The 178,075-nt window shown below is 54.9% G+C and carries 158 protein-coding genes and 1 pseudogene; 99 read left to right on the top strand and 60 right to left on the bottom strand.

From position 1 onward, the window contains the following. Positions 1–241: 241 nt before the first annotated feature. The 9 genes and pseudogenes from fhuE to EYY67_RS11675 all read left to right on the top strand — a co-directional run bounded on the left by fhuE (position 242) and on the right by EYY67_RS11675 (position 10,698). Positions 242–2,464, top strand: coding sequence for a ferric-rhodotorulic acid/ferric-coprogen receptor FhuE (fhuE, locus tag EYY67_RS11635; protein ID WP_131693533.1), 2,223 nt, complete (start codon positions 242–244; stop codon positions 2,462–2,464). A 333-nt stretch (positions 2,465–2,797) separates the two neighbouring features. Then, positions 2,798–3,835, top strand: coding sequence for a dipeptidase (locus EYY67_RS11640; RefSeq protein ID WP_131693534.1), 1,038 nt, complete (start codon positions 2,798–2,800; stop codon positions 3,833–3,835). A 169-nt stretch (positions 3,836–4,004) separates the two neighbouring features. Then, positions 4,005–4,076 carry a pyrroloquinoline quinone precursor peptide PqqA gene (gene pqqA, locus EYY67_RS11645; protein ID WP_013578120.1) on the top strand — a complete coding sequence of 24 codons (72 nt, stop codon included), beginning with the start codon at positions 4,005–4,007 and terminating at the stop codon, positions 4,074–4,076. Between the two features lie 57 nt (positions 4,077–4,133). Beyond that, positions 4,134–5,042, top strand: a pseudogene (gene pqqB / locus EYY67_RS11650) (pyrroloquinoline quinone biosynthesis protein PqqB); the annotation flags it as partial. 15 nt (positions 5,043–5,057) lie between these two features. Further along, positions 5,058–5,825, top strand: a complete 768-nt coding sequence (gene pqqC, locus EYY67_RS11655; RefSeq protein ID WP_095925529.1) for a pyrroloquinoline-quinone synthase PqqC — start codon at positions 5,058–5,060, stop codon at positions 5,823–5,825. Between the two features lie 26 nt (positions 5,826–5,851). Beyond that, on the top strand, positions 5,852–6,109 hold the full coding sequence (gene pqqD, locus EYY67_RS11660; protein WP_229921234.1) for a pyrroloquinoline quinone biosynthesis peptide chaperone PqqD: 258 nt from the start codon (positions 5,852–5,854) through the stop codon (positions 6,107–6,109). Then, complete coding sequence (pqqE, locus tag EYY67_RS11665) at positions 6,096–7,229, top strand: pyrroloquinoline quinone biosynthesis protein PqqE (RefSeq protein WP_408637244.1); 1,134 nt, start codon at positions 6,096–6,098, stop codon at positions 7,227–7,229. The genes pqqD and pqqE overlap by 14 nt, the downstream gene beginning before the upstream one ends. A 7-nt stretch (positions 7,230–7,236) precedes the next feature. After that, the gene (gene pqqF, locus EYY67_RS11670; RefSeq protein WP_131693535.1) at positions 7,237–9,468 is read left to right on the top strand and encodes a pyrroloquinoline quinone biosynthesis protein PqqF; all 2,232 of its coding nucleotides are present in this window, start codon (positions 7,237–7,239) and stop codon (positions 9,466–9,468) included. An 84-nt stretch (positions 9,469–9,552) separates the two neighbouring features. After that, positions 9,553–10,698 carry a GGDEF domain-containing protein gene (locus tag EYY67_RS11675; RefSeq protein WP_131693536.1) on the top strand — a complete coding sequence of 382 codons (1,146 nt, stop codon included), beginning with the start codon at positions 9,553–9,555 and terminating at the stop codon, positions 10,696–10,698. A 37-nt stretch (positions 10,699–10,735) separates the two neighbouring features. Here EYY67_RS11675 and lldD read toward each other — a convergent pair whose 3' ends face one another. Further along, positions 10,736–11,899, bottom strand: coding sequence for an FMN-dependent L-lactate dehydrogenase LldD (gene lldD, locus EYY67_RS11680; RefSeq protein ID WP_131693537.1), 1,164 nt, complete (start codon positions 11,897–11,899; stop codon positions 10,736–10,738). Positions 11,900–12,337: 438 nt separating this feature from the next. After that, positions 12,338–12,865 carry a DUF2778 domain-containing protein gene (locus EYY67_RS11690; RefSeq protein WP_131637451.1) on the bottom strand — a complete coding sequence of 176 codons (528 nt, stop codon included), beginning with the start codon at positions 12,863–12,865 and terminating at the stop codon, positions 12,338–12,340. A gap of 189 nt (positions 12,866–13,054) precedes the next feature. Between EYY67_RS11690 and EYY67_RS11695 the strand changes: the two genes are divergently transcribed. The 3 genes from EYY67_RS11695 to EYY67_RS11705 all read left to right on the top strand — a co-directional run bounded on the left by EYY67_RS11695 (position 13,055) and on the right by EYY67_RS11705 (position 23,119). Next, entirely contained in the window at positions 13,055–13,540 is a 486-nt protein-coding gene (locus EYY67_RS11695; RefSeq protein WP_131693630.1) for an Hcp family type VI secretion system effector, read from the top strand. Positions 13,541–13,760: 220 nt separating this feature from the next. After that, positions 13,761–22,301, top strand: a complete 8,541-nt coding sequence (locus tag EYY67_RS11700) for a glycoside hydrolase family 94 protein (protein ID WP_415838632.1) — start codon at positions 13,761–13,763, stop codon at positions 22,299–22,301. Between the two features lie 113 nt (positions 22,302–22,414). Beyond that, positions 22,415–23,119 carry an SDR family oxidoreductase gene (locus EYY67_RS11705; protein WP_131693539.1) on the top strand — a complete coding sequence of 235 codons (705 nt, stop codon included), beginning with the start codon at positions 22,415–22,417 and terminating at the stop codon, positions 23,117–23,119. 1 nt (position 23,120) lies between these two features. Here EYY67_RS11705 and EYY67_RS11710 read toward each other — a convergent pair whose 3' ends face one another. Beyond that, complete coding sequence (locus EYY67_RS11710) at positions 23,121–24,443, bottom strand: HEAT repeat domain-containing protein (protein WP_131693540.1); 1,323 nt, start codon at positions 24,441–24,443, stop codon at positions 23,121–23,123. Between the two features lie 235 nt (positions 24,444–24,678). Here EYY67_RS11710 and hutW point away from each other — a divergent pair, with 235 nt between their 5' ends. From hutW to EYY67_RS11730, 4 genes are all read left to right on the top strand, one after another. Further along, on the top strand, positions 24,679–26,004 hold the full coding sequence (hutW, locus tag EYY67_RS11715) for a heme anaerobic degradation radical SAM methyltransferase ChuW/HutW (RefSeq protein WP_131693541.1): 1,326 nt from the start codon (positions 24,679–24,681) through the stop codon (positions 26,002–26,004). Then, the gene (gene hutX, locus EYY67_RS11720; protein WP_131693542.1) at positions 25,991–26,503 is read left to right on the top strand and encodes a heme utilization cystosolic carrier protein HutX; all 513 of its coding nucleotides are present in this window, start codon (positions 25,991–25,993) and stop codon (positions 26,501–26,503) included. The genes hutW and hutX overlap by 14 nt, the downstream gene beginning before the upstream one ends. Continuing rightward, positions 26,500–27,123: an SDR family oxidoreductase gene (locus EYY67_RS11725; protein WP_095925516.1), complete on the top strand. Its 624-nt coding sequence runs from the start codon at positions 26,500–26,502 to the stop codon at positions 27,121–27,123. Before hutX ends, EYY67_RS11725 begins: the two co-directional genes overlap by 4 nt. Before the next feature lie 166 nt (positions 27,124–27,289). Further along, complete coding sequence (locus EYY67_RS11730) at positions 27,290–27,511, top strand: YdgH/BhsA/McbA-like domain containing protein (protein WP_119824654.1); 222 nt, start codon at positions 27,290–27,292, stop codon at positions 27,509–27,511. A gap of 75 nt (positions 27,512–27,586) precedes the next feature. On the opposite strand, the gene EYY67_RS11735 is transcribed toward EYY67_RS11730, so the two are convergent. From EYY67_RS11735 to EYY67_RS11765, 7 genes are all read right to left on the bottom strand, one after another. After that, the gene (locus EYY67_RS11735) at positions 27,587–27,907 is read right to left on the bottom strand and encodes a DMT family transporter (protein ID WP_119824660.1); all 321 of its coding nucleotides are present in this window, start codon (positions 27,905–27,907) and stop codon (positions 27,587–27,589) included. A 106-nt stretch (positions 27,908–28,013) separates the two neighbouring features. Next, complete coding sequence (locus EYY67_RS11740; protein ID WP_095925513.1) at positions 28,014–28,877, bottom strand: LysR family transcriptional regulator; 864 nt, start codon at positions 28,875–28,877, stop codon at positions 28,014–28,016. An 84-nt stretch (positions 28,878–28,961) separates the two neighbouring features. Beyond that, positions 28,962–29,675 (bottom strand): DUF554 domain-containing protein, encoded by a 714-nt coding sequence (locus tag EYY67_RS11745; RefSeq protein ID WP_131693543.1) that lies wholly within the window; start codon positions 29,673–29,675, stop codon positions 28,962–28,964. Positions 29,676–29,715: 40 nt separating this feature from the next. Then, complete coding sequence (locus tag EYY67_RS11750; RefSeq protein ID WP_131693544.1) at positions 29,716–30,285, bottom strand: UbiX family flavin prenyltransferase; 570 nt, start codon at positions 30,283–30,285, stop codon at positions 29,716–29,718. 53 nt (positions 30,286–30,338) lie between these two features. Beyond that, positions 30,339–31,838 carry a UbiD family decarboxylase gene (locus EYY67_RS11755; protein WP_119824664.1) on the bottom strand — a complete coding sequence of 500 codons (1,500 nt, stop codon included), beginning with the start codon at positions 31,836–31,838 and terminating at the stop codon, positions 30,339–30,341. Between the two features lie 246 nt (positions 31,839–32,084). Next, positions 32,085–33,551 (bottom strand): sensor histidine kinase, encoded by a 1,467-nt coding sequence (locus EYY67_RS11760; protein WP_131693545.1) that lies wholly within the window; start codon positions 33,549–33,551, stop codon positions 32,085–32,087. A gap of 3 nt (positions 33,552–33,554) precedes the next feature. After that, entirely contained in the window at positions 33,555–34,277 is a 723-nt protein-coding gene (locus EYY67_RS11765; RefSeq protein ID WP_131693546.1) for a response regulator transcription factor, read from the bottom strand. A gap of 153 nt (positions 34,278–34,430) precedes the next feature. Between EYY67_RS11765 and EYY67_RS11770 the strand changes: the two genes are divergently transcribed. The 5 genes from EYY67_RS11770 (at position 34,431) to map (ending at position 37,365) form a co-directional block, all read left to right on the top strand. Continuing rightward, on the top strand, positions 34,431–35,057 hold the full coding sequence (locus tag EYY67_RS11770; RefSeq protein WP_095925507.1) for a cytochrome b/b6 domain-containing protein: 627 nt from the start codon (positions 34,431–34,433) through the stop codon (positions 35,055–35,057). Between the two features lie 10 nt (positions 35,058–35,067). Continuing rightward, positions 35,068–35,871 carry a molybdopterin-dependent oxidoreductase gene (locus EYY67_RS11775; protein WP_095925506.1) on the top strand — a complete coding sequence of 268 codons (804 nt, stop codon included), beginning with the start codon at positions 35,068–35,070 and terminating at the stop codon, positions 35,869–35,871. A gap of 51 nt (positions 35,872–35,922) precedes the next feature. Beyond that, the gene (locus tag EYY67_RS11780) at positions 35,923–36,189 is read left to right on the top strand and encodes a pentapeptide MXKDX repeat protein (protein ID WP_095925505.1); all 267 of its coding nucleotides are present in this window, start codon (positions 35,923–35,925) and stop codon (positions 36,187–36,189) included. A gap of 128 nt (positions 36,190–36,317) precedes the next feature. Beyond that, entirely contained in the window at positions 36,318–36,572 is a 255-nt protein-coding gene (locus EYY67_RS11785; RefSeq protein WP_095925504.1) for a ParD-like family protein, read from the top strand. A gap of 37 nt (positions 36,573–36,609) precedes the next feature. Continuing rightward, positions 36,610–37,365, top strand: coding sequence for a type I methionyl aminopeptidase (gene map, locus EYY67_RS11790; RefSeq protein WP_408637253.1), 756 nt, complete (start codon positions 36,610–36,612; stop codon positions 37,363–37,365). 67 nt (positions 37,366–37,432) lie between these two features. Here map and EYY67_RS11795 read toward each other — a convergent pair whose 3' ends face one another. The 3 genes from EYY67_RS11795 to EYY67_RS11805 all read right to left on the bottom strand — a co-directional run bounded on the left by EYY67_RS11795 (position 37,433) and on the right by EYY67_RS11805 (position 40,852). Continuing rightward, positions 37,433–37,978: a PadR family transcriptional regulator gene (locus EYY67_RS11795; protein WP_232770600.1), complete on the bottom strand. Its 546-nt coding sequence runs from the start codon at positions 37,976–37,978 to the stop codon at positions 37,433–37,435. 141 nt (positions 37,979–38,119) lie between these two features. Continuing rightward, positions 38,120–39,847 (bottom strand): tannase/feruloyl esterase family alpha/beta hydrolase, encoded by a 1,728-nt coding sequence (locus EYY67_RS11800; RefSeq protein ID WP_131693548.1) that lies wholly within the window; start codon positions 39,845–39,847, stop codon positions 38,120–38,122. A 192-nt stretch (positions 39,848–40,039) separates the two neighbouring features. Further along, complete coding sequence (locus EYY67_RS11805) at positions 40,040–40,852, bottom strand: siderophore-interacting protein (protein WP_131693549.1); 813 nt, start codon at positions 40,850–40,852, stop codon at positions 40,040–40,042. Positions 40,853–41,223: 371 nt separating this feature from the next. On the opposite strand from EYY67_RS11805, the gene EYY67_RS11810 reads away from it, so the two are divergent. The 7 genes from EYY67_RS11810 (at position 41,224) to EYY67_RS11840 (ending at position 51,821) form a co-directional block, all read left to right on the top strand. After that, complete coding sequence (locus EYY67_RS11810) at positions 41,224–43,641, top strand: TonB-dependent receptor domain-containing protein (RefSeq protein ID WP_131693550.1); 2,418 nt, start codon at positions 41,224–41,226, stop codon at positions 43,639–43,641. A 143-nt stretch (positions 43,642–43,784) separates the two neighbouring features. Next, positions 43,785–44,822 (top strand): TRAP transporter substrate-binding protein DctP, encoded by a 1,038-nt coding sequence (gene dctP, locus EYY67_RS11815; protein WP_095925500.1) that lies wholly within the window; start codon positions 43,785–43,787, stop codon positions 44,820–44,822. A gap of 288 nt (positions 44,823–45,110) precedes the next feature. Beyond that, on the top strand, positions 45,111–45,602 hold the full coding sequence (locus EYY67_RS11820) for a PadR family transcriptional regulator (RefSeq protein WP_095925499.1): 492 nt from the start codon (positions 45,111–45,113) through the stop codon (positions 45,600–45,602). Positions 45,603–45,713: 111 nt separating this feature from the next. Then, positions 45,714–46,853 (top strand): efflux RND transporter periplasmic adaptor subunit, encoded by a 1,140-nt coding sequence (locus tag EYY67_RS11825; protein WP_131693551.1) that lies wholly within the window; start codon positions 45,714–45,716, stop codon positions 46,851–46,853. Beyond that, a complete protein-coding gene (locus EYY67_RS11830; RefSeq protein WP_095925497.1) occupies positions 46,853–49,963 on the top strand; it encodes an efflux RND transporter permease subunit in 3,111 nt (1,036 codons plus the stop codon). Before EYY67_RS11825 ends, EYY67_RS11830 begins: the two co-directional genes overlap by 1 nt. A gap of 5 nt (positions 49,964–49,968) precedes the next feature. Then, the gene (locus EYY67_RS11835) at positions 49,969–51,339 is read left to right on the top strand and encodes an efflux transporter outer membrane subunit (protein ID WP_131693633.1); all 1,371 of its coding nucleotides are present in this window, start codon (positions 49,969–49,971) and stop codon (positions 51,337–51,339) included. 95 nt (positions 51,340–51,434) lie between these two features. Further along, the gene (locus EYY67_RS11840) at positions 51,435–51,821 is read left to right on the top strand and encodes a methionine-R-sulfoxide reductase (RefSeq protein WP_095925495.1); all 387 of its coding nucleotides are present in this window, start codon (positions 51,435–51,437) and stop codon (positions 51,819–51,821) included. A gap of 217 nt (positions 51,822–52,038) precedes the next feature. Here the strand turns inward: EYY67_RS11840 and bamA are convergent, their stop codons facing one another. Both bamA and EYY67_RS11850 read right to left on the bottom strand, forming a co-directional pair. Further along, positions 52,039–54,462, bottom strand: a complete 2,424-nt coding sequence (bamA, locus tag EYY67_RS11845) for an outer membrane protein assembly factor BamA (protein ID WP_131693552.1) — start codon at positions 54,460–54,462, stop codon at positions 52,039–52,041. A gap of 216 nt (positions 54,463–54,678) precedes the next feature. Continuing rightward, a complete protein-coding gene (locus EYY67_RS11850) occupies positions 54,679–55,617 on the bottom strand; it encodes an aminoimidazole riboside kinase (protein WP_131693553.1) in 939 nt (312 codons plus the stop codon). A gap of 251 nt (positions 55,618–55,868) precedes the next feature. Here EYY67_RS11850 and EYY67_RS11855 point away from each other — a divergent pair, with 251 nt between their 5' ends. The 8 genes from EYY67_RS11855 (at position 55,869) to EYY67_RS24850 (ending at position 65,733) form a co-directional block, all read left to right on the top strand. Continuing rightward, positions 55,869–57,449: a carbohydrate porin gene (locus tag EYY67_RS11855; RefSeq protein WP_131693554.1), complete on the top strand. Its 1,581-nt coding sequence runs from the start codon at positions 55,869–55,871 to the stop codon at positions 57,447–57,449. A gap of 72 nt (positions 57,450–57,521) precedes the next feature. Next, on the top strand, positions 57,522–58,895 hold the full coding sequence (locus tag EYY67_RS11860) for a sucrose-specific PTS transporter subunit IIBC (protein ID WP_095925491.1): 1,374 nt from the start codon (positions 57,522–57,524) through the stop codon (positions 58,893–58,895). Beyond that, positions 58,892–60,301 carry a sucrose-6-phosphate hydrolase gene (locus tag EYY67_RS11865; protein ID WP_095925490.1) on the top strand — a complete coding sequence of 470 codons (1,410 nt, stop codon included), beginning with the start codon at positions 58,892–58,894 and terminating at the stop codon, positions 60,299–60,301. Before EYY67_RS11860 ends, EYY67_RS11865 begins: the two co-directional genes overlap by 4 nt. Further along, positions 60,302–61,357: a LacI family DNA-binding transcriptional regulator gene (locus tag EYY67_RS11870; protein ID WP_095925489.1), complete on the top strand. Its 1,056-nt coding sequence runs from the start codon at positions 60,302–60,304 to the stop codon at positions 61,355–61,357. Positions 61,358–61,647: 290 nt separating this feature from the next. Further along, positions 61,648–62,877 carry a sensor histidine kinase gene (locus tag EYY67_RS11875; RefSeq protein ID WP_131693555.1) on the top strand — a complete coding sequence of 410 codons (1,230 nt, stop codon included), beginning with the start codon at positions 61,648–61,650 and terminating at the stop codon, positions 62,875–62,877. A 17-nt stretch (positions 62,878–62,894) separates the two neighbouring features. Further along, positions 62,895–63,932, top strand: a complete 1,038-nt coding sequence (locus EYY67_RS11880) for a response regulator (protein WP_131693556.1) — start codon at positions 62,895–62,897, stop codon at positions 63,930–63,932. A 134-nt stretch (positions 63,933–64,066) separates the two neighbouring features. Beyond that, complete coding sequence (metK, locus tag EYY67_RS11885) at positions 64,067–65,212, top strand: methionine adenosyltransferase (RefSeq protein WP_131693557.1); 1,146 nt, start codon at positions 64,067–64,069, stop codon at positions 65,210–65,212. A 47-nt stretch (positions 65,213–65,259) separates the two neighbouring features. Then, positions 65,260–65,733 (top strand): BMC domain-containing protein, encoded by a 474-nt coding sequence (locus EYY67_RS24850; protein WP_131693558.1) that lies wholly within the window; start codon positions 65,260–65,262, stop codon positions 65,731–65,733. Between the two features lie 66 nt (positions 65,734–65,799). On the opposite strand, the gene pduF is transcribed toward EYY67_RS24850, so the two are convergent. The 12 genes from pduF to pduL form a co-directional block, all read right to left on the bottom strand. Beyond that, positions 65,800–66,609 carry a propanediol diffusion facilitator PduF gene (gene pduF, locus EYY67_RS11895; protein WP_131693559.1) on the bottom strand — a complete coding sequence of 270 codons (810 nt, stop codon included), beginning with the start codon at positions 66,607–66,609 and terminating at the stop codon, positions 65,800–65,802. 55 nt (positions 66,610–66,664) lie between these two features. After that, positions 66,665–67,582: a glycyl-radical enzyme activating protein gene (locus EYY67_RS11900; protein WP_131693560.1), complete on the bottom strand. Its 918-nt coding sequence runs from the start codon at positions 67,580–67,582 to the stop codon at positions 66,665–66,667. Positions 67,583–67,659: 77 nt separating this feature from the next. Continuing rightward, positions 67,660–70,206 (bottom strand): glycyl radical diol dehydratase GrpM, encoded by a 2,547-nt coding sequence (gene grpM / locus EYY67_RS11905; protein ID WP_131693561.1) that lies wholly within the window; start codon positions 70,204–70,206, stop codon positions 67,660–67,662. Positions 70,207–70,267: 61 nt separating this feature from the next. After that, on the bottom strand, positions 70,268–70,573 hold the full coding sequence (locus EYY67_RS11910) for a BMC domain-containing protein (protein ID WP_112289093.1): 306 nt from the start codon (positions 70,571–70,573) through the stop codon (positions 70,268–70,270). 9 nt (positions 70,574–70,582) lie between these two features. After that, complete coding sequence (locus tag EYY67_RS11915) at positions 70,583–72,118, bottom strand: aldehyde dehydrogenase family protein (protein ID WP_131693562.1); 1,536 nt, start codon at positions 72,116–72,118, stop codon at positions 70,583–70,585. 42 nt (positions 72,119–72,160) lie between these two features. Continuing rightward, entirely contained in the window at positions 72,161–72,946 is a 786-nt protein-coding gene (pduB, locus tag EYY67_RS11920) for a propanediol utilization microcompartment protein PduB (protein WP_131693563.1), read from the bottom strand. 35 nt (positions 72,947–72,981) lie between these two features. Then, positions 72,982–73,263, bottom strand: a complete 282-nt coding sequence (gene grpH / locus EYY67_RS11925; protein ID WP_095925478.1) for a propanediol utilization system shell hexameric protein GrpH — start codon at positions 73,261–73,263, stop codon at positions 72,982–72,984. A 142-nt stretch (positions 73,264–73,405) separates the two neighbouring features. After that, complete coding sequence (gene tdcD, locus EYY67_RS11930; RefSeq protein ID WP_131693564.1) at positions 73,406–74,620, bottom strand: propionate kinase; 1,215 nt, start codon at positions 74,618–74,620, stop codon at positions 73,406–73,408. A gap of 11 nt (positions 74,621–74,631) precedes the next feature. Continuing rightward, complete coding sequence (locus EYY67_RS11935; protein ID WP_131693565.1) at positions 74,632–75,123, bottom strand: GlcG/HbpS family heme-binding protein; 492 nt, start codon at positions 75,121–75,123, stop codon at positions 74,632–74,634. Positions 75,124–75,132: 9 nt separating this feature from the next. Continuing rightward, on the bottom strand, positions 75,133–75,399 hold the full coding sequence (locus EYY67_RS11940) for a EutN/CcmL family microcompartment protein (RefSeq protein WP_095925475.1): 267 nt from the start codon (positions 75,397–75,399) through the stop codon (positions 75,133–75,135). 13 nt (positions 75,400–75,412) lie between these two features. Next, on the bottom strand, positions 75,413–76,108 hold the full coding sequence (locus EYY67_RS11945; protein ID WP_131693566.1) for a flavoprotein: 696 nt from the start codon (positions 76,106–76,108) through the stop codon (positions 75,413–75,415). After that, entirely contained in the window at positions 76,105–77,826 is a 1,722-nt protein-coding gene (gene pduL, locus EYY67_RS24855; protein WP_278248209.1) for a phosphate propanoyltransferase, read from the bottom strand. Before pduL ends, EYY67_RS11945 begins: the two co-directional genes overlap by 4 nt. A gap of 271 nt (positions 77,827–78,097) precedes the next feature. On the opposite strand from pduL, the gene EYY67_RS11955 reads away from it, so the two are divergent. Genes EYY67_RS11955 through EYY67_RS11980 form a run of 6 tightly spaced genes read left to right on the top strand, consistent with a single transcriptional unit; the run spans position 78,098 to position 85,232 of the window. Then, a complete protein-coding gene (locus EYY67_RS11955; RefSeq protein ID WP_131693567.1) occupies positions 78,098–78,916 on the top strand; it encodes an ATP-binding cassette domain-containing protein in 819 nt (272 codons plus the stop codon). Continuing rightward, complete coding sequence (locus EYY67_RS11960; RefSeq protein WP_095925842.1) at positions 78,916–79,731, top strand: ABC transporter ATP-binding protein; 816 nt, start codon at positions 78,916–78,918, stop codon at positions 79,729–79,731. The genes EYY67_RS11955 and EYY67_RS11960 overlap by 1 nt, the downstream gene beginning before the upstream one ends. A gap of 4 nt (positions 79,732–79,735) precedes the next feature. Continuing rightward, positions 79,736–80,974, top strand: a complete 1,239-nt coding sequence (locus tag EYY67_RS11965; protein ID WP_131693568.1) for an MDR family MFS transporter — start codon at positions 79,736–79,738, stop codon at positions 80,972–80,974. 13 nt (positions 80,975–80,987) lie between these two features. Beyond that, positions 80,988–82,496 carry an ABC transporter substrate-binding protein gene (locus EYY67_RS11970; protein ID WP_131693569.1) on the top strand — a complete coding sequence of 503 codons (1,509 nt, stop codon included), beginning with the start codon at positions 80,988–80,990 and terminating at the stop codon, positions 82,494–82,496. Further along, the gene (locus EYY67_RS11975; RefSeq protein ID WP_131693570.1) at positions 82,496–84,310 is read left to right on the top strand and encodes an ABC transporter permease subunit; all 1,815 of its coding nucleotides are present in this window, start codon (positions 82,496–82,498) and stop codon (positions 84,308–84,310) included. Before EYY67_RS11970 ends, EYY67_RS11975 begins: the two co-directional genes overlap by 1 nt. Beyond that, positions 84,297–85,232, top strand: a complete 936-nt coding sequence (locus tag EYY67_RS11980) for a DMT family transporter (RefSeq protein ID WP_131693571.1) — start codon at positions 84,297–84,299, stop codon at positions 85,230–85,232. The genes EYY67_RS11975 and EYY67_RS11980 overlap by 14 nt, the downstream gene beginning before the upstream one ends. A 32-nt stretch (positions 85,233–85,264) precedes the next feature. Here the strand turns inward: EYY67_RS11980 and EYY67_RS11985 are convergent, their stop codons facing one another. The 8 genes from EYY67_RS11985 to EYY67_RS12020 all read right to left on the bottom strand — a co-directional run bounded on the left by EYY67_RS11985 (position 85,265) and on the right by EYY67_RS12020 (position 92,649). Next, positions 85,265–85,801: a GNAT family N-acetyltransferase gene (locus EYY67_RS11985; RefSeq protein WP_131693572.1), complete on the bottom strand. Its 537-nt coding sequence runs from the start codon at positions 85,799–85,801 to the stop codon at positions 85,265–85,267. Beyond that, positions 85,782–86,090: a type II toxin-antitoxin system TacA family antitoxin gene (locus EYY67_RS11990; RefSeq protein ID WP_131693634.1), complete on the bottom strand. Its 309-nt coding sequence runs from the start codon at positions 86,088–86,090 to the stop codon at positions 85,782–85,784. The genes EYY67_RS11985 and EYY67_RS11990 overlap by 20 nt, the downstream gene beginning before the upstream one ends. A 116-nt stretch (positions 86,091–86,206) precedes the next feature. Continuing rightward, positions 86,207–86,977, bottom strand: a complete 771-nt coding sequence (locus EYY67_RS11995) for an ABC transporter ATP-binding protein (RefSeq protein WP_131693635.1) — start codon at positions 86,975–86,977, stop codon at positions 86,207–86,209. A gap of 24 nt (positions 86,978–87,001) precedes the next feature. Then, positions 87,002–87,868, bottom strand: a complete 867-nt coding sequence (locus EYY67_RS12000; RefSeq protein WP_095925840.1) for an ABC transporter ATP-binding protein — start codon at positions 87,866–87,868, stop codon at positions 87,002–87,004. Then, complete coding sequence (locus EYY67_RS12005; RefSeq protein ID WP_131693573.1) at positions 87,840–88,745, bottom strand: ABC transporter permease; 906 nt, start codon at positions 88,743–88,745, stop codon at positions 87,840–87,842. The genes EYY67_RS12000 and EYY67_RS12005 overlap by 29 nt, the downstream gene beginning before the upstream one ends. After that, positions 88,742–89,758, bottom strand: a complete 1,017-nt coding sequence (locus tag EYY67_RS12010; RefSeq protein ID WP_095925839.1) for an ABC transporter permease — start codon at positions 89,756–89,758, stop codon at positions 88,742–88,744. The genes EYY67_RS12005 and EYY67_RS12010 overlap by 4 nt, the downstream gene beginning before the upstream one ends. A gap of 41 nt (positions 89,759–89,799) precedes the next feature. Next, complete coding sequence (locus EYY67_RS12015) at positions 89,800–91,443, bottom strand: ABC transporter substrate-binding protein (protein ID WP_131693574.1); 1,644 nt, start codon at positions 91,441–91,443, stop codon at positions 89,800–89,802. Positions 91,444–91,494: 51 nt separating this feature from the next. Next, positions 91,495–92,649, bottom strand: coding sequence for a mandelate racemase family protein (locus EYY67_RS12020; RefSeq protein WP_095925837.1), 1,155 nt, complete (start codon positions 92,647–92,649; stop codon positions 91,495–91,497). A gap of 388 nt (positions 92,650–93,037) precedes the next feature. On the opposite strand from EYY67_RS12020, the gene exoX reads away from it, so the two are divergent. Next, positions 93,038–93,700, top strand: a complete 663-nt coding sequence (exoX, locus tag EYY67_RS12025) for an exodeoxyribonuclease X (RefSeq protein WP_095925467.1) — start codon at positions 93,038–93,040, stop codon at positions 93,698–93,700. A gap of 4 nt (positions 93,701–93,704) precedes the next feature. Here exoX and EYY67_RS12030 read toward each other — a convergent pair whose 3' ends face one another. Next, a complete protein-coding gene (locus tag EYY67_RS12030; RefSeq protein WP_131693575.1) occupies positions 93,705–94,610 on the bottom strand; it encodes a LysR family transcriptional regulator in 906 nt (301 codons plus the stop codon). A gap of 134 nt (positions 94,611–94,744) precedes the next feature. On the opposite strand from EYY67_RS12030, the gene EYY67_RS12035 reads away from it, so the two are divergent. Both EYY67_RS12035 and EYY67_RS12040 read left to right on the top strand, forming a co-directional pair. After that, positions 94,745–96,163 carry a DHA2 family efflux MFS transporter permease subunit gene (locus tag EYY67_RS12035; protein WP_131693576.1) on the top strand — a complete coding sequence of 473 codons (1,419 nt, stop codon included), beginning with the start codon at positions 94,745–94,747 and terminating at the stop codon, positions 96,161–96,163. Between the two features lie 31 nt (positions 96,164–96,194). Then, complete coding sequence (locus EYY67_RS12040; RefSeq protein ID WP_014341765.1) at positions 96,195–96,434, top strand: DUF1272 domain-containing protein; 240 nt, start codon at positions 96,195–96,197, stop codon at positions 96,432–96,434. Between the two features lie 14 nt (positions 96,435–96,448). On the opposite strand, the gene EYY67_RS12045 is transcribed toward EYY67_RS12040, so the two are convergent. Then, positions 96,449–96,823, bottom strand: coding sequence for a nuclear transport factor 2 family protein (locus EYY67_RS12045; protein ID WP_119824804.1), 375 nt, complete (start codon positions 96,821–96,823; stop codon positions 96,449–96,451). A 138-nt stretch (positions 96,824–96,961) separates the two neighbouring features. On the opposite strand from EYY67_RS12045, the gene EYY67_RS12050 reads away from it, so the two are divergent. After that, complete coding sequence (locus EYY67_RS12050; RefSeq protein WP_131693577.1) at positions 96,962–97,606, top strand: hypothetical protein; 645 nt, start codon at positions 96,962–96,964, stop codon at positions 97,604–97,606. A 75-nt stretch (positions 97,607–97,681) separates the two neighbouring features. Here EYY67_RS12050 and EYY67_RS12055 read toward each other — a convergent pair whose 3' ends face one another. The 6 genes from EYY67_RS12055 to rhaS (EYY67_RS12080) form a co-directional block, all read right to left on the bottom strand. Next, a complete protein-coding gene (locus EYY67_RS12055; RefSeq protein WP_131693578.1) occupies positions 97,682–100,081 on the bottom strand; it encodes a glucose/quinate/shikimate family membrane-bound PQQ-dependent dehydrogenase in 2,400 nt (799 codons plus the stop codon). A gap of 182 nt (positions 100,082–100,263) precedes the next feature. Further along, positions 100,264–102,417, bottom strand: coding sequence for a TonB-dependent receptor PqqU (gene pqqU / locus EYY67_RS12060; protein ID WP_131693579.1), 2,154 nt, complete (start codon positions 102,415–102,417; stop codon positions 100,264–100,266). Between the two features lie 845 nt (positions 102,418–103,262). After that, the gene (locus EYY67_RS12065; protein WP_095925450.1) at positions 103,263–104,339 is read right to left on the bottom strand and encodes a coiled-coil domain-containing protein; all 1,077 of its coding nucleotides are present in this window, start codon (positions 104,337–104,339) and stop codon (positions 103,263–103,265) included. Between the two features lie 141 nt (positions 104,340–104,480). Continuing rightward, complete coding sequence (locus EYY67_RS12070; protein WP_131693580.1) at positions 104,481–105,062, bottom strand: LUD domain-containing protein; 582 nt, start codon at positions 105,060–105,062, stop codon at positions 104,481–104,483. Positions 105,063–105,117: 55 nt separating this feature from the next. Beyond that, positions 105,118–106,557, bottom strand: a complete 1,440-nt coding sequence (aldA, locus tag EYY67_RS12075; protein WP_095925448.1) for an aldehyde dehydrogenase — start codon at positions 106,555–106,557, stop codon at positions 105,118–105,120. 195 nt (positions 106,558–106,752) lie between these two features. Continuing rightward, positions 106,753–107,571 (bottom strand): HTH-type transcriptional activator RhaS, encoded by an 819-nt coding sequence (gene rhaS / locus EYY67_RS12080; protein WP_131693581.1) that lies wholly within the window; start codon positions 107,569–107,571, stop codon positions 106,753–106,755. Positions 107,572–107,972: 401 nt separating this feature from the next. Between rhaS (EYY67_RS12080) and rhaS (EYY67_RS12085) the strand changes: the two genes are divergently transcribed. The 5 genes from rhaS (EYY67_RS12085) (at position 107,973) to panE (ending at position 113,689) form a co-directional block, all read left to right on the top strand. Then, the gene (gene rhaS / locus EYY67_RS12085; RefSeq protein WP_095925446.1) at positions 107,973–108,965 is read left to right on the top strand and encodes a rhamnose ABC transporter substrate-binding protein; all 993 of its coding nucleotides are present in this window, start codon (positions 107,973–107,975) and stop codon (positions 108,963–108,965) included. Between the two features lie 68 nt (positions 108,966–109,033). After that, positions 109,034–110,548, top strand: coding sequence for a sugar ABC transporter ATP-binding protein (locus EYY67_RS12090; RefSeq protein WP_095925445.1), 1,515 nt, complete (start codon positions 109,034–109,036; stop codon positions 110,546–110,548). Next, the gene (locus EYY67_RS12095; RefSeq protein WP_131693582.1) at positions 110,545–111,558 is read left to right on the top strand and encodes an ABC transporter permease; all 1,014 of its coding nucleotides are present in this window, start codon (positions 110,545–110,547) and stop codon (positions 111,556–111,558) included. Before EYY67_RS12090 ends, EYY67_RS12095 begins: the two co-directional genes overlap by 4 nt. After that, positions 111,555–112,577, top strand: coding sequence for an ABC transporter permease (locus EYY67_RS12100; protein WP_131693583.1), 1,023 nt, complete (start codon positions 111,555–111,557; stop codon positions 112,575–112,577). The genes EYY67_RS12095 and EYY67_RS12100 overlap by 4 nt, the downstream gene beginning before the upstream one ends. Before the next feature lie 188 nt (positions 112,578–112,765). Beyond that, positions 112,766–113,689: a 2-dehydropantoate 2-reductase gene (gene panE, locus EYY67_RS12105; RefSeq protein WP_119824817.1), complete on the top strand. Its 924-nt coding sequence runs from the start codon at positions 112,766–112,768 to the stop codon at positions 113,687–113,689. 516 nt (positions 113,690–114,205) lie between these two features. Here the strand turns inward: panE and EYY67_RS12110 are convergent. Then, complete coding sequence (locus tag EYY67_RS12110) at positions 114,206–114,613, bottom strand: H-NS family histone-like protein (protein ID WP_119824818.1); 408 nt, start codon at positions 114,611–114,613, stop codon at positions 114,206–114,208. Positions 114,614–115,159: 546 nt separating this feature from the next. Beyond that, on the bottom strand, positions 115,160–116,044 hold the full coding sequence (gene ptrR, locus EYY67_RS12115; protein ID WP_131693584.1) for a putrescine utilization regulator PtrR: 885 nt from the start codon (positions 116,042–116,044) through the stop codon (positions 115,160–115,162). Between the two features lie 100 nt (positions 116,045–116,144). Between ptrR and EYY67_RS12120 the strand changes: the two genes are divergently transcribed. The 14 genes from EYY67_RS12120 to EYY67_RS12200 all read left to right on the top strand — a co-directional run bounded on the left by EYY67_RS12120 (position 116,145) and on the right by EYY67_RS12200 (position 132,347). Then, positions 116,145–117,536 (top strand): aldehyde dehydrogenase family protein, encoded by a 1,392-nt coding sequence (locus tag EYY67_RS12120; RefSeq protein WP_131693585.1) that lies wholly within the window; start codon positions 116,145–116,147, stop codon positions 117,534–117,536. A gap of 340 nt (positions 117,537–117,876) precedes the next feature. Beyond that, positions 117,877–119,466, top strand: coding sequence for an arylsulfatase (locus tag EYY67_RS12125; protein WP_131693586.1), 1,590 nt, complete (start codon positions 117,877–117,879; stop codon positions 119,464–119,466). 51 nt (positions 119,467–119,517) lie between these two features. Next, complete coding sequence (locus EYY67_RS12130) at positions 119,518–120,813, top strand: anaerobic sulfatase maturase (protein WP_119824825.1); 1,296 nt, start codon at positions 119,518–119,520, stop codon at positions 120,811–120,813. Beyond that, a complete protein-coding gene (locus EYY67_RS12135) occupies positions 120,810–121,808 on the top strand; it encodes an AAA family ATPase (protein ID WP_131693587.1) in 999 nt (332 codons plus the stop codon). The genes EYY67_RS12130 and EYY67_RS12135 overlap by 4 nt, the downstream gene beginning before the upstream one ends. After that, positions 121,808–122,713: a DUF58 domain-containing protein gene (locus EYY67_RS12140; RefSeq protein ID WP_131693588.1), complete on the top strand. Its 906-nt coding sequence runs from the start codon at positions 121,808–121,810 to the stop codon at positions 122,711–122,713. Before EYY67_RS12135 ends, EYY67_RS12140 begins: the two co-directional genes overlap by 1 nt. Beyond that, the gene (locus EYY67_RS12145) at positions 122,714–123,154 is read left to right on the top strand and encodes a DUF4381 family protein (protein ID WP_131693589.1); all 441 of its coding nucleotides are present in this window, start codon (positions 122,714–122,716) and stop codon (positions 123,152–123,154) included. It begins immediately after the preceding gene. Then, on the top strand, positions 123,147–124,124 hold the full coding sequence (locus tag EYY67_RS12150; RefSeq protein ID WP_131693590.1) for a VWA domain-containing protein: 978 nt from the start codon (positions 123,147–123,149) through the stop codon (positions 124,122–124,124). The genes EYY67_RS12145 and EYY67_RS12150 overlap by 8 nt, the downstream gene beginning before the upstream one ends. After that, positions 124,121–125,647, top strand: coding sequence for a vWA domain-containing protein (locus EYY67_RS12155; protein WP_131693591.1), 1,527 nt, complete (start codon positions 124,121–124,123; stop codon positions 125,645–125,647). Before EYY67_RS12150 ends, EYY67_RS12155 begins: the two co-directional genes overlap by 4 nt. Next, a complete protein-coding gene (locus tag EYY67_RS12160) occupies positions 125,644–126,681 on the top strand; it encodes a BatD family protein (RefSeq protein ID WP_131693592.1) in 1,038 nt (345 codons plus the stop codon). The genes EYY67_RS12155 and EYY67_RS12160 overlap by 4 nt, the downstream gene beginning before the upstream one ends. Before the next feature lie 99 nt (positions 126,682–126,780). After that, positions 126,781–130,494, top strand: coding sequence for an autotransporter domain-containing protein (locus EYY67_RS24505; RefSeq protein ID WP_165497962.1), 3,714 nt, complete (start codon positions 126,781–126,783; stop codon positions 130,492–130,494). Positions 130,495–130,775: 281 nt separating this feature from the next. Next, positions 130,776–130,823 carry an ash family protein gene (locus tag EYY67_RS24730; RefSeq protein ID WP_095925836.1) on the top strand — a complete coding sequence of 16 codons (48 nt, stop codon included), beginning with the start codon at positions 130,776–130,778 and terminating at the stop codon, positions 130,821–130,823. 165 nt (positions 130,824–130,988) lie between these two features. Beyond that, entirely contained in the window at positions 130,989–131,249 is a 261-nt protein-coding gene (locus EYY67_RS12190) for a helix-turn-helix domain-containing protein (RefSeq protein WP_131693593.1), read from the top strand. A gap of 273 nt (positions 131,250–131,522) precedes the next feature. Then, positions 131,523–131,828, top strand: a complete 306-nt coding sequence (locus tag EYY67_RS12195; RefSeq protein ID WP_095925436.1) for a YdgH/BhsA/McbA family protein — start codon at positions 131,523–131,525, stop codon at positions 131,826–131,828. 216 nt (positions 131,829–132,044) lie between these two features. Next, positions 132,045–132,347 carry a TM2 domain-containing protein gene (locus EYY67_RS12200; protein WP_095925435.1) on the top strand — a complete coding sequence of 101 codons (303 nt, stop codon included), beginning with the start codon at positions 132,045–132,047 and terminating at the stop codon, positions 132,345–132,347. Positions 132,348–132,428: 81 nt separating this feature from the next. Here the strand turns inward: EYY67_RS12200 and fabV are convergent, their stop codons facing one another. Beyond that, positions 132,429–133,625 carry an enoyl-ACP reductase FabV gene (fabV, locus tag EYY67_RS12205; RefSeq protein WP_095925434.1) on the bottom strand — a complete coding sequence of 399 codons (1,197 nt, stop codon included), beginning with the start codon at positions 133,623–133,625 and terminating at the stop codon, positions 132,429–132,431. A 354-nt stretch (positions 133,626–133,979) separates the two neighbouring features. On the opposite strand from fabV, the gene EYY67_RS12210 reads away from it, so the two are divergent. The 5 genes from EYY67_RS12210 (at position 133,980) to EYY67_RS12230 (ending at position 138,056) form a co-directional block, all read left to right on the top strand. Then, entirely contained in the window at positions 133,980–135,437 is a 1,458-nt protein-coding gene (locus EYY67_RS12210) for a sugar porter family MFS transporter (protein WP_131693594.1), read from the top strand. A 174-nt stretch (positions 135,438–135,611) separates the two neighbouring features. Next, positions 135,612–136,286: a GntR family transcriptional regulator gene (locus tag EYY67_RS12215; protein ID WP_131693595.1), complete on the top strand. Its 675-nt coding sequence runs from the start codon at positions 135,612–135,614 to the stop codon at positions 136,284–136,286. A 158-nt stretch (positions 136,287–136,444) separates the two neighbouring features. Continuing rightward, positions 136,445–136,738, top strand: coding sequence for a helix-turn-helix domain-containing protein (locus EYY67_RS12220; protein ID WP_095925431.1), 294 nt, complete (start codon positions 136,445–136,447; stop codon positions 136,736–136,738). Continuing rightward, positions 136,723–137,034, top strand: coding sequence for a HipA N-terminal domain-containing protein (locus EYY67_RS12225; protein ID WP_095925430.1), 312 nt, complete (start codon positions 136,723–136,725; stop codon positions 137,032–137,034). The genes EYY67_RS12220 and EYY67_RS12225 overlap by 16 nt, the downstream gene beginning before the upstream one ends. Then, positions 137,031–138,056 carry a type II toxin-antitoxin system HipA family toxin gene (locus tag EYY67_RS12230; protein WP_131693596.1) on the top strand — a complete coding sequence of 342 codons (1,026 nt, stop codon included), beginning with the start codon at positions 137,031–137,033 and terminating at the stop codon, positions 138,054–138,056. Before EYY67_RS12225 ends, EYY67_RS12230 begins: the two co-directional genes overlap by 4 nt. Positions 138,057–138,073: 17 nt before the next feature. Here the strand turns inward: EYY67_RS12230 and EYY67_RS12235 are convergent, their stop codons facing one another. From EYY67_RS12235 to EYY67_RS12265, 7 genes are all read right to left on the bottom strand, one after another. Further along, positions 138,074–139,330 carry an aspartate aminotransferase family protein gene (locus EYY67_RS12235; RefSeq protein WP_131693597.1) on the bottom strand — a complete coding sequence of 419 codons (1,257 nt, stop codon included), beginning with the start codon at positions 139,328–139,330 and terminating at the stop codon, positions 138,074–138,076. 11 nt (positions 139,331–139,341) lie between these two features. Then, entirely contained in the window at positions 139,342–140,406 is a 1,065-nt protein-coding gene (locus EYY67_RS12240) for a phosphotransferase (protein ID WP_131693598.1), read from the bottom strand. Further along, positions 140,399–141,142: an SDR family NAD(P)-dependent oxidoreductase gene (locus EYY67_RS12245; RefSeq protein WP_131693599.1), complete on the bottom strand. Its 744-nt coding sequence runs from the start codon at positions 141,140–141,142 to the stop codon at positions 140,399–140,401. Before EYY67_RS12245 ends, EYY67_RS12240 begins: the two co-directional genes overlap by 8 nt. An 87-nt stretch (positions 141,143–141,229) precedes the next feature. Then, positions 141,230–142,069, bottom strand: coding sequence for an ABC transporter permease (locus EYY67_RS12250; protein ID WP_415838633.1), 840 nt, complete (start codon positions 142,067–142,069; stop codon positions 141,230–141,232). Positions 142,070–142,080: 11 nt separating this feature from the next. Then, positions 142,081–143,346 (bottom strand): ABC transporter permease, encoded by a 1,266-nt coding sequence (locus tag EYY67_RS12255; protein ID WP_095925834.1) that lies wholly within the window; start codon positions 143,344–143,346, stop codon positions 142,081–142,083. A gap of 169 nt (positions 143,347–143,515) precedes the next feature. Next, complete coding sequence (locus tag EYY67_RS12260; protein ID WP_131693600.1) at positions 143,516–144,544, bottom strand: ABC transporter substrate-binding protein; 1,029 nt, start codon at positions 144,542–144,544, stop codon at positions 143,516–143,518. Between the two features lie 247 nt (positions 144,545–144,791). Continuing rightward, the gene (locus tag EYY67_RS12265) at positions 144,792–146,060 is read right to left on the bottom strand and encodes a 4-aminobutyrate--2-oxoglutarate transaminase (RefSeq protein WP_131693601.1); all 1,269 of its coding nucleotides are present in this window, start codon (positions 146,058–146,060) and stop codon (positions 144,792–144,794) included. A gap of 146 nt (positions 146,061–146,206) precedes the next feature. On the opposite strand from EYY67_RS12265, the gene pdxR reads away from it, so the two are divergent. The 5 genes from pdxR to EYY67_RS12290 all read left to right on the top strand — a co-directional run bounded on the left by pdxR (position 146,207) and on the right by EYY67_RS12290 (position 153,613). Then, on the top strand, positions 146,207–147,748 hold the full coding sequence (pdxR, locus tag EYY67_RS12270) for a MocR-like pyridoxine biosynthesis transcription factor PdxR (RefSeq protein WP_131693602.1): 1,542 nt from the start codon (positions 146,207–146,209) through the stop codon (positions 147,746–147,748). 265 nt (positions 147,749–148,013) lie between these two features. Continuing rightward, on the top strand, positions 148,014–149,099 hold the full coding sequence (locus EYY67_RS12275; RefSeq protein ID WP_095925422.1) for an ABC transporter ATP-binding protein: 1,086 nt from the start codon (positions 148,014–148,016) through the stop codon (positions 149,097–149,099). Between the two features lie 1,320 nt (positions 149,100–150,419). Further along, on the top strand, positions 150,420–151,046 hold the full coding sequence (gene parA, locus EYY67_RS12280; RefSeq protein WP_014341720.1) for a ParA family partition ATPase: 627 nt from the start codon (positions 150,420–150,422) through the stop codon (positions 151,044–151,046). After that, positions 151,043–151,252, top strand: coding sequence for a plasmid partition protein ParG (locus tag EYY67_RS12285; protein ID WP_047607115.1), 210 nt, complete (start codon positions 151,043–151,045; stop codon positions 151,250–151,252). Before parA ends, EYY67_RS12285 begins: the two co-directional genes overlap by 4 nt. 1,374 nt (positions 151,253–152,626) lie before the next feature. Beyond that, complete coding sequence (locus EYY67_RS12290; protein WP_119825736.1) at positions 152,627–153,613, top strand: replication initiation protein; 987 nt, start codon at positions 152,627–152,629, stop codon at positions 153,611–153,613. Between the two features lie 377 nt (positions 153,614–153,990). Here the strand turns inward: EYY67_RS12290 and EYY67_RS12295 are convergent, their stop codons facing one another. Together EYY67_RS12295 and EYY67_RS12300 are read right to left on the bottom strand one after the other, a co-directional pair. Then, positions 153,991–154,983, bottom strand: a complete 993-nt coding sequence (locus EYY67_RS12295; RefSeq protein WP_131693603.1) for a phage integrase — start codon at positions 154,981–154,983, stop codon at positions 153,991–153,993. Continuing rightward, on the bottom strand, positions 154,983–155,558 hold the full coding sequence (locus EYY67_RS12300; protein WP_131693604.1) for a phage repressor protein CI: 576 nt from the start codon (positions 155,556–155,558) through the stop codon (positions 154,983–154,985). Before EYY67_RS12300 ends, EYY67_RS12295 begins: the two co-directional genes overlap by 1 nt. 133 nt (positions 155,559–155,691) lie before the next feature. Between EYY67_RS12300 and EYY67_RS12305 the strand changes: the two genes are divergently transcribed. The 7 genes from EYY67_RS12305 to EYY67_RS12335 all read left to right on the top strand — a co-directional run bounded on the left by EYY67_RS12305 (position 155,692) and on the right by EYY67_RS12335 (position 159,865). Continuing rightward, positions 155,692–155,952: a hypothetical protein gene (locus EYY67_RS12305; RefSeq protein WP_131693605.1), complete on the top strand. Its 261-nt coding sequence runs from the start codon at positions 155,692–155,694 to the stop codon at positions 155,950–155,952. Positions 155,953–155,982: 30 nt separating this feature from the next. Continuing rightward, the gene (locus tag EYY67_RS12310) at positions 155,983–156,489 is read left to right on the top strand and encodes a phage regulatory CII family protein (RefSeq protein ID WP_131693606.1); all 507 of its coding nucleotides are present in this window, start codon (positions 155,983–155,985) and stop codon (positions 156,487–156,489) included. A 2-nt stretch (positions 156,490–156,491) separates the two neighbouring features. Beyond that, positions 156,492–156,662 (top strand): phage filamentation protein Fil family protein, encoded by a 171-nt coding sequence (locus EYY67_RS12315; RefSeq protein WP_122096233.1) that lies wholly within the window; start codon positions 156,492–156,494, stop codon positions 156,660–156,662. Between the two features lie 7 nt (positions 156,663–156,669). After that, positions 156,670–156,972 carry a hypothetical protein gene (locus EYY67_RS12320; protein WP_120134823.1) on the top strand — a complete coding sequence of 101 codons (303 nt, stop codon included), beginning with the start codon at positions 156,670–156,672 and terminating at the stop codon, positions 156,970–156,972. Positions 156,973–157,039: 67 nt separating this feature from the next. After that, positions 157,040–157,318 carry a DUF2732 family protein gene (locus tag EYY67_RS12325; RefSeq protein WP_410175526.1) on the top strand — a complete coding sequence of 93 codons (279 nt, stop codon included), beginning with the start codon at positions 157,040–157,042 and terminating at the stop codon, positions 157,316–157,318. Beyond that, entirely contained in the window at positions 157,318–157,542 is a 225-nt protein-coding gene (locus EYY67_RS12330; RefSeq protein WP_131693607.1) for a TraR/DksA family transcriptional regulator, read from the top strand. Before EYY67_RS12325 ends, EYY67_RS12330 begins: the two co-directional genes overlap by 1 nt. Before the next feature lie 79 nt (positions 157,543–157,621). Beyond that, positions 157,622–159,865 (top strand): replication endonuclease, encoded by a 2,244-nt coding sequence (locus EYY67_RS12335; protein ID WP_131693608.1) that lies wholly within the window; start codon positions 157,622–157,624, stop codon positions 159,863–159,865. 801 nt (positions 159,866–160,666) lie between these two features. Here EYY67_RS12335 and EYY67_RS12345 read toward each other — a convergent pair. The 4 genes from EYY67_RS12345 to EYY67_RS12360 all read right to left on the bottom strand — a co-directional run bounded on the left by EYY67_RS12345 (position 160,667) and on the right by EYY67_RS12360 (position 165,489). Then, the gene (locus EYY67_RS12345) at positions 160,667–161,233 is read right to left on the bottom strand and encodes a hypothetical protein (protein ID WP_131693610.1); all 567 of its coding nucleotides are present in this window, start codon (positions 161,231–161,233) and stop codon (positions 160,667–160,669) included. Then, a complete protein-coding gene (locus tag EYY67_RS12350; protein WP_131693611.1) occupies positions 161,217–162,305 on the bottom strand; it encodes a hypothetical protein in 1,089 nt (362 codons plus the stop codon). The genes EYY67_RS12345 and EYY67_RS12350 overlap by 17 nt, the downstream gene beginning before the upstream one ends. A 226-nt stretch (positions 162,306–162,531) precedes the next feature. Continuing rightward, positions 162,532–163,563: a phage portal protein gene (locus EYY67_RS12355; RefSeq protein WP_131693612.1), complete on the bottom strand. Its 1,032-nt coding sequence runs from the start codon at positions 163,561–163,563 to the stop codon at positions 162,532–162,534. Positions 163,564–163,722: 159 nt separating this feature from the next. Then, on the bottom strand, positions 163,723–165,489 hold the full coding sequence (locus tag EYY67_RS12360; RefSeq protein WP_131693613.1) for a terminase ATPase subunit family protein: 1,767 nt from the start codon (positions 165,487–165,489) through the stop codon (positions 163,723–163,725). Positions 165,490–165,633: 144 nt separating this feature from the next. On the opposite strand from EYY67_RS12360, the gene EYY67_RS12365 reads away from it, so the two are divergent. The 13 genes from EYY67_RS12365 to EYY67_RS24895 all read left to right on the top strand — a co-directional run bounded on the left by EYY67_RS12365 (position 165,634) and on the right by EYY67_RS24895 (position 173,442). Further along, a complete protein-coding gene (locus EYY67_RS12365; protein ID WP_131693614.1) occupies positions 165,634–166,485 on the top strand; it encodes a GPO family capsid scaffolding protein in 852 nt (283 codons plus the stop codon). Positions 166,486–166,531: 46 nt separating this feature from the next. Next, positions 166,532–167,596 carry a phage major capsid protein, P2 family gene (locus EYY67_RS12370; RefSeq protein ID WP_131693615.1) on the top strand — a complete coding sequence of 355 codons (1,065 nt, stop codon included), beginning with the start codon at positions 166,532–166,534 and terminating at the stop codon, positions 167,594–167,596. Between the two features lie 11 nt (positions 167,597–167,607). Continuing rightward, entirely contained in the window at positions 167,608–168,264 is a 657-nt protein-coding gene (gene gpM, locus EYY67_RS12375; protein WP_131693616.1) for a phage terminase small subunit, read from the top strand. Positions 168,265–168,359: 95 nt separating this feature from the next. Beyond that, entirely contained in the window at positions 168,360–168,833 is a 474-nt protein-coding gene (locus EYY67_RS12380; RefSeq protein WP_131693617.1) for a head completion/stabilization protein, read from the top strand. Continuing rightward, positions 168,833–169,036 carry a tail protein X gene (locus tag EYY67_RS12385; RefSeq protein ID WP_131693618.1) on the top strand — a complete coding sequence of 68 codons (204 nt, stop codon included), beginning with the start codon at positions 168,833–168,835 and terminating at the stop codon, positions 169,034–169,036. Before EYY67_RS12380 ends, EYY67_RS12385 begins: the two co-directional genes overlap by 1 nt. 5 nt (positions 169,037–169,041) lie before the next feature. Next, a complete protein-coding gene (locus EYY67_RS12390) occupies positions 169,042–169,251 on the top strand; it encodes a phage holin (protein WP_131693619.1) in 210 nt (69 codons plus the stop codon). Next, positions 169,232–169,741 (top strand): lysozyme, encoded by a 510-nt coding sequence (locus EYY67_RS12395; protein WP_131693620.1) that lies wholly within the window; start codon positions 169,232–169,234, stop codon positions 169,739–169,741. The genes EYY67_RS12390 and EYY67_RS12395 overlap by 20 nt, the downstream gene beginning before the upstream one ends. Next, entirely contained in the window at positions 169,741–170,166 is a 426-nt protein-coding gene (gene lysB, locus EYY67_RS12400) for an Rz-like lysis system protein LysB (protein ID WP_131693621.1), read from the top strand. The genes EYY67_RS12395 and lysB overlap by 1 nt, the downstream gene beginning before the upstream one ends. Continuing rightward, positions 170,051–170,299, top strand: coding sequence for an Rz1-like lysis system protein LysC (gene lysC, locus EYY67_RS24735; protein ID WP_242675599.1), 249 nt, complete (start codon positions 170,051–170,053; stop codon positions 170,297–170,299). Before lysB ends, lysC begins: the two co-directional genes overlap by 116 nt. Then, entirely contained in the window at positions 170,262–170,729 is a 468-nt protein-coding gene (locus EYY67_RS12410; protein ID WP_131693622.1) for a phage tail protein, read from the top strand. The genes lysC and EYY67_RS12410 overlap by 38 nt, the downstream gene beginning before the upstream one ends. Further along, the gene (locus tag EYY67_RS12415; protein WP_131693623.1) at positions 170,722–171,180 is read left to right on the top strand and encodes a phage virion morphogenesis protein; all 459 of its coding nucleotides are present in this window, start codon (positions 170,722–170,724) and stop codon (positions 171,178–171,180) included. The genes EYY67_RS12410 and EYY67_RS12415 overlap by 8 nt, the downstream gene beginning before the upstream one ends. Positions 171,181–171,797: 617 nt before the next feature. Then, entirely contained in the window at positions 171,798–173,015 is a 1,218-nt protein-coding gene (locus EYY67_RS12420) for a hypothetical protein (RefSeq protein ID WP_131693624.1), read from the top strand. A 202-nt stretch (positions 173,016–173,217) separates the two neighbouring features. Next, the gene (locus EYY67_RS24895) at positions 173,218–173,442 is read left to right on the top strand and encodes a hypothetical protein (protein ID WP_131693625.1); all 225 of its coding nucleotides are present in this window, start codon (positions 173,218–173,220) and stop codon (positions 173,440–173,442) included. A 1,000-nt stretch (positions 173,443–174,442) separates the two neighbouring features. Here EYY67_RS24895 and EYY67_RS12430 read toward each other — a convergent pair. Further along, positions 174,443–175,276 carry a tetratricopeptide repeat protein gene (locus EYY67_RS12430; protein WP_131693626.1) on the bottom strand — a complete coding sequence of 278 codons (834 nt, stop codon included), beginning with the start codon at positions 175,274–175,276 and terminating at the stop codon, positions 174,443–174,445. Positions 175,277–175,802: 526 nt separating this feature from the next. Here EYY67_RS12430 and EYY67_RS12435 point away from each other — a divergent pair. The 4 genes from EYY67_RS12435 to EYY67_RS12450 all read left to right on the top strand — a co-directional run. Continuing rightward, a complete protein-coding gene (locus tag EYY67_RS12435) occupies positions 175,803–176,444 on the top strand; it encodes a phage baseplate assembly protein V (protein ID WP_131693627.1) in 642 nt (213 codons plus the stop codon). Beyond that, a complete protein-coding gene (locus EYY67_RS12440; RefSeq protein ID WP_131693628.1) occupies positions 176,441–176,791 on the top strand; it encodes a GPW/gp25 family protein in 351 nt (116 codons plus the stop codon). The genes EYY67_RS12435 and EYY67_RS12440 overlap by 4 nt, the downstream gene beginning before the upstream one ends. Before the next feature lie 3 nt (positions 176,792–176,794). Next, positions 176,795–177,703, top strand: coding sequence for a baseplate assembly protein (locus tag EYY67_RS12445; RefSeq protein WP_131693629.1), 909 nt, complete (start codon positions 176,795–176,797; stop codon positions 177,701–177,703). Then, the coding region (locus EYY67_RS12450; protein ID WP_131693640.1) for a phage tail protein I at positions 177,696–178,075 on the top strand (380 nt) is incomplete at its 3' end. The genes EYY67_RS12445 and EYY67_RS12450, both read left to right, overlap by 8 nt.

The raw sequence follows: 178,075 nt of genomic DNA on the forward strand, positions 1-178,075 counted from the left end.
CCCCTTCGCAGGGGAGGGAGCTATGCGACAACCCCCCACTCCTCCCCCGTCTGTAATACTTATTTACACCAGTAAACCCAATGCGTATTATTCTCATTCGCTTTATTAACCTGATATGTATTTCCTTTTTCCAGCCTTCGTTCCGGGGGATCCTGGCGGGGATATTCATGCTGATAAAGCCGTATTAATACAAAAAGGCAGTGGCTTAAAAAATAATAAAATAACCGTGTGGAGAGTATTTATGTCAACCGTTTCAGGGAATAGCGCCGTCATTGTCAGGAAAGACACACATCATCATTCAGGAAAGAAACTTTCACTTTCAGTTATCGCACTGCTCATTTCGTCATCTTTGCATTCTGCGTATGCGGCAGAAACCACTGCACAGAAAGCGGCGGACGATACGCTCGTCGTCACTGGCGAGAACAGTTCTGCAGGCGCAGCGGATACCGCCGCGACCGATTACAGCGTGCCGGTGACCACCGCCGGAACCAAAATGGCGCTGACTGCCCGCGACATTCCGCAGTCCGTCAGTATTATCAGCAAGCAACGTATGCAGGATCAGCAGTTACAGTCGCTCGGTGACGTGCTGAGAAACACCACCGGTATTCAGGAAAGCGTCTCGGATCTTGACCGCCGCACTTATTACGCCCGTGGTTTCCTGATCGACAATTATATGGTTGATGGCATCCCGACCTCCTTCGACCCGCGCTGGGATCTGGGCGATGCACAGTCAGACACCGCCATTTACGACCGTATCGAAGTGGTACGCGGTGCCACCGGTCTGATGACCGGCCCGGGCAACCCGTCAGCCTCGGTCAATCAGGTACGCAAACACGCCGACAGCAAAGAGTTTACCGGCAATGTTTCCGCGACTTACGGCAGCTGGAATAAACAGCGTTATGTGGCCGATTTGTCGACGCCGCTCAACGCCTCCGGCAGCGTGCGTGGTCGTCTGGTCACCGGTTATCAGGATAAAAACAGTTACGTTGAGCGTTACGGCGCGACCAAAAAATTCGTTTACGCCACCGTCGATGCTGATCTGACCGAGTCGACCCTGCTGTCCGCAGGCTACGAATTCCAGCAAACCAACACCGACAGCCCGACCTGGGGCGGTATGCCGCGCTGGTATCTGGACGGCAGCAAAACCGATTACCGTCGCGGATTTAACTCGGCACCGGACTGGGCATACAGCGATAAAGAAACCACCAAACTGTTCACCACCCTGAAGCAGTCCTTCGATAACGGCTGGCAGGCAACGCTGAACGGCACGCATACCGAATCCCATATCGACAGTAAAATGATGTACATCGACGGGACATTCGATAAAACCACCGGCGTGGGTGAATCCATGTATGCCGGTTATCCGGTCGTGGGCGGAACGGGCTATAACACCGGTAAACGTAAAGTGGATGGCGTGGACGCTTTCGCCAGCGGCCCGTACAACCTGTTTGGCCGTCAGCATGAACTGATGACCGGCGTCAGCTACAGCAAACAGCAAAATACCTATTACAGCTCTTTCGCCAACATCACCACCGAAGAGCTGGGTAACTTCAACGATTTCAACGGTCAGTTCCCTGAAACCGACTGGGGTCCGCGTTCTCTGGCGGAAGATAACACCATCCGTCAGAAATCTGCGTACATCGCCACCCGTTTGTCACTGGCTGATCCGCTGCATCTGATCGTCGGGGCGCGTTACACCAACTGGAATTCACACACGCTGACGGATCAGATCGAGAAGAACAACATCACGCCGTACGCCGGTCTGGTGTTTGATATCAACGATACCTGGTCCACTTACGCCAGCTACACCTCGGTGTTCCAGCCGCAGACTTACCGCGATATCAATGGCGGCTATCTGTCACCGGTTATCGGCAAAAACTACGAAGCGGGCGTGAAATCCGACTGGTTCAACAGCCGTCTGACCGCCTCCGTGTCCATCTTCCGCGCGGAACTGGATAACGTCGCGCAAAGCACTGGCCGCGTTATTCCGGGCACGACCGATACCGCTTACGAAGGTAAGAACGGCACCGTCAGTCGTGGTGTCGAATTCGAAGTCAACGGCGCACTGACCGATAACTGGCAGATGACGTTCGGCGGCACCCGTTACATTGCAGAAGATGAAAACGGTGATGCGGTCAACCCGCAACTGCCGCGCACTCAGCTGAAATTGTTCTCCAGCTACCGTTTGCCGATGTTGCAGGATCTGACCGTCGGCGGTGGCGTGAACTGGCAGACACACGTCTGGGATACCGTCCCTGGCCCAAGCGGCAACGGCACCCGTTACGCCGAGCAAGGCAGCTACGCGCTGGTCAACCTGTTCAGCCGCTATCAGGTTACGAAACAGCTGGCCGTGCAGGGCAACATCAACAACCTGTTCGACAAAGAATATGACACCAGTGTGAACCAGTACGTGGTTTACGGTGAACCGAGAAATGTGTCGGTGACGGCGAGTTATAGTTTCTGATTTGCTGAGGCCGCAGCAATAATTCAAATGCAGAATGTTTTTCTGTTTGCTCCTCTCCTGCGAAGGGGGCAATGTTTTTCAGTTTGCTCCTCCCCCTGCGAAGGGGGAGGTTGGGAGGGGATATTAAGTTCAAAATCCAAAAGTTAAAGTGTGCTTTGACAAAGAGTTAGCCGTTAAAACCCCCTCCCAACCTCCCCCTTCGCAGGGGAGGGAGCCGATCGAGTTTTTCTCCTCCGCATGAAAAGAAGTCAGTCAAATCACTTAACACCAACCAAACAAACCATTACATATTCCGCATACATTTTCGTGCTTTTATAAAGTACCATTAACATCATGAACACCATCCCTCATCTCCCTGTCTTTGACGGTCACAACGACCTGTTACTCCGCCTTTGGCTGCATGATGCAGCAGATCCTGCTGCCCTGTTTCTTGATGGCTCGCTGGAAGGACATCTCGACCTCAGGCGCTGTCGTCTCGGCGGCTTCGCTGGCGGGTTATTTGCTGTTTTCGTACCACCTGCTTCATATATGCCGCAACTGAAGCCCAACTCCCCTGTTGCGCCTCATGATGCTTTTGCCATTACTCAGGCACAGATTTCACTGCTGGAACGCCTCGAAATGCAATCCGCAGGACGGGCAAAAATCTGCCGTTCTGTGAGTGAAATTGAACACTGTATCGCCCGGGGCGTGCTGGCAATGGTGATGCATATCGAGGGAGCGGAGGCGCTTGGCGATGACGTCTCGCGGCTGGATCTGTGGTATGAAAAAGGGCTGCGCAGCATCGGGCCGCTGTGGAATTTACCCAATCAGTTTGGGACCGGCGTAAAGGGTGACTTTCCGGGATCGCCGGACACCGGTGACGGTCTGACGCCCGCCGGGCTTGACCTGCTGCGCGAATGCAACCGGAAGAAAATTCTGTTCGATGTCTCGCACATGAATGAAAAAGCCTTCTGGCAGACAGCGAAATTCAGCGATGCCCCGCTGGTTGCCACCCATTCCAATGTGCATGCGTTATGTCCGCAGCCGCGTAACCTGACCGACAAACAACTGGCCGCCATCGCCGAAAGTGACGGCTTTGTTGGCGTTAATTTCGGCACCGCGTTTTTGCGGGCTGATGGCAAACGCCATGGCGATACCCCGGTCACCGAAATTGTTAAACATCTTGATAACCTTCTTGCTAAACTGGGCGAAGAAAATGTCGGTTTTGGTTCGGATTTCGACGGTATCAATGTGCCGGACGCGCTGGGTGATGTCACCGGACTGCCGGTGCTGTTGCAGGCCATGTCCGATGCCGGTTACGGCGATGCACTGATCGAAAAAATCGCCTGCCGCAACTGGCTGAAAGTATTAAAGCAAACGTGGGGTGAATAGTTTTTCATCCGGCGTTTGCCCTAATCCCTGTGGCTTACAGGGCAATAGCGGTTTGGATCCATCGCAACATTTTTGTAGCCAAACCCGCGATATTTGACAATAAGCCGATCACCTGCCGCAATAAAAGGGGCAGTGAACTTACTACTGTTATCACCAAGAGGACGTAATTATGTGGACTAAACCTTCTTTCGAAGACCTGCGTTTAGGCTTAGAAGTGACCCTGTACATTTCTAACCGCTAAGCCCTTATGCCCACGGTTTACTGTGGGCATCTTCCTTCCCTTTCCCCTGGTTCTCACATGCAGATTATCGTACTTGGTTCCGCGGCAGGCGGCGGCTTCCCGCAATGGAACTGCAATTGCAGCAACTGTCAGGGTGTGCGCAATGGCACCATGAAAACGTCCGCCCGCACACAATCGTCGATTGCCGTCAGCGACAATGGCACCGACTGGGTGCTGTGCAACGCGTCACCGGACATTTGCCACCAGATTGCCGCCACGCCGGAACTGATTAAACACGACGTTTTACGCGGCACCGCTATCGGATCCATTATCCTGACCGACAGCCAGATTGATCACTGCACCGGCCTGCTGAATTTGCGCGAAGGCTGCCCGCATCAGGTGTGGTGTACGCCGGAAGTCCACGAAGACTTAACCACCGGTTTCCCGATTTTTACCATGCTTTCTCACTGGAATGGCGGCCTGCAACACCACGTTATCGAGCCGGAGAACAGCTTCTCCGTGGCCGTCTGCCCGAATCTGACGTTCACGGCTATTCCGCTGCTGAGCAACGCGCCGCCGTATTCGAAATATCGCGGCAAGCCACTGCCGGGCCACAATATCGCGCTGTTTATCGAAGACACCCAGACCGGCACCTCGCTGCTGTATGCGCCGGGACTGGGCGAACCGGACGATGAACTGTTGCGCTGGCTGAACAAAGCCGACTGCCTGCTGATTGACGGCACGCTGTGGCAGGATAACGAGCTGGCGACCACCGGCGTCGGCCGTAATACCGGCAAAGACATGGGCCATCTGGCGCTTGCCGAAGAACAGGGGCTGATTGCCCTGCTCTCTTCCCTTCCGGCAGAACGCAAAATTCTCATCCATATTAATAATACCAACCCGATCCTCAATGAATCCTCTGCCGAGCGGCAGGCGCTGACGCAACAAAATATCGAAGTCAGCCGGGACGGGATGCGCATCGAACTTCAGGGCAAAACGACCATGAGCATATCGACAACTCCGACGTCACCGATGACGCCGCAAGAATTTGAACAGGCGCTGCGTGCCAAAGGCGCGTTTTATCACATCCATCATCCGTACCACATTGCGATGCATAACGGTCAGGCGACCCGCGAGCAAATTCAGGGCTGGGTGGCGAACCGGTTCTATTATCAGACCAGCATTCCGTTGAAAGACGCGGCGATCATGGCCAACTGCCCGGATCCGCAAACCCGCCGCAAATGGGTGCAGCGTATTCTCGATCACGACGGTCATGGTGACAGCGAAGGCGGTATCGAAGCCTGGCTGCGTCTGGGCGAAGCGGTGGGTCTGGATCGCGACGTACTGCTTTCAGAAGAAAGGGTGCTGCCGGGCGTGCGTTTCGCCGTCGATGCGTACGTTAACTTTGCCCGCCGCGCCGTCTGGCAGGAAGCCGCGTGCAGCTCGCTGACCGAACTTTTCGCCCCGCAAATCCATCAGGCGCGTCTCGACAGCTGGCCGCAGCATTACACCTGGATCGAGGAAGAGGGTTACGGCTATTTCCGCAGCCGTCTGAGCCAGGCCAACCGCGACGTCGAACACGGTTTACAGCTGGCGCTGGAATACTGCGATACCGTCGAAAAACAACAGCGCATGCTGGAAATCCTGCAATTCAAACTCGATATTCTGTGGAGCATGCTCGATTCCATGACCATGGCCTACGAACTGAACCGCCCGCCGTACCACAGCGTGACGCAACAGGCGGTCTGGCATAAAGGAAGACTCCTGTGATCACCATTACCGAACACTACACGCCGATGTTTCGTCGCGGCTACCGCATGCAGTTTGAGAAAACGCAGGACTGCCATGTGATTTTGTACCCGGAAGGCATGGCGAAACTGAACGACAGCGCGACCTTCATTTTGCAACTGGTGGACGGCGAGCGGACGATTGCCAATATCATTGATGAGCTGAATACGCGCTTTCCGGAAGCCGGTGGTGTGAATGATGACGTCAAAGATTTCTTCGCTCAGGCCCATGCACAAAAGTGGATTACCTTCCGTGAACCTGCTTAAACCTGCGGTCAAACCGCCGCTGTGGCTGCTGGCCGAACTGACTTACCGCTGCCCGCTGCAATGTCCGTATTGCTCGAACCCGCTCGATTTCGCTAAACAGGAAAAAGAGCTGACCACCGCGCAGTGGATCAAAGTGTTTGAGGAAGCGCGGGAAATGGGCGCGGTGCAAATCGGCTTCTCCGGCGGTGAACCGCTGGTGCGTAAAGACTTGCCGGAGCTGATCCGCGCCGCCCGTGATCTGGGCTTTTACACCAATCTGATCACGTCCGGTATCGGGCTGACGGAAAAGAAAATCGATGCCTTTGCGCAGGCGGGTCTGGACCATATTCAGATCAGTTTTCAGGCCAGCGATGAAACGCTGAACGCCGCGCTGGCGGGCAATGCTAAAGCCTTCCGGCAAAAACTGGAGATGGCAAAAGCGGTGAAAGCCCACGGTTATCCGATGGTGCTGAACTTCGTGCTGCACCGCCATAACATCGATCAGATCGACAAGATTATCGACCTGAGTATCGAGCTGGAAGCCGATGACGTCGAGCTGGCGACCTGTCAGTTTTACGGCTGGGCGCAGCTCAACCGCGAGGGTTTGTTGCCGACCCGTGAACAGATCGCCCGTGCCGAAGACGTCGTACATCAGTACCGCGAAAAAATGGCCGGTACCGGTAATCTCGCCAATCTGTTGTTCGTGACGCCGGATTATTACGAAGAGCGTCCGAAAGGTTGCATGGGCGGCTGGGGCGCGATTTTCCTCAGTGTGACGCCGGAAGGTATGGCGCTGCCGTGCCACAGTGCGCGCCAGTTGCCGGTGGAATTCCCGTCGGTGCTGGAGAATACGTTACAGGAAATCTGGTACGACTCCTTCGGCTTTAACAAATACCGTGGCTTCGACTGGATGCCGGAACCCTGCCGTTCGTGCTCCGAAAAAGAGAAAGACTTCGGCGGCTGCCGCTGTCAGGCGTTTATGCTCACCGGCAATGCCGACAACGCCGATCCGGTGTGTTCCAAATCGGAGCATCACGGCAAAATTCTCGCCGCGCGCGAACAGGCCAACTGCACCAACATCCAGATCAACCAGTTGCAGTTCCGCAACCGCGCGAACTCTCAGCTGATTTTCAAAGGCTGATGCGCTGATGCTGCCTGCCATGCAGTCGCTGACGCTGGAAAACGGCTTGCGGGTCAACCTTCTCCACGATCCGCAGGCCACCCGTGCGGCCGCGTTGCTGCATCTGAATGCCGGAAGTCATCACGAACCTGCCGCGTTTCCGGGGCTGGCGCACCTGTTTGAACACGTGGTCTTTGCCGGAAGTCAGCAGTTTCAGGGCGATGACCGGCTGATGATGTGGGCGCAGGCGTCAGGGGCAAAACTCAATGCCACCACGCACGCCACCTCGACGGCCTGGTTTTTCGACATGACACCGGCACAGTTCGGAGCCGGTCTGGCGCGTCTGACCGATATGCTGGCACAGCCGCTGCTGACAGAGGATGCGGTCAGGCAGGAAGTGGCCGTGATCGACGCCGAATACCGCATGCTGAGCGGGCATGCGGATTCGCTGTGCGAGGCGGCGCAGAGTCTGGCCTTCGCGACCCCTGTGCAGTTACAGGATTTTCACGTCGGCCACCGCGCCTCTTTCGGTGATGATATCCCCGCGCTGCAACAGGCGCTGGTGCATTATCACCAGCAATTTTTCACCACTGACCATCTGATGTTATGGTTGCAGGGTCCGCAATCGTTCACCGACCTGACCGCGCTGGCTGAGCGTTACGGCAATGCCTTTGCTGCCGGGACGGGGGTTCACCCCGCGCCAGTGCAGCCGCTGGCGTTGCGTGAGGCGCGACATCTCCGGCTACGTCTCGACGGTTCACCACGGCTGCGTTTTTCGTTTCCGGTCACACCTTGCCCGGCTCTGACATTACTGCGTCAGCTGCTTGAAGATGAAGCACCGGACAGTTTGCTGGATCAGCTGCGAACGCAGGCGCTGGCTGACAACGTGCGGGTTTCGCTGCCGTACGCCTCTGCCCGTGACGCTATTCTCAGCATCGAATTTCTTGTGTGCGATACCACGTCTGCGTTGCGCGCCCGGCTGGAAACACTGTTCCACCACTGGCTGCAACAAATCCGTGATTTAAGCGCCGGACATTTACAGCATTACATCGCCCTGGCACGGCGGGAATTCAGCCGCCTGACACCGCTGGATCAGTTGCGCGCACAGACACTGGATTTCCCGCCCGCCGCACAAGATGGCTGGCAGACATTGCTCAGCGAGCTGCGACCGCAAAACATGACACGGCTGTGGATTGCTCCTGATGTTCAGGGAGAAAACACCGTGGTAAAAGGTTTCACCCTGCCGGTAAGCCTGAAAGCATGGCAGTCAGATTGTGACAACGTCACGGATCCGCCCTTTGCGTTTACCCTTCCGGCGGCCCCTGCCTCCCCTGAAACCCATGAAAGTGTTCTGACCACCGGCGCGCCGCTGACGGCGCAACAGGCCAGCCTCGCCCGCGCCAGCCTGCGCGCCCTCTGTGCGCAGTCCGCCCATGAAGGGCATTTACTGCTGTTCAGCTATGTGCAGGGCAACGGCTTATTGCAGCTCAGCGGACCGCAGGCCTGGGCAACGCGCACGCTGGTCAGGGCGCTTGAACTGCTGCGCGCCCCGCCACCCGCCGCGCTGGCACAGGGCAAACGGCTGTATGAACAGGAACAACGTCAGCTGGCATCGGACATCGCCATCCGCACGCTGCTGGCAAAACTGCCGGAAGTGGTCAGCGGCCCGTCAGGCGCAGTGCATGAATTCACCACCGCCGGTGACGATGCTGCGGTGCTGGTGTTTTGCCCGCTGGCGGAAAACACCGCTGAATGTCTGGCCGCCACGCAACTGCTCGCGGCTTTTCTGGAACCGACGTTCTTCCGGCAATATCGTGTCGAAAAGAATATCGGGTACGTAGTGAGTTGCCGTTTCCATCAGACCGCACGCCAGTCCGGGCTCCTGTTCGCGTTGCAGTCGCCCGCGTATGACACGGAAGCTTTACTGGGGTTTATCGGCGATTTTATCGCTGACATTCCGGCGCTGGTTGCTGAGATTTCTGCCGAAGCACTGACAGAAAAACGCGGTGCGCTGCGGGAATCGCTCAGCGTGAAGCCTGCCGACAGACTGGAAGCCGCGCGGCAACAATGGCTGGAGGAGTTTGCGTACGCGCCAGAATGGAATGAAGAGTCTGTTGCGGCGATAACAACAGAACAACTGCTGGCCTGTGTACGGCAAACGGACAACGTCCTGTCCGGCGAAGGAGAGGATTGTTTCGTCCTTAAAACCCCCTCCCCGCCTCCCCCTTCGCAGGGGGAGGAGCAAACCCAATACCCCTGAGACGGGCGGCATCCATTTCGCGGGGGAGGAGTAAGTACATGACTTCGGCTACACTATCCCCCATGCCCGATGTTAAGGATAAACATGCAAAATATTCCTCCCCTTCCGCAGGACAGCTCATTCGATACCCTGCTTGACCATTATAAAAAAGCCTCGCTGCGCACCAGCGGTCTCTGGCTGCTGATCGCCAATCTTTGTTTTGTGCTGTTTTTGTTTGGCCGCCACCAGTTCAGGGTCTTGCTGGATCCGCACGCTGACGTGGCGATCACCGGTCCGATGCTGGATAAGCTGGCGCTGGTTTTCCTGGTGTTTTTTATCATTCTTCTGCCGGTACTGCGCTTCATCCAATCACGCACACCGGCGATGGCGCTGGCATTTCTGGTCGGTCTGTACTGGGCGGTGGTGTTCCATTTCATGCTGATCAGTGACGCGCAACAACAGCTGGTCTTTCCGCTGTTTTGCATGCTGATTTTCACCGCGCTGATCGCGCTGTATCCGACGATGCCCATCCTCTACAGCTTTACGTCTCCGCTGTGGTTCTCATTGTTTTTCCATCTGATCCTGCTGAAGCCGGACATTCCCATTCTGGAGATCGCCGCGATGGTGGTCGCCAGTGTCCTGTTTGAGACCGCCCGTATCATGCTGAGCCGCTGGTTTGTGCTCTCCGTGCGGCGGGAATGCGATAACCAGTTGCTGGTCAGTAAGCTGGATAATCTGGCGCACTACGACCCGCTCACCGGCGTGGCGAACCGTCGTCAGCTCGATAATCAGCTGGAACAACTTATTGCACAGACAGAACGCTCTGGCGGCACGTTTTCCCTGATCATGATCGACGTGGATTTCTTCAAAAAATACAACGACCATTACGGCCATCAGGCCGGTGATACCTGTCTGATCGCCATTGCGGATTGCTTCAAACAGGTGGTCAGGCAACCGGCCGATCTGGTTGCCCGTTATGGCGGCGAGGAATTTGTCATCCTGCTGCACAGCGCGGCTGCAAAGGATGCCGAAGTGGTCGCGGAACGCATCCGGCAAAGCGTCGGGCAGGCTGCCATTCCGCATGCCTTGTCACAGGTAGCTAAAACGGTGACGGTCAGTCAGGGCATCATGCAATGGGCACCGGGAATGACCGCGCTGGAATTACTCAAACGCGCGGACGGCGCGCTGTATGACGCCAAACATGCGGGACGCAACGGGTATTGCGTGGGTAGTCCGGAACAAACGGTGTAAAAACCGGGCGCGGGTTCAGATCCGCGCCCGGCGCGTTTTATAACGTTGCGCGATGCACCTGATCTCGCCCGTACGCCAGCGAGTCCGCGCTGATATCAGCAATGGATTTCGCACCGGTCAGCGTCATCGCCACGCGCATCTCTTTTTCGATCAGGTTCAGCAGATTAGTCACCCCCGCCTCGCCCGCAGCGGCCAGCGCGTACACAAAGGCGCGACCAAGCAACACGCTGTCAGCGCCGAGGGCAATCATGCGCACCACGTCCAGCCCGGTACGGATGCCGGAATCCGCGAGAATAGTGATGTCGCCTTTCACCGCGTCAGCTATCGCGGGCAATGCATGGGCGGTGGATAACACGCCATCAAGCTGGCGGCCTCCGTGGTTGGAGACCACGATGCCGTCCGCACCAAATTTCACCGCGTCTTTCGCATCTTCCGGATCCAGAATGCCTTTGATAATCATCGGCCCTTTCCAGAACTCGCGGATCCACTCTAAATCCTTCCATGAAATCGACGGGTCGAAGTTCGCCGCCAGCCAGCCGATATAATCTTCCAGCGTGGTCGGTTTGCCGCGATAGGCCGAGACATTGCCCAGATCATGCGGTTTACCGTTCAGGCCGACATCCCACGCCCATTGCGGATGCGTCACTGCCTGCAACATGCGGCGGGCGGCGGCGTTCGGGCCGCTCATGCCGGAATGCGCATCGCGGTAGCGTGCGCCGGGCGTCGGCATATCCACAGTAAACACCAGCGTTTTGACGCCTGCGGCCTGTGCGCGCTCCAGCGCATTGCGCATGAAACCGCGGTCTTTCAGCACGTAAAGCTGGAACCACATCGGACGGTCGATAGCCGGTGCGACCTCTTCAATCGGGCAGACGGAGACGGTGGAGAGCGTGAACGGAATGCCTTTTTTCGCCGCCGCACGCGCTGCCTGCACTTCGCCACGGCGGGCGTACATACCCGTCAGCCCGACCGGTGCCAGTACCACCGGCATCGCCAGTTTTTCGCCGAAAAGTTGCGTTTCAAGGCTGAGATCCGACATGTTTTTCAGGATGCGCTGGCGCAGGGCAATATCCGCCAGATCGGCCGTGTTACGTCTGAGCGTATGCTCGTTGTAGGCACCGCCATCAATATAGTGAAACAGGAAGGGCGGCAGTTTACGTTTTGCCGCAGCGCGGTAGTCCGTTGATGCAGAAATGATCATTGTTTTCTCTCGTTTTCTTGCGCTCTTTTTCGTGGCGCTGTAGGGGTGTCAAAAGTGTAGTTGATAAACCCCGCGCGGGAGAAAACAATGCCGATAGACCCCGATATTTTTTACGAGACAGGGCATGGGGCGGGAGAAATGGGGACATCACGAAAATGCGCGGCGGATTAAATCCCGCCGCATGGATCGTATTCACGGATTTATCATTTATCGGGTTTGTTCAGATGCCGGAGTAAAAGCCTGACGATCAGCTTATAGAAAATAACTGTGATAACAGGACAAATAATAAATAGCGTCAATCCGATAAAGCCTTCTACGTCCGGTTCTCCAAATAACGCGGCTGCCTCATTCCAGAAGGTATATTGTTCTTTAGTCACAGGGTATGAAGGCCGCAGAATAAGAAAAGCCAGAACGTAAACGCCCACTGCAATTAATATTCTAAATCCCGTTGTCACACGACGCCTGCCCATTCAGGATCACCTCTATCATTCCATAACTCATTAAACCATTGGGTAATTCTGTCTGTCGGGTAGACATCAGGGCCTGACGAATAGCCATAAAATCACTGCGATGCTGAAGGGTGATACATCCATAGGATATCCCCAGCGGGCCGGGAGGATGCAAGCGAAAATTGCCTCGTTCCACCCCTTCTATCCATGTTTTGTCATCTATGGACCCATCGTCCCGATAAAGAGCAAACCACTCCGCCTTAATCACCGGGGTAGGCGTAAACCACGAATAGGAATCACGGATATCAGCCCTGACAACACCTTTCACCCCACCCGTTACTCGTTTCACAATATGATAGCGACCATAGGGAATTGGCCCCAGATTTGGAATTCCAATACAACTTGCCCTGTTGCGATACGCATCTTTGCCGGAGTAAGCCATGTAAGTACCGACCCCATACATCATCAATGGGCAGTAATCCGCATCATTAATGACAAACTTTCCTTGTAACGCCATGAAACCGCCTTTCTGAAATTGGACTTAAGGCGTGACACTACAGGAATCACAACACAAAAAACAGGCGATAAGATGGCTTTAATTGATAATAAAAATCTGAAAAGTCAGTTATTTACGACATCCGCTAATTGCATCATCAGGGATACGGGCATAAGGTTAATTCTCACTTCACTAAAAGGAATTAAAGCAATGCCAATACCCGCTTATATGTGGCTCTATGACGATGGCGGTTCCGCTATCAAAGGTTCAGTGGATGTTGCAGGCCGTGAAGGAAGTATTGAGATCATCGGTTTCAGCCACGGTCTGAATCTTCCCGTCGATAGCCGTAGTGGCAACATTACTGGAACCCGCACTCATTCGCCGATGATGTTTGAAAAGGAATTCGATTCGTCCAGCCCTTATTTGTACAAGGCCGTCGCAAAAGGACAAACATTAAAGTCAGCTGAGATCCGCTGGTACCGCATTAATGATGCCGGGCGCGAAGAAGTTTATTTTATTATGACGATTGAGGGCGTGAAAATTACTGGCGTGAACCCCGGAATGCCGAACGTTAAAATGTCCGGCAATTCGCAGATTAATCATATGGAAGCCGTATCAATGACGTACAACAAAATCACCTGGCACTGTGTTGACGGCAATATCAGGTACACCGATGAATGGAACGATCGTTCATAAATAAAGGGGGTTAACCCCCCATGTCTTTTACCCGGCAGTCAGAAAGCAAAACGGAAAAGAAAACCGACGCACATGGCATAAACAGACTAAGCTGAGGCGAGACGCCAGTCCGGGCGTCAGACCGTTGTGCCTCCCTGCCCTTTACCCACTTTTCTCTTTTTGTGAACTCTTATCGCAGCTCAGGCAACTGCCTTCTCGGGTCCGCACAGGGTATGTTGACGTGAAAAATGCTGTGATTAGCTGGTACAAAAGTAAAAGAGCACCCCCCGTTCTCACGCTTTCGCGGCGTCATCGCCCCGGCGCGAACGAACACACTGCGCCAATCCGCGCTGAATTATTTTCGGCCGACCAGATGGAACGCTTCGGCGGAAAACTCGCGCTCTCCCACAAACTTTCCCGCAAGAAACTGCCTTATTACCTGCTGAAACGTCTCGACGATAACGAAAAAGTCTTAACCCAAAGTTGCCTGATCCTCAGCAGCGGCGACAAAGCCAGCATCACGCCAGCCGGTGAATGGCTGCTGGATAACTTTTATCTGATTGAAGAACAGATCCGCGTGGTGCGTCAGCTGTTGCCGAAGAACTTCGGCAAGGGGCTGCCTTCACTGGGCGCACCGCATTTTTGTCCGCGTATTTACGACATCGCCACGGAAGTGGTCAGTCACAGTGACGGCCTGTGGGACATCGAAACCCTCACCCGCTTTCTCTCAACTTATCAGAGCGTGCGCCCGCTGACGCTCGGCGAACTGTGGGCTTTCCCCGGTATGCTGCGTCTGGCGCTGATCGAGAACCTGCGGCGCGTCAGCATTGAAGTGGCGGATGCCCAGCAGGAGCGCAATCTGGCCGACTTCTGGGTCAATAAATTGCACGACAGCGCGGAGAACGATCCGTCCGGTCAGATCATTGTGATTGCCGATATGGCACGCACCAATCCGCCGCGCACCAGCGCGTTTGTCGCCGAACTGGTGCGCCGGTTGCAGGGACACGGATCCATGCTGGCGCTGCCGCTGACCTGGGTGGAACAGCGCCTGAGCGAAGTCGGGCTGACGCAGCGGGAAGTGATCGACAAATTTAATCAGCAACTGGCGGCCAGCCAGCTTTCGGTCAGCAACAGCATTATGGGATTACGCCAGCTGACGGAAATGGACTGGGCAGATTTCGCGGAAAACCTCAGCGTGGTGGAGAAAATCCTGCGTGAGGATCCGGCAGGCATTTACCCCCGGATGCACTTTGATACCCGCGATAATTACCGCCATCAGATTGAACGTCTCTCGCGAAATTCACGCCATGATGAAGCCTTTGTCGCCTCGCGCGCCGTGGCGCTGGCCCGGCTTTCCGGCGACAATGCATTGCAACAACACGTCGGGTATTACCTGATTGGTGAAGGCCGCAAAGCACTGGAAGACGATCTCAGCGTGCGGTTCCCTCTGCTGACCCGCCTGCGCGCCCGGCTGAGCCAGACACCGCTGCTGTCGTGGCTCGGCAGTCTGTTGCTGCTGACCACCGCAGTGACCGCCGATGCGTTATACCGTTCCGCCCATCCGTCGCTGCACTGGCTGTGGTGGGCGTTGCTGCTGCCGGTGGTGCTGGTGGCCAGTCAGTTCGCGCTGAATCTGCTGAGTGAAATCACCACCCGCAGCCGTACCCCGCAACCGCTGCCGCGCCTGGATTTTGCCGGTGGTATCCCGGAAGAGGCCAGCACGCTGGTGGTGATCCCCTGTCTGCTCGGCAGCCGCAAAAATATCGGGACGCTGATCAACAGCCTCGAAGTGTGTTACCTCGGTAACGTGCTGCCGAACCTGAAATTCGCGCTGCTCAGTGATTTTCATGACAGCGCACAACAGCATAATGCGGATAACGACGCGCTGCTGGCTTTCGCCTCGCAACAAATTCAGCGGCTGAACCGGCGCTATCCGTCGCCACAGGGCGCGCTGTTTACCCTGCTTCATCGCGACAGTGAACTGAATACGCCGCAGGGCGTGTGGATGGGATACGAACGCAAACGCGGCAAGCTGAATGCGCTGAACCGCTGGCTGCGCGACGAAGGCGAACCTTTCTCACTGATCGAAGGCAGTACGCAGGCGCAACTGCGTGACGTGAAATACATCATCACCCTCGACAGCGACACCGTTCTGCCGCGCGATACCGCGCATCAGCTGGTGGCGGCGATGGCGCACCCGCTGAATCAGCCGGTGTACGACGCACAGCGCCGGCGGGTGGTGTCCGGTTACGCCATCCTCCAGCCGCGACTGGCGGAAGAGATCCCCGAAAACGGTCAGGGACGTTATGCCGCGTTATGCAGCAGCGTGCCGGGCAACGATCCGTACTCGTCAATGTCTTCCGATATCTATCAGGATCTGTTCGGAGAAGGCTCGTTCGTCGGTAAAGGCATTTACGACGTCGATATGTTTATCCGCGCGACGGAAAATACCTGCCCGGAAAACCGGGTGCTCAGCCACGACCTGCTGGAAGGCTGCTATGCACGTTCCGGCATGCTCAGCGATGTGGTGCTGTACGAACAATATCCGGATCATTATCTGGCCGATGTGGCGCGTAAAACCCGCTGGATCCGCGGCGACTGGCAGTTGCTGAACTGGCTGGGTTTTCGTGTCACTCAGGAAGACGGCACCCGCTGCCGCAACCCGCTGACCCCGCTGTCGCGCTGGAAACTGTTCGATAATCTGCGTCGCAGTCTGGTCGCGCCTGCCCTGCTGATCATCATTTTTTGCGCACTGGCCGTGGTGCCCAACACCGCCTACTGGCTCGGGTTTACCGGCGTCATATTGCTGTTTCCGGCGGGGGTGGCGCTGGTACTGGATCTGCTCAACAAGGGGCCGCGACGGTCGCTGTTTGCGCACCTGAAAAGCGTGGCGAAAGCCACCGTCAGCCGGCTCTCCCGCGTTTTGCTTTACATCATGACGCTGCCGCATGAAGCCGCCTATTCCGTGCACGCCATTGTGCTGACGCTGTGGCGTCTGAAGGTCAGCCACCGCATGTTGCATGAATGGGCAAGCGTGAATATCAGCGCGAAAAAAAGCGCGTTGTCACCGGAATATTTCTATCGCCGCATGTGGGCGAATCCGCTGGCCGGAGTGGCTGTTATTTTACTGTCCGCGACGGCACATCCGCCGTTGTCGGGTTTTGCCCTGCTGACCGGCGTGCTGTGGTTTGTCGCGCCGCGTATTCTGTGCTGGCTGAGTCAGCCTGCCCGCCGGGAAGTGCCGGATCTGGATGCACAGCAACAGCGTTCCCTGCGCCAGACCGCGCGCGAAACCTGGTCATTCTTTGAGGTTTTCGTTAATGAAACCGAAAACTGGCTGCCGCCGGATAATTATCAGGAAATTCCGCAGCCGGTGATCGCGCACCGCACCTCGCCGACCAATATCGGCCTGTCGTTGCTGGCGAATATCACCGCGTGGGATTTCGGTTACATTACCCAGGGCGACGTGCTGGAACGTACCAGTCTGACGCTCGATTCGCTGGATAAACTCGAGCATTATCGCGGTCACCTTTACAACTGGTATGACACACGCACGCTGGCACCGCTGAATCCGCGTTACATTTCCAGCGTCGACAGCGGCAATCTGGCCGGGCATCTGCTGACACTCAGCACCGGCCTGCGGCTGTGGCGCACGCAACCGGCGATGGATATTGATGCCTGGCTGAAAGGGCTGGAAGACACCCTGAAGATGGCGCAGACAGCGGATGACGCGTCGCGGGTGTCTGAACTTGAAGAGCTCCTGCACCGTGCGATGACCGGGAAAGGCGCGCAGGCGATTGAGCATTTACAGGCGGCCCGTGCGCTGATCCCGCTATCCGCTGGAAAATGGCTGCAAAGGCTGGCAGGCCAGCTCGATGCAGGCTTAAAAGAGTGGTCAGATTTTTACGGCGGTCTGTCGCCGGAAGCGCAACAACAGCCGCTGCCTTCGCTGCAATGGCTGGCGCAGCAAAACGGTCTGGAGGCACCGCAGCTTTCCCGCGCTATCGGGCTGGCGCGTCAGCGTCTGGACATTATCGGTGAACTGGAACAGCGCCTGAACGACCACGCTCAAATGGACTTCACTTTCCTTTACGATAAAAACACCCATCTGCTGACCGTCGGTTATAACTGCGACGCGCATAAACTGGACAGCGGAAAGTACGATTTGCTGCCTTCAGAAATTCGTCTGACCAACTATGTCACCATCGCCACCAACCAGTTGCCGCAAAAAAGCTGGTTCGCGCTGGGCCGGTTATTTACCGTGATCGACAAACAGCCATCGCTGATGTCGTGGAGCGGTTCGATGTTTGAATACCTGATGCCGCAACTGGTGATGCCCGCCTATCCCGATACCCTGCTGACGCAGATGTGTCAGACCGCCGTTGACCGGCAAATCACCTGGGGCCGTGAAAACAACGTGCCGTGGGGGATTTCCGAATCGGCGTATGCGGCCTTTGACCTCAGCCAGAATTATCAGTATCACGCGTTTGGCGTGCCCGGCCTCGGCCTGAAACGGGGTCTGGGTGAAGATATGGTGGTCGCGCCTTACGCCACCCTGATGGCGCTGATGATCCGCCCGCAGGAAGCCTGTCTGAATCTGACAGAACTGGAAAACTGCGGCGCACGCGGCGAATACGGTTTCTACGATGCGCTGGATTACACCCCGTCACGGCTGATCCGCGGGCAGATTTATATCGTGGTGCGTTCCTACATGGCGCACCATCAGGGCATGGGATTCCTGGCGCTGGCCAACGTGCTGCTGGGTGCGCCGATGACCGCGCGCTTTGCGGCAAACGCGGCGTTCCAGTCTGCCCGTCTGCTGTTGCAGGAACGGGTGCCGGATGCCGTCGAGCTTTACAGCCCGCGTCGCCACTTCGAATCCCACGACAACACCTTGCAGAAAGTGAATACCGAACTGCGCGAATTCAGCAGCGCCGACAGCCCGACGCCGGAAGTGCAGTTGCTGTCGAACACAAACTATCACCTGATGGTGACGCAGGCCGGGGGCAGCGTCAGCCGCTGGAAAGATATGACCCTGACCCGCTGGCGGGAAGATGCGACGCGCGACCATCGCGGGATTTTCTGTTACGTCAGCGACCCGGAATCCGGCGCGGTGTACAGCAATACCTGGCAGCCGTCCGGCAAACAAAAAGGCACGTATCACGCCGTGCTGACAGATTTCGGTGCGGAATTTAAACGCACGCAGGGATCGCTGACCCTGGAAACGCACATTGTGGTGTCACCGGAAGATGACGTGGAAATCCGACGCATGACCGTCACGCATCAGGGCCGCCATCCGCGCACGCTGGATATCACCACCTACGCGGAAGTGGTGCTGGCTCCGGCCGCCAATGACACCGCGCATCCGGCATTCAGCAATCTGTTTGTGCAGACGGAACTGGTGCCCGCGCAGGAAGGCATTCTCTGTCACCGCCGCCCGCGCGAACCGGATGAACAGTGCCCGTGGCTGTTTCATATGATGGCAATCCACGGTGCCGTTGAACGGGAAACCTCGTTTGAAACCGACCGTGCAGCCTTTATCGGCCGTGGTAATACCGCCGCCAATCCGCAGGCATTGCAGCATCACGCCGTACTGGGCAACAGCGCCGGTGCGGTGTTAGATCCGGTCATGGCGATCCGCCAGCGCATCCGCCTGAAACCCGGTGTGCCGGTGATAATCGACATGGTGTATGGCATCAGCGAGACACGTTTGCAGAGTCTTGCGCTGCTGGAAAAATACCGCGATCACCATATTGCTGATCGGGTATTCGAAATCGCCTGGTCACACAGTCAGGTGGTGTTGCGCCAGCTTAACGCCAGCGAGGACGATGCCGGTCTGTTTAACCGTCTGGCCGGTGCGCTGATTTTTGCCAGTCAGGAAATGCGCGGCGATGCGCAGACGGTTGCCGCTAACCGCCGCGGGCAGTCCGGCCTGTGGGGACAATCCCTCTCCGGCGACCTGCCCATTGTGTTGCTGACCATGACCAGCAGCGAGAATATCGGGCTGGTGAAACAGCTGATCCGCGCCCACAACTACTGGCGGCTGAAAGGGCTGAAAGTGGATCTGGTGGTGCTGTCCAATGACCCCGGCGGCTATCAGCAGGCGTTACAAAATCAGATCCTCGGGCTGGTGGCGTCCGGCGCGGGATCCAGCCAGACCGATATTCCGGGCGGTATTTTCGTGCGTAACGGCGAACAACTGACGCAGGAAGACCGCACCCTGCTGATGAGCGTCGCGCGCGTGGTGATCGACGACCGTCGCGGCGCGCTGGAAGATCAGCTGAATCAGCGGATGCAGCAGCCGCACGTCTCCCTGCCCGCCCTGCTGCCGGTGCGGTCGGTGGACAACAGCCCGCCGGTGCCTGCCCTGCCGCGTGATCTGACGTATTTCAACGGCCTCGGCGGTTTTTCGCCGGACGGACGGGAATACCAGATCCTGCTTAACGATGGCCAGACGACGCCTGCACCGTGGTCCAACGTGCTGGCGAATGCCGGTTTTGGCTCGGTGATTTCAGAAAGCGGTCAGGCGTATACCTGGTATGAAAATGCCCACGAATACCGCCTGACACCGTGGGAAAATGATCCGGTCAGCGACAGTTCCGGTGAAGCATTTTATCTGCGTGACGAGGAGACCGGCAGCGTCTGGTCACCGGCGCCGTTGCCGGTTCGCGACAGCGGCGGATACGTCACACGCCACGGTTTCGGCTACAGCGTGTTTGAACACACCGGACACGGCATCAGCAGTGAAATGACGGTGTTAGTCGCCGAACATGCGCCGGTCAAACTGGTGATGCTGACGCTGACCAATCTCTCAGGCCGCCCGCGCAGGCTCTCCGTCACCGGATACGCCGAATGGGTGCTGGCCGATCTGCGCGCCAAATCCGCGATGCACATTGTCACCTCTGCCGCGCAGGTAGCAAAAGGCTGCGGCGTGCTGGCGACCAATCATTACACCAGTAATGGCTCGCCGCGCACCGCCTTCTTTGCCGTCACCGGCGCACACTGCTCAGTGACCGGCGACCGCCGCGAGTTCCTTGGCCGCAACGGATCCGCAGCTTCTCCGGCCGCCATGAAAAATCAGCGGCTTTCCGATAAAACCGGGGCGACGCTGGATCCTTGCGGTGCGGTGCAGTCGGCGACCACCCTGATCGACGGCGACCAGCGCACCTTTATTTTTGCACTGGGACTGGGGCAAAACGCAGGCGATGCCGAAGCGATCATTCATCAGTATTTTGAGGAAGGCGCGGCGCAGGCCGAGCTGGATCGCGTTCATCATCACTGGCATCAGGTGCTGGATAAAATTCAGATCACCACGCCGGATAAATCGGTGGACTTGCTGACTAACGGCTGGCTGATTTATCAGACGCTCGCCAGCCGGATCCTCGCACGCAGCGGCTATTATCAGTCCGGCGGCGCGTTTGGTTTCCGCGACCAGTTGCAGGATACGCTGGCGCTGACGCATGCCGCCCCGCAGCGTATGCGCGAACAAATCCTGTTGTGTGCCTCACGACAATTCATTGAAGGCGACGTCCAGCACTGGTGGCATCCGCCGACCGGCAACGGCGTGCGCACCCGCTGTTCGGATGATTATCTGTGGCTGCCGCTGGCGATCAGCCATTACATTTCTGTCACCGGCGATCACGCCATCGCAGAAGAACGCGTGCCGTATCTCGAGGGACGTTTACTGACACCGGGCGAGGAATCGGTCTACGAACAACCGACCATCAGCACCACGCAGGAAAGCCTGTGGCAGCATGGGATCCGCGCGCTGAAACATGGCCTGAGGATGGGCGAACACGGCCTGCCACTGATGGGTGCGGGGGACTGGAATGACGGCATGAACCTGGTCGGGCTGGGCGGACGCGGGGAAAGCGTCTGGCTGGGCTTCTTCCTCTTTGACGTGCTCCAACGTTATGGGGCGCTGGCAGACATCCGGCAGGACGATGCCACCGCCGCATTATGTCGCGAACAGGCCGCGCTGCTCAGACAAAATCTTCACGATCACGCCTGGGATGGCGAATGGTATCTGCGCGGGTATTTCGACAACGGTGACACGCTCGGTTCGCACCTGAATGCGGAATGCCAGATAGACGCCATCGCCCAGAGCTGGTCGGTACTTTCCGGTGCAGGCACGCCGGAACGCACAGCCAGCGCGATGCAGGCGGCCGGTCAGCGGCTGGTGGATAACGACGCGGGGTTAATCAAATTACTGACGCCACCGTTTGACGGCAACGGCCCGAACCCCGGCTACATTCGCGGTTACCTGCCCGGCGTGCGCGAAAACGGCGGGCAATACACCCACGGCGCAATCTGGGCGGTGATGGCTTTTGCGAAACTCGGCAATACCGGTCGCGCCTGGGAACTGATGTCGATGATCAACCCGGTGAATCACAGCCTGACGCCTGCGGATGTCAGCCGCTACAAAGCCGAACCTTACGTGATTTCTGCCGATATTTACTCGGTAGAGCCGCACAGCGGCCGCGGCGGCTGGAGCTGGTACACCGGATCCGCAGGCTGGACATATCGCCTGATCACCGAATCCCTGCTCGGTATCACGCGGCACGGTGACGCCATTTCCATCCACAGCCAGTTACCGGACAGCTGGCCGGAAATCACCGTCACCTGTCAGCAAGGCAGCAGCCGCTACCTGATCACGGTCCGGAAAAGCGCGGGCGAATACCGCCTGACCCTCGACGGCACCGTGCTGCCCGATGACAAGATCCCGCTGACCGACGATGGCGCGGAACATCGGGTGGAGGTGGAACTGGGGGGGAATGCGTAAAGCCGGAGAGGCGGGTGCTGGCTTTCCCAGCCAGCACAAAAGCTAATCCAATAAACGCAGTCGTCCTGCCATCGCTCAGCTGTTAGCGTGATAAAAAACATAAGGAAAACATCATGAGTTTACGTCCTGTTGCGGTGGTAACCGGCGGCACCAGTGGTATCGGGCTGGCGATTGTTCAGGATCTGGCGCGCGACCATCAGGTCTATGCCCTTGGCCGTAATAAAGACAGCCTGACCGCGCTGCGCCAGCGTGAAAATATCGAGGCGGTGGAACTCGATTTGCTGGATTTTGCGGCGGCAGAGCGTTTTATCCGCGAGATACCGGCAATTGATGTGCTGGTGCATTCGGCGGCAGTTTCCAGACCCTTGCGGCTTGAGCAGGCGACGCCGGAAGACTGGCAGCAGCAGTTTTCCATTAATGTATTTGCACCGGCGCAGTTAACCCGTCTGGCGCTGCCTGCGCTGCGAAAGCAGGAAGGCCAGATTATCTTTATCGGTTCGGGATCAGGCACCAAAGCCGAGGGCGGCAATACGGTGTATTGTGCGTCGAAATTTGCTCTGAACGCCCTCGCCCATGCGCTGCGGCAGGAGGAAAGCGAATACGGCGTCCGGGTCTCCACGGTTGCACCGGGACCTACGGATACACCGATGAACCGCAAAACCCGTGAAAGTCAGGGCAACTTTGAGGCGATCGATTCGCGGGAATACAGCACGCCGGGATCTGTCGCGGCGGCCGTGCGTCTGGTGATCAGCGCCAGCGACGATACCCAGATTACCGATATCGCCGTCAGGCCACGACGTGATAAAGCGAAGCGCTGAGTCAGCATAAATAGAATTGCAGTTGTGTATACGGGCTATCCGTCAGCAGCGCCGCGAGTTGTTCACGTTGTGCTGCGGAAGGTGGTATCGCCGAACGGTTAACGCGTTGCTGCCATCCGGCGATTTCCCGTTGCGTCAGCGCCTGATTATCATCATTCGCATTCCGCAGCAGGAAAATCAGCCCGTCCCATTTATTCAGCCGGTGAACCAGCGAATACGCCAGCAGCGTGTGTTCCGCCGTCAGTGCCGTGGAGTAGCAGGTTTGAAGAGCGGACAATGTGATCAACAACTTGTGCCGTAACAGGAGTCGCCGGGCCGTTCTGGCCACGGCCAGTTCAGGATGGCTCAGCAGGCGGATGAGTCCTTCCCCCGCGTCGTCGCCTTTATGTTTAACAACAATGTTCAGTGCAGCGAAATACAACCCGAACGGCGACGCCGCCGGTACGTTGTCTGCCAGCGTCATTACCTGCGGATAGCGCAATTCATCCAGCCCGAGCAGTGCTGCCTTGCGGATTGCCGGACGGGCGGCCTCGTCGCGGAAGGTCTCAAGGTAAAACGCCAGCGGATCGCCATACACCTTCTGATACAAACGGCAGGCACGCTGACGCACCAGCCCGTTATTATCGGTCAGCAACGTTTCTGAAAGCGGTTTCTCAATGCGGAACTGATGGTCTTGCGCATACTGCAATACCTGCTGTTTTACCGGCGCAAAACGATCCTGAAGCAGCTGATGAAAAACGTCATAAGAGATCGTCTCTGGCGAGTTCAGTGCAAACTGTGCAGCGGTATATCTGACCAGCGGATCGCGCTGACGCATCGCGCACTGGAAAACCTGTGGCCACGGGAACAAATGATTTTTCAACAAAATGCGCAGGCAAAGCCGGGCGACATGCCGGTCATCCTCGCCGCATCCCGCCAGTAAGGTATGTTTGTTTTCGTCACGCGAGAGATATGCCACCACGTCGGCGACAAATTCACGGTGATCGGCTCGGGTGCATTGCAGCAGCCAGAAGATCGCCGGCAGATGCGCGACAAAATCACCGGCATGGTCAGGACGCATCCAGCGCCGCAGGCTGCTTCGCGCTGACCGCGCCACCTGCCCGACCCAGTCATTCACCCGTTCCACCAGTTCCGGTAATGCCGAGACATCACGTCTCAGGCCGAGGCACAGCACGGCGCGCTGGCGGATATGGCCGTTGTAGTGGCGGCTCAGCGTTTTAAGTTGATCTGTTTCACTCAGATCAGGCGCAGGAAAGCAGTCATACGCCGCACCGTTATTGAGCCTTTGTTTTATCTGCCGGAAGAGAAAATATTCTGCTGCCATGACTGCCCTGTCTTTATGAAATAAAAGATACGCTAACCCTTCTATCACAATCATCCCGTCCGGCAAACCGGAGAGCCGAACGGGATCCGGCGGGCTCTCCGGTTTTTTCTCACAAAATCCTGACATTTTTTAACTTGATACAGATCATCGAAAGCGCGGGTTGGGTTTGATCGAATGATAATCATTATCGTTTAATGTGCGGTAATGATTGATTCTTCAGGAGAAGAAGAACCCTATGAGCTTAGACCTCACGCGCTTTTATGCCGCCGCAGACGGGCTGCCGTTTCCCGATCGCTGGGCGGTGATGCCCTGGCGGCCTCAGCAACCAGTCGCCGCGCAGGATGTGCCTGCACAATGGGGGGCGCTGTGTCTGCGCACACTTCCCGCCAATAAGCGTCTGGTCTATCTGCATATCCCTTTTTGTGCAACACACTGCAAATTCTGTGGTTTCTACCAGAACAAGCTGGAAGCGGAAGCCACGGAACAATACTGCGACTATCTGATCCGCGAAATTGAACAGGAAGCCAGTTCGCCGCTGCATCAGTCTGCGCCGATCCACGCGGTCTATTTTGGTGGCGGCACGCCGACGGCGCTCAGCGCGAAGCAGCTGCACCGGATTATCGTCACCTTGCGGCGCAGTTTACCGCTGGCCCCGGACTGTGAAATCACCGTCGAAGGACGCATTCTCAATTTTGATGATGAGCGCATCGACGCCTGCCTCGACGCGGGTGCGAACCGTTTTTCCATAGGCATTCAGACGTTCGACACGCGCATCCGTCAGCGGATGGGGCGTCGTGCCAGCCGCGACGAGGCGATACATTTTTTGCGCAAACTGGGTGAACGCGACCGCGCTGCGGTGGTGTGTGATCTGATGTTCGGATTGCCGGAGCAGACCCGCGCATCCTGGCAGGAGGATTTGCAGATTGTCCGCGACCTGCCGCTCGATGGCGTTGATCTTTATGCGCTGAACCTGTTGCCCTCCACGCCGCTGGGCAAGGCGGTTGAAAATCACCGCGTGACCCTGCCGGATGTCAGTATGCGCCGTGACTTTTATCTCGACGGCGAGGCGTTTCTGGCGCGCGACGGCTGGCATCAGATCAGCAACAGTCACTGGGCGCGCAATACCCGCGAGCGTAACCTCTACAACCTGCTGATCAAAAAAGGCGCGGACTGTCTGGCCTTTGGCAGCGGCGCGGGCGGCAATCTGGGCGGGCAATCCTATATGACGGCGCGCAGTCTGGAAGCGTATTACCAGCAACTGGACGCCGGACTGAAACCGATCATGATGATGACGGCCGCGACGGCCAGCGAACACCGCTGGCGCCTGGATTTACAGGGCGGTATCGAAGCCGGGCGCTATGATCTGAGCCGCATTATCGAAGACCCCTTCCCGCTCGAACCGCTGTTACAACAATGGCAACAGTGCGGCCTGATGCACAGCGATGGCCCGCGTTTTAACCTCACGCCTGCCGGACGATTCTGGGCCAGCAATATGTTGCAGGCGCTGCAAACTCTGATCCCTCAACTGACCTTACGGAATACTGCTCATGCCAACGGATAATCCGCAAAACCTGATCACTTTTTTAGCCACGCAGCCCGACGGCACCGTCGAAGATATTGCCCGCAAATATGGCGTCACGCCGCTGACCGTCATTGAGCATTTACCGGCAAGCCACCTGTTTGACGGCAGCCGGTTTGATGACGTCTGGGACAATATCACCGGCTGGGGCGAGGTCACCACACTGGTGAACAATGAGGATCTGATCCTCGAGTTCCGTGGCGAATTACCCACCGGCACGCACCGTCACGGCTATTTTAACCTGCGCGGCAAACAGGGAATGAGCGGCCATATCCGCGCCACACACTGCCGGCATATTGCCCTGATTGAACGGCCATTTATGGGGATGAGCACAGCAAGTGTCTGGTTTTTAAATGCTTCCGGTTATGCGATGCTCAAGGTTTTCGTCGGGCGCGACAGCCATCGCCAGCTTCTTACCGGTCAGCTGGCGGCGTTTCGTGCCCTTCCCGCCTTGCTGGCTGAGAGAGAGAAACAACCTTGAATACTTTGCTGATTTTTGGCGCAGGCAGCGGTGTCGGTGCAGAACTGATCACCCTGACGGCGCAGGAACGCCCGGTCGTGGCGCTGATCCGCAATCCTGAACAGGCACAAAGCGTGCGCGCGCTGGGCGTCACCGTGATTGAAGGCGATGCGCTTAACCCTGCCGACGTGTTGCAGGCCTGCGAGATGGCGGGCGATAAAGCGCAGATCGTCTCCACGCTGGGCGGAAAGCTTTCTGATTACACCGCCAACCGGCTGATCACCGATACTGCGGAACACACCGGCATCCGCCAGATGCTGCTGGTGACGTCCATCGGCTGCGGTGACAGCTGGCCGACCCTCTCCGCACGGGCGAAACAGGCGTTCGGTCAGGCGGTGCGTGAAAAATCACTGGCGGAAAGCTGGCTGCAAACCAGCTCGCTGGACTGGTGCATCCTGCGCCCCGGCGGCCTGATGAACGGTGAGGCCACCGGACAGGCGCACCTGATCCAAACCGAAGCCCATGGCCGCGTGCGCCGCAGCGATGTCGCCCTGCATATCCGTCAGTTACTGGCAAACGGCCAGGGCTGGGGCGAGATTTTCGCGTTATGCGATTCGACGCTGGAAGGTGAACGGTTCTGATCTCATGCCCCGGAAACGGGGCTTTTTAATTCCCGGCGTTTAATTCAATTTTTTAGAACAACATAAGCAAATCACTCCGCTATCCCTTCCGGTCGCACGGCGTTATTCTTCTTCTCATCGAAGGCACACGGCCTTCCCCAAACAAACATTGAGAAGGAATGACATCATGAAATCTATCAAAACTTTCGTTATCGCTGCTGCACTCGCCACGGTTTCTTTCGGTAGCTTCGCTGCTGAAATCGGCACCGTTTCGGCCTCTGACAATACCTTAGAGGGTCTGGAATCCACTTTCGCCGCCAAAGCCGCTGCTGCCGGTGCCAGTTCTTATAAAATCATCGAAGCCGGTGGTCAGAACCGCATTCACGGCACCGCTGTGTTGTACAAATGATTTGCTGAAGTTTGTGATTCAAAACAAAAGCCGCTCCTTTTACAGAGCGGCTTTGTCGTGTTCAGCGTCCGGCTTTTACCCTTTCGTTGCCACTTTCAGCAAAATTACGCCGGAGAAAATCAGCAGCACGGCGATGACACGCAGCGGGTTGAGGCTTTCGCCAAACATCACTACGCCGAGAATAAAAGCACCGATGGCGCCGATGCCGACCCAGACGGTGTAAGAGGTGCCGAGCGGCAGGGTTTTCATGGAAATCGCCAGTAAAACTACGCTGAGCAGCATAAAAACGGCGGTGATGATGCTGGGGATCAGGCGGGTGAATCCGTGGGATTCTTTCATGGCGGTAGACCAGACAACTTCAAAAATGCCAGCTAAAAACAGGTAAACCCAGGCCATGGTGTTTCCTTAATATCTTCAGGGTCGTCCCTGTATAAGATGGCTGAGTCTCTGGTCGTCCAGTCAGCATGAAGAGTGAAGGAGTATAGTTCACTCTTTCATGCCTTTACAGTGTCTGGTCTGCGGGTAGAAACGAATCCTTTTCGGTATGCAGCGTAATGATCGCCGGACGGAACAGTTTGCCTTTCTGTTCGATTTCAAAGGTGCGAAAATGCCGGCTTTCGCCGACTTCAGATGCCGGCATCAGCGCCGCGCCGACCAGCCCGTCGCGGAACATCTCGATCACCAGCCGCGGTTCGGACACTTTCATGATCACATTCACGTCTTTCACTTCTTCATACAGCCGGTTGAGCAGCATTTCATAGGTCCCCTCGCCGCCCATGCGGTGCAGCATCACCAGCGGAAAACCGGAGAGATCAGCGAAAGTCAGTGTGCGATCCGGCAGGGTGTCGGCCAGTTCACTGGTCACCACCGCCACCAGTTTGATGGGTTCGAATTCCCGCACATAGAACGAGCGCACGTCGGCGGGCGTCTGGATCATCGCCATATCCAGCGTTTTGTTCATCACCAGTTCTTCCAGATAAGTGGATTCGGACACTAACAGGTTCGGATCCCAGTCCGGGTTTTTGCGGTACAGCTCGAGAAAAACGGTGTTGAAATAGCGCAGATACAGGTAGGAAACGCCGATACGCACCGTGCGTTTTTTTTGCGACGCGATATCAATCGCCTGTTTAGTGACGCTGTTCACCTGATTGAGAATTTCACTGGTTTTGCGATACAGAAAACGTCCGGCCTCGGTGAGCACCATTTGTTTGCTGGTGCGGATAAACAGCGGCGAACCGATTTCTTCTTCAAGCTCGTGCAGGCGTTTGCCGAGCGGGGGTTGCGCGATATTCAGCACCTTCGCCGCCTTGCTGATGGAACCCTGCTCGGCGATGGTACAGAAGTAGCGCATTCTTTTGAGATCCATCTTTCCCTTCCTGTCAGTCTGGCTGCGTCATGCCCAGTATACAAAAAGCCACTTCGCACAGAAGTGGCTTTTTGCGGACATCCGTCAGTGGATGAACAGGCTCCAGTAATGCGAGATGGGCATGACCAGAATTAACGCCGGTAATAAATTGCCAACCGCGATGGATTTTATACCGCTGATACGGAAACCGGCGGCCAGCATAATAAAGCCGCCTGCGGCAGTGAAATCCCCCATCATTTGCGGATTGGTCAGTGGCAGAATAACGACCGCGGCCGAAGCGATCAGAAACTGCACAATCCACTGTGGAATAAAGATCAGGGCGACGGCATAACCGAGCACGGTGGCGAAAATCGCGGCGGTGAACAGATCCATAATGGCTTTGACGAACAGAATGTTCGGGTCGTGCGTCATGCCTTCGGTCATCGCCCCGATAATCCCGGTGCCGCTGGCGCAGAACAGCACAATGATGGCCACGAACTTCTCGGTGAAGACGTTCTGATCCATGCCGGTATCCGGCGCAAATTTTGCGGCGATACCGCGCGCCATATTTCCCAGACGGGCAATGTAACGTTCGAGATAAAACAATTCGCCGATGGCGGCACCGAGGATCACCGACAAAATCACCACCGGCATGCTGTGCATTTTAACCAGCAGCACGACGCCCAGCGCCATGGAACACAAACCAAAAGTCTGGGGCAGCGAGGTTCGTAACCGCTCTGGCATTTTTACGCCAAGAAAGCCCCCTAACAGGCCGCCAAGTATAATGGCGCCGCTGTTAACGATAGGTCCAATTAACATTTCTACTCCGCTATTTTGAGATATTGTTTTAAATATTCCGCTATAAATCTTCGCCCCAGCGTTTAATATTGGCGACATCCAGGTCAAATAAATCCAGCGCGCGTGCCACGCTATGGTGAATAATGTCATCCACGCTGCCGGGTTTATGGTAAAGGGCCGGAACCGGCGGGAAAATAATCCCGCCCATTTCCGTCACCGACTGCATATTTTTCAGATGCGAAAGATTCAGCGGTGTTTCCCTGACCATTAATACTAACCTGCGCCGCTCTTTTAAAACCACATCTGCGGCGCGGGTCAGTAAGTTGTTGGTCAGTCCGTGAGCAACAGAACCCAACGTATTCATCGAACACGGCGCAATAATCATCCCGATGGTTTTAAAAGAACCACTGGAAACCGATGCCCCGAGGTTATTAATGGAATGCACTTCATCGGCCAGCCGGATCACTTCCTGCCGTTCGATATCGGTTTCGAGACTGCGCGTCACTTCGGCACCTTTACTGATAATCAGGTGCACGTCGATATCGATATCGCGCAATATTTCCAGCGCCTTCATTCCATACTGAAACCCGGAAGCACCGCTTATGCCGACAATTATCCGCCTTCTCTTCATTTCACCTCTCCGCCTTTGAAACGTCGCACCGCAGATGCGCTGGCTTATTGCTGTTAGTATTTAAAGTCAGGTAAGAATTTCTTCACATCGACTTCTTTAAATTTGGAACGTTCGAAATGTGCTTTCAGATGGAACGGCACCGTGCAGTCGAAGATGGTTTTACATGACATGCCTTCCTGCAAAATGCTCGGGCTGTAGGCCGGATTTTGCGAAGGATCGAGCGGATGACAGCGGACGCCCGGAATGGTGACGGTATCCACGTCGCCCTGATAGCGGGTTTGCATCGCCCACAGGATGTCGTCGGTATCGAAAATATCCACGTCTTCATCTACCAGAATCACATGTTTCAGCTCGGAGAATGCCGCAAATGCCAGCAGCGCCGCTTGTCTCTGACGGCCTTCATCCACCGGGGAGGATTTTTTAAACTGCAACACCGCCAGTAACTTACCGCCGCCGGAGGTGTGCGCATGCACATTCAGCACGCGGCCCGGCATGGCGCGGTCAATCATATCCAGAATACTGGCTTCGGTCGGAATACCCGCCATGCTGACGTGCTCGCCGCTCGGGCCAAGCGTGGTTTGCAGGATCGGATTTCTGCGGTGCGTGACGGCTTTCACTTTGATCACCGGCAGTTCGGCTTTGGCTTCACCGGTGTAGCCCGGGAATTCCGGCATCGCTTTGCCGGTATTGGTGTTCTGATCTTCGCGCACACGGACGTTTGGCAGCAACTCGCCTTCAATGACGATTTCGGCGTGGGCAATGGCTTTTTCATCGATAGACACACAGTGGGTAAGCTCGACAGCTTTACCGCGCAATGCACCGGCGATGCTCAGTTCGTTGAAGCCCAGCGGCGTGGTTGGCGGTTCGAAGCAGGCTGCAATTTCAATCGCCGGATCGACACCGATGCTGATTGAAATCGGCAGCGGTTTGCCCGCACGTTCCGCTTTTTCACGGAAGGCATCGATATGACGGCCCGGCGTCAGCCACATTGACAGTTCGTCGCGGCTTTGTATGCACAGGCGGTGAATGGTGATGTCGGATTCTTTGGTTTCAGGATCAGAGGCATAGCACATGCCCATGGTGAAATACGGACCGGCATCTTCTTCGGTGTTGGTCGGTGCAGGCAGCAAGGTGCGCAGGTCAAAATTCGGGTCATCGGCTAGGTAGGTGACTTCCTGACAGGGCGCCGTACCGCGATCGACCACCACCGGCGCGATGGCATTTTTCACCGAATCCCTCAGCAGAAAACCGAGTTTTTCCGGCGCACAGTTCAGCAGGTAGCCCGCACGTTCACGGGTCGACATCAGACCGGTGACCACGCGCACGCCCGGAAAACCTTTAATGGTATTAAACATCATCGCCGGGCCTTTGCGGGTCGGACGTTCACAGGTGCCCCCGGCACCGACGTAACGGTATACGCCGGAAAGCTCCGCATGCGGATCGACTTCCACATCGGTACTGACCATTTCGCCTGGCAGGCTTTCTAAAAATTCAATCGCAGACCGGAGGTCATGCACGTTATTATTTTGAGGGTGGGTTTCTTTCTTAGACATATTTTTTATCCAGGTAAATTAATATTCCACATAATGAGAAAATTATTTCATCGCCGGATTAAATATATATTTACTGCCGTCATTCAAAAAGTACCGTTTAAATACAGGCGCTAAACCTTTTTGGTTTATATCAAAAATATAATTATTATTTAACACTTATTAATACAGAATAATAACTTTCCGACGTCATTTTACGCTATTTACGTTACGGCCATCACACCGTAACGCAAATTAATAAATTGGAATTTAGACCGGCACTGAAAATTGAAAACAGGCACCCTGTTTTGACTGTTCAATCAGGCGGATATCACTGCCATGAAGTTGCAGAATACGGCGCACAATCATCAGCCCCAGCCCGCCTGCGCGGTGTTTATTGGTGCTGAGGATCGACGGACGCACGAACAGGTTGTCCTTCAGTTCCGGCGCAATTCCCGGCCCGCTGTCTTTCAGTTGCACCATCACCTGCCCTTCGTGCGGCCACAATTTGATTTCTATCGTGCCGCCTTCCGGCGTAAAACGAATGGCATTATCCAGCAGATTGGTGAGCACCCTTTCAATCATGCCTAAGTCCGCGTTCACCAGCGGAATGCCCGGCGTGATATCGGCAAGTAATTTCTGCCCGCGCGTTTCGGTCGCCAGTTCAAATTTCTGGAACACATCCTGCACCAGTTCGCTCAGTGAAAACGGTTCTTTCTGCGGTTTCACCACGCCATATTCCAGCCGTGCCAGCTCAAATAATTCCTGCGCCAGACGGCCGACTTTTTTACTCTGCGTCAGGGCGATATTCAGATAACGCTGCCGGTCTTCATTGCTCAGATGATCTGATTTCACCGACAGGGTTTCCAGATACCCGTGCAACGAGGTCAGCGGCGTGCGCAGGTCATGGGAAATATTGGCGATAAATTCGCGGCGTTGCTGATCCTGCACCATCAGGCTTTGCCATTGCTGGTCGATGCGTTTTGCCAGCGCGACAAACGCCTGTTGCAGTTGTGTCACTTCATCGCGCGCAGCACCGGCTGGCGTATCGGTTTTCGCCAGCGCCTGAATGGCGTCCATTCCGCCGGAATCGAGTTGTGCAATCTGCGCCGTCAGTTTACGCACCGGCCGCGTTACCCAGCGGAACGCCAGCGCACCGGCCAGCAGGCCGAACAGCGCCACCAGCCCCATCGAGCGCCACGCCAGAGAGATCGCCGACTGATATTGCGCGTCGCTGGTCAGCGCGGTGTATTCATCACCCAGCAGCACGATATACACATAGCCTTTGGTCACGCCATCCACCCGCAACGGCGCGGCGCTGAACACCTGACGGGTTTGCGGATCGCGCGGATTGTCGCCATATACCGGCATTTTCGCGCCATTTAACAGCGCATTCACTGGCGCTAAATCAATTTTTTGCCGTTGCAAACGCCCCGGAGGGGCAGCGTTGCCGACGATATTGCCGTCTTTATCCAGCAGATACACCTCGACACTCGGGTTCACCGCCATCAGCTGATTAAACAGCGAATGCACCACTTGCGGATCCCAGTCGCCCTGACTGAGCAGCGGATTGTTCGCCGCGATCTGCGTCGCCAGATTGGCCGACAGACGCTGGATCACCGACTGGCTGTACTGATTGCTCGAGCGCACCTGCATATAGCCGGAAAGCGCACAGCAGGCGATCAGCAGCACCATAAACACCAGAGTCAGTCTTTGCGCCAGCGTGAGATTTTTCATGATTTACCCTTGCGTCTCTTCAGCGGAAGACACGAATTTATAGCCTTTTCCCCACACGGTCAGAATGCGTTCCGGCTCAGCCGGATTGGCTTCAATCTTGATGCGCAGCCGGTTGATATGGGTGTTCACCGTATGTTCATACCCTTCGTGTTCATAGCCCCAGACCTGATTTAACAGGCTGAGGCGCGAGAACACTTTGCCGGGATTTTTGGCAAAGAAGTACAGCAGGTCAAACTCACGCGGCGTCAGCTCGACCGGCTGATGACTGAGCGTGACGTCACGGGCGATGGGGTCGATCACCAGCCCGGCAAAACTCAGCGTGCCGGCATCCATTTTCAGGTTACGGCTCATCGCTTCCTGCCGCCGGAACAGCGCCTTGACCCGCGCCACCAGCTCCAGCATAGAGAACGGTTTCGCCAGATAATCGTCCGCACCCAGTTCCAGCCCGAGCACGCGGTGCACTTCGCTGGAACGCGCGCTGATAATAATGATCGGCGTATAGCGCGTCATGTTGCGTGCGCGGCGGCAGATTTCCAGCCCATCGACGCCCGGCAGCATCAGGTCGAGGATCAGCGCGTCCCAGCCTCCTTTTTCCAGATGCGCCACGCCCAGATTGCCGTCGGCGGCGTGGGTAATTTCATAGCCTTCATCGCGCAGATGCAGGCTGAGCAGTTCAGCGATATCCCCGTCATCTTCAACGATCAGGATCTTCTTCGGCTTATCCATGTGTTATCCCAAAACGTGGCGTTTCCCAATGATTTGAGTCTACACAAGCCACCGCCCCGGAGTTATCACATTTTATTTAACTTTGCGTGAGGTCTCGGGGAACAAATCCGCTCAATACTCGCTGCATCACAGGGCGGACAGCCGGACTTCATCATGACAATACATACGGACTTACCCCATCAGGCAAAACAAAAACCCGCCATCGTGCATCCGTTATGGCTGCGTCTGACCCACTGGCTGAACGCGCTGGCGGTGCTGATTATGGTGACCAGCGGCTGGCAGATTTATAACGCGTCGCCGCTGTTTGATTTTGATTTCCCCACCACGATGACGCTGGGTGGCTGGCTGGGCGGCGCGATCCAGTGGCATTTCGCTGGCATGTGGCTGTTCGGTTTTAACGGCCTGTTTTATCTGCTGATGAACATTTTTACCGGCCGGATGAAGCAAAAATTCTGGCCGCTGACGCCGCGCGGCATCTTCAATGATTTGCGGGCGGCATTGCGCGGCAAGCTGAAACACGACGATTTGCGTCACTACAACATGGTGCAGCGCGCTGCCTACGTGTTCGTGATGTTCGACGGCATCGTGCTGGTGCTTTCCGGGCTGGTGGTGTGGAAATCGGTGCAGTTTCCGCTGCTGCGCGAACTGATGGGCGGCTTCGATACCGCGCGTTACGTGCATTTTCTGGCGATGGCGTCACTGGTGGCATTTGTGGTGCTGCATATCGTGATGGTGGCGCTGGTGCCGAAAACCCTGATTGCCATGATCCGCGGACGTTAAGGAAGATCCGATGAAGAACCTCATCAAAAAAAGTATCAGCCAGATTTTCAGCACCGCCGACAGCGAGGCGATTGTGCAGGAAGCTAAAAAACAGATTATCCGCGAACTGGATGCGCCTTCCCGCCGCCTGTTTTTACAACGCGGCCTGACGCTTGGCGGCGTGGCGATGCTGACCGGTTGTGACATCAGCGATAACGCCAGCGTGGAAAATGCGCTGGGTAAAATCTCCGGCTTTAACGACCGCGTACAAGGCTGGCTGTTTGGCTCGACGCGCCTTGCGCCGGTGTATGCCGAATCGATGATCACCCGCCCTTTCCCGTTCAATGCTTTCTATGCCGAAGACGATGCGCCGGACGTTGACGGCAACGCCTACCGCCTGAAAATCGCCGGTCTGGCGCTGGATAAACGCGAATGGTCATTACCGGCGTTGTACAACATGGCGCAGGTCAGTCAGGTGACGCGGCACATTTGTGTCGAGGGCTGGAGCGCAATCGGTAAATGGGGCGGCGTGCCGTTCGGGGATTTTCTGCGCCTGATTGGCGCAGATCTCACGGCGGAATACGTCAGCTTTAAATGCGCTGACGAATATTACACCAGCATTGATATGGCGACGGCGCTGCATCCGCAGACCCTGCTGGCGCTGACCTACGACGGCCAGATTTTGCCGCGTAAGTACGGCTTTCCGATGAAACTCAGAATGCCGACCAAACTGGGTTACAAGAACCCGAAACACATCGAAGTGATTGAAATTACCAATAAGTTTACCGGTGGCTACTGGGAAGATCAGGGCTACAACTGGTTCGGCGGAAGCTGAACAACCTCCACAAAAACCTTTGTATCTCAAAACTCAGAAGAAGGAATTACCATGAAAAAGTTAACCGTAATGATGATGTCTGCCTGCCTGATGATGGGTGCCGTGAGCACCACCTATGCCGCTGACGCGATGGCGAAAAAAGACACCATGGGCCACATGTCGAAAGACTGCACGAAGAAAGACAGCATGAGCAAAAATACCATGGCAAAAGACAGCATGGGCAAAGACTGCATGTCGAAAGATCATATGAAGAAAGACAGTATGTCGAAAGATTCCATGTCCAAAGACGGCATGAAAAAAGGCGCGATGAGCCAGTAACCGCATTCATTCCCGCCATGTAGCAAAAACGCCTCCGCCTGTTCAGCGGGGGCGTTTTTATTGGAAAATCCGCGGCAACTTGCGTAGTATATAAAACATATACGATTCATATACTGCGAGGTGACCCGATGGGTATCATCAAGATTTCAGAACTGATGCACGAGAATCTGCGCATCGCCAGCATGGCCTACACCCGGTCCATTAACGCCCAGGCAGAACACTGGATGAAAATCGGCATGCTGATGGAAACGCATCCCGACATGACACACAGTGAAATTTCGCAACTGCTGGTGCGTTGCAGCGTGGAATCGGACGAGAACAGTGACAGCATCCGCACGCTGTTAAACGTGGGCGGCACACACAGGAAGGCAAGCAATGAATAATGGTTTAGACGAACGGTATTTTGTGAATAACAACCGCATGGTCAAAACGCCGGAAGGCATCGACAAAGCCCGTATCGCCGGGAAACTGGCCGCCCGTGTGTTGCATATGATCACGCCACACGTCGTGCCCGGTGTCACCACCAACGAACTGGACCGTCTCTGCCACGATTTTATCGTCAACGAGTTACAGGCGATCCCGGCCAACATCGGGTATCACGGTTATCAAAAAACCACCTGCACCTCCGTCAACCATGTGATCTGCCACGGCATTCCTTCCGACAAGGCGCTGAAGAAAGGCGACATCGTCAACATCGACGTGGCGCTGATCAAAGACGGCTGGTATGGCGACACCAGCCGCATGTATTACGCCGGAGAGCCTGGCATTATGGCGCGCCGTCTGGTGGATACCACCTTTGAAGCGATGATGGCCGGGATTGACGTGGTGCGTCCGGGCGCCACCTTAGGCGATGTGGGTTACGCCATTGCCGCCGTCGCGAAACGCGAAGGGTTTTCCATTGTGGAAGAGTACTGCGGACACGGCATCGGCATGGGCTACCATGAGGATCCGCAGGTGCTGCATTACGGCGAGAAAGGCCGCGGTCTGGTGTTACAGGAAGGCATGTTATTCACCATCGAACCGATGCTCAACGCCGGTAAGAAGCAAAACAAAGTCCTGCCCGACGGCTGGACGGTGGTGACTAAAGATCATTCGTTGTCCGCACAATGGGAACATATGATTGCGGTGACGAAAACGGGCTATGAAATATTGACCCCATGGCCTGAAGAGAACTGATTTTCCTGTTATATTTCCTGAATGTAAAAGCCTCCGTCCGGAGGCTTTTAACTTTCTGTGATACGGCTCAGCTGCGCTCGATTTCTTTGGTCGCGCGATCTAACGCATCGGTGATTTTATACAGCGTTTCCTGTTCGATCGGCCCTTTGGCGAGGCGCAAATTGAGCGCCATGCGCATATTGTTAATCGCGCGCTGCATTTCCGGAATACTGCGGTTATTCGACAGAATCGCCAGCGAATGCAGTTTCTCTGTTACTGAACCGAGCAAATCACCCTGCTCTGCCAGCGACTGCGTGCCTTCCGGCGTAATTGAATATTGTTTCTTACCGGCCTCTTCCTGCTTCGCCGTTACCAGACCCTGTTCTTCCAGGAAGGTCAGGTTCGGATAAATAATGCTGGCGCTCGGGGTGTATTCCCCTTTGGCTAATTCTTCAATGGCTTTGATCAGCTCATACCCGTGGGCGGCACGTTGCTGTAAGAAATGCAGCATCAGCACACGGATATCACCCGTTTCGAACATGCGCTCACGGCGATGTTTTTTCGCCGTAATACAGTGCGCTTTTTTGCCGGATGTGGCAGGAGGACGGTCATTACCCAAAGGATTATTTTTCATCAGAACCATAGTCAGGATTGCGTAAAAAGTGCGTACAGATATCCCTTAAAGATAACGGGTTAAGCCTTCTTTCACAATGCTGTAAAACATCAGGCAAGCCGCAGCCTGCCTGATTTTATGCCTTTACCGCACCATGGACGGTTAATTCATAAACGTATACGGCTGATAGAAATCCTCGCCCAGCCAGTGATAGGCCGCAGGCTGCGTCGCCAGCGGTTTACGAAGATAACTGGCCGCTGTATTCACATCGCCCTTTCCGCTGTACACCGCGTAATCCGGATACGGGAAGACCGGACGGGAAGCCGCCCCGGCCGGGATTTTCTCCAGACGGATATCGGTCGCTGGCTGTTTGCCGCGCTCTGGCATCGGCTGGCCGAACTGGATCTTCTGCTCTTTCGCTGCCTGATACGTGGTAATGCTGTCCGGCGCGATGCCTTTCTCCACCCAGTTCATCATCGGCGTGAGGAAATCCACCAGACTCGGGCCTTCACCGCCGGAGCAGTGATGCACGCCCGGCAAGAGATACAGACGCTCAAACTGATCGCGGCTCGTCGCGCCCATCACATGGCCTACCGCCTGATGATACGCCACGGAATTGAGCGGGGAGATATGCGGATCTGCCCAACCATGCCAGATAATCAGCTTGCCGCCCGCCGCCTTGAATGCCGAGAGATCCGGATTGGTGGCATCGTAAAGGGGGTGCATTTTACGCAGTTCGTCAAATCCGGCTTCGGTGAATTTCACGTCTTTCAGCGTAAAATGTTCAGCCGGATTTTTTTCATAACTCAGAAATTTCAGCGATGGCAGCGCGATAAACGAGCTGAAAATCGGATCGCTGGCTTTTTCCGGCACAAACACGCCTTCCCACGCCAGTTCTGAACCCGGTTGCGGTCCGCCAACGGTCAGTTTCGCACCGGTCTTCAGATCAACCGGTCCGGCGTACAATTTGGTTAATGTCGAGATTTCAGCGGCTGACAGGCAGTTTTCCTGCGCAGCATCCGTTTTGCAGGCCATCGCGGCAATATCCACATGACAGCTTTGCGGATCGGCAATCAGGCCGTCGGTCTGGCCGTCCAGGGCGTCACATTGTTTCAATACCGCGTTATGGATCAGCGGCAAACGGGAAGCCACAATCACCGCGTTGCCATCCGGCCCGGTATTCGCCAGCGCCTGCCACGCGTGATAGACGGCGTTTTGCGACTGGAAGTTCATCGCCGCCGCACCGGCAATCACACCGTTGAAATCATGCGGAAAACGTTGCGCTTCCATCAGGGCTTCGCGACCGCCATCAGAACAGCCGTTGAAATAGGAATACGCCGGCGCACGCCCGTAGTATTCCGCGATCAGTTTCTTCGACACCTGAGCCGTCAGATGCTGGCTGCGGTAGGCGAAATCTTTGCGCTTTTGCGGATCTTTACCGAAATCCACTTCCTGCATGGAATGCCCCATGTCGGTGGCGGCCATCACGAAACCGTTGGTTTGCAATGGCGTACAACCGGCTGCCGCGCCGATTTGCAGCGAGATATTGCCGCACAAGCCCCCGCAACCGATTTGCATATAACGTTGCTGCCAGGAAGACACCGGCAAAATCACTTTAAAGCCGATGGCCGGATGCAGATTGCCGTCCACCTCGCAGGCCGGTGCGCCGTTGACGGTGATTTCTTTCGCTGAGGTGATGCGGCTGCCCTCGCCGCCGATGTCAGTCAGCGACACCTTGCTGAGATCGGCGCAGGCTTTTACCGGTTTAACAATATCCAGCGACGGAGCCGCTGTATTTTCAGCCGCTGAACTTAAAGAAGAATATCCCGCGAATAAAAGAGGAAACAGGCACAGCGCGCGCCAGTGTCGTTTGAGGCTTATTAATTTCATAACCATTCCTTTGAATAAAAATTCAGAATTTGTCATAAGAATTATAATGATGGCAGAAATAATAAATAATGGCGTTTACCGCACCCGGTGTAATGATTCCGGCGGCAGTTGCAACAAAGCATGAATGAGAAAAACCGCAGACAACAAAGGGGAAATAACCCTTTCATTCTCTGCGGTAAAAAAACAGGGACGTTATTTGTTATGCCAGTAAGCCACGCAGCGAACAAAATTCGCGTCCAGCCCGCGATTTTCCACGAAATAATCATTCAGCCCTTTGGCGAATTTCCCTTCGCCGGTTGCCCAGATGTAGTAATCGCTTTCCGGCAGGAACAGGCTTTTCAGTTTCTTCACCACGGCGTCATCTTCCTGATAACCGTGGTGCACGTCACTGACAATCCACTCAATGTTGAACTCTTTTTCGTCATCTAAATAGCTGATACAAGAGGCGTCTTTCACTTTCACCAGCACGGTAATCTTAGCGTCGGATCCGGCCTGTTTCAGCTCGCGCAGACGGCGTTTCACCGCCGGAAGACCGGTTTCGTCGCACACATACAACTGCCAGGCGTAAGTGGTCGGGATGATCAGGGAACCACGCGGCCCGCCGATAATCAGTTTATCGCCCGGCTTCGCGCCAGCCGCCCATTCACTGGCAACGCCGCCGTCGTGCAGATAGAAATCCAGCGTGAGTTCATGGGATTGCGCATCAAAATGCAGCGGCGTGTATTCGCGGTTCAGCGGACGCGGCCCTTCGCCCCAGACAATGCCTTCTTCTGTCGCGGCCGGTGGCGTGATCACATCACCGGCATTGGCCGGGAAAAACAATTTGATATGGTCGTCGAAGCCGCGCGAGGTAAAGCCCTTCAGCTCGTCGCCGGTTAACACGATGCGTTTAAAACAACCGGCAACGGTTTCGCTGCTTTTTACCGTGATATGACGAAAAACCAGTTCATTTTTAACCCGGACAGGCAGGTTTGCGGCAGGGGTTTCGGGGCGATGTTGTTCCATCAGACTCTCTCTTATGAAATAGGATTTTCTGAAAGATATATCTTAGTCATGTTTTACGCAACCCCGGAAAGCGTAAGGAAAACACGCGGAATTTCCCTCAACGGCCTGCCGTTGTAGCCCATTTCTCAGAACGTAGTGCAAAGATTTCGTTAAGGAACGCAATTTTCTTTATCATTTTGTTGATAACAATTATCAGTATCATTATCATTCGCACAAAGCTCAAATGGGTAATGCATTACAATAAACCCATAATTTATAAGGAATAGGGCTTTTTCATGGAAGATTTTAAACAGATGACCAGCGCGTCTGATTTGTCGAAAGGCAGTACATGCGAGCAGAACTTAAAAAAATCAGTGCAGGACACATAACAAATGTTCAAATCCTTTACACAGCAGGGTTTGGTGAAAAACGTCATTTTCATGGGGACGATCCTCACCACCACCTTCAACGTTAATGCAGCGGACGCAGTTAAAAACAACACCGATCTCACCGCCAGCAACACGCCATCTTCTGAGGCCATCAAGAAAAAACCGGTGCGTACTGCACAGGATCTGGCGCAGAACAATGAAGAAGTCATGACCGTCACGGAAACGATGCCGGATAAAAAACCGGGCTCGAAAACCACCATCACGGCCGCCGATATGCAAAAACGTGGCGGGAATGATTTCGGCACCATCATGCGTTATGAGCCGCTGATCACCGCGACCGGCTCCAGCGGCGGCTCCGGCAATGGCAAAAGCGGTTTCGACCGCAACGGTTACACCGGCTACAACATTCGTGGTCTGGAAAGCAACCGCGTCGGCATCGACGTCGACGGCATTCCGCAACCCAATGCCACCGGCCGCAGCTATGCCAGCCGTGCAGGTCTGGGGACATCCGGCATTGGCCGTGATTACATCGACCCGTACATTTACGGTCAGGTCGATATCGAATCCGGCGCCACCTCAGCCGATCGCGCCAATTCCTCCATCGGCGGTGCCGTTTCCTTCCTGCCAAAATCCGCCGACGATTACCTGCGTCCGGGCAAGGAAACCTATTTCGGTTACCAGTCAGATTATGATTCTTCCGACCGTTCCTGGCACAACGGCATCACTGCCGCTGCCGGTGACGAAACCCTGCGTGGCCTGATTGCCATCAGCCGCCGCGACGGACAGGAAACCGAAAATAACAGCGGTACGCACGACGCCTACCCGGCAAACTGGCACTCTGACGCCATCATGACCTCTGTGATCTGGCAGCCAAATGACGAACATAAAGTCACCGGCACGCTGGATTACTACGAAAAAGTGAACCACACCCATTACGACACCTGGAACAGCGCGGGCAGTAGCATTATCGGCACCGCACAGCAGCAAAGTAACACCCGCCGCTGGGGCGCGAGCCTGAAAGACGAATGGACGCCGTTCAACGATTACGCGGATGCCGTGGTGTCCAAAGTGTATTACCAGTACACCCAGGCGCACGACAACACCTACATGCCGAATTCCAGCGGCGAGATGATGAACGTCTACTCCAACTATGACGTCAACACCTTCGGCGGGGAAACCAGCTGGCTGAAAACGCTGGGTCGTCATGAACTGAGCGCCGGTCTCAACGCCCGTATGTCGAATACGGAACGTCCGTTCCGCGAAAGCCCGGATCAGAGTGTTTACACCACCATCATGCAGCCGGAAGCGAACAGCCGTTCTTATACTCTCGGCGGCTTCCTGCAGGACACCATGAAGTTTGACCTCGATGGCCATAACTTCTCCATCGTTCCGGCGGTGCGTGTGGCCTATCAGAACACCAAAGCCAAAGACCTGTCCGATTTGTCGAACAGCACGGTATCTGAAGATCAGGTTTCCACTTTGTACGGGAAAGCCAACACGGATACGCAGGTTCTGCCGTCTCTGGCATTTACCTATGACATCACGCCTAAGCTGATGACTTACCTGCAATACCGTCGTGGCGCCCAGTTCCCGGATGCCAGCCAGCTTTATGGCTCATGGAACCTTGGCTCTTCTTACGCCGGTTCCCAGCAATATGCGCTGATCGGTAATACCAACCTGAAGACCGAAACCAGCAATAACTTCGAGTGGGGCATGAAGGGTGAAGCGACGGAAGGCGTGACCTTCAAGACGTCGGTGTTCTACAACACCTACAAAAACTTCATTGCTAACACCCGTTACACCCGTGCGGGCAGCCCGGGCATGTTCACCAACGTGCCTTCCAATATTTATACGATTTATCAGGCAGAAAACCGCGATGAAGCCTTTATCTACGGGGGCGATCTGAGTACCAAAATCAACTACGGTACCTGGTTCAGCAGCGTCGACGGCCTGAGCACCAGCTTCGCACTGGGCTATGCCAAAGGTGAGTCTAAATCCAGCTACGAAGGCGACAAATACGTTGACCTCGACAGCGTACCGCCAATGAAATTTGTGGCCGGCGTGGCATGGGATGATCCATCAGGAATTTACGGAACCGCACTGACAGCCACCTTCGTGAAAGGCAAAAAAGCCGAAGCGACCAGCCGCCAGAGCTACACCAACAGCGGTACCGCACTGACCAGCTCCACCACCGAATACATGAACGTGCCGGGTTATGGCATGGTGGATGCGACGGCGTACTGGAAAGTCGCTAAGAACGTCAAACTCAGCGGTGGCGTCTATAACATCACCGACCGCAAATACTGGGATTATCTGAGCAGCCGCACACTGACCGACACCACCAACCAGGATGCTTATAACAAAGCTCTGGCCGTTATGCCGGGTCGCAGCTTCCAGCTGGGCGTGAACGTCGATTTCTAATCTTCGTTAACCCCCCGCAACACAACAGGCGTCATGTGCAAACATGGCGCTTTTTTTTGTACCTTCCTGTCCGTCCGCACGGTTCCCCTTTCGCCCTGTCGTTAGAATGAGCACCGGTATTTCCCCTTTTAACGAGAGATTACATGGAATTAATCAGAAAGCCCCTGACCCTCGCACTGGCGCTGCTGTTGTTACCGGCAGGCGTCTGCGCCACCACAACCCTGCGCTACACCGATCACGAACCTCTGGGGGCCATGCGCACCCGCTTTATAAAGGACGTATTTTTCCCCGCGATTGAAAAAGAATCCCACGGTCGCCTGAAAATTGAAGACCACTGGAACGGTGAACTCTCCACCGGCTACGACGCACTTCGCACGATACGTGAGGGCAACACCGCCGATATCGGCATTGTGGTGCCGGAATATGCGGCCAAAGATCTGCCGCTGCATCAGGTTTTCAAAAGTTTTCCGGTCGGCCCGTCCGGTGACAAACAGATAGAATTCTTCCGCCGCGTTTATGCGGAAATCCCGGCCTTCTCCGCTGAGCTGAAACAAAACGGTGTGGTAAATCTCTTTCCCGCTACCGGTTATCCGGTGGCCTTTTTCAGCACGCATCCGCTAAAAAACCTTCAGGATATTAAAGGCACCACCTGGCGTTCAGCCAGTTTCTGGCATCAGGATTTCCTGCGTAATGCGGGCGCGACGCCGGTGACCATGCCGTGGGGCGGGCAAACGGTCAATGCGTTTAAGACCGGACAACTCGACGGCATCATGGTTAATGTCGACAGCGGTTACGACCTCAAAGTCCACAAAATGGCCCCCGACGTCTTAGTCTCGAAAGAGCTATGGCTCGGTCATGTTTACCTGCTGGTGATGAATCAGAAGGTCTGGAACGGACTGGCGCAGGAAGATAAAGACGCCATCACCCGCGCCGCTGACATCGCCCGTAAAACGGCCGGTTCGGTGATGGATAAGCATTTTGAACCCCAGCTGGCCGCCCTGCGAAAAGACGGCGCAAAGGTCCGCATCCTGCAACACAGCGAGATCATGCACTGGCAGAAAGTGACGCGCTATCAGGAAAGTCAGGCCCGTTGGGTGAAGGAGCAGCAAGCCGCTGGCGTTGAGGATGCCGCCCCCGCCCTGCAACAAGTCAGTAAAATCATGGCAGACGTGATGAAATAAACGTGACACCGTCACAATACTATGACTTTTTCGCAATGCTTACACGGCAAAAAGAGCAGGAGGGCATCTTTTTGCCGTTCATCGGTAAATCAGGGAGTTAGCCGCCTTCCCGAGTGTTAAGAAGTGTCAGCAGGCCGTTTCCCCTTACCCACGCAGTGGCTATTTAGTCGATGTAAAACAACCGGTTAACACTATCCTTACGTAATTTTCCCGCCCTGACACCGGCTTGCCCCGAAAACCCACAAGATATATCTTGAGGCCATCGGGAATAACGGAAGGAGAGAAAACATGAGCGGAACTGCACCTGCCGCACGGCGTAAAAGCAAACTGTTCACCCGTCAGGAACTGACGCTGTTCGTTTTGCATCTGATCCAGATAAACCCGGCGCACGGCTATGAAATCATCAAAACGATTGAAGGCTATTCGATGGGGGCTTATATCCCCAGCCCCGGCGTGATTTACCCGATCCTGTCGCAGATTGTCGAACGCGGTTTTGCCACGGCGGCGGAAATCGAAGGCGGAAAAAAACAATTTTCCATGACCTCTGCCGGTTCTGACTTTCTGGCAGCCAGAAGAAACGAAATCCGCGATATAGAAGAAAAAATGAAAACCCGCGTGATTGAGAATAACCCGCCCCCTGCGCCTGAAATGATTTATGCCATCGAGAATTTAAAAATTACCGTACGGACCAAAGACTATAACGGTGATATTACGCCGGAAAAATATGATCTGATCATTCACTATATCAACGAGGTCACGAAGAAAATTCATGACTTATAAATAAGCTGATTCTTTAAATAAACCTGACGACAACCTGACTGTTTTATTTCGATAAAACAGCCGGGACGCCTTTTGCCTTTTATTCTCTTGTTATTATTTACGGACACCAAAATGCCTTTATTAAGACCTTCCTGCTTAATTATGCTTTTCGCACTGAGCGGTTGTGATAATTCACCAACCGCTCCACCTGCCGCCGCACCCACTGAAGTGGGCGTCGTCACCTTAAAAGCACAGCCTTTCAATCTGGTGAGCGAATTAACCGGACGCACCACCGCCACGCTGACGGCGGATGTCCGCCCGCAGGTCGGCGGCATTATTCAGAAACGCTTATTCACGGAAGGCGATACGGTGAAAGCCGGTCAGGCGTTGTATCAGATTGATCCGTCGTCGTACAAAGCCACTTACGATCAGGCGGCGGCCGCGCTGAAAAGTGCCAATGCGCTGGTGCTCTCTGATTGCCAGAAAGCGCGCCGGTATGCGGTGCTGGTGAAAGAGCAAGGCGTGTCACAACAGGATGCGGAAGACGCGCAGTCGGCCTGTGCCGAAGACCGCGCCAGCGTCGATGAAAAAGTCGCCGCGCTGGAAGCGGCAAAAATCAATCTCGACTGGACGCGGGTCACCTCGCCGATTGCCGGGCGTATCGGGATCTCTTCGGTCACGCCGGGCGCACTGGTGTCCGCCGCGCAGGACACCGCGCTGGCAACGGTACGCAATCTCGATTCGATGTATGTCGATCTCACCCGCTCCAGCGCGGATTTGCTCAGCCTGCGTAAACGCGCGGTGGCCGCAAACAGCGAGGCGCTGGGTGTCACGCTCACATTAGAAGACGGCTCGGTGTACCCGGAAAAAGGCCGTCTCGAACTGACCGAAGTGGCGGTGGATGAAGCCACCGGTTCCGTCACCCTGCGCGCCGTGTTCCCCAATCCGAGACACGTGTTGCTGCCGGGCATGTTTATCCGCGCCGACGTGGATGAAGGCGTGATTGAAAACGCCCTACTCGCGCCGCAGCAGGGCATCACGCGGGATGCCAAAGGTGATGCCACCGCGCTGGTGGTCACCGCCGCCGGTAAAGTCGAACAACGTGAGGTGGAAACCGGTGAAGCCACCGGCACAAACTGGCTGATCGTCAAAGGCTTGCAGGCCGGTGACCGCGTGCTGGTGGAAGGCAACGACAAGGTCGCCGTGGGCGATACGGTGAAAGCGGTTGAAGTGAAGAATACCGCCACCAAAAGCACAGAAGGAGCTGCCTGATGTTCTCCCGCTTCTTTGTGCGTCGCCCGGTGTTTGCCTGGGTGATTGCCATTCTGATCATGATGGCCGGGATTATGGCGATCCGCACCCTGCCGGTGGCGCAGTATCCGGACGTCGCGCCGCCGTCAGTCAAAATCAAAGCCACCTACTCCGGTGCGAATGCCGAAACCCTGGAAAACAGCGTCACGCAGGTCATCGAACAACAGCTGACCGGGCTGGATAATCTGCTTTATTTCAGCTCCAGCAGCAGTTCCGACGGCTCGGTGGATATCACCGTCACCTTCAAACAGGGCACGAATGCCGATACCGCACAGGTGCAGGTGCAGAACAAAGTTCAGCAGGCGGAATCGCGTCTGCCGACAGAAGTGCAGGAAGCCGGGGTAACGGTCACTAAATCGCAGTCCAGCTTCCTGCTGATCATGGCGGTGTACGACAAAACCGACAAGGCCAGCAGTTCGGATATCGCCGACTGGCTGGTGAGTAATATGCAGGATCCGCTGGCGCGCGTCAGCGGCGTCGGCAGTTTGCAGGTGTTTGGCGCGGAATACGCCATGCGCATCTGGATGGATCCGACCAAACTGGCGGCCTATGACCTGATGCCGTCAGATGTGGAAACCGCCATCGAAGCGCAGAACGTGCAGATCTCCGCCGGTAAAATTGGCGGCCTGCCCTCTTCAGATTCCCAGCAACTGACCGCCACCGTGCGTGCGCAATCACGTCTGCAAACGCCGGAGCAGTTCCGCAATATCATCGTCAAAGGTAACAGCGGCGGCGCGGTGGTGCGCATCAGTGATATCGCCCGCGTCGAAATGGGCAGCGAAGATTACACCGCCGCCTCTCAGCTGAACGGCCATCCGGCAGCGGGCATGGCGGTGATGTTATCGCCGGGTGCCAATGCGCTCGACACCGCCACGCTGGTGAAAAACACCATCAGCGAATACCAGCGCAGCATGCCGAAAGGCTACGATGTCGCCTACCCGAAAGACAGCACCGAATTCATCAAAGTCTCAGTCGAAGACGTGATCAAAACGCTGATCGAAGCCATCGTGCTGGTGATCGTGGTGATGTACCTGTTTATGCAGAATCTGCGCGCCACGCTGATCCCGGCGCTGGCGGTGCCGGTGGTGCTGCTCGGCACATTCGGCGTGCTGGCGCTGTTCGGCTATTCGATAAACACCCTGACGCTGTTTGCCATGGTGCTGGCGATCGGGCTGCTGGTGGATGATGCCATCGTGGTGGTGGAAAATGTCGAGCGCATCATGCGTGATGAAGGGCTTTCCGCCCGCGACGCCACCGAAAAATCGATGGGGGAAATCTCCGGTGCGCTGGTGGCGATTGCGCTGGTGCTCTCCGCCGTGTTCCTGCCAATGGCGTTCTTCGGCGGTTCCACCGGCGTGATCTACCGCCAGTTCTCGGTCACCATTATTTCCGCCATGATGCTCTCGGTGGTGGTGGCGCTGACCCTGACTCCGGCACTGTGCGGCGCGTTCCTGCGTCATAAACCGCAGGCGACGACCGGTTTCTTCGGCGGCTTCAACCGTCTGTATTCACGCACCGAACAACGTTATGAAAACGGTGTCACCCATGTGCAGCGCCGTCCGGTGGTGATGGTGCTGATTTACGGTGCGATGGCGGCGCTGATGGGCGTGCTGATGTGGCAACTGCCGACCAGCTTCCTGCCGTCAGAAGATCAGGGCGAAGTGATGGTGCAATACACCCTGCCCGCCGGAGCCACCGCTAACCGCACGCAGGCCGTCAACTCACGCGTAACGCAGTGGTTCCTCGACAACGAAAAAGCCAATACCAACGTCATTTTCACCATCACCGGCTTTAACTTCAGCGGCAGCGGGCAAAATGCCGGGATGGCGTTTGTGTCGCTGAAAAACTGGGATGACAGACCGGGAAGCGCCAACACCGCGCAGGCCGTCGCCGGTCGCGCAATGCAGGATCTGTCGGTGATCCGCGATGCCAACGTGATTGCCATGACGCCGCCTTCCGTCGACGGTCTCGGGCAAAGCAACGGCTTCACCTTTGAACTGATGTCCACTGGCGGCACCAGCCGTGCCGACCTGTTGAAACTGCGCACCGAACTGCTGGCCATGGCGGCAAACAGTCCGGAACTGCAATCGGTTCGCGCCAACGATCTGCCGCAGATGCCACAGCTTCAGGTTGATATCGACAACAACAAAGCCGTGGCGCTCGGGCTGACGCTCAGCGACGTCACCGCCACCCTGAGCAGCGCGTGGGGCGGCACCTACGTCAATGATTTCGTCGATCGCGGCCGCGTCAAGGAAGTGTATATCCAGGGCGACAGCCAGTTCCGATCCAAACCGGCGGATCTGAATAAATGGTTTGTGCGCACCAGCGACGGCACCAGCATGACGCCGTTCTCCGCCTTCGCCACCACGCACTGGACCTACGGCCCGGAAAGCCTCGCACGCTATAACGGTTCGACCTCCTACGAAATTCAGGGCGAAAACACCGACGGTTACAGTTCCGGTGCGGCCATGGCAAAAATGGAAGCGCTGGCGGATAAATTACCCGCCGGTTCAACCTGGGCGTGGAGCGGATTGTCCCTGCAGGAAAAGCTCGCCAGCGGGCAGGCACTCAGCCTGTATGCCATCTCGATTCTGGTGGTCTTCCTGTGTCTCGCCGCGCTGTACGAAAGCTGGTCCGTGCCGTTCTCGGTGATCCTGGTGATCCCGCTCGGCCTGCTTGGCGCCTCCCTTGCCGCCGAACTGCGCGGGCTGAATAACGACGTCTATTTCCAGGTGGCGCTGCTGACCACCATCGGCCTGTCGTCGAAGAACGCCATTCTGATTGTCGAGTTCGCCGAAGCGGCATTGAAACAAGGCAGCACCCTTACTGCCGCCGCGCTTTCCGCCGCCCGCACCCGTTTGCGCCCGATCCTGATGACCTCGCTGGCCTTTATCGCCGGGGTGCTGCCGCTGGCGGTCGCGACCGGTGCAGGGGCGAACAGCCGCATCGCCATCGGTACCGGCATTATTGGTGGCACCGTGACGGCCACCTTACTGGCTATTTTCTTTGTTCCGCTGTTCTTCGTGCTGGTGAAAAAAGTCTTCACCGGTCATAAAGACGCGCAGGAGTAAGCATGATTTTTCGTCTGAGTATTATTTCGCTGTCACTGTTACTGGCGGGCTGTATTTCGCTGGATCCTGATTATCAGCGCCCTTCCGCGCCGGTGCCTGCCGTCTGGCCTGCGCAGGGCACGCAGCCTGCGGCCACCACGGTGCTCAGCGACTGGCAGCACATCATGACCGATGCGCGTCTCAACGCCGTGGTCGCGAAGGCGCTGACCAGCAACCGCGACATGCAGGAAGCTATCGCTGATATCGAATCCGCCAAAGCCCTGTATGGCGAACAACGCGCCAGTCTGTTCCCGACACTGGACGCCGATCTGACGCAAACCCGCAGCCGGACGCAGGATGCGGGGGTCAGCAGTACGGCCACCGCTGACGGCGCGGTGAGCAGTTTTGAAATCGATCTGTTTGGCCGGAACCGCAGCCTGAGCACGGCGACCAAAGAAACCTGGCTTGCCAGCGAATCGACCGCACAGAACACCCGCCTGACACTGATTTCAGAAACCAGCACCGCGTGGATCACGCTGGCGGCGGACAACAGCAATCTGAAACTGGCGCAGGACACCCTGAAAAGTGCGGCGGATTCGCTGCGCATCACGCAACTGCGCCAGAAGGAAGGCGTCGCCTCGGGGCCGGATGTCAGTTCTTCGATGGCGATTTATCAGCAGGCGCGCGCCAGTGTTGCCAGCTATCAGACACTGGTCGCACAGGACATCAACGCCCTGAATCTGCTGGTGGGTGACACTGTGCCGCAAAACCTGCTGCCGGGTACGCTGGAGGAACTCGCTCCGCAGGCCATCGCGCTGGTGCCCGCCGGGGTGTCTTCCTCCGTATTGTTGCGCCGTCCTGACGTGCAGGAAGCGGAGCACAACCTGAAAGGTGCAAATGCAGATATCGGCGCGGCGCGGGCGAATTTCTTCCCGACGCTGTCGCTGACTGCCAGCGCAGGCGTCGGCAGCACCTCGCTGTCGAACCTGTTCAGTCACGGCACCAACGTCTGGTCATTCGCCCCCAGCCTGACGCTGCCCCTGTTTACCGGTGGCAGTAATACCGCGCAGTTGCGCTACGCCGAAGCCCAGAGAAAGGGGCTGATTGCCGCCTATGAAAAAGCCATTCAGAGCGCCTTTAAGGATGTCGCCAACGCCCTCGCCCGCCGCGCCACACTCAGCGAGCAGATGGATGCGCAGCAGCAGTATGTCGCGTCTGCACAGCGCAGTTACGATCTGGCGCGCCGCAGTTATGAAACCGGCGCGGGAGATTATCTCACGGTGCTGACTGACCAGCGTTCGCTGTGGTCGGCGCAGACCGATCTGATCGCCCTGCAACAGACGGATTTTGAGAACCGCATTACCCTGTGGCAGTCATTGGGGGGTGGCGTGAAATAGCACCGGAGGGCCTGAGGGCACTTGCAGCTTTATGTGTCGCGCCAATATAGCGCTACACTATAAGGCTGCAATGTCACCTGCCAGGAGCGAATATAATGAACAGAGAACTGAATGATTTTGAACGTTTTGTCATTGAAAACAAAGGGACAGAACGCCCGAATACCGGCGAGTATAACGACCATTTTTCACCGGGCCGTTATGTCTGCAAACGTTGTTCCGCCCCGCTGTATTCTTCAGAACATAAATTTGAATCCCATTGCGGCTGGCCCGCTTTCGACGATGAAATTCCGGGCGCGGTAGAACGTGTGCCGGATGCCGATGGTCGCAGAACAGAAATTGTCTGTGCTAACTGCAAGGCACATCTGGGACATGTGTTTGAGGGGGAATATTTAACCGAGAAGAATTTGCGTCACTGTGTGAATTCCGTCTCCATGATATTTGAAAGTGCCGATGAACAAGGGAATTATCATCCGGTGGAATAAACACGACATTTTATTTGTGATGAAAAACAAATAAAAAAAAGGGCCGTACAGGGACAGCCCTTAAAAGGAAGAATTCCAACAGTATATTATAATGGCATGATGTTTACCCGTTACGGGTTGCTCTTAAACATCATGCCGGTATTATAATGAGATCAGATTTTGTTTCTATTCTCATTACGTCTGTATAAAGTAATAACTTCGTAAGTCCCGTATAGTATTACCACGTTTTACCAATATTAAACTGGAACTGTTCCGCGCTGTCGCCTTCATATTTCACCAGCGGCTGGGCATAAGAAAATACCAGCGGGCCGAGTGGTGATTGCCATTGCAATGCAATACCGCTGGAAACACGGATATGCATCGGATCACTGTAATCCGGAATACCCGCCGCCTCGGTGGCCGCCGTGTTTTGCCATTTGGTGTCCCAGACAGTGCCGGAATCAACAAACAATGACGTCCGCACCGAACTGGCGTATTTCTCGCTGATAAACGGTGTCGGCACATACAATTCCGCACTGGCGATCGCCATCGCATTGCCGCCCACCGCATCGGTGGATTTGCTCACCGGACAGGTGGAATACGAACTGTCTGCGCTGCTGCATTTGTAATACGCCGCTTTCGGCCCGATGGTGTTGGACGAGAAGCCGCGCACCGAGCTGGAACCGCCCGCATAGAAGTTATCGTAGAACGGCACCTCGTTGCTGCCGATGCCTGCCGCATAACCGGCTTTGGCACGGCCCATCAGCACCCAGTCTGATGTGTCACTCAGCGGAATGTAGTGGTTAGCATCGAAGGTGATTTTGTAATAACTGTCGTCCGAGCCAGGCGTGGTCACTTTGGCGGCCAGGCTGGCGCGGGTACCGGAAGACGGGAAGAAGCCACGGTTCAGGTCGTTATACGCCCAGCCGACGCTGGCGAAGAAATCGTTGGTGCGCAGTTCGGCATCGCTGTTGGTGGAGGTGGTGACCAGCCCCGGCTTGACGCCGCTGGCGTTAAGATAGCGCCAGACCGCCACCTGTGGCTCCATGTCAGTGAGCGTGCTGTGGACGTAATCCAGCCCCAGATTCAGCGTATTGTTTTCGCTGACCGGCAGCCCCAGATTCATGCCTGCGCCGTAACTTTGCAGGTTGTACGCCGCCAGATCGTCGTCTTCCGCGTCGTAGTGGTTGTAGAACACTTTGCCGCCAAGACTGACGCCATCGACCGTGTAATACGGGTTGGTCACCGAGACTTCGACATAGGTCTGGTACGAGTTACGCGTACCGCTGAAACTGACCGTGTTACCGCTGCCGAGCCAGTTATCCTGCGTCACGCCCAGCTGATAACTGATTCCGCTGTCGGTGCCGTACCCCACGCCCACGTTGAAAGTGCCGGTGTTACGCTCTTTCACTTTGTACACCACATCAACCTGATCGGAAGATCCCGGCACCGGCTGCGTATCCACATCCACCGTGTCGAAATAGCCGGTGCGGTTGAGGCGGTCTTTGCCTTTCTGCACCAGATCGTTGCCCAGCCACGCGCCTTCCATCTGACGCATTTCGCGGCGCAGCACTTCATCTTTAGACGTGTCATTGCCTTCAAAACGGATGCGGCGCACCGAATACCGGTTGCCGGTGTCCACACTGATCCTCAGTTTCACGGTTTTATCCGCGTCATTGATGTCGCTTTGTGTGGTGACGTGCGGATAGGCATAACCGTAGCGCCCCAGCAGATTTTTAATATCGCCTTCAACGTTGGTGATCTTCGCGCCGTTGTACAACTCCCCGGCAGGAATGGCGGCCAGCGCTTCGATTTCTGACGTATGACCGGCCATGCTGCCGCTGACCACCACGCCGGAAATTTTATATTGCTCACCCTCCGTCATATTGACGGTAATATAAATGCCTTTCTTATCCGGCGTTAAACTGACCTGCGTGGAATCAATATTAAAACGGGCATAACCGCGATCGAGATAAAAACTGCGCAGCGTTTCTAAATCGCCGGACAGTTTTTGTTTTTCATATTTCTTATCGCCAATCACATTCCACCACGGCACTTCATCGCGCAGCTGAAAATGGGCGATTAAATCGTCAGTGGTGAAGGCTCTATTCCCCACGATATTAATTTGCTGAATTTTGGCCGACATGCCTTCGGTAAAGACCAGTTTTACATCCACACGGTTACGCGGCAGCGGCGTGACCACGGCTTTTACGCTGGCACTGTACTTGCCCACGCTGTAGTAGAAATCCTCCAGCCCCTTCTCAATCGACGAAATGGTGGTGCGGTCCAGCGCGTCGCCGACGCGGATCCCTGAGGCTTCCAGGTTTTGCTGCAACATCTCGTCTTTGATGGCTTTGTTGCCGGAGAAGGTAATGCTCGCGATGGTTGGCCGCTCTTTCACCTGAACAATCAGGGTATTACCGTCCTGCAGCACCTTCACATCATCAAAGTTGCCGGTCGCGAACAGCGCGCGGATGGTCTGGCTGATATCGTCCTCAGAGACCGAATCGCCCACCCGGACGGGAATGCTCAGTAACGCCGCGCCCACCGTGACCCGCTGTAGCCCTTCCACGTGGATATCCCTGACGACAAAGCTGTCAGCAGCGAAAACCGAGGTGCTGCTGAACAGCAGTGACGCCAGGAGTAATTTTTTCATTGTCATGTGATCCGTGCTCGCCGTTTTACTACTAACAAAAAGTGTCTGTTAACGGAAAGATTCTGCTATCAGAAGAAATAACCTCGCTAACAGACTGCCGGCAATATAGGAGGTTCAGCGGCACAGATTTGATTTTCGTAAAACAGGACGTTCTGTTACGCATTACTTACGTTATTTTCGGCGGATGAACAGTTGCAGTACGGGCAACGTCGTCGGACCCGGTTACCCGTGAGAGGAAAACGCCTTTAAGGTCGCGCTGTCAGGTAATGCGGTCATTGCGCCTCTGGCGGTAGTGGCAAGCGCCCCGCAGGCCAGCGCCTGATGAATGATGGGGTGACAAATGTTGTCCGACGCCAGCGGCCAGTGCTGCGCCAGTCCGGTCAGCAACCCGGCGACAAAGGCATCTCCTGCCCCGGTAGTATCCACCGCCCGCACTTCGGGTGCCGGATAATGCTTCAGGCTGGCATTTTTCTTCCGGTAAACCGACACGCCATGTTTACCCTGTGTGACCAGCAACATTTCGGGATTATAGCGATCGCACAGGCGCAGCATTCCTTCCGACAGCAGCGATTCACCGGTCAGAAATTCCAGTTCATCCTCCGAGATTTTAATGACATCCGCCAGCGACAAGGCGCGGGCAAGGTTTTCGCGCAATTGCGCTTCATCAGGCCACACGTCATGGCGGATATTGGGATCAAAACAGACATAACCGCCTGCCGCTTTTATTTTTGCCATTGCCAGAAAGGCGGAAGACCGTGACGGTTCTGCGGAGAGCGCAATCGAACACAAGTGTAAAAACTGTCCTGCGCTAAACGCCGGAATGTCGGTGGCCTGGAGGAATAAATCCGCGCCCGGACGCACCATAAATGTGAAGGAACGCTCGCCGTCAGCGTCGTTTTCCACCACCACCGTGGAAGTGCGGTGATGCGGGTCAGACATCATGCAATCAGTATTGACTCCTTCATCGCGGAGCGTTTTCATCAGGAACCTGCCGAACGGATCATCCCCCACGCGGCCGATAAAGGCGCTGTCGCCACCGAGACGGCAAACACCGACGGCAACGTTGGCGGGTGCCCCTCCCGGGCATTTTAATAAGCGGCCATCTTCTTCGGCGATCAAATCCACCACGGCATCGCCCAACACCCAAATCCGGTTATTCATCTTCATTCCCTTTTATAAATCCTGATAAATCGTCTGTGGATAAAATAGAAGAACCGGTTTAGCTAATCAAGCGCAAATGAATTTTCGGAATCAAAGATCGAATTGCCAACAGGATCACAATTTCACGACAAGACTGGTGAACTTCGTTGCCTAAACACAGGCGGAGTGCTTATTGTGCTCAGGAAAACCAGTTTAGCAATTTAGCAAAATGGTTTTCCCATAATAATTAAACTTCCTCTGAAGGGATAAAAATGATGATGAAACCTCGCTATCTTGCTGTTGCTATTGGACTTATTCTTTCTTCTGCGGCTCAGGGGGCCGATCTTTCTTCCAGTGCAATTGAAGCCCGCTTTGCGGCGATGGAAAAACGACTACAACTCGCCGAAAGCCGCGCCGCTAAGGCCGAAGCCCGTGCTACGCAGGCAGAACACCAGGTTAAACAACTCGAGACACGCACCGCCAGCAACGAACAGCAAACCCGTCAGGTGGCGAAGACGGCTGAAATCAACCAGCAGCAAACTGCCGATGTGGCTAAACGCACCGAAACGTTAGCCGGCAATGCCAAAAGCAACAGCAGTGATAACAGCGGGTTTAAATTCAGCGGTTATGCCCGTTCCGGCGTGATCATGAATGATTCTGGCACCTCAACGGAAAGTGGCCCGTACGTCACCCCGGCCGGACAAACAGGCGGTGCAGTCGGGCGTCTGGGTAACGAAAATAACACCTACGTCGAACTGAATCTGGAGCACAACCAGACGATGGCCAGCGGCGCGACCTCCCGCTACAAAGTGATGCTGGCTGACGGGCAGCGCAGCTACAACGACTGGACCGGCGCGACCAGCGATTTAAACATCCGTCAGGCGTTCGTTGAACTGGGATCACTGCCGACATTCACCGGAGTCTGGAAAGATTCCACACTGTGGGCGGGTAAACGTTTTGACCGCGATAACTTCGATATTCACTGGCTGGATTCGGACATTATCTTCCTGGCGGGTACCGGCGGCGGGATCTACGACGTCAAATGGGGCGATAACCTGAAAAGTAACTTCTCGCTTTACGGAAGAAACTTTGACGATCTTCAGGATGACAATAACGACGATACCCGCATCGAAAACTACATCGTCACCGCCAACAACTATGCCGGGCCATTCCAGTGGATGCTGAGCGGCCTGCGCGCCAAAAATAATCAGGATCGTGAAAATACGGGTAAAAATGGCATCAGCACCGCGGCGGACACTGGCTTCCACACGATGCTGGCGTATCACGGCGACAGTTTCTACGGTCTGCGCGAGGGGACATCGAAAACAGCCTTGCTTTACGGGCACGGGCTGGGAGCAGAAGTGAAAGCACTTGGCTCTGACGGACGGCTGACGGACGATGCCAGTACGCTGCGTGTGGCAACGTATGGCATCACGCCGATCAGCAAAAACTGGAGTATTGCCCCGGCGGTTCTGGCGCAGCAGAGCAAAGACCGTTATGTCTCTGGCGATGATTACAAATGGCTGACCTTTAACACCCGTCTTATCCAGCAAATTACCGAAAACTTCGAGCTGGCGTATGAAGGCAGCTATCAGTATATGGATCTCAATCCACAGGGTTACAGCGATTACAACAAAGTGAAAGGCGGTTTCTACAAACTGACCTTCGCACCGACCTTCAAGGTCGGCGATATCAGCGACATGCTGAGCCGTCCGGAAATCCGCTTCTTCGCCACTTACATGGACTGGAGCAAAGAGCTCGACAGTTATTCTTCCGCAGATTCATTTGGTACTGACGGATTCACGGCAGGCGGCCAGTGGAACTTCGGCATCCAGATGGAAACTTGGTTCTAAACAGCAGGGTCTGATTTAAAAAAGCGCCCGGCCAGACCGGGCGTAAATGATAATGAAAAACTAAGGGATTCTATGAATATCAATGCAATCGCGACTGAATTGCTTCCGCTGTTGGGCGGAAAGGACAATATTGCCAGCGCGGCACACTGTGCCACCCGTTTGCGGCTGGTGCTGGCGGACGACAGTCTGATCAACAAAAGTGCTATCGAACAGGTTGAAGGCGTTAAGGGCTGTTTCAGTAATGCCGGACAGATTCAGATCATTTTTGGTACGGGGCTGGTGAACAAGGTCTACGCCGAATTCATTAAAGTGGCCGGTATCAGCGAATCCAGTAAATCTGAAGCCGCGGATATTGCGGCGCAAAAGCTGAATCCGTTCCAGCGCATCGCCCGCGTGTTGTCGAATATTTTCGTGCCGATTATTCCTGCGATTGTGGCATCCGGCCTGCTGATGGGGCTGCTCGGCATGGTGAAAACCTACGGCTGGGCCAACCCGGAGAGCGCGATTTTTATCATGCTCGATATGTTCAGTTCAGCGGCGTTTATCATTCTGCCAATTCTGATTGGTTTCACCGCCGCGCGGGAATTTGGCGGCAACCCGTTCCTCGGTGCCACGCTGGGCGGCATCCTGACGCATCCGGCGCTGACTAACGCCTGGGGCGTTGCCAGCGGTTTCCACACCATGAATTTCTTTGGTCTTGAGATTGCGATGATCGGCTATCAGGGCACGGTATTTCCGGTGTTGCTGGCGGTGTGGTTCATGAGTTTCATCGAAAAACGCCTGCGTAAAGTGATCCCGGATGCCTTGGATCTGATCCTGACACCTTTCCTGACGGTGATTATTTCCGGTTTTATCGCTTTCCTGATCATCGGTCCGGCCGGACGCGCGCTCGGTGACGGTATCTCCTTCATTCTCAGCACCCTGATCACCCATGCAGGCTGGTTCGCAGGGCTGATATTTGGCGGATTGTATTCGGTGATCGTCATCACCGGTATTCACCACAGCTTCCATGCGATCGAAGCGGGTTTACTGGGTAACCCGAATATCGGCGTGAATTTCCTGCTGCCGATCTGGTCGATGGCCAACATCGCGCAGGGCGGTGCCTGTCTGGCGGTTTACTTCAAAACACGTGATGCGAAAATTAAAGCCATTGCGGTGCCTTCGGCGTTCTCCGCCATGCTGGGTATTACGGAAGCCGCAATCTTCGGGATCAACCTGCGCTTCATGAAGCCTTTTCTGGCGGCACTGGCAGGTGGTGCGCTCGGCGGTGCCTGGGTAGTGGCGATGCACGTCAATATGACGGCGGTCGGTCTGACCGGTATTCCGGGGCTGGCAATCGTGCAGGCCAGCTCTATTCTCAGCTACCTGATCGGTTTAGTGATTGCCTTCGGCAGCGCATTCCTGCTGTCATTGCTGCTGAAATACAACACGGAGAGTGAAAAATGACAGAAGTCAGTTTGCTGAAAAAAGCACTGCGCAGCGTGGTAGCCGGTCAGGTTAACGCGGCGGCAGACCCGTACCGCCCCGGCTGGCATCTCGCGCCGCCGGTCGGGCTGCTCAATGACCCGAATGGATTTATTCAGCATAACGGCCGTTTCCATTTGTTCTATCAATGGAACCCGCTGGCCTGCGCGCACGGCGCTAAATTCTGGGGACACTGGAGCACGGCGGATTTACTCCACTGGCAGCATGAGCCGCTGGCGCTGGCACCTTCAGAGGACTACGAAACCCACGGCTGTTATTCCGGCTCAGCCGTGACAGACAACGGCCAGCTCACGCTGATTTATACCGGTAACGTGAAATATCCCGATGGCAGTCGTACAGCATTTCAGTGTCTGGCGCGCGAAAATGCAGACGGCGAATTTGATAAAACCGGGCCGGTATTTAATCTGCCTGAAGGCTATACCGGACATGTGCGTGATCCGAAAGTCTGGCGGCATGAAAACCACTGGTACATGGTGCTGGGCGCTCAGGACCTGAGCCTTCAGGGCAAAGTGTTATTGCTGCGTTCTGACGATTTATCAGCCTGGGATCTTCTGGGCGAAATTGCCGGTTCAGGGTTACACGGGCTGGGCGAATTCGGCTACATGTGGGAATGCCCGGATTTATTCCGGCTGGCAGATAACGAGATTCTGATTTGCTGTCCGCAAGGTCTGGCAGCGGGATCTGACCGGTATCTGAATACGTTCCAGTCCGGTTATTTTGTCGGAAAACTGGATTACGACAATGCGACCCTTGAGCACGGCGAATTCACTGAGCTGGATCTGGGATTCGAATTTTATGCGCCGCAAACCACGCAAACGGATGACGGACGGCGTCTGCTGATGGGATGGATGGGTATCCCGGACGGCGATGAATTTTTCCAGCCGACGGTGAAAAACGGCTGGCTGCATACCATGACCTGCCCGCGCGAACTGACGCTGGTGGCGGGTAAAATCATGCAAAAACCGGCACGTGAACTGCAAAAGCTTCGTCGTGACCCGAAAGAATGGCAGGGGATTGCCGGCGATTGCCCTCCTCTGGACATCACAAAAGCCGAGACGGAAATTGTCACTGAACAGGCTTTCAGCGCGGATTTAGGTGGCGACATGACACTCAGCTTTGACGGCGAATGGCTGCGTTTAACGCGAAAAAACCGGCGTACTGGCTTGCCGGAACAGCGTATCTGGCGCGGCCCGTTGCACAAGCTGACGGTGTTAAGCGACGCATCAAGCCTTGAGATTTTTATTAATGACGGAGAAGCGGTAATGTCTTCACGCTATTTCCCTGTTTTACCGGCACAATTGAACTTGCAGGGTTCTCATCAGATTACGCTGCGCCACTGGTCGTTGGCGGAATGCGTGATAGAATAAATGTCTTTCCGGACAACAGAATATGGCGCAGTGAAAAAGACCAAACGCATCACTATCAGTGGCATAGCCGAACTGGCTGGCGTCTCCAAATCGACTGCCAGCCAGGTACTCAACGGACACAGCAAGAAATTTCGGATCTCCGATCTCACCCGGGATCGGGTACTCGCCGTGGCGGCTGAACATCATTATCAGCCCAGCATTCACGCCCGTTCGCTGAATGTCACCCGCAGTTTCACGCTGGGACTGGTGGTGCCGGAAATGACCAACTATGGCTTTGCCGTCTGCTCTAACGAACTTGAAACGCTGTGTCGTGAAAACGGCATGCAGTTGCTGATTGCCTGTACGGACGAAAACACCAGCCAGGAAACCATGGTGGTCAACAATCTCATTCAGCGTCAGGTCGACGGACTGATTGTCGCGTCCAGTATGCTCAATGATGCGGAATACGTAAAAATCAGCCAGCAATTACCTGTCGTCTTGTTCGACCGCCATATGCAGGACACGCAGTTACCTATTGTGGTGTGTGAAGCCATCGAATCCTCAGCAGAACTGGTCTCACGTATCGCTCAGACCCGGCGTGATGAGTTTTATTTTCTCGGCGGCCAGCCACGTATTTCTCCGACCCGGGATCGCCTCGCGGGCTATCAGCTTGGCCTGCAGCGGGCGGGTATCACTCTGAATCCCGACTGGGTGATGTACGGCAACTACCACCCGAGCTCCGGCTATGAAATGTTCGCGCAACTGTGCGCCCGACTCGGGCGTCCGCCCAAAGCACTTTTCGTGGCTTCCTGTGGCCTGATGGAAGGGGTTTTGCGCTATATGAGCCAGCATCAGTTGCTCGAGAGCGATATCCATCTGTGCAGTTTTGACGACCACTATCTGTACGATTCCCTGTCCGTGAAAATTGACACGGTTGCGCAGGACTGCGGAGAGCTGGCCATGCACTGCTTCAGCATGATCAGTGATCTGATGAACGACCAACCCATCGCACAAACCCAATGCTTTCTCACCCCAAAATTGCATTGGCGTTCCCAACACTTCTCGCAGAACAAATAAATATCAAATACGGCCGCCACAAGATGATGTGATACTTCTTTCGCATCATCTGACGGATTCCGCCTGCGCTGCCCCCGCGGGTCCTGCATGGGGCATAGCACGTTAATCATTTTGCCTCTGAACGGTAAATACCTGACTGATTTTCACACTTATAATTAACATCCGCGCATATAAATTAATATTCAGCATTAACTAAACTGGCCCGCTGTGACGGGTTTCAAAATACATAAAGGTGCCTTCCTGTATATTTATATGGTGAATGCTTTCAATTACCAATGCAGGTAATCGTAATGAATAAAAAATATAAATTGCATGAATTTCTTGATGTAAAAAGACTTCAAACCCTCCAGGATAATTTCAGTAAATCGATGATGATTGCCTTAGTGGTGGTCGATCACGATGGCGTGCCGGTGACACAGGCCAGCGGGTTTTCCGATTTCTGCGCCCGCTCACGGCTTAACGCATCGCTGGCAACGCATTGTTATGAAAGTGATAATGCCGGGGGCCGCGCCGCCATGGAGGCGGGAAAGCCGGTGGTTTACCGCTGTTACTGCGGCTTTGTGGAATTCGCCGTGCCGATCATGATCAACGATCATTATCTGGGCGCGTTTATTTCCGGGCAGGTAAAAGTCGAGGAAGAAAAAGAGCGCACCATTCCTTATATTCTCGATAACAACGAAATATGGAAAGAAAACGAATGGCTGATCGATTTACATCATGATGCCAAACGCATGCCTTACGATCGTTTTGAATCGACCGCCTCCACCTTATTGCATGTTTCGTCTTATCTGGTGGAACAGGCGCATACCAATAATATTCAGCGGGAACTGCACAGAAAAGATCTCGAACTCACCGATGAATTGCGCAAAAGAGTGGAAATAGAACGTTCATTACATGAGGCGGAATTTAAAGCCCTGTCTTATCAGATTAACCCGCACTTTTTATTTAACGTGTTAAATACCATCGGCCGTCTGGCCTATCTGGAAGATGCCCAGCGCACGGAAACCATGGTGCATGATTTCTCCGATATGATGCGTTATTTACTGCGTAAAAATAATCATGGGCTGATTACGCTGAGCCATGAAATTAATTATGTCACCAGTTATATGTCCATCCAGAAAGTCAGAATGAATGACCGGTTCGATTATCAGTGCGACATTCCCGAAAAGTATTTTGATGTCGTCTGCCCGTTTCTGATTTTGCAGCCGCTGGTGGAGAACTTTTTCAACTACGTCGTAGAGCCGCGCGACACGCCCAGCCTGCTGCGCATCTGCGCCACGGACGACGGGCACGATGTCATTCTGGAGGTAACCGACAACGGCGACGGCATTTCTCAGGCCGACATTGCCAGTATTTTATCCGGTGACGAAAACCGTCAGAAAGGCGGTATCGGCATTAATAATATAAAAAACCGGCTTCAGCTGTTATTTGGGGAAAGCTATGGCCTGAATATATCCAGCGCCCATCAGCCACGAATGGGCACCACCATCACCCTGAAATTCCCGATGCTGCAAGCCTGAAAAACGGAGATCTGAGCATGTACAATATTGTGATTGTTGAAGACGAACTCATTGAATCTGAATCTTTACGGCGGATTGTCTCTCAGTATGTCGATAATTCTGTGGTACATGAAGCCAATACCGGGAAAAAAGCCATCCAGCTGATCGACAATCTCGATCAAATCGACATGATGTTTGTCGATATTAATATTCCGCTGCCTAACGGCAATCAGGTGATTGAATATCTGCGCCGTAATAGCGCCAGCACCAAAGTGATTGTCACCACCGCCAATGACGATTTTGATATCGTGCGCAGCATGCTCAATCTGAAAGTGGATGATTATCTGCTCAAACCGGTGAAGAAAAGCACCCTGACCGACGCCATCAGGAAAACCCTCGATGTCAGCGACGTGGATATCGCCGCGTCACGCGCGCTGAAACAGAACGTCGATACGATGATCGGGCAGTGCGACTATCCTCAGTGGCACAGGTTTCTGTTTGACGCCCTGGATGACGCCTGCGCCAGCGGCCGGTGCGAATTACTGACCGATGTGCTCGGCATCGTGCATCAGCATCTTCTGGCAACGGGGGAGAAAGGTCAGCCCGCCGCGCAAAAATTGACGGCGCTGATGCAGGAGATCAGCCAGTCCGGCGTTTCTGCCCGCTCCTATTACCGCATTATGTCTGCCCTGCTGAGCATCAGCGAAACCCTGTTCGACCATGCGCTGAAGCACTTCAGCGGCACGATGAGTTTTATCGACCGCGCCCGCTTCCACATTGAGAAAAACATCCTCAATAATCTGACCCTCGACGAGATTGCCGCGCGATCTTTCGTCAGTTCCTGTTATCTCAGCCGGGCGTTTAAGAAAATGACCGGTGCCGGTTTCTCAAACTACATTGCCAGCCGCAAGTTAAGCGTTGCCAAATCGCTGTTGCAGTTCAGTGACCTGAAAATCAACACCATCGCGCTGGAATTGTCCTGGCAGGACGCCAACTATTTCTGCCGGATCTTTAAAAAAGAGACCGGTATGGCGCCGTCGGATTACCGCAAAATCGTCGCGCCGGAAACCTGTTAAGCCGCTGGCAGGTTAATTTTGTGCGCCGCCGTCGCGCGAGGGCAAAAAAGTCCACCCTGCCCGCAAGATAATGTACGCCGCTTTCACCGGTCGCCCCCTACCATGGGGGAACCTTTGAACAATGTGGCACAGCTTTGGACGATATCCTTTTTACCTCTGAATCGGTTGCCGCCGGGCATCCGGACAAAATGGCCGACCAGATAGCGGATGCCATTCTGGATGCCTGTCTTTTGCAGGATCCGCAGGCCAGAGTGGCCTGTGAATGTCTGGTCAAAACCGGCATTGTCATTGTGGCGGGCGAAATCAGCACCACCGCCAGCGTCGATATCGAATCTGTTGTCCGCCAGACCGTGCGGGAAATCGGCTATGACCATTCACGGCTGGGGTTTGATGGCGCGACCTGTGGCGTACTCAATATGCTGGGCAAACAGTCTGCCGATATTGCACAAGGCATTGGCGGCGCGGATCCTGAATCGTTGGGCGCGGGCGATCAGGGCATCACGTTCGGATATGCCTGCAACGAAACGCCGGAATACCTGCCCGCCACGCTGGTGTATGCGCACCGGCTGATGATGCGTCAGGCCGCGTTACGCCAGTCAGGACAGCTTCCCTTCCTGCGTCCTGACGCCAAAAGTCAGGTCACATTACGCTATCGCCAGCATCAGGTGATCGCCGCTGATACGTTGGTCATTTCCACGCAGCATTGCCCGGAGATTTCCCTTACCGACCTGCGCGAAGCGGTGCTGGAAGAGATCATCAAACCGGTTATGCCTGCCCGCTGGATCACGCCGCAAACCCGCTTTCTGATTAACCCCGCCGGACGCTTTGTCACCGGCGGTCCGGCAGCCGATTGCGGCCTGACCGGCAGAAAAATCATCGTGGATACCTACGGCGGCGCGGCACGTCAAGGCGGCGGTGCCTTTTCAGGTAAAGACCCGTCGAAAGTGGATCGCTGTGCGGCTTATGCGGCGCGTTATGTGGCGAAAAACATCGTCGCGGCCGGGCTGGCGGAACGCTGTGAAGTCCAGTTCGCCTGGGCCATCGGCCTGCCCCGTCCGGTTGCCATCCGTATCGATACCTTCGGCAGCAGTCCGCTGACAGAGCAACAACTTGTCCAGCGGGTTAACCGTCATTTTGATCTCAGCGTCGGCGGGATTATCGCCATGCTGGATTTACTTGTTCCCCGTTATCGTCAGACCGCCTGTTACGGCCACTTTGGTCGTGACATGTTCCCGTGGGAAAAAACCGACAAAGCCCCGGCACTGCGCGATAACGCCTAAACAGTGCACGACGCACTTCACCATGAATCTGATAACAGGAGCGACTTATGCCCGGACAAAGTTTGGGATTAATAGAAACCGTCGGTCTGGCCGCGGCGGTGGAAGCCGCAGATGCTGCGATGAAATCCGCACATGTCACGCTGGTCGGCTATGAACTGACGCTGGGCGGCGGCATGGTCACCGTCAAACTGGAAGGCGAAGTCGGTGCCATCAATGCCGCCGTCGCGGCAGGTGTGCTGGCCGCCAGCAAGGTCAGTACCGTGGTGGCACACAAGGTGATTGCCCGCACCGCGCAATACATCGAAAGCATGATTTATTCCGCAGACACGACAGGCCTCACCCCTGCGGAACCTGAGATTACGCCGCAGGAAAATCCGCACACCATCCCGGTGGTGAATGTGGAAGAAACACCGGATGTCTCCACATGTATGGATTTTCCTGAAGCCGCGAAACAGGAAGATGTACCGCCGGCTAGGGAGAACAAAAAACCAAAGCCCCGTGGCGCTAACCATCGAAAATAAGCGTAACCCGCACCATAAAAAACGGCGATGCACAGGCACCGCCGTTTTTTATTGGTTGAAAGAAAGCTACGGTTTGGCGACCTCCGCCACCGGCGCACTGCCCGGCAGGTTTTTACCGATACACAGGCGATACACCGCCGCCCCCAGACAGGCACCGATCACCGGCGCAATAACCGGGATCAGGAAGTAAGGAATGTCGCGGCCACCGGTCATGGCGATGTCGCCCCAGCCGGCAAAGAAGGTGAATAATTTCGGGCCAAAATCACGCGCCGGATTCATGGCAAACCCGGTCAGCGGGCCGGTCGAGGCACCGAGAACCGCCACCAGAATGCCTATCAGCAAGGGGCCGAGCGGGCCACGCGGCACGCCGTTACCGTCGTCTGTCAGCGCCATGATCAGCCCCATCAGAATCGACGTGATAACAATTTCAATAAATGCCGCCTGCCACACGCTGATCGCGGCTGACGGGTAGGTACTGAAAATGCTGGCCAGTTGCAGGCTTTCCGCACTGCCGCGCACCATGTGGTTGGCGGTTTCAAAATTGATAAACAGGTTGTGGTAGAACATGTACGCCAGCAGCGCGCCGCCGAATGCACCGGCCACCTGCGCAATAATGTAAGGCACCACCTTGCGCGCGGGGAAACGGGCGAACAGCCACAAGGCGATGGTGATCGCCGGGTTCAGATGTGCGCCGGAAATCCCGGCGGTGAGATAAACAGCCAGCGAGATCCCCAGCCCCCAGACAATGCAGATTTCCCACAGGCCGAAACTGGCTCCGGCCACTTTCACTGCACAGAGACAACTGATGCCGAAAAACAAAAATAAGCCGGTACCGAGAAATTCTGCAATGCACTGCGTCTTTACTGAATCATGCATACAACGACCCTTTTGTGATTATTGTTATACGAGGCTGGATGTCCTGACCGGAAACTCAGCCGCCGATATGGCAATGAAAACCTGATGACTCGACTTCTTTTTTTAATATTTCAATTTTTGATTCCGCAATACTTTCTGCCTCACCCATCGGATAAATACGCCCGAGCAGGCCATATTTATTTTCACCAAAAGCGTGATAAGGCAATAAATGCAGGGTATCGACATTGGACATCAGCCGCGCAAATTCCGCGATATGGTGAATTTCTTCCGTATTATCGTTAACGCCGGGGATCACCGGAATACGCACAATCACTTTGGTCAGAAACGAAATACGCAATAAATTTTCCAGGATCAGGCTGTTATCCACCCCGGTATTGGCGAAATGCACCGCCGGATTGACCGCCTTGATATCCGTCAGCGCCAGATCGACATAAGGGAACACATCCGCAATCACCTCAGGCGTGGTGAAGCCGGTGGTTTCCATTGCGGTATGCCAGCCCTTCTCCTTGCAGGCTTTCAGCAGTTCACGGGCGAACACCGGCTGCGCCAGCGGTTCCCCGCCGGAAAGCGTGATGCCGCCACCGGAACGCCGGTACAGGTTTTCTTCTTTTTGTAATTCGCGCATGACTTCCGCCACCGTCATGCGTTTGCCTTTCATTTCCAGCGCCTGCGTCGGGCACACCTGCGTACATTCGCCGCACTGAATACACCGCTCGCGATCTATAAAGAACGCGTTGCTGACCGATAATGCCTGGTGTTTACACACCTCAAGACATTTACCGCAACGAATACACTCACTTTTCTTAAACAATAATTCCGGCTGCGGACGTTGCGATTCCGGATTACTGCACCATTTGCATGATAGCGGGCAGCCTTTAAAAAAAGGAATGGTGCGGATCCCCGGTCCGTCGTGCAAAGAATAGCGCTGGATATTAAACAGCACGCCTTCAGTTTGGTAATCGACTTTATTCATACTTGACCCGCCATCCGCGCCACAGGTTATTTAAAAAACGGGCTATGTATTGCTACATAGCCCGTGAAGGTTGCTGATCAGAATTGTTGTTCTGTCCGGCTGATAATGTCGTCCTGCACTTCTTTCGCCAGCACCACAAACTGCGCACTGTAACCGGCGACGCGCACGACCAGATCCTGATGTTGCTGAGGATTGTTCTGCGCTTCGATCAGCGTTTTGCGGTCGATGACATTGAACTGGACATGCATCCCTTTCTTATCAAAGTAGTTACGCACCAGACCGCTGAAATGACGCAGCCCCTGTTCTCCGGCCAGTGAAGACGGCAGGAATTTCTGGTTGTAGAGTGTGCCGTTGGAGGCAATAAAGTGATCGAGTTTGGCCACCGAGTTAGCTGCCGCCGTTGGCCCCTGCGTATCCTTGCCCTGACGCGGCGATACCCCGTCGGCCAGCGGTTCTTTCGCCATGCGACCGTCCGGCAGTGCAGCCACGTCTTTACCAAACAGCACGTTGGCCGATACCGGATAGATCCCGGCCTGGAACTGACCGCCGCGCGGGTTGGTGTATTTTTCGACTTCCTGGCAGTAAATCAGCGCGCACTGACGCGCCACCAGATCCACTTCGTCGATGTCATTACCAAAGCACGGTGAGTTTTCCAGAATGTGGCGAATCTCTTCGAAACGGGAGTTATTCCCTGCCGGAGCCGCAGAGTTACCGCTGGCCAGCTGACGGTACACTTCATTTTTGATGGCGGCCGGATCCAGAGAACCATGCTGTTCGATGATGCGTTTCACCATCTCATGAATTTCCTGTTCTCCCAGCGATGACTTGCCGCCTGCCGCGTGAGGTGCGCTGCCAATGGCATGACCGAAGTTGGCGTCCAGCGCGCTTTTCAGTTCAGTGAGAGACAGTTTGCGATCTTCAAACACTTGTTTCTGGATGGCGTAAACGGAATCCCCGGTGTCAGCAATACCAAAGGCCTGCGGGCCAGTGAAGTTGTAGATCGCGCCGCCTTCCTGTAACGATTTACCGCGACCGATACAGTCATCCACCAGCGCGGAAAGGAACGGTAATGGGCAACGTTCGCCGTGGGCGATATCGACACTGTTACAGGCTTCCACCAGCTGATGAACAAAATGCGCCATCTGTTTTTTGAAGGCCGCAAAGAAATCATCAATGCTGGCGTATCCGGTCATTTCGCCGGTCACCGGCCCTAACTGTTTGTTGCCCGCGCGGCCATTGTTAAGGGTGATTTCCAGCACTTTCGCCACGTTGAAGAAAGCAGCATCGTGCCAGCCTTCCGTACGGTGCGGGGCCTGAGGTTCCACGCAGCCGATGATGCAGTAATCACGGGCGTCGTGCAGCGAGACGCCACGGTTTTGCAACGCCGGAATAATCACTTCGTCGTTGTACATCGCCGGAACGCCCAGCCCCATACGCACCAGTTCACAGGCGCGGAACAGGAATTCATCCGGTGTGCCCTGCCAGACGCGGATGGAGAATGACGGCTGCGGCAGGCGCACATGCGCGGTGGCTTCCATGCACATATAGGTCAGCGGGTTGGTGGCATCGCGGCCATCTTCGGTCTGACCGCCGACGCACAGGTTCTGGAACACCGCGTAACCGGCAAACGCCTGCGCGGAGATTTCATCGCGGGTTTTGTTGATGTCGTTAAGCTTGATCCAGCAGCAGTCCACCAGTTCCTGAGCAAACTCCTGAGAAATGCCGGTATCGGCGGCCAGATACGGATACATGTACTGGTCGAAACGTCCCGGTGAAATAGAGTGACCGCTGGATTCAATCTGCAACATGCTTTGCAGGAACCAGAAGGTCTGACAGGCTTCCCAGAAGGTGCTGGCACCGTTTTCCGGCACACGGTGACAGTTTTGGGCAATCTGTTCCAGCTCGCGTTTACGCACCGGATTGCTTTCCAGCTGCGCCAGCCGCGTGGCTTCCTGCGCGTAGCGGTGGGCAAAGTTGATGGCCGCCTGGTAGCTGATAATCACGGCGTTATAGAATTGCTCTTTTTTAATATATCCCGGCTCTGAACGATCCAGATTGTCCAGTTCGTGCGTCACCAGATTAATAATGCCGCGAAAACCGATTTTCAGGATTTTGCCGTAATCCACACTGACATGCCCGACACCGCCATAGAAATAGTTGCCGACGGTAAACACGCCGCTGGCCATACTTTCTTTGGTGCCTTCTGACATATAAGACGCCGCCAGCGAACTGGTGGTTTTACCCGGCCAGTATTTAAACGCTTCGTGCAGATCGTCAGCGGTTTTTTTTGCGATAATAAACGGGTCCGCCACCCGGTGCTCCATGGTATTAAATTCTTTTTCGACCCAGTCGTAAGAGAATTCAGGGCATATTTCGGTGGAGCGCGGATTAATGGTCACGGCACCGACAATCAGTTCGTCAGGACGAATGGTGACCGGCAGCTCATTAAATATTTTTTCGACCACGCGCGCCCGGCGCATAATAGCGGGCAGTTGTTCGTTTTCTTTATAAGCCTGCGTCGCTAATACTGCGCGCTCAGATTCCACATAAGGTTTCGCATGCAGGATCATATTTTTGAGTCTTACAACACGTTCGGTCGGATTAGAAAAGCCTTTCTCTAACATAGAATAACTCCCGAAATTTATGATTTCACCTTGCGGCAGTAATCGTTTTATCTGCGGATAATCAGAAAGCGCTATTATTATTGTCGTCTTCTATTATTCGCATGGCTTCATTCACGGCGGCAACTTCGCCAAATATGGCCAGCGTCGTGATATGTTGCGGACAACTGCCGAATATTTCCGAGACCACCACATTGGCACTTTTACTGGCGGCATCGGCATAGAAATAGAGATCCGGCACCGGCAACATAATCATGCCAATGGCATCGATACGGATAAGATCAAGCCGTGAACGGAATTCCCCGGGCATCCTGCGTTTTATCATTGCCACGATGTCCGGCGTTGGTGCGTTAATGATGCGTTTTTTCATCGCCGCCCCTTATCTGACGTTAAGGGCCTCGACCATCACGCAGCGACGGATTCTGGCGAATGAACGCGCCGACGTCAGCCCTTCTCCGGTCGGTCCGGCGATGGTGAACGTGGCATGCCCTTCGCCGCCGACACCCAGTCCGGCATAGGAAGGCCCGTTTTTCACGAAAATCGTGGTCTGGATCTGGCGCGCCATCTTGGTGAGTTTTTCGACATTGGTGGAATGCATGATGGCGGTATGCCGGTTGCCATGCTCGACCTGCACCGCCAGCTCAATGGCTTCATCCACGTTATCGACCCGGACGATCGGCAGCACCGGCATCATCAGTTCATGCACCACAAACGGATGATTTTTCTCGGTTTCCACCAGGATCACTTTGGTGTCTTCCGGCGCACTGATACCCAGTTGTTGCAGGATGTAGCGCGCGTCTTTGCCGACAAACGCCGTGTCCGGCCCGCTGCCTTTTTCGTTCAGTATCAGCGATTCCAGCTGGCGAAGAAGGGCTTTGTCACACAGCAGATAACCGCCGCTTTTCTTCATGCAATGGATCAGATAATCCGCCACCTGATTGACGACGATCACTTCTTTTTCCGCCACACACGGCAGGTTGTTATCGAAACTGCATCCGCGAATGATGTCGCGGGCGGCCTTTTCGATATCAGCGGTTTCGTCCACCACCGCAGGCGGATTGCCCGCCCCCGCGCCAATGGCTTTTTTGCCGGAGGACATCACCGTTTTCACAATCGCCGGACCGCCGGTCGCCACCAGCATATTGATGCGCGGGTCATTAATCAGGGCACTGGTGTTGTCGATGGAAGGCTGAGTCACCGTGACGACCAGATTGGCCGGTGCGCCCAGGCTGGCAAGCTTTTGGTTGATCAGTTCCACGCAATATAAAGAGACCTTGCGTGAGCGCGGATGCGGGCTGAACACCACGGAATTTCCCGCCGCCAGCATACCGATGCTGTTGTTAATGATGGTTTCCGTCGGATTGGTGGTCGGCGTAATCGAGCCAATCACGCCGTAAGCTGAAAACTCGGTCAGCGTCAGGCCACTGTCGCCGCTCAGCGCACCGGTGATCAGATCTTCCAGCCCCGGTGTTTTCTGCGCCGCCACGCGGTTTTTAGTCAGCTTGTCGGCATAATTGCCCATGCCGGTTTCTTCCACCGCCATGCGGGAAATATCCTCTAATACACTGTTCTGTAAGAAAACTTCTCGGATGCCCTGAACAAAGGCCGCCCGATCCTGCATGGAACAGTGGCGATACTGCACCTGCGCCAGCACCGCGGCAGCGATCGCCTCGTCCATCGAGGCAAATGCACCGTTACCCGCGTCACAGGCCGGAGACTGCACCGCGATGGCCGGGGTCTGACGGGGCGTCTGTGCCAGCGCCCTGGCGACAATGGCGTCGAGAGAAACGCTGAGCGGCCCCTGAGGTTCCACCGGTACAGGCTGCGGCGCGTTTCCGGCAACCGGCTGCGGTGTGGTTTTGCTAAACCGGCTCAGCACGTTGGAGACCGCCTGAGCAATTTCAATATCATTCATGCTGTTAATTCCTTACTTCACATCGCTTCGCAAGGTTAACCATCAAATATAAGGTTTGGTGGTGGAGCTGATGGGTGCCGGATCCAGCGTGGCAAGCAGTTGCAGCCCCACTTCACGCGCCGCGATCACCGCCTGACGCACCGCACCGGAATCACCGGCAAAGGTGAAAATAACTTCGTTACTGAAGCTGGTGCCTTTCGACGGACTGGCGTACCCCACCGGCTCGATCACTGCCGATTTCGCCGCCACATCGGCAATCACCACGCCGATAGCTGCGGGGGAGGCGCAGGTCATGCCGAAGGCTTTACCGACCGGCGCACCGAAGGCTTTATTCAGCGCAAAGCTGGCGCGGGCGGTGTACTGGAATTCAAGATGCCCGGCCGGGGAGCCGTAAACATCGCCCATGGTGCGTTCAATTTCAGACAGCGCCACTTCAATTGCACGGCGGACGTCGGACACATCAGAAGCACCGAAAATAATTAAACATCCGTGTCCGCCGCCGCCTTCCGTATCACGCGCCAGTTCCACCGATAATATTTCGCTGTTGGTGGCTTTCACCGCTTCATCGGCCGCAAATATATGCGGACCCGCACCGGTGCGCGCCCCAAGAATACCGATAGAGCGATATTTCTTGTCGATATTCATGACGTCATGTAATTGATGATCGACATTGGCAATAACCAGACCAATAGTATGTCCGAGGGCGGTGCCGACAAATTCGGTTAAACCACAACCGGTAATACTGGCGGCTTTTTTATCCCTGGCATGTTCACCGGTCTGCTTATTCACTACTTCAGATATAATCTGCTCAACAAGATTATCTCTCATGGTCAGTATCCTCCGGGTTTATTGACCGACCGTTATTAGCCGACGGCTTTTGGCAGAATTTTTTCCACTTCGATATGCGGACGTGGAATAACATGCACAGACACCAGTTCACCGACTTTCAGCGCCGCCGCAGACCCGGCATCCGTGGCGGCTTTTACCGCGCCCACGTCGCCGCGCACCATAACGGTGACCAGCCCGGACCCAATTTTTTCATAACCCACCAGCGTGACATTGGCGGATTTCACCATGGTATCCGCAGCTTCAATTGCAGAAACCAGACCTTTTGTTTCAACCATACCTAACGCTTCTTGTTGCATAACGACCTCTGATAGTGAGTAGGGGAAGACAATTAACGCACGATGATAATAAGAGCCTCAGGACAAAATGTTTTGCCCGTCAGCCGGACTTTCTTGTTATTCCGCACGGCTTACGGACAATAAAATCTCTCTGTTTTCTGGTTCATTCTTCATGCACCATCTGCGCGGTACCTGTCGCCAGCGCATCCAGCGCAATCATTTTTTCTTCATTGGTCGGGATCACCACCACACGCGGTGAACCGGGAAGTGAAATCACTCCCGCGCGACCGCCGCAGGTGCGCTGATTTTTCTGTGCATCCAGCGTCAGCCCCAGCACGCCAAGGCGTGCCAGCGTCAGTTCGCGCACCAGCGCAGAATTCTCGCCGATGCCGCCGGTGAAAATCAGGGCGTCCAGACGTTTCAGCGAGGTCAGATGCCCTCCCAGATGGCGCGCCAGCCGGTGTACCATCACATCAATCGCCAGCGTCGCCCGCACATCGCCCTGACTGCGTGCCTCCTGAAGCGTGCGGCAGTCGCTGGACGTGCCTGATATGCCGAGCAGCCCGGCCTGACTATTCATCATTTTGTACATCGCATCGAGACTCTGGCCGGTGCAGGTCGCGATGTGTGCCGCCGCACCGAAATCCAGATCGCCACAGCGCGTGCCCATCACCAGCCCTTCCAGCGGCGTCATGCCCATCGAGGTATCCACGCTGCGTCCGTTTTGTACCGCACACACCGAAGAACCGTTGCCAAGATGGGCGATCAGGATGCCGTGATCGTCCGGGTCGAGACCGAGCAAGGTCACCGCTTCGCCCGCTATATAGCGGTGCGAGGTGCCGTGGAAGCCGTAACGCCGCACCTGATAACGCTGCTGGTATTCCAGCGGGATCGCGTAGGTGTACGCCGCCGCAGGCAGCGTCTGATGGAAAGCGGTATCGAACACGGCGACCTGCGGCACCTGCGGTAACAGGGCAATGGCCGCATCGATGCCGGTCAGATTGGCCGGGTTATGCAGCGGTGCCAGCGCCGACAGTGCGCGGATTTTCTCAGTCACTTCAGGCGTCAGCCGCACCGATTGCGTAAACTCGCTGCCGCCGTGAGCGACACGGTGACCGATGGCCTGCACCGCAGGCAGCCACTGCCGCTCCGCCAGTTCCCTGAACAGCACTTTCAGCGCACAGACATGGCTGGCCTCACTCAGCGCAACCGTGGTTTTCTGCCCGTGGTTGTCTTTCAACGTCATGCTGGCGTTATCCAGCCCTAACCTTTCGGCCAGACCCGACAGCACCGGCGCGCCGGTATCAGAAGGAACCAGCGAGAATTTCAGCGAGGAGGATCCGCAGTTAATCACCAAAACCAAAGAACCGAAGGACATGTTGACCCCTGTTAATTATTGCCTGTTGAGAGTACGAAACGGGCGGCGCTGAAACGGCTCAGTGTGTTGCGCGCCACGGTCAGATCCTGTTCCACGCTGCCGCCGCTGAGGCCAATCCCGCCGAGTAACACGCCCTGCGACCAGCAAGGCAAACCACCGCCGATGCAACAAATGCCGTCCTGATGTTGCAGGCCGTAAAGCGCGGCGCCGGGCTGGATCAGCGCCGCGAGCCGGTGAGTCGGCATTTTCAGCGCCACGGCGGTGCGCGCCTTTTGCGGTGCCAGCTGATGGCTGATCAGCAACGCATTTTCCATACTGAAGTAGTAACGCTGATGCCCGCTGGCGTCGGCCAGGCTGAACACCATGGGTACACCGATAGCCTGCGCTTCTGCGGCGGCAAACCCTGCCAGCAGGGCGCAGTCGTCGAGACTCAGCGCAGGGTGTTGCCCGCTTTGCTGACGGGAAATCGCCGCGCAAATCCAGCCGTCGAGAGGGTCATTCATAGCGGCTCCTTATGAGAGATCCTGCGGATCGACAATGCCGACCACGGCCGCATCAATCACCGAATGTTCTTTGCTGTTGCTCATACGCGCTGAACTGCCGGTGGAAATAATGACGATGTCGCCATTTCCTGCGCCGACAAAGTCCACCGCCACCTGCGCGCTGCCGGTGGGCTGATAATTTTCATCGAGACGTGCCACCATCAGTAACTTGGCCCCGTTTAATGAGACGTGTTTGGTGGTGGAGACCAGCGCACCCGTCACTTTTGCCAGATACATAACTCCTCCCGTTTCAGCGGATCACGGTGATGTGCTGCCGCCGGATTTCATCCTGCGCAGCTGGCGTGATCAGCGTGTTGCTGCCGATGCGTAATGTGTCGTTTGCCTGATACAGGCGGATATCCTTCAGGGTGATCAGCCGTTTCTGTCCGCGAGTGTCTTCGCGGCCATCAACCCTGATGCCGTATTGCCCGAGGGCATCGATGTACGCCTTCAGCCGCGCCTGTAATGGGGGCGCAAAACCGCATTCACTGAGATGCAGCAGTTCAGGGTTGAGGGTGACAATCACCGGCGTCTGGTTGCGTAAGGCGTGGAACACCTGCGTTGTCGCGAGGTTGTCGCGCAAACCCAGCGCGATTTTGCTCAGGCTGTTGGTGGACAGCGCCGGTAAATACAGGCTGTCATCGGCACCGGCGGGCAGCTCTGACGGCTCGGCCGCCGTGCACAATCCTGCAAGTTCTGGCAGTAACGCGGCTTTCAGACCGCTCTCACCGGCGCTGTGCGAAAAGGCGACCTGCAACGGATAACCGGCGCTGCTCAGCGCGCGCAGGCTTTTCAGCGTCATCGGCAACGTTGTCAGGTCACTGCCGGTGATCACCACGCGCACGGTTTTGCCTGCGTCATGGCGCGCCGTGCGTTGTCGTACCAGCAGATCGGCGATCGACTTATCAATCAGCCGCGACAGACGCTGATGTTCCGTGGTGTTCATGGGCGCGATCCGCTGCCGGTGCGGAACAGCAAATCGCCGTTGCGCAGGCCAAGGCCGTTGGCTTCTTCCACATCGATATGCAGTTCCGCCACCGCACCGGCGCTGACCCGCACCAGCACATGACTGAGAATGCCCGCGCGCTGCCCCTGCGCCTGCAAATCGATTTCCATGCCGTTGCGCAAACCGTGGCGTTCCGCGTCCTGCGGCGAAATATGGATATGCCGCCAGGCCACAATGGTTCCGTGCGGTTTACTGACCCGCCCTTGCGGCCCGACCAGCTCAATCCCCGGCGAGTTTTCCAGATCCCCCGACATCCTGACCGGCGCTTTTACGCCCAGCACAAAACTGTCGGCCACCGAAATTTCAATCTGCGTCGTGCTGCGCAGCGGGCCGAGCACCCGCACATTGGGGATATCGCCTTTCGGCGTGCGCAAGGTGACGGTCTCTTCGGCGGCAAACTGGCCGGGCTGTTTTACCGCTTTCAGGTGAGTCAGTGTCGAGCCGTAACCGAACAGGGCGTCCATATCTTCGCGGCACAAATGCACATGGCGGTTGGAGATGCCGACCGGCACGGCGAACGCAGGTGCGCGGTATTCGTCGCCTCCGGCGAGGCAGGAAAGCAGCCGCTCCACATCCGCCGCAGAAGGCTGGCAGGGATTAGTGACCGTGCAACCATCCGCCAGCGCGGCATCGGCCAGTGCCGGACGCAGGGCGTCAAATGCCGCCAGATCCGTACCGAGTTCTTTTAAGCTGCGGGGAATACCAAACTGCAGATTGAGCTGGCGGATTTTCTCTGCCAGCCGGGCGATCATCGGTTGCGGTTCCGCCGGTCCGATCCCCAGAATGGCGGCACACTGGCTGTAACGGCCGAGGGTGTCGGAAGCGGCGTGCGCGGCGTTGAATTCGATGATTAACGGCAGCAGCATGGCGTTAATTTTGCCGTGGGGAATGTGCAACATCCCGCCGAGGGCGTGCGCCATACCATGCACCAGCCCCAGACCTGCGGAGTTGAACGCCATGCCCGCCATGCAGGAGGCGTTGTGCATATGGGTGCGCGCCGCGATGTTTTTCTCATCGGCGTAAACCTGGGGTAAATACTGCCAGGTCAGGGCAATGGCTTTTTCAGCCAGCGCATCGCTGAAATCATTCGCGCCCGTTGATACCCGTGCTTCGATGGCGTGGGTCAGGACGTCCATACCGGTATCGACCGCGATATGGCGCGGCACGCTCAGCACCAGTTGCGGGTCAAGAATGGCGGTATCCGGCACCAGCGCCTGCGACACCAGCGGGTATTTACGGCCGTTTTGCGGGTCGGAAATGATCGCGTAAGAGGTCACTTCCGAGCCGGAACCGCTGGTGGTGGGAATGGCGATCAGCTCGATGGCCTGTTGCTGATAATGGTCTTCCAGCGTGACCTTGATGCCTTTGGCCGCATCCAGCGACGAACCGCCGCCCAGCGCAATAATCACATCCGGCCTGAAGGTTTTAAACTGCGCCGCGCCCTCCTGCAAAATGTCGGTACCCGGATCCGACCTGACCTTGCTGTACACCGATACCGTCGCCTGCGGCATGTGTTCCGTCAGGTACGCGGTCTTGCCGGACGTCACCATAAACTCATCCGTGACGATCGCGACTTTCTTATTATTCAGGCTGTTTAATGCAGTGATGGCCCCGTCGCCAAAATACACGCGCGGGCTGGAGAAAAAATAACTCGCCATGAGTACAACACCCTTACTCGTTTACCGACATGCGGCCGTAAAAAGATGCATTTAACCTATCATTCAGTGGCGTAAAGGCCGTTGCTCAGGGTTGTGCAGGTGGAGGACTTTTTTGCCCTGTTCTTTTCATCCCGGGCAAAAAAATGCAGGACGGTGAAAGCGATCAACGACGGGGAAGGAGAGAAAAAGCAGAAATGTTTTGCATCAAATTGACTCGTTTTGTTATGTTATCACATATCAAGTGAATCACAGCGACGGACAGGGTTAGGGAATGACAGAAGACAGGACGCAACATAACGGCCCCGTTCTTGCGGTGGAAAACCTCACTCTCCGTCTCGCCGGTACAGCACGCATCCGTGATCTGAGCTTCAGCCTCCATGCGGGCGAGCGCGTTTGTCTGCTCGGCGCTTCCGGCTCCGGTAAATCCCTGACCGCCAGAGCCATCACCGGTACGCCGCCGGCGGGGGCAGAACTCAGCGGCCATATCCGCGTCAATGGCGTGGAAGTGTGCGGCAAACATCCGGTTTCACGCGGTGCAGCCAGCCGCGTCGCGACGGTGTTTCAGGATACCTCCACGGCCCTCAATCCGCTGATGACACTGGGCAAACAGTTGCGTCTCGCCCTGCCCGCCGCCAGCGCACAAGATATTCACGCCATGCTGGATGCCGTCGGACTGGGGGATATTCCGCAGTTTGCTGCCCGTTATCCGGCGGAGCTTTCCGGCGGCCAGCGCCAGCGTCTGTGCGTGGCGCTGGCGATGCGCTCTTCTTCCCCGCTGTTGCTCGCTGACGAACCGACCACCGCGCTCGACGTGATTACGCAGCAACAGGTTTTACAGGTGATGCGCGATGCCTGCGCCGGTCCGCAACCGCCGCGTGCGCTGCTGTTTATCACCCATGATATTGCCGTCGCCGCGCAGTTATGCGAACGCGCGCTGGTGATGGAAAACGGCGTGCTGGTGGAATCTGCCCGCATGACGCAACTGCTCAGCCATCCGCAGCATCCCTATACCAAACGTCTGGTGCATGCCGCCCGGCAGTCTGCCTTAGTGCATCAGGATACTGCGTCATGGTGCGGGGTGGCGGTCTGATGGACGCGGCATTACATCTGGTCACGGAACCTTTTTTGCATCTGCACAATATCAGCCGCCGTATTGCCCTGCCGGGCGGGTTCTGGCACAGGCAACATAACGCGCTGTTTTCCGGGCTTTCGCTGCACATCGGCCGCCATGAACGCATCGGTCTGGTGGGGGCGTCCGGCTGCGGAAAATCCTCGTTGCTGAAAATATTACTGGCGCTGGATGCGCCGGACAGCGGTGAGGTGTATTGCGAAGGCCGTCTGATCCGCCCCGGTTCCGTGCGCGCCTTGCGCAACTACCGGCGGCGCGTGCAGTACATCGCGCAGGATCCGGCCGGTTCGCTGCCGCCCGGTCAGCGCGTGGGACACATCATTGCCGAACCGCTGAAACGGCTCGGATATACCGGCGATATCCGTCTGCGCGTGGCCGATGTGATGGCGCAGGTCAGCCTGAGCGACACGCTGACAGCACGCGCGGCAGGCGAACTTTCCGGCGGACAGGCGCAGCGGGTGGCTATCGCCCGCGCACTGGCGATCCGGCCGGATTTTCTGGTGGCGGACGAACCGGTCAGCGGGCTGGATTTGCCGCTGCGTGAACAGGTGAAACAGCTGCTGCAACAGGTGACGCACCAAAATGGCATGGGGCTGCTGATGGTCACGCACGATATTTCGATGGTCGCCGGATTGTGCGACCGCTTGCTGGTGATGCACGACGGTGAGATTGTGGAAGACCGCGCCACGCAGGCCGTGTTGCGTGCGCCGGACCATACTCATACGCGGCAATTGCTGCAGGCCATTCCTCATTTACCTTTGACCGTTAACGGATAACCGGATGCTGACCCGTTTTATTGCGCGCCCTTCTGCGCCCAAACCGCCGCTGCTGCTCGCCAGCAGTCTGGTGTTTAACATTGGCTTTTATGCTGTTGTACCGTTTCTGGCGATTTTCCTGCGCGACCATTTATTGCTTTCCGGCTGGGCGATCGGTCTGGTGCTCGGGCTGCGGACGTTTTCGCAACAGGGTATGTTTTTGCTCGGCGGTGCGCTGTCAGATCGTTACGGCGCGCGGGTCATCATTCTGCTGGGTTGTGTGGTGCGCATCGCCGGTTTTCTGCTGCTCGGACTTTCCGACACGCTGGCACCGGTGATCCTCGGTGCCTGTCTGACCGGTGTCGGTGGCGCATTGTTTTCTCCGTCGATTGAAGCCCTGCTGGCACAGGCCGGAACGCACAGTGAAAAAGCCGGCAAGCGCAGCCGTGCGGAATGGTTTGCGCTGTCAGCGGTCTGCGCCGAACTGGGTGCGGTACTCGGGCCGCTGCTCGGTTCTTTGCTCTCCGGTTACGGCTTTCAGCCGGTGGCGCTGGCCGGTTCCGGCCTGTTTCTGATTGCGCTGCTGGTGCTGTTTTTCACCCTGCCCGCCTCGCCAAAACGCGCCGCTGAACTGAAAATTGTGCCCTGGTGGCAGACCTTCCGTCAGCCGCGCTTTGTGGCCTTTATCATCGCTTACAGCGCCTATCTGTTCAGTTATAACCAGCTGTATCTGGCGTTGCCGGTGGAACTGCGCCGGGCGGGCGGCAGCGAAAAAGATCTCGGGCCGCTGTTTGTGCTGGCCTCGGTTCTGGTGATCGTTCTGCAAATGCCACTGGCGCGATTTGCCCGCCGCATCGGAGCCGCGCGGATTTTACCTGCGGGCTTCGGCTTGCTGTCTTCGGCGTTTGTCGCCGTGGCGCTGTTCGCCTGGACGATTCCGCCGGAAGGCTGGCTGCGGCTGATGCCGTCAGTATTGCTGATCACCCTGCTGACGATAGGTCAGATGCTGATTGTGCCGGTCGGGATGGATCTGATCCCGCGTTTTGCCGGGGAGCATAATCTCGGCGCGCATTACGGGGCGCTCTCGTCAATGGGTGGCGTCGCGGTGCTGGCGGGCAACTTCCTGCTCGGCGGCCTGCTCGATAACGCCCTGACGCCCTCTCCCGATGCGGTCATTCCCTGGCTGGCGCTGGCCGCCGTTCCTTTTTTAAGTGCGCTGGCAATGTGGCGGATCTGCCGCCAGTTGCCTCCTCCTGTTATCTGACAAGGAATTTCTGATGCCCCTGAAACTGTTAAGCCCGCTGGCCGGGCTGCTTTCTGCTGCCCTTTTGCTGACCGGTTGCTTCAATGAAGCCGATAACGCCACCCCGAAAAGCGCCGACCCGCGTCTGCGGCTGGCGATGTTGCAGCCGCCACGTTCCGGCCTGACACCGCTCAGCGATGATGCCTTTAAGCTTTCGCGCTGGAGTACCGCCGAAACGCTGGTGGTGCTGGATAAACTCGGAGAAGCGCAACCGGCGCTGGCGACAGACTGGCAGCAAACCGGCGACAGAAGCTGGCGCTTTGCGTTGCGCCCGGACGTGACATTCCACGACGGCAGCGTGCTGGATGCCGCCACCGTGGTCAATGCCCTGACGGTGACCGCGCACGCCACACCGAAACCGCGCATTCTCGATGGCGTCCAGCTGACCGCTGTCGCCGACGGTGAACGGGCGGTGATCGTGACCACCGCGCAGCCGGATCCGTTGCTGCCGCAGCGTCTTTCCAGCCCGCAACTGGCGATTCTTTCGCAAAAAGCCTACCGCGACAACGGCGTGGTGGATCCGCGTCATGCCGGTTCCGGCCCGTTCGAACTGGTGCAGGTGAACGGCACCAGCAGCGCAAGGCTGGAGCGTTTCGACGGTTACTGGGGTGAAAAGGCCAGGGCCAGCGGTATCGATGTCAGTTTCGTGCCGGACGGCACCGCGCGTGGCGCGGCATTGCGCACCGGTTCGGCGGATATTGTCGAGGCAATCCCCGTCTCTCAGGCACCATTGCTGGATCAGACTTTAATTCATGAAGTGCCGATGCCACGCACCAACACGTTGTACCTCAATACGCGTCTCGGCGTGATGCAGGATCCGGCGCTGCGTGCCGCCGTTCGCGATGCCATCAACCGTCAGCAACTGGTGGATAACGTCTACGAAAAACGGGCGGATGTGGCACAGGGGCTGCTCGGCCCTGCGCTGCCGTGGGCGGCAGAACTGCGCCAGCCGGTGAGTCATCCGCTTGCCGCCGCTAAACCCGCCGGTCAAACCATTACGCTTGCCACTTTCAGCGATCGCGCTGAATTGCCGGAAGTGGCGGTGTATCTGGCGCAGCAACTGACAACCGCCGGATTTAGCGTGAAACAGGTGGTGCGTGAGTACTCGCAAATCGAAACGGACGCGCTGGCGGGCAAGTTTGATGCCTTTATTTTATCGCGCGCCACGGTGCTGGATTCCGGTGATCCGGTGGCCTACATGTACAGCGATTTTGCCTGCAAGGGCTCGTTTAACATCGCGCAACTTTGCCGCCCGGATATCGATCAGGCGCTGCAACAGGCGTCCGCGATCCCGGCGGGTGCGGAACGTCGTCAGGCCATTATGCACGCGGAAAACCTGATCCTCGCCACCGACGCCGCGATCCCGATGCTGCATGAGCGTGTTATTCAGGGCGAAGCGGCAGACCTGCGTGACGCCGTGCGCGACCCGCGTGAACGCACCTTAATCAACTCCGCAACACAACGTGTGGTTCAGGTTGACTGATGAGTGAGTCTCTTTACTGCCGCACCTGCGCGGGCGTCAGCCGTCTGCGTACCGGCCAGCACCGGGGCGCATGGCTGCCGCTGATTTCGCGGCTGCTGACACTGGCCGCCATTGTCATGCTGATCGGCCTGCTGCCGTGGCTGTCCGGCAGTGATCCGGCGCTGACCTTGTTGCGCGCCCGCTCCGCAGATCAGGAAGCCACGGCAGAAACCCTGAATGCCATCCGCCTGTCGCTCGGACTGGATCAGGGACCGTGGCACGCGCTGGTTCACTGGCTGGGCGGATTACTGCAGGGCGATGCCGGTGTGTCCTGGGTATCCGGTCTGCCGGTGTTGCCGGGCATGTTGCGGGCGGCCGGGGTTTCCCTGACGCTGATGGCCTCGTCGCTGCTGGTCGCTTTCATCCTCGCGATGCTGCTGTGCGCGGGTACGATGATCCGGGGTTTGCAGGGCGGCACGCCGCGTCCGGCTGGGTTTCTGGCAGCGCTGCTGACTGCGCTGCCGGAGTTTTTGCTGGCCTCCGTGTTGCTGATTACGGGCGCGGTCTGGCTGCAATACTTTCCGCCGTATGGCTGGCTGGGCTGGCATTACGCCGTGCTGCCTTCGCTGGCGCTGGGGATCCCGGCGGGAGGATATCTGGGACGGCTGTATTCCGATGCCCTCAGCGGCGCATTTAATGAGAGCTGGCTGACCACCTGGAGCGTGCTGGGGATTTCGCGTCGCCATACCGCCCTGGCGGTTATCCGCCGCGCCTTGCCGGGCGTGATGCCGTTAACCGGCCTGGTGCTGGTGTCCCTGACCGGCGGCGCTGTTGCGGTGGAAAAGGTATTCGCCATTCCCGGCCTCGGGCGTGCCACACTCGGCGCGGCGGCGGCGGGAGATTTACCGGCCTTACAGACCGGCGTGCTGATCCTGCTGTTGCTGGCTTCCGTTATGGGCATGATGACCGGTGCCGTCCGGCGTGTATTACTCGGTCGCGCCCTGACACTGGGCGCATTGCCGGTGCCGCAACCGGTCAGCGCCGCAAACACGTCGCGGCCGTGGATCCCGCTGTTATGCCTGGCCCTGCTGATCATCATGGTACTCGCCGGAATATGGCGTGACCCGCTGACCTCTGGCGCATTACGTTTGCAGCCGCCCTCCTTCGCCCTGCCTTTTGGTGCTGATGCCATGGGGCGTGACCTGCTGGCTCGGGTGGCGCAGGGCACGCTTAATACCTGTTTACAGGCGCTGGCCGTTTCGCTGATGTGTCTGATGGCGGGCGTATCCGCCGGTGCGTTTCCCCGCATCATGGCCGGTCCCATTGAGACCACCAATGCCCTGCCACCGGTGATTGCCGGGCTGGTGGTTGCCGCCGTCAATGGCCCGACGGCGACCGGTGCCCTCATCGCCGTGACTGCCGTCAGCTGGGCACCCCTTGCCGCGCATACCGCCGCGCTGGTGGCCGAAATACGTGCCAGACCCTACATGAAAATGCTGCCGGTGGTGGGCGTTGGCGCGTTGCGCCGTAATTTGTTTTATGTGCTTCCGGCACTGGCCGGGCCGTTAATCCGCCATACTTTGTTGCGGCTGCCGGGTATCGCGCTGGCGCTGGCGTCGTTGGGTTTTCTCGGGCTTGGCGCACCGCCGCCCGAACCGGAATGGGGCCGAGTACTGGCGGAAGGAATGCCGTATATCGAACGCGCGCCGTGGAGCGTGCTTGCCCCGGCCGGTGCGCTGGCGTTGCTGTCCGTGATGGCGGTGACCGCAGGCAGTTTTCGCGTTAAGCTGTCGCCTCGCTTTTTTAACAGGACGACAGCAAATGGATCCGCGTAAACCGCTGGACGGATTCGCCAGCAGCGTGATGATTGGATTATGTATTATCTGGGGTGTGCAGCAGGTGGCGATCAAAAGTGCCGCTGCGGATATCGCGCCGCTGTTGCAGGTGGCATTGCGCTCCGGGATGGCTGGTTTTGCCGTGATGGTGCTGATGCTGATACGTCAGCGGAAAATCCCCTTCAGCGCAGCCACCCTGCTGCCCGGATTGCTGGTTGGCTTGCTGTTTTCCGTCGAGTTTATGTTTGTCGCCGAAGGATTGCGGTTCACCACCGCCGCGCACATGGCGGTGTTTCTGTATACCGCCCCCCTCTTTGCGGCGCTCGGGTTGCATTTTCTGGTGCCGGAAGAACGTCTCAGCGCCCTGCAATGGGCCGGCGTGGGCGTGACTTTTATCGGCGTCATCGTCGCCTTTATGTTTGGCGGTCACAACGGCGCGGTTCCGCAGGCCAGCAATATGCTGCTCGGCGACTTCTTCGGTCTGCTGGCGGGCGCTTTCTGGGGCATGACCACGATTGTGGTTCGCCGCAGCGCATTGTCGTCGGGCAGCGCCACCATGACATTGTTCTATCAGCTGGCAGGCGCGTTTGTCCTGCTCGGCGCAATGGCCCTGCTGACCGGCCAGACGCAATTGCGCTTCACCCCGGTTTCAGTCAGCAGCATGCTGTTCCAGACGGTGATTGTGACGTTCGCCAGCTATCTCGCCTGGTTCAGCCTGTTACGTCGTTATCAGGCATCGCGTCTGGGCATTCTCTCGTTTATGACGCCGGTATTCGGCATCATCGCCGGTGTGGTGTTGCTGCATGAACCGCTGAAAGGGAATTTTATCCTCGGCGCCTTACTGATCCTGCTGGGGATTATGACGGTCAGCGCGGAAGGTCTGTTGCGCCAGTGGGTGGCAAAGCGGCGGCGGGCGGTGTAGGTTCAGGTCCTCCCGTAGCGGGAGGACGCTTTTCATGCGGCAAGAATATGCTGGATCCCCAGAAACATGGGCACGGCGCCAAAGGCATTGGCGGGCGCATCCAGTTGTACAAATCCGAGTCGTACATAGAAATTAACTGCCGCGGGCGCGGCATCCAGATAAACGCCTTTGACCGGTAACGCGGCATGAATAATTTTGATCTGCTCAAAAAACGCCAGCAGCAAATCCTGCCCGTAACCGCGGTTCTGAACTTTGGTCGCGACCCCCAGCATAATGAGCCGCACAACGCCGACTTCGAGAGGAAGAGAGCCACTTACCGCCCCGGCTAACTTCCCCCGCTCCAGCCAGTACGCTGAAAAAGTGCATACCCCGAAAAGCTCGCCGGTCTGTGCATCGATCAGGGCTTTGGCGGCACAGTTACCGTCCCGTACGCTTTTCTTTAGCGAATTGCGCACAAAGGCATTCAGCACCGGATTCCCGCAGTCAAAATGTTTGTTGCCGGGATAAGTGATGTCCGCCTGATAGCGACACACCATCACGCCGGTGGCTTTACTCTGCAGATTGACCATCTTTCTTTCTCCGCATTAATCCCTGTAATGCCAGCGTCGGCGCAGCCGGTTCCGAGATAAGCTGATTGATTTGCTGCCAGCCTTGCGCCGTCAGTTCACGACGACGCTGATTATCCAGCACGCTTTCCGCACGTTCGATGGCGGCATTGAGGATAAACGCACTCAGATCCAGCCCGGCGGCCGCCGCCGCTTCACGCAGCATTTCCTTCAAATCCGGGCTGGTTTTTAATTCAACTCTCGCGCTTTTGATATTGCGGGCGTCAGAGGGAAAAACTTCAACTTTGGGCATCATGACCTCTCGATTAAGATACGGCTGTCAGCCGTACGCAATAATCTACGCCTGCTGCCCGCAGGGGTCAACACTGTACGGGTGATAACCGTACGGTGTTGACCGTTCCCTTACCCTCACAACATCACTTTTGCCGCCATTTCCCGGCTGTAATCGCGGCTGGCATCCACCAGCACGCGGGTGTAATCGTCGGTGATATCGCCGCGCAGCAGGGCATCGGTGTCCAGCGTTTCGAGGATTTTGCCGTATTTCATCACCGCCACGCGCTGGCAGAGATGGGCGATAACCCCCAGATCGTGGGTGACCATCAGATAGGTCAGTCCTTCCTCTTTTTGCAGATCGAACAGCAAATTGAGGATTTCCGCCTGCACGGAGACATCCAGCGCGGAGGTCGGTTCGTCGAGCAGTAACACGCGCGGTTTCAGGATCAGCGCCCGCGCAATGGCCACGCGCTGGCGCTGTCCGCCGGAAAGCTGATGCGGATACCGGCTGCGGAATGCCCGGTTCAGGCCGACTTTTTCCAGAATGGTGTTGATCCGCTGTTCGCGCTGGTCGATATGGTGAATTTGCAGCGGCTCTTCCAGAATATCGCCGATGGTATGGCGCGGATGCAGCGAGCCATACGGGTCCTGAAACACCATCTGCACCAGCCGGCAACGCTCGCGGCCAATGCGGTGTTCGAGCTGCTGACCCTCGATTTCCAGTTCGCCCTGCCAGTGGGTAAACAATCCCGCCAGACATTTCAGCACCGTAGTTTTGCCTGAGCCGGATTCGCCGACCAGCCCGAAAATCTCGCCTTCGCGCACGGCGATATTCACATCGGTCAGCACCTGGGTGGTTTTCGCCCCTTCACCAAACGTCAGGTTCAGGTTGCGCACGTCAATCATGGTTTTCTGTGGCATAGGTGCTCCTTAATCGGTCAGCCAGCTGGCCTGACGCTGCATCACCGGCAGCGGATAACGGCGGTTATCCATGTCCGGCAGCGCATTGAGCAGGCCGCGCGTGTACGGATGCTGCGCGTTATCCAGATCGGTGGCAGCGATAGATTCGACGATGCGTCCGGCGTACATCACCAGCACGCGGTCGCAGAAACTGCGCACCAGATTGATGTCGTGACTGATAAAAATCAGCCCCAGACCGCGGGTTTTCACCAGATCGTCGAGCAGCGCCAGCACCTGTAAACGTACCGACACATCGAGCGCCGAGGTCGGCTCATCGGCGATCACCATTTCCGGGTCGGTGATCAGCATCATCGCAATCATGATGCGCTGCCCCTGTCCGCCGGAAATCTCGTGCGGATACAGGCCGTACACCCGTTCCGGGTCGCGGATACGCACCACATCGAGCATGTTCAGCACTTTGCTTTTGGCCTCGTGATAGGAGCATTTGTGGTGCGACCGCCACGCCTCGGCGATCTGATCCCCGACGCACAGCACCGGATTCAGCGAATATTTCGGGTCCTGCATAATCATGGAAATCCGCTTGCCACGCACCTGACGCATCTGTTTCGGGCTGGCGTGCAACAAATCGACGTCGGCGAACTGCATTTTGCTGGCGGTGATGCGCGCTTTCGACGGATGCAGATGCAGCAACGCGCGGCCCACGGTGGATTTCCCCGAGCCTGATTCACCGACAATCGCCAGTTTTTCACGCCCGAGCTGGAAGGACACGCCGCGTACGGCCTGCGTGACCTGACGGCCATTCACAAAGCTGACGTGCAAATCCTGCACATCGAGTAACGCCGGAGCGTCAGTCATTACGGGGATCGAGGATGTCACGCAGGCCATCTCCTAAAAAGTTGAACGCCAGGCTGTTAATCAGGATCGCCAGACCGGGAATGGTTGCCACCCACCAGCACTCCATCATGTAAGTACGACCACTGGAAATCATCGCGCCCCACTCCGGATCCGGCGGCTGTGCGCCGAGGCCGAGGAAGCCCAGACCGGCAGCGGTCAGAATGATACCGGCCATGTTCATGGTGATTCGGATGATCACCGACGGCAGGCACAGCGGCACAATGTGACGCCACAAAACCCGCAGCGGACTCGCGCCCTGTAACCGCACCGCCGAGATAAAATCAGCCTGTCGCAGCGAGAGCGTTTCGGCACGCGCCAGACGCGCAATCGGCGGCCAGGCAGTGAGCGTAATGGCGATCACCACATGTTCCAGACCCGGCCCGAGCGCGGCGACAAACGCCAGCGCCAGTACCAGACTCGGGAAGGAGATGAAGATGTCGGTAACGCGCATCAGCACCATGTCCGTTTTGCCGCCGAAATACCCGGCTGTCACGCCGAGCAACAAGCCGAGCGGCCCGACGGTCACCGACACCAGCAGCACTATATACAAGGTGATGCGCGAGCCGTACACCAGACGGCTGAAGATATCGCGGCCAAACTCGTCCGTGCCGAACCAGTGCGTGGCCGACGGCGGACTGAGCGCGTTGTTTAAATCCTGCACCAGCGGGTGGAACGGCGCGATCCACGGCGCAAATATCGCCACAATCATCAGCACCAGAACAATCGCGCCACCAATGGCCGTCAGCGGATTACACACCATCTGCCACAGAAAATGACCGACACGGCCAACCGCCCTTTTCACGCGCTGACGTTTTTCGTCGCCCGCGCTGAGCGTGAGGGAATCGAGGGAAATCGTCATACTTTTGTCCTCGGATCAAAGACCTGATACAGCAGGTCAGAGAGCAAATTCAGCACCACGAAAATCATGCCGACCACCAGCACACAGCCCATCACCGCATTCATGTCGCCCAGCATCAGGCTGCTGGTGAGATACGAACCGAAGCCCGGCCAGGAAAACACGGTTTCGATCAGCACCGCGCCTTCCAGCAACGAGCCATACGCCAGCGCCACCACAGTCAGCAACTGGACCAGAATGTTGCGGAACGCGTGATTCCACAGCACATGCCATTCGCTCAGCCCTTTGACGCGGGCAGTGATGATAAATTCCTGCGAAAGCTGCGCCAGCATAAAGCTGCGGGTCATACGGCTGATGTAGGCCAGCGAGTGAAAACCGAGCAGTGACGCAGGCAGGATCAGGTGATTGAGCGCGTTGCGGAACACTTCCCCGTTTCCGGCGATCAGCGCGTCAATCAGCATAAATCCGCTGTGGCGCGTGACCTGCCCGTCGAGACTGAAATCCACCCGACCGGCACCGCCGACCCAGCCGAGCCAGGCGTAAAACACCAGTAAACCCATCATGCCGACCCAGAATATCGGGGTGGAATACCCGGCCAGACTGATGATGCGCACCACGTAATCGGCGATGCTGTTGCGCTTTGCCGCCGCCAGCACGCCGAGCGGAATACCGACGCCCGCGCCGAGAATGATCGCCAGCGTCGCCAGTTCCATGGTGGCCGGGAAGACGCGCAAAATGTCCTGCGTCACCGGTTTACCGGTCAGCAGCGCATTGCCCAAATCGCCGTGCGCCAGCCCGTAAAGGTAGATGCCGAACTGCGTCCACAGCGGTTTATCAAAGCCAAGCTGGTGGTAAACCTGCTCATAGGTGCTGTGGTCGGCGTCCGGCCCGACAATCGCCAGCACCGGATCGACCGGCATCACACGCCCGATGAAAAACGTCAGCAGCAACAGGCCAAACAGGGTGATCGCCACCTGTACCAGCCTTTTGCCGATGCGCCCGGCCGGGAAGGACATCCGCGCCGTTTGCTTTGTTGCAGGAGCCGGGATTTGCATGGTCATAACCCTTTACCTCCGGTTGGCTGCACGTCGACAGGTTCGTCTTTCCAGACATCGCGCAGGAAGGTGGTCGCGGAAGGATGCGGCAGGTAATTTTTGACATCCCTGCGCACCACGATGGAATCCACCATTTGAGATACCGGCACCAGCGCCGGGATCAGCGCGTCGTAGCGTTGCTGAATGGCGAAGTAATCCTGTTTCTGTTTTTCCGGATCGCGTTCAAGCAGCGCCTGATCAATCTGCGCATTCAGCTGCTTGTCGTAAAAACCGGTGCGCCAGCCCTGAAAATTGGTCAGCCGCGCCGCATCGTTGTTGTCCGGGTTATAAACCAGCGCGCGCAGGCTGGAATGCGGATGCGGTTCCACGCCGCTGCCGCCACGCCCGACCAGCATCGCAAACTTACGTTCACGCATCGCACCGTAAATCTGGTTGCCGGTACCGGTGACGATTTTGGCGCGAATGCCTGCCTGCATCAGCGTCGACTGCACGGCAATGGCGATATTGAGGAACGGCTGATCGGCCAGCACCCGCAGCGTGGTATCAAAACCGTCGGGATAACCGGCTTCCGCCAGCAGGGTTTTAGCACGCGGAATATCCAGCGTATAACCCGGATCCGGCAGCGTGGCAGGCATACCGACCTGAATCGGCCGCTGATGCACAATGCCATAGCCGTTCATCAGCGCCTTGCCGATACCCTGATAATCAATCAGATAGCGCACCGCTTCGCGCACTTTCGGGTTGGCGAAATGCGGCTCTTTCATGCTCATCGCCACGTAATAAATGGTGCCTTTTTTCACCTGATCGACCTGCATGGCCGGGTCGTGACTCAGCGCCTTAACGTCGGACACCGCCATGTTGTTGGCAATATCCAGATCGCCTTTTTCAATCATCAGGCGCAATGTCTGGGATTCCTGAAAATGACGGAATACCACGCGGGAAAGTTTCGGCTCGCCGCGCCAGTACTGCGGATTACGGCTCATGTTCAGCACGTCTTTTGCCTGCCAGTTATCGAGGCGGAACGGGCCGGAACCGGCTTCGTTAGTGGTCAGCCAGCGGTTGCCCCAGTCGCCGTTCACTTCATGCGCCTGCACGGTTTTGCTGTCCAGCGCCACCACGCTGCCGAGCGCGGCCAGCGAGTAGATCACCAGTTTCGGGTCATTCGGTTTTGGCAGCTGTATTTCGACGATACCGGGAGACGGCGAACGCACCATCTCGTCGACATTCTTTTTGCTGAAACCGTAGGATTTCCACACCGACGCCTGCGCCAGATTGAGGTGCAGGATCCGGCGCATCGACCACACCACATCGTCGGCGGTGACCGGATTACCGGAGTGGAATTTCACGCCGTCGCGCAGATGAAAGGTGATGAGGTTGCGGTCGGCATTGACCTCCCACGAGGTCGCCAGCGCCGGGCGCACGTTGGTCAGTTGTTGCGGATCCAGTTCAATCAGCGGGTCGTAAAGATTGACCACGATGCCGACAATGTCATTGCCGGTCATCGCTGCCGGATCGAGCGTTAACAGGTTATTCATGTTCATGCCGATGATCAGCTGGTCGGGCGGCGTTTTCGCCTGCGCCGTCCAGCCACCGGTCATCAGCAGGAGCGCGAAAAGCCACGCGCCCCATGTTTTGCCAGAGTTCATGATGTACCTTCCGGGTAGAGTCAGAGGTTTATTATTTTTTCTGCCCGCAGGTCAGTCGCGGCTGACGGTATGGGTTTCTATGTAATCAAAATTGATGTCCTCGCCCAGGCCAGGGCGGTCAGAGAGATGCACAAAGCCCTGTTCATCCATCGGATCAACAATGCTGTTCAGATACGCTGCCGGTTCGTCGTACTCGAGGAACGGATGCAGCAGACCGCGTTCGTACCAGCGGCAGTTGCGGATGGCACCGACCACCGCCAGACTGGCCGCGCCGTTGCCGTGCACTTCGCAGTCCATGCCGAAGGCTTCCGCCAGACTGGCGACTTTCATGCACGGCGAGATGCCGCCGACGCCATTGGCTCCGGCACGTAAAATGTCGCAGGCACCGGCTTTCACCCAGTCCGCACGGCTGTGATGTTTACCGCCGAGACTTTCCGGCCCGATCACGTCGATAGACAGGTTTTCCGCCAGCCATGCGTACGACGCCATGCTCTCTTCTTCCATCGGTTCTTCGAACCACGCGAAGTTGAGTTTTTCCAGCGCCTTACCAATCGTCAGCGCCTGACTGCGGCTGTACCAGTGATAGCCGTCGAGCATCAGGTCGATATCCGGGCCGACCGCTTCACGTACGGCGGCGCAGGCTTTGATATCCATTTTCGGATCCGGCGCGAACGCCACCGGCGGCATCCAGGTGTGCAGCTTGATGGCCTGATAACCGCGTGCCACCAGCTTCTCGGCGAACTGGCCGAACTCGTCCGGCGTCGACAGTCCGCCTTTCAGCTCATCGCCGCACATGGTGCTGCCGTACGCCGGGACTTTTTCACGGAATCCGCCCAGCAGTTTGTGCACCGGCATGTTCAGTTTGCGGCCAATCAGATCCCACAGCGCCTGCTCGACAAACGACAGCGCCCGTTCGGTCAGCTGATGCGCGCTGCCACGCTGCCAGTGCACCAAATCCTGCCACAGACGCTCGCGGTCGAACGGATTCTGGCCGATCAGCACTTTTCTGAAAAAGGCGTTCACAACATGCGGACGCACCACTTCCGGCGGCGCAAAGGAATAGCCGCAATCGCCTTCATCGGTAGTGATGGTTAACATCGCCATTTTCGCCTGACTTTCTTCACCCGGATGAGAATGACCCGCGCTGTCAGAAACACGACGGGTCGGATAAGTAAAAACAGAAACTTCAACAGAACTTATTTTCACAGCGATACCTGCCATTACTGAGAGAGTTGACGCTCTTCAGAGCGCACCGCAATTGCGTGTTCATTCAGCCATGTGAGCGCGCTCACATTTCTTTAAAACCGCAATCCAACAATAATAAAATACCGTTTCATTATTGAACTTAGCCAGTTTACGGACGCATTTCCACGGCTAAAAGCCGAAAATTTTGGGGTTTGTTTGGGCATCTGCACGGGTGAATGTGAGCATTTTCACGAAAGCGGGAAGAAATGTGATCTGTACAGGAAATAGACGGAACGACTGTGAGGACATATTTGTGCGTGCACTTTGTGATGAGAAAAGTGGGCATGAGGAAATCAATCCGTTAGGCTAGCGTTTTTAGAAAGAGTCCGGTGAGCCTCTGGAGTGGAATATGTTGCGTGTAATTGATACGGAAACCTGCGGACTGCAAGGCGGCGTGGTGGAAGTGGCCTCTGTCGATATTGAAAACGGTAAAATCGTCAATCCGATGAGCGATCTGGTGCGCCCTGACCGCCCGATCAGCCATCAGGCGATGGCAATCCACAAAATCACCGAGGCGATGGTGGCCGACAAACCGTGGATTGAAGAGATCATCCCCCGCTACCACGGCAGTCAATATTATGTGGCGCATAACGCCAGTTTTGACCAGCGTATGCTGCCTGAGATGCCGGGCGACTGGATTTGCACCGTGAAACTTTCCCGCCGTTTATGGCCGGGGATCAAATACAGCAACATGGCGCTCTATAAATCCCTCAAATTGCAGGTTGCCACGCCAGCCGATCTGCATCATCACCGCGCACTGTTTGACTGCTACATCACTGCCGCGCTGCTGATCCGCATCATGGAGGAATCCGGCTGGACGCCGGAAGAAATGGTGACGATCACCGGGCGACCTGCGTTAGTCAGCACCATGATGTTCGGCAAATATCGCGGCAGGAAAATTGCCGAAATAGCCGAAGACGACCCGATGTATCTGCGCTGGATGCTCAACAACATCAAGGAATTAACGCCTGATTTGCGCATGACGCTGAAGCATTATCTGGAAGCCGAGTAAACCGTTAACCCGGCCCTTTTTCCCGGCACACACTCAGCACCAGTTGCCGCAGCCAGCGGTGCGCGGGGTCAACTTCTGAACGCGGATGCCACATCTGGGAAATGGTGATTTCGCGGGTTTTTACCGGCAGTTCAAAGGCATAAAGCCGGTCTGGCTCAGCAATCAGGAATGAGGCGGGGATCAGCGCCACCAGATCGGAGTTTTGCGCAATCGCCAGGGCGGCGGAAAAACCCGGCACGACGGCGGCAATTTTCCTTTTCAGCCCGACTTCGGCCAGCGCGTCATCCACCGGCCCGTAGGTTTTGTTGCGGCGCGACACCACCACATGCCCGAAAGACACATAATCGTTCGCGGTAAGCTCTTTCTCCGCCGCCAGCGGATGGCCTTTTCTGACCACGCCCATAAACCTGTCGCGGAACAACGTCTGTAAGCGGATTTCCGGCCCCATATCGCCTAAAACACCGATCTCAAGATCGACCCGCCCTTCCCGCAGCGCATTTGAGGTTTTTTCCGGTTTTGGCATAAACCGCAGACACACAGAAGGGGCTACCTGCGCGGCGGCGGCAATCATCGCTGCGCCGAAAGCCACCACAAAACCGTCGTTGGATCGGATCAGAAAAGTACGTTCAAGTGTGGCCAGATTAAAATCTGCCGATGAAGGCCGTAACAGGGCGCGCGCCTCAAAGGCGGCGTTCTGCGCACGCTGGCGGATCTCTTCGGCGTAAGGCGTCAGCACCATATTTCGCCCGGCGCGCACCAGCAGCGGGTCGCCGGTGGTGGCACGCAGGCGGCTCAATGTGCGGCTCATGGCCGACGCGCTTAAACCCAGACGACGGGCAGCACCAGCGACACTGCCTTCCGCCAGCAGCACATCAAGCGCAATAAGTAAGTTCAGATCAGGTTCAGTCATCCCGCCATAGTAGCGCAGCCGTAAAAATGAGAGAAGGCGTTTGGCGCAGGTATTAAGTGCAGATAGTGCGTCTTCCGCACTATATTTCCTGCCGGTATAGTTACCTGACTCAATATCAATAAGGCGAATGCGTTATGGAACTTTTTTCCGACCAACCAGGCGATGAAGGATTACCCGGCCACGAACGGGGACTGGCCATGGCAGCCGTGATGATCATGGCGACGATGGCGGTGTTCGACGGCTCGATGGTCAACATCGCCCTGCCGCAAATCGCGCAGGCGATGGCGATTCCGGCGGGCGCGGCGGTGTGGGTGTCGAACGGTTATCTGCTTTCCGCATCCATGACGCTGGCGATATTTGCCGCGCTGGCCAGCCACATCGGCTTTCGCCGGCTGTTTGCTGCCGGGCTGACGGTCTTTACCCTGTCCTCGCTGGGCTGCGTGCTGTCAACATCCCTCGATATGCTGATTATCATGCGGGTGCTTCAGGGTATCGGGGCGGCCGCCACGCTGAGTATCGGTCCGGCGATTCTGCGTTCCGTGTTCCCCAACCGGCTGCTCGGACGAGTGCTGGGGCTGAATGCCCTGATGATCGCCACCAGCACCGCCGTCGCGCCGGTTCTGGGCGGGACCATACTTTCCGCGATGAGCTGGCAATGGCTGTTCGCCATTAATATTCCGCTCGGTATGATTGCCGTCGTTATTACCCTGCGCGTGGTGCCCTCCAATCCGGCCAGCACGCCGCAACCATTTGATACCGCGGGGGCGATTTTATCGGCGGTGGCGCTGGGCGCACTGATTATGGCCGCGGAATCCTTCGCACGTCCGGGAACGGGTGAACTGGCGATAGCCTTAACGTATGGCGTGACCGCAATCATTGCAGGCGTGGCCTTTGTCTGGCGTCAGCGCCGTGCGCCAAAACCGCTGCTGCCGCTTGGCATGTTTGCGTCCACCCGCTTCACGCTGGCGGCGTTTACCTCGCTGGCCACTTTCGTCAGTCAGGGCATTACATTCGTCGCGCTGCCGTTTCTGTTTCAGAGCGTTTACGGCTACAGCGCCTTTGTTTCCGCATTGCTTTTCACGCCGTGGCCGCTGGGGATTATTCTCGCCGCGCCACACGCAGGACGCCTCGCTGACCGCTATCCGGCAGCGATCATTTCGACCGTGGGATTGTGCGTGTTCGCGCTGGGTTTATTGCTGCTGGCACAACTGCCACAACACCCGCAGATGTGGGATATTTGTCTGCGAAGCTTTGTCTGCGGCCTCGGTTTCGGCTGTTTCCAGAGTCCGAACAACCGCGAAATGCTCTCCAACGCTTCACGGGAAAACAGCGGCTATGCCTCCGGCGTGCTGGCGATCATGCGCACCTTCGGACAGTGTCTGGGAACGGCGTGCGTCGGCATTATCCTGACACTTTATTCTGCCAGCACGGTGTTACACGAAGCGCAGGCGGTGAAGGTCAGTTTGTGGGTCGCGGTGATTGCCACGGTGCTGGCGATGCTGATCAGCCTGAGCCGCTTGCGAAACCCTGCCACTCACCTGCAGAATGGCTGAAACATAAACGTGCTGAGGAAGGATAAATTCTATGCTGGAACTGAGACCCAACTGTGAGTGCTGCAATACCGATCTGCCGCCTGCCGCCGATGCGAGGATTTGTTCGTTTGAATGCACCTTCTGCGTTCCTTGTGCCGAAAACACGCTGAAGGGAATATGCCCCAACTGCGGCGGAGAACTTGTCGCCCGTCCGCGCAGACCGGCGAATAAGCTGGCAAATAATCCGGCCTCAACTGCGCGGGTCTTTAAGCCAGAGGGTTGTGCTTCTTAGTTCCGCGCAAGGTGTCACGCCAGCGTTTCAGCCGCTGGCGTGCCCTGATGAAAAATCATCTGCCAGCCGGTTCCTACGACTTTCATCCAGCAAGAGGAGCGCAGCGTATAACGCCGCTTTTCATCTCCCGCGCGCGTAAAGGTTTTATACGTCAGGATCGCGCAACCTTCATTAAGCCTCTGCAGCTGAAAATCTTCCGCTTTGAGGCTTAATTCTTGTGTTTCAGCAGTCAGCGCCGTCACCGTCTGTTGCCAGTCAACCATTCGCCCCGAACGCGTGATTTCACGGAAGGCCGGATGCAGAACCCTTTCCAGCCACTTTTCATCTGTGCGTCTGCCACCATGAAGGCTACATTCCAGCGCCTTTATCTCTTCCAGAACCTCATTCATCGTGTTACTCCTCCTCTCAGGGGATGTAAAAACCCGTCTATTTCCAGATACTGGACTAAAGTTATGCTTTCCCTTTCGCTCCCTGAGCCTGCCGGGAATTTAGGAAGTCGCTATCATCATTATAAATAAGGGATTTTAATGCCTCGCTATTTTTCTCTGGTTTCTTCATCTGCGCTCATTGGTTCGGTTTTTCTGCTCACCGGATGCCCGCCGCCGCCTGATCTCACCCAGTGGCAACGCCCCAAAACCAACATCGATGAAACGCGTGTTGCGATGGGACAATGCGGCGTCCCGCTTCCGGGGCCTGAACCTTCTTTTACTGAGAATGAAACGGTGCTGTATTTCCAGTGCATGGAGGGGAAAGGATTTACCTATAAGGGTGATTTCCATATTTGTGATTACCACAAAAACACCCCTGCCTGCATCGGGAAACAGCAGGGACATCCGCTGAGCCAGCGGCAGCTCGAAGCGCTACCTTTTGTAGCCGATGAGGGTTTTCACCCGATCAAACCGGATTCAGGCCGGGTTGAATCGCAGCTCATCAGCTGGCGTAAAGCAGGCGCCTCACTGCATTTTTCGCACGCTGTTGAGAACGATAAGCTCGCGTTACAGGTGATGTATGAGTGCGGATATCCGAAACCCTTAGGCTCGGTTCCTTTTATTCCGACTGTCCTGAAAGCGGCGAAAGTTCAGCAATGTATGCTGGATAAAGGCTTCGAACCGAAACATAAACTCATGCTGGTTTGCCGAAACTATCCGCAAGTGACTGGTTGCAAGAAATAGCAGCCACTGCTGAAAAAATTCCACAAAAAAGGCCGCTTTCGCGGCCTTTCACATTTCAGAGCTTATGACGGCTGATTATTTCGCGTCAGCGTCTGGCAGTGCGTAAGCGATGATGTAATCGCCCAGTTTGGTGCCGAACGAACCGTGACCGCCTGCTGCGATAACAACGTACTGTTTACCGTTCACAGAGTACGTCATCGGAGTCGCCTGGCCGCCTGCTGGCAGACGTGCTTCCCACAGTTTGTCACCGTTGCTCATATCGAACGCGCGCAGGTAGTTATCTGCGGTCGCGGCGATGAAGAACACGTTACCGGCGGTAGAAATCGGTGCGCCCAGCATTGGCATACCCATTTTGAACGGCAGCGGCAATGGTGAGCTGTCGCGCACGGTACCGATACGTTTTTTCCACACGATATCGTTGGTTTTCAGGTCAACGCCGGAGATGTAACCCCATGAAGGCTGTTTACAAGGGAAGCCCAGCGGAGACAGGAACGGGTTCAGCGTCACGCCAAATGGCACGCCGTACTGTGGCTGAATGCCAGTCTCAGTACCGGAACCACCTTTATCGTTCTCATCTGGCTCCATAGGGTTGCCAGGACCACGTGGGATCAGTTTAGACACGAACGGCAGTGCGATCGGGTTCGCGATAGCCACCTGACGGTCGGTATCCACAGAAATACCGCCCCACTCGAACATACCGAGGTTACCCGGGAACACCAGCGTGCCCTGCTCGGATGGCGGTGTGAAGGTGCCTTCATAACGCAGTTTGTGGAAGATCACACGACACATCAGCTGGTCATAGATCGTTGCGCCCCACATGTCTTTACCGGTCAGTTTGGCTTCCGGACGGAAAGTCAGTTCGGAGAACGGCTGAGTCGGAGAAACGTGGTCGCCTTTCGCTGCGCCTTGCGGAACAGGTTTTTCAGGTGCGTCAACAATCAGCTTACCGTCACGGCGATCCAGCACGAAGATGTTACCGGTTTTGGTCGGTACATAAATCGCAGGAACTTTGTTGCCGCTCTTGTCAGTGATATCAGCCAGCGTTGGCTGCGCCGGAACGTCCATATCCCACAGGTCGTGATGAACGGTCTGATAGAACCAGGCCAGTTTACCGGTGGTCGCATTCAGCGCCAGCAGGCCGCTCGCATAACGTTCCATTTCCGGAGTACGGTTGCCGCCCCAGATATCTGGTGTCGCTACGCCGATTGGCAGGTAGACCAGATCCAGCTTGTCATCATAAGCCGCAGGCGCCCATGAGTTCGGGGAGTTTGGCGTGAAGTGCTGACCATCTTCAGGGATTTTGTTCGGTTCAGCCGCACCCGGATCGAAGGCCCACAGCAGTTTACCGGTTTCCACATCAAAGCCACGGATCACGCCGGAAGGCTCGCGGTTTGAGTAGTTATCGGTCACCGCACCGGCCACGATAATCACAGATTTGGTGATGATTGGCGGTGAGGTTGGCTCGTAGTGGCCTGGCGTTGCGTAAGGCATGTTGCCCTGCAGGTTCAGCTCACCGTTGTTACCGAATGCCGGGCAACGTGCGCCGGTTTCAGCGTCGAGTGCGAACAGACGGCCATCGTTGACAGGCAGGATGATACGACGTGCACAGACAGCAGGGGCCGCGCCGTTAGCCGCATCACCTTGTGCCACAGGCGTTGTCTCATGATAAGACACACCGCGACAGGTCACGTGCTGGAAGGTCGGGTTAGAATTGAGCTGCGGATCGAATTTCCACTTCTCTTTACCGGTCGCGGCATCCAGAGCAAACAGTTTCTGGTGCGGCGTACACAGGTACAGCATATCGCCGATTTTGATTGGCGTGACTTCGTCGGTGATTTCGCCCGGATCGTTCGGGGTCTTCAGGTCACCGGTACGGAAAGTCCATGCCACGTCGAGTTTGCTGACGTTTTTATCGTTGATCTGGTTCAGTGGCGAGTAACGGGTTCCGCCCTGAGTACGGCCATAGGCAGGCCAGTCACTGGCGGGAACGCCGGAATCTGTCGCAGCCGGTGCCGCATCAGCAGCTTTGATAGTGCCGTTAATTTCCTGCGGATCGTTGAAAACGGAGTACGCCAGCACAATCACGGTGAACAGCAGGGAAACGGCCAGTGCGCCACGCGCGAACGCGTTTTTCGCCAGCATCTGGTTGTAAACAACCGGCAGCAGGATCCACAGGCCCAGGAAGAAGGTGACGTCAAGACGCGGCGTCAGTGCCCAGAAATCAGTGCCCACTTCCCATACGGACCAGATAGTGGTGCCGAGCAGGAAGACTGCGTACAACAGCAGTGCAGACGAGCGACGGCGGTACAACAGCCACGCGGTAACCAGCGAGATAACACCGGCAATAATGTAATAAAGAGAACCACCTAATTTTGCCAGCCAGATACCGCCGACAAGAAGATAAATCCCGCTTAACGCGGCGAACAAAGCGGTAATTATGACGACGATGCGTGATAACGAGGCTTTCGTTTCCATAGTTGATGACCTTACTGATTTTTTATAATCGTCGATTCAGGGTGACCCGAATCTTCAAGAACATCCGGTTCTCACCGGGTGTCATTCCTTGCATGTGCCGCCCTGCTTTACTCAGTGCAGGCACCGGGCAACACCGCGTGGTTCATTGTTCTTACTGACTAAAAACGCTTACTTTATGGGATCTATTCGAAACTATAAGAAAGCGTAGCGCCGCCACCGTAGTTTCTGCCAGGTGCCGGTTCGAAATAGCGACCGTTACCTTCATTGACGATGACAGAACCTACGTAATTTCTGTCGAACAGATTGTCGACGCGGGTAAACAGGTCGAGCGTCACTTTGTTCCAGTTGAAGCGATAACCCGCATTCACGCTGGCGACGGTATAAGCCGGTGCCTGTTCACTGTTTTCGTCATTCACTTCGATGTCACTCATGTAGCGCACATCAGCGCCAGCATGCCAGCCATCAACCGGTGCCCACTCAAGGGAAGCGTAGCCCATATTGCGGGCGATACCCGGCAGACGGTTGCCCGCTGGCGTGCAATCCCCCGCGCCACAGGTCTCATTACGGAAGGTGGCATCGAGCAACGTCCAGGCCATTTTCACGCGCCAGTTCTCTTCAATCTGCTGATCTAACGACAGTTCCAGACCGCGACGGCGGGTCTTGCCGGCGTTGGTATAACTCGAACGTCCGCCGACACTTTCTGCAACAATCAATTCGTCGTCGGTATCGGTCTGGAAGACCGCCGCAGTGACCAGACCATTGCCGACGCGCCATTTGCTGCCCAGTTCCACGGTATTGCTGGTGGACGGTTCCAGACCGAGATTCAGGCCGGACTGGCCATCAGTACGGTAAGAAAGTTCATTGATGGTCGGCGTTTCAAATCCACGACCGGCAGAAATGTAGGTATTGAGCGCTGGCGTCACCGCGTAGTTCAGGGAGGCCATCGGCAGCAGTTTGTGATAACGGCGCGAACCGCTGTCATCCGGGTTGCTGCCGGTGATGTAGTAATCCTGCGAATCGAAACTGACCGTGCTGTAACGCGCACCGACATCCAGCGTCCAGCGCGGTGTCAGGTTCCACGTCGTTTGCAGATAGGGATCGAGGTTCCACATCACGTTCTTTTCGTTACGGCGTTCGTCGCCTTTTACGCCCAGATCGCCTTCGCTGTTAAAGTTTTCGTAACCGAAGCGGCGCTCGGTCATGGTTTCGTAGTCCAGCCCGCCGGTCAGCGTGACCGGGACAGAACCGAGATCGCCCTGATGCGTCCAGCGGGTATCCACGCCGGAATATTTACGTTCAAGAACGATAACGCCGCCTGCGTTCAGCGGATTTTTCTGCGACGCGGCCGGAATGGTCTGGTACTGCGTCGTGTGGCGTTCGCCGTGATAAGTCATCAGGCTGAACTCGTCGTTCTCGCCCATCTGACGCTGATAGCGCAGGCCGACTTGTGTCTGATCGAGACTCTTACGGGCGTTGTACTGATCGGCGCGTTTCGCCTGCGTCGGGTTATCGTGCCATTCAGATTCTGTCAGGCCGCTCGGATCGTTGGCATCAACGGAGACGCTGTTAAACATCAGCGTCAGGGTGCTGTCGTCGTCAATGCGCACACCGAGCTTGCCGTTACCGAGGTTTTTCTGGGTGCCGCTGTGATCGCGGTAGCCGTCAGTGGTGAAACGGGAACCGGAAATCAGGTAATTCACATCACCGGCATGGGTGCCGTCACCGGTCGCGCCGCTGGCTTTCACGCTGTTACGGAATGAACCGTAACTGCCAAAATAGGTGCCCGCTTCCAGTTTTGCAGGCTGAGAACCGGTCTGGGTATCCACGTTCACCACGCCGCCGGACGCATTGCCGTACAGCGCCGAGAACGGCCCGCGCAGCACTTCGACGCGCTCCACCGAGTTGAGATCGATATTGGAGGTCTGCCCCTGCCCGTCCGGCATGGTGGCCGGAATACCATCAACGTAAATACGCACGCCGCGCACGCCATACATAGAACGGCTGCCGAATCCGCGCACGGAAAGCTGCAAGTCCTGCGCATAGTTCTGGCGGTTCTGAACCTGCAAACCGGGGACGCTGCCCAGGCTTTCGGAAAGATTGACCTGCGCTTTGCTGTTTCTGAAATCTTCACCATCAATCACGCTGACGGCCGCCGGGGTATCGAGTTCAGACAACTCACCGGTGCTGGCCCGTTTGATGACCATCATCGTCGACGCATCGGATGCGTCATCCGTCTCACCTTTCGGCGTCGCGGTGGCTGACTGTGCGTAACTGACTGAAACAGGGTTCAGAAATGACAAAAACGTGATGATAAAAGCAGAGGTTTTGGCGTTCACTTTATGAGTTCTTTTGTTTTTACGTTAAAAGGTTGAGTCAAAAAAGACGACGCATCTCTCAATTTTAGACATTAGAAGTAGACATAAATCGACCAATCTGATTGAGAGCCGTGAGGTGGCTCACTATAGTTTTTTTCTTCCTGTTAGTACATACGCAACTTTACAAATATAACTTTTTAACAAAATATCGCACTTCGTGTGCATCGGAAGCCGCGTTCAATTTTAATTTCCGCGCAAAACCCGTGGATTTATTCCTCATGCGACGTTTTTATTCACCAATAAAATAAAAACAGCCTTTCATTCGAAATTTGACCCGCCTGCGGGCAAGGCTTTATCATCAGCACAATGGAAACGATTACATAATATTTAACGTACTGATAAAAAAAGCATTAACAAAAACCACATCAGGCAAGAATTGCGTATTTACCAGGGCGGACTTTCGGATTTTCCATTCCCCTTTCAACTTTCGAAACTCCGACGAAAGCCCCGGTTGCAGAATAAATATAGACCACAATTTTAAGACAGTGGAATATTCGACGCTGTTTTTTCATCCGATCAGTTCCGTGTATTGCCCCTGCCCGGTCTTTACAAAAGATATAAAACCGAAAATAACCTGACTGTACAAAATATCCACAATAGCGGGCGGGAAAGCGTTTTCACAGCGCCGGCAGACAAGAGGCATCATGACGTTTTGTCATCGTCATGTGATTCCCCTGTCAGATCGCCGCGCCCAAGTGACACACAAACAGGGGGGAATTCGAAGCACAGGGGCGGGATGTGGCAATGCGGATCGAGCAGGCGGCTGCGGTAGCCGTGAAGTAAAGGCAGGGAATGACAGCCGCCCGCTACGCCTTGCGGCTCCAGGCGATGGTGTGGGATAGCGCGTAAACGACGGTGCCCAGCAATGCGGCAGGTGTAAGGCTGTCAAACCAATGTCCCGTTTGGGCATCGGTATACATCACCAGCGCAACGACGGCGAGGCCCATCATGGCGCTGGGAATGTGGATCCAGCGGGAGAAGCGTTCTTTTTGCGCCTTGTAGGCGGCGAATTCCTTGCTGGTACGCTCGAGTGCGTTGCTCAGGCGTTCACAGTCGTCCTCGTTATCACGGGAGCGTTCCGCCAGACGGCTGTTTTCCTCTTCCAGTGCGGCGATCTGTTTTTTCAGTTTCGCCGTTTCACTCTTCACCGACTGCCCTTCGTACTCTTCCAGTTTCAGGCTCGCCCGCAACTGAGTGACTTTACGGTTTGCCTCTGCAGTCAGTTCTTTCTGCTGACCGAGCAGAGCGTAATTCCCGTCGGCACGTCGGTTGGCGGCGTGGCGTTTGTCTTCTTCCTCACTTAACCGGCGGTCATATTCGGTTTCCAGCTCACTGACGCGCTGTTGCAGAGTATCGCGTGCTGCAGCCATGGCGGCCATCTGGCTGCCGGTATAGGCGATCAGGCGGTTCGCGGCGTCCAGTTCGGCTGAGCTGGAATTTCCGGTAGCCCGCTGGCGGGAGCGCAGCAGCGCCAGTTCGTCGGCATGCTGCTTTTTCTGTATTTCTGACTGACGTTGCAGGTCGCTGATCCGCGTGTTCAGGCGGAACAGTTCGTCTTTCATCCGCTCCGTGTCTTCATTGGGACCCGTACCGGTTTTACTGCGCGCAACGGCCAGTTCATGCGTCAGGCTGCGCACCTGTTTTTGCAGGGAAGCGAGTTTTTCGAGGGTGACGGCGGTGTCTTTATACACCGTTTTGACTTTGGCCTTTTCTGTATCAGGACGGCTGAAACTGACGCCGTTCAGCGCGCTTTCCACTTCGCGGGCGATAGCCGTTTTATCCATTGCCTTCATGCGGTTACATGCGCTGGCCAGAAAGCTCGCCGCTTCGTGGCCGTTACCGGTGCCAAAAGCTTGTTTGATAAGGCTCTGTATCACGCTCATGGGTGTCGCGCTCACTCACAGAAAATAGTCAGGATATGCCTGATATGCATCGATTTACTGATTGTATCAGATAGGATTTATTTTATTTACAGGAGTTATTTTAGACGAAGTGAGTACAGCAGGATCCATGGGTTTTCGGACTTAAATCGCGATCACCCGCAGGCTTTTCACGCCTTTGGCGCCCAGCATCAGCGCACTTTCGCTGTCGGCCATCGCCGCCGGGCCGGTGATCATAATGGTGTAGCGGGCATTGAAAGGTTGCGGCTGCCGGTGGGCCAGATGCAGATGTTCGATAATATGTTTAACGTCGAGAAGTACCACCAGATTTTTTGCCATCGCGCTGAGCGTGTTGACGCATAAATGATGATCGCTGAGAAACACCGCGCCGGTTTCTGCCACGCCAAAGCAGGCGCGTACCACCCCCACATCCACCTCTTTCAGCGATGCCGCATCGCTACGCGCATTGAAATCCACATCAGCAATGATTTCCGGCGTGGCGGAACAGAACCGGGCATCGGCCGGATACAACCCGCGCAGATAGGCGTTCAGGGTGGTGTAACCGTTTCGGGGTGTCCGCAAAAACGTCTCATCCCAGAGGCCGCCCATCAGGGTCAGCGCACGGCCAAAATCCGCCACAGGATGGGGTTCTTCACTCTGTGGCGGGAACAGCGTTTGCATGAATTTATGCTGACGAATACCGGTCAGGAAATCGTGACGGCTCATGATATGTCCTTTCTGGCCGGAGTCAGGTTGCCCTGCTCCGGCCAGTCACTGCGGATTAATGGAATTGCAGGTAGGCAACATGCGTTTGCAGGTATTCCTGCAAGCCGTGTTTGCCGTCTGCGCCGCCGACGCCTGATTTACGCCAGCCTGCATGGAAGCCCTGCATCGCCTCGAAGTTTTCGCGGTTGATGTAGGTTTCGCCGAATTTCAGCTGTTTCAGGGCTTTCATCGCCGTGTTGATGTTGCTGGTGTAAATCGACGACGTCAGGCCATATTCGCTGTCGTTCGCCATCGCGATGGCTTCATCCAGCGTTTTGAAGGTGGCGACCGGCAACACCGGGCCAAACACTTCTTCGTGCATGATCGGCATATCCTGTTTCACATCCACCAGCACGGTCGGCTGATAGAAGAAACCTTTGTCGCCGTGACGTTTCCCGCCCAGCAGCACTTTCGCACCCTGTGACACGGCTTTCGCCACTTTCTCTTCCACGCGCTGTAACGCTGCGCCGCTGATCAGCGGGCCCATATCCAGTTCTTTTTGCTCGGCAGTATTGCCGAAGGTGACTTTTTTCATCGCCTCGCTGATGCGGGAAATGAATTCGTCGTAGACGCCTTCCTGCACGTACACACGTTCGGCACAGTTACACACCTGTCCGGTGTTGATCACACGGGAGCTGACGATGGCTTTCACCGCCAGATCCAGATCCGCGTCATTCATCACGATGGCCGGGGCTTTGCCGCCCAGTTCCAGCGAGACTTTGGTGACGTTCTGCGCCGCGGCGGTCATGGTGGCGATACCGGCGGCCACGCTGCCGGTCAGGCTGACCATACCGACTTTCGGGTTGGCTGCCAGTTCCTGGCCGACGGTCGGGCCGTAGCCGGTGACAATGTTGAGCACGCCTTTTGGCAGACCGATTTTGTGAATGATTTCTGCGAAGATCACCGCATTGTTCGGTGTGATTTCACTCGGTTTGATGACGATGGTGTTACCGGTGATCAGCGCCGGTGCGGCTTTGCGGGCAATCAGGAAGAACGGGAAGTTCCACGGCAAAATACCGGTAGTCACGCCGATGGCTTTGCGGAACACAAAGATATTTTCGTTCGGACGGTCGCTCTGAATGATTTCGCCTTCGTAACGGCGCGCCCATTCCGCCATGTAATCGAGATAATCGGCGGTGAACAGCACTTCGGTTTGCGCCAGACCGTAGGTTTTACCGCCTTCCGCAATAATGGTTTCGGTCAGTTCGGCTTCGCGCTCACGGATGCCTGCGGCGATTTTGTGCAGCCATACGCCGCGTTCAACCGCTGGCAACGCTTCCCAGCCGGGTTGCGCCGCTTCGGCGGCATCAATGGCTTTTTTAGCGTCTTCTGCTGAGCCTTCAGGGATTTGTGAAATCACCTGTTCTGTGGCCGGATTCACAACGTCAATCCACTTTCCGCCGGTGTTTTCAACGAATTCGCCGTTGATGTACATACGTTTCTGAACTGTGCTCATGTCTAGGATCTCCCAGGTACGGATAGAGGTGATGAACGAGTTGTTAATAAAAAAGTTCTTTTTTGTGAAGTTTTAACAGCCTGTTCTATCCGTCTGGTTTTTACCTTTCCGTGATTGCCATTTAATTTTGAGAAATGGCAAAAATGTCATGTTCGGACTGTCCGACATAACAATTTTGCAAAATACGGGGAGGGGCTACTGGCGAACGCTTCTTGGCGCATAGCCAAATTCACGTTTGAACAAGGTGGAGAAGTAATTGCTGTCGCAGAAGCCGCAATTGTGGGCGATTTCTGTGATCGGGCTGTCGCTGAAACGCAGCATATTACGGGCATTCAGGAGACGCAGACGGTTAAGGTAATTCAGTGGCGTACAGCCGGTTTGCTGTTTCATCTGCCGGTGCAAGGTACGCAGCGACATGGAAAACTGCGCCGCCAGTTGCGGCCAGTCGATTTCCTCATCGTAATGTTCGTTCATCCAGTCCAGCACATTATTCAGATCGCCGCCCTGCCCACGATAACCGACATCACGGCTGCCTTTACGCAGCAACAATAACAGCTGCATGAAATACAACTCCTGCTGCGCCTGTGATTCCGGCAACCGGGTGGCAGGTTTTCGCGCCAGCAGGTCAATCAGCGTTTTGGCCTGCACAATCTGGTTCGGGCTGATGCGCCAGTGCGCCGGATAAATGCCATCGGTTTCCTGCGGCAGCAGATCACTGACGCCGTTCAGAAAGCGAAAGGCATTCGGGCTGCGGTACAGCACATTGGTCAGATGCAGGTTTTCCGTGTCTTCATAAAGATGATGGTCGCAGTGGCGGACAAAACACACGCTGCCCGCACTGAGGATCAGCGGCTGGTCGTTAAACACATGGGTGCCCGTTCCCCGTTCGACCAGCACGATTTCATTGAAATCCTGATGATGGTGTTCAGGAAAGGTTTCCTGCGGATAACGGGGTTCAATGGTGACCGGGAAATCTCCTGAGGGAAAATACTCACTACTGCGTAACACGGTCATTTCCGACTCCTTATTAACATTATCGTAATATCTTAGTCGGCACCGGGGCAGCCATCGGGCTGAAACTGTGATCAGCCATCCGCTTTTGAACAAAACATTTATATCCTTACGCAATCCGGCGCAATCCGGCGTACCGCTTAGCTTTACGCCTGTTTTCAGTACGGCTTTCAGAAACCGGTAATCTGTGTTTTTCGGAACGTTTGGCATGACCGAAACAAGATTGTTATCAATTTGTGAGGTTGTTCGCTTAAACCTTTGCTTCTTTGCCATAGTTCGCCCTCAACTGGCACTCGCGGAAAGGTCAGTCTGTCAGCAACCTCCTAGAGTCGTGATCATGCGCCTGGCGCGTCGGCAACTTTTTGGTCGTTAAACTTTATGCGGACTTATGCGGAGTACACACAATGAAATTAAAACACGTACTGAGCCTTACCCTGATCGCGAGCAGTATCCTTATGGCAGGCGCGGCATCGGCAGAAGTGAAAATTGCGCTGGTGGCAAAATCGCTGGGCAACGGTTTTTTTGAAGCGGCCAACGTCGGCGCACAACAGGCCGCCAAAGAACTGGGCGATGTGAAAGTGATTTATACCGGCCCGACCACCACCACCGCAGAAGCCCAAATCGAAGTGCTGAACGGCCTGATTGCGCAGGGCGTCGATGCCATTGCGGTCTCCGCCAATGACCCGGATGCGCTGGTACCGGTGCTGAAAAAAGCCATGCAGCGCGGCATCAAAGTGGTGTCGTGGGATTCCGGGGTCGCCAAAGACGGCCGCCAGATCCACCTTAATCCGTCTAACAACGCGCTGATTGGTGAAACCAACGTCAAACTGGCCGCCGACGCGCTGAAAGCCCTGAATGTGGAGAAAGGCGATGTGGCCATTCTCAGCGCCACGCCGACCTCCACCAACCAGAATCTGTGGATTGCCGAGATGAAGAAGGTGCTGCCGAAGTATCCTTCCGTCAATCTGGTGACCGTCGCCTATGGCGATGATCTGTCAGATAAAAGCTACCGTGAAACCATTGGCCTGCTGAAATCCTATCCTGATCTGAAAGTGATTATTTCCCCTTCTTCCGTCGGTATCGTGGCGGCCGCTCAGGCGGTGAAAGATCAGGGCAAAATCGGCAAAGTGTACGTGACCGGTCTGGGTCTGCCGTCTGAAATGGCGGGTGCGGTGAAATCCGGCGCGACCAAAAGCTTCGCCATCTGGAACCCGATAGATCTGGGCTACGCCGCAACGTATCTGGCCGATGATCTGGTCAAAGGCACCGCCACCAAAACCGAAGCCAGCATGGGGCGTTTAGGCAAGGTGAAACTGGATGCTGACGGCAGCGGCGCCATGGCTGAACCCTTTGTTTATGACGCCAGCAACATCGACAAATTCTCCAAAATCTTCTGATCCTGAATGCGGCTGACCGGTGCGCCGGTTGGCCGTTTTGTTGTGCTTAGCCAGACAGGGGAAACGACATGACTGATTCATCGACGCCGCTGCTGTCCTTACAGGGCATCAGCAAAGTCTTTCCGGGTGTCAGGGCGTTAAATAACGTTCACGTGGATTTGTATCCGGGAAAAGTAACCGCCCTGATTGGCGAAAACGGCGCGGGAAAATCGACGCTGGTGAAAGTCATGACCGGCATTTATCAGCCGGAAGAAGGCGAACTGCGTTATAAAGCGATTCCGATCAAACTGCCGAATCCGGAATCCGCGCATAAAGTCGGGATCACCGCGATCCATCAGGAAACCGTGCTGTTTGACGAGCTTTCCGTCACCGAGAATATTTTCGTCGGCCATTATCTTTATCGCGGGCTGTTCAGACGTCTGAACTGGCCGGCGATGCATCAGCAGGCGCGCGACATTCTGACCCGTCTGGAAGTGAATATTGATCCGCACGCCATTCTGAAAGAGTTAAGCATCGCGCAGCGCCATATGGTGGCGATTGCCCGTGCGCTGTCATTTGATGCGCAGGTGGTGATCCTCGATGAGCCGACGGCGGCACTTTCTCAGCATGAAATCGTTGAGTTTTATCAGATAGTTGAACGCCTGAAACGCGAAGGCAAAGCCATCCTGTTTATCTCGCACAAGTTCGACGAGATTTTCTCTATCTCCGATTACTACACGGTTTTGCGCGACGGCAGTTATGTCGGTTCCGGCAAAATCAGCGACATCAGCGAACAGCAGATGGTGACCATGATGGTGGGTCGTGAAGTCAGTCAGGCTTACCCGAAAGTGAACTGTGAACCGGGCGAGACGGTACTGGAAGTGCAAAACCTCAGCCATCCGACCGAGTTTGCGGGCATTAATTTTTCGCTGCGCAAGGGCGAAATCCTCGGCTTTTACGGGCTGGTCGGCGCGGGGCGTACCGAACTGATGCAGGCGCTGTTTGGCGTCACCCAGCCCGGCGGCGGAAAAATTCTGATCCACGGCAAAGAACACCATTTTTCGCGTCCTTCTCAGGCCATCCGGGCGGGGATTGTGTACGTGCCGGAAGAGCGCCAGAAACAAGGCGCAATCATTGATTTGCCGATCAGTCAGAACATCAGTCTGCCGCAGCTCAGCCAGCTCAATCCGCGTGGCGTGCTGAATGACAAAAAAGAGTGGGCGCTGGCCGATGATTACGCCAGACGGTTGCAGGTCAAAGCCTCCAGCTGGAAACAGGCCGTGGGCACGCTGTCGGGCGGCAATCAGCAAAAAGTGGTGATCGCCAAATGGCTGGCGACCAGACCGGACATCATCATTCTCGATGAGCCGACCAAAGGCATTGATATCGGCTCAAAAGCGGCGGTACATCAGTTTATGTCTGAACTGGTCGGGCGCGGGCTGGCAGTGATTATGGTGTCGTCAGAATTACCGGAAGTGATGGGCATGGCCGATCGCATCATCGTGATGCACGAAGGGCTGATGGTGGCGGAATTCAATGCCGGTGAGGCAACCGCAGAAATGATTGTCAGCGCGGCCAGTGGCGCGGGCGAGGAGGCAGCATGATCAAAAACCTGCTGAAATACCGCGAGCTGCTGCTGGCGGTGGTCATCGTGCTGATGGTGTTCGGCGTCGGCGCGCGTTCGCCGGAGTTTGTCGGCGCGGGCAACCTGCTTGAGATGTTTAACGACACCTCGATTCTGATCATTCTGGCGCTCGGCCAGATGATGGTGTTGCTGACCAAAGGGATCGATTTGTCGATGGCCGCCAATCTGGCGCTGACCGGGATGATCGTCGCGCTGCTTAACTTCCACTATCCGCATATTCCGGTGTGGTCGCTAATTTTACTGGCGACGGTACTCGGGCTGGTGATGGGCGCGATTAACGGGTTGCTGGTGTGGAAAGTCGGTATTCCGCCGATTGTGGTGACGCTCGGCACCATGAGCATTTATCGCGGCATTATCTTCCTGCTCTCAAACGGCGGCTGGATTAACGCCCATCAGATGAGCCCGGCGTTCCTCAGTCTGCCGCGCGCCACCTTTATCGGCCTGCCGCTGCTCGGCTGGTGCGCGATTGCCGCTCTGATTCTGGTGGCCTATTTCCTGCGATACAGCCGCACCGGTCGCGCTTTATATACCGCAGGCGGTAACGCCACCGCGGCGTATTACACCGGCATTAACGCGGGCAAAATGCAGTTCGTCAGCTTCTGCCTTTCCGGCGCGCTGGCCGGGTTCTGCGGCTATCTGTGGATTTCACGTTTCGCCGTCGCCTACGTAGACGTCGCCAACGGTTTCGAGTTGCAGATCGTCGCAGCCTGCGTGATCGGCGGCATCAGCACCATGGGCGGCATCGGCTCGGTGGTCGGCTGCCTGCTCGGCGCGCTGTTCCTCGGCGTCATCAACAACGCCCTGCCGGTGATTGAAGTCTCACCGTTCTGGCAGATGGCCATTTCCGGCGGCGTGATTGTCATCGCCGTGATCCTCAACGAACGCGCCAACAAACGTAAAGGACGGCTGATCCTGCGCCACTCCCCTGCCGTCCAGCCTGTGCGAACTGATACCGGGGTAAGATCATGAACAAGACCTTAACGTCGCGCAACACGCCGCAGACCTCTCAGGCCGGGAACGCACCGATGGCGGTGACGCCGTTCTTCCGCCGTCTGATGTGCTGGGAAGGTTTCCTGCTGCTGGTGACGCTGCTGGTGTTTGTGATGAACGCCTTCGCCTCGCCGTATTTCCTCAATATCTGGAATCTGTCGGACGCGACCTTTAACTTCACCGAAAAAGCCATCATCGTCCTGCCGATGGCGATGCTGATTATCGCCCGCGAAATCGATTTGTCGGTCGCGTCAACCATGGCGCTGAGTTCCACCATTATGGGATTCTGCGCGCAGGCCGGGTTACCGACGCCAGCACTGGTGGGCGTCGGGCTGAGCGTGGGGTTGCTGTGCGGATTAATTAACGGCCTGCTGGTCACACGACTGAATCTGTCTTCTATCGTCATTACCATCGGGACCATGAGCCTGTTCCGCGGCATCACCTATGTGTTGCTTGGTGACCAGTCACTTAACCACTATCCCGCCAGTTTTGCCTGGTTTGGTCAGGGGTATGTCTGGGGGCCGTTGTCGTTTGAGTTCGCGCTGTTCCTGGTACTCGGCGCAGTGTTCTATTTCCTGCTGCATAAAACCAACTTCGGCCGTCGCACCTATGCCATCGGCAACAATCCGGTCGCCGCATGGTATTCCGGTATTAATGTGAAACGCCACAACCTGACGCTGTTTGTGCTGGTCGGGGTGATGTCCGGACTGGCAGCGGTGCTGCTGACTTCACGGCTCGGCAGCACGCGTCCGACGCTGGCGCTCGGCTGGGAACTGAGCGTGATCACCATGGCGGTGCTCGGCGGGGTCAGCGTGCTCGGCGGTTCCGGCAGCATGACCGGGGTGATTATTGCAGCGTTCCTGATGGGGCTGCTGACCTTCGGTCTCAGCCTGCTGAATGTGCCGGGGATTGTGATGTCGGTGATTGTCGGTGCGATGCTGATTGTGGTGATTTCACTGCCGGTGCTGTACCGCAAGGTGCTGGCGCGGGGGAAATAGCGGTGTAACTCCCCCGTCTTCGGGCGGGGGAGTTACATTCTCATCCCACATTTGTACCGACTTTACACCCGCCATATTCATACTGACATTTCATTTCTTTTCAGCAATGCTTGCTTCCCGCAGCCCTCCTCCCGTAGTTTAAAACTTACTGGTTTATTTCTGAATGTCTTGAACAATGGGGAAAATATATGCGGATTCTGGTGGTGGGAGCTGGCGCGACCGGCGGATATTTTGGTGCGCGGCTGGCACAGGCCGGGCAGGATGTGACGTTTCTTTTACGTGAAAAACGGGCGCAGGCCGTTCAGCAGGACGGGCTGACCATTCACAGTCCGCACGGTGATTTCCATTTCCAGCCCAATGTCTTACAGGCATCGCAGCTGACCGGGCCTTATGACCTGATTTTGCTGACGGTAAAAAGTTTCGGGCTGGAAGCGGCAATGAAAGATATCGCACCGGTTGTCGGTGAAAACACCATGGTGATGCCGGTACTTAACGGGATGAAACACATGGAGACGCTGAGTCTGCGTTTCGGTGAACACGCCCTGATCGGCGGCTTATGTAAAATCAACGCCACGCTTGATGCCGACGGGCATATTCACCAGATGACGCCAATGCACCAGATTATTTACGGCGAGCTGTCCGGCGAAAAAACCGAACGTATTCTGAAAGTCGACGAGGCATTTCAACGTGCCGATATCGACGCCGTGCTGTCTGAAACGATTATCACGGATTTGTGGGAGAAGTGGCTGCTGCTCTCGAGCTTCGGCGCCATCACCTGCTCCATGCGCGGCAATATCGGTCAGGTGGCGTCTGCACCGGGCGGCACAGAGTTCGCCCAGGCTATCGTCACCGAGGCACTGACCACCATGAAAGCCTTTGGCTACGCGGAACGCGCGGCGGCGGTGGCAAAAGTCAGGGAATCGGTAACCGATAAAAACTCACCGCAGACCTCCTCCATGTACCGCGATATGACGCAGGGAAATCCGGTTGAAGCCGATCAGATTATTGGTGATCTGGTCGAGCGCGCCACGCGTGTCGGGATCAATATTCCGTTGTTGCAGGCGGCGTATACGCATTTGTGTGTATACCAGGAAAACCTGCCTCATCGCTGAATATCTGTCTGCCGTCCCCTCTCTGGCCCGTGTTTGCGGGCCATTGATGAGCAATGCTTAACTGTTTCAATAATATCCGGTCGGGTTTAATACTTTCCTGCAGATGGATATTAAACATCGTCCGCAGGTGGCCGTCGTAATATTGCGTTAAAAATTCTCCGGACGGTAATGCATCATTCTTAATCGTTCAGGTATGTACGCCCCTTTTACCAGGACGCAGGTTTAATCCAGCGGGTATCGCGCAGCGTCCTAAAACAAACACCCGCGAGTGATCGTAATTTACGCAGGGGAATATCAGGGTTGTACAGACGTTCCGGTAAACGAAGTGATGTTGATCTTACTTGCTGAGACTCAAATTCACATTAAGAGACATTATTGAATGGGCGGAAAGGACAAAGAGGAGAGAAGGCGATCTTTAACGTCAATGAATAACAGGGAAAAGAATAGTGTTAACAAATAGCTTATCTGCCCTGTAATAAACAGAGCAGACAAGATCCAAACACATCAGCGGTTCGGTTAACGCGCGATCAGGAAGCTTTCCAGTGTCGCGCCGCCATCCAGAGCGGCTTTAATAGCAGAAGGAGTACGACCCTGGCCGGTCCAGGTTTTCTTCTCACCATCGGTGTCGGTGTAGGCATAAATCGCCGGACGCGGTTTACGTTTTGCTTTGGTGCTTTCTTTCACTGGCTGGTGGCCCAGCAGGTCATCAATGGCGATGCCATCGTTAGCCAGCATTTCACGGTATTTCAGTAATTTTTCGTCACGTTCCTGCTGCTGTGCGCTGAGTGCTTTTGCATTATCGCGCGATTCTTCAACAACTGCGGTCAGCTTCTCAAGAATTTCTTCGAGAGTGCTCAGTGGCATTTCACGAGCCTGAGCCCGAAGTGTACGGATATTATTCAAAACGTTTAACGCGTTGTCCATGATGTGCTCACTTTAGAGGGGTATCATTAAATTAGTGACCCTGATTCTACACAAACAAATAATGATATCAATTGCGCAAGGATAATATTACACGCTATTACACAATTCCTGTGGCAGCGTTTTACTTGTTGCCGGGCGGCATTCGTGTTTTTTTATAAGGACTTGTTGTGTCTGAATAAATTAAATTTTAACGAACAAACGACTTCGCAGACTTCAAAATAAGCAAAAAAATATTATTAACGCAAATTTGCGCGCCTTTATAATAGTCTCGCTGCGTGAATAAATCATGTTGCTATTATGTACAAAACGTACACATTCTTTATCTTCCGGTGCGGTTTTTTGATGTTCAATTACACATCCCGATAAAAATAATCCTAAAATGCCGCGCAAAAGGCATTAACGGCACAAAATTTTAGAAGCGATTTAACCGTCATGGTTTTAAACTGTGATTCGAATCACAGTAAATATCAGGGTAAACCATGTTCAAAACCATTTTCGTCGTCTGTGCCGCCTGTGTGATGTTAAAGCTTGCGCTGGACTGGCAGATTATTTTGCAGGTTGCGGAAGGCTGACCGTCACTTCTGAAGCCATCCTGGTAAACTCCGACAAGTTTCGTGTTAACACTCCCCGCCGCCACATCAGCCAGGTGGTGAGATAACGGTAGTTATCCGCAAGCGGCCAGAGACTTACCGTGCCGCTTCCCGGCATACTTTCCAGCATACTGCGCGGCATCAGCGCCAGCCCGCCTCCGGCAATCACGCACGCCAGCATGCCGTGGTAGGATTCCATTTCGTAGATTTTTCCGGGCGCGGCCCCGTCATCCGCAAACCAGCTTTCGAAATGCCGCCGGTATGAACAATTTGAGCGGAACGCATACACAATTTCGCCATTGACGTCCTGCCCGCGTGTCACCGGCGCGTGATGCCGCGGTGCAACGATAACCATCTCTTCCTGAAATACCGGCATGCCATCCAGCACCGGATGCAGCACCGGCCCGTCAACAAAGGTCGCTTCCAGTTCGCCTTCCAGCAATTTATCCAGCAGTTCGCCGGACGGGCCGGTGCTCAGCGCCAGTTCAACTTTGCTGAACTGCTGATGATAACGCGCCAGCAGCGCCGGAATGCGCACCGCCGCCGCGCTTTCCAGCGCACCCAGAGCGAATACGCCCTGCGGTTCCGTTCCCGCCACCGAGACTCTTGCCTCTTCGACCAGATCCAGAATGCGGTTGTTGTAGTTGAGAAAGTTACGTCCGGCCGGAGAAAGGCGCAGCCGCTGGTTTTCGCGGATAAACAGTTCCACGCCCAGCTCTGCTTCCAGCTGCTTAATCCTTGTGGTCAGGTTTGACGGCACACGATGAACACGTTGCGCGGCGGCGCTGATACTGCCGGTTTCGGCAACGGCACGGAACATCTCCAGTTGTGACAGATTCATAGTCTTTCTCAAAAAGTGAACGGTTTACTTATTTTTATTCATTTTTATTCATCCCTGCAAGCCTCTATTCTTCACAGACCGGATTAATGAGGAATAAAAAATGACCACTGCCAGCACACAAACACACGCCATTTCACTGAACCCGTTCAACGGCGAACGCCTGGGTGAATACCCTTACGATACGCCGCTGGCACTTGAAGCGGCCGTTGCGCAGGGCAGCAACGCATTTAAACACTGGCGCAAAACCGATGTCGCGCAACGTGCCGCACTTCTGGTGCATCTCGCCGCTGAACTGCGTGAAGCCAGCGAAGATATTGCCCGCATGATCAGCCGTGAAATGGGTAAACCCGTGAAACAGGCGCGTGCGGAAGTCGAAAAATCAGCCAACCTGTGCGAATGGTATGCCCAGAATGGCCCGGCCATGCTGGCACCGGAACCGACACAGGTCGATAACGGTGAAGCGCACATTCATTATCGCCCTTCCGGCATGATCCTGGCGGTGATGCCGTGGAACTTCCCGGTCTGGCAAATTTTGCGCGGTGCGGTGCCTGCGTTGCTGGCGGGAAATACATTCCTTCTCAAGCCCGCCCCGAACGTCATGGGCACCACTTATCTGGTGAAACAGGCGGCACTGAAAGCCGGTTTCCCGGCGGGTGCGTTTGGTGTGATTAACGTTGGGAATGCGGCCGTAGCAGATCTGATTGCTGATCCGCGCGTGGTCGCCGTGACGGTCACCGGCAGCGTGCGCGCCGGTGCTGCGATTGCTGAACTGGCCGGTAAAGCCGTGAAGAAATGCGTGCTGGAACTGGGCGGTTCTGATCCGTTTATCGTGCTCAATGATGCCGATATAGATGCCGCCGTGAAAGCCGCCGTTGCCGGTCGCTACCAGAACACCGGGCAGGTTTGCGCTGCGGCAAAGCGTCTGATCATTGAAGAAGGCGTGCTGGAAACCTTTACTGAGAAATTTGTTGCCGCCACTCAGGCGCTGGTGACGGGCGATCCGCTGGATGACGCGACCTATATCGGCCCGATGGCACGTTTCGATCTGCGTGATGAGCTGGATAAGCAGATTCAGGACAGCCTGCGTGAAGGCGCAACCCTGTTACTGGGCGGCGAAAAAATGGCCGGTAATGGTAACTTCTACGCACCGACCATCCTGAGCAACGTCACGCCGGAAATGACCGCGTTCCGTCAGGAGCTGTTCGGGCCGGTGGCGGCGATCAGTGTCGCGCGTAACGCTGAACATGCCGTTGAACTGGCGAATGACAGCGATTTTGGTCTGACTGCGACCATTTTCACTGCTGACCTTGATCTGGCAGAACAGATGACCGGCGAGCTGGAAACCGGCGGTGTCTTTATCAACGGTTACAGTGCGTCCGATCCGCGCGTGGCATTTGGGGGTGTGAAGAAAAGTGGCTATGGCCGCGAATTGTCGCACTTCGGTTTACGCGAATTCTGTAACGTGCAGACCGTGTGGAGCAACCGTCAGTAGTCAGGAACCACAATGACAATCACAGGATTCCATAATCCTGTGATTGTCTTCTTATCCCGCTCATTCCCTCATTTCCCCCTGCTGTAGCCTTGTCTTTTCATAAAAAAGATAAAAACTTTTCACTTGCCCTGTTCAGAATTGTGCTTTGCGCAAATCAAAAGGCACAATTTAATGATTGATAATTCATCAGGTTATCATCTTTACAAAATCACACCGTGACAGACGCTTATTCCCTGCATTCCTTTTATTGCCTGTTCTTTCCGAAGGTAATGAGACATTTCAAAGCTTTACTATACTGAATTTGACTTAATCCCAGCCCTCAATGAACGGAGTGACCAATATGGTTAACAAAGTATCTTTCAGGCGGACGATGGTTGCCAGCATGCTCGCCCTGATGTCTGGCACCGCAGCAGCGGCAGATCCCACGCCCGCTGCGGGTTCACCTGAAAATGCCCCCAAGCAGGACACGTCAAAACCTAACATCGTGGTTATTTTTGGCGATGATATCGGTTACTGGAATTTAAGTACTTATAACCAGGGAATGATGGGATATAAAACGCCCAACATTGACAGTATTGCCAGTGAAGGTGCGAAATTTACTTCCTATTATGCTGAGCAGAGTTCCACCGCGGGGCGATCTTCCTTTATTACCGGACAAATGCCGTTCCGTACCGGGATGAGTAAAGTCGGTATGCCGGGTGCACCGCAAGGCCTGCAAAAAGAAGACCCGACCATCGCCAATATTCTCAAACAACTGGGTTACGCCACCGGTCAGTTTGGTAAAAACCATCTCGGTGACCGCGATGAGTTTCTGCCCACTGCGCACGGGTTTGATGAGTTCCTCGGTAACCTTTACCACCTGAATGCCGAAGAAGAACCTGAAAATCCGGATTACCCGAAAGATCCGGAATTCCGTAAACAGTTCGGCCCGCGTGGCGTCATTAAAAGCTCGGCGGATGGCAAAATCGAAGATACCGGCCCGCTTACCGTCAAACGTATGGGGACGGTGGATGAAGAAACCCTTGCCGCCAACAACGACTTTATGGAACGCCAGACCCATGCCGGTAAGCCGTTCTTCACCTGGTTTAACACCACCCGCATGCACAACAAAACACACCTGAAAGACGGCAGTATTGGTGTGACGGGGCTGGGCACTTACGCAGACGGCATGGTCGAGCATGACAAGATGGTCGGCGAGGTGTTGCAGAAGATTAAAGATCTCGGCATCGAAGATAACACTATCGTGCTGTACACCACCGATAACGGTCCGATGACGGCCACCTGGCCGGATGCGGGGATTACGCCGTTCCGTGGGGAGAAAAACACCGGCTGGGAAGGCGGTTTCCGCGTTCCGGCGATGATCCGATGGCCGGGCCACATCAAACCAGGCACGCTGATCAATGATATTTTCGGCAGTAACGACTGGTTCCCGACGCTGGTGGCAGCAGCCGGTGTGCCGGATATCAAAGAGCAACTCCTTAAAGGCTATAAAACGCCTTCCATCACCTACAAAGTTCATCTCGACGGCTATAACCAGCTCGATTTCCTGCAGGGCAAAGGCGAAGATCCGCGTAAGGAATTCTTCTACTGGAGCGATGACGGCGATCTGCTGGCTATCCGTTATGGCCGCTGGAAAGCCCACTTTATGATCCAGGAACACACCGGGCTGGATGTGTGGCGCTATCCGTTCACCATACTGCGCGCACCGATGATTTTCGATCTGGAAGTCGATCCGCTGGAGAAAGGCTCTGACGGTATGGGCTACAACACCTGGTACTACGACCGCCTGTTCCTGCTGGGTGGCGCGCAGAAATATGTGAAAGAGATGCTGGATACCTTCAAAGAGTTCCCGCCACGTCAGAAACCCGGTTCGTTCACGGTTTCCGATGCGTCGGCGATGCTTGAAGAAGGTGCAAACGCGAACAACTAACTTGTCACCCACCGGGCAGACCCCTGCCCGGTACTTCCCTCAGGAGGCGCGATGAAGTACAGCACCACATTGCCTGTTAAAGCATTACCGTCAGCAGAAAAGTATGACGGTACAGGCCCGGAATATACGCGACGCTTCCACGTAATGGCCAAGCCCAGCGGCTCAACCTGTAATCTCGATTGCTCCTACTGTTTTTACCTGAGTAAAGAAGATCTGCTGCATCAGGACCGGCACACCGGCATGAGTGATGAGGTGCTGGAGAATTTTATCCGCCAGTACATTGACGGTCAGGACGGCGAACAGGTGGTGTTCTCCTGGCAGGGCGGCGAGCCGACGTTAATGGGACTGCCGTTTTTTGAGAAGGTAGTGAAATTCCAGAAACAGTATCAGAAGCCCGGTCAGCGCATCGAAAACGATTTACAGACCAACGGCGTGCTGATTAACGACAAGTGGGCCGAGTTTCTGAAAGAACACCATTTTCTGGTGGGCATCTCCATCGATGGCCCGCGGGAACTTCATGACCGCTACCGCGTCACGCGCAGCGGCAAACCGACTTTCGACAAAGTCATGCAAGGCGTCGCGGCGCTGAAAAAATACAAGGTGCCTTTTAATGCACTGGTGACGGTCAACCGGACCAATGCCCGCTTTCCGCTGGAAGTGTATCGCTTTATGACGCGGGAACTGGGGGCAACCTATGTGCAGTTTAACCCGTGCGTCGAACCCGTTGATTTCAAAGTTACCGCGCCCCAGTTCTGGCGTGATGACACCATCCCGGTGACCGGCTCCCGCCGCGCCAGGCCAGGCGATCTGGATTCTGTCGTCACCGACTGGTCGGTCGATCCCAACGACTGGGGCACGTTCCTGATCGCGGTGTTTGAAGAATGGGTGAACAACGATTTAGGCCGCGTTCAGGTCAATCTGTTCGAAACCGCCGTCGCCCAGACCATGGGGATGCCCGCGCAGATTTGTACCGCCTCTGAATTTTGCGGCAAAGGGCTGGCGGTAGAGAAAAACGGCGATATTTATTCCTGCGACCACTACGTCTACCCGGAATACCAGCTGGGAAATATTGCCGATACGCAACTGGCGCACATGGCGTTTTCCGAACGTCAGAAAGCCTTCGGCATGGGGAAAAAAGACACCCTGCCCGCCTACTGCAAATCCTGCCCGTACCTGAAACTCTGCTGGGGAGAATGCCCGAAAAACCGCATCGTCCGCGCCCCGGACGGCGAAACGGGCCTTAACTATCTCTGTCCCGGCATCAAAGCTTTCTTTAACTACGCCGAGCCGATACTGGTGGGGATCGCCACGCTGGTGAAACGTGACTTTTCAGGATTAAAGCGATGACAAACAGAGAAAAGCTGTTGCAGCTTGAACAGCGGATGAATGAACAGGTGATCGGCCAGCAATCGCTGGTGCGCATGTTACTGATCGCCCTGCTGTGTGATGGTCATGTGTTGCTGGAAGGGCTGCCCGGACTGGCAAAAACCCGCGCCGTGCGCGAACTTGCCCGCCATGTGGAAGGCGAATTCAGCCGCATTCAGTTCACGCCGGATCTCCTGCCCTCTGACATTACCGGCAGCGAAATCTACCAGCAGCACGCCACCCGCGAAGAGGAACAGTTTCGCTTCCGCCCCGGTCCGGTGTTCGGCAACATTATTCTCGCCGATGAAATCAACCGTGCTTCGGCGCGAGTGCAGTCCGCCTTGCTGGAAGCCATGGAAGAACGCCATGTGACCGTGGCCGGAAAAACCTGGCCGTTGCCCGGTGTGTTTATGGTGCTGGCGACGCAAAACCCGGTGGATCAGGAAGGCACCTGGCCGCTGCCGGAAGCACAGCTTGACCGTTTTCTGATGAAAGTGCTGGTGGATTATCCGTCGCGGGAAAACGAACAAAAAGTGATGCAACTGGTGCGCGCCGAACAGCAGCAAAAATACCAGCAGACAGAGGTAGGATCCCCTGCGGAACAGGCGGAAACCCTAATGCTGACGCAACAGGATATCGCCACCTGCTGGCAGGAAATCTCTGCCATTTATGTCGCGCCGGTGGTGGAAAACTACATTGTGAATCTGGTCGAAATGACCCGCCATCCGCAGGGCGCCAGCGATACGCTGGCCAGCTACATTACCTTTGGCGCCAGTCCGCGCGGCACGCTGGCGTTCGATCGCTGCGGGCGTGCGCTGGCATGGCTGGAAGGCCGCGACGCGGTGTTGCCGGAAGATATCCGCCAGATTGCCCCTGCCGTATTGCGTCACCGCCTGATGCTCAGCTATCAGGCCAATGCCGATAACTGTTCGCCGGATGAGGTCATCCGCATGTTGCTCGACGCGGTGGTGGCCTGATGGAAAACCCGCTGGCGATTGACCGTGACACGCTGATGGCACTGGCCGGAGAGGCGAAACTGTTGTCGAATCCGCCGGGGCAAATCCCGCCCGGTGCGCTGGCCGGTGAACGGGTGTCGCGCCAGCAAGGGCGCGGATTAAATTTTGACAGTCTGCGGCGTTATCAGGCCGGTGATGATGTCCGGCTGATCGACTGGCAGGCCACCGCACGCCTGCGGACGCCGTGGATACGCCTGTATAACGAAGAGCGCGAGCGCCCGGTTTTTCTGATTGTCGATCAGCGGCTCGACATGTTCTTTGCCACGCGCGGGCAGACAAAATCGGTGGTGGCGGCAAAAATTGCCGGATTACTGGCCTGGCGCAGCTGGCACGACGGTGATCGGCTGGGGAGCGCCGTGTTCGGCGATGCCGGGTATGCCCTGCAAAAATGCCGGGCGCCCTCTGCAAATCTCAATCATGTGCTGGATGATTTACTCGACTATAACCAGGCGCTGCCGCCGCGTTATCCGGCAGAACCGGCCACGTCGTTGTCACTTTCCGCCGTCTTGCAACATGCCCGCCGGCTGATCCCGGCCGGTTCATGGGTGGCGCTGCTCAGTGATTTTCATGATCTGGATGCGGAATGCGAAGCCCTGCTGGCGGCCCTGCGCCGCCGCTGTGAAGTCAGCGCGTTTGTTATTCTCGACGATCTGCACCTTCGTCTGCCTGCCTCGGGCAATCTGGCGGCCAATTATCGCGGGCATGAAGCCGCGTTCTCCCTGTCAGGCGTGCTGCGCGATGAGATACAAAACAGCATCACCGCCCGCCTCAGCGCGCAGGAGAAAAAACTGACCCGGCTGGGGATCCGCGTCAATCAGATCGTGGTGACACAGGATTTACTCCGGCAACTGCAAAGGGGGCTCTGAATGCTGGAAAAAGGATTTAGCGTTCCGGATTTGTTTCAGCCCGCCCTGCCCGGCCGGTTCTCATGGTTTCCCCTTCCTCCCGGCTGGTTTGTTCTGGCGGGCGTGCTTATCGCGCTGCTGCTGATTTTTCTGCTGTATCGTCTGGCCCGCTGGCGGCGAAATCTCTGGCGACGTCAGGCGCTGGCCGCGTTGCGTGACGCGCACGATGCCGACGGCTGGCTCTCACTGATCAAACGTATTCTGTTAATGCATCAGCCCCGTGCGTCGGTCAGCCAGTGGCTGACACCGGAACACGTCCTGCAACAGGTCGATATTGATGCGGACCTGCGTCAGCAGCTCAGCGCGCGCTACTGCCAGCCGGAAAACACACTGGACAGTGAGCAAAATGCCCGTCTGCAATCCCAACTGAAAACCTGGCTGGAGAAACTGCCGCATGTCTGAGTTTCTGAGCCGCCTCGATTTCGCCTGGCCGTGGGCCGGTTTACTGATTTTCCTGCCGCTGATCAGCCGCTACTTCCTGCCTCGGGACAATGAGGTGAAAGAACGGGTGCGCGTGCCTTTCCTGCCCGAACTGATCGACGAAGTGAAACTCAACAGCCAGCCGGTGCGCAGCAGTAAACTGAGCAACATTCTGTTCTGGGTTATCTGGATGTTGCTGGTGGTGGCGCTTTCCCGACCGGAATACCTGACGCCGCCGCAGCATATTCAGAAGCCGATGCGCGACGTGGTGCTGATCCTCGATGTTTCCGGGTCGATGGCAAAAAACGATGTGGCGGGCGGCGAGACCCGTTTGCAGGCCGTGCAGGCGTCGGTGAGAAAGTTTGTCGAACAGCGTAAATCTGACCGCATCGGGCTGGTGATTTTTGCCAGCCACGCCTGGCCTTTCGCGCCCGTCAGTGAAGATAAACAGGCGTTGCAGACGCGGATCAATCAGCTGTCGCCCGGCATGATCGGACAACAGACGGCGATCGGCGACGCGCTGGGCGTCGGGGTGAAACTGCTGGATACCACCGCCAACAAAGACGCCAGCAAACTGGCGATTTTACTGACCGACGGCAATGACACCGCCTCGCAACTCGCCCCGCCGCTCGCGGCGCAACTGGCGGTGTCTCATCACGTTCAGGTGCATACCATTGCCTTTGGCGATGTCACCAGCACCGGCGATGACAAAGTCGATCTGCCGTTGTTGCAGGATATCGCCCGGATCACCGGCGGCAAATCCTGGACCGCCAGCAACTCCGGCGCGTCACTTGACAGCGTCTGGCAGGAAATCGATGCCATCACGCCGGTTCAGGTGAAATCCATCGGCTGGTCATGGCATATCCCGCTGTTCCAGTGGCCGTTACTGCTGGCGCTGGCGCTCCTGTTGCTGCTCAGTCTTGGGCGTTATTTCCGGGAGAAAACCGCATGAGCGATTTCCATTTCATCTACCCGTGGCGGTTATCCGGTCTGATACTGTGCATCCTGCTGGGGTTTATCACCACGCGCCAGCGCAGCGCCTGGCACCGGATTATGGATAAACCTTTCGCGAAGGCGCTGATTATCGGGCAGCAAAAACGCCTGACCCGCGCCCTGCCGTGGGTGATGGCGCTGGGCGTGATTGCCCTTTCCGGCCCCACCTGGCAGCGGGAATTACCGGCCGCGCTGACACCACAAAGTGACATGATGGTCATTCTGCAACAGGACCCGGCGATGATGGCGCAGGATCTGGCCCCGAGCCGTCATCAGCGTATGCAAAGCAAAATCATGGATCTGATGACCCGCACGCCGGGCACCCGTTTCGGGCTGGTGGTGTATCACGCGCAGGCGTGGCTGACCACGCCGCTGACGCAGGATCCGGCGTTTTATTCGTTGTTTCTTCATGCACAGACGCCGTCACTTTTGCCGGAAGGCGAAGGGTCCGGTCTGCGGCAGGCTGTCGCGCTGGCGCAAAAAAACATGCCCGCGGCACAGGATGCGCCGCGTAATTTGCTGCTGATCGCCGATTCCCTGACGGCTGAAGATGCCCGCTGGCTGACAGAGTCCGGGCTGCCGATCCAGATCTGGGTGCCGGGTACGGCGCGCGGCGGTGCGCTGCCGCAGGCGTATGACGGGCGCGGTATCGATACCCGTCTCAATGTTCAGCGGTTCAGCGAGACCAGCGACGGCGGCGTGCCGGTGACGCTGGTCACCAGCGACGACAGCGATATTTCGGTGATCGCCAGCCATATCCGGCAATCCGTTGCCGCCCAAAACAACGCCCGCGCCGACCTGCACTGGAAAAACAGCGGCTATCTGCTGGTGATACCGGTGCTGCTGTTGCTGCTGTTCTGCCGACGTCAGCTGATTTGCTGGCTGGTGGTGGCGCTGCCGTTGATGCTGTATCTGCCGCAGGGACAGGCGGCGTGGCGCGATGCGTGGATCAGCCCTGATATGCAGGGGCAACGGGCCTTTGATAAAGGGCAGTATTCACAGGCGGCAGAACGTTTTCAGGATCCGCTGTGGCAGGGGATTGCCTGGTATCGCGCCGGTAATTTTGTCGCCGCCACCTCTGCGTTTCGTCAGGCTCCGCAGACCGCCGATGTGCTGCTGTGGACCGGCAACAGCTACGCGCAGCAAAAGCTGTGGCAACCGGCCATCAACAGTTACGATCAGGCGCTGAGCCTGCGCCCCGGCTGGAAAATGGCGCAGGATAACCGGGCAAAAATTGCCAAAATCATCATGACGCTTCGCCAGCAGGAGCGCGACCGGCAGTCTGCACAGGGCAAGGAAAAGGACTACAAACCCGACGACATCAAATACGATCTGAAGAAAAATCAGGGCGTGAACCAGAAGGATATTCAGCCGGTCGCCAGCGCGAATCCGCAGGTCAGCCAGTGGTATGACAATCTGGACGTATCCCCTTCCGGCCTGCTGGAAAATCTCTACCGTTCAAATCAGGAGGTCGCCCCATGAGAGGCCTGTTGCTGATATTGCTGCTGGCCGTGTTACCGGCACGCGCCGCCATGGACATTACCCGCGAACTGGTCGCGCCCGATAACGTGGTGCCCGGACAACCGCTGCGCGTGGCCGTGACCTTCTGGACTGACACCTGGTTTAATCCGCCACCGCAATGGCCGGCCTTTGTGATTGAAAACGGATCACTGCTAACCACGCCGTTACCGAATCAGTTACTGAGCCGCCATAAAGACGGCACCAGCTGGAGCGGGATCCGCCTCGAACGGCAGGTGATGGCCTGGGATCAGGGCGTGCTGCGGCTTCCTGAGACCGAAGTGACGCTGACCTCCCCCGGTCAGCCGCCGGTCACCGTGCCGCTTCCGGCACTGGAAAAACCGGTGAACTGGCCGCAAGACACCCGGCAACCGGACCGGTTTTTACCCGCCAGCCACCTGACCCTGAGCCAGAAAATCACCCAGTTTCACGCCGCCGATGATCAGCAACTTCATGCCGGGGATGTGATTGAACGGGCGGTGACGGTGCAGGCCGGAGGCATTGTGGCGAACCAGATCCCCCGCCTGCTTTACGCCATTCCGGGCACGGAAACGCAGGGGCTGCCTGCGGAGAATCAGTTGCTGACCCGCGGACGCGGGGATGTGGAAGGCGCACAGCGGACGGAACGCCTGCGTTATCTGCCGTCACAGGCGGGTACCGTGACCCTGCCGCCGGTTCAGCTCAGATGGTGGGACACCGGCCATCAGCAATGGCAACTGGCCGACCTGCCCGGCGCATCCTTTCAGGTAGCGGCGGCACGGGGTGCAGGCAGCGAAGCCGCGTTGCGCGGCACCACTGGCGAACAAAAATGGCGCCCTTACCTGCTGGCAGGCGCGGCGGTGATCCTGGTGATTTTCCTGTGGTTCAGCCGACGTCTGATCGCACGCAGTTGCCGCTATCTGGCTCGCCGCTGGCATCGCTTCTGGCATCCTGTGCCGCTGCCGGATCTCAGCCCCGTCAGCCAGCAGAAGAATCCGCGACAATTACCGCCCTTTTGACAGGTTATTTGCGCGATTGACTTCGGACTATTCTTATAACATCCCTGAAACAAACTAACAAAACGACGCCTGCACGTCAGACAATCTCAGGGATCCTTAATGACTCGCCTTCGCCGCGCAGCCGGGCACAGCGCCCGTTTTATCTGCGCTTTTATTCTGTTGTCTTTCGTTACTGTCTCACCGGCCATCGCACAGTCTGCCGGATGCCTCGCGCTGAACAACCAGACCTTCAGCACCGCGTCATTTACTGCTCAGGCTTATCCCGCCAGTCAGTTTGAGGCAACGGATACCCTGACGCTGACTTTTACTGATTACGGCACGGGAAGCGCAAGCAATACGGTTGATACCGACAGTTTTGGTAAGACAAATTACGCGCAGAGCGTCTATATGAGCTACTACGCCAATAACGGGAGCGCAGGAACGCATACCTATACCTACACGGGTTCTCAGCTTTCAACGGAGGGGATCCGCTTTCGTCTGACCTCCAGCCACGGTTACCTGAGTCCTGTCACGGCGTCCTGTACCTCAGCGGCAAGCGTATCGACGGACGCCACCCTCTCGGCACTGTCACTTTCTGCGGGTTCGCTTTCCCCGACCTTCTCCAGCGGGACAACCTCTTACAACGCAAGCGTTGCTAACAGCGTGACCAGCATTACGCTGACACCAGTGACCACCGACAGCACGGCAACCGTAAAAGTGAACGGGACCTCCGTCATTTCCGGCAGTGCATCAGGCGCTATACCGTTAAGTGAAGGTAGTAACACCCTCACCGTCACCGTGACGGCCGCCGACGGCACCACCACGTCCGGCTATTCCGTTCAGGTTCAACGCAACGGACTGGCGCCAGTCGCCGGCTCAACCAGCGCCAGCGTGGCATTTAACAGCAGCAATAATACAATTACCCTGCCGCTTTCCGGCGGCGCAACCACATTAGTGGCGCAGGGATCGGCACCTGCTCACGGTTCGGTGGTGTTCTCAGGATCAGCCGCCCTTTATACACCGCAGCAAAATTATTTCGGCGCGGACAGTTTCACTTATACCGCCGGCAACAACTGGGGCACATCAGCCCCTGCGACCGTCACCGTGAATATCGCCGCGCCGGTGATCTCCCTGTCGCCGGTCACTTTACCGTCTGCCACATCCGGCACCCCCTACAGCCAGACACTGACCGCAACGGGCGGGTCGGGCAGCTATCAGTTTACTACTGCGGATGCGTTACCTGCCGGATTAGCACTGGCAGTGAATGGCGAAATTTCGGGCACGCCGACCGCAACGGGCAGTTTTAACATTACCGTTGTGGCACAGGATACGGCGAACGCGGCAACGGGCAGTCAGCGCTACACCCTTGCCGTTACCGGGCAGGCACCGGTCGCGGGCGCAGTCAGCACCACCGTAGCCGGGAACAGCAGCATTAACGCCATCGTTCCGGCCCTTTCAGGCGGCGTCGCAGCGTCAGTCACCGTCACCACCGCACCGCTTCATGGTACGGCGACAGCTTCAGGAACCTCACTGAGTTACACGCCTGCGCCCGGATTTTCAGGTGCCGACAGTTTCACGTACATCGCCAGCAATAACTGGGGGTCTTCAGCGCCTGCCACTGTGAATGTGAACGTTGCCAGTGTCACGCTTGGCTTCTCACCGGCAGGCGGTGCATTGCCCGCAGCCACCGCAGGTTCGCCGTGGTCACAGACCATAACGGCCAGCAGCGGCACCGCCCCTTACACCTACAGCGCATCCGGATTGCCTTCGGGGCTGTCCGTCAATGCCAGCAACGGCGAGATTTCAGGTACGCCCGCGGCCTCCGGCAGTTATGCCATTCAGGTCAGCGCAGCGGACAGCAACGGGATCACCGGCACGGTGAATTATCAGCTGACCGTTGCCGGACAGGCACCGGTGGTCAGCGCGGTATCCTCGACCGTGGCGGCCAATACCACAGAGAACCTGATTGAACCGGTGTTATCCGGTGGCGCGGTCACCTCGCTGGCGATTGTGCAACAACCCGCGCATGGCACCGCGCGGATCCAGAACCTGAAAATCCGCTATACCCCGGTAGCGGGCTATTCCGGCAGCGACAGTTTCATTTACAGCGCCGCCAATAATTTCGGCAGCGCGCAGGCCAGGGTCACACTGAATGTCACCACGGCGACGCTGTCCGTCACACCCGCCAGCGGCGCATTGCCCGAAGGGCGCGAAGGTACGGCTTACCGCCAGACGTTCAGTGCAACAGGCGGCACCGCGCCTTATCAGTTCCGCATTGCCGGGACGTTGCCCGCCGGATTAACGCTCAGTGGCGATACCCTGAGCGGCACGCCCTCCGCCGCAGGTCACAGCAGTTTCACGCTGACCGCCACCGACGCCAGCGGCGTGACTACGCAGGTCGCGTATTCACTCAACATGACCCGCGCGCAACCTGTCGGCGTCAGCCATACGGCATCCGTACTGGCGGGGAAATCAGTGCGGGTAAACCTGACTGAAAACGCTACCGGTGGACCGTTTACCGCAGCCCGTCTGCTCGATTCGCCGGAAAAAACACTGGGCAGTGCGACACTGGAACACAGCGGCAACGGTGTGTATCTGGATTTTCAGGCAACGGCTCAGGCTTCCGGGACGGTGGCCCTGCGCTATGTATTGCTGACCGCCGGTTCACAATCAGCCCCTGCGACAGTGATGCTGACCATCACCGGGCGCCCTGACCCGTCCAAAGACCCTGACGTGCTCGGGCTGGTCAGTGCGCAGGTTCAGTCAGCACAAAATTTCGCGCGGGCGCAGATCCGCAATTTCAGCGACCGTCTTGAGACCCTGCATAATCCGGCCAGCACACAGAGCGATATGAACGGCATCCGCTTCAACATGCCGACCTCTAAAAAGGAGCGCAGCCCTGATGATACGCTGTGGAATGCCGCGTGGAAGAATACCCGCCCGTTGCCGGAACTGCCGCAACTGACCGATAAAACCTCCGCGCAGACCCCGCTTAACCGCGGCAACTCCCGCATCAATTACTGGACTGGCGGCTTTGTCGATTTTGGTCATTCCGGTAAAGACGGCGTAAGTTTCAGCCATACGCTGGTGGGGATCAGCACCGGCGCGGATTACCAGTTCACGCCGACATTTACCGCCGGCATGGGGATGGGCTTTGGCAGGGACGTCAGCGACATCGGCGACAACGGCTCGCGCAGCAACGGACGTTCCCTCAGTTCGGCGCTTTACGGCAGTTATCATCCGGGCAGTTTCTTTATCGACGGCCTGCTCGGCTACAGCCGTCTGGACTATGACAGCCGCCGTTACGTCACTGAAATGGACCACTTCGCCCGCGGCGATCGTGGCGGTAATCAGGTGTTTGGCGCGGTGACGTCCGGTTATGACTATCGCCTGCCCGCCCTGCTGGTCTCGCCTTACGGACGCCTGCAACTGTCGCGCACCCGGCTGGACAGCTACACCGAATCCAACGCCGGGGGCTACGATCTGGCGTATGCCTCACAGGCGCTGAATGACGTGACCGGTGCGCTGGGCGTTCGTACTCAATATGCCCTGCCCCTGACGTGGTCAACGCTGCGCTGGCAAAGCCGGGTCGAATACACTCAGGCTTTCAGCGATCGCGGCCGTGCCCGTCTGGGCTATGCGGATGCCGGCAATGACAGCTTTAGCGCCGATGTTTACGGCGACAGTCAGGAAAATCTGGTGTTCGGCCTGGGGCTGGATTTCCTTCTGCCCCATGACATGACTCCGGGCATCGCCTATCAGGGCACACTCGGACTGGATGAGGAACGCAGCCGCTCGCAGATGATCATGCTGCGGATGAATATCGGCTTCTGATTAAAAAAGGCGTCCTGCGGATATCGGGACGCCTTTCATCATCGTGCGTGATGTAACTCACTGCAACGCCTGAAATTTCTCTGGAAAGCACCCCTCATTTTCGCCGTAAGGCCGTTGGTTTACCTCCCTCAGTTACGCTATAGTGCACCCGCTGCGGCAAAATCCGCAGCCGGGTTTCGCAGCTCGGCCAACACTATAAGGACGCACTTGATGTTATGCATTGAGTGCAAATGTCTTCGCTCACCTGTTATTCGGGCAGCTAACGCTGTTTAATAACATCAATGGTGGCTCAGGCAGGGCAACCTTCGGGTTGGCCGGTGTCCTTGTAGGCCGGTACTGCGAACCTTGTCTGAGCTACCACCCAAAGAGTTTCGCAGCTCCCGTGGTAGTCGTTTTTTACTACAAGGAGTCACAAATGAAACTATCACATAGCCCGACCTTTCTGCCTTTCTGCATCGCCGTTCCTGCACAGTCAAAAACAGGAGCGCACCCTCATGAATAATCACGACTGGCATCAGGCCGATATTATCGCGGCATTACGTAAAAAAGGCACAACGCTGGCTGCAGTTTCCCGCGCTGCCGGATTGAAATCCTCGACGCTTTCAAATGCGCTGGCGAGACCCTGGCCGAAAGGTGAAATGATTATTGCGCAGGCGCTGGAAATACATCCGGGTGTGATCTGGCCAAGCCGGTATTTTGATCCCAGAACGCATGAGATTATTCAGCGGACGGTAAGAACGTCTGACAGAAAGTAGAAACGGTTATCAGGGCGCGGAATGCGCCCTTTTTGCATTCATGTCAAAAATAACGAACCTGTAACCAGATGAAAATATCCTCTTTCACTCTCGCGTTAATTGTGGCGGAAGATTGCTTAACAATGAATTAGCAATTAAAGCTAAAGGCGTTTACATGGAAAGGTGTTTATTAGCCTTGTCCCCGCTGAATAATTCAGGTGCGCAATCACCCGTTTTCATTTACAGCGCGACTGACTATCCGATTTAGAAAATGACCTGATGAGGGGTAAATCCATGAAAGGCTTAGTGAATGATGTTTTATCTATATTCTATCCAAAAGCGGTTAAGCCTGTTTTGGTCCGCGCAGGGTTATCGCATCGTGAGATTGCCTCCCTGCAAGCCGTCGGCGTGACCACGGTATCCTGGGCCACCTCCATGGAAGAACTCAACAACGCATTTGTTAAAAAAGCGCTGGATGCAGGTGCCGTCGGCTACCACATCACCAATGTGGAATCGCACAAACCGGGCAAAGAACAGCAACACGTCATGGCCGCCACCGCGACCTTCTACCATATCAATCACAAAGTGGCTTATGGGTGATGTGCAGAGAAGAGAGTTGTGAAATAGAAACGCCGCAGACTTTCAGGGTTGCGGCGTTTTTTTTTATTTCATGTATAGCGTTTATGGAAAATCATTACTCCCACGGGCCTTGTATTCACAGCTGTGCCCATAAGCCTGAAGGCGTCATCATTCTCTTTTTCTAAATGATAAGAACGGGTAAGATTAGTCCGAATAATAACAAGTAAGGAAATAGAAATGGGATCTATGGTTTTTTGTAGAGGATGCGGAAAAGAGATCCACGAGTCGGCTAAATCTTGCCCTCATTGTGGAGCAACTCAAAGCATTAATCCTCAGGGTACTAAAAGCAGGGTTGCAGCAGCTTTATTAGCTTTCTTCCTCGGTGGTTTTGGTGTTCATAAGTTCTATTTGGGTAAAATCGGGCAAGGGTTCTTATACCTCATCTTTTGCTGGACGTTTATCCCTTCAATAATTGCATTCATTGAATTCATTATTTATCTGTGCGATTCAGATGAAAATTTCGCCAGGAAATACGGCTGAGTTAATATTGCAATCATAAAAAAACCCACACCCACCTTTCGGCGGATGTGGGTTCTCAGCAATCTTTGGCGTTAAATCAGATTACATCTGGATCAGATGTTTGATTTTCACGTCCGGATTGGTATCGGCTGCGTAATCCACGCCGTTCAGGCCAAAGCCGAACAGACGCATGAACTCGCTTTTGTAGCCCGCAAAATCAGTCAGCTCAGGGATGTTATCGTTGGTGACTTCATTCCACAGTTTACCGACTTCTTCCTGCACTTCTGGCGCGATCTCTTTCAGGTCAGCGCGCAGACGGCCTTCGTTATCGACCAGTGGCTCAGCACCGTACAGGCTGTCTTTGTACAGACCGTAAACCTGCTCGATACACCCTTCGTGGGTGCCTTTCTCTTTCATCACTTTGAACAGCAGGGAAAGGTACAGCGGCATCACAGGGATAGCAGAACTCGCCTGCGTCACAACCGCTTTCAGTACGGAAACACGCGCGTCGCCGCCCTGCTCTGCCAGTGTGCTGCGGATATCCAGAACGCGTTTGTCCAGATCCTTCTTCGCTTCACCGATAGAACCGTTCCAGTAGATGTCCTGCGTCACTTCTTCACCCAGATAGGTGAACGCGGTGGTTTTCGCGCCTTCAGCCAGCACACCGGCCGCTTTCAGGTCGTCGATCCACATCTGCCAGTCTTCACCACCCATAACAGCCACGGTGCCCGCGATTTCTTCAGGCGTTGCCGGTTCCAGCGTGGTTTCGTTGATGGTTTCTTTGTCGGTATTGATGCCACGAATAGTGACTTGCTTACCGATTGGTTTCAGGGTGGAGTTGAACACTTCACCGGTTTTCGGATGGGTACGGCGCGGCGCAGCCAGGCTGTAAACCACCAGATCGACCTGACCCAAATCTTGTTTGATCAGCTCAATGGTCTTTTGCTTCACTTCATCAGAGAACGCATCGCCGTTGATGCTTTTTGCATACAGGCCTTTCGCATCGGCAAACTCTTCGAATGCGGCGGAGTTGTACCAGCCCGCAGTCGCGGTTTTGGACTCATCGCCCGGACGTTCGAAGAAGATGCCCAGCGTGGCAGCGTCAGAACCGAAAGCAGCAGAGATGCGGGCAGCGAGGCCGTAGCCGGTAGACGCGCCAATCACCAGGACTTTTTTCGGACCGCCAGCGATTTTGCCTTGCGCGGTCACGTAGTCGATTTGTTCTTTAACGTTCGCCTTGCAACCTTCCGGATGGGCAGTAACACAGATAAAGCCACGGATGCGTGGTTTGATAATCATATAGACCTCATTGCAACTGTCTCAGTAAATTGGCCGATAGAATATAGGTTTGCGCCGTTTCAGGCAAAACCTGACGCTTCTACGCCACGTAAACAGACTTCTCTGACCCTAATTCGGGGGCAGTTTGCTCAGAAAGCGGAAAAAACAGACAAAAATTCGTTCTGCTGAGTGTAATTCAGTTATGACGCGGTGCCTGCGGCAGGTGACGTATTTTCCGAAAAATCAGCGCCAGCGGCTGTCCGTTTCGCTTCATTTCGCCACTTCCCTTTCAAAATTCTCATTTTGGGTTAGGGTTATACGGTGTGATCTGCATCACACAATAACCATAATAATAGCCATATTTAGGGAGCGTCTGTGACTGAGAAAATAAACAGCGGCGATCGGAATGAGACGGTGAAAGCCTCGCAACCGACCGAACCGCTGGTAAAAGTAATCGCCTTTATTGCCACCCTCGGTGGCTTACTGTTTGGCTACGATACCGGGGTGATAGCAGGTGCTTTGCTGTTTATGAAGCACGATTTGCATCTGACATCGTTAACCACAGGGATGGTGACCAGCTTCCTGATCCTGGGTTCTGCCGTGGGTGCAATCTGCGCCGGGCGTGTGGCGGACCGTTTCGGGCGTAAGAAAATCATCCTGGTGATGGCGGTGATCTTTATGGCCGGTTCACTCGGCTGTGCCACCGCGCCCAACGTGGTGATAATGATTATTTGCCGGTTTATTCTGGGTCTGGCGGTAGGCGGTGCGGCGGCGATTGTGCCCATTTATATCGCCGAAATCGTGCCTTCCCATCGCCGCTGGCAGTTCGTCACCTTACAGGAACTGATGATCGTCTCCGGTCAGCTGATCGCCTATACCAGTAACGCGGCGATCAACGAAGTCTGGGGCGGTGAGACCACCTGGCGCTGGATGCTGGGTGTCGCCTGTGTTCCGGCGGTGATTTTGTGGGTCGGGATGCTTTTCCTGCCGGATACGCCGCGCTGGTACGCCATGCACGGCCGCTATCGCGAGGCGCGTGACGTGCTGGAACGTACCCGTAAAGCAGGGAAAGTAGAGAAAGAGCTGAGCGAAATCCGCAGTTCCATGAGTTCCAAAAGCGAGAAACATTCCCGCCGCCAGAAAACCATTTCTGTCTGGATGAAACGCCTGGTGTTTCTGGGGATTGGTATCGCCATGCTGCAACAACTTTCCGGCGTGAACACCATTATGTTCTACGCGCCGACTATGTTGCAGGCCACCGGGCTGAGCACCAATGCGTCTCTGATGGCAACTATCGCCAACGGGGTGATCTCGGTGATCATGACCTTTGTCGGCATCATGCTGCTCAGCCGTTTCGGCCGCCGTCCGCTGCTGCTGACGGGTCAGATTGGCTGCACCCTGACGCTGCTTGCCATCGGGTTGGTGACCTGGCTGATGCCGGAAACCGTCAACGGACATCCGGATGCGGTGCGCAGTTATCTGGTATTAGGCGGTATGCTGATTTTCCTGTGTTTCCAGCAGGGCGCGCTTTCGCCGGTCACCTGGCTGCTGCTGTCGGAAATGTTCCCGATGCGTATCCGCGGGATGGCGAACGGTGTGTCGGTCTTTGCCATGCAGATGACCAACTTCTCCATCGCCTTTATGTTCCCGATCATGCTGAGTTCCATCGGCCTGACCCTGTCCTTCTTCTGCTTCGCGGCCATCGGCGTCGCAGGCGGCCTATTCGCCGTGATATTCGCGCCGGAGACGCAGGGCAAAACCTTAGAGCAGATTGAGAAACACTTTAAGAAACAGTTGCAGGATGACCCCGTTCCGCAGGAAGCGGGCAGTTAAGTTCCCATAGTTTCACCTTTACCGGCCAGCGAGAGATCTGGCCGGTAAAGGCTCATGAAAGCCGATAAAAGCCTGTCCCCGCCACCCTCACATCTGATGCATCATGTTGTATAATCGGTTTCCACGCCCTTATCCCAACTCCGGGTGCGCGCACATTATTGCTACGGTGAACCTTTGAATTATCCCATCAGTTCGATTAATCACGCTTATCTGGGCAGCAGCGTTTACGCCACCTTGCGCGAAGCACTGATCACCGGTCGTCTGAAACCCAATGATCGTCTGCGTATCCGTGAACTGGCGGAGCAGGTTGGTACCAGCGTCACGCCCGTGCGGGATGCTATTTTGCAGCTGGCAAAAGAACAGGCGCTGGAGATGCGCACACCGAAAGATATCCGCGTGCCGCAGCTCGATGAGCAGCAATATCAGGAAATCCGTACCTTACGGCTGGAGCTGGAAGGGCTGGGCGCAGAAAAAGCCGCGCAGTCGGTGACGGAATACGAATTACAGCGGATTGCGCAGAACATCGAAAACAACCGTCAGGCCATCAGCAACGAAGGTTTACCCGAAGCCCTGCGCCTGAACAGTGAGTTTCACCTGATGCTGGCGCAAAGCGCGCGCATGCCGTTACTGAGCAACTTTATCGACAGTTTATGGATGCGCACCGGCCCGCTGATTGCGCAGGCGTATGCCCATTTCTCCGAACGCATGGCGATTGAGCATCACGAAGAGATTTTGATCGCGCTGCGTAAAGGCGACAGCGCGGCAGCCCGGCGGGCCATTCAGGAAGATATCCTCGACGGCAGCCAGAAGATGGTGGAATTTCTGGCCGTGGGACGTGAAAAAGCGTGAGGTGAAAGTGTCAAATATGACCCTTTCATGTCGATTTTTACTGCCAGAATGCGCAAACGGCGTCGTGGAGGGCATAAAGGTTCAAAAATGACACTTTATCGCTTACAATGAGATATTCTGTTTAATTTCTCATCACCCGAGGCTATAAAGTGTCAAATATGACCCTTCAGAGCGTTGAAACCTTTCTTGCTCAGCTTTCCGAAAGTGAACGGAAAATGTTTATCGACCGGCTGGATACATTCCGGCGTTTCCCCTTTGACCTGTCAGAACTGAAGCCGCTGATCATGCGGGAGATGAAACAACAGAACATCACGTACGAAGAAATGGCGCTGCAAATAGGAACTTCTTTATCAACGCTCAAAAGAATGATTGCAGACCCCGCCGGTTCGAAAACCAATAATCTCCATACTTTACTCAACGAGCTTGGAATTAACGTATGGCTAGACAAATAGAAGTGTGGCTGTATGACGCTGCAGCGGGAATATTGAGTGAGCGTGATGGCGTATATGACTTTTCCTATTACAACGGCTATGCCGGACCGGCTCTTTCCATCAGCATGCCGGTCAGAGCAGAGTCGTACGTAAGTGAAGACTTACATCCCTTCTTCAAAGGACTGGCTCCGGAAGGATGGCTGCGCAAACGCTATTCTGAAATACAAAAAATTGACGATCGGGATTTATTCGGATTACTGATGCATAACGGCGACGATTTGCTGGGTGCCATCGTGATTAAAGAGATGAAATCATGAATTCAGAACACTGCCTGATAAATTTAAAACGGTTGAAAGGTGCTGAAATTAACACCGGTTATTCTAAACAAGGCATCAGGGACTTATTGCAAAACGCACAAGCCACACCGGATTTACCGTTTACCCGCAGACAGTTCATTCAGGAACAACCTCAACGTCAGAAAGGCATGAGTATATCTGGCTATCAGCCTAAATTATCTTTAGCCCTGGAAGACAAGGTATTACGGGTGGTAAGCAACGGTGGAACATATATTCTGAAGCCCTCACCTGAAGAGTATCCTCATCTCGCCGAAAACGAACATGCGACCATGACGGTCATGGCTCGCCTGAAATTTGTTGTCCCTCCTTTTGGCCTCGTGCGCTTCAGGCGCGATGAAGACCGGCAGGAAGAACTTGCCTTCGTGATCAGCCGTTATGATCGTGGACAAAACGGACAGCAGCGGTTTCATCAGGAACAACTCGACGGCGCCATGGGCATCGCCGATAAATATGGCACGATCGATGATAAAAAGGCCGTAAGCTACCAGAGGGCCGCCCGATTTTTGCTGGAGACTCTCGGCGACAGTCTGACCAATAAACGCGACATTTTTTTACGCATCGTTTATGCCTACGTGCTGGGCAACAACGACTTTCATCTGCGTAATTTTGGTATTTTACTTCCCCTGAACGCCCCGCCTTCCCTTGCCCCGGTTTATGACTTTATCAGTGTTGTCCCTTACCCCGCGGCGTTTGGTGAATATCTCGCCCTGCCGCTTCTCGAGTGTGAAGAGAATGACGAGGAAATCGCGCCCGGCCTCGATTCACCTTATGGCGAATACACGGGCGCAGATTTTATCGCGCTGGCTGAAGGCATCGGGATTCAGAACCGGCTGGCCCGCAAATGGCTGTCCGATGTGATAAAAAGCCATCCGCTGATTATTGACACTTACAGCGAAAGTCATATGCCCGCAGAGCAATGGCAACAAGTGCTGAAATACGTCGCCAGAAGAATGCATCTGCTCGAAATCACAGATTTACCCTGACGGATGATGAAGGTTTCTCACCCCATTTCCCCCAGCACATCCGCCAGGGTGTCCAATAGCAGCGCGGCGTGTTCCGGTTTAAAGACCAGCGGCGGACGGATTTTCAGGACGTTCGCTGCCGGACCGGTGGCGCTGATCAGGACCTGTTTCCGGCGCATGGCATTGACCACACTGGCGGCGCGTTCAGGCGCAGGCGTATTGCGCTGATCGCTCACCAGTTCGACGCCGATAAACAAGCCATCACCGCGCACATCGCCGATGACCGGATAACGCGCCGCCAGTTTTTGTAATCCCTCCCGCAGAAGTGCCCCGGTCAGTTGCGCGTTCTGCTGTAACGCCTCGCGACGTAATACCTGCAACACGGCGTGTGCCGCGCGGCACGAGACCGGATTGCCACCGAAAGTGTTGAAATAACGCTGACGGCGGCCGAATTCGGCGAACAGTTCCGGTCTGCCCACCAGTCCCGCGACCGGATGGCCGTTGCCCATCGGTTTGCCGAGACTGACCAGATCCGGCATCACGCCGTAACGGGCGAATCCCCAGCGCTGGCTGCCGGTACGGCCAAATCCGGGCTGGACTTCGTCGGCAATAAACAATCCGCCCGCCGCCCGTACCCATGCCACGGCGCGTTGCATCTCCGCCGGTTCGGGGCTGAAAACACCGTCGCTGGAGAAAATTGTGTCCAGCAGCAGCGCCGCCGGTTTTACGCCTGCCTGTTTCATCGCGTCCAGCGCCCGCTCCACGCCTGCCGCGAATTCGCCGGGATGGCGAAATGTGTCCGGCGCGTCAATCAGCCAGACATTTTTGCCCTGCTCAACACCTTCGCCAAGCGAGGGCGAGAGTTCCGCCAGCGCACTGGTCACACCGTGATAGGCCCAGCGCGTCACCAGCACGCCCTGCCCGCCGGTGATCTGCCGCGCCACACGTAATGCCAGATCGTTGGCTTCGCTGCCGGTACAGGTCATGGTCAGGTTGCGCAGTTCCGGCGGAAACTCCGTCAGAAAATCTTCTGCAAACTCGACAATCGCATCGTTCAGATAGCGGGTATGGGTATTGAGCTGCGATGCCTGCGTGGCAATGGCGTCCACCACCGCCGGATGGCAATGGCCGACGGACGCGACATTGTTGTAAGCATCAAGATAGCGGCGCCCTTCGTTGTCATACAGCCAGACGCCTTCGCCGCGCACCACGTGCAGCGGCTCCTGATAAAACAGCCGGTAGCCGCCACCGAGAAATTGCCGGCGGCCTTCTGATACCTGTTGCGTTGTGAGCATGGTCATCCTCTTTACTTCAGTTCAGATGCACAGGACTGCCTGAATATCTCGCCAGTCTGCGAAAAGGGCAACGTCATCAGCCGCGATAAACTTCCCCAGGCATGCGTCTGATTACGCAGGATATAGTCGCGGTTCTGCGGATAGAGTACGGCGCGGTGCTGGGCGATCAGTAAACTCAGCGCCAGCCGCGACGCAACCAGTTCCGGCAACAGCTCCAGCTCTGCTTCCGTCAGCGGCTGACGGGCGGTATAAGCGGCGATCATCGGGTGGCAAAAGTGGAATAAATCGCTGCCTTCGCCGTCCAGCTGATAAGCCAGCGCCGTCGCCAGTTCGTTAATCAGGGGCGCCATCAGGGCATCGCCGAAATCAATAATGCCCGCCAGACGCTGCGGGTCCGCGCTGCTGACCAGCACATTGTGGGCGTTAAGGTCATTGTGGATCACCTGACGGCGAAGTTGTGGACTGGCGGGCATGACTTTTTGCTGATGCGAATCCAGCACGCGGGCAATCGTGCGTCGCTGTTCAGGGTCAGTGAGATGCGGTAGCCAGCCGTGCAACCGTGACATGTCGCTGATATCCCACAGCAAATCACGCGCCGCCCCCGGATGATCAAAATCGCGCAGTGCGATATCCAGCCGGGCCAGCGTCTCCCCGAGAGTCCGCATTAGCGTTTTGCTACGCGGCACCTGATATTGCGCGGTACCCGGCAGATAACTCACGGCGCGCAGCGTCAGCGTTTGTCCGGCCACATCCACCTGCGGCGTAAGTTCCCCGCTGCGGCTTTGCTGTAAACGCGGCACCGGTAACGCGCTGTCCCGCCGGGCGAGATGGCTGAGAATGGCGGTCTGAAAATCCACTTCGGCGGGGACTTCAGCGGGATTCACAAAGCGCAGCATATAGGCGCGACCGGAAAGAGTGGTCAGGCAAAAATTGCTGTCACGCTCGCCGCCCAGCACCTGCGCCACGCCGTCCAGCCCGTAAATCTGCGCAGCAATCTGTTCGGCCTGCGATGTGCTGACGTGTGGCACGGCGGTGGTGAGCAGACCCGCCGTCAACCGCGAAGGGGCTTCAGACATGCTGACCGCCGTTGACGTGAATTTCCGCGCCATTGACGTAGGACGCCCCTGAAGTACAGAGAAAATGGATCAGCGAGGCGACTTCTTCGGCTTTGCCGAGACGCTGCAACGGCACGCTGCGCTCGACGATCTCCTGCGTACCCGGCGAGAGTATGGCGGTGTCGATTTCTCCCGGCGCAATGGCGTTGACACGGATGCCATGCGGACCGAACTCATGCGCCATTTCGCGGGTCAGGGTGGAGAGCGCCGCTTTGGAACAGGCGTAGGCCACACCGGCAAACGGATGCACTTTGCTGCCCGCAATCGACGTCACATTAATAATGCTGCCCTGCGCCGCTTTCAGCTCATCAAACAAGCCGGTGGCCAGCATGGCGGTTGAAAACAGGTTGACGTTAAACACCTGTAACCAGGTGGCATAATCGCTGTCGAGCACGCCCAGACGCCCGCCGGTCGGCGTTTTTGGCGAAATACCGGCGTTATCCACCAGCGCGTCAAGCCGTCCGCCGAGGCGTTCTTTAATCATCGGTAAAGCTTTCTGCACGCTGTCGATATCTTCCAGATCAAGATGAATATGGTTGAGGAACCCTTCGGCCCACGGGCATTCATCCACCCAGTTCTGACGCGATGCGGTGAAAATCCGCCACCCTGCGGCGTAGAAATGTTTGACGGTCGCGTGACCGATGCCACGGCTTGCCCCGGTCAGTAAAAGTGTTTTTTTCTGAGTTGTATCGGTCATGAGGATGGCTCCCGTTATTTTTGATATTTGATGCATCAGGAATAATCAAAAAAAGAGGACCTGTAAAGTCCTCTGATGAATGTGACGTCAGTGTGTTACCGGTGAATGACGCAGGCGTTCGCCACGGCGGCGCAGCAGTTCCATCACCAGCAGCAAAATCAGCGATGCGCCGACCATCAGCGATGCCGCTGCCGCAATGGTCGGATCGAGGTTTTCGCGGATACCGGCAAACATCTGAATAGGCAACGTGCGCTGGCGCGGACTGGCGAGGAATAAGGTCACCACCACTTCGTCGAAAGAGGCCGCAAAGGCAAACAGCGTACCGGAAAACACACCGGGCGCAATCAGCGGCAGTGTGACTTTACGGAATACGGTCCACGGCGATGCGCCGAGACTGGCCGCTGCTCGCGACAGATTGCGGTCATAATTTTTCAGTATCGCCACGACCGTGATCACCACGAACGGCACGCCGAGCAACGCATGCGCCAGCACCAGCCCGAGATAGCTGTTGAGCAGCGACACGCGGGCAAAGAAGAAGAACATGCCCACGGCGATAATCACCACCGGCGCGATCATCGGCGATATCAGGATCGCCAACACCAGCGATTTGCCACGAAACTCACCGCGCACCAGCCCGACCGACGCCAGCACACCCAGCACGGTCGCCAGCAAAGTGGCCAGCGGCGCAATCAGCAGGCTGTTGCCCAGCGAGCTCAGCCATTCATCCGAATGGAAAAATGTCTGATACCAGCGCAGCGAAAAACCGGTCAGCGGATAACTGAGAAATGACCCGGCGTTGAACGACAGCGGGACAATGATCAGCACCGGCACAATCAGAAACAGCAGGATCGCCGCGCTGTAGAAATTAAAACACCAGCGCCACAACCGCAGTATTAACGCCCCTTTTTGCTTCATCGTGTGTTTCATCTTCCGGCTCCTTAATGGACGGCAATTTCAGCTTTGGTGCGCGTGACGCGGATATAAACGATATACAGCAGCACCACAATCACCAGCAGCTGACTGCCCAGCGCGGCGGCCATTCCCCAGTTCATGGTCGTGTTGGTGAAGAAGGCCACGAAGTAACTGACCATCTGATCACCCGGCCCGCCCAGCAGCGCAGGCGTGATGTAGTAGCCGATCGCCATCATAAATACCAGCAAGGCACCGGCGGTGACACCGGCATACGTTTGCGGCACGTACACCCGCCAGAAGGCAGAGAAAGGATGCGCACCGAGTGAAATCGCAGCGCGGACGTAGTTGGGTGAAATGCCCTTCATCACGGCATATAAAGGAAGCACGATAAATGGCAGCATAATGTGGGTCATCGAGATGTACACGCCGAGACGGTTAAACACCATCACCAGCGGGTGATCAATGATGCCGGTGGCAAGCAGCGCACGGTTAATCAGACCGCCTGACTGCAACAGCACAATCCAGCTCGCGGTGCGGACAATCAGTGAGGTCCAGAACGGCAGCAGCACCAGAATCATCAGCAGGTTAGCGCGCCCGACCGGTTGTTTCGCCAGCCAGTACGCCAGCGGATAACCCAGCGCGACGCAACATAGCGTGACCACCAGCGCCATCCACAACGTTCGCAGCAGAACATTGACGTACAGCGCCTGATCCGGCGGCAGTGCGACGATATGGCTGCTCTCCACGTCCACCTTGCGGTCAAACGCCGACAGTAAATAAAGGGACGTCACCGGACGTGCAGCGCGTTGCAGCGTCTGCCAGGTGCTGAGTTCGCCCCACAGCGGCATGCTCCGGATCAGCGGTTCACGGATCGCCCCGCCGTCTTGCGGTACGTGACGCAACGTGCCGGTGATCAGGCTGCGGTAACGGTTATCTTCGTAGCTTAAACGCTTGGCGACGGTCGCCATCTGGCCGCTGTTGCGGGCATTGCGCAAATCAGTGACCAGCGCGGAAAACGTGGCCTCATCCGGCACGGTTTTGCCATCCCAGCGGGCAAGCTGCGCCACCGTTTCCGGCAGGGTTGCGCCCAGCTCCGGATTGGTCACACTCTTGCCGAGAATGGACGCAATCGGGAACAAAAAACTGACGATAACAAACAGCAACAGCGGCGCAATCAGCAACAATGAACGGCGCGTATATGCCGCTTCCACTTTGCGCAAACGCTGACGAAGCGTCGGCCCTTGCGCAGATCCTTCCGCCACCGGTGTGGTCAACATTTCGGTTTGGCTCATGTTTTTCTCCCGCTGCGGGCTCCGGTTTCTTTTTTCACCCATGTTCAGCACAAAATCATTCGGTCTGAATCAAGGCGGCAACTGAGACAGAGCCCCGGGAACATACAAAAGTATGTGGCCGGGGTCTGCGAAGGCGGCCAGCGCAGAGTCAGACCGAAGGATGAAGTGCTTACTTCGCGGCCCAGGCGTTGAACCTCTGTTCTAAGTCTTCACCATGCTCAATCCAGAAGTGAGTATCTACCTGCAATGCGCCTGCCAGGTTTTTCTCTGCGGTCGGCAGATTCTGTGCATATTTCGGGTCAATCATGCCGGTAACCGATTTTTCGGTCGGGCCGTAAGGGATGGTTTCAGCGAAGACTTTCTGGTTTTCAGGCTTATTAGCGAAAGCGATAAACTGTTCTGCCAGATCTTTGTGTCTGGAGCCTTTAACGATCGCCCAGCTGTCGAGGTCGTAGAGGCTGTTATCCCAGACCATTTTGAAATCATGGCCTTCGCCCTGCGCGGCGCTGACGCGACCGTTATAGGCAGACGTCATGACCACGTCGCCGGAGACCAGCCATTGCAGGGGTTGTGCACCGGATTCCCACCACTGAATATTCGGTTTGATCTGATCGAGTTTTTTGAAGGCGCGTTCAACACCCGCTGGCGTCGCCAGCACTTTATAGATGTCTTCACGTTTCACGCCGTCAGCCAGCAGGGCAATTTCCAGCGTGAATTTGGCGCTTTTGCGCAGGGCGCGTTTGCCCGGAAAATCTTTCACATCCCAGAAGTCTGCCCAGCTGGTGGGTGCTTTTTTCAGTTTGCTGGCGTCATAGGTCAGCACGGTAGACCACAGAAAAATCCCCGCGCCGCATTCGGTGACCGCGCCCGGCACGTACTGCGTTTTGTCGCCCAGTTTGCTCCAGTCCAGCGGTTCAAACAGCCCTTCGTCACAGCCGCGGATCAGTTCCGGGCTTTCTACTTCAACCACATCCCAGCCGACCTGTTTGGTTTCTACCATGGCACGGATACGCGCCATTTCGCCGTTGTACTCCCCCGGCTCGATCGTGCCTTTTCCTGCGGCGGCAAAAGGTTTGTAAAAGGCTTTGTCCTGAGCATCCTTATTCAGGCCGCCGAAAGAGATCACGGTCAGGGATTCTGCCTGAGCCTGAAACACTAACCCTGCAAGAAGAGTGGTAAGGGCAATTTTCTTAAACATGCTGTGACTCCTGGGTTAACAAAAAAAGTCGAAAAGCGCGAAGAGAACGGCATTGTTAAAAACATGATGCATCATATTTTATAATAAAGCATAAACCATGCCATTCCTGTTGGTTCTGTCCGCCACGCACAACACGGCGGGCGGACAGGGATGAAAGAGGCGTTATGTGATTTTTTTATGCCTCATGACCCTTCAGTTTCTGATTATCAGCACTGCTTTCGTGCATCACTGCACTGTATAGGTTTCCTCAGTCAGCCAGTACGTCGGACAAAATAGCCAGCGCGTCCCGGAACTGCGCGTCAGGGATGGTCAGCGGATAGAGGAAACGGATAACGTTGCCGTGTACCCCGCAGCTCAGCATCAGCAATCCGGCATCAAGTGCCTTACGCAGATACTGTCTGGTCAGATCGGCAGAAGGTTTGCCGGTGGCCGGATCGTTAAATTCCGCCGCCACCATCGATCCCCGGCCACGAACATCCACCAGCGCCGGACAGGTCGCTTTGGCTTTTTCCAGCACTTCCACCAGCTCAGCGCCCAGGCGGCTGGCGCGGTCGCAGAGTTTTTCTTCACGGATGATATCCAGCACGGCCAGCGCGGAAGCCACCGCCAGTGGGTTACCGGCGTACGTGCCGCCGAGGCCACCCGGCTCCGGTGCATCCATCAGTTCAGCGCGCCCTGTTACGCCGGAAATCGGCAACCCGCCGCCCAGACTTTTCGCCATCGTGACAATGTCCGGTTTCGCATCCGGATAATATTCCGACGCAAACATTTTGCCGGTACGCGCAAAACCGCTTTGGACTTCGTCGGCGATCATGACGATGCCGTGACGGTCACAGATTTCACGCAGCCCTTTTACAAAATCGTCCGGGGCGATATTAAAACCCCCCTCGCCCTGCACCGGCTCATACAAAATGGCCGCGACTTGCTGCGGGCTGATATCACTGCGGAAAATACGTTCGATACTGTCGAGCGCCATTTCCGTGGTGACGCCGTAAACCGCATTCGGATACTGGGCGTGAAAAACGGAAGCCGGGAACGGGCCGAATCCCACTTTGTAAGGCACGACTTTGCCGGTAAGGGCCATGGTCAGCAACGTGCGGCCATGAAATGCGCCGGAGAACGTGATAATGCCAGGGCGGCCGGTGGCTGAGCGGGCAATCTTCACCGCATTTTCGACCGCTTCCGCTCCGGTACTGAAGAACGTGGTTTTCGCTGTTCCGCTCACCGGAGAGATTTCGTTGATGCGTTCCGCCAGTTCAACAAAGCTGGCGTAAGGCACAATCTGGTAGGAGGTATGGGTGAATAAATCGAGCTGCCGGCGGATTGCCTCAACGATTTTAGGGTGACGATGCCCGGTATTCAGCACCGCAATCCCGGCAGTAAAGTCGATGTATTCCCTTCCCTGCTCATCCCACAACGTGGCGTTTTCTGCCTTCGCCGCATAGAAATCACACATGACGCCAACACCACGCGGTGTCGCGGCTTTACGGCGTTTTTCCAGTTCACTGTGACTCATCTTTCGCTCCTGCCCTGAAGGTTGATATTTTTGGACTGCCGGTTGCGAGGTGAACAATTTGTCGAATAAGCAATCCGTTCTTGTTTTTTATCCCGCCAGCGGCTCTATAATCCAGAACCAGTTTGAATTATTTTGAGGATCCACTTTTGCGCTCATTGCTTTCTGACCTCATTTTGCAGCGCCTGACAGGACTTTCAGAAGCCGTAACAGGCACACTGAATAAGCGGGTTTATCAGGCATTACAACAGGCTATCTTTGACGGCAGTATCACGCCCGGCAGCCGGTTACCCGCCTCCCGCGACCTGGCCAAAGAACTGGATATTTCGCGCAATACCGTGCTCGCCGCTTACGAACAATTGCAGGCCGAAGGGTACATTCAGACCCGCACCGGAAGTGGTACCTTCGTCACCGCTGATTTACCCAAAGACGGTGTGATTGCCGATAAAACCACCCCGCGTTGTGCGCCGCTTCGCAGCCACGTATCGCTGTCCAAACGGGGGTCGCAACTGCTGACGCGCACCGGCGTGGCGTCGCACCAGTGGGGCGCGTTTATGCCCGGCGTGCCGGATGTGACAAAATTTCCTCACGATATCTGGCGCAAACTGCAAAATCGTCTGAGCCGGCGGCTGCATCCCGAATACCTCACCTACTCCCGCCACGGCGGCTGCCCGCAACTGCAACAGGCGCTGGCTGATTATCTGCGGATTGCCCGTTCGGTAGACTGCACCGCAGATCAGATCCTGATCACCGCCGGAACCCATCAGGCGCTGGATTTACTGGCAAAAATGCTGTGCGACCCCGGTGACGTCGCGTGGATTGAAGAACCGAGTTACTGGGGGATCCGCAATGTGCTGACCATCAACGGCGTAGAAATTCAGCCGGTGCCGGTGGATGAAAACGGCATGGATCCACCCGACAGCCCGCCGCAGGACCGTGCGCCGAAGCTGATATGCGTGACACCGTCACATCACTACCCGCTCGGGTCCGTGATGAGCCTGGCGAGACGACAAAAAATCCTGACGATGGCCAGCCAGCAAGGCAGTTGGGTGGTGGAAGATGATTACGACAGTGAGTTCCGTTATTCGGGGAATCCGATCCCCGCATTGCAGGGGCTGAGCAGCGATGCGCCGGTGATTTATATCGGTACGTTCAGCAAGACATTGTATCCGGCGATGCGGATAAGCTACGTCGTGCTCCCGCGTCCGCTGGCGTCGCGCCTGAAAATTGCGCATTCCGAACTCTATCGCGCAGGTAACGGACTGACGCAACTTACACTGGCAGAGTTTATCCGTGAAGGCCATTACGCTGCCCATATCCGCCGCATGCGTCTGCTTTATGGCAAACGCCGTAACGCCCTGACGCGGCTGATTGAACAGGAATTAGGGACAGAATTTTTATGTGAGAACAGCAACGCAGGGCTGCATCTGATTTTATCCTTGCCGGATTCGATCGATGACGTGGCGCTCAGCGCTGAGCTGGAGCAAAAGAAAATCCTGACGCGCCCGCTTTCTGCGTATTACCTGCGCCCTGCCCCGCGACGCGGGCTGTTGCTCGGTTACGGCTGCGTGCCGGAAGAAGAAATTGAGGCAGCGTTCGGGCATATCGTTGACTGTTTGCGACGCCGGCTGCATCCGGTCAGTGCAGCGCCAGCGCCAGAACGATACATCCCTGATGAACCGGGTGACTAGCCTGATCCTGCGTAACATGCTCAGCAGACTGCTAGCAAAAACCCAAGGTACAATAAAAAATACAATAAAATTCATAAGCCTGTGAGATTTCCCGCAGGCTTATTTTTTACTTCGCTTTGTCAAAAAATGCTTGTTTGCGTCTGAGGCGGGTGGTAAAGATTTTTAATAACACCACACAGACGATCCTTCTCAGGATGTTTTATGCACAAATTGTGCCGGGTCGCGTCCATCCATTTTCGATCATTTTTATCTGCGGAGTGCCGTGATGAGAACGTATGTCAGCTTCAAAAATATCAAGAAGAGTTACGACGGCGACAAACTGGTGGTCAGGAATCTCAATCTTGATGTGCATGAGGGGGAATTTCTGACGCTGCTGGGGCCTTCCGGTTCCGGCAAAACCACCAGCCTGATGATGCTTGCAGGTTTCGAAACGCCGACTCAGGGCGAAATCCTGCTCCGTGACAAACCCTTGCATAATCTGCCACCCCATCAGCGTGATATCGGTATGGTTTTCCAGAACTATGCGCTGTTTCCGCACATGACCGTGGCTGAAAACCTGGCCTTCCCGCTGACCATCCGCCGCCTCAACAAGACGGATATCAAAGAGAAAGTTGATCGCGTGCTGGAAATGGTCAAGCTGAAATCCCTTGCCGATCGCTACCCTGCCCAGATGTCGGGTGGTCAGCAACAGCGTGTTGCCCTTGCACGCGCACTGGTGTTTGAGCCGAAACTGGTCCTGATGGATGAACCGCTTGGTGCACTGGACAAGCAATTGCGCGAGCATATGCAGATGGAAATTAAGCAATTGCACCAGATGCTGGACCTGACGATTGTGTATGTCACACACGATCAAAGTGAAGCCATGACCATGTCTGACCGGGTTGCGGTGTTTAATGATGGCGTGATACAGCAGATGGACAGCCCGAGTGTCATCTATGAAAAACCGGATAATGCGTTTGTCGCACAATTCATCGGCGAGAATAACAGCCTGCTGGCGACCAACAATGCAGCGGAAGGCGATTACTATCGCGCCTCGCTTGATGACGGAACACAACTGCATGCTGTAAAAATCCGGCCAAGTTCACCGGGCAAAAAGATTTTGCTCTCGATTCGTCCTGAACGTATCAGTGTGAATAGCCCTCAGCCGGGGATGGAACATGTTAAAGCCAGAATAAAACAATTTGTTTATCTGGGTGATCATGTGCGCATGATCACTGAGGTCGCTGGTCAGGATAATTTCATGGTCAAACTTTCTGCAGCAGCCATGAAGCCGGAGTGGCAACCGGGCGCTGAAGTGCTTCTTTCCTGGCAACCTGAACATCTGCGCGCACTGGATGTGATCACCCACTGATTTAAATCCTGAAATCCCTGAATTCTGAGATTACCTACTCTTGGGATTCAGGGATTATGACATCCTTAAATCATGGTACTGTCTCCTGCCATCCTATAATCTTATGATTCTTACATCCTATCATCCTGATATCTTTGTATCTTCTTTCGCTACCCTTCTGGAATCATGTGATTCAATAATCACGAAATCCTTGTACTTAGAATCCTGTAATCACAGGATGATGTCAGTACAGTACCGCATCTTATCATCCCGTCATCTCAGGATGCCTGCCGGGATTACAGAATCACAGGATAATATCTCAGGATTAAGGAATCATGGTCACCCATCCCAGGATTATGAAATCCTGATCAGAATCCCGTAATCTCAGGATTTTACATCCACAAAAAAACCTATCTGCATGATTATTATAATATGATTACAGGATTACATAATCCCTAAGTGGATACAAAATCCCATAATCCTGAGATTAATTCTGCATCTTATAATCTCAGGATACTTATCATCTGGCAGCCAGCGACTTGTGTACGGGGTTTAGCATACTCATAACTTTAAATCCTGATATCTCCGAATCCTCGAATCAGAGTGGGATTACAGGATTATAAAATCTTTGGATACCTGTGTTATGGAAATCATGAGCCTCCTGTAATTATTAAATCTTGTAAGCTCAGGATTCGGGGATACAGTAATACTCTTCACTGCGTTGCATCAGGATTCCAGGATGATAAGAGTGCTGTAATCCTGATACGTATCCTTATATCTCAGGATTCTGGTAATGGGAGAATCATATAATCACAGAATTACAGGACTAATCTGCACTGGCATCATCGAATCCAAAGAGTCTGGGATTGTAAGATAGAAAAATGGTGAGATGGTGAGATGGTGAGATGGTGAGATGGTGAGATGGTGAGATGGTGAGATGGTGAGATTATAGAATCCGGGGATGAGGACTTACAATGACTCAGCGTTTTTATTTTTCCGCATCTCTTGTGTATGACATAAGCCGATGATGAAAACATCCTGAAATCAGAAAAAATCCCATAATCTTGTCATCCTGCAATCCCTAAATCATGGGAGAAAGAGCGTTCACACTCATAAGATAGAGAAATCACCGAATCGCAGGATTACATAATCATAGGATATTATAATTCAATAATCCTTAAATATTGAAATCCCCGGATGCAAACTTTATAGTAGCACCTCAATCCTGTGATTCATGGATTAGAAAATCTCAGAATCCTGTGATTACACACTTTATGAATCCTGAAATCTTATGATTTTAGAATCCTGTTATCTTCATTGTACACTTCATCAGAGGTTGTCATGGCAGCGAAAATTATTTCTTTCCTGAACGGAAAGGGCGGAGTAGGGAAAACCACGACGTCTATAAACATAGCAACCTGTCTTGCCCGGCAAGGACACAAAGTCGTTATGGTCGACACCGACCCGCAAGGAAGTATCAGTAACTGGTACGACGAAAGCAAATGCCAGTTCGACCTGGCAGAAGCCGCTTCTGAAAAAGAGGTGTATACCGTACGCAAGCAACTGAAAGAATACGATTACGTGGTGATCGATGGGGCAGCCGCAATCTCTGCCATTTCTTCAGCCGCTGTTATGGTCAGTGATTTAGTGCTGATCCCCGTGACACCGTCACCTTTAGATTTCGCGGCCTGTGGCGCTATCCTGGCCGTTGTTGAAGCACGTGAAAACTTACAGCCCGTCATTGCGCGCTTTCTGATCACCAAAAAAGTGGCATCGGCTAAAATGCTTGAAGTATTGAAAGAGTCCATTGCCGATACCGGCGTTCCTGCATTACGTACCGGTACCACCCAGCGCCAGGTGTACATCCGCACAATGATGGATGGCGGAACCGTTTTCGATACAACAGACGGAAACGCGAAGGGCGAGATTGAAATTATGACCAAAGAAATTACGGAGTTGCTGAAATGAAAATGAAACTTGGCCAGCACAGGCAACTGACCACAGCGCTGGAAGCTGTGTCTAAACCGCCAGCATCAGTGAAAAAGTTACAGACCAACATCGATGAAGAGTTACATCGCCGGTTTAAAACCAGCTGCTTCCTGCAGGATCGTGAAATGAAAGACGTTCTGACAGAGTTGATCGAAGCCTGGCTTATCACTAACGAACGCGCCTGATACGTTGATCGCGAGCGGGATCGGGTCTTAACAGATCCGTTTCCGCGATATCCCGTTAAGATCCCAGCCTGACAAGGCCGTAACCCTCGCTTTTTCCTTCCTGAAAAATCTTCTGCGTTGTTAATCAGATCCCAAGATCAAATAGTGTTTTGTTTCTTTTTTAAGTTTAGATCTTTCTCTTTAGAGACGATTTTTACTTTTTATTATCATAAGGTTACAACGGGTATTGTGGAGGTTTTTCCTGCGCGAAGTGGAGATCCTTCCTGTTGGATGTGGATCCTTTTCATGTCGTATGTAGAGTCTTTTTCTGTGGATAATTTCTTTACGGATCAATCCATTATCTGCGTGGAGTAATTTCCTGTGGATATCACGATCTCCTCATTGTCTGGCCTCCCGTCTTCGCGATATGACCGCTAATATCATGCCACAACAGGGATTTATCATAAGTGGAATGATTTCCTGATCCTGTCAGTCAGGCCAATATGTGGAACAATTTCCTGTGACAGCGTCACGTCATGTCACTTGTCTCCGATAACGGATCTGGAATCCGTACGGGCAGGGCAGATCCGCATGATTTAGGGTGGCTGCAAAAGCCTATGTGGAAACTTTTCCTGATCCCCAAAACCCATATGTGGAAACATTATCTGATCCCATTTCGGCCTGATCACTCCCTGTGCTTTGAATTATTATCTATAAATCAATGTATTAAAAATAATGTGACATTGTCACGCACTGATATGTGGAGTGATTTCCTGATCAAAGGAGTTGATATTCAGGGTATCCGGCAGGATGAAAACAGCGATATGGCGTTAAGGTGGAGACATTTCCTGATCCCAGATCCGTATATATGTGGAAAGATTTTCTGAAAGAACGATCGCGGTACATATGTGGAATGATTTCCTGTTTATCTGATCGCCTGCTTCTAAACGTGGAGACATTTTCTGATCCCCGCAGGCGTGATACGTGGAAAGTTTTCATGTCGATCCGCTCTGGCAGGAAAAACACCGTCCCGGACGAAGTGAGAAGGGGATCACAAAGTGGATTTCGGGCGTTTTTTCACCGGTAGCGATTATATGTGGAGAGATTTTCTGATCCGGGAACGCTGTTGAAGAGAAACTCAGGGGGAATACGGCGCAACGATCCTCCGGCTTTAAAGTGGAGTAATTTCCTGTAAAAAGTCTGACGATCCAGTGTGTTAAAAAAAGGATCCCTGATGGCGCGGAAAACCTTATGTGGAGATTTTTCCTGATCAGACTTTTCGGATCCTTATTTAATTGACTGATTTTAAAGGAGTAAATAACCATTGTTTTTGCTTTACGACAGCATTTTTTATGTGGAATAATTTACCTACTTTCCACTTATGGATCCTGCTACATGGAACTGAATAAACTCACCGTAGTTCAGGGGAATGATCTTCTTGAAGGCGCTTACAGCGTCACTCTGGACGAAATGCGCCTGCTTAACCTGGCGCTGGCGCAAATTGATAGCAGGAAACCTCAGCCAGATACGCTTTATCGACTTTTCCCTCAGGATTATCAGCGGATCTACGGGGTAAACCCGACAAGCAGCCATCGCCAGTTACGCGAAGCAGCTGAAAGCCTGATGAAAAAGCCGGTCACCATTTACAAACCGGACATCAAAACCGGCAAGGTTCGTACCGTCCAGCTTTCCTGGTTCTCGCGTCTCGAATACGTAAGCAGTGACGATCACAGCGCGGTGGTGCTGCGGTTCGGTCAGGACGTTGCGCCGTATCTCTATGAACTTAAAGAGTCTTTTACCAAGCTGAATTTTGCGAACATTGCGAAACTCGACACCCCGTTCTCTGTGCGCCTGTATGGCTGGCTCATCAAAGCTAAGAACCTCTACGGGCGTCGCAGCGGTAAAGCCATCGAAGTGACGCTGGATCTCAACTGGATGCGCGAGAAGGCCGGTCTGGCGGGTAAATACGAGGACTATCGTGACTTCCGCCAGAAACTGCTTGAGCCGACGATCAACCGGATCAACGCCAATACCGATATCTCCGTCGTCTGGGAGCCGGTGAAGCAGGGCAGAACCGTGGTATCCATCAAGTTTGCCTATGTGGATGAATCCGCACCAGAAGCCAGCAAACCGCTGCGTCCGCGCTTACCACGTCGCCCGCGTGCGGTGGCCGGTTCAGCACTGGAAGGCGAGTGGGCGCGCCGCTGTATCACCATCTTCGAAGAGTATCGTGAAAAATTAAGCGCTTACGATGTCGAAGAGAAAGCCACGCTGCCGGATCTGCGTAAGCTTTCTGGCTGGTACAAGATGATTGGTGAGAAGAATAAACAAAAAGAGATCCTCGCCGAAGTCAGTTCACGTAGCAAAAAGACCGCAGCCTGATCGTACGTCATCCCCTTTTAAACGAACGGCGTATCTTCACTGAGATACGCCGTTTTTCTTTGGCCAGAATCGGAGGGAAGCAGGGGAGGCACTGACGTTATCTCTTTTACAGTGGGTCCTACGGAGTTAGTGAGTGCTCACTGGGTGTGATCAGGAAATTATTCCACATTAGCCGTTTTGGTGGCTTTTCCACCTTACTGTTTAAAAGCTATAAGCCATACATTCTGAAAAAGGATCTTTTAAGGCACAAAACCCAGTGCGGAAGCCTGTTTCTAACGTATATGCAGGCTTACAATGTAAGTGAGTACTGACTCCACTAGCCACTCTTAACCTTTAAATGCCACCATGCACCATCTGCACCGCCATTTTATCGCCATTTAAGCCAGAGGGTTTAGCCTCACGGCTTCTTCAAGGTGCTCGGGTGCAAAATGGGCATAACGCATTGTCATTTTGATATCGGTGTGGCCGAGAACACGCTGCAAAACGAGAATGTTCCCCCCTTTCATCATGAAGTGTGAAGCGAACGTGTGGCGGAGCACATGCGATGACTGGCCTGCAGGTAACTGTATATCGGTGCGTTGCAGGGCAGAGCGAAACTCACGGTAGCAGTCTTCGAAAAGCCTCCCGCTCTTTACTGCTGGTAACGAGTCGTAAAGGTCTTTACTGATCGGAATCGTTCGATTCTTACGGCCTTTGGTTTTGGTATATGTGACCTTATATTCCGTCACCTGGCTTCTGCTTAATTCCTGAGCCTCTGACCAGCGTGCCCCCGTTGAGAGGCATAGTTTTACGATACATTCTAAGTCACCGTTACCTTCACTCCTGCATTCCGCCAAAAGTTGCTCTATCTGTTCTTTTGTCAGAAAAGCCATTTCGCTTTCATCTGTGCGGAACGGCCGTACATTCTTGATCGGGTTTTCACCTTTCCATTCTTCAAGGCGAATAAGCTCATTAAAAACAGCTCTAAAATATGCCTGTTCAAGATTGATGGTTTGTGGGGTGATCTTCTTCACTCTGTTGCCGCGTGAAAAATCCCCTAAAAGTCTCTTCTCCCGATACCGGGAAAACATCTTTGCATCGAATTCCCTGGCAAGTGGTTCGCCCATGCAAACAGAAGCGTGTGTCATTACGGCGAGACGTCTGTCTGCATCTTTAAGCGTAAGGCCATGGGCGTAGTACCAGATTTTCAGCACTTCTATCAGAGTGCGGTTATCGTCCTTTTCATCCTGCCAGGGTTTGGTAATGGTGTGCTGCTCGAAGGCCAATGCTTCGCCTTTGGTGGCGAATTTCTTGCGTATACGTTTACCCTTTGCACCGTTCGGATAAAGCTCGCACAGCCACCATCCATCGGCCTGTTTTCTGACCGCCATCAATTAACCTCTGTATAAATTCCTATCACACGACCAAGCGTTTTTATCTCATCAATTCCGCATTCAAAAGGGACTTTGCCACCAGCAACGTGCAACCTCCTTGCCGGTAATAGCGTTAAGTCACGGATGCTGATTGAACCCTCAATATCTACTAACCAAATTCCATCAGAAAGCGTTGCTGCTTGCTCGACCACATGGGTCTTTCCATCAGACTTGACGCACTGCGGGCGCGTAAGAGGCTTACCAAAAAGTGCAGAGTCAATATTCAAAACAGTCTCATTACAGAGCTTCCCTTCGCTTAATGTGAATAATTTCAATTCACAAACATCAAGTCTCGGCTTATCTGAGCTGAATTTTGGGCCTTCACCGGAGATGAGCCAAAGAAGATTAGCCCCAGTATCCAGTGAGCACTTTACGGCAAAGTCATATGAGATGGTGCCGCGTGTGTACCTATTTTGCAGCGAACTTGCAGCTATATCGAAGTGCCGCGCTAACTGGATTTTTTGATGAAAACCGTAAACTTCACAAATCCTATCGAGTAATGCTTCGTTGTTAACTTCGGCATCTAAAATCATGAAATGCTCACCTGAGTATTTACATATGCTATGTCTAGCATTATGATTAGTTTAAATCGCATGCTATTGACGGCGAAAGGTGGCAAACCGTGACAGTCAATGGCAATCATTAGTTAATAGGGAATGATGCATTATGACAGCTCTCATTACAATCAAGATCCCCCGCACAACTGTGCACCCAGAAGAATTCGCAGCCCTTGAAGGTGTATCCGTCCGCACCGTTTATCGCCAGACGACCGGCGAAAACCCTCGCATTCCAATCGAACCGCGCACTATCAAGAAAGGCAACAAGCGTGCCGGTGGTCCAATCAGAATTCTTTACGCTCGTTACAAAGAAATGGAAGCCAAAAAGAATCTTGGTCATTCACGGTTTCAAATCGTAATTGGCGATTAATTCACATTAAGTGAATTTTGAGAGGTAAACATGTTTGATTTTCAGGTTTCCAACCAGCCGCACTTCGATAACGCGTGTCGTGCTTTTGCCGTTCGTCACAACCTGTCAAAACTTGCTCGCACTATTGGAATGAAAGAACAGACCCTGCGTAACAAGCTGAATCCTGATCAGGTTCATCAGCTTACTGCCATTGAAATTGCAGTGATCACCGATACCACCGAAGACGCAACCCTGATCGATGGGTTGCTGGCACAGATGAAATGTATGCCTGCGGTTCCAGTAAATGAGTTGGCCGAGGGGAATATTGCTACCTACACGCTTCACGCCACGGCGGCGTTGGGATCGGTTGCTGCAAGTGCGGCATCACCGGAAAGGCAAACTCGCCAGGTTAAAAACGCAATTATGGAAAGTGTGAACGCAGGGATCCGTCACTTGTCGCTGATCGGTTTGGCGATTCAGGGGCGGGTCGAAGGTTCACCGGTGCTGGCCTCTGCCGTTGGTGCCGTCGCCAGCGTTGCTACCAATGGGATGGTGTGATTATGCCGATCTCAATTGCACCACTTCTGAAACAGCAAAGCCCTTCACGGCATTTCGGCCATGGTTGCATTGAACTGCCAGGGGGAAAGCGTTGGAGTCCTTCACTGTCAAAAGCCACTGCCCTGCAGGCCGTGAGAAATTCAAAGCCGCTTTTAAAGCGCCTGTTTAGTTGAGGTGATTATGTTTTTAGGGAACGAAGAACATATCCAGATCGGTAAAAAGCATCTGACAAAAATTAAAGAGATGTTGGAACACAAAAAGAATGTAGCGCAGGAAACATTTGATAGTCAGCCGCTGCATATGCGTAAAACGATCTGCTTTCATGCTGGCCTGAAAAATCGCCACGTAGAAATGAAGTTTGCAGAATTAACGCCGACTGAGCGACATCAAGTGGTTGCGGCGCTGAATTCCTTACTTGGTTTAACGGAGTCACTTCCGAAATTTATTAGTGAAGATGACTGCAAGATAAATATCAGACACTAACCCGAACTGAAATTAATTGGCGTAAACCCGCCGGGCATTCTTTTGCCCAAAAACAGGAGTTTTACATATGAAAACAATGATTAATAAATCCCGACTCGGCTTTGCTGGCTTGCCTGTTGTCGGTTTTGATATGGGGTCGGCAGAAGGGGACTACACCGGCGAGCTGACCTTAATGCTCAATGCTGCACGTAACGATGAGCGCGGCAATCGTGCCCAGGTGTTTGCCTCACGTCTGGAGGCTATCGCCTGTTTCATCATCCAGAAAGAAATGACCGGAACCGAAGCTGCTGAGGCTTTACGTCAGGAAGCTACCCGTATTCAAAACGAATCGGGAGACCTGCACTAATGGCTGATGTGATCGACACCGCCCAGGAACGCGCTGACCTCATTCTTTCCGCCCAAATCCAGGCCGCCCGCGCAACTGTTGCAGGTGTTTCCGCAATGTTCTGCATCGAGTGCGATCGTCCGATACCGGAGGAACGCCGCGCAGCTCTGCCAGGCGTCGAGCTTTGCTTGTACTGCAAAGAGCTGGCTGAACTCAATGCCAAACACTACCGAGGCAACCAGTGATCATATTCGCGGTGGTGTTGCTCGTATTGGCCGCTATCAATGCGGGCTATCTGGTCATTGATCTCAAAGACGGCATGTAATGCAGACCAGCCGCTTCACTCCTCAGATTAAAACGCCCGCAGCTTGGGCGTTTCCCTGGAACAAACCACGTCAGGCCGTTTCTGGTCTTGAAAGACCGCTTACCCGTGATGAATACGATCAGGGGCAAGCTGTTTTAACCAAAGTAAAAACCCTCTCAACCGATCTCCGTGAAATCTTTACAGGCCGCTATACATATCTGCTGAAAGAGCAGGGCATTCACGCCGCCAATAAATATCTGGTTTATACCTTGGGGCGCAGCATTCTGCCGCGTGTAGATGCAGTCAATTCTGCACACGAAATGAATTTTCATGCTTCCATGAAATTCATGTCAGAGGCCGACTTCTATCACAGCCTGCCGAGCATGAGCGATAAACCGTTGCGCCGTTTCGCTCAGGACATCGCCGGACATCTGAAAGGGATTTATGAAGAACGTTGCGATCAGTTGCTTGCTCAGTACAACGGGGATAATTCGATTTTATTTGAGAGTGATACCCAGTGCGAGTTGTATAGCGAAATCACCGGGATGGCACAGGCTTTCAATGTCACGCCGATGTACTGGACAAGATTTTGCAAAGGCAAGCTGGATGCAGTTTCCGCTATCGCAGCCATGTCGCGCCTGGTTAATCCGGACTGGTGGTTACGCCAGTTTAAAGGTCAGCGCACCCGCTGGCGTGAATCGTTGCTGATCGCAATCGGCAAGGTTAACCGCGATGCTTCCCCCTATGCCAGTAAGCAGGCCATCCGTGAAGTACGTGCGCGACGCCTGTCGAATCTCGACTATCTGAAAAGCTGCGACCTGGAGAACGTCGAAACCGGCGAGCGTTTCAGTCTGATCGACAAAGTGATGGCAAGTATTTCAAACCCTGAAATCCGCCGCATGGAGTTAATGAGCACGATCGCCGGCACCGAAAAATATGCCGCTGCAAATGGCGACGTCGGGATGTTCCTGACCATCACCACCCCTTCTAAATATCACCCGACCCGCATGGTGGGTAAGGGCGATAAAAGGCGCGTTCAGCGAAATCACGCCTGGGACAAAGAAGCCTTTACCCCGAAAGATGCGCAGCGTTATCTGTGCGGGATCTGGAGCAAAATGCGCACCGCGTTCAAGGATAGCGGTCTGTCTGTTTACGGGATGCGCGTTGTCGAGCCTCACCACGATGCGACGCCGCACTGGCACATGATGTTATTCACTAAGCCCGCCATGCGTCAGCGGGTGATCGATATCATGCGCAAATACGCCATGAAAGAAGACGGTGACGAGCGCGGGGCGGCAAAGAACCGCTTTGACTGTAAGCACATGAACCGTGGCGGTGCGGCTGGCTATATTGCCAAATACATTGCAAAGAACATCGACGGTTATGCACTGGAAGGCGAGCGCGACCACGAAACCGGCGAGCTGCTGACAGATTCCGCTGCCGCTGTCACAGCCTGGGCTGCTACCTGGCGGATCCCCCAGTTCCATCCTATCGGGCTGCCAACCATGGGTTCATACCGTGAGTGCCGCCGCATCCGTTCCATTAGTCTGACTGAAACCTTTGACGAAGAAGTGGAAGCCGTTCGAGCTGCTGCTGATGCCGGTGATTTTATGGCTTACATGTCAGCCCAGGGCGGGGCAAATGTCCCACGTGACGACCAGACGGTGCGTGTCGCCCGCCGCGTTGCTGATGAGCTGAACGCATACGATGAGGAAGTGAAAAAGGTTGTGGGTATTTTCGCGCCTCACCTCGGCGACTCCCGTGTTTATGAAACCCGTACAACACAATGGCGGATCGTTTCTTCTGCCGTTGACGTTGAGGTTTTGACCTTAAAAAGCGCCTCCGGCGCGCCTCGGAGTCCTGTCAATAACTGTGGGTTAGGTGGAAAGAAACAGGCTACAAATTGGCGTGGTAGCCAGGGTGATAGCACCGCTACGGCGTACACTTCTGACAACCGGCGAGTTATTGACTGGACAGATACAGCCGCCGTGAGGGCGATTGTGGCGCGTATAAGGGAAGAAACACCGAAGGTGAGTAAGTTACAGCGAAGTTTTGACCCAACGAAAGCCCGGGACGTTGCTCCATCGGCAAGACTGACTGATGAGGAACGGGCGCGATTGCCTCAGATTGGACGGGAATTGATGAAAAACGGCATCACTGCGCATCGCTGGGAGCTGGAAGCATTAAGCCGCGGGGCGAAAGTTAGCTTTGGTGGTCTGGTTATGAGTTTTGAACCGCTGCACGATTGGGCTGAATTTGAATGATGTGTATCGAGCATAACGTTAGGGCGATGGATGATATCTATCGTTTTAGATATATAAATTTCAATAACATATAGATTTTTATGGAAATTATATTCATATGATTTTATAGTACTGTATAAACAAACAGTATTTTTTGGGGGCAGAATGGATTTTTTACACACGGCAGTACTATTGGAACGCATATCTTTGATTGCGAAACTTTCCACTCGCGTTGACTGCGATGCAGAAGAACGGGAGATGGTTGCTGCGTGGATTTCGGAAATGGCATCGTCAGCGAACGAGGAGCTGCTTAAAGTCATTTTTGACGTAAACGCCCCAGGAAAGATCCACTGAATTCCAAGTAAAAGGTTCTAAGTGAACGCCGCATGCACTATATGCATGGTTTTGCATGATCCCTAAAAGATCAAAAAAGACCTGATCACCCTTTGGGCAGGGCTTTGCGGCGTTCTGAGACATGCATTAAAAACGGTGAGTTAAGTCAGAAGCGGGCAGGCGGGTAACATTGCGCGCGCTGAGGTCTGTAGTACTAAAATGGATCTGCCAGTGGCAAACAGCAACGTGTTTTTCTGTTCGGTTGACTTTATACAGATGCGCCTCACATAGCGCTCAGCTGATGGAGGATGATGTATGAGACATAATGATTGCAGCGTATATTCAATCGCAACGAGGACAGAAAGCATTATGATGGAGTGAGGAGTAGGCCAAAACTTCCAAATTTTAATAAAAAAACCCCGCAGATTATAGCGAGGCTGAGTATTGCGAAATGATTTAGCTTGAATATAAAAACATTCTTATGAAAAATCATTCATCATCATTGTAATGATTGAAATAATCTTTTTCTTTTTGGCTAAATTCATCGTCTGCATTAAGTAATTTAAGCATAGCATCCCTTTCTGCATTCTTTTTTCGTCTAATTATAATGGCTGCTTTTAATTCAGATAACGCGACATCAAAATCACGAAGTGAAATAGATGATAGAAAAGCAACGAATAATAATGATACAGATAAAGCTCCCAAGTAACGAGAGTATTCAATATCGTCCTTTATTACATTGAATAAAAATATAACAGCGCCACTAAGTATGTAAAAAATCATCCACAGCCATATATTTTGAATAAACAAAGATATGCTTTTACTTAACCTGCCGGTCTCAACTGAATTCAGCCCATCATTATCAATTAGCTTCTCGAACTTACTTTTTAAATTCCACGCGTAGGTTATTAGAGGGGTCAAAACCCCACCGCTAATCAGAAGTTGTAACCAACCATTCAGATTCTCTATTCGTTCTGGCTCTGAAAAATAATAAAAAGAGCAGCAGAATACTAAGAGAAAAAGAACTCCCCTAATAACTTTACTCAGCTTCAGCATCTAATTCGCCCAACCGAATTTGTTCAATCAACCATTCACGAATCTTCATGTATAGCTCCTCAGGATCGGCTATTCCATTGATAAACTTAAGCTTAATTTTTTTGCTGATTACTAAGTTGTCTCCTTTGATTTTTCCGACTTTATCGAGTGTTAATTCGACATCTTCCGGATGACTATGCCTAAGGGCTTGGCTGATATTGTTGATTAACTCCTGAGAAGTTTTTTTAGCTTTATAGTTATAGCTAATTTCTACAGAAACATTTATATTCCCTTTGTCAATAGCATCTCCGGAGAATATTTCATCTGTAAGGCCGTAATTCTCGCGTTCTCTATCTGAAAACAACACTTTTATTATATCAAGACCCATTCCTTTAGGGGTCACTTTAACATGATTTGCTTTAATCGTCTCAGAAGTCATTTGGGTTCTGGCGTCTTGAATGGATACACCATCTAAAGTTTCCACTAACGGAGTACCAATTCTTATTTTTTTAGTATTATTATTCATAATCTTTTCTCTTTGCTGCTTAGGTAACTCAGCATTGAGCATTACAGAACCTTTATTTATTACACCAGATGTTTTTAGCAACCATGTAATATATTTCTCAAGTTCCCTTGTTCTGAGTATAGGGGATTGAATCAATACAACGTGGTTATTTAAAAATGCCATATGCATTATGGAATCTAAAAATTCACGTCTTTTACCATCGACTGATGCTGGTGGGGCTATCTGATCGATAGATAGGAAAGATGCGCTTTCATCAATTGTTATAATACTTTTGTTGGTGCCATCGCTATAACGAACTAACTCATCAAACAGTATACTCCATCTCTCAATTTTATTGTTCATGAAGTGGCGTGCCTGTTGAACATCACCATCTTCGCCGTCATGACTATCTACGCTTACAATTTGGTATCGGTCCTTCACGACTGATAGGCGGCTAAGTGCTGTCGCCACCATTTCTTGCAGAGTCTGATTTACGTTTTCACCAATAATTTTCGCGATGCGATAGTGAAGAGTTTTGTCTTTGTATTCAATGATAGGTTCTTTGATTGCTGTAATTTTCTGAGTCATATTTAAAATCCTTGTTTTTTTTAATAAGTTACTACATGTACAGAAATTCACAACCAACCAAACATCATAAACCTGCTCTGCCGATAATCTCTTACGTCTGTCTATCTCATATCGGGGAATTTTTTTCCTCAACTCTTTAAATACTGGACTCAGGACAACAAAGTTATTGCATCCTCACCCCTAGTGATTTCACATCTCCTATATGTCCCATGTCGATTTTACGGGCTTAATCCCGCGTCAGCTCATAACAACTAAACCTGATCACCTCCTCCCCAAACCACGCATTCAACTCCTTAAACCGTTCCTGCAACGGCGTCAGCTCATTACGGACAAACACCTGTGACGCTTTAACCGAATCACCAAAACCGCCGCTGTTCTCCGGAATGATCCCCATCATCTGCGGCGGAACGCGGTGCGCGCACAGCAAATCGTTCTGGCTGGCTTTCTTAATATTGAAGAAATCGTCTTTGGTCGCAACTTCACTCAGCGGCAGAATCTTGATCCCGTCTGGTTTACCGTTCGGTGCGTACATGAACAGATTGCGGAAATTCCCCAGCCCTTTCGTGTCCCGCATCGCTTTGCGCATCTGATCGATGTCTGAGCTGCTTTGCGCCGCGTCGGTCATATACAGGATATATCCGGCGTGTGCGCCGTTCTGGTAATACTTGCGGCGGAACAGGGTCGCGGCCTCATTGAGCCAGGCAGAGTTCAGGGCGCTGAGATATTCCGGCAGGCCGTATAGCTCCTGATTAATGTCCGGTTCAATAAGATGAAACACGCTACCGGTTTCGAACTGATGCGCTTCTTTCCATTGCTGCACAAACCAATAGGTGTCTGGCTCAACTCCTCGGCGTGCATATTTTGCAGGCACAGTTTTCATCACCACGGCGTCGCCGAGCTGGTTGCGGATCACCTCCAAAAACGCATTCCCAAACACCAGGTAGTCCAGGGCGAACCGACTGAATTCTTGCTGGGATAACAGTAGGTGCGGGACAAAGGTCGAAGCCAGAATATTACGTTTCACATACAGCGATGAGCTGTGATGCACCGCTGCCCGCAGCGTGCGAGCCAGGCCGTCAAAGCTGATCGGCGGCTCATACCACTGGCCGTTCCCGGTGCATTCGATGTAATCCAGGATTTCGCGGCGGTCTAATACCGGCGTCGGATCGCCAAAGCTGAACGCCTCCGCGCCGCCGTTATGCTGTGCGGTTGCGGTGACTGCGGCTTGTGCTGCCTTTCGAAATCTACGCTTAGCCACGGTGATCACCTTTTGTCTGTTTGTTGCTTGTGTGAATAGCTGTCTGGTACAGGTCGCGGAATTCATACGCTGATGGCTGATGTATCAGGCGACGCGTTTCGCTGGAAATATCCTTGCCAGTCCAGGCGTTTTTGTGTGTGTCGGTGTGAGTGGTTTTCATTAGTAAAACTCCAGAATGTTAGGGCTTTGGCCGCCGCTGGCGGCGGTCAGAGGTTCGTTAAGCAGTGCGTGCATGATTGCCCAGGCGACATCGGCATGGCTGGCTTCCTCGCTGCGGCTTGCCTCATAGGTTGAACGGCTGCCGCTGGCGGTCATGGTTTTGCGGATCGCCATGAATGACGACGTGATGTCTTTGTGGTTGGTGTCGTATTCAAGGCGTCCGGACGTGATGGTGTCTTTGGCTTTCAGTACCATTTTCGTTTTGGTTTCGGGGCTATACCTGATTTCCATCGCAGCGGGGAAGAACTGCCGGACAAGCTGGAAAACCCCCTGGCCGATGCCGGTGGCGTCCACGCCGATGTATTCCACGCAGTAGCGTTTCGTTAACTCCTCAATGCTTTTTGCCTGGGCGGCAAAGTCCATCCCCTTCCACTGGTGGCGTTCCAGCACGCGGAACTTACCGCCGTCCACCAGCGGCGGAGCCACCACGGCACAGCCTGCGCTGTCGCCGGTGTGCGACGGGTCGTAACCAATCCAGACGGCGCGATAGCCAAACGGACGCACGGCGAACGGGCTGAAATCCTCCCATTCCTCAGCACTCTCCACCATGCACCGTTGCAGCTCGGCGAACGGGAACACCGACGCCTGATCGTCAACAAATTCACACATGAACAGGTTGCGGAAATCCTCGCTGCTGTTCTCCTGTTTCAGCGTGTCGATGTTGAACAGGTTGCAGCCCCCGGCTAGCGCATCCTCAATGGTGACGATTTGCCGCCACTGGCCGTCCTCGCAAAGGCGGCCTTTCGCCAGGGCGTGATGGCCGATATCCAGTTCAATCCTGTCGTTCGGATTTTCCCGCCCCTTGTTAAACAGCTCACCTGACCAGAACGGATAAGCACCGTGCGTCAGTGCTGACGGCGTGGAGAAATAGGTGGTGCGCAGATGTTCCTGCGACGCCATACCGCTGGCGACCTTGCGCAGTTTCTGGAAGTTGGGGATCCAGAAGATTTCGTCCACGTACAGGTCGCCGTTGTGGCTTTGTGCGGTGTTGGAATTGGTGCCTAAGAAAATCAGTTTTGCGCCATTGTTGCCGAGCACAATCGGGTCGCCGGTCAGCTCGACATCAACCTGGCGGGCAAACTGTATGATGTACTCACGAAACACGTAAGCCTGGGTCTTACTGGCTGACAGGAAAATCTGGTTATGGCCGGTTGTCAGGGCGCGCAATAACGCCTCCCGTGCAAAAAAGAACGTTGCACCAATCTGGCGGGATTTGAGGATGTCACGGATCCGATGTTTAAGCCCCGCGTCGTACCAGATACGCTGATACCGGAAGCACTGAGAAAGAAAAATATCCTCCAGTTTTTCCAGCGCCTCGTCGCTGAAAAAGTTCTTAGTCGGCTTCTTACGTTCTCCCTTGTTCCGGTTGGCAACGTTCGGGTTTAAATCCACCTCATTCCCGCTCTGGCCGTAGCGGTTCACCCTTGCCAGGCGTTCCATTAACCGGCCTAACGCCTCCATTTCCTTGTAATCCGCATTCCCTTTGACGTCTTTGACCGTGAGCTGGATCAGCCGCGCTTCCAGGCTGGATTCAACGCGTGAAATCGGCGCGGCGTTCTCCCACGCATCGCGGGTTTTCCAGCTCTGCACCGTCGGTATTTTTTGGTTCAGCAGTTCCGCAATCTGACGGACAGAAAACCCCTGCCAGTAAAGCAGTGCCGCCTGTCGCCGTGGGTCGCTGATGAGGGTTGAGTTTGTCATTTTCATGACTGCCACGTTAACGAGCGGCCTGCTGATTTTCCTGCTGTCCACGTTGTGCCATCGGGCAACAACCCGCATCGGCTGGCGGTGTCGGGCGTGTGTCGGGAAACTTGGATTTCTCAGAAGCACACACCGACTGGAGTCATAAACATGGCAACAAAAGCGAAGCGTTTTCGCATCTGTACCGAAGGGGCGACCACCGACGGCCGCGAAATTACACGCGACTGGATTGAACAGATGGCGGCGACTTATGACCCGAAGGTCTACGGCGCACGCATCAACATGGAGCACATCAAGGGCTATTTCCCTGACAGTGCGTTTCGTATGTACGGCGATGTCACCGGCGTTTACGCCGAAGAAGTGGCTGACGGTGCCCTGAAAGGCAAGCTGGCACTGTATGCCGATATTGACCCGACGCCGGATTTAGTCTCGATGGTGAAAGCCCGCCAGAAGGTTTACACCTCTATCGAAGTTAACCCCTCGTTTTCCGACACCGGCAAAGCCTATCTGATCGGCCTGGCCGTGACCGACAGCCCCGCAAGCCTCGGCACCGAGTACCTGCAATTCAGCGCGAAGGCACAGCAGAACCCGCTGGCAGGCCGTAAGCAAAGTGCAGACAACCTCTTTACCGCCGCCGAAGAAACGGCGTTCGAGTTTGTGGAAGAAACACCGGCTGCGCCGTCGCTGTTCTCCCGCGTGAAACAACTGCTTTCCAGCAAATCCGCCTCAGACGATGCCCGTTTTAAAGACGTGCATGACGCGGTGGAAGTGGTGGTGGAACACGTCGAAACCGGCCTGAAAGCCACTGATGAAAAGCTGTCCGCGCTGGAGGGCACCGTGACGGAACGTCTGAACGCGCTGGAGAAATCGGCGAAAGACGATCGCGAACAGTTCAGCACGCTGAAAGGCAAGCTGGAGAAATCCGCGCCGCAGAACTACACGCAGCGTCCCGTTTCAAGTGGCGGCGGCAAGGGTGATGCAGCCAATTTCACCGACTGCTGAGTACAACACTCGCTATTAATCCGTTAACCAATTTGGAAAAAAACGCATGAAACAAACTACCCGTTTTCAATTTAACGCCTTCCTGTCCCGTATTGCTGAGCTGAACTCTGTGGACACCGGCGACCTGAATAAAAAATTCAGCGTGGAGCCGTCGGTGACGCAGACGTTGATGACCCGCGTGCAGGAATCCTCCGCGTTCCTGCAGATGATTAACATCGTGCCCGTGGATGAAATGAAGGGGGAAAAGGTTGGCGTGGGCGTGTCTGGTTCGATTGCCAGCACCGCAGACACCAGCGGCACCGGTGAACGCCAGACGGCTGACTTCAACACCCTGACCGCTGAGGGTTATGAGTGCCGCCAGACGAACTACGATTTCCATTTCCGCTACGCCACGCTCGATCTCTGGGCGCGCTATCAGGATTTCCAGGCGCGTTTACGTGACGCCATCGTGAAACGTCAGGCACTGGATCGCATCACCATCGGCTTTAACGGCGTGAAGCGTGCGGCAACGTCAGACCGCGTTAAATATCCGTTGTTGCAGGACGTGAACGTGGGCTGGCTGCAAAAGTACCGTGAGAATGCGCCGGAGCGCGTGATGAGCAAAATCCTCGGTGACGATGACGCCGTGATTTCTGCCACCGTCCGCGTCGGTGCCGGTGGTGACTTTGAGAACCTGGACGCGCTGGTGATGGATGCCACCAACAACATGGTTGACCCGATTTATCAGGATGATACCGGCCTGGTGGTGATCTGCGGCCGTCAGCTGCTGGCAGACAAGTATTTCCCGCTGGTGAATAAGGCGCAGGAGAACTCCGAAAGCCTGGCTGCGGATATGATCATCAGCCAGAAGCGCATCGGTAACTTACCGGCGGTGCGCGTGCCCGGCTTCCCTGCCAATGCGTTCCTGATCACCCGCCTGGATAACCTGTCCATTTACTGGCAGGACGGCACACACCGTCGTCACATCGAAGAAGTGCCGAAGCGTGACCGCATCGAAAACTACGAGTCCATTAATGAGGATTTCGTGGTGGAAGACTATCGCGGCGGCTGCCTGGTCGAAAACATCCAGCTCGGCACCTTCAAAACCACCGCACCTGAATCAGCGGAATAAAGGGGGACGCCATGATTAGTCCTTGCCGTCGTCACATGTTGCGACAGTCAGCCATCAACGCGGCGCAGCAGGCTGCCGGTCAGATGAGCCAGGCCACCGGCTACGAGTTGCTGCTGCAAAAACTGAATGCGGATAAACAGGCACTGAGCAAACACCAGTCCTTCCAGGCAAAAGCGGAGCTGAAACGCACGCTGCTGCCGGAGTATGCCCCGTGGGTGTCGGGCGTACTTGCCGAAGGGAACGGCGCACAGGATGCCATCCTGATGACCGTGATGATCTGGCGGATTGATGCCGGTGATATCGCCGGTGCGCTGAACATTGCCCGTTACGCATTTAAGCACCGGCTCGCGATGCCGTTCGGCACCCGTACGGCGGGCTGCGCTTTCACTGAGGAAGTGATCGACCAGGCAGCCCGCACCCGTGCCGCCGGTGAGCCGGTCAGTATTGACCTGATGCTGGAAGTGCTGGAACTGACTGACAGTGAGGATATGCCCGATAAAGTCCGTGCGCAGTTGCACAAGCTTATCGGCTATCTCTACCGCGACGGCGGCAAGGATACGTTAGCCCTGGAGCGTCTGAAAAGTGCCTTAATTCTCGACGGCAAAGCAGGCGTAAAAAAAGATATTGAGCGTCTGGAATCCGCCATTAAAAAGGCATCCGGAAGCTAAAAGGAATGCGCCCCGCGCAGGGCGGCACGCCAGCCGCGACGGGTCTTTGACCTTGCTCAACGCTGGCGTCCACCGCCCCCTATTCAGAGGTCACTATGTCGTCTCTTGTTATACCTGCACCAAAGCCGGACGCCGCGACGGAACCCGCGATTAAGAACACCCATTTCTGGCCGGATGTCGATCCGGTTGAGCTGCGCGACACGCTGCGCCTGGAGGGCACTGTCACCGCTAAGCGGCTGCGAAATGCCGCAAAGTTTGCCATGACCGAAGTGAATGCCGAGCTGTTCAGCTTTCGTGATGCGCAGATTGCCCAGGGGTACAAAAGTCTGGCTGATGTTCCTGCTGATCAGATTGACGATGAAAGCGTGAAGGTCTGCGCCTATCAGCGCGCCGTGGCGTCTATCGCGGCGGCCTTTCTGGCAGAACGTTACCCGAACAGCGACACCACCGACGCAGGCAGCAAAAAGGCGGTGATTGTTGAAAGCACGGTTGATGACTTGTGGCGTGATGGCCGCAATGCGATCAGCGACGTCGCCGGTGTGTCTCACTGCATTATCGGGCTGCTCTGATGAAAATCCATGCCGAACAGGGCGACACCGTGGATTCGCTCTGCTGGCGGTACTACGGGCGCACGGGGTCGGTCGTTGAGCAGGTTTACGCGGCTAACGTTGGGTTGGCCGCACAGGGGGCAATTTTGCCCCATGGCTACGCGGTGGAGCTGCCGGATATTACCCAGGCCGCAGTCAGTGAAACCGTTTCACTTTGGGACTGATGACCATGGAGCGCATCACCTCGTTTATCTGTTACTGCGTCGCGGCCTTTCTTGCCTGGCTCGGCGCGATGTCACCGCAGGATATCGCCTTTCTGGTGGGGGCGGGCGTCGGCGTCGCCACCTTCCTGGTGAACTGGTACTACCGCCGCAAAACCTACCGCCTGCTGAAAGAAATGGGCGTCAGTGGAGAAATCAATGCAGCCATCAATCGTTAGGCGCTGCGCCGTCCCCGCCGTCCTGGCGATTGCCGCGCTGCTGCCGCAAACGCCAACGCTGAAAACGTCCGCCGCCGGTCTGGCACTGATTGCTGATTTTGAAGGCTGTCGTCTGTCGGCCTACCAGTGCAGCGCGGGCGTCTGGACAAACGGCATCGGGCACACCGCAGGCGTGAAGCCGCAGACCCAAATCAGCGAACGTCAGGCCGCCGTTAACCTGGTGGAAGACGTGATGCGGGTGGAGAAAGGCATTGCACGCTGTATGCCGGTTGCCATGCCGCAGCCGGTGTATGACGCCGTGGCGTCCTTTGCGTTTAACGTGGGCGTGACGGCGGCCTGCAAGTCCACACTGGCGTTTTTCATCAACAAAGGCCAATGGCGGGATGCCTGCGAGCAGTTGCCGCGCTGGGTGTTTGTGAACGGTGTCCGCGTCACCGGCCTGGAACGCCGCCGCGCGAATGAGCTGGCCTACTGCCTGCGGGGAGTCTGATGCGCATTTTAATTTTGTTACTGCTGGCCGCCTGCGCACTGGCGGGGCTGCAAACCTGGCGTATCGGTGGCCTGCATGATGAAGCCGACCAGGCGCAGCGCATTATTGGCACATTGTCCGCCGGTATTGAAAGCCGCGACAACGCCATCAACCGCCTGAACGATGATGCCGCAGTGCGGGAACGCCAGGAACAAAGCCTGCGCACCCAACTCTCACATGCGGGGCAGTTGGCGCGGGATCGTGAATACCACATTCAAAGGTTACTTAATGAAAATCAGGAAATGCGTGACTGGTACGGCGCTCGTCTGCCTGACGGCATTAGCCGGATGCACGCACGTCCCGCCTTTGCCAGCGCCGCAGATTATTTACGTTGGCTGTCCGGCGGTCACGAGCTGCCCGATACCGGCAAGCTCACCGGCCACTAACGGCGATTTAAGCAGTGATGTCAGAAACCTGGAGGCTGCGCTGACCGCCTGCGGCCTCCAGGTGGAAGCGGTCAAACAATGCCAGGAGGAACACCGTGTTAAAACCCGCACAACTACGAAAAGCGTTAACTGACGCGGTGCCGGTGCTGCAAACCAGCCCCGACACATTGCGGATGTTTGTGGATAACGGGCGTATCGTTTCCACGTTAGCCAGTTCGCTGTCGTTTGAATATCAGTATCAGGTGGAGTTGCTGGTCACCGACTTTGCACAGGACAGCGATCTGATCATGGTGCCGGTTCTGGCCTGGCTGCGTGAGCATCAGCCGGACATTATGGCGACACCGGAAAAGCAGCAGACCGGCTTTAAATTTAAGGCCGATATGCTCAATGATGGCAGTTGCGACATTGCCGTTTATTTACAGCTCACCGAGCGCGTGATCGTCAAACAGATTGATGCCGGTCTGCACGTTGAACACTTCCCGGAACCGCCGCTGCCGGAGCCGGTGGAAAGGCCGCGTGAGTTGTATCTGCACGACGAGTTAGTGAGTCAGTGGCATGAGTGAACTGTCAGCGTTTGATACCCGATTGGCGGGATTGATTGCCGCGCTCTCACCGCAAAGCCGGAAGGCAATGGCGGCGACGATTGCGAAGCGTCTGCGCAAACATCAGCAGCAGCGCATTAAGCAGCAGGTCACGCCGGAGGGGCAGCCCTTCACACCGCGCCGCCCGCAGCCTTTGCGGGCAAAGAAAGGCCGCATCAAGCGGGAGATGTTCGCCAGATTGCGCACCGCAAAATACATGAAAGCTAAAGGCACCGCTGACGACGCGGTGGTGGAATTCACCGGTCAGGTGCAGCGCATGGCGAAGGTGCATCAGTACGGGCTGCGGGATCGCCCGTCCGTCCGTGCAAAAGAAATGCAGTATCCGGCGCGCCCGCTGTTAGGACTGGACGCGGAGGATATGAAAATTGTGGAAGATGAATTGCTAAAACTTATTAGCTCAGACTTCAACTGACATAACTGCGGCACAGAGCCAAATCTAATCTTACAGGCAGCTCTGTGCTAGGAGTGGACATTTCACACTTCTGCTTATGTGGCCAAAATCGGTATTCCACTACATGCGTTGGCGGACGAGGCCACACAACGTTTCAGGTTGAGAGTGTAAAAACAATCCAGAGGCAAGCACTGGGCAGCATGCTGCCACAGCTTCGCATTCATCTGGCTAAGGGGGGAATGGACCGGAATAAGGCATACCAGCGTGATGGGGAATATCAGAATCGCTATAATCGCAGCCGCTCTCTCAATACTCATTTTTGTGAGGTATTAAATGGACTCTTCATTTGAAAGGTTTTAAAAATTCATTTCGCCTATTATTTTAGCTTGTCAGCGTTATAGATGTCATAACGATGATTGCAGTCGCAAACTTGATGAAAAACAAGCCTAAACGGCGCTATCATATCAAGGCTTTATTTTCAAGTGAGCTAGCCGGTTAAATTAAAATATATTCCGAAGAAAATCATTCCGCTTGCATTAAAACAAGTTGAGTCGCATCCTTTTTAAATTTATATTAGCCTGCACAGTAAATTTTATTGCTATCTCTAAGATAGTACTTAGCCTTCAAGGAAAGGAAAAATGAAATATAAAACAGTTTTGCTTTGCGCTATCGCTTTGGCCTTGGCCGGCTGCAATAAAAATGATATTGATTGCGGGGATCAATCAATTCAGTCTGATTTGCAGAACAGATTGTTCTCTGCGCTCGCTCTGGAGAGTGGCAGCGGTGAAAGCACTGACCAATTCAAACAACACATCACTATCAAGTTCACTGACCCTAAGCAGAATGATGAGAAAGCAACCGAAAAGGCTGCTCAGTGCACCGTAACCATAACAGCTTCGGATGCTCACACATCAGGTAAAGCATTAACCGGCCCGGTTAGTTATGAATTGTTTAAAAATGCTGACAACAAAATACAGCTTGATGCAGACTCTGTACGCAGCGGACTGAATTTGGCAAAACTGAAGGTAATTAAGATTGATGAAACACCAGAGCAAAAAAACTGGCGTGAAGCTCAAGAAAAGCAAAAAGCTGAAGAACAACGCCTAGATCAAGAGAAAAAAGCAGCCGAAGCGGCCAAAGTTGCAGAGTTAGAAAAGCAAATCATGGCTGCGAAAACCCTTGCAGATAGTGAATTCAAGCCCGTCACAAATGATAGTTTGATGTTACTATTTTTAGCAAATTCAGGGCGTAAAGTTACGGATGAAGAAAAGTTAGACCTGCTCAGCGAACGCTGGAATGCCGAGAAGGATCCATTTAAACGTAACGATATGAAGCAAGAAGAATTAAACAAGGCGAATGAGCAACTGTCCTCCTTTAAAGATATTAAATATATCAAGGTAAGTAAAATGCTGTCGCGCCTTAATAGTCGACAGGAGAGCGTCAAAAAAGAAATAATTACGGATGCCTACCTTGGAATTCGCAAACCTGAAGCATATGATTTCGAAAAAAAACACTTTCCAATCGAAGTCTCTGGCTGTGGTGACTCACTCAATTATGGACCACAAGAATTTTACAGAACGCGACAAAATGTCACGCTAATGCTTGAGAAAAGTGCAATTAAATGCAATATATCCCCAAGCAATGATGAAGAAGCCAGAAGTTTCTCCAGTATTCTGTCGAATATCCCACAAAATATTTTCAGTGCAGAAGGTACTGCATATTTAATGATAGATGGATATAATGCAGACAAGGTTGCTATCAATACCACATTAATTCGTGAAGATCTTGCTATTTACAAGAACCAGGTAGATGCGTTGAACGATAAAGCACCTGCGATAAAAGTCACATTAAATTAACTTACTGGCCTTTTACTGAAATGCGGGATGCCTTGACAACAGGATTTCCCGCATTCACTCAATAACCCGTAAAATGTAAGACCAGAATTTCTTAATTCATGCTTACATTAAAAATGGAGAAAGCCACTATTTTTAGTGGTAGCTACGTGAACGTTATTCATCTATTCTGCCTTTATCAGCGAGCGGATCGGAGTCACTCTTTGTGGATCATTCTTTACTCCAGAAACCCATCATTATCCTTATTCTCGTCCTCTGGATAATAGATGTACTCAGGACAAAGAAACAAAAACACTCTGACCCCGCCATTGAAGAAGCTTATTCCAGAGAGCGCCATGAATGGCGATATCTCAGATGGGGATTCCGGGCAATACAAATGGCAGCGACGACGTATATCTTAGTTCAGCTGATTCAGTTATTACTGAGATAGATACCACAGGCCTTGACAGAAACACCGAACTGTCCAGCCTGACAGTGGTTGTGCTTCAGTGGTAGCAGTTGAGAATGTCTCTAGTGCGCCAAATACAGTCATTCGCACCCTGAATCACTTCATATTGTATTTTCACATAAACTTCTCGAGGTTCAATATGTCTATACCCTTCACACCTATATTAATAGGCAGTGTCATCAACGCTATCCCGGTATTAGTGTTGTATTTTGTCGTCAGCAAGAATATTAAACGACTGGTCCCATTAGTCCTCCTTTCAATCATTTACTCAGTGGGAAACTCCGTGTATTGGATTTCTAACCACGTTGACCTGACGCTGATTATCACGTTTACCATCTTAGTAATCGCAGGTGTGATTTGTCTTGTATCTATACTCAGACGTGAAGGGAATAGACTGAAGTCATGGTCTCTCGCAAGTAGCGCTCTTATTCTATGTTCGATTATTCCATTCGTAAGGCTGCGATTGTTTTTGGAACAAGTCTCACCTACGTTTTTTTATCCGTTGATAGCAGTATTATTGGCTGTGGCTGTTCTTTCATTAGCTTTCGCCCGAGGTCTTGGTGGGCCATTGACTAACGGGGCTGCATATCCAAACGGAAATATATCTAAGGCTTATGCTACCAGGACAGAAATAGATACGGATTTAGCCATGAAAGGCAGAACTGTGTTGTCAGATACAAATCTGGATGAAGTCGAGCGAGCAAGATACCGTAAAGTCCTAGACGAGAGAGACAACGGATAACACAAGCTTTCAGTCGCCACGTTAACAGCGTGGCGATTTTCATATCAGCTAACCTGCCGCCCGTTTTGCATACACAATAATGTCCGCAGATCGCTCATAGCGGACGATTCACATCAGCATGTCTGCTTTTTGCCAGGTACTGACTTTGCTAAAATTGCTCCCTTGTGAGTTATGAAGGCAATTGGTTTCATAATTAAAAAAACGCCCAAAAATTTGGACGTTTTTATCATAAAGTAATACTTAAGCTGAACGTATTCTGTGAAAAGTCGCCTTCTGCTTGGTTGTTAATTTTAAAAGACCGCTGACCCCGATTGCACAGAAAAAGAAAATCAAAAAAAGCAAAACCCCTCCCTCAATGCCCGCGAAGTAGGCGGCAGCGGTGAGCACAGCAGATATACCCATCACGGGTAGAAAATATTTATTCTGCGATTTGTATTTAACTTCCGCTAAACACCCTTTACACACACTAACGCCATATTCACTATCAGTAAAACAGAATGGACAGGTAAGTCGATCCTTGTCTTTATCCATGTTTTTCTCATATTGCTGCATTTTACTGAGATTATCGCGCGCTCGAGCGTTACCCTGATTGGCAGCTTTAGTCCACAACTCGGTTGCCTTGGTATAATCGTGACGTCCAAAATACAATGTACCTAGCGCGACTATCGCATCCAGATGTCCCTGTTCTCCGGCCTTTGAATACCAATCCAAGGCTTTGTTTTCATTCTTCGGAACGCCCTTACCATAATCGTACATCGCTCCAAGGTTATATTGTGCCGAAACAAAACCTTGAGCGGCAGATTGTGCATACAACTCCACTGCTTTGGCAACATTCTGCGTAACGCCATAACCCTGTTGATACATTACCCCGAGGGCATTCTGTGCCGCAGCATTTCCCTGTTCGGCAGCAAGAGAGTATAACTCCACGGCTTTTGTGTAATTCAGAGGAACTCCATCACCGTCCCTGTACATCGTCCCTAGCTCTACTTGTGCGTCGAGATCACCTGATAAGGCAGCTTCAGAACAACGCTCGAAATCATTAGTCGCGAAATAATCCCCGTTCGAAATATTCATTTTAGATATATCCTCATCTGTGAGTTTCCAATACTAAAACTGACCTCTAAAATGAAATTTTCTATATTATTTTCAAGTGTTTATAGGAAATGATCAGTTGAGGTCAATGCCACATTAATTGAAGTGGGCTTGATGAAATATGCCCTGTCACCGAATTGTCACTTTAATGGAATTACAGGATACCGCTGAATATTGAATTATGTAATTTCTGGTAATGAAAGTAACTAACTTTATGATTTAGTCAAGAAAGGGATTCAATCAAAAACTCATTTTCGTGTTTTACTTTTCGAACAGAGAATCGTTAGATCGTCATTCGATGTCTTATAGTTATTTCAGTTCGTTGTCTGCTCATCAGCGGGATGTAACGGACTATGATGTCCGCAAGTGAATTCACGCCAAACATTTCAACGTTTTGAGTTTATCGCAACATAGATTTATGCCACGGTTAGTGATCCCCATGTTGTGCCATCAGCCATCAACCCGCCTTAAATTGTATGCCACCTGACAGGGCGGCATTCTTTTATCCATGAATACATCCATCCCTAACAACGACATTCCGCGCCTGCTGCGCAATCTGATCCGCATTGGCACCGTTGCCGAGGTGGATTTAGTTGCGGGCACCTGTCGCGTGAACACCGGCGGCAACGTCACCGACTGGCTGCACTGGCTGACCTCCCGCGCAGGGCGCTCGCGTTCCTGGTGGGCACCGTCTACCGGTGAACAGGTTTTATTGTTTTGCCTGGGCGGTGAGCTGGATACCGCCTTTGTGATGCCAGGCGTTTTCTCTGATGAATTCCCTGCGCCGTCAGCGTCAGCCGAAGCCGTACATGTCACTTTCCCTGACGGCGCGGTGATCGAGTACGAACCCAAAACCGGCGCACTGTTGGCAACCGGTATCAAGTCCGCCACGGTAAACGCGTCGGAAAAAGTCGCTGTGACTGCACCGGACATCACCTGCACGGCATCCACCCGCATCACGCTCGACACGCCGGAGGTGGTCTGCACCCACAAGCTCACCACGGGCAGTCTGGAGGTGAAACAGGGCGGCACCCTAACCGGCAACCTCACCCATTCCGGCGGCAGCCTGACATCAAACGGGGTTGTTGTGCATACCCATAAACACAGCGGCGTCCAGACGGGTGGCGGTCAGACTCAGGTGCCTTCATGACGAATGCGAAATACATCGGTCTGGCTCGCGACACGGGGCGCAGCGTCGAAGACCTGGCGCACATTCAGCAGTCGGTCAGCGATATTCTGCGAACGCCCGTCGGTTCCCGCGTCATGCGCCGTGACTATGGTTCACTGCTGTCTGAGCTGACTGATCGCCCGCAGAATGCGGCGCTGCGGCTGCAAATCATGGCGGCCTGTTACAGCGCGATTTTGAAATGGGAGCCACGCGTCAGCCTGACCGGCATCACTTTTGAAACGACGTTTGACGGGAAAGCCGTGGTGGAACTCACCGGCACCCGCAAAGACACGTCAGCCGCCATTTCCTTAACCCTTCCAGTGAGCTGAATTATGGCAACTATCGACCTGAGCCAGTTACCCGCCCCCGACGTGGTGGAAGTGCTGGATTACGAAATCCTCCTGGCGGAGCGCAAAGCCACGCTGGTCTCTTTGTATCCGGAGGAACAGCAGGCGGCGATTGCCCGCACGCTGACCCTGGAATCTGAACCCATCGTGAAGCTGCTGGAGGAAAACGCCTACCGCGAAGTGATCCTGCGTCAGCGGGTTAACGAGGCGGCGCAGGCGGTGATGCTGGCTTATGCCACCGGCGCAGACCTGGACAACATCGCCGCCACGTTCAGCGTGGAACGCCTGACTATTACGCCCGCTGATGATGACAGCGTGCCCGCCGTCGCGGCGGTGATGGAAAGCGATGCGGATCTGCGGGTGCGTGCGCAGCAGGCGTTTGAAGGGCTGAGCGTGGCGGGTCCGGTCGGCGCGTATGAGTATCACGGGCGCTCGGCTGACGGACGGGTGGCGGATATTTCGGTGGTAAGCCCATCGCCTGCCTGCGTGACGATTTCCGTGCTGGCACAGACCGGCGACGGCACCGCGCCTGATGATTTGCTGGCCGTGGTTCAGGCTGCGCTCAACGATGAGAACGTGCGCCCCGTGGCTGACCGCGTGACCGTCCAGTCTGCCAGCGTGGTGAATTACACCATTGACGCCGTGCTGTATCTGTTCCCTGGTCCGGAAGCCGAACCCATCCGCGAAGCCTCGGAGGCAAAACTGATTGCCTACATCACGGCGCAGCACCGGTTAGGCCGCGACATCCGGCTGTCGGCGATTTATGCCGCGCTGCACGTTGAAGGTGTGCAACGGGTGGAGCTGAAAAGCCCGCTGGCCGACATTGAGCTGGATAAAACCCAGGCGTCATTCTGCACCGCCTATACGCTGGCGGTGGGTGGTTACGATGAGTGATCGCCTGCTGCCCGTCGGTTCCTCGGCGCTGGAGGTTGCCGCCGCCGACGCCTGCGCCGCGCTTGAAAACGTGCCGGTGCCGCTGCGGCAGCTTTGGGATCCGCTGACCTGTCCGGCAAAGTTTTTGCCTTATCTGGCGTGGGCGCTGTCGGTTGACCGCTGGGATGAAAACTGGCCTGTCTCCACCAAGCGCCGCGTGATCCAGTCGGCCTGGTTCATTCACTGCCACAAGGGCACGGTGGGCGCAATCCGGCGCGTGGTGGAGCCGCTCGGCTACCTGATTAACGTGACCGAATGGTGGGAAACCGGCGACGAACCCGGCACGTTTCGCCTGGATATTGGCGTGCTGGAAACCGGCATCACCGAAGAAAT

The sequence above is a fragment of the Rahnella victoriana genome (assembly GCF_004330295.1).
GTDB lineage: Bacteria > Pseudomonadota > Gammaproteobacteria > Enterobacterales > Enterobacteriaceae > Rahnella > Rahnella victoriana.

What these genes read in the sequence shown, in the direction of transcription:
- panE (WP_119824817.1), top strand. Translation starts at nt 112,766, where the DNA reads ATGCGGATTCTGGTGGTGGGAGCTGGCGCGACCGGCGGATATTTTGGT.
- grpH (WP_095925478.1), bottom strand. Translation starts at nt 73,263, where the DNA reads ATGCAACAAGAAGCGTTAGGTATGGTTGAAACAAAAGGTCTGGTTTCT.
- EYY67_RS11795 (WP_232770600.1), bottom strand. Translation starts at nt 37,978, where the DNA reads ATGAAAAATAATCCTTTGGGTAATGACCGTCCTCCTGCCACATCCGGC.
- EYY67_RS12305 (WP_131693605.1), top strand. Translation starts at nt 155,692, where the DNA reads ATGACAGCTCTCATTACAATCAAGATCCCCCGCACAACTGTGCACCCA.
- map (WP_408637253.1), top strand. Translation starts at nt 36,610, where the DNA reads ATGGTCAAAACGCCGGAAGGCATCGACAAAGCCCGTATCGCCGGGAAA.
- EYY67_RS12395 (WP_131693620.1), top strand. Translation starts at nt 169,232, where the DNA reads ATGCAGCCATCAATCGTTAGGCGCTGCGCCGTCCCCGCCGTCCTGGCG.
- EYY67_RS12040 (WP_014341765.1), top strand. Translation starts at nt 96,195, where the DNA reads ATGCTGGAACTGAGACCCAACTGTGAGTGCTGCAATACCGATCTGCCG.
- EYY67_RS12360 (WP_131693613.1), bottom strand. Translation starts at nt 165,489, where the DNA reads ATGAAAATGACAAACTCAACCCTCATCAGCGACCCACGGCGACAGGCG.
- EYY67_RS12220 (WP_095925431.1), top strand. Translation starts at nt 136,445, where the DNA reads ATGACCCTTCAGAGCGTTGAAACCTTTCTTGCTCAGCTTTCCGAAAGT.
- EYY67_RS12070 (WP_131693580.1), bottom strand. Translation starts at nt 105,062, where the DNA reads ATGAGCCGTCACGATTTCCTGACCGGTATTCGTCAGCATAAATTCATG.
- EYY67_RS11900 (WP_131693560.1), bottom strand. Translation starts at nt 67,582, where the DNA reads ATGAATAAAGTCGATTACCAAACTGAAGGCGTGCTGTTTAATATCCAG.
- EYY67_RS24505 (WP_165497962.1), top strand. Translation starts at nt 126,781, where the DNA reads ATGACTCGCCTTCGCCGCGCAGCCGGGCACAGCGCCCGTTTTATCTGC.
- EYY67_RS12135 (WP_131693587.1), top strand. Translation starts at nt 120,810, where the DNA reads ATGACAAACAGAGAAAAGCTGTTGCAGCTTGAACAGCGGATGAATGAA.
- fhuE (WP_131693533.1), top strand. Translation starts at nt 242, where the DNA reads ATGTCAACCGTTTCAGGGAATAGCGCCGTCATTGTCAGGAAAGACACA.
- EYY67_RS12035 (WP_131693576.1), top strand. Translation starts at nt 94,745, where the DNA reads ATGGAACTTTTTTCCGACCAACCAGGCGATGAAGGATTACCCGGCCAC.
- aldA (WP_095925448.1), bottom strand. Translation starts at nt 106,557, where the DNA reads ATGAGCACAGTTCAGAAACGTATGTACATCAACGGCGAATTCGTTGAA.
- EYY67_RS12160 (WP_131693592.1), top strand. Translation starts at nt 125,644, where the DNA reads ATGAGAGGCCTGTTGCTGATATTGCTGCTGGCCGTGTTACCGGCACGC.
- EYY67_RS11955 (WP_131693567.1), top strand. Translation starts at nt 78,098, where the DNA reads ATGACAGAAGACAGGACGCAACATAACGGCCCCGTTCTTGCGGTGGAA.
- EYY67_RS12335 (WP_131693608.1), top strand. Translation starts at nt 157,622, where the DNA reads ATGCAGACCAGCCGCTTCACTCCTCAGATTAAAACGCCCGCAGCTTGG.
- EYY67_RS12045 (WP_119824804.1), bottom strand. Translation starts at nt 96,823, where the DNA reads ATGAATGAGGTTCTGGAAGAGATAAAGGCGCTGGAATGTAGCCTTCAT.
- EYY67_RS12330 (WP_131693607.1), top strand. Translation starts at nt 157,318, where the DNA reads ATGGCTGATGTGATCGACACCGCCCAGGAACGCGCTGACCTCATTCTT.
- parA (WP_014341720.1), top strand. Translation starts at nt 150,420, where the DNA reads ATGGCAGCGAAAATTATTTCTTTCCTGAACGGAAAGGGCGGAGTAGGG.
- EYY67_RS11780 (WP_095925505.1), top strand. Translation starts at nt 35,923, where the DNA reads ATGAAAAAGTTAACCGTAATGATGATGTCTGCCTGCCTGATGATGGGT.
- EYY67_RS12430 (WP_131693626.1), bottom strand. Translation starts at nt 175,276, where the DNA reads ATGAATATTTCGAACGGGGATTATTTCGCGACTAATGATTTCGAGCGT.
- EYY67_RS12230 (WP_131693596.1), top strand. Translation starts at nt 137,031, where the DNA reads ATGAATTCAGAACACTGCCTGATAAATTTAAAACGGTTGAAAGGTGCT.
- EYY67_RS12095 (WP_131693582.1), top strand. Translation starts at nt 110,545, where the DNA reads ATGATCAAAAACCTGCTGAAATACCGCGAGCTGCTGCTGGCGGTGGTC.
- EYY67_RS12260 (WP_131693600.1), bottom strand. Translation starts at nt 144,544, where the DNA reads ATGTTTAAGAAAATTGCCCTTACCACTCTTCTTGCAGGGTTAGTGTTT.
- pqqC (WP_095925529.1), top strand. Translation starts at nt 5,058, where the DNA reads ATGAGCATATCGACAACTCCGACGTCACCGATGACGCCGCAAGAATTT.
- EYY67_RS12120 (WP_131693585.1), top strand. Translation starts at nt 116,145, where the DNA reads ATGACCACTGCCAGCACACAAACACACGCCATTTCACTGAACCCGTTC.
- EYY67_RS12065 (WP_095925450.1), bottom strand. Translation starts at nt 104,339, where the DNA reads ATGAGCGTGATACAGAGCCTTATCAAACAAGCTTTTGGCACCGGTAAC.
- pduB (WP_131693563.1), bottom strand. Translation starts at nt 72,946, where the DNA reads ATGAGAGATAATCTTGTTGAGCAGATTATATCTGAAGTAGTGAATAAG.
- EYY67_RS11730 (WP_119824654.1), top strand. Translation starts at nt 27,290, where the DNA reads ATGAAATCTATCAAAACTTTCGTTATCGCTGCTGCACTCGCCACGGTT.
- EYY67_RS11760 (WP_131693545.1), bottom strand. Translation starts at nt 33,551, where the DNA reads ATGAAAAATCTCACGCTGGCGCAAAGACTGACTCTGGTGTTTATGGTG.
- EYY67_RS11985 (WP_131693572.1), bottom strand. Translation starts at nt 85,801, where the DNA reads ATGGTCAATCTGCAGAGTAAAGCCACCGGCGTGATGGTGTGTCGCTAT.
- EYY67_RS11765 (WP_131693546.1), bottom strand. Translation starts at nt 34,277, where the DNA reads ATGGATAAGCCGAAGAAGATCCTGATCGTTGAAGATGACGGGGATATC.
- EYY67_RS12150 (WP_131693590.1), top strand. Translation starts at nt 123,147, where the DNA reads ATGTCTGAGTTTCTGAGCCGCCTCGATTTCGCCTGGCCGTGGGCCGGT.
- EYY67_RS12420 (WP_131693624.1), top strand. Translation starts at nt 171,798, where the DNA reads ATGAAATATAAAACAGTTTTGCTTTGCGCTATCGCTTTGGCCTTGGCC.
- EYY67_RS11960 (WP_095925842.1), top strand. Translation starts at nt 78,916, where the DNA reads ATGGACGCGGCATTACATCTGGTCACGGAACCTTTTTTGCATCTGCAC.
- EYY67_RS11840 (WP_095925495.1), top strand. Translation starts at nt 51,435, where the DNA reads ATGAACAGAGAACTGAATGATTTTGAACGTTTTGTCATTGAAAACAAA.
- EYY67_RS12200 (WP_095925435.1), top strand. Translation starts at nt 132,045, where the DNA reads ATGGGATCTATGGTTTTTTGTAGAGGATGCGGAAAAGAGATCCACGAG.
- EYY67_RS11735 (WP_119824660.1), bottom strand. Translation starts at nt 27,907, where the DNA reads ATGGCCTGGGTTTACCTGTTTTTAGCTGGCATTTTTGAAGTTGTCTGG.
- EYY67_RS11745 (WP_131693543.1), bottom strand. Translation starts at nt 29,675, where the DNA reads ATGTTAATTGGACCTATCGTTAACAGCGGCGCCATTATACTTGGCGGC.
- tdcD (WP_131693564.1), bottom strand. Translation starts at nt 74,620, where the DNA reads ATGTCCTTCGGTTCTTTGGTTTTGGTGATTAACTGCGGATCCTCCTCG.
- EYY67_RS12440 (WP_131693628.1), top strand. Translation starts at nt 176,441, where the DNA reads ATGACGAATGCGAAATACATCGGTCTGGCTCGCGACACGGGGCGCAGC.
- EYY67_RS12325 (WP_410175526.1), top strand. Translation starts at nt 157,040, where the DNA reads ATGAAAACAATGATTAATAAATCCCGACTCGGCTTTGCTGGCTTGCCT.
- EYY67_RS12240 (WP_131693598.1), bottom strand. Translation starts at nt 140,406, where the DNA reads ATGTCTGAAGCCCCTTCGCGGTTGACGGCGGGTCTGCTCACCACCGCC.
- EYY67_RS11965 (WP_131693568.1), top strand. Translation starts at nt 79,736, where the DNA reads ATGCTGACCCGTTTTATTGCGCGCCCTTCTGCGCCCAAACCGCCGCTG.
- EYY67_RS24850 (WP_131693558.1), top strand. Translation starts at nt 65,260, where the DNA reads ATGCCCGGACAAAGTTTGGGATTAATAGAAACCGTCGGTCTGGCCGCG.
- EYY67_RS11755 (WP_119824664.1), bottom strand. Translation starts at nt 31,838, where the DNA reads ATGTCTAAGAAAGAAACCCACCCTCAAAATAATAACGTGCATGACCTC.
- EYY67_RS11855 (WP_131693554.1), top strand. Translation starts at nt 55,869, where the DNA reads ATGATGATGAAACCTCGCTATCTTGCTGTTGCTATTGGACTTATTCTT.
- EYY67_RS11865 (WP_095925490.1), top strand. Translation starts at nt 58,892, where the DNA reads ATGACAGAAGTCAGTTTGCTGAAAAAAGCACTGCGCAGCGTGGTAGCC.
- EYY67_RS12130 (WP_119824825.1), top strand. Translation starts at nt 119,518, where the DNA reads ATGAAGTACAGCACCACATTGCCTGTTAAAGCATTACCGTCAGCAGAA.
- fabV (WP_095925434.1), bottom strand. Translation starts at nt 133,625, where the DNA reads ATGATTATCAAACCACGCATCCGTGGCTTTATCTGTGTTACTGCCCAT.
- EYY67_RS12435 (WP_131693627.1), top strand. Translation starts at nt 175,803, where the DNA reads ATGAATACATCCATCCCTAACAACGACATTCCGCGCCTGCTGCGCAAT.
- EYY67_RS11805 (WP_131693549.1), bottom strand. Translation starts at nt 40,852, where the DNA reads ATGGAACAACATCGCCCCGAAACCCCTGCCGCAAACCTGCCTGTCCGG.
- pduF (WP_131693559.1), bottom strand. Translation starts at nt 66,609, where the DNA reads ATGCATGATTCAGTAAAGACGCAGTGCATTGCAGAATTTCTCGGTACC.
- EYY67_RS11995 (WP_131693635.1), bottom strand. Translation starts at nt 86,977, where the DNA reads ATGATTGACGTGCGCAACCTGAACCTGACGTTTGGTGAAGGGGCGAAA.
- EYY67_RS11775 (WP_095925506.1), top strand. Translation starts at nt 35,068, where the DNA reads ATGAAGAACCTCATCAAAAAAAGTATCAGCCAGATTTTCAGCACCGCC.
- rhaS (WP_131693581.1), bottom strand. Translation starts at nt 107,571, where the DNA reads ATGACCGTGTTACGCAGTAGTGAGTATTTTCCCTCAGGAGATTTCCCG.
- EYY67_RS12315 (WP_122096233.1), top strand. Translation starts at nt 156,492, where the DNA reads ATGCCGATCTCAATTGCACCACTTCTGAAACAGCAAAGCCCTTCACGG.
- EYY67_RS12125 (WP_131693586.1), top strand. Translation starts at nt 117,877, where the DNA reads ATGGTTAACAAAGTATCTTTCAGGCGGACGATGGTTGCCAGCATGCTC.
- bamA (WP_131693552.1), bottom strand. Translation starts at nt 54,462, where the DNA reads ATGACAATGAAAAAATTACTCCTGGCGTCACTGCTGTTCAGCAGCACC.
- hutW (WP_131693541.1), top strand. Translation starts at nt 24,679, where the DNA reads ATGAGCTTAGACCTCACGCGCTTTTATGCCGCCGCAGACGGGCTGCCG.
- EYY67_RS11710 (WP_131693540.1), bottom strand. Translation starts at nt 24,443, where the DNA reads ATGGCAGCAGAATATTTTCTCTTCCGGCAGATAAAACAAAGGCTCAAT.
- EYY67_RS11935 (WP_131693565.1), bottom strand. Translation starts at nt 75,123, where the DNA reads ATGAATGACCCTCTCGACGGCTGGATTTGCGCGGCGATTTCCCGTCAG.
- pqqF (WP_131693535.1), top strand. Translation starts at nt 7,237, where the DNA reads ATGCTGCCTGCCATGCAGTCGCTGACGCTGGAAAACGGCTTGCGGGTC.
- EYY67_RS12275 (WP_095925422.1), top strand. Translation starts at nt 148,014, where the DNA reads ATGAGAACGTATGTCAGCTTCAAAAATATCAAGAAGAGTTACGACGGC.
- gpM (WP_131693616.1), top strand. Translation starts at nt 167,608, where the DNA reads ATGATTAGTCCTTGCCGTCGTCACATGTTGCGACAGTCAGCCATCAAC.
- EYY67_RS12265 (WP_131693601.1), bottom strand. Translation starts at nt 146,060, where the DNA reads ATGAGTCACAGTGAACTGGAAAAACGCCGTAAAGCCGCGACACCGCGT.
- EYY67_RS12190 (WP_131693593.1), top strand. Translation starts at nt 130,989, where the DNA reads ATGAATAATCACGACTGGCATCAGGCCGATATTATCGCGGCATTACGT.
- EYY67_RS11980 (WP_131693571.1), top strand. Translation starts at nt 84,297, where the DNA reads ATGGATCCGCGTAAACCGCTGGACGGATTCGCCAGCAGCGTGATGATT.
- EYY67_RS12385 (WP_131693618.1), top strand. Translation starts at nt 168,833, where the DNA reads ATGAAAATCCATGCCGAACAGGGCGACACCGTGGATTCGCTCTGCTGG.
- EYY67_RS11875 (WP_131693555.1), top strand. Translation starts at nt 61,648, where the DNA reads ATGAATAAAAAATATAAATTGCATGAATTTCTTGATGTAAAAAGACTT.
- EYY67_RS12255 (WP_095925834.1), bottom strand. Translation starts at nt 143,346, where the DNA reads ATGAGCCAAACCGAAATGTTGACCACACCGGTGGCGGAAGGATCTGCG.
- EYY67_RS12390 (WP_131693619.1), top strand. Translation starts at nt 169,042, where the DNA reads ATGGAGCGCATCACCTCGTTTATCTGTTACTGCGTCGCGGCCTTTCTT.
- grpM (WP_131693561.1), bottom strand. Translation starts at nt 70,206, where the DNA reads ATGTTAGAGAAAGGCTTTTCTAATCCGACCGAACGTGTTGTAAGACTC.
- EYY67_RS12195 (WP_095925436.1), top strand. Translation starts at nt 131,523, where the DNA reads ATGAAAGGCTTAGTGAATGATGTTTTATCTATATTCTATCCAAAAGCG.
- EYY67_RS12050 (WP_131693577.1), top strand. Translation starts at nt 96,962, where the DNA reads ATGCCTCGCTATTTTTCTCTGGTTTCTTCATCTGCGCTCATTGGTTCG.
- EYY67_RS12235 (WP_131693597.1), bottom strand. Translation starts at nt 139,330, where the DNA reads ATGCTCACAACGCAACAGGTATCAGAAGGCCGCCGGCAATTTCTCGGT.
- EYY67_RS12445 (WP_131693629.1), top strand. Translation starts at nt 176,795, where the DNA reads ATGGCAACTATCGACCTGAGCCAGTTACCCGCCCCCGACGTGGTGGAA.
- hutX (WP_131693542.1), top strand. Translation starts at nt 25,991, where the DNA reads ATGCCAACGGATAATCCGCAAAACCTGATCACTTTTTTAGCCACGCAG.
- EYY67_RS12310 (WP_131693606.1), top strand. Translation starts at nt 155,983, where the DNA reads ATGTTTGATTTTCAGGTTTCCAACCAGCCGCACTTCGATAACGCGTGT.
- EYY67_RS11785 (WP_095925504.1), top strand. Translation starts at nt 36,318, where the DNA reads ATGGGTATCATCAAGATTTCAGAACTGATGCACGAGAATCTGCGCATC.
- EYY67_RS11825 (WP_131693551.1), top strand. Translation starts at nt 45,714, where the DNA reads ATGCCTTTATTAAGACCTTCCTGCTTAATTATGCTTTTCGCACTGAGC.
- dctP (WP_095925500.1), top strand. Translation starts at nt 43,785, where the DNA reads ATGGAATTAATCAGAAAGCCCCTGACCCTCGCACTGGCGCTGCTGTTG.
- EYY67_RS11705 (WP_131693539.1), top strand. Translation starts at nt 22,415, where the DNA reads ATGAGTTTACGTCCTGTTGCGGTGGTAACCGGCGGCACCAGTGGTATC.
- lysB (WP_131693621.1), top strand. Translation starts at nt 169,741, where the DNA reads ATGCGCATTTTAATTTTGTTACTGCTGGCCGCCTGCGCACTGGCGGGG.
- EYY67_RS11880 (WP_131693556.1), top strand. Translation starts at nt 62,895, where the DNA reads ATGTACAATATTGTGATTGTTGAAGACGAACTCATTGAATCTGAATCT.
- EYY67_RS12345 (WP_131693610.1), bottom strand. Translation starts at nt 161,233, where the DNA reads ATGCTGAAGCTGAGTAAAGTTATTAGGGGAGTTCTTTTTCTCTTAGTA.
- EYY67_RS12010 (WP_095925839.1), bottom strand. Translation starts at nt 89,758, where the DNA reads ATGTCCTTCCCGGCCGGGCGCATCGGCAAAAGGCTGGTACAGGTGGCG.
- EYY67_RS11870 (WP_095925489.1), top strand. Translation starts at nt 60,302, where the DNA reads ATGTCTTTCCGGACAACAGAATATGGCGCAGTGAAAAAGACCAAACGC.
- EYY67_RS12380 (WP_131693617.1), top strand. Translation starts at nt 168,360, where the DNA reads ATGTCGTCTCTTGTTATACCTGCACCAAAGCCGGACGCCGCGACGGAA.
- EYY67_RS12100 (WP_131693583.1), top strand. Translation starts at nt 111,555, where the DNA reads ATGAACAAGACCTTAACGTCGCGCAACACGCCGCAGACCTCTCAGGCC.
- EYY67_RS12320 (WP_120134823.1), top strand. Translation starts at nt 156,670, where the DNA reads ATGTTTTTAGGGAACGAAGAACATATCCAGATCGGTAAAAAGCATCTG.
- pqqD (WP_229921234.1), top strand. Translation starts at nt 5,852, where the DNA reads ATGTTTCGTCGCGGCTACCGCATGCAGTTTGAGAAAACGCAGGACTGC.
- EYY67_RS12370 (WP_131693615.1), top strand. Translation starts at nt 166,532, where the DNA reads ATGAAACAAACTACCCGTTTTCAATTTAACGCCTTCCTGTCCCGTATT.
- EYY67_RS11940 (WP_095925475.1), bottom strand. Translation starts at nt 75,399, where the DNA reads ATGTATCTGGCAAAAGTGACGGGTGCGCTGGTCTCCACCACCAAACAC.
- EYY67_RS12295 (WP_131693603.1), bottom strand. Translation starts at nt 154,983, where the DNA reads ATGGCGGTCAGAAAACAGGCCGATGGATGGTGGCTGTGCGAGCTTTAT.
- EYY67_RS12005 (WP_131693573.1), bottom strand. Translation starts at nt 88,745, where the DNA reads ATGACGATTTCCCTCGATTCCCTCACGCTCAGCGCGGGCGACGAAAAA.
- EYY67_RS12030 (WP_131693575.1), bottom strand. Translation starts at nt 94,610, where the DNA reads ATGACTGAACCTGATCTGAACTTACTTATTGCGCTTGATGTGCTGCTG.
- EYY67_RS12145 (WP_131693589.1), top strand. Translation starts at nt 122,714, where the DNA reads ATGCTGGAAAAAGGATTTAGCGTTCCGGATTTGTTTCAGCCCGCCCTG.
- EYY67_RS12055 (WP_131693578.1), bottom strand. Translation starts at nt 100,081, where the DNA reads ATGGAAACGAAAGCCTCGTTATCACGCATCGTCGTCATAATTACCGCT.
- EYY67_RS11945 (WP_131693566.1), bottom strand. Translation starts at nt 76,108, where the DNA reads ATGAACACCACGGAACATCAGCGTCTGTCGCGGCTGATTGATAAGTCG.
- lldD (WP_131693537.1), bottom strand. Translation starts at nt 11,899, where the DNA reads ATGATCATTTCTGCATCAACGGACTACCGCGCTGCGGCAAAACGTAAA.
- EYY67_RS11740 (WP_095925513.1), bottom strand. Translation starts at nt 28,877, where the DNA reads ATGGATCTCAAAAGAATGCGCTACTTCTGTACCATCGCCGAGCAGGGT.
- ptrR (WP_131693584.1), bottom strand. Translation starts at nt 116,044, where the DNA reads ATGAATCTGTCACAACTGGAGATGTTCCGTGCCGTTGCCGAAACCGGC.
- EYY67_RS12140 (WP_131693588.1), top strand. Translation starts at nt 121,808, where the DNA reads ATGGAAAACCCGCTGGCGATTGACCGTGACACGCTGATGGCACTGGCC.
- exoX (WP_095925467.1), top strand. Translation starts at nt 93,038, where the DNA reads ATGTTGCGTGTAATTGATACGGAAACCTGCGGACTGCAAGGCGGCGTG.
- EYY67_RS11915 (WP_131693562.1), bottom strand. Translation starts at nt 72,118, where the DNA reads ATGAATGATATTGAAATTGCTCAGGCGGTCTCCAACGTGCTGAGCCGG.
- EYY67_RS11695 (WP_131693630.1), top strand. Translation starts at nt 13,055, where the DNA reads ATGCCAATACCCGCTTATATGTGGCTCTATGACGATGGCGGTTCCGCT.
- EYY67_RS12350 (WP_131693611.1), bottom strand. Translation starts at nt 162,305, where the DNA reads ATGACTCAGAAAATTACAGCAATCAAAGAACCTATCATTGAATACAAA.
- EYY67_RS11800 (WP_131693548.1), bottom strand. Translation starts at nt 39,847, where the DNA reads ATGAAATTAATAAGCCTCAAACGACACTGGCGCGCGCTGTGCCTGTTT.
- EYY67_RS12245 (WP_131693599.1), bottom strand. Translation starts at nt 141,142, where the DNA reads ATGACCGATACAACTCAGAAAAAAACACTTTTACTGACCGGGGCAAGC.
- rhaS (WP_095925446.1), top strand. Translation starts at nt 107,973, where the DNA reads ATGAAATTAAAACACGTACTGAGCCTTACCCTGATCGCGAGCAGTATC.
- EYY67_RS12415 (WP_131693623.1), top strand. Translation starts at nt 170,722, where the DNA reads ATGAGTGAACTGTCAGCGTTTGATACCCGATTGGCGGGATTGATTGCC.
- EYY67_RS12285 (WP_047607115.1), top strand. Translation starts at nt 151,043, where the DNA reads ATGAAAATGAAACTTGGCCAGCACAGGCAACTGACCACAGCGCTGGAA.
- pduL (WP_278248209.1), bottom strand. Translation starts at nt 77,826, where the DNA reads ATGGCGAGTTATTTTTTCTCCAGCCCGCGCGTGTATTTTGGCGACGGG.
- EYY67_RS12090 (WP_095925445.1), top strand. Translation starts at nt 109,034, where the DNA reads ATGACTGATTCATCGACGCCGCTGCTGTCCTTACAGGGCATCAGCAAA.
- EYY67_RS11690 (WP_131637451.1), bottom strand. Translation starts at nt 12,865, where the DNA reads ATGGCGTTACAAGGAAAGTTTGTCATTAATGATGCGGATTACTGCCCA.
- EYY67_RS11970 (WP_131693569.1), top strand. Translation starts at nt 80,988, where the DNA reads ATGCCCCTGAAACTGTTAAGCCCGCTGGCCGGGCTGCTTTCTGCTGCC.
- EYY67_RS12225 (WP_095925430.1), top strand. Translation starts at nt 136,723, where the DNA reads ATGGCTAGACAAATAGAAGTGTGGCTGTATGACGCTGCAGCGGGAATA.
- EYY67_RS11675 (WP_131693536.1), top strand. Translation starts at nt 9,553, where the DNA reads ATGCAAAATATTCCTCCCCTTCCGCAGGACAGCTCATTCGATACCCTG.
- EYY67_RS11975 (WP_131693570.1), top strand. Translation starts at nt 82,496, where the DNA reads ATGAGTGAGTCTCTTTACTGCCGCACCTGCGCGGGCGTCAGCCGTCTG.
- EYY67_RS11640 (WP_131693534.1), top strand. Translation starts at nt 2,798, where the DNA reads ATGAACACCATCCCTCATCTCCCTGTCTTTGACGGTCACAACGACCTG.
- EYY67_RS12015 (WP_131693574.1), bottom strand. Translation starts at nt 91,443, where the DNA reads ATGAACTCTGGCAAAACATGGGGCGCGTGGCTTTTCGCGCTCCTGCTG.
- EYY67_RS12300 (WP_131693604.1), bottom strand. Translation starts at nt 155,558, where the DNA reads ATGATTTTAGATGCCGAAGTTAACAACGAAGCATTACTCGATAGGATT.
- EYY67_RS11850 (WP_131693553.1), bottom strand. Translation starts at nt 55,617, where the DNA reads ATGAATAACCGGATTTGGGTGTTGGGCGATGCCGTGGTGGATTTGATC.
- EYY67_RS11860 (WP_095925491.1), top strand. Translation starts at nt 57,522, where the DNA reads ATGAATATCAATGCAATCGCGACTGAATTGCTTCCGCTGTTGGGCGGA.
- EYY67_RS11750 (WP_131693544.1), bottom strand. Translation starts at nt 30,285, where the DNA reads ATGAAGAGAAGGCGGATAATTGTCGGCATAAGCGGTGCTTCCGGGTTT.
- EYY67_RS11830 (WP_095925497.1), top strand. Translation starts at nt 46,853, where the DNA reads ATGTTCTCCCGCTTCTTTGTGCGTCGCCCGGTGTTTGCCTGGGTGATT.
- EYY67_RS12365 (WP_131693614.1), top strand. Translation starts at nt 165,634, where the DNA reads ATGGCAACAAAAGCGAAGCGTTTTCGCATCTGTACCGAAGGGGCGACC.
- EYY67_RS11810 (WP_131693550.1), top strand. Translation starts at nt 41,224, where the DNA reads ATGTTCAAATCCTTTACACAGCAGGGTTTGGTGAAAAACGTCATTTTC.
- EYY67_RS12155 (WP_131693591.1), top strand. Translation starts at nt 124,121, where the DNA reads ATGAGCGATTTCCATTTCATCTACCCGTGGCGGTTATCCGGTCTGATA.
- EYY67_RS12290 (WP_119825736.1), top strand. Translation starts at nt 152,627, where the DNA reads ATGGAACTGAATAAACTCACCGTAGTTCAGGGGAATGATCTTCTTGAA.
- EYY67_RS11770 (WP_095925507.1), top strand. Translation starts at nt 34,431, where the DNA reads ATGACAATACATACGGACTTACCCCATCAGGCAAAACAAAAACCCGCC.
- EYY67_RS11820 (WP_095925499.1), top strand. Translation starts at nt 45,111, where the DNA reads ATGAGCGGAACTGCACCTGCCGCACGGCGTAAAAGCAAACTGTTCACC.
- EYY67_RS11990 (WP_131693634.1), bottom strand. Translation starts at nt 86,090, where the DNA reads ATGCCCAAAGTTGAAGTTTTTCCCTCTGACGCCCGCAATATCAAAAGC.
- EYY67_RS12250 (WP_415838633.1), bottom strand. Translation starts at nt 142,069, where the DNA reads ATGAAACACACGATGAAGCAAAAAGGGGCGTTAATACTGCGGTTGTGG.
- EYY67_RS11910 (WP_112289093.1), bottom strand. Translation starts at nt 70,573, where the DNA reads ATGAAAAAACGCATCATTAACGCACCAACGCCGGACATCGTGGCAATG.
- EYY67_RS12110 (WP_119824818.1), bottom strand. Translation starts at nt 114,613, where the DNA reads ATGGACAACGCGTTAAACGTTTTGAATAATATCCGTACACTTCGGGCT.